The 230,686-nt window shown below is 45.4% G+C and carries 169 protein-coding genes, 13 tRNA genes and 6 pseudogenes (2 of these 188 cut by a window edge); 76 read left to right on the top strand and 112 right to left on the bottom strand.

The annotated features are described in order from the left end of the window. Positions 1-1,232 carry the 3' portion of a methyl-accepting chemotaxis protein gene (locus OX890_RS13585; protein ID WP_268649396.1) on the top strand. 763 nt of this gene lie to the left of the window's left edge, so the window shows 1,232 of its 1,995 coding nt (coding positions 764-1,995); its start codon lies beyond the left edge, outside the window; its stop codon occupies positions 1,230-1,232. 213 nt (positions 1,233-1,445) lie between these two features. Beyond that, positions 1,446-1,533, top strand: a tRNA-Ser gene (locus tag OX890_RS13580). Positions 1,534-2,071: 538 nt separating this feature from the next. On the opposite strand, the gene iadA is transcribed toward OX890_RS13580, so the two are convergent. The 3 genes from iadA to OX890_RS13565 all read right to left on the bottom strand — a co-directional run bounded on the left by iadA (position 2,072) and on the right by OX890_RS13565 (position 7,368). Further along, on the bottom strand, positions 2,072-3,241 hold the full coding sequence (gene iadA, locus OX890_RS13575) for a beta-aspartyl-peptidase (RefSeq protein WP_268649394.1): 1,170 nt from the start codon (positions 3,239-3,241) through the stop codon (positions 2,072-2,074). Next, entirely contained in the window at positions 3,241-4,686 is a 1,446-nt protein-coding gene (gene yfcC / locus OX890_RS13570; RefSeq protein ID WP_126492052.1) for a putative basic amino acid antiporter YfcC, read from the bottom strand. The genes iadA and yfcC overlap by 1 nt, the downstream gene beginning before the upstream one ends. A 78-nt stretch (positions 4,687-4,764) precedes the next feature. After that, positions 4,765-7,368, bottom strand: coding sequence for a TonB-dependent receptor (locus tag OX890_RS13565; RefSeq protein ID WP_126492051.1), 2,604 nt, complete (start codon positions 7,366-7,368; stop codon positions 4,765-4,767). A 346-nt stretch (positions 7,369-7,714) separates the two neighbouring features. On the opposite strand from OX890_RS13565, the gene OX890_RS13560 reads away from it, so the two are divergent. Further along, entirely contained in the window at positions 7,715-9,511 is a 1,797-nt protein-coding gene (locus OX890_RS13560; RefSeq protein WP_268649393.1) for a cyanophycinase, read from the top strand. A gap of 340 nt (positions 9,512-9,851) precedes the next feature. On the opposite strand, the gene OX890_RS13555 is transcribed toward OX890_RS13560, so the two are convergent. Both OX890_RS13555 and OX890_RS13550 read right to left on the bottom strand, forming a co-directional pair. Then, positions 9,852-10,352 carry a peptidylprolyl isomerase gene (locus OX890_RS13555; protein WP_006081478.1) on the bottom strand — a complete coding sequence of 167 codons (501 nt, stop codon included), beginning with the start codon at positions 10,350-10,352 and terminating at the stop codon, positions 9,852-9,854. A gap of 79 nt (positions 10,353-10,431) precedes the next feature. After that, on the bottom strand, positions 10,432-11,835 hold the full coding sequence (locus OX890_RS13550; RefSeq protein WP_126492049.1) for a DEAD/DEAH box helicase: 1,404 nt from the start codon (positions 11,833-11,835) through the stop codon (positions 10,432-10,434). Positions 11,836-12,472: 637 nt separating this feature from the next. On the opposite strand from OX890_RS13550, the gene OX890_RS13545 reads away from it, so the two are divergent. Next, positions 12,473-14,245 (top strand): DUF885 domain-containing protein, encoded by a 1,773-nt coding sequence (locus OX890_RS13545; RefSeq protein ID WP_126492048.1) that lies wholly within the window; start codon positions 12,473-12,475, stop codon positions 14,243-14,245. A 249-nt stretch (positions 14,246-14,494) separates the two neighbouring features. On the opposite strand, the gene OX890_RS13540 is transcribed toward OX890_RS13545, so the two are convergent. Further along, positions 14,495-14,815 carry a hypothetical protein gene (locus OX890_RS13540; RefSeq protein WP_006081481.1) on the bottom strand — a complete coding sequence of 107 codons (321 nt, stop codon included), beginning with the start codon at positions 14,813-14,815 and terminating at the stop codon, positions 14,495-14,497. Between the two features lie 232 nt (positions 14,816-15,047). Between OX890_RS13540 and OX890_RS13535 the strand changes: the two genes are divergently transcribed. The 3 genes from OX890_RS13535 to OX890_RS13525 are packed head-to-tail and all read left to right on the top strand — an operon-like array spanning position 15,048 to position 18,042. After that, positions 15,048-15,542, top strand: coding sequence for a putative 4-hydroxy-4-methyl-2-oxoglutarate aldolase (locus tag OX890_RS13535; RefSeq protein ID WP_126493496.1), 495 nt, complete (start codon positions 15,048-15,050; stop codon positions 15,540-15,542). A 56-nt stretch (positions 15,543-15,598) separates the two neighbouring features. Next, positions 15,599-17,422, top strand: coding sequence for an AsmA family protein (locus tag OX890_RS13530; RefSeq protein WP_126492047.1), 1,824 nt, complete (start codon positions 15,599-15,601; stop codon positions 17,420-17,422). Beyond that, on the top strand, positions 17,422-18,042 hold the full coding sequence (locus tag OX890_RS13525; RefSeq protein WP_126492046.1) for a BsuPI-related putative proteinase inhibitor: 621 nt from the start codon (positions 17,422-17,424) through the stop codon (positions 18,040-18,042). Before OX890_RS13530 ends, OX890_RS13525 begins: the two co-directional genes overlap by 1 nt. A gap of 142 nt (positions 18,043-18,184) precedes the next feature. Here the strand turns inward: OX890_RS13525 and OX890_RS13520 are convergent, their stop codons facing one another. Together OX890_RS13520 and gloB are read right to left on the bottom strand one after the other, a co-directional pair. Next, positions 18,185-19,732, bottom strand: a complete 1,548-nt coding sequence (locus OX890_RS13520) for a lytic transglycosylase (protein WP_063884328.1) — start codon at positions 19,730-19,732, stop codon at positions 18,185-18,187. A 232-nt stretch (positions 19,733-19,964) separates the two neighbouring features. Then, entirely contained in the window at positions 19,965-20,756 is a 792-nt protein-coding gene (gene gloB / locus OX890_RS13515) for a hydroxyacylglutathione hydrolase (RefSeq protein WP_126492045.1), read from the bottom strand. Between the two features lie 154 nt (positions 20,757-20,910). Between gloB and OX890_RS13510 the strand changes: the two genes are divergently transcribed. Then, positions 20,911-21,651, top strand: coding sequence for a class I SAM-dependent methyltransferase (locus OX890_RS13510; RefSeq protein WP_126492044.1), 741 nt, complete (start codon positions 20,911-20,913; stop codon positions 21,649-21,651). A gap of 30 nt (positions 21,652-21,681) precedes the next feature. After that, the gene (locus tag OX890_RS13505) at positions 21,682-22,620 is read left to right on the top strand and encodes a LysR substrate-binding domain-containing protein (RefSeq protein WP_126492043.1); all 939 of its coding nucleotides are present in this window, start codon (positions 21,682-21,684) and stop codon (positions 22,618-22,620) included. Positions 22,621-22,791: 171 nt separating this feature from the next. Here the strand turns inward: OX890_RS13505 and rnhA are convergent, their stop codons facing one another. Next, a complete protein-coding gene (rnhA, locus tag OX890_RS13500) occupies positions 22,792-23,262 on the bottom strand; it encodes a ribonuclease HI (RefSeq protein ID WP_006081489.1) in 471 nt (156 codons plus the stop codon). 70 nt (positions 23,263-23,332) lie between these two features. Here rnhA and dnaQ point away from each other — a divergent pair, with 70 nt between their 5' ends. The 4 genes from dnaQ (at position 23,333) to OX890_RS13480 (ending at position 28,093) form a co-directional block, all read left to right on the top strand. Beyond that, complete coding sequence (gene dnaQ, locus OX890_RS13495; RefSeq protein WP_006087270.1) at positions 23,333-24,061, top strand: DNA polymerase III subunit epsilon; 729 nt, start codon at positions 23,333-23,335, stop codon at positions 24,059-24,061. 10 nt (positions 24,062-24,071) lie between these two features. Next, positions 24,072-25,445, top strand: a complete 1,374-nt coding sequence (locus OX890_RS13490; RefSeq protein WP_126492042.1) for a TIGR03503 family protein — start codon at positions 24,072-24,074, stop codon at positions 25,443-25,445. Positions 25,446-25,773: 328 nt separating this feature from the next. Further along, positions 25,774-25,850: transfer RNA gene (locus OX890_RS13485), tRNA-Asp, on the top strand. A gap of 275 nt (positions 25,851-26,125) precedes the next feature. Then, a complete protein-coding gene (locus OX890_RS13480; RefSeq protein WP_126492041.1) occupies positions 26,126-28,093 on the top strand; it encodes a cation:proton antiporter in 1,968 nt (655 codons plus the stop codon). A 95-nt stretch (positions 28,094-28,188) separates the two neighbouring features. On the opposite strand, the pseudogene OX890_RS13475 reads toward OX890_RS13480, so the two are convergent. Then, positions 28,189-29,417 (bottom strand): annotated as a pseudogene (locus OX890_RS13475) (IS3 family transposase). A gap of 104 nt (positions 29,418-29,521) precedes the next feature. Next, the gene (gene fadE / locus OX890_RS13470) at positions 29,522-31,969 is read right to left on the bottom strand and encodes an acyl-CoA dehydrogenase FadE (RefSeq protein WP_259215899.1); all 2,448 of its coding nucleotides are present in this window, start codon (positions 31,967-31,969) and stop codon (positions 29,522-29,524) included. 243 nt (positions 31,970-32,212) lie between these two features. On the opposite strand from fadE, the gene OX890_RS13465 reads away from it, so the two are divergent. After that, the gene (locus OX890_RS13465) at positions 32,213-32,992 is read left to right on the top strand and encodes a class II glutamine amidotransferase (RefSeq protein WP_006081496.1); all 780 of its coding nucleotides are present in this window, start codon (positions 32,213-32,215) and stop codon (positions 32,990-32,992) included. 441 nt (positions 32,993-33,433) lie between these two features. Here OX890_RS13465 and OX890_RS13460 read toward each other — a convergent pair whose 3' ends face one another. Together OX890_RS13460 and OX890_RS13455 are read right to left on the bottom strand one after the other, a co-directional pair. Beyond that, positions 33,434-34,225: a DUF3108 domain-containing protein gene (locus tag OX890_RS13460; protein WP_126492040.1), complete on the bottom strand. Its 792-nt coding sequence runs from the start codon at positions 34,223-34,225 to the stop codon at positions 33,434-33,436. A 216-nt stretch (positions 34,226-34,441) separates the two neighbouring features. Further along, positions 34,442-34,879 (bottom strand): MGMT family protein, encoded by a 438-nt coding sequence (locus OX890_RS13455; RefSeq protein ID WP_006087286.1) that lies wholly within the window; start codon positions 34,877-34,879, stop codon positions 34,442-34,444. Between the two features lie 295 nt (positions 34,880-35,174). Here OX890_RS13455 and def point away from each other — a divergent pair, with 295 nt between their 5' ends. From def to OX890_RS13440, 3 genes are all read left to right on the top strand, one after another. Next, positions 35,175-35,666: a peptide deformylase gene (gene def, locus OX890_RS13450; protein WP_006081499.1), complete on the top strand. Its 492-nt coding sequence runs from the start codon at positions 35,175-35,177 to the stop codon at positions 35,664-35,666. Between the two features lie 254 nt (positions 35,667-35,920). Next, positions 35,921-36,766, top strand: coding sequence for a rhombotarget lipoprotein (gene rhlP, locus OX890_RS13445; RefSeq protein ID WP_268649392.1), 846 nt, complete (start codon positions 35,921-35,923; stop codon positions 36,764-36,766). Between the two features lie 229 nt (positions 36,767-36,995). After that, positions 36,996-37,622 carry a LysE family translocator gene (locus OX890_RS13440; RefSeq protein WP_259215902.1) on the top strand — a complete coding sequence of 209 codons (627 nt, stop codon included), beginning with the start codon at positions 36,996-36,998 and terminating at the stop codon, positions 37,620-37,622. Between the two features lie 165 nt (positions 37,623-37,787). On the opposite strand, the gene proX is transcribed toward OX890_RS13440, so the two are convergent. Genes proX through proV form a run of 3 tightly spaced genes read right to left on the bottom strand, consistent with a single transcriptional unit; the run spans position 37,788 to position 40,923 of the window. Continuing rightward, positions 37,788-38,822 carry a glycine betaine/L-proline ABC transporter substrate-binding protein ProX gene (proX, locus tag OX890_RS13435; RefSeq protein ID WP_268649391.1) on the bottom strand — a complete coding sequence of 345 codons (1,035 nt, stop codon included), beginning with the start codon at positions 38,820-38,822 and terminating at the stop codon, positions 37,788-37,790. After that, positions 38,819-39,670: an ABC transporter permease gene (locus OX890_RS13430; RefSeq protein WP_259579610.1), complete on the bottom strand. Its 852-nt coding sequence runs from the start codon at positions 39,668-39,670 to the stop codon at positions 38,819-38,821. Before OX890_RS13430 ends, proX begins: the two co-directional genes overlap by 4 nt. 26 nt (positions 39,671-39,696) lie before the next feature. Further along, positions 39,697-40,923: a glycine betaine/L-proline ABC transporter ATP-binding protein ProV gene (gene proV / locus OX890_RS13425; protein WP_268649390.1), complete on the bottom strand. Its 1,227-nt coding sequence runs from the start codon at positions 40,921-40,923 to the stop codon at positions 39,697-39,699. A gap of 1,063 nt (positions 40,924-41,986) precedes the next feature. On the opposite strand from proV, the gene OX890_RS13420 reads away from it, so the two are divergent. The 3 genes from OX890_RS13420 (at position 41,987) to OX890_RS13410 (ending at position 45,006) form a co-directional block, all read left to right on the top strand. Then, on the top strand, positions 41,987-42,820 hold the full coding sequence (locus OX890_RS13420) for a PRC-barrel domain-containing protein (protein ID WP_268649389.1): 834 nt from the start codon (positions 41,987-41,989) through the stop codon (positions 42,818-42,820). 47 nt (positions 42,821-42,867) lie between these two features. Continuing rightward, positions 42,868-44,565, top strand: a complete 1,698-nt coding sequence (locus OX890_RS13415) for an FAD-dependent oxidoreductase (protein WP_268649388.1) — start codon at positions 42,868-42,870, stop codon at positions 44,563-44,565. 234 nt (positions 44,566-44,799) lie between these two features. Then, positions 44,800-45,006 carry a thiamine pyrophosphate-binding protein gene (locus OX890_RS13410; RefSeq protein ID WP_268649387.1) on the top strand — a complete coding sequence of 69 codons (207 nt, stop codon included), beginning with the start codon at positions 44,800-44,802 and terminating at the stop codon, positions 45,004-45,006. Positions 45,007-45,228: 222 nt separating this feature from the next. Here OX890_RS13410 and OX890_RS13405 read toward each other — a convergent pair whose 3' ends face one another. Further along, complete coding sequence (locus OX890_RS13405) at positions 45,229-46,245, bottom strand: IS110 family transposase (RefSeq protein WP_268649385.1); 1,017 nt, start codon at positions 46,243-46,245, stop codon at positions 45,229-45,231. 69 nt (positions 46,246-46,314) lie between these two features. Here OX890_RS13405 and OX890_RS13400 point away from each other — a divergent pair, with 69 nt between their 5' ends. Then, entirely contained in the window at positions 46,315-47,901 is a 1,587-nt protein-coding gene (locus OX890_RS13400) for a thiamine pyrophosphate-dependent enzyme (protein ID WP_268649384.1), read from the top strand. 9 nt (positions 47,902-47,910) lie between these two features. Beyond that, positions 47,911-49,410 carry an FMN-binding glutamate synthase family protein gene (locus tag OX890_RS13395; protein WP_268649383.1) on the top strand — a complete coding sequence of 500 codons (1,500 nt, stop codon included), beginning with the start codon at positions 47,911-47,913 and terminating at the stop codon, positions 49,408-49,410. 21 nt (positions 49,411-49,431) lie between these two features. Here OX890_RS13395 and OX890_RS13390 read toward each other — a convergent pair whose 3' ends face one another. The 6 genes from OX890_RS13390 to OX890_RS13365 all read right to left on the bottom strand — a co-directional run bounded on the left by OX890_RS13390 (position 49,432) and on the right by OX890_RS13365 (position 59,566). Further along, complete coding sequence (locus OX890_RS13390) at positions 49,432-49,641, bottom strand: hypothetical protein (protein WP_011846869.1); 210 nt, start codon at positions 49,639-49,641, stop codon at positions 49,432-49,434. 288 nt (positions 49,642-49,929) lie between these two features. Further along, positions 49,930-50,313, bottom strand: a complete 384-nt coding sequence (gene gloA2, locus OX890_RS13385) for an SMU1112c/YaeR family gloxylase I-like metalloprotein (RefSeq protein ID WP_268649382.1) — start codon at positions 50,311-50,313, stop codon at positions 49,930-49,932. A 198-nt stretch (positions 50,314-50,511) separates the two neighbouring features. Further along, positions 50,512-52,812: an alpha-amylase family protein gene (locus OX890_RS13380; protein WP_268649381.1), complete on the bottom strand. Its 2,301-nt coding sequence runs from the start codon at positions 52,810-52,812 to the stop codon at positions 50,512-50,514. Next, complete coding sequence (locus OX890_RS13375) at positions 52,809-55,115, bottom strand: glycoside hydrolase family 13 protein (RefSeq protein WP_268649380.1); 2,307 nt, start codon at positions 55,113-55,115, stop codon at positions 52,809-52,811. The genes OX890_RS13380 and OX890_RS13375 overlap by 4 nt, the downstream gene beginning before the upstream one ends. A 97-nt stretch (positions 55,116-55,212) precedes the next feature. Then, positions 55,213-56,715, bottom strand: coding sequence for a tryptophan halogenase family protein (locus OX890_RS13370; RefSeq protein WP_268649379.1), 1,503 nt, complete (start codon positions 56,713-56,715; stop codon positions 55,213-55,215). A gap of 124 nt (positions 56,716-56,839) precedes the next feature. Further along, entirely contained in the window at positions 56,840-59,566 is a 2,727-nt protein-coding gene (locus OX890_RS13365) for a TonB-dependent receptor (RefSeq protein WP_012089109.1), read from the bottom strand. A gap of 496 nt (positions 59,567-60,062) precedes the next feature. Here OX890_RS13365 and OX890_RS13360 point away from each other — a divergent pair, with 496 nt between their 5' ends. The 4 genes from OX890_RS13360 (at position 60,063) to OX890_RS13345 (ending at position 67,111) form a co-directional block, all read left to right on the top strand. Then, a complete protein-coding gene (locus OX890_RS13360; protein ID WP_268649378.1) occupies positions 60,063-61,691 on the top strand; it encodes an alpha-glucosidase family protein in 1,629 nt (542 codons plus the stop codon). 390 nt (positions 61,692-62,081) lie between these two features. Beyond that, the gene (locus tag OX890_RS13355) at positions 62,082-63,353 is read left to right on the top strand and encodes a sugar MFS transporter (RefSeq protein WP_006087299.1); all 1,272 of its coding nucleotides are present in this window, start codon (positions 62,082-62,084) and stop codon (positions 63,351-63,353) included. A gap of 144 nt (positions 63,354-63,497) precedes the next feature. Continuing rightward, entirely contained in the window at positions 63,498-64,712 is a 1,215-nt protein-coding gene (locus OX890_RS13350) for an RsmB/NOP family class I SAM-dependent RNA methyltransferase (RefSeq protein ID WP_268649377.1), read from the top strand. 149 nt (positions 64,713-64,861) lie between these two features. Continuing rightward, on the top strand, positions 64,862-67,111 hold the full coding sequence (locus OX890_RS13345) for a sensor domain-containing phosphodiesterase (protein ID WP_268649376.1): 2,250 nt from the start codon (positions 64,862-64,864) through the stop codon (positions 67,109-67,111). 209 nt (positions 67,112-67,320) lie between these two features. Here the strand turns inward: OX890_RS13345 and OX890_RS13340 are convergent, their stop codons facing one another. Further along, positions 67,321-68,334: a D-alanine--D-alanine ligase gene (locus OX890_RS13340; protein ID WP_268649375.1), complete on the bottom strand. Its 1,014-nt coding sequence runs from the start codon at positions 68,332-68,334 to the stop codon at positions 67,321-67,323. A 397-nt stretch (positions 68,335-68,731) separates the two neighbouring features. On the opposite strand from OX890_RS13340, the gene OX890_RS13335 reads away from it, so the two are divergent. Next, complete coding sequence (locus OX890_RS13335) at positions 68,732-69,190, top strand: GNAT family N-acetyltransferase (RefSeq protein ID WP_268649374.1); 459 nt, start codon at positions 68,732-68,734, stop codon at positions 69,188-69,190. Positions 69,191-69,200: 10 nt separating this feature from the next. Here the strand turns inward: OX890_RS13335 and recD are convergent, their stop codons facing one another. The 9 genes from recD to rmuC form a co-directional block, all read right to left on the bottom strand. Beyond that, entirely contained in the window at positions 69,201-71,438 is a 2,238-nt protein-coding gene (recD, locus tag OX890_RS13330; RefSeq protein ID WP_268649373.1) for an exodeoxyribonuclease V subunit alpha, read from the bottom strand. Continuing rightward, positions 71,435-75,253 (bottom strand): exodeoxyribonuclease V subunit beta, encoded by a 3,819-nt coding sequence (gene recB / locus OX890_RS13325; protein ID WP_268649372.1) that lies wholly within the window; start codon positions 75,251-75,253, stop codon positions 71,435-71,437. The genes recD and recB overlap by 4 nt, the downstream gene beginning before the upstream one ends. Further along, positions 75,250-79,053 carry an exodeoxyribonuclease V subunit gamma gene (recC, locus tag OX890_RS13320; protein WP_268649371.1) on the bottom strand — a complete coding sequence of 1,268 codons (3,804 nt, stop codon included), beginning with the start codon at positions 79,051-79,053 and terminating at the stop codon, positions 75,250-75,252. The genes recB and recC overlap by 4 nt, the downstream gene beginning before the upstream one ends. A 155-nt stretch (positions 79,054-79,208) precedes the next feature. Next, positions 79,209-81,413, bottom strand: coding sequence for a transglutaminase TgpA family protein (locus tag OX890_RS13315; RefSeq protein ID WP_268649370.1), 2,205 nt, complete (start codon positions 81,411-81,413; stop codon positions 79,209-79,211). Further along, positions 81,410-82,507 carry a DUF58 domain-containing protein gene (locus OX890_RS13310; RefSeq protein WP_268649369.1) on the bottom strand — a complete coding sequence of 366 codons (1,098 nt, stop codon included), beginning with the start codon at positions 82,505-82,507 and terminating at the stop codon, positions 81,410-81,412. Before OX890_RS13310 ends, OX890_RS13315 begins: the two co-directional genes overlap by 4 nt. Before the next feature lie 99 nt (positions 82,508-82,606). Beyond that, entirely contained in the window at positions 82,607-83,518 is a 912-nt protein-coding gene (locus OX890_RS13305; protein ID WP_268649368.1) for an AAA family ATPase, read from the bottom strand. A 185-nt stretch (positions 83,519-83,703) separates the two neighbouring features. Then, on the bottom strand, positions 83,704-84,408 hold the full coding sequence (locus OX890_RS13300; RefSeq protein WP_268649367.1) for an EAL domain-containing protein: 705 nt from the start codon (positions 84,406-84,408) through the stop codon (positions 83,704-83,706). Between the two features lie 239 nt (positions 84,409-84,647). Beyond that, complete coding sequence (locus OX890_RS13295; protein WP_268650613.1) at positions 84,648-86,573, bottom strand: transglycosylase SLT domain-containing protein; 1,926 nt, start codon at positions 86,571-86,573, stop codon at positions 84,648-84,650. Between the two features lie 161 nt (positions 86,574-86,734). Beyond that, a complete protein-coding gene (gene rmuC / locus OX890_RS13290; protein ID WP_268649366.1) occupies positions 86,735-88,294 on the bottom strand; it encodes a DNA recombination protein RmuC in 1,560 nt (519 codons plus the stop codon). Positions 88,295-88,558: 264 nt separating this feature from the next. Here rmuC and msrP point away from each other — a divergent pair, with 264 nt between their 5' ends. Both msrP and msrQ read left to right on the top strand, forming a co-directional pair. Then, positions 88,559-89,593 (top strand): protein-methionine-sulfoxide reductase catalytic subunit MsrP, encoded by a 1,035-nt coding sequence (msrP, locus tag OX890_RS13285; protein WP_268649365.1) that lies wholly within the window; start codon positions 88,559-88,561, stop codon positions 89,591-89,593. 46 nt (positions 89,594-89,639) lie between these two features. After that, positions 89,640-90,308, top strand: a complete 669-nt coding sequence (msrQ, locus tag OX890_RS13280) for a protein-methionine-sulfoxide reductase heme-binding subunit MsrQ (RefSeq protein WP_268649364.1) — start codon at positions 89,640-89,642, stop codon at positions 90,306-90,308. A 172-nt stretch (positions 90,309-90,480) separates the two neighbouring features. Here the strand turns inward: msrQ and gloA are convergent, their stop codons facing one another. Beyond that, complete coding sequence (gloA, locus tag OX890_RS13275) at positions 90,481-90,891, bottom strand: lactoylglutathione lyase (RefSeq protein WP_006087315.1); 411 nt, start codon at positions 90,889-90,891, stop codon at positions 90,481-90,483. Between the two features lie 463 nt (positions 90,892-91,354). Here gloA and OX890_RS13270 point away from each other — a divergent pair, with 463 nt between their 5' ends. After that, positions 91,355-91,612: a hypothetical protein gene (locus OX890_RS13270; RefSeq protein ID WP_268649363.1), complete on the top strand. Its 258-nt coding sequence runs from the start codon at positions 91,355-91,357 to the stop codon at positions 91,610-91,612. An 11-nt stretch (positions 91,613-91,623) separates the two neighbouring features. Here OX890_RS13270 and nth read toward each other — a convergent pair whose 3' ends face one another. The 13 genes from nth to OX890_RS13205 all read right to left on the bottom strand — a co-directional run bounded on the left by nth (position 91,624) and on the right by OX890_RS13205 (position 101,611). Continuing rightward, on the bottom strand, positions 91,624-92,265 hold the full coding sequence (gene nth, locus OX890_RS13265; protein WP_006081537.1) for an endonuclease III: 642 nt from the start codon (positions 92,263-92,265) through the stop codon (positions 91,624-91,626). Between the two features lie 243 nt (positions 92,266-92,508). Continuing rightward, positions 92,509-93,207, bottom strand: a complete 699-nt coding sequence (locus OX890_RS13260; protein ID WP_006081538.1) for an electron transport complex subunit E — start codon at positions 93,205-93,207, stop codon at positions 92,509-92,511. Further along, on the bottom strand, positions 93,200-93,838 hold the full coding sequence (gene rsxG / locus OX890_RS13255; RefSeq protein WP_268649362.1) for an electron transport complex subunit RsxG: 639 nt from the start codon (positions 93,836-93,838) through the stop codon (positions 93,200-93,202). The genes OX890_RS13260 and rsxG overlap by 8 nt, the downstream gene beginning before the upstream one ends. Before the next feature lie 56 nt (positions 93,839-93,894). Continuing rightward, positions 93,895-94,944, bottom strand: coding sequence for an electron transport complex subunit RsxD (gene rsxD, locus OX890_RS13250; protein WP_268649360.1), 1,050 nt, complete (start codon positions 94,942-94,944; stop codon positions 93,895-93,897). A gap of 26 nt (positions 94,945-94,970) precedes the next feature. Then, the gene (gene rsxC / locus OX890_RS13245) at positions 94,971-97,619 is read right to left on the bottom strand and encodes an electron transport complex subunit RsxC (protein ID WP_268649359.1); all 2,649 of its coding nucleotides are present in this window, start codon (positions 97,617-97,619) and stop codon (positions 94,971-94,973) included. Beyond that, positions 97,613-98,227 carry an electron transport complex subunit RsxB gene (gene rsxB / locus OX890_RS13240; protein WP_006081542.1) on the bottom strand — a complete coding sequence of 205 codons (615 nt, stop codon included), beginning with the start codon at positions 98,225-98,227 and terminating at the stop codon, positions 97,613-97,615. Before rsxB ends, rsxC begins: the two co-directional genes overlap by 7 nt. A gap of 1 nt (position 98,228) precedes the next feature. Continuing rightward, positions 98,229-98,807 (bottom strand): electron transport complex subunit RsxA, encoded by a 579-nt coding sequence (gene rsxA, locus OX890_RS13235; protein ID WP_006081543.1) that lies wholly within the window; start codon positions 98,805-98,807, stop codon positions 98,229-98,231. 125 nt (positions 98,808-98,932) lie between these two features. Further along, on the bottom strand, positions 98,933-100,837 hold the full coding sequence (locus OX890_RS13230) for an EAL domain-containing protein (RefSeq protein ID WP_259541209.1): 1,905 nt from the start codon (positions 100,835-100,837) through the stop codon (positions 98,933-98,935). A gap of 209 nt (positions 100,838-101,046) precedes the next feature. Then, a tRNA-Asn gene (locus tag OX890_RS13225) sits at positions 101,047-101,122 on the bottom strand. Between the two features lie 49 nt (positions 101,123-101,171). Continuing rightward, positions 101,172-101,247 (bottom strand) — tRNA-Asn (locus tag OX890_RS13220). Positions 101,248-101,288: 41 nt separating this feature from the next. Beyond that, positions 101,289-101,364, bottom strand: a tRNA-Asn gene (locus OX890_RS13215). A 32-nt stretch (positions 101,365-101,396) separates the two neighbouring features. Continuing rightward, positions 101,397-101,472: transfer RNA gene (locus tag OX890_RS13210), tRNA-Asn, on the bottom strand. Between the two features lie 63 nt (positions 101,473-101,535). Continuing rightward, positions 101,536-101,611: transfer RNA gene (locus tag OX890_RS13205), tRNA-Asn, on the bottom strand. Between the two features lie 1,489 nt (positions 101,612-103,100). Between OX890_RS13205 and uvrB the strand changes: the two genes are divergently transcribed. Next, positions 103,101-105,107, top strand: coding sequence for an excinuclease ABC subunit UvrB (uvrB, locus tag OX890_RS13200; RefSeq protein WP_006087199.1), 2,007 nt, complete (start codon positions 103,101-103,103; stop codon positions 105,105-105,107). Positions 105,108-105,183: 76 nt separating this feature from the next. Here uvrB and rrtA read toward each other — a convergent pair whose 3' ends face one another. Continuing rightward, positions 105,184-105,780 (bottom strand): rhombosortase, encoded by a 597-nt coding sequence (gene rrtA / locus OX890_RS13195; RefSeq protein WP_107404459.1) that lies wholly within the window; start codon positions 105,778-105,780, stop codon positions 105,184-105,186. Beyond that, positions 105,777-106,499, bottom strand: a complete 723-nt coding sequence (queC, locus tag OX890_RS13190) for a 7-cyano-7-deazaguanine synthase QueC (protein ID WP_107404460.1) — start codon at positions 106,497-106,499, stop codon at positions 105,777-105,779. The genes rrtA and queC overlap by 4 nt, the downstream gene beginning before the upstream one ends. Before the next feature lie 171 nt (positions 106,500-106,670). Here queC and queE point away from each other — a divergent pair, with 171 nt between their 5' ends. Further along, positions 106,671-107,339: a 7-carboxy-7-deazaguanine synthase QueE gene (gene queE, locus OX890_RS13185; protein WP_107404461.1), complete on the top strand. Its 669-nt coding sequence runs from the start codon at positions 106,671-106,673 to the stop codon at positions 107,337-107,339. A gap of 118 nt (positions 107,340-107,457) precedes the next feature. Here the strand turns inward: queE and OX890_RS13180 are convergent, their stop codons facing one another. Then, positions 107,458-108,603: a PLP-dependent cysteine synthase family protein gene (locus OX890_RS13180; protein WP_268649358.1), complete on the bottom strand. Its 1,146-nt coding sequence runs from the start codon at positions 108,601-108,603 to the stop codon at positions 107,458-107,460. A gap of 79 nt (positions 108,604-108,682) precedes the next feature. On the opposite strand from OX890_RS13180, the gene OX890_RS13175 reads away from it, so the two are divergent. Then, on the top strand, positions 108,683-108,844 hold the full coding sequence (locus OX890_RS13175) for a hypothetical protein (RefSeq protein WP_159049125.1): 162 nt from the start codon (positions 108,683-108,685) through the stop codon (positions 108,842-108,844). 9 nt (positions 108,845-108,853) lie between these two features. On the opposite strand, the gene OX890_RS13170 is transcribed toward OX890_RS13175, so the two are convergent. The 3 genes from OX890_RS13170 to OX890_RS13160 all read right to left on the bottom strand — a co-directional run bounded on the left by OX890_RS13170 (position 108,854) and on the right by OX890_RS13160 (position 109,263). Next, positions 108,854-108,938 (bottom strand) — tRNA-Tyr (locus OX890_RS13170). 84 nt (positions 108,939-109,022) lie between these two features. Further along, a tRNA-Tyr gene (locus tag OX890_RS13165) sits at positions 109,023-109,107 on the bottom strand. Positions 109,108-109,178: 71 nt separating this feature from the next. Beyond that, positions 109,179-109,263 (bottom strand) — tRNA-Tyr (locus OX890_RS13160). Between the two features lie 125 nt (positions 109,264-109,388). On the opposite strand from OX890_RS13160, the gene OX890_RS13155 reads away from it, so the two are divergent. The 3 genes from OX890_RS13155 (at position 109,389) to OX890_RS13145 (ending at position 112,809) form a co-directional block, all read left to right on the top strand. Further along, positions 109,389-109,877: a VC2046/SO_2500 family protein gene (locus OX890_RS13155; RefSeq protein WP_011839922.1), complete on the top strand. Its 489-nt coding sequence runs from the start codon at positions 109,389-109,391 to the stop codon at positions 109,875-109,877. Positions 109,878-110,086: 209 nt separating this feature from the next. Further along, on the top strand, positions 110,087-110,374 hold the full coding sequence (locus OX890_RS13150; RefSeq protein WP_063884401.1) for a DUF406 family protein: 288 nt from the start codon (positions 110,087-110,089) through the stop codon (positions 110,372-110,374). Between the two features lie 251 nt (positions 110,375-110,625). Beyond that, positions 110,626-112,809 (top strand): sensor domain-containing phosphodiesterase, encoded by a 2,184-nt coding sequence (locus tag OX890_RS13145; RefSeq protein WP_268649357.1) that lies wholly within the window; start codon positions 110,626-110,628, stop codon positions 112,807-112,809. A 251-nt stretch (positions 112,810-113,060) separates the two neighbouring features. Here OX890_RS13145 and OX890_RS13140 read toward each other — a convergent pair whose 3' ends face one another. Both OX890_RS13140 and OX890_RS13135 read right to left on the bottom strand, forming a co-directional pair. Further along, entirely contained in the window at positions 113,061-113,588 is a 528-nt protein-coding gene (locus tag OX890_RS13140) for a YchJ family protein (protein ID WP_268649356.1), read from the bottom strand. A 128-nt stretch (positions 113,589-113,716) separates the two neighbouring features. Next, positions 113,717-114,292, bottom strand: coding sequence for a YybH family protein (locus OX890_RS13135; protein ID WP_006087192.1), 576 nt, complete (start codon positions 114,290-114,292; stop codon positions 113,717-113,719). Positions 114,293-114,410: 118 nt separating this feature from the next. Here OX890_RS13135 and smrA point away from each other — a divergent pair, with 118 nt between their 5' ends. Next, on the top strand, positions 114,411-115,001 hold the full coding sequence (gene smrA / locus OX890_RS13130) for a DNA endonuclease SmrA (RefSeq protein WP_268649355.1): 591 nt from the start codon (positions 114,411-114,413) through the stop codon (positions 114,999-115,001). Positions 115,002-115,114: 113 nt separating this feature from the next. On the opposite strand, the gene OX890_RS13125 is transcribed toward smrA, so the two are convergent. Next, positions 115,115-116,980: a M2 family metallopeptidase gene (locus tag OX890_RS13125; protein WP_268649354.1), complete on the bottom strand. Its 1,866-nt coding sequence runs from the start codon at positions 116,978-116,980 to the stop codon at positions 115,115-115,117. Between the two features lie 220 nt (positions 116,981-117,200). Here OX890_RS13125 and OX890_RS13120 point away from each other — a divergent pair, with 220 nt between their 5' ends. Then, on the top strand, positions 117,201-117,839 hold the full coding sequence (locus OX890_RS13120; RefSeq protein ID WP_268649353.1) for a TetR/AcrR family transcriptional regulator: 639 nt from the start codon (positions 117,201-117,203) through the stop codon (positions 117,837-117,839). A 16-nt stretch (positions 117,840-117,855) separates the two neighbouring features. After that, positions 117,856-120,135, top strand: coding sequence for an acyl-CoA dehydrogenase (locus tag OX890_RS13115; protein WP_259541202.1), 2,280 nt, complete (start codon positions 117,856-117,858; stop codon positions 120,133-120,135). Positions 120,136-120,404: 269 nt separating this feature from the next. Here OX890_RS13115 and pyk read toward each other — a convergent pair whose 3' ends face one another. Further along, entirely contained in the window at positions 120,405-121,844 is a 1,440-nt protein-coding gene (gene pyk / locus OX890_RS13110; RefSeq protein ID WP_012089185.1) for a pyruvate kinase, read from the bottom strand. Between the two features lie 186 nt (positions 121,845-122,030). Further along, a complete protein-coding gene (locus OX890_RS13105; protein ID WP_006081563.1) occupies positions 122,031-122,885 on the bottom strand; it encodes a MurR/RpiR family transcriptional regulator in 855 nt (284 codons plus the stop codon). Positions 122,886-123,197: 312 nt separating this feature from the next. Between OX890_RS13105 and zwf the strand changes: the two genes are divergently transcribed. Genes zwf through OX890_RS13085 form a run of 4 tightly spaced genes read left to right on the top strand, consistent with a single transcriptional unit; the run spans position 123,198 to position 127,876 of the window. Then, a complete protein-coding gene (gene zwf, locus OX890_RS13100; protein ID WP_006081564.1) occupies positions 123,198-124,670 on the top strand; it encodes a glucose-6-phosphate dehydrogenase in 1,473 nt (490 codons plus the stop codon). 9 nt (positions 124,671-124,679) lie between these two features. Further along, entirely contained in the window at positions 124,680-125,378 is a 699-nt protein-coding gene (gene pgl / locus OX890_RS13095) for a 6-phosphogluconolactonase (RefSeq protein ID WP_268649352.1), read from the top strand. Positions 125,379-125,387: 9 nt separating this feature from the next. Beyond that, positions 125,388-127,214, top strand: a complete 1,827-nt coding sequence (gene edd / locus OX890_RS13090; RefSeq protein WP_006087188.1) for a phosphogluconate dehydratase — start codon at positions 125,388-125,390, stop codon at positions 127,212-127,214. A gap of 20 nt (positions 127,215-127,234) precedes the next feature. Then, the gene (locus OX890_RS13085) at positions 127,235-127,876 is read left to right on the top strand and encodes a bifunctional 4-hydroxy-2-oxoglutarate aldolase/2-dehydro-3-deoxy-phosphogluconate aldolase (RefSeq protein WP_006081567.1); all 642 of its coding nucleotides are present in this window, start codon (positions 127,235-127,237) and stop codon (positions 127,874-127,876) included. Positions 127,877-128,076: 200 nt separating this feature from the next. On the opposite strand, the gene OX890_RS13080 is transcribed toward OX890_RS13085, so the two are convergent. The 3 genes from OX890_RS13080 to OX890_RS13070 form a co-directional block, all read right to left on the bottom strand. Next, on the bottom strand, positions 128,077-129,426 hold the full coding sequence (locus OX890_RS13080; protein WP_126491988.1) for an anti-phage deoxyguanosine triphosphatase: 1,350 nt from the start codon (positions 129,424-129,426) through the stop codon (positions 128,077-128,079). Positions 129,427-129,451: 25 nt separating this feature from the next. Beyond that, a complete protein-coding gene (yfbR, locus tag OX890_RS13075; RefSeq protein ID WP_011839912.1) occupies positions 129,452-130,039 on the bottom strand; it encodes a 5'-deoxynucleotidase in 588 nt (195 codons plus the stop codon). A 288-nt stretch (positions 130,040-130,327) separates the two neighbouring features. Continuing rightward, on the bottom strand, positions 130,328-131,542 hold the full coding sequence (locus OX890_RS13070; protein ID WP_006081570.1) for a pyridoxal phosphate-dependent aminotransferase: 1,215 nt from the start codon (positions 131,540-131,542) through the stop codon (positions 130,328-130,330). 775 nt (positions 131,543-132,317) lie between these two features. Between OX890_RS13070 and OX890_RS13065 the strand changes: the two genes are divergently transcribed. Beyond that, positions 132,318-133,700: a Na+/H+ antiporter NhaC family protein gene (locus OX890_RS13065; RefSeq protein WP_126491987.1), complete on the top strand. Its 1,383-nt coding sequence runs from the start codon at positions 132,318-132,320 to the stop codon at positions 133,698-133,700. Positions 133,701-133,996: 296 nt separating this feature from the next. Further along, a complete protein-coding gene (locus OX890_RS13060; RefSeq protein WP_126491986.1) occupies positions 133,997-135,331 on the top strand; it encodes a glutamine synthetase family protein in 1,335 nt (444 codons plus the stop codon). 142 nt (positions 135,332-135,473) lie between these two features. Here the strand turns inward: OX890_RS13060 and efp are convergent, their stop codons facing one another. The 6 genes from efp to OX890_RS13030 all read right to left on the bottom strand — a co-directional run bounded on the left by efp (position 135,474) and on the right by OX890_RS13030 (position 139,309). Beyond that, positions 135,474-136,034 carry an elongation factor P gene (gene efp, locus OX890_RS13055; RefSeq protein ID WP_006081573.1) on the bottom strand — a complete coding sequence of 187 codons (561 nt, stop codon included), beginning with the start codon at positions 136,032-136,034 and terminating at the stop codon, positions 135,474-135,476. Positions 136,035-136,079: 45 nt separating this feature from the next. Beyond that, complete coding sequence (earP, locus tag OX890_RS13050; RefSeq protein WP_268649351.1) at positions 136,080-137,258, bottom strand: elongation factor P maturation arginine rhamnosyltransferase EarP; 1,179 nt, start codon at positions 137,256-137,258, stop codon at positions 136,080-136,082. A gap of 86 nt (positions 137,259-137,344) precedes the next feature. After that, a complete protein-coding gene (fldA, locus tag OX890_RS13045; protein WP_126491984.1) occupies positions 137,345-137,872 on the bottom strand; it encodes a flavodoxin FldA in 528 nt (175 codons plus the stop codon). 54 nt (positions 137,873-137,926) lie between these two features. Then, complete coding sequence (gene ybfE / locus OX890_RS13040) at positions 137,927-138,199, bottom strand: LexA regulated protein (protein WP_006081577.1); 273 nt, start codon at positions 138,197-138,199, stop codon at positions 137,927-137,929. A 10-nt stretch (positions 138,200-138,209) separates the two neighbouring features. Continuing rightward, on the bottom strand, positions 138,210-138,431 hold the full coding sequence (locus OX890_RS13035; protein WP_006081578.1) for a DUF2788 domain-containing protein: 222 nt from the start codon (positions 138,429-138,431) through the stop codon (positions 138,210-138,212). 101 nt (positions 138,432-138,532) lie between these two features. Continuing rightward, positions 138,533-139,309: an alpha/beta fold hydrolase gene (locus OX890_RS13030; RefSeq protein ID WP_268649350.1), complete on the bottom strand. Its 777-nt coding sequence runs from the start codon at positions 139,307-139,309 to the stop codon at positions 138,533-138,535. 297 nt (positions 139,310-139,606) lie between these two features. On the opposite strand from OX890_RS13030, the gene seqA reads away from it, so the two are divergent. Both seqA and pgm read left to right on the top strand, forming a co-directional pair. Then, positions 139,607-140,149, top strand: coding sequence for a replication initiation negative regulator SeqA (gene seqA, locus OX890_RS13025; protein ID WP_011839907.1), 543 nt, complete (start codon positions 139,607-139,609; stop codon positions 140,147-140,149). 82 nt (positions 140,150-140,231) lie between these two features. Next, positions 140,232-141,884, top strand: a complete 1,653-nt coding sequence (gene pgm / locus OX890_RS13020) for a phosphoglucomutase (alpha-D-glucose-1,6-bisphosphate-dependent) (RefSeq protein WP_268649349.1) — start codon at positions 140,232-140,234, stop codon at positions 141,882-141,884. 113 nt (positions 141,885-141,997) lie between these two features. On the opposite strand, the gene msrA is transcribed toward pgm, so the two are convergent. Further along, a complete protein-coding gene (gene msrA, locus OX890_RS13015) occupies positions 141,998-142,477 on the bottom strand; it encodes a peptide-methionine (S)-S-oxide reductase MsrA (RefSeq protein WP_126491981.1) in 480 nt (159 codons plus the stop codon). Between the two features lie 343 nt (positions 142,478-142,820). Between msrA and astE the strand changes: the two genes are divergently transcribed. The 5 genes from astE to nadA all read left to right on the top strand — a co-directional run bounded on the left by astE (position 142,821) and on the right by nadA (position 149,016). Next, positions 142,821-143,855, top strand: a complete 1,035-nt coding sequence (astE, locus tag OX890_RS13010) for a succinylglutamate desuccinylase (RefSeq protein WP_071939818.1) — start codon at positions 142,821-142,823, stop codon at positions 143,853-143,855. 162 nt (positions 143,856-144,017) lie between these two features. Next, positions 144,018-145,196, top strand: coding sequence for a thiamine pyrophosphate-dependent dehydrogenase E1 component subunit alpha (locus OX890_RS13005; protein ID WP_126491980.1), 1,179 nt, complete (start codon positions 144,018-144,020; stop codon positions 145,194-145,196). Between the two features lie 3 nt (positions 145,197-145,199). Next, positions 145,200-146,177, top strand: a complete 978-nt coding sequence (locus tag OX890_RS13000; RefSeq protein ID WP_006081587.1) for an alpha-ketoacid dehydrogenase subunit beta — start codon at positions 145,200-145,202, stop codon at positions 146,175-146,177. Between the two features lie 9 nt (positions 146,178-146,186). Continuing rightward, positions 146,187-147,800, top strand: a complete 1,614-nt coding sequence (locus OX890_RS12995) for a dihydrolipoyllysine-residue acetyltransferase (RefSeq protein WP_126491979.1) — start codon at positions 146,187-146,189, stop codon at positions 147,798-147,800. Positions 147,801-147,933: 133 nt separating this feature from the next. Then, positions 147,934-149,016, top strand: a complete 1,083-nt coding sequence (gene nadA / locus OX890_RS12990) for a quinolinate synthase NadA (RefSeq protein ID WP_006081589.1) — start codon at positions 147,934-147,936, stop codon at positions 149,014-149,016. A 137-nt stretch (positions 149,017-149,153) separates the two neighbouring features. Here nadA and gap read toward each other — a convergent pair whose 3' ends face one another. Together gap and OX890_RS12980 are read right to left on the bottom strand one after the other, a co-directional pair. After that, positions 149,154-150,164 (bottom strand): type I glyceraldehyde-3-phosphate dehydrogenase, encoded by a 1,011-nt coding sequence (gene gap, locus OX890_RS12985; RefSeq protein WP_006081590.1) that lies wholly within the window; start codon positions 150,162-150,164, stop codon positions 149,154-149,156. 201 nt (positions 150,165-150,365) lie between these two features. Continuing rightward, entirely contained in the window at positions 150,366-151,265 is a 900-nt protein-coding gene (locus OX890_RS12980) for a DUF2989 domain-containing protein (RefSeq protein ID WP_126491978.1), read from the bottom strand. A 203-nt stretch (positions 151,266-151,468) separates the two neighbouring features. Between OX890_RS12980 and OX890_RS12975 the strand changes: the two genes are divergently transcribed. The 5 genes from OX890_RS12975 to OX890_RS12955 all read left to right on the top strand — a co-directional run bounded on the left by OX890_RS12975 (position 151,469) and on the right by OX890_RS12955 (position 155,205). Further along, positions 151,469-152,902 carry a glyceraldehyde-3-phosphate dehydrogenase gene (locus tag OX890_RS12975; RefSeq protein WP_011839899.1) on the top strand — a complete coding sequence of 478 codons (1,434 nt, stop codon included), beginning with the start codon at positions 151,469-151,471 and terminating at the stop codon, positions 152,900-152,902. Positions 152,903-153,286: 384 nt separating this feature from the next. Continuing rightward, a tRNA-Gly gene (locus OX890_RS12970) sits at positions 153,287-153,362 on the top strand. A gap of 23 nt (positions 153,363-153,385) precedes the next feature. After that, positions 153,386-153,459: transfer RNA gene (locus OX890_RS12965), tRNA-Cys, on the top strand. 49 nt (positions 153,460-153,508) lie between these two features. Further along, positions 153,509-153,595 (top strand) — tRNA-Leu (locus tag OX890_RS12960). 416 nt (positions 153,596-154,011) lie between these two features. Then, positions 154,012-155,205 (top strand): amino acid aminotransferase, encoded by a 1,194-nt coding sequence (locus tag OX890_RS12955; protein ID WP_268649348.1) that lies wholly within the window; start codon positions 154,012-154,014, stop codon positions 155,203-155,205. Between the two features lie 118 nt (positions 155,206-155,323). On the opposite strand, the gene OX890_RS12950 is transcribed toward OX890_RS12955, so the two are convergent. Next, positions 155,324-156,262, bottom strand: coding sequence for a YvcK family protein (locus tag OX890_RS12950; RefSeq protein ID WP_006081594.1), 939 nt, complete (start codon positions 156,260-156,262; stop codon positions 155,324-155,326). Positions 156,263-156,603: 341 nt separating this feature from the next. On the opposite strand from OX890_RS12950, the gene OX890_RS12945 reads away from it, so the two are divergent. Both OX890_RS12945 and OX890_RS12940 read left to right on the top strand, forming a co-directional pair. After that, on the top strand, positions 156,604-157,416 hold the full coding sequence (locus OX890_RS12945) for a glucosaminidase domain-containing protein (RefSeq protein ID WP_006081595.1): 813 nt from the start codon (positions 156,604-156,606) through the stop codon (positions 157,414-157,416). Further along, positions 157,409-158,032 (top strand): DUF2987 domain-containing protein, encoded by a 624-nt coding sequence (locus tag OX890_RS12940; protein ID WP_268649347.1) that lies wholly within the window; start codon positions 157,409-157,411, stop codon positions 158,030-158,032. Before OX890_RS12945 ends, OX890_RS12940 begins: the two co-directional genes overlap by 8 nt. Positions 158,033-158,232: 200 nt before the next feature. On the opposite strand, the gene ttcA is transcribed toward OX890_RS12940, so the two are convergent. From ttcA to ccoN, 11 genes are all read right to left on the bottom strand, one after another. Continuing rightward, a complete protein-coding gene (ttcA, locus tag OX890_RS12935) occupies positions 158,233-159,201 on the bottom strand; it encodes a tRNA 2-thiocytidine(32) synthetase TtcA (RefSeq protein ID WP_268649346.1) in 969 nt (322 codons plus the stop codon). Between the two features lie 78 nt (positions 159,202-159,279). Next, complete coding sequence (gene uspE, locus OX890_RS12930; RefSeq protein ID WP_006081598.1) at positions 159,280-160,212, bottom strand: universal stress protein UspE; 933 nt, start codon at positions 160,210-160,212, stop codon at positions 159,280-159,282. A gap of 258 nt (positions 160,213-160,470) precedes the next feature. Beyond that, complete coding sequence (gene etrA / locus OX890_RS12925) at positions 160,471-161,223, bottom strand: electron transport transcriptional regulator EtrA (protein WP_006081599.1); 753 nt, start codon at positions 161,221-161,223, stop codon at positions 160,471-160,473. Positions 161,224-161,278: 55 nt separating this feature from the next. Continuing rightward, positions 161,279-161,971 (bottom strand): sulfite exporter TauE/SafE family protein, encoded by a 693-nt coding sequence (locus tag OX890_RS12920; protein ID WP_268650611.1) that lies wholly within the window; start codon positions 161,969-161,971, stop codon positions 161,279-161,281. 11 nt (positions 161,972-161,982) lie between these two features. After that, positions 161,983-162,198, bottom strand: a complete 216-nt coding sequence (gene ccoS, locus OX890_RS12915; protein WP_071939826.1) for a cbb3-type cytochrome oxidase assembly protein CcoS — start codon at positions 162,196-162,198, stop codon at positions 161,983-161,985. Positions 162,199-162,236: 38 nt separating this feature from the next. Next, entirely contained in the window at positions 162,237-164,636 is a 2,400-nt protein-coding gene (locus OX890_RS12910; protein WP_268649345.1) for a heavy metal translocating P-type ATPase, read from the bottom strand. A 36-nt stretch (positions 164,637-164,672) separates the two neighbouring features. Next, positions 164,673-165,152, bottom strand: a complete 480-nt coding sequence (locus OX890_RS12905) for a FixH family protein (RefSeq protein ID WP_268649344.1) — start codon at positions 165,150-165,152, stop codon at positions 164,673-164,675. A 110-nt stretch (positions 165,153-165,262) separates the two neighbouring features. Then, positions 165,263-166,231, bottom strand: a complete 969-nt coding sequence (gene ccoP / locus OX890_RS12900) for a cytochrome-c oxidase, cbb3-type subunit III (RefSeq protein ID WP_126491968.1) — start codon at positions 166,229-166,231, stop codon at positions 165,263-165,265. Continuing rightward, entirely contained in the window at positions 166,231-166,407 is a 177-nt protein-coding gene (locus OX890_RS12895) for a CcoQ/FixQ family Cbb3-type cytochrome c oxidase assembly chaperone (RefSeq protein ID WP_006081605.1), read from the bottom strand. The genes ccoP and OX890_RS12895 overlap by 1 nt, the downstream gene beginning before the upstream one ends. Positions 166,408-166,418: 11 nt before the next feature. Then, on the bottom strand, positions 166,419-167,045 hold the full coding sequence (gene ccoO / locus OX890_RS12890; RefSeq protein WP_006087156.1) for a cytochrome-c oxidase, cbb3-type subunit II: 627 nt from the start codon (positions 167,043-167,045) through the stop codon (positions 166,419-166,421). A 13-nt stretch (positions 167,046-167,058) separates the two neighbouring features. Continuing rightward, positions 167,059-168,495, bottom strand: a complete 1,437-nt coding sequence (gene ccoN, locus OX890_RS12885) for a cytochrome-c oxidase, cbb3-type subunit I (RefSeq protein ID WP_006081607.1) — start codon at positions 168,493-168,495, stop codon at positions 167,059-167,061. 258 nt (positions 168,496-168,753) lie between these two features. On the opposite strand from ccoN, the gene OX890_RS12880 reads away from it, so the two are divergent. Next, on the top strand, positions 168,754-169,206 hold the full coding sequence (locus OX890_RS12880; RefSeq protein WP_106650464.1) for a hypothetical protein: 453 nt from the start codon (positions 168,754-168,756) through the stop codon (positions 169,204-169,206). Between the two features lie 70 nt (positions 169,207-169,276). On the opposite strand, the gene OX890_RS12875 is transcribed toward OX890_RS12880, so the two are convergent. Continuing rightward, on the bottom strand, positions 169,277-170,848 hold the full coding sequence (locus OX890_RS12875; RefSeq protein WP_220592937.1) for a DUF3369 domain-containing protein: 1,572 nt from the start codon (positions 170,846-170,848) through the stop codon (positions 169,277-169,279). Positions 170,849-171,027: 179 nt separating this feature from the next. Between OX890_RS12875 and OX890_RS12870 the strand changes: the two genes are divergently transcribed. Continuing rightward, positions 171,028-171,246, top strand: coding sequence for a hypothetical protein (locus tag OX890_RS12870; protein ID WP_106650466.1), 219 nt, complete (start codon positions 171,028-171,030; stop codon positions 171,244-171,246). A 61-nt stretch (positions 171,247-171,307) separates the two neighbouring features. Continuing rightward, complete coding sequence (locus OX890_RS12865; RefSeq protein ID WP_268649343.1) at positions 171,308-172,606, top strand: tyrosine-type recombinase/integrase; 1,299 nt, start codon at positions 171,308-171,310, stop codon at positions 172,604-172,606. 352 nt (positions 172,607-172,958) lie between these two features. Here the strand turns inward: OX890_RS12865 and OX890_RS12860 are convergent, their stop codons facing one another. The 12 genes and pseudogenes from OX890_RS12860 to OX890_RS12805 all read right to left on the bottom strand — a co-directional run. Next, positions 172,959-173,702 (bottom strand): M48 family metallopeptidase, encoded by a 744-nt coding sequence (locus tag OX890_RS12860; RefSeq protein ID WP_268649342.1) that lies wholly within the window; start codon positions 173,700-173,702, stop codon positions 172,959-172,961. Beyond that, positions 173,702-176,893: a type I restriction endonuclease subunit R gene (locus OX890_RS12855; protein ID WP_268649341.1), complete on the bottom strand. Its 3,192-nt coding sequence runs from the start codon at positions 176,891-176,893 to the stop codon at positions 173,702-173,704. Before OX890_RS12855 ends, OX890_RS12860 begins: the two co-directional genes overlap by 1 nt. 14 nt (positions 176,894-176,907) lie before the next feature. After that, positions 176,908-178,935: a DUF262 domain-containing protein gene (locus OX890_RS12850; protein ID WP_126491961.1), complete on the bottom strand. Its 2,028-nt coding sequence runs from the start codon at positions 178,933-178,935 to the stop codon at positions 176,908-176,910. Further along, positions 178,928-180,379, bottom strand: coding sequence for a DUF262 domain-containing protein (locus OX890_RS12845; RefSeq protein ID WP_126491960.1), 1,452 nt, complete (start codon positions 180,377-180,379; stop codon positions 178,928-178,930). Before OX890_RS12845 ends, OX890_RS12850 begins: the two co-directional genes overlap by 8 nt. Next, positions 180,379-181,821: a restriction endonuclease subunit S gene (locus OX890_RS12840; protein ID WP_126491959.1), complete on the bottom strand. Its 1,443-nt coding sequence runs from the start codon at positions 181,819-181,821 to the stop codon at positions 180,379-180,381. Before OX890_RS12840 ends, OX890_RS12845 begins: the two co-directional genes overlap by 1 nt. Next, entirely contained in the window at positions 181,818-184,331 is a 2,514-nt protein-coding gene (locus OX890_RS12835; RefSeq protein ID WP_126491958.1) for an HsdM family class I SAM-dependent methyltransferase, read from the bottom strand. The genes OX890_RS12840 and OX890_RS12835 overlap by 4 nt, the downstream gene beginning before the upstream one ends. 459 nt (positions 184,332-184,790) lie before the next feature. After that, complete coding sequence (locus OX890_RS12830) at positions 184,791-185,462, bottom strand: hypothetical protein (protein ID WP_012089224.1); 672 nt, start codon at positions 185,460-185,462, stop codon at positions 184,791-184,793. A 238-nt stretch (positions 185,463-185,700) separates the two neighbouring features. Next, complete coding sequence (locus OX890_RS12825) at positions 185,701-186,735, bottom strand: helix-turn-helix transcriptional regulator (protein ID WP_126491957.1); 1,035 nt, start codon at positions 186,733-186,735, stop codon at positions 185,701-185,703. Positions 186,736-186,779: 44 nt separating this feature from the next. After that, positions 186,780-187,769 (bottom strand): hypothetical protein, encoded by a 990-nt coding sequence (locus tag OX890_RS12820; protein WP_126491956.1) that lies wholly within the window; start codon positions 187,767-187,769, stop codon positions 186,780-186,782. Then, a complete protein-coding gene (locus tag OX890_RS12815) occupies positions 187,756-188,709 on the bottom strand; it encodes a hypothetical protein (protein ID WP_268649340.1) in 954 nt (317 codons plus the stop codon). Before OX890_RS12815 ends, OX890_RS12820 begins: the two co-directional genes overlap by 14 nt. Positions 188,710-188,897: 188 nt before the next feature. Further along, positions 188,898-189,386: a hypothetical protein gene (locus OX890_RS12810; protein ID WP_126491954.1), complete on the bottom strand. Its 489-nt coding sequence runs from the start codon at positions 189,384-189,386 to the stop codon at positions 188,898-188,900. Positions 189,387-189,723: 337 nt separating this feature from the next. Then, a pseudogene (locus tag OX890_RS12805) lies at positions 189,724-190,294 on the bottom strand (transposase); the annotation flags it as partial. A 157-nt stretch (positions 190,295-190,451) separates the two neighbouring features. Here OX890_RS12805 and OX890_RS12800 point away from each other — a divergent pair. Continuing rightward, positions 190,452-190,880, top strand: coding sequence for a DUF6957 family protein (locus OX890_RS12800; protein WP_126491953.1), 429 nt, complete (start codon positions 190,452-190,454; stop codon positions 190,878-190,880). A gap of 574 nt (positions 190,881-191,454) precedes the next feature. Here OX890_RS12800 and OX890_RS12795 read toward each other — a convergent pair. Together OX890_RS12795 and OX890_RS12790 are read right to left on the bottom strand one after the other, a co-directional pair. Continuing rightward, positions 191,455-191,787 (bottom strand): type II toxin-antitoxin system HicB family antitoxin, encoded by a 333-nt coding sequence (locus tag OX890_RS12795; protein WP_126491952.1) that lies wholly within the window; start codon positions 191,785-191,787, stop codon positions 191,455-191,457. Next, on the bottom strand, positions 191,784-191,963 hold the full coding sequence (locus tag OX890_RS12790) for a type II toxin-antitoxin system HicA family toxin (RefSeq protein ID WP_310473069.1): 180 nt from the start codon (positions 191,961-191,963) through the stop codon (positions 191,784-191,786). Before OX890_RS12790 ends, OX890_RS12795 begins: the two co-directional genes overlap by 4 nt. 416 nt (positions 191,964-192,379) lie before the next feature. Between OX890_RS12790 and OX890_RS12785 the strand changes: the two are divergent. Further along, positions 192,380-193,479, top strand: a pseudogene (locus OX890_RS12785) (reverse transcriptase domain-containing protein). 91 nt (positions 193,480-193,570) lie between these two features. On the opposite strand, the gene OX890_RS12780 reads toward OX890_RS12785, so the two are convergent. Together OX890_RS12780 and OX890_RS12775 are read right to left on the bottom strand one after the other, a co-directional pair. After that, positions 193,571-194,254 (bottom strand): hypothetical protein, encoded by a 684-nt coding sequence (locus OX890_RS12780; protein WP_126491951.1) that lies wholly within the window; start codon positions 194,252-194,254, stop codon positions 193,571-193,573. A gap of 155 nt (positions 194,255-194,409) precedes the next feature. Continuing rightward, complete coding sequence (locus OX890_RS12775; RefSeq protein ID WP_006086154.1) at positions 194,410-195,015, bottom strand: DUF998 domain-containing protein; 606 nt, start codon at positions 195,013-195,015, stop codon at positions 194,410-194,412. A gap of 1,470 nt (positions 195,016-196,485) precedes the next feature. Here OX890_RS12775 and OX890_RS12770 point away from each other — a divergent pair. From OX890_RS12770 to OX890_RS12755, 4 genes are all read left to right on the top strand, one after another. Next, entirely contained in the window at positions 196,486-197,106 is a 621-nt protein-coding gene (locus OX890_RS12770; protein WP_126491950.1) for a TnsA endonuclease N-terminal domain-containing protein, read from the top strand. Then, a complete protein-coding gene (locus OX890_RS12765) occupies positions 197,103-198,995 on the top strand; it encodes a transposase family protein (RefSeq protein ID WP_232005098.1) in 1,893 nt (630 codons plus the stop codon). The genes OX890_RS12770 and OX890_RS12765 overlap by 4 nt, the downstream gene beginning before the upstream one ends. A 118-nt stretch (positions 198,996-199,113) precedes the next feature. After that, positions 199,114-200,064 (top strand): TniB family NTP-binding protein, encoded by a 951-nt coding sequence (locus OX890_RS12760; RefSeq protein WP_268649339.1) that lies wholly within the window; start codon positions 199,114-199,116, stop codon positions 200,062-200,064. Next, the gene (locus tag OX890_RS12755; protein WP_268649338.1) at positions 200,055-201,287 is read left to right on the top strand and encodes a hypothetical protein; all 1,233 of its coding nucleotides are present in this window, start codon (positions 200,055-200,057) and stop codon (positions 201,285-201,287) included. The genes OX890_RS12760 and OX890_RS12755 overlap by 10 nt, the downstream gene beginning before the upstream one ends. On the opposite strand, the gene OX890_RS12750 is transcribed toward OX890_RS12755, so the two are convergent. Both OX890_RS12750 and OX890_RS12745 read right to left on the bottom strand, forming a co-directional pair. Continuing rightward, positions 201,206-202,383, bottom strand: a protein-coding gene (locus OX890_RS12750) for an IS3-like element ISSba5 family transposase (RefSeq protein WP_086012240.1) whose coding sequence is annotated in 2 segments (ribosomal slippage) — positions 201,206-202,125 and positions 202,125-202,383 — 1,179 coding nt in all. Because the reading frame shifts where the segments join, the coding sequence is not laid out codon by codon here. The two genes, OX890_RS12755 and OX890_RS12750, sit on opposite strands and share 82 nt — an antisense overlap. Before the next feature lie 999 nt (positions 202,384-203,382). Continuing rightward, complete coding sequence (locus tag OX890_RS12745; protein ID WP_126491947.1) at positions 203,383-204,297, bottom strand: SMP-30/gluconolactonase/LRE family protein; 915 nt, start codon at positions 204,295-204,297, stop codon at positions 203,383-203,385. A gap of 115 nt (positions 204,298-204,412) precedes the next feature. On the opposite strand from OX890_RS12745, the pseudogene OX890_RS12740 reads away from it, so the two are divergent. Beyond that, a pseudogene (locus OX890_RS12740) lies at positions 204,413-204,618 on the top strand (IS4 family transposase); the annotation flags it as partial. A 395-nt stretch (positions 204,619-205,013) separates the two neighbouring features. On the opposite strand, the gene OX890_RS12735 reads toward OX890_RS12740, so the two are convergent. Further along, the gene (locus OX890_RS12735; RefSeq protein WP_126491945.1) at positions 205,014-205,394 is read right to left on the bottom strand and encodes a DUF952 domain-containing protein; all 381 of its coding nucleotides are present in this window, start codon (positions 205,392-205,394) and stop codon (positions 205,014-205,016) included. 176 nt (positions 205,395-205,570) lie between these two features. Between OX890_RS12735 and OX890_RS12730 the strand changes: the two are divergent. Continuing rightward, a pseudogene (locus OX890_RS12730) lies at positions 205,571-205,732 on the top strand (IS5/IS1182 family transposase); the annotation flags it as partial. Positions 205,733-205,800: 68 nt separating this feature from the next. Here the strand turns inward: OX890_RS12730 and OX890_RS12725 are convergent. The 8 genes and pseudogenes from OX890_RS12725 to OX890_RS12690 all read right to left on the bottom strand — a co-directional run bounded on the left by OX890_RS12725 (position 205,801) and on the right by OX890_RS12690 (position 216,490). Continuing rightward, positions 205,801-206,382, bottom strand: coding sequence for a hypothetical protein (locus tag OX890_RS12725; RefSeq protein WP_126491944.1), 582 nt, complete (start codon positions 206,380-206,382; stop codon positions 205,801-205,803). Between the two features lie 27 nt (positions 206,383-206,409). Then, on the bottom strand, positions 206,410-207,651 hold the full coding sequence (locus OX890_RS12720) for a transglycosylase SLT domain-containing protein (RefSeq protein WP_172599585.1): 1,242 nt from the start codon (positions 207,649-207,651) through the stop codon (positions 206,410-206,412). A 1-nt stretch (position 207,652) separates the two neighbouring features. Continuing rightward, positions 207,653-208,474, bottom strand: a complete 822-nt coding sequence (locus tag OX890_RS12715; protein ID WP_126491942.1) for an ETEC_3214 domain-containing protein — start codon at positions 208,472-208,474, stop codon at positions 207,653-207,655. Continuing rightward, positions 208,474-209,124 (bottom strand): hypothetical protein, encoded by a 651-nt coding sequence (locus tag OX890_RS12710; protein ID WP_126491941.1) that lies wholly within the window; start codon positions 209,122-209,124, stop codon positions 208,474-208,476. Before OX890_RS12710 ends, OX890_RS12715 begins: the two co-directional genes overlap by 1 nt. 192 nt (positions 209,125-209,316) lie before the next feature. Then, positions 209,317-210,390: a CsgG/HfaB family protein gene (locus OX890_RS12705; RefSeq protein WP_126491940.1), complete on the bottom strand. Its 1,074-nt coding sequence runs from the start codon at positions 210,388-210,390 to the stop codon at positions 209,317-209,319. A gap of 508 nt (positions 210,391-210,898) precedes the next feature. Continuing rightward, positions 210,899-211,815 (bottom strand): annotated as a pseudogene (locus OX890_RS12700) (IS5 family transposase). Between the two features lie 367 nt (positions 211,816-212,182). Beyond that, entirely contained in the window at positions 212,183-212,932 is a 750-nt protein-coding gene (locus tag OX890_RS12695) for an SMP-30/gluconolactonase/LRE family protein (RefSeq protein WP_268649337.1), read from the bottom strand. A 126-nt stretch (positions 212,933-213,058) separates the two neighbouring features. Next, positions 213,059-216,490: a LamG-like jellyroll fold domain-containing protein gene (locus tag OX890_RS12690; RefSeq protein WP_268649336.1), complete on the bottom strand. Its 3,432-nt coding sequence runs from the start codon at positions 216,488-216,490 to the stop codon at positions 213,059-213,061. Positions 216,491-216,785: 295 nt separating this feature from the next. On the opposite strand from OX890_RS12690, the gene OX890_RS12685 reads away from it, so the two are divergent. The 3 genes from OX890_RS12685 to OX890_RS12675 all read left to right on the top strand — a co-directional run bounded on the left by OX890_RS12685 (position 216,786) and on the right by OX890_RS12675 (position 222,603). Continuing rightward, positions 216,786-219,554, top strand: coding sequence for a TonB-dependent receptor (locus tag OX890_RS12685; RefSeq protein WP_071939835.1), 2,769 nt, complete (start codon positions 216,786-216,788; stop codon positions 219,552-219,554). A gap of 96 nt (positions 219,555-219,650) precedes the next feature. Next, positions 219,651-221,627 (top strand): glycoside hydrolase family 97 protein, encoded by a 1,977-nt coding sequence (locus OX890_RS12680; protein ID WP_268649335.1) that lies wholly within the window; start codon positions 219,651-219,653, stop codon positions 221,625-221,627. Between the two features lie 217 nt (positions 221,628-221,844). After that, positions 221,845-222,603, top strand: a complete 759-nt coding sequence (locus OX890_RS12675) for a sulfite exporter TauE/SafE family protein (protein ID WP_268649334.1) — start codon at positions 221,845-221,847, stop codon at positions 222,601-222,603. Positions 222,604-222,730: 127 nt separating this feature from the next. Here OX890_RS12675 and OX890_RS12670 read toward each other — a convergent pair whose 3' ends face one another. Both OX890_RS12670 and OX890_RS12665 read right to left on the bottom strand, forming a co-directional pair. Continuing rightward, on the bottom strand, positions 222,731-224,614 hold the full coding sequence (locus OX890_RS12670) for a family 43 glycosylhydrolase (protein WP_268649333.1): 1,884 nt from the start codon (positions 224,612-224,614) through the stop codon (positions 222,731-222,733). A gap of 2 nt (positions 224,615-224,616) precedes the next feature. Beyond that, the gene (locus tag OX890_RS12665; protein ID WP_268649332.1) at positions 224,617-225,675 is read right to left on the bottom strand and encodes an arabinan endo-1,5-alpha-L-arabinosidase; all 1,059 of its coding nucleotides are present in this window, start codon (positions 225,673-225,675) and stop codon (positions 224,617-224,619) included. Between the two features lie 212 nt (positions 225,676-225,887). Here OX890_RS12665 and OX890_RS12660 point away from each other — a divergent pair, with 212 nt between their 5' ends. From OX890_RS12660 to OX890_RS12650, 3 genes are all read left to right on the top strand, one after another. Continuing rightward, complete coding sequence (locus OX890_RS12660) at positions 225,888-227,303, top strand: MFS transporter (RefSeq protein WP_268649331.1); 1,416 nt, start codon at positions 225,888-225,890, stop codon at positions 227,301-227,303. 96 nt (positions 227,304-227,399) lie between these two features. Then, complete coding sequence (locus OX890_RS12655; protein ID WP_268649330.1) at positions 227,400-228,347, top strand: glycoside hydrolase family 43 protein; 948 nt, start codon at positions 227,400-227,402, stop codon at positions 228,345-228,347. Between the two features lie 254 nt (positions 228,348-228,601). Beyond that, positions 228,602-230,686 carry the 5' portion of a glycoside hydrolase family 127 protein gene (locus tag OX890_RS12650; protein WP_268649329.1) on the top strand. 294 nt of this gene lie beyond the right edge of the window, so only the first 2,085 of its 2,379 coding nucleotides appear in the window; the start codon lies at positions 228,602-228,604; its stop codon lies off the right edge, out of view.

Genomic DNA, 230,686 nt, shown 5'->3' with positions numbered 1-230,686 from the left:
AAATTGCATTTGAGCAAGATAATCAAAAAATTCAACAACAAAGCCCAGAAGATTGGTTTAGTAAATCAACCGCGCGGATTGAGTTATTACGTGAATATGAGCAACAGGTCTCAGCTAATTTACTCAAGATCACCCATGAGAGATTATCCTCAGCAAATGAGAAAATGTTCTTAGTGCTCACGACCTTAATCTCAGTATTAGCGATAGTCTTGATACTGAGTTTATCTGTGATCCGCTACTTGCACGACAGTGTGCATCATTTGTATTCGACTATTACACAAGCCCGTAAACATTATGATTTGAGTGTGCGTTTGACTCAAACAAGCTCGGATGAGTTTGGTGAACTTGCCATCGCCTTTAACGACATGATGAGTGATTTTGAAAAGGTTATCCTACATGTGCGTGCTAGCGGCGCGAAGCTACAGCAAGCGGTAGCCCAAATGGACCTTTGTACCCACGCCATGGAGCAAGATGTGATGGCGGGTCACAGCGAGGCAGAGCAAGTAGCCTCAGCTATGACAGAAATGAGCGCGACAGTGACCGAAATTGCCAGCAATGCCGTACAGGCATCCGAAGCGTCCTCGGCCGCTAATCGTGAGGCAAAGTCAGGTAACATTGAAGTTGGCCGTACAGGTATATCAATTAAGGCTTTGGCAGATGATATTAGTGGTGCATCTCAAGCGATAAATGAATTGGATAAAGAGATCCACGGTATAGTCGTTGTGCTCGATGTGATCAGCAGTATTGCTGAGCAAACCAATCTACTCGCACTCAATGCTGCGATTGAAGCTGCACGAGCAGGGGAAATGGGCCGCGGTTTTGCCGTTGTCGCTGATGAAGTCCGCAGTTTAGCGCAGCGCTCGCAAACTTCTACTTCCGATATTAAAAATATGACCGACAGATTAAAAACGGGGGCGAGCATTGCAGTAAAAGCCATGGAAAGGGGCTTGGCACAGGCAAACAACAGCGTTCATGAAGCTGAGAAAGCGGGTATCGAACTGAAACGTATTGTAGAGCAAGTCGATATCATTGATCGAATGAACGAGCAAATTGCCACAGCAACCCATGAGCAATCGGCGGTATCCGAAGACGTAAACCGTAATGCACTGAAGATCAGTGAGATTTACCTTAATACTCAAAGGATCTCCGATGAGCTTAGGGAACTGACCAAAGCCCTAACGTTTGACGCAAATTTAATGTCAAAAGAAGTACACAAATTTACCGTCAATTAACGGCATAAAACGGTGAAAAGATTCAGGAAATGACGCTGGTTTGTTTAGCAATTGTGCAACCGCCTGAAACTGAGTCTTTTTTACTTGACCCCCTTTAGGCTTTTGCGTACAGTACCGCTCCGTTAACGATGAAAGCCTCTCGGCAAGGCTATATAAAATCGCTAGCGATTATTAAACGTGAAAGATTAACCACGCTAACATAAATCGACATATGGTGAGGTGTCCGAGTGGCCGAAGGAGCACGCCTGGAAAGTGTGTATACGGTAACGTATCGAGGGTTCGACTCCCTCTCTCACCGCCAAATTCTTAAACAAAAACAGTGAACTACGAGTCGCTGTTTTTCTTTTGGGAACTATTTGGGATCCAAATGCGGATTTTAATATAGTTGTTTAGCCTAAAATCTCCCTTCCAATCATTTTTTTCTGGTTTTATCTTAGTGATATTCTTTCACTCATTCAGCACTTATCTACCCATCTTAGTGTTACGCGTACCTTGTATGTCCAATATCTGTAAAGAGGATAGAGAACAAGCTGTTTTGCAGTGGCGTTAATCTGCTGAATATAAAATACTTTTCCTAAATAGGGCAATAAGATGCCCAGTTTTTATGGGATAGTTTGGCTGAAGCGCGGTAACTGTAATGGTGCAGTTCGGGTCTCGATGGCGTAACGTTGCGCGTTTTAAAATGTCAGTCAATCAGCGAGGAGTAGAGTGCACTTACCAATGCAAACTGCTTTCACCTTGAGAAAGTGGGCTTGATACGCTCTGTTTGCGAGTAATCTACTCGCATTTCACACAGTTTATGAGTGTGGTGCACGCGCGCCGCGTGCGCCATTATTGAGTTACTGCGATTCAAATGTTCCCCATTTCAGCGCGTTACCTTCATCAACGAGTAGTTGCCCTTTGCTCCATACTTTATCGATATTAAAGTTATCCGTTAATAACACAAAGTCGGCATCGTGTGTTTCGCTTATCCCGCCCTTACTTTTTAGCTTGAGCACCCGAGCGGCATTTGAGGTCACTAAAGGAAGCACTTGTTCTAGGGTTAAACCACTGTTAATTAAAGCCACTAGCGCTTCAAATAGGCTGCTGACTTTACCCATTTCTATTCCAATACACTCTCCGTCAGAACTAAATATGGGCAGGCTAGCATTTCCGTCGGAACTTAAGCTGATTTGACTCAAGTTAACACCTTGCGAGATTGCAAAATGGACCGCATTAACGATCGCGACTTCACCCTCGTTTAAATACTGAGTATTGGTCGACGTCGTGAAATCAATAACCCCACCTTGTCGTGCAAATTCAAGCCCTTGCTCTAATAGCTGCTGGGAGCGATTCATGTGAGTGGGATAAAACTGTGTTAATGGGATATCTGATTGCTGCGCGATGTGATGCAGTATTTGAATACCACTCGCACCATCGCCCACATGCACAAATACTATGCCGCCTTTACCGCTGAGCATGCCACCGACGCGGCTTTGTGCTGCGACTCTGGCGAGCTCTGGCACTGTGAGTTGCGATCCTCGATGATCTGCAATTGCAATTTCACCCACACCAATAACATTGTCGATTAACACCAGATCTTGGGTGATATCGCCAGTAAGGGTCTTTACGGGGTATTCGTAAGAGCCAGTGTAGCAAAAGACAGACAAGCCTTCGTATGTGAGCGCTTTTGCTTTGACGACAAGTTCGTTCAAGCTGCGACTAATGGCGTCGGTTCCTAATGCTGCGACGAGCGTAGTGACCCCAGCAAGGCTGGCATCTGTTAGTTGCATCTCTGGAGTACGCGTGTGGTAACCGCCTTCACCGCCACCGCCTGTGATATGCACTAAGGGGTCCACTAAACCTGGGATTAAAGGGCGGCCATTGGCTTCGATGATTGTGACTAAGTCTGCATGCTTAAGATCAATGACGGGGGCGATTTTAAGGACTTTCGCCTCGCAAAATAACACGTCGCGTAGCCCTAAAAACTGCGGCGCATAAACGGCGGCGTTACGGATTAAAGTTAACATCAGCTATATCCTGTAATAACGGCAAATAAAATGACGGCACTGGCCATCAAGGTCAGCAATAATTGAAAGCGCCAAATAAGCGCAAGCCATTGAGCGTATGAAATTTTAGCCACACCTAAACAACCCATTAATGAGGCTGAAGTAGGGATCACTAAATTTGTCAGTCCATCACCAAGCTGAAAACAAAGTACGGATACTTGGCGGGTGACGCCTGCAATATCGGAAAGCGGCGCCATGATAGGCATGGTCAGGGCGGCTTGACCGGAACCCGATGCGACAAAGAAATTCATAATAGATTGAAATATATACATAACAATGGCAGAGGTGACATCAGGTAACGTTGCCAAGGACTCGCCGGCATAATGTAAGGCAGTGTTAAGAATAGAGGGCTGTTGTGGGTCATCGCCGCCAAGCAATAACACCACACCTTTGGCGAATCCCACAATCATAGCGGCGGGTAACAATTCACTGGCGCCTTTTTGAAAGGCACTTGAGATTTGGTTTAAGCTACGTTTCCGCCAAAGAACGGCAATCAGCCCAACAACCAATGCCAGTGCAAAAAACTGACTGGCGATTTGCGGAATATAATAGCCTTGGCTTACCACTCCCCAAATCACCCACATAATTACGCCGAGTAAACAAAGCAACACGAGAATGTCAAAGGAGGAACATTTTTTATTCAATGATTTATCGTTAGCTTGCACGAGTGTGGCATCCACTGCCGAGCGATGTTTTTTAGCATAGCGCAGGGTAAAAATTAAGCCGACAACAGTGAACACAAACCAAGCCGCAATCCGTAAACCAGCGCCAGACATTAAAGGTACACCGGCTATCCCTTGCGCAATGGCCACGCTAAATGGATTCATCCATGAGGTAGCAAATCCAATTTGGGTGGATAAGTAGGTGACCATGACCACAGTTGCTGCTGAGTAACCTAAAGCCTGAAAAAGCGGCAACAGAACAATGCAGAATGCAATGGCCTCTTCACTCATGCCGTATATCGCGCCGCTTAATGAAAATATTATAAACAGTAATGGGATCAGTAATACTTGGCTGCGCTGCAGTTTGGTGATCATCGCCATAATGCATTGCGTAATGGCGCCTGTGTCCATGACGACACCAAAGGCACCCCCCACGATAAGGATAAATGCCATGACGCCAACGGCCGAGCCCATGCGATCGCCTGATGTCATGCCGTCGAAGGCAAAATTGGTCAGCCCCGTTTTGTCGTCGGCTGAAAATAGACTGACATGATGCGCGTTATCGTATGTCATGAAAAACTGTTGTGGGTCGATTCTTTGAGTGATGTTGCCAGCGCTATCAACAATATCGACCATAGCAAACCAACCCGCAGGAAACAGATAACTGCTTATTACGGCGGCTACAACGATAAAAAATAAAATAACAAAAGCGTCGGGCATTGCCCTTGCAGTAGGTAATTTCATCCTATGTGCCTTTATAAAGGGTCAGAATAAGGCATTGGCCACAATTAAACGCTGCGGCCAATGCCTCAAGTCAGTACATTAAAACTTGAAGGTATAACGTACGTTCCAGCGACGGCCTAACCAATCATGGACTGAGCTTGCATAGCCATTGGTTGGAGAGGAGGCGTAGGGCGGTTCTTCATCTGTTAGGTTACGCACTGACACCAAAAAACTATGGTGCTCATTTAACTCATAACCAAGGCTCGCACTGAAGGTGAGCCAACTGTCGACGGTTTCGTTATCAAATTTAAAGTCACCATCACCCAATGAACTGATGTAGTGACCCGATAAACTGGCACTCCAATCGTTGAGCTGCCAGTCGGTTCCTAGATCAAGCACGCTTTCAGGGCGAGCAATTTCTGAGGCGCCACTTAACCGCCCTAATAAATCTTCCACTGGGGTTGAAGGTGTGACTTGTCTTTCAAACGATAGGGTTTCAGTGCCCGCAACATAAAACTTAAATTCACCTGCGGTTTCAGTGTCTAAGCCATAGTCTAGCTTGTAGTCGACGCCATCAGTATTTTGATTGCCGACGTTAAAATAGCCAGTGCGTAAGAAGCTGATATCCCCTTGGCCATCAACAACACAGCCGAATTCATCCCCCAGTTCTGCAACGCTAGTCACGATTTTTGTACTGTCTTTAATACAGGCGTCTAAGGTGGTGTTGGCATCAATATCAACAATATCATCGTGCTCGTAGCGCCAGTAATCGACGGTCAATTGTAGTGCTTCGGTGAGGTTCCAAGAGACGCCAACGTTAATGGCGGCAGATTTTTCTGCGGATAAATCCTTATTGCCTATGGTTTCTTGGTCAAACTCGAGTTCGCCAAACTCGGCGCCAGCAGTACCGCATAAGGCATTGTAAGGTTCGGCCGAACCGCAATTGATATACTGGCTGCTGAGCGACGTCCCTGCGCCTAATTGGGATAATGAAGGGGCTCTAAAACCTGTACTCCATGATGCCCTTAATACTAAATCCTCAAGTGGGCGATAACGCATTGATATTTTAGGGTTAACATCACCACCAAAGTCACTATAGTGGTCGTAACGTAAAGCTGCGATCACATCTAAGGTGTCGGTAATGGGGAAATTAAACTCGCCATACACAGCATATTGCGTCCGGTCTGCTTCGGCATCACTTGCGCCTAAGCCGATAATTTCGTTATTCACTGCGTTGATGGATGGCCTATCAAATATTTGCTCTTTTCGCAGCTCTCCACCAAAAACCGAGCTTACTGTACCTGCGGGTAATGCAAACAGATCGCCACTGATATTAAAATCCAGCGACAACACCTCTGATACACCTTTACGAATGCCGGGATCGCGCAGGGCAGCAATTTGTGCAGCGCTACTATCACGGCCTAAATTGAACGGATTAAATTCATCCGCCGCCACGGCGGCATCCAGTTTAGTGGCATTCATATAGCCAGCAACATTGTTGATTTCGTTTGTAGATTTGCCATAACTCGCTGCGGTTTCCCAGCTCCAGTCGGCAAGTTCACCGCGCAGTCCAGCGAGGACTCGATAGCTCTGAGTGTCATATTCCTGTACTCGACGCTCAGGGAAACGAGTTCGAACAGTGATAACGTCGCTGACACTGCCATCTAGCATGTCAATGTCGTGAACATACTGGGGAATGTTGGCAGAATCACCAGCAACATCCACTGTATATCCCGCAGGCGCCTCATAGGCTGAACCGGTATTCTTTTGATACATGCCTTCAGCAAAAAACTCCAATCCATTATCTAGACGATAAATATGATTAAAGGTCGTGCCTATGTTCTCAAAGTCAGGTTGGATAGCGCGTTGAATAACATAGTCATAATTGCAACGTGTACCACTTTTTTGAGTATCATCGCCACACCAAGACTCAGCGTAATCTTCACCATCTATGGTCATACGAGTGCTGGATTCAAAGGTGACATTAACAGGTCTATCGCTATTAAAGATGGCGTTTCGCGTCGCATAATCGACTACAACCGTAGTATTGCTGTTTTCTGTGGCAAAGCCGCCAGCGTAGGTCAGATTCTTACGGCTGGCATCGTGATCAGAAGTATCATCCCCATATTGGGCACTGAGCTCATGCCCGACAAAATCCTTACGGAGGATAAAGTTAATTACCCCGGCAATGGCATCCGAACCATAGATGGACGATGCGCCATCGGTTAACACATCGATGCGTTCAATGGCAGATAAAGGGATTGAATTGACGTTCACAAACGAGTCAGAACCATTAGAGAATGAATCAACGGCGACTCTTCGGCCATTGACTAGCACTAAAGTTGAGCTTGAACCCAATCCGCGCAAACTGACGCCGGATGCGCCAGCTGGTGCTCCATCGGCTCCACCGACACCCCCAGTTTCCGAGAAAGTCCCCGCACTTGATGCTTGGGGGAGATCGCGTAGAAACTCACTCACACTCTCGTAACCGCGTTTAGTGATGTCATCCTGGGTGAAACTTTGCAGTGGATTGGCGCCTTCCATATCCACCCCTTTTAGGCGTGAACCTGTGACTGCGACTCGCTCGACCGGCGCATCTGCGGCAGATTGCTCAGTTGTTTTTTCTAGTTCATTGGCTACAGCTAAAGCAACGGGCGACAAGGCTAACCCAAAAACAGCGCACAAAAATACAGAACTTCTCATGATAAGCTCCCGATAAATCTCTTATTAGAATTTTTAGACGTCGCTAAGCTGCGCGTGAGTCAATACGCATGGCATTAGTTAATGTTTTGCAGAAAGCGCAACGTCAATCAAATGATTGAGAGGGGAGTAAGACGGCTAGACTAGACTCCACCAAACACAAGGTGTTTAGCGGTTATTCGTCCCACCATTCGGACAGATACCATGTGCGGTAGTGGTATCTTTGGAAAAGAGTTGTTTCTGTTTTCATGTAATAAACTGAAGTCTTTTGTTATTGACCTGTTAAAAGACTATCCGTAACATGAGCCTTGAGTCAATACATGGCGCACACTTTTTATTGAGTGCCACTATGAAAAATCGTTGCTTAAAAAACTTATCTTTTTTGCTCAATAGCTTAAGTATTTCTTACTTTACTCTTTTGCTATTTATCGTCCCAAGCGTGCAGTCAGCGCCAGCGAAAACCCTGAGTTTATCGATACCCACTCATCAACCATTTGATCTTATGCTGGTGGGCGGAGGGATGAAAACCTGCAGCTCTCAAGCTCCCGCAAATTGCCAATCGGAAGTCAAATTCTCAGCCGATGCCAAACGCGAAACACGTTATGTTTTCTACGAACAGTGGCTCGAACGTGCACTAAAACACCCAAGATTGCAGTCGTTAAATGAGCAACAAAAAGTGATATTACGACAAGCGGCTAAAGCACTTCCTCCTGTCAGTAACAGTCTTAAAAATAGTGATGTTGAAATTGGCCGTTCACTTGGCCGTTTACATAGTGACAGCTTAACCTTGGCAAGCCTTGAACAAGCCATTGCAAAGATAGATAAGCAATTTCTGGCGCATTTGAGCGACCAAGAATATTACACACTGCTAGATTTATTAGAAGAAAAGCAAATGCTTGCTGACGGCACGCTGTTACAAGAACAAGTGTTACTTGATTCCACAACCAATTCTCATGCCGCGACGCTTTATCAATTATTTACGCAGCAAGCGTTAGCAAAGCGCCAGCAAAGTAACCCCAATGCCAAACGTCCACTGATCGCCGTTGTGACCGCTTCTGCGCGCGATCCCTTTGAAGCGGCCCATTACTATGTCAGCGTATTTGAGCAAATGGGGGCCGAGGTTATTTGGCTGCCTTTAGATGCAGCACTGCAAGCGGGTATCGCTACCCGTCAGTGTGACCAACTCGAAATGTTTAGACAGCAAATACAAGGAAATACGGATAGGGCGAGGCTTTATCCAAAGCAAGTTGAGCTACAAAAGGATTTTTGTGCCAGCCCCATTAAACTCTATCAATTGCTTAATCAAATAGACGGACTCTTTTTAAATGGCGGCGACCAGAGTCTGACATTAAAGGCGTGGACTACGCCGGATGAATCACCCAGCGAAGCATTAAGCATCATCAAGAAACGTCTTTCCAAACAAGAAATTGTTATCGGTGGCACCAGCGCTGGCACTGCTGTGATGGCTGATAAAAATATGATCACCGGTGGCACAAGTGAGGGGGCATTGAGTTTTGGCATTTTCGCGACCAAGGCGCTAAGTGAGCGTTGTGAAGTCGCTAATTGTGATGCCTTTGTTCCTGCAACGGCGGTCACTTATCGCGAGCAAGGTGGGCTTGGATTTTTTCCCTTTGGTATACCCGACACACACTTTTCACAACGAGACCGTTATTTAAGACTCTTGCTCCTTAGCGCCAATGCCGATAGCAAAATGGCATTTGGGGTCGATGAAAATACAGCATTATTGGTCGATTTATCACATCGTTCACTCTCAGTGGTCGGTGAGCATGGAGTATGGGCATTAGCGCAAGTTGAGCGATTGAAACAAAGCCAAGCTAACTCTGAAATAAATGCGGTTTCGCACTATCTCACTCCGGGTTCCTATGCTGAAATTGACGCCACTAGTGAGTATTTGACTCATATCCGCCTAGCTCAGACTGCCAAATTGACTTCAATAATGAGTAAGCAGAGTGACTTTTTTACTTGGGTCAGCAATGCGTGTCGGCAAGGTATATATTCAACATCACTGAGTGATAAGTACGAATTAACTATTACTCCAATGGCGGTATTAAGTTGTCAAGGCATTTTAAATCAAGAACGCGGATATCAGTCGATGGGTTTAACACTAAAAGCGTTAGATAAATGACAGTAAGTTGAATTAATTTTAGTTGGATGGCTATGATATCAATAGGATAGGTTAAATTGATTAAGGTTAAGTGTATATTAGATAGATTTTAAAACATGAGAGGATAATTAATCTACTGATTTTAAGTTAAGAAGCTATAATTTAAGGTTTTTTACTTTAAGTAAGTTTCAAGTTAAATGATTGAGGTTAAATTAGGTAAAGTAAATTTATATTAAGCAGTATTTATTAAGTATGATTTTTTGCGAACTAATGAATTTAAAACTGCTACGGAAAAGAATGTATCGTTCAGCAAAACTGAGCGATACATTATATCAAAAGAAAAGTCTTATCGTTTTAACGATCAGCTTTGGATATTAATCGTCACTTTCTCGATAACGATGGGTTCGCGGGGCACATCTTCGTGGCCGGCAACTGTGGTGGTTTTGACTTTTTCAATCTGCTGGATAATATCCATTCCAGCAGTGACCTTACCAAATACCGCATAACCCCAACCGTTATTGGTGGTGGCAGTGTGGTCTAAAAAGTCATTATTGGCGGTGTTAATGAAGAACTGCGCCGTGGCCGAATGAGGCGCATCGGTGCGAGCCATAGCGATAGTGCCTATGGTGTTACTTAGGCCTTTGTTGGCTTCGTTCACGATAGGCTCGTGGGTCGGCTTTTCTTTCATTTTTGCGGTAAATCCGCCGCCTTGGATCATAAAGCCTTTGATCACTCGGTGAAAAATCGTGTGCTCAAAGAAGCCTTCTTCACAATAGCGGACAAAGTTTTTTGAACTGACAGGCGCATGTTCAAAGTCGAGTGCTATGGTGATATCGCCTAAATTGGTGCTGAATGTAATCATGCTAATATCTTCTATCTTAATGAGTTTTTATTTCTAATAAGTCATGACTGGTACTAGATCATGACTTTGTATTAGGCCATCAGTTCGTTTTAGAACCGCTGTTCCACGGATTAAAAGGCGCACTGCGACCCGTAGTCTCGCTACTGTTGTCAGTCTGCGTGGATTGCGGCCGCGCTACAGTGGCTTTTGCCTCAGGCTTTGATTTCGCGCTGCGATGCTTTTTCGCATGGGCGGTTTCAAAGGAGCCTTCTTTCGCGGGGCGTGAGGTTCTAGCATCAGGTGCGCGGGCTTTAAAGATTTTTGGCGTGGTATTTTTCGGCACAAAATCGAGGATAGAAACTGGCACTTCTTTGTTCGGCACAAAGCCTTCAATTTCTTTACGCACTATGATGTGGCCTAGGCGGCGCTCGATAGCACACAGGTTTCTAAAATCATCTTTGGAAACAAAGGAGATGGCTTCGCCGCAGGCGCCAGCACGACCGGTTCGGCCAATACGGTGAATATAATCATCGGCTTCATCGGGCAGATCATAGTTGACCACGCGGGTGAGGGCGTCGATATCGATACCGCGAGAAGCCACGCCGGTCGCAACTAAAAAGCGCAGTTTTCCGGACTTGAAATCGACTAATAATTGCTCGCGTACCGCTTGGCTGCGACCACTGTGAATGGCTTCGGCGGCAATACCGCGTTTTTCGAGTTGGCTGACCAGTTTGGCGGCGCCTTGTTTAGTCTGGATAAAGATCAGTGCCTGTTCCCAAGCTTGCTCAGTGATGAGTTTGCTTAACAGGGCAGACTTTTTATCTTTATCGACAGTGATCAACCATTGGTCGATTTGCGGTGCGTTCGCACTGTCGCGGGCAATTTCAATCTCAACAGGGTTTTCAACTGCTGTTTTCGCTAAAAAGCGCACTTGCTTAGATAAGGTTGCCGAAAACAACAGATTTTGGCGTTCTGTTGGCAGACGTTCGATGATTTTATTGATGTCTTCGATAAATCCCATATCGAGCATTCTATCGGCTTCGTCTAGGACTAATACCGAGATTTCATCGAAATGAATCGCTCTTTGGGTGTACATATCGAGCAATCTACCGGGTGTCGCTACCAGAATATCGACGCCTTCAATAAGACGTTGTTTCTGTGGTGCGGCATCGACGCCACCATACATGGCCATAGAGGTCAGCGGCAGGTATTTTGCGTATTTGGCAATATTGTCTTCAACCTGAACGGCCAATTCGCGGGTTGGGGTTAAGATCAAGGCGCGAACGCGTTTAGCCCGAATTTTCGGCATCTCGGCGAACATTTGCAGTAGTGGCAACACAAAACTGGCGGTTTTACCTGTACCCGTTTGCGCGCCAGCCAGCAGGTTTTTACCTTTCAAGATCACCGGAATGGCTTTTTCTTGGATTGGAGTAGGTTGTGAATAGCCGAGCTCAGTGATGGCTCTTAAAATCGGATCGCTTAATCCAAGTTTGGAAAATGGCATTGAATGTCTCAGGTAAAGGGTCAGGTCAATAATGTATAAGCAAACTGTTACGCCAACGCGTTAACAGCGGAGCAGGGCGATATTATATACCCAAACAACCTGAAGATGCAGGATTCAGCGGTAATTTAACGCACTTTGGGCAAGGCCATTTATTGCTCCTGCATAAATTGCATTCACGCCGTCCATGGCGATTGCGGTTATTTACAGACCTAGTGGGCTAAGTTAAAAATAACCAACGCGGCATAAAGTGCGTTACCCCGTGGTTAACATCAGCCGCCGGAACGGAGCGCCTAGGGCACTCCACTTCTATGTTGCATCAATTCAAAAGGTAGCCGACATTCTGTCATTGATGTGCCTTGAATTGGAGCCCCCTAGGCGCTCTGAAACTCGTATATTCAGGTAGCTTGGGTATATCAGGAGGTGAAACAGAATTGGCGATTATCATTATCTGAGTTCGTTTGGCAAAGTGGGAATTTTACCTCGAATAGATGAATGGTAAGCGGCATAAATATCGAGAACTCACAATTTTGTAACCGTAGATGTATTCACGGCTAACACTGCTGCAATTATTGGGACAATATGATTAACTTAGGTAATTTTTGCATGCCTGTTAAATATCAACAAAGGACCCATAATAATGAAAAAATCCGCTATTTCAATTGCGATAGTGTTATCGCTGGCCGGCCTTGCTGGTTGTCAATCCCAAACCAGTCAAACTACACCTGTGGTTGCAGCTGAAGTTAAAGCCCAGTCATTTGAGCAATTTTCAGCCTCCTTTATTGATTCACTGTGGGAGTTATCACCGACGTGGGCCTTATACAGTGGCAAGCATGTTAATGATGGCTACCTTGAAATCCCCGATGCGGCAGGTCGTGCGAAAACACTAGCGTTTGTGAAAGCACAACAAGCCCAATTGACCCAGTTCGAGCAAAAGTCGCTGACGCCAAATGAACTGATTGATTATCATCTGATCGACAATTTACTCGGCAGCATGGCATGGGAAATTGACAGTTTTAAATCTTGGCAGTGGGATCCTTCAAGCTACAACGTATCGGGCGGTTTTGCCCAAATCATCAATGAAAACTTTGCCCCATTAGATGACAGATTACGTTCGGTATTAGCGCGTTTAGAAAATGTACCGGCTTATTATGCTGCCGCGCAGGCAAACATTAGCAAGCCAACATTGGAACATACCGAATTAGCTGTGATGCAAAACCAAGGTGCATTTTCGGTGTTTTCCGATGACTTGTTAAAACAGGTCGCCGATTCTGGTCTGACGGCTACGGAAAAAGCGTTATTTAAAACACGGTTTGATGCTGCCACTGCTGCGATTAACGGCCATATCGCTTGGTTAGACAAATTAGTGGTTCAACTCAAAAAAGACGGTGCCCGTAGTTTTAGAATTGGCGAGGAGCTATACGAGCAAAAATTTGCCTTTGATATTCAAGCGGGCATGACAGCAAAACAGCTGTATCAAAAAGCCGTGGCCGATAAAGACCGTGTTCAAGGTGAAATGGCAAAAATTACTGATAAACTTTGGCCTAAGTACTTTAAAACGGCAAAACCTGCGGACAGTAAGCTCGCCATTCGTCAGTTAATTGATAAGTTGTCGACTAATCATGTTCAGCGTGATGAATTTGTGAATGAAGTACGTAAGCAAATTCCAGAGTTAATTGAATTTGTAAATAAGAAAAACCTAGTCACATTAGATCCTAAAAAGCCACTTGTCGTCCGTGAAACACCCGAATATATGCGTGGTTATGCTGGTGCTTCTATTAGTGCACCAGGACCTTACGATAAATCTGGTAATACTTATTACAACGTGACGCCGCTCGATGGCATGAGTGATGCGTCTGCCGAGAGTTATTTACGTGAATATAATCACTGGATCCTGCAAATCCTCAATATTCATGAAGCAATTCCTGGGCACTACACTCAATTAGTTTACTCGAACCAATCACCGAGTTTAGTGAAAAGTTTATTTGGTAATGGCGCTATGGTCGAAGGCTGGGCGGTATATACCGAGCGCATGATGCTAGAAGAAGGCTATGGCAACTTTGAGCCTGAAATGTGGTTGATGTACTACAAGTGGAATTTGCGTGTTATCTGTAACACTATTTTGGATTACAGCATTCATGTGAAAGGCATGACCGAAGAGCAAGCTATCGCCCTGATGATGAACGAAGCCTTCCAACAGCAGGCAGAAGCCGAAGGCAAGTGGCGCCGCGCTACGCTTAGCCAAGTTCAGCTGACGAGCTACTATTCTGGTTATCGTGAAATCTATGATTTCCGTGACGAATACAAGAAAGCGCAAGGCAAAGATTTTGATCTTAAAACCTTCCACGAACAATTCTTGAGTTACGGCAGCGCGCCAGTGAAATATATTCGTCAATTAATGCAAAACAAATAAGTTTGCATGTTGATATAAATTAGCAGAGCTCAGGCTCTGCTTTTTTTATGCCGAATCGTTGCACACATTACAGTGAGGAAGTGAAGTCAACACAGTTACTGATGAAATGAAATCTTTAACACTCAGCAAATAATGGCAAGCAGAACCTATTGCCATATAACTGAAAAATTATATATTTCGTTATATGGCATATGCAGGTGTTAGCCGAATAATTTGACGGCTTAATGATAGAGCAGAATAGCGTTATGTTTAATTCTTAGATTTAGATGATGTCATCAGCGCTAAGACTTCATCGTAAGAAATGTTAAATTCTCTCGACAAGTTAATGATTTTTGTTTTGTAGGTTTGAATGTTTTCTTGCTGGGCTAATTGATGTTTCTTTTCTTCAACTAACTCGTTAACTGTTTCTTGTAATATCAATAATCGACGTAAACTATAGTCGAGGGATTTAATATATTTACCCATTTGTTGCTTGTTACGTGCTTGCTCAAGATCCGTTGAGACTTTTTTATCATATCCATATTCATCTAGAGCCGCGATTGCGCTCTGTAAATCAAGATCAGTAGTCATTTGGTTTTCGCTTTATAACAAAGAGGTGTGAGAACAGATTGATGAAACTTTCTTATGAAACATTAAAGGGTGTCATAGGACGTTAACTATCGCAGATTATAGTGCCTATGCCAATATACACCAAGCCTTTGCTGGTTAAAATTAAATAAAAAATTCGCTGATTTTTGCTTTGACCTTGTCGGGGTCTACAATTATGGGTAGTCTAAAGTGATAGGCTATTATGGAGATTCAAATGCTTGATCTACTACCAGATTTATTTGACCACTATCCGTCTAAATTACAGTTACTTCCCCTCGAATTTAAACCCTATGGCGGTAAGCGGCTCTTTTGGGGCGAGATAGTCACAGTCAAGTGTTTTGAAGATAATTCTAAGGTAAAAGAAATACTTGCAAAGGATGGGCAAGGAAAAGTTTTGGTTGTCGATGGGGGCGGCTCTCTGCGCCGCGCATTGTTAGGCGATCTCATTGCGCAAAGCGCACTAGATAATGGCTGGCAAGGGATAGTGATCAATGGTTGTGTTCGTGATGTAGCCCGATTAAATACTTTTAGTTTAGGTGTTTATGCCTTAGGTGCCATGCCGATAAAAACCGAGAAGTTAGGTCAAGGCCAAATTAATGTTGCTGTAGATATGGGCGGCGTGATGGTTACGCCCGGTATGATGCTGTATGCCGATGAAAATGGTATTGCAGTAAGTGATGAGATGTTGAACTTTGCATTTTTAAATTAACATTTAAAATGAATTAGTTGCTTTAAATTCAAGTTGTTTTTGATAAGGATATTTATATGAAATTCATTAAGTGGCTCCTGGCATTAGTGGTGACGCTCATTCTTTTAGTCACAGTGTATCTCACCGTATTTTTCGACCCTAATGATTTTAAACCTGAAATAGTTGATGCCGTAAAAAAACAAACGGGTCGTGAATTAGTCATCGCTGACGATTTATCCTGGACCTTTTTCCCTGTTATCGGCATTAATTTAGGGGGCGTGTCTTTATCTAATCCTGAAGGCTTTACCCCTAAGGCTATGTTAGAAGTCAACAAAGCCGTTGCCGAAGTGGCGTTGATGCCATTGTTTAGTCAGCAAATTGAAATTGCGGAACTGAGTCTCGATGGCGCAACCATTAATTTAGTGACTCGCAAGAATGGCACCAGCAGTTTTGATGGATTAAGTGGTGATAATAGTAAGAAAGCCGCAACTCCAGCGGCCGAAACTTCCTCAAATGCCAAACTGAACGATATTAATATTGGCGGTATTTCAATCACCAATACCCAAATTAATATGATTGACGAAGCGAAAAAGCAAACTCAAGTCTTTACCTTAAAAAGCTTCACCTTAGGTGAGTTCGCTTTAGAACAATTTGCGCCCATCGCCTTTGAATTTAGTGCAACTATGCCGGACATGACGGTAAGCAGCGAAGGCAAAGGTGAGCTAAAACTAAGCCGAGACTTTACGCAACTCGTCGTCAATGGACTCAAAATTGACACTGTGGTGGAAGGTGAAAGTATTCCCAATAAGAAACTCGAAACATCGATTAGCTTAGCAACTCAAATCGCATTAGATAAACAGCAATTGTCCGTCGATATTGCGCAGCTTACCGCGGCGAGCATTACCGCTGCGGGTAAAGTTGGCGTAAATTACGCCACAAAAATTCCGCAAATCAATGCTGATTTTCAAGTCGGCGATATCGATTTAGATACGCTGTTACCTAAAACGGAGACCGCTGCTGTAACAGAACAAGCACCCGCGGCTAGCACTCAGGCAGTTGAGCCTGATCTCTCAGCCCTTAAGCAGCTTGATGTAAAACTCAAGTTGACCGTTAAGTCTATTAAGGTCGCTAATCTGTCGACTCAAAATTGGTTGATGGATGTGGGAATTAAAAATGGCGTGTTAGATCTAACGAAACTGAATGCGGATTTATACCAAGGTAAGTTGCTGGTGAGCGCTCAGGTCGATGCACGTCAAGCGGTGGCAAGTTATCAATTCGATAAAAAAGTGACGGGTGTACAAATTCGTCCTTTGCTGAAAGATGCGGCGGATGTGGATTTACTGGCGGGTACGGCCAACTTTGATGTGAAGGGTAAAGGTAAGAGTTTGCTCCCTGAGCAGTTAAAGAAAAATCTATTAGCTAATGGTCATTTTGATATTAATGATGGGGCTTTGTACGGGGTTAACATTCCGCAGATGATCCGTAGCGCCCAAGCTAAGTTAAAGGGTGACTTATCGCCAGAAACCAAGGAAGAGCGCAAAACCGACTTCTCGAGTCTGACTGGTAGTTTCTCGCTGGATAATGGCGTTGCTACTAACCCAGATCTTGCTATGTCTTCACCTTTATTGCGTTTGGCGGGCAAAGGTACGGCGAATTTATTGACTGAAGCCTTAGACTACAGATTGACGACTAGCCTAGTGAATTCATTAAAAGGTCAGGGCGGTAGCGACAAAGATGCGCTGACTGGAATTGACATTCCGTTGGCTATTACCGGGACTTTCCAAAAACCTGAATATGCCTTGGATACTAAAGCGTTACTGAATAATCAGTTAAAAGAAGAAACCGACAAAGCTAAGGAAAAATTAAAAGACTCCTTACTGAAAAAACTAGGAGGTTTCTAATGGTTGCTCCAATGCGCTACGCATTGCTTGTTTGCGCGAGTGCTTTTGTCGGCGGGCAACTTGTTGGGTGCTCGGCGCCTGAAGCCGCTGATACGAGTCAGTCTACCAAGGGCGAGACGACAACAGCCGCGGCGGTTCAGCCTGAGATCGTTCGCGCTGCCGATCTTGCGCTCGATGTTACAGGCCTCAAAAGTACACCGACATTAAAGGTTGAACCTATGATGACTGATGCTACGCCAGGACTGCTTCGCGGCGAGTTAGCCATAGAGCCATTTGTGGATTTCAAGCAGCCAGTTAAGGCAACGTTGACTGTGACCAATCCACAAACCTATGCCGTCGGCCTGCGTTATAACTCAGGGATGACGGCGGATTTGTGGCTGGTAACGCAAGAGGGCAAACGTCTGTGGGCATGGTCCGATGATATGATGTTTACCCAAGCGTTAAGCGATAGCAAGTTGGCTGCGGGGAAAGTGATTACCACTTCCTTTAGCATTCCGCCCAAAGCGTTTGCTGGAATACCCGCAGATGGCGCTCGTTTAGAAGCGCATTTTGCCGCTAAAGCATTAGAGTCTGATGCCGTCGTTATGGCGCCTGTTGTCTTATTACTGACGATGGAATAACGCAGCCTCCCATCATAGAGAAAGCTCATAATAGAAAAGGCAGCAATCCGATAGGGTTGCTGCCTTTTTGTTCACTGTGGCTCAATCTTGCTTAGGGACCATAATACTAATCATTCAGTACAAACGATGAACCTGTTTAGCCTTATGCGTTTAACTTACTTTCATCGACTACTAATTTAATCACTTGGCCTGGTTGCAAATATTGTGATTGCGCTAGGCTATTCCATTCTAATAGCTCGGCCACAGTCACGTTAAATTTGCTGGCGATACGGGCGAGTGAATCACCGGATTTGACCTTATAACTCACAGTGCGAATTTGCGCAGTTTGCTCAAGATTTTTCGGCGCTAAGATCACCAGTTTTTGACCATTTTGTAGCTTGTCACTCTTACCTAATTTGTTCCAAACGCTAAGTTGTTTCACTGTCACTTTATGGGCTTGGGCGATTTCAGAAAGTGTGTCACCAGACTTAACCTGATAGGCAATTTTTGTCGATTCAGTCGCAGCGTGCGATTTCTTCGGCAATTGTTGCTGAGTCGACAGGGCATAGAGCTGTTTGTCTTGCGCATCGACAGGAATAATCAAATGCTTACCCGCGACTATGGTATTGTTTTTCATTCCGTTAGCGGCGCGAATTGCATTAATCGTCGTGTGGTGCTGCTTTGCAATTTTGCCAATACTGTCACCGGATTTGATCGTGTAGCGTAGCCAACTGATCCTATCTTCGGTTTCTGTTTCGGCGAGCGCTTTCTTAAATTCTTCCGATTTATCAATCGGCAATACTAAGGTGTGCGGCCCCAGTGGCGAAGTGGCCCAGCGGTTATAACCAGGGTTGAGCTTTTGCAGCTCAAGTGTGGTCATGTTTGCCAAACCTGCCGCCATGGCTAAATCAATTTGGCTATCAATATCAACCACTTCAATTGAAGGATTGTTGCTGATTGGCGCTAAAGTGATGCCATATTCATCGGCGTGTTTAATGACTTCGGCCAGCGCCAGCAGTTGCGGTACGTAGCGTTCGGTTTCACTGGGTAAATCCAATGACCAAAAGTCAGTTTTTAAGCCTTTCTTCTCGTTACGTTTAATCGCATTGAGCACCCGAGATTCACCCGAGTTATAGGCCGCAATAGCATAAAGCCAATTGTTATTGGTTTTATCGTAAAGATATTCCAACATGTCGAGCGCCGCAGTCGTTGAAGCGGGTACATCACGGCGACCGTCGTACCACCAGTTCATTTCTAAACCGAAATGGCTGGCCATTGGCGTGGTGAATTGCCACAAACCCGATGCCGCACTTGCTGAAGACGCCGATGGATCAAAGGCGCTTTCTATAATAGGTAATAGGGCGATCTCAATCGGAAGATGACGCTTTTCAAGCTCTTCCACGATCAGGTACATATAAGGTGCAGCACGCTCTGAGATGATCTCTAGATGCTGCGGATTTTTGATGTACCAATCGCGATATTGGTTTACCAATTTTTGATCTGGAACCGGTAACTGCATACCTTGACGAATTCGCTCCCACACATCGGTAATTTGCGCCGACGGAGCCTCAGTTGCGAGGTAATATTCTGGGACTGTATTTTCGGTTGTGACGGCTTCAACTTCTGTCTGATTAACGCCATGGTTGTCTAATGTCTGACAACCTGTGAGTAGGGCAAATCCCCCTACAACAACATAAAGTGATACTCTCATTGAAAACGGTAGTCCTCTGTTAGTGCATAGCTTTTCTTTATAGTAACAATATGTTTTATATGAAGATAAAGACGACGCAGCGCGCAAAGTTTTCACGCAAAACGAGCCATTCTATGGGATCTTTTCGATCTTGTCCCTTAATTATCGTACATAATGTAAGGCCATTTTTGATTTACATCATCAAAAATGGAAAAAACTGTTTAAATTTCAATCTATAATATTGCTTTTGTGATCAAAAATTATCTTTCCACTGTCTGAGCAGGGTAAAACCGCCAAGTTCGTCTAAATTGGCATGATTTAGATCGCTAAAATGCTGTTTTATGCTGTCAACAATCTCAGTGTCGCTGGCACGTAGAAAGGGATTGATGGCGCGCTCTAAAGCGATGGTGGAGGGGATAGTCGCTTTGTCTTGGCGACGCAACGCTATGGCGCGTTCGTTATAGTCTTGCAGCGCACGATTGTTGGGATTGACCGCGAGGGCAAATTTGAGGTTTGAAAGTGTGTACTCATGGGCACAATACACCCGAGTGTCGGCGGGAAGCTGTGCAAGTTGCTGTAGTGAGTTGAGCATTTGCGCTGGCGTACCTTCAAATAAGCGTCCGCAGCCAGCGCTAAAGAGGGTGTCACCGCAGAATAAGGCATCTGCAATAACATAGGCGATATGTCCTGCTGTGTGCCCCGGTACATCTAAGACTTGCAGCTCGCCACTCATGTAGTCGAGTGTAAATCTGGGCTGCGCTGCTGCGTGCAGCGGATGGGTGATGCCTTCAATCTTCTCATTATCTGGGCCATACACTGTGAGCCTGTTTTGACTGTAGGCTTGAAGTTCAGCGACGCCACCCGTATGGTCATTGTGGTGGTGGGTCAGTAAAATGCCTGCTAGCGTGAGTTGATTGGCCTCTAGATAGTCAATAACCACACTCGCATCGCTGGGATCGACGACATAAACCTGTGTATGGGGCTGTTGTTGTAACACCCAGATATAATTGTCATTAAAGGCTTTGATCGCTGTTATAGTGAGCATAGAACCGCCTATGTCTGTATTTCAATTCGAAGATAAAGGTATTATCCATGAGTGAACGGCCCTTGGCGACCTTTGCCGCTTTTGCCCTATGGCTAAATGGCAGTAATCTTTGACCCAATTGGATACTTGTCTACCAAGCTAACGGAGGAACTCTGTGTCGCATTTTAGTACTGAGCTCAAACCCGAACAATGGAGCGACTTACCCAATGGTGAGGCGTTGCAACAAGCCGTTGCTAAACAACTTGAAGATTGGTGGCCAAGAGTCTTTGGTTATCATTTATTAAAATTAGGGCCTTTGAGTGCCGAATTGTCGAGCATGGCATCGCCAGTCGCCCATCATTTTTCACTCTCACCATCCAAAGGCGCCTCGATCGAAGGCGATTTTTGCCATTTACCTCTGCAGAATGCGGCGATAGATGCGGTGGTGATGAGTCTATTGCTCGAATTTGAACCCGATCCTTACCGTATTCTTCGTGAAACCGATCGGGTACTCATCGCCGGAGGCTATCTTTTTATCATCGGTTTTAATCCCTTGAGTCCAGTATTTTTGGGTAAGTTATGGCCTAAGTATCAGGATTGTCTCCCATGGAATGGCCGCTTCTTTATGCCATCAAGGGTGCGAGATTGGTTAGGTTTATTAGGTTATCAAGTGGTGGGCGATGAACGTTTGGTCTATCACCCTTTAATGGGTGATTTCAACCAAGGTAAATTTTTTCAACAGAGTTTAGCGTCATGGCTGCCTAGCGCGGGCAGTTTGTATTTGATTGTGGCACGCAAACTTGAGTCGCCACTCACGCCTATCCGCGATAAACGTAAGGTGCGGCAGACAAATTGGACCACGGCACCGACCGCGGGACGTTCAGGGCATTTATCAAAGCATTCGAAAAACGGATAAGCCTTTTCCATTTTAAGTACAGGTTTTTATATGCGGATCACCCTAAGACAACTGGCGGTATTTGAGGCTGTGGCGCGTAGCGGCCAAGTCGCAAAGGCGGCGGAGCAGGTTAATTTATCACCACCGGCCACTTCTATGGCCTTGGCTGAGTTAGAAAAACAGCTCAATGCCCGCCTATTCGAGCGCATTGGCAATCGATTACAGCTGAACTCGCAGGGCAATTTACTGTTGCCACTGGCGACGGATTTATTGCACCGTGTCGAGCAAATTGAGCAGGCATTTACCTACCATGGTGGCGATTTGGTTGGGCGGTTAAGTATCAGTGCCAGTTCGACCATTGGTAACTATCTGATGGCGAAAGCCGCAGTGGCATTTTGTCAGCAGCACACTCAAACCCATGTGGATGTGGCGATCACAAATACTCAAGATGTGATCCAAGCGGTTGCGCAGTTCCGATCTGAAATGGGCTTTATCGAAGGTCATTGCACCGATAATCGTTTGAGTGTTGAAGCTTGGCATAAGGATAGGCTGCTGGTGTTTTGTCATTCGGCGCATCCTCTGGCGGGGAAAGTGGTTAAACCGGCGCAAGTGAGAGGCCAGTCATGGGTGTTACGCGAAGAAGGCTCGGGCACTCGTGAGTATTTTGTCAATGCCGCCAATGAGTTGGATATGCAGCCAGAAGCCAAATTCTGCTTTACTACGCCGGATGCGATTAAACTGGCGGTGAAACAAGGTGCTGGGCTTGGGGTGTTATCTGAGCTGGCGCTGGAGAAAGAAATCAGCCGCAAAGAGTTGGCGTTAGTCACGATTGAGGGATTAGTGCTGGAGCGGCAGTTTTATCGCATCACCCATAAGAGCCGTCAGGCGACATCCCTTGGCCAAGCTTTTGTGCAGTTCTGTGAGAATTTTTTCAATATTGCAGGCGTGGAACCAAATAAGCCGTTTGATAGTAATGGTCATATGCAGTGAGCTTAAGCGGTTAATTTGAACTGTGGGTTTACGGTGAGATGAATAGTGAAATAAATCATCAAGCCTAAGTGTTTAGCTTAGGCGTGATGGCATAGAACTTACTTTTTCGAATTTAGCTTGTGTGAACTTAGTTTGTTCTAACTTTGCTTGTATAAGCTAAGGGCCACAGGGTTAAGGCTGGTAGCCTAAATCGGGTTGGGTCGGTTTTGATTCAGCCGCAGTGCGAGCTAATACATCGCAACGTTCGTTTTCGGCGTGTCCTGCGTGACCTTTAACCCATTGCCAGTCGATAGTGTGCATCTGTGAGGCTTTATCTAATCGTTTCCACAGGTCAACGTTTTTCACTGGGGTACGGTTTGATGTCATCCAACCTTTTTTCTTCCAGCCATGGATCCACGTCATTATGCCTTGGCGCATATATTGGCTGTCGCTGGTGAGTACGACTTGGCAAGGCTCTTTTAAGCTTTCTAACGCTATGATCGGGGCTAATAACTCCATGCGATTATTGGTCGTGAGCGCAAAACCGTCGGACATCTCCTTTGTATGGCCTTTATAATTCATTACAATGCCATAGCCGCCAGGACCGGGATTGCCTAAGCAAGAGCCGTCGGTGAAGATGTGGATCAGTTTTAGTTCAGTCATCAAATTGTTACCATAGCCGGGAATTTCGGCCGAGTATAACCAAAAATTGTCATAAGAAGCGCATAAAAAAATGAATATTATCTCTAACGCTAGCCGTCAGGTTATTTTGGATACCGAAACCACAGGTATGAACCAGGGTAGCGGCGCCATCTATTTAGGCCATAGGATCATCGAGATTGGTTGTGTGGAAGTGGTGAACCGCCGTTTGACGGGGCGTTATTACCACCAATATATCAATCCAGGTCAAGCCATCGATCCTGAAGCCATTGCCGTTCACGGTATTACCGATGAGCGCGTTTCCAAAGAGCCGCGTTTTCATCAAGTTGCTCAAGACTTTATCAACTTTATCGACGGCGCTGAAATCGTCGCCCATAACGCGAACTTCGACGTGAGCTTCATGGATCATGAGTTTTCACTGTTGCAGCCGCGTGGACCAAAAACCGCTGATATTTGTCAGATCCTCGATACCTTAGTCATCGCTAAGTTCTTGCATCCTGGTCAGAAAAACAACCTTGACGCCCTCTGTAAGCGTTATGGCGTGGATACGTCGCGCCGCGAATATCACGGTGCTTTGCTCGATGCCGAGATCCTCGCCGATGTTTATCTGATCATGACCGGCGGGCAGACAAAGTTTAATTTGTCTAACGAGGAAGCGGGGCAGGAAGCGGGTGGTATTCAACGTTTTGATCCGCAATCACTTAACCTTAAAGTGATCGGCGCATCGGCCGATGAATTGACTATGCATGAACAACGCCTTGATTTAGTCGCAAAATCAGGCAAATGCCTCTGGAGAGGATAGAAAAATCACTATGCCGATGTCGCGCCATAAACCCATTTTAGCGCTTTGCCTTGTTGTCACTACGCTGTTTGCCAGTGTGACGTCTGTATTGGCCGCCGAGGCTGAAACCGCTAAAAAAGTCGTCAAGCCGCCCAAGGCCGCGCCGATTATAGGATTGGAGACGGCTTCTGAGCTTAAAAACCGTTTTCGCATCGACCATATGGTCGATAACATGACGCTGTTAGTGGAGCGCGAATACGGCTCTGCGCCTGTGGTGATAGTGTTGCCCGATGGCAGTAAATGGTACGCCAATCGCCATCCCGAAACCGTCAAGTGGGTCGATGGCATTACCGGCGATATTATTTACATTGAGTCGCCTATGCCTGGACCTTGGCAGTTGGTGGGTAAAGTCGTCCCAGGGTCGACCCTCAAAAAACTCTCTAAACTCGAAATCGAAGTGCAGCCTTTGCCGCAGCCGCTATTCCAAGGTGAGCAAGTTAAAATTGTCGCCCAGTTGATGGGGGATGCTCAGCGTGTGCGCATGCCGGGACTCGACTTTCTGGTGGAATGGACGGCTCATTTTGTGAGTAAGCACAGGGCCGGCGATGAGAACTTTGCCGCGGGTGACATTATTGTTGGTTCCTATAAAGACAATGGTGAAGATTATGATGAAAAACCCGATGATGGCGTATTTACCAGCAATCTCAATGTAAAGCAGCCTTGGGGTGATTATGAGTTTGTGGTACAGGCTCGCAACAACGTGTTTGAGCGGCAGATTTCATTTCCGTTTAGATTATCGCCGCGGCCAATTAATTTAGAAGTCATTACCCCAGACGATCCGTTAACGGGGCAATGGAAAATCATGTTGCACGTCGATAGTGCTGTGCTGCAGCTAGCTGAAACGCATTTTTCCTTTGAGCTAGTGGGTCCTGCGGGCTTACAACTGCCGTTGACCGTTAATGGTCTTACAGAGCCGGACTCTGAATTAGATTTACCGACTGTGACTGAGTTTGGCAGTTATCGAATTAAAGGTTTCGTGGCGACGACGACGATTACGGGGCGAGAAATCGTACTGGATTTGCCAGAGCTATTTTTCAACTTAATTCAGCCGCCAGAGCCGCCACCAAGCGCTGAAGAGTTGGCCGCCGTTGCTGCACAAAAAGCCGCAGAGGAAGAAGAACTTGCGAAGAAAGATGCCATGTTCTGGATCATCACGATCAACGCGATTTTATTAGTCTTGGGCGTCGTGGGATTAATAGTGTGGCGTAAACGCCAAAGTTTAGCGCAGGCATTAGCTGCTGCTGAGTTACGTTTATTGGAGGAAGCATCGGCGAATTCAGCAGCTGCGCCGTCATTAGATGAAATCGATCTTACTATGCCAGATGAGGCGGATAAAGATCGTTAGCCAAGTGTCGCTGATGTGTTTGAGTTATGACTTTGAACAAGGGCGTCGCAGCGATATTTGGCACATAAATCAAGGTCGGAAATTGATTTGGTTTTTTTTTAATCAAATGATAAATCTAAGTAAAAAAACGGTTGACGCCCGCAGGGCTCAACCGTATTATTCTTCGCATCTTAAGCAGAAGCCTTGATAAGTCAGTTGAATTATCGTTCTGTTTAAAGAATCTGAAGCGTGGTTTAATTTTATTAGACTATCGTTTTGACATCAGCGGCCTGTCACGCTGGGGTTAGCGGGTTTTGAAACTCGTCAGATGTTGGATATGGAAGAATTTGGAGCGGTAGTTCAGTTGGTTAGAATACCGGCCTGTCACGCCGGGGGTCGCGGGTTCGAGTCCCGTCCGCTCCGCCAAATTAATAAAAAGGCCTTACAGCAATGTAAGGCCTTTTTATTTCTATCTTTTTCATCAAATAATTGCTGCGTAAAATCGCTGCAGCTTGCAGTCCATCGCTGTTGCGCCTTGGTTTCACTTAGGTCATGCAGTCTTCGATAAACTTTATAGCGTTTATACTTTTGCTGCTATTGTTAAGCGAAATAGATAATTCCCGAGCCATTATCATGCTCATGTCATCTATTTCATTAAAGATAATGCGAGCTCATTGTTTTCCTCACCTAAAGGATTTTTTATGGTTGAACAAATCACAGGTATGTTAGCGCTGATTGGGGTGTTATCGCTTTTTTGTCAATGGCTTGGTTGGAAATTGCGGTTACCGGCGATTTTGCCCTTACTGCTCTGTGGACTGACCCTTGGCCCCGGACTTGGCTTCCTTAATCCCGATGCGATTTTTGGCAATTTACTCTTTCCGATCATTTCTCTCGGGGTTGCCGTGATTTTGTTTGAAGGTGCATTGACTCTCAACTTTAAAGAAATCAAAGATCATGGTCGTATGGTGACGCATCTTGTGACCATAGGAACAGTGATCACTTGGGCTTGTATCAGCGCGGCCACCTTTTATTTACTCGATTTTAGTTGGGAAATTGCACTCCTCTTTGGCGCATTAGTGGTGGTAACGGGACCGACGGTTATCGTGCCTATGCTCAGAAGTGTGCGCCCAAAATCCCAATTGGCGAGTATTTTACGCTGGGAAGGCATAGTCATCGACCCAATAGGCGCGCTGCTTGCAGTATTAGTTTTTGAATATATTACAGTTTCAGGCGATCAGACAACGCATGTGCTTTATGCCCTAGGTTCAATGCTTTCTCTAGGATTAGGACTTGGAGCGGCAGCAGGTTACCTCACTGGGCAAATATTAAGACGCAACCTGTTGCCACATTATTTGCGTAATACCGCAGTCTTAACCTTAATGCTTGGCATCTTTGTCGGCTCGAACCTATTACAGGAAGAGTCGGGTCTACTGACTGTGACCGTTATGGGCATTTGGCTTGCCAATATGCGCGGTGTGGATATTGCTGAAATCCTTGAATTTAAAGAGACTTTAACCGTACTACTGATTTCGGCACTGTTTATTTTATTGGCGGCGCGATTAGATTCTAATGCCATGCTCGACTTAGGTTGGGGTGGACTAGGCGTTTTAGCGGTCACTATGTTGTTAGCTCGGCCGCTGAGTATTTGGGTTTCAGGTATCGGCACCTCTTTGTCGAGGGCCGATAAGTGGTTTTTATGCTGGATTGCGCCGCGAGGCATAGTCGCTGCGGCGGTATCGTCATTGTTTGCGATTAAGTTAGAAGCCAACAATGTGCAAGGCGCCGATGCGATTGTGCCCTTAGTGTTTTTAATTATTATCGGCACGGTCGTTATCCAAAGTTTAACCGCGGGACGTTGGGCGCGATTCCTCGGTGTCAAAGCCGATTCTGCCCAAGGTTTATTGATTTTCGGTGCTTCTAAATTTTCCCGTGAGTTAGCGAAAATTTTAAAAGCCAAGGATGTCAAAGTGCTATTGGCTGATAATAACTGGGATAACATTCGCCTAGCTCGTATGGATAATATCCCGGTGTATTTTGGCAATCCCGCATCGGAACATGCTGAAACCTATATGGATTTAACTGGGATTGGCCGCGTGTTGATCATTTCCCCTTATCGACAATTGAACCCTTTAGTGAGTTTCCATTTTCAAGATTTCTTTGGCACTAAGAAGGTCTTTGGCTTAAATAATACCGAAGTGGGCAGTGCGCGCCACCAGCTCTCTGAAACTTATAAACAGCGCTTATGTCTGTTTGGTGATGCCGTGTCCTATGCCAAGATAGCAAGCCTGATGGCGAGGGGCGCTCAACTTAAAGTGACCAATTTAACCGAAAACTTCAGCTTTGAGCATTTCCGTAAGCGTTACGGTGAAACGGCTATGCCACTGGTTTATTTAACCAAGGAAGGTAAGGTCGTTGTAGTGTCAGGCAATGATACTGTGTTCCCAAATGGCATTGAATTAATTAGTTTGTTGCCAATTGAAGCCTTAGAAGAAGCCAAAGTACAGCAAGCGATTGCAGAGCGAGAAGCACAGGAAGCCCAAGAGAAAGCGGCCGCAGAAGCCGCTTTAGCAAAGGCAAAAGCGGATGAAAAGGCTGAAGATAAAGTTGCTATTGAGGATAATACCGCTGATCCACTTCAAGCTGTAGATGAGACTTTAGTGAAGAGTTAACCTAGGCTGTGATTGGTATTAGACTTCGCTTAGTGATGGAGTAGTCTGAATTATCATTTGGTGATATGTCCCGTCCTAAGATAGGTTGACAGTTTCTAGGCCAGCTCCAGTAGCTGGCCTTTTCGATTATGCACCTGATTGGGTGTTTCCATATCCAAACTCAGATGCGGTCTCATTTCGTTGTATATCGCTATCGATTCTCTAACAAGTCTCTTCAGCTCTTCCAGCGTTTTACACCGGTAGAGTAAAAACTCCTGCTTCAGGATCCCGTTTACTCTTTCTGCTAAGGCATTTTGATAGCAATCATAACCGTCTGTCATCGACGGCTGAATATGGTTGGCCTGCAGTTCATCTTGATAAACGGCTGAGCAGTATTGCGAACCTCGGTCTGAGTGATGGACCGCATTAGCGCTATAGCGCTTATCTTTGACCGCCATTTTCAGTGCTTTCACTACGCTTTCTGCTTTCATGTCCGTACTCAAGTGATGACCGACTATCTTACGTGACGCGGCATCGGTCACTAGTGACAAATAGTGCACGCCTTGGTCTGATTCGAGATAGGTAATATCGCTGACCAGTACATGCTCGGCATCGTGTAGTCCCTCTTCCTTCAGCAGGTTGGGATGCTTCTTCATCCAATGCTTGCTGAATGTCGTTTTTGTGAAGCTTCTCTTGGGCTTAACTAGCAAGCCTTCACTTCTCAAGTAGGTAAAGAACCCGTCTCGCCCGAGTTTGATATCATGTTCAACCAGCTTTGGCTGTATCAAGGTATAGAGCTTACGCGTCCCCAATATTGGCATATAGTTACGCCAATATTGGACCCAGTCTTTGATGACCGATAGCTCAGCGCTTCAGCTCGCCATTCGGGCGACAGCCTGATAAATACCTTGCCGTGAAATACCGACAGCGCGACACGCAACGGCGAGGTTTATTTTGCTTTGGGTTTTGGCTTGCCAGAGATACCGGATAAGTACTTTTTTCTGAGGCCGGCTCCGTATTCATTGTCCATGATATCGACCATACCATTGAGAATTTGGTTACGCAGCTTCGCTTCGGCTAACTCACGCTCAAGGCGCTTGATAGTTTCGCCTGGGGTTTCTTTTGAATGAGGCATAAAGGGATGCTGAAAGAGTTTCGACCAATCGAGTTTACCATGCTTTCTCAGCCAGACGAGTACCGTTGTTTTACCCTGAATGCCAAAACGAGTCTGCGCTTGCTTGTAAGTCATTTCGCCTTTTTCAACACGTTCAACAACGCCTAATTTAAAAGCTAAGGTATAATCGCGTTGAGTTCGCTTACGGCTTGAGTTACTTGATGTTGTCATAAAGAAGTCCTCTTTATGTCAACATATTTCAGGACGGGACAACTTGTTATAAAAAAGGAGGCTAGTTAGCCTCCTTTTTGTTGGTTTAAATCTTACTGAGTGGATTACGCTGCGCGTTCCTGTGAAGAGGTTGAAACCACTTCTGGACGCAGTTCAGCAGGGTCAAAGTCATCAACGTTGATTGACTTCATACGACCGATTTCCGCTCTTTCTAGCAAGTTAACTTCATCGTCGCTCAGCACGCCCAGTGCTTTACCTTCAGCGGCTACTTTATCTAACCACATGAAGGGTAGACGTTTACCGCTCGCCTTACAGACTTTGTCATGCAGAGGCTCAGACGCGATGATGTCCAGCAGCGTTTGTTCTTGGATACCCACAGCATTGTGCTCAGAGTTGGTCCAGAACTGGCCTTTACCTAAACGGTCACGGCTTTCACACGGTGTTTGCATGATCTTAGCGACTTTATGATCTAACACATCGCTTGGGCGTTTCAGTGGACGACCGAATGGGAACATAACCACGCGTAATGCGCCGCCAAGTCCCATAGGGAAGTTATCCAGCAAATCGTCTAAAGAGGCTTGTAACTTGTACAGCGCATCTTCAACCGCCCATTGCACTAATGGTAAGTCGTCGGTTTGACGGCCTTCATCTTCATAACGTTTCAGCGTGGCAGATGCCAGATACAGTTGGCTCAGTAGGTCACCTAAACGGGCAGAAATACGCTCTTTACGTTTAAGGTTGCCGCCCAAAGTTGCCATGGCTAAGTCAGAGAGCAGGGCAAGGTTGGCACTGAAACGGTTCATCTGTTGATAATAACGCTTGGTTTTATCTGAATAAGGCGCGTTAGAGAAACGGCTTGATGTCAGACCTAACCAGAAGCTACGGATGAAGTTACTGGTCGCGAAACCAATGTGACCAAAGATGGCCGCATCGAAGTTAGCTAAACCTTGACCCGATTCGGTATCAAACGCTGACTCCATTTCTGCAAGCACGTACGGATGGCAGCGAATTGCGCCTTGGCCATAGATGATCATAGAACGGGTCAGGATGTTTGCGCCTTCAACGGTAATCGCGATAGGCGCAGCTTGGTAGCCACGGCCTAAGTAGTTATTGGGGCCAAGACACACGCCTTTACCGCCGTGAATATCCATGGCATCGATAACGCATTTCTGCATTCTGTCTGTCAGGTGGTATTTCACAATCGCAGAGATAACCGACGGTTTTTCACCTAGGTCGATACCTGTGGTGGTTAACGTGGTTACCGCATCCATCAGATAAGCGTTACCGCCGATGCGTGCCATTGGCTCTTCGATACCTTCAAGCTTACCGATAGGCAATTTGAACTGACGACGGATGCGCGCATAAGCACCTGTTGCTAGTGCCGCGGTTTTCACGCCGCCAGCTGAGTTTGATGGCAGTGTGATACCACGACCCACTGATAAACATTCCACCAGCATGCGCCAGCCTTGACCTGCCATTTTCGGGCCGCCAATGATGAAGCTTAATGGGACAAACACTTCGTTGCCGTGAGTTGGACCGTTTTGGAACATACAGTTGAGCGGGAAGTGACGACGACCAGTTTCAACTCCTTCCATATCGGTAGGGATCAAAGCACAAGTAATGCCGAGTTCTTCTTTATCGCCAAGTAGATGTTCTGGATCGCGCAGTTTAAAGGCTAAGCCTAATACTGTCGCGACAGGGGCTAAAGTGATGTAACGCTTGTTCCAGGTCAGTTTCATACCCAGAACTTCTTCACCTTCCCATTGGCCTTTACACACGATACCAAAGTCAGGAATAGAGCCTGCATCGCTACCAGCTTCTGGGCTGGTCAGTGCGAAGCAAGGTACTTCTAACCCTTTGGCTAAACGTGGTAAATAATGGTTTTGTTGCTCTGGCGTGCCGTAATGTTGCAGCAGCTCTCCAGGGCCTAAAGAGTTAGGCACACCAACAGTTGATGCCAACTCACTGCTCAAACCTGCGAGTTTTTGTAACACGCGCGATTGGGCATAAGCTGAATATTCTAAACCGCCGTATTTTTTCTTAATGATCATGGCGAAGAAGCCATTATCTTTCAGATATTGCCATACGTCGGCAGGCAGATCGGCAAGTTGATGTGACACTTGGTGTTGATTCACCATGCGGCACACTTCTTCAACAGGGCCATCGAGGAAGGCCTGTTCGTCTGCACTTAAACGCGCAACTGGGTAGTTATGTAGTTTTTTCCAGTTAGGGTTACCCGCAAACAGATCGGCTTCCCACCAAGTGGTGCCGGCTTCAATCGCTTCTTTCTCTGTTGAAGACATTTCCGGCATGATGCCGCGATATACCTTCATCAGTGGACGACTGATCACATTTTGTCTAAATGCACTGATATTTAACGGCAAGGCTACCACAAGGAAAACGATCCAAGAGATAGGGCCGACAACATCGAGTGTCCATCCTGCTGTCATCACAACAGCGGCTGCAATAGTGGCAGTGAGCAAAGATACCCGAAGGTAAGCTAGGGCTCCTAGCACTAAGATCATGGCGATGATCCAAAGTAGGGTAGTCACTGTAATTCTCCTTAAATATGACCGAGTGCCAACCACAGGTCATAGAGTGTTTTGTTGATTGCGATCACAATTATAGTTTGTGGTCAGACCTGTGTCGCATAAAAGTTAAACCTAAGACAATTTTAATACAAGTATTTTTCAAACAATTGTTTAAATTATTTGTCAGCTTTGATCATTCCACAAATGTCATCAACTAGTTACAATGCCAGCAAGTGGATTTTTGATTGATGATAGGCGAGAAATATGTGCGAGTTACTGGCGATGAGCGCCAATGTGCCAACCGATATTGTGTTTAGTTTTACGGGATTAGCACAACGTGGAGGCGTAACGGGTCCCCACGTGGACGGCTGGGGTATTACGTTTTACGAGGGCAAAGGCAGTCGTACTTTTAAAGATGCTTGCCCGAGTAGCGAATCGCATATTGCAAAATTGATCAAATCCTACCCGATTAAAAGTGAAGTGGTGATAAGCCATATTCGCCAAGCGAATCGCGGCTGCGTATCTTTAGAGAATACTCATCCTTTTACCCGCGAATTATGGGGACGTTATTGGACCTATGCCCACAATGGCCAATTGACGGACTATCTGCCTAAGTTCAACGTCTCGCGCTATCAACCCGTTGGCGATACTGACAGCGAACTCGCTTTCTGCTGGATTTTGGAACAAGTTGCCCAGAAGTTTGGCGGCACTAAACCCGAGGATATGTTGGCTGTGTTCCATTATGTCGCGACGTTGGCCGAGCAAATCCGTGCCTTAGGTGTGTTCAACATGATATTGAGCGATGGCGAGCATTTGATGAGCTATTGCAGTAACAACTTATGTTACATCACTCGCCGCGCGCCGTTTGGCAAAGCGAAACTTATTGATACCGATGTGGTGATTGATTTTGATAAGGAAACCACGGCCCACGATGTCGTGACTGTGATTGCGACTCGTCCATTGACTGAGAACGAACAGTGGCATGTCATGCAGCCCGGCAACTGGAAGTTGTTTAGATTAGGCGAGCTGTTAATCGATCTTTGATGTTATCCAACAGCGCTAACACCAGCATCTGCGCGAAAAATGGGTGCGAGCAGATTTGCGGCTGACTTTGGTTTGTTCAGGTCACTTTTTAAAAAGATTGAGTCAGTATCTAACGCATCTTTTAGCAATCAAGGATTAGTGATAGGCCATTAGCAACGAACTTGTTGCAATGAACTGTCAGCTATGAACTAGTAGCCATGAACCAGTAGCTCTGGACTATTGGATCTGAACTTTGGCAATGAACCATTAGCTATGAGCATTAACCGAACTTAGAGGCTGGCCCTAGGTTCGGTTAAATATTAGTTCAGTTAAATATTAGCTCGGTTAGATATTCATTCGGTTCGGTATAACTTAGGTTTGGTTTTATCGGTGTGAGTTCAGCTAAGGCTTTGTATCATTGAGTTAAGTTGATTCCCTTAACCTAACTCAATGCTTTGCCAGTTAACCTTCTGTCGTGCCGAGCAGTTTTGGTACTTGTGGTTGCTCAGCAATATCTGCAGGCGCGCTTTCTTGGCTCACAACTTCATCGAAGTGATATTTAAGTAACTTAATATCCAGCTGCTTACTGCCTTTTTCAAAATGTGTTAACCGTACGGGCAGGTAGGCTAAGTCTGGCGCCATCCAGAAGAAGGTTTGGCGTTTTTTATTGTCACGCACCACTTCAATTTTGACTGTGTCGTAACTGCCACTGTCGATGTTCATCCGTTCTCTGCCAATCACATGGAACTTGTATTCATCCAGTTCGTTGTCTTTGACCATCTTGTAGTCAAGCGCTTCTTTGCCCGCGGCCATATCGAGCCTGAATTGCAATTGCACCATTAGCGGATCGAAAATTTCGCCTTCATAGGGGAATTTGCCTTTCTCGTCTTTATAACGGGTATGAATAAAGCCCTGCGCTTTGGCGAACGCGGTTTGCTCTGTGTAATTCGGGCCGACACCTTGGCGCTGCTGTAAGTAACGCAAAGGGCTGAGTTGACTATTTTCTTGAGTAAATTCACTCAAAATGTGGCGCACATCGGTTAGCAATAACAGGCTAAGGTCGCTGTCAAAACGATACTTATACACCCTATCTTCTGGATTGGGCAGCGTGTATTTAGCTTTACCGAGTTCGATATCCCCATAGTTGACTTGGTATTCGGCCGTCTGCGGCGTGAGCGGCGTCGGCGCGGCTATGGCAAACATACTTTGGGTGAGGGCAGTTAAGCTCACTAATAATGTGGGAATGGTACGCAAAGAATGCTCCTTGGGTCGCAGGTTTTCACCTTGTATCACTACAAAACGCTCAGTAGTGGTTGATAAAAAAGTGTCGAGTAGCATGCTTACTTACACAGTTCAGGGTAAATCAGTTCAGCGTAAATCAAAAATCGGAATCGACGGTTAGCAGGTTATAGCCGAGGCCGACACTTCTGTAAATAGCGATGTAAACAGTTTATGGATCAGTATATTAAACTAAAATGGCATTGCCATGACTAAAGTGACCAGATCGGGACGCCACTGGTACTCAGACAAACTAACTTTGCCGCAGTTCACTGTTATTCCTTCGATTCTTAATAATTCCATCTGTTCCTGAAAGGAGACTGAATTTTTCTCGAAGGAGATTTTACCCTGACTATTGAGGACTCTGTGCCAAGGCAGAGACAAATGCTCGGGTGCTGATTTGAGTGCCTTGGACACATAACGTGCTCGCCCCGGTAATCCCGCATAATCGGCAATTTTGCCATAACTGCTGATTTTCCCCTGCGGGATCATCGCAACGATATGCCAGATTTTCGCCATGGGAGACAAGTCCACCGCTTGCGGCTGGTGACTCGCTAAATCCTGTTCATCTTGTTTATCTTTTTCAAGATAGCGATACAGCGGCGATTTGTCTTTCGGAAACGATGCCATCGAATAGTTGGCCCTCAGCTAAATGCGTGTTCATGCTCAGAGAATCAGTCTTAAAAGGTCACACAGTAAAAGTCGCCCGCGACGAGGTTGGGCTAGTGTAACGGCAAAGTCTGGTTTAGCGGAAGAAGTGAGGGCATTAAGCACTCAATGGATTATGCATTACTTGATATTTTTTATCGACTATCTCGATTGCTAACAAAATATTTAAACTGTTTTTAGCTTAAATATTGTGTAAATGGTCAAATAGTCCATAATAGCGCCAATTTTTTTGACTCGATGAGAGAAGATAACTGGCATGGCTGTACTCGATATTCTAACAATTCCCGATGAGCGCCTTAAACGTAAAGCGCAACCTGTAAAAGATATTGAAGCTGTTCAGGGATTTATCGATGATTTAATCGAAACCATGTATCACACGGATGATGGTATCGGTTTAGCGGCAACGCAAGTCGGCAGTACGGATGCAATTATTGTGATCGATTTATCTGACGGTCGCGACCAACCTCAAGTGCTGATCAATCCTGAAATCGTCGAAAAGTCTGGCGAGTTTGTGGGTGAAGAAGGGTGTCTGTCGATCCCTGGTTATCGCGCTAAAGTGTCACGTTTTGAGAAGGTCAAGGTGACCGCCTTAGACAGAACGGGCAAGGCAATTGAAATCGAAACCGATGAGTTTTTAGCCATAGTATTGCAGCATGAAATCGACCATTTACATGGCAAAGTGTTTATCGAACATTTATCCATGTTAAAACAACAAATTGCGCTTAAAAAAGTGCGTAAATACGCTTAAGCCTATTGCATAAACGCGTGCACAAAAAAGTGTATGAGCGTGTGTGACACTACCTGACTAGCCGCATTTTATGATGCGGCTTTTTTGTATCTAAAATTGGTATGTAAAACCTGAGTTTGAATGTCTTTGACTTGATATGTGAACATAACAACTTGTTTTAACTGTAATGAGTGGATAAGGTAGCCAGCAATATCCGCTAGCAATAAATTCAGTAGCATCATTAGCGGCAGTGTATGGATACGGTAGGGAAACAGATGAAACTCAAGATCATAACTAGCGGCATAATCTCACTCGCAATGCTTTCACTCAGTGGCTGCAGCGCGTTTTTTAACGGTAATACCACAGATAAAAAGGCGGTATCGAGTAGCTTAGTCGAATACTTATATCCAGATGAGAAGAGCCGCCAAGCCCAGCAGCCATCCTTACCTGTACTGCGTTTGCCAATTACCGTCGGCATTGCTTTTTTACCTTCATCCCATTGGCAAGCTGATGCCATAGACAGTCGCGCCCAAGTCGCTTTGCTCAACAAGGTGAAACAATCCTTTATTAAATACGATTATATCGATCGTATTGAAATCATTCCGAGCACCTATCTTAAAAATGGCAAAGGCTTTAATACCTTACAGCAAGTTGCCCGCCTGCATGACGTCGATGTGATGGCGCTGGTATCTTACGATCAATTAATGCAAAGCCACGAGAACAAATCCGCCATTCTTTATTGGACTATCGTGGGCATGTATTTAATCCCCGGCAATGAGAATGCAATCCAAACCTTTGTTGATACCGCAGTGTTCGATATGCGCAGCCAAAAGATGTTATTTAGGTCGCCGGGCATAAATCAGTTAACTGAAAGTTCAACCGCTGTTGGTGTGACGACAACCCTAAGGGAGAAATCCTATGAGGGTTTTGATCTTGCGGTGAACGATATGATAGTCAATTTAGACGATGAGCTCGCCGGCTTTAAAACACGGGTTAAAGAAGAGCACGTTGCCACCATAGAACATAAACAAGGTTACAGCGGCGGTGGCAGCTTATCGCTATTGATACTTTCACTCCTAGGGATTTTTGCGCTGCGCCGTTTAACGATTTGCCGTGAATAAAAAAATTAAGCGCCAATTAAGATCGTTAAGGATGAGCAAATTGAGGTTTGCTTTGAATCAAGACGTGGGCAAAAAGTATATAAAGTTGAGCACAGGCTCTGGTTATCAACTTACTTGTAGTTAACGTTTTGATTTTATTTTTAAAGTGGTTTGCTGAGGCTGCGGTATTGCGTCGGACACCACTTACGCGGGCGTGATACATTAGGCGTTTAACAAGGAGAAAAATTAAATGGATTTAAATTCACTATTACTGTTTGCAGTTGCTTGCCTTGCTATCAATCTTATCCCTGGACCCGATGTTATCTACATTGTATCTAACACAATGAAAGGGAAAATGATCAGTGGGCTTAAAGCTGCGATGGGTTTAGGTGTAGGTTATTTCGTTCACACGCTTGCTGCTAGCTTGGGATTATCTGCCATCATTCTCAGTTCAGCGTTGGCTTTTAGTATTGTGAAGTGGTTGGGCGCCGCGTATCTAGTGTATTTAGGCATTCAAGCGTTAATATCAATGTGGCGTGGCAACAATAAAATGGTGGTCGATGACAATAGCAAACCAAACGGCAACGTATTTTTCCAAGGCATTGTCGTTAGTGTACTTAACCCTAAAGTCGCTTTATTTTTCCTCTCTTTTTTGCCGCAGTTTATTGACCCGTTAGCAGGTTCAACGTCAATTCAGCTGTTAACCCTTGGTCTTATTTTCAGTTTGTTAGCGACCCTGTGTAACGTCCTCTATGCGTCGGCAGGAAGTTGGGTATTTAGTCGGCCCAATTCCCAGCGTTATTCCAGAGCCTTAGAGGGGATATCAGGGGTGTTGCTTATTGGCTTGGCCAGTAAAGTCATGACCAGTGATAGATAGTGGAATCAGGTTAGGCCGCTAAGAGCTGGGACAGGGCTCAAATAAGCGGATCTGAGTTGATGAAAGACCCCGAAAGCAAGTTCCAGTGATGATAGAACGCAAACCGAAAGTGGATGTTGTTTGCGTTTTATCATCACTGGCCAGATTTAGGGTTACAGCTTGAGACTATTGAGCCGCGTTTCGTGCTTCAGTAAGCCAACCGTTCCATTTATCTTGGTTCTTGGCAATCCATCCATCAACGTGGTGTTGAATATCTTGCTTACTCTTTTCACCGTCGTTCATACGCGTGTTCTGCTCGTTGATATCGGCGAGCGGTAGTGTGAATACCTCAAAAAACTTCCTCGCGGCGGGATTTTGTTTAGCGAATTTTTTGTTAGCAACGATCTGGATGTCAGAAGCGACAAACCCCAGTTTCATCGGATCGGAAACCGCGCCTTCGAGTCCCTTTACCGTCATCCGATCAACGGCAGCACTCTGGGCTTTTGTTGGCTTGATTTCAGGCACGTTTATCCACACAACGTCCTTGCCTGGCTTCATTTTAAAAATGGTCCAGTTGGGCGCCCAAGTATAGAAAAATATCGGGCCACCATTTTTATAACCCGCCATAGCGGATGCCATCCCGGCAGCATAGGCCGCTTTCACTGGATTAATCGAATCTTTCAGACCGTAAACATCCATATGGTGAGTGATGATTTTTTCGCATCCCCAACCAGGAGGACATGCAGTCAAATCCGCTTTACCATCTCCATTAATATCAAATGCTTGTTTGACTTCAGGGCGTTTAAAATCTGCAAGAGAGGTAATATTGTATTTATCGGCTTCTTTTTTAGAGATTAAATATCCGCCTAATCCACCGGCTTTAATAATATAACCCACCTTTTCGGCTTTCTCGTCGAAATTGCTCGGTAGCTGATCGTTATGCATTGGAAACCAACCATTGGCCCAATAGTCAATGTCCCCGAGTGTGACGGTTTTATAAAAGATGGGATTGACCAATGTCTTAGGCTTTTCGACATCATACCCAAGCGTTTCAAGACCGCGTCGAACAAGTGCTTCCTGAAAAAAAACTGTGTCCCATGTCGCCCGAGCGGGTTTAACGGTTATCCCTTCCCCTGGCTTGAGAGTATCTGCAAGCGCTGCGGATCCCGTCACTGTCATTGCAGCTAACGCTGCACCCAGTATTACTTTTTTAAGTCTCATTTTACGTCCTTATTTTTTTTGGTCGCCATTGATTGGGTGATCCTATCGAGAATGATGGCTAATAAAACAATCGCTAGACCGCCCACCGTGGCCAAACCAATATCAAGTGTATTTAAGCCCAGAACGACAGGTGCCCCGAGGCCACCCGCGCCGATCATCGCGGCGATTACCACCATGGAGAGCGACATCATGATGGTCTGATTCAGGCCCGCCATGATGGTCGGTAAAGCAAGGGGTATCTGAACTTTAAGTAAAACCTGCGAGCTTGTTGCCCCAAAGGCGAGCGCAGCCTCGACTAACTCTGGGTGTACCTGCCTGATCCCGAGACTGGTTAATCTCACCAAGGGTGGCAGGGCAAAAATGATGGTTGCCAGCACACCCGCGGTATTGCCAATAGAAAAAAGCATCACAATTGGGACCAAATAGACAAAGGCTGGCGTCGTCTGCATCGCGTCCAAAATGGGTCGTAGAACGTTGTTAACACGATCACTGCGTCCAGCCCATATCCCAAATGGCACACCAACAAGGGTGCAGAACACCACGGATGAAAAGACCATGGCGAGGGTTATCATGGTTTCTGACCAGAAACCGAGCAGACCAATGAGCATCAATGATAACAGCGTAAAGATGGCCAGTTTTAAACCTGACACTCGCCAAGCAATGGCGCCAAACAGGGCAATAACAAGCAGAGGGGAGGTTGCCAGTAGACCGTCTGACACACCAGACAGAATAAAGTCGACGGGCCATTTGATCAGTTGGAAAAACCATCGATAGCCTTCAACCAACCAGTTAACTATATTGGTGATCCACACATCTAAAGGAATCACTCTTTCATCAAAACTAAACATGATATAAAACTCCTGAAGTGAGTATTCTAAGATGCTGACTGCTCAAAATAGGTCCCCTTTTCCGCACGGTTTAAGGTACGAAGAAACAGATTTTTAGAAACAACGCCGCGATATCTACTTTCTGAGTTTACAACTGGAATAGGCCAAGCATGGGAGGCGACCAAGGGTAAGATATCCTGAAGGCTATCTGTTTCTTGAACTGATTTAGCGTCTGTCAGAAAAGCATGCTCAAGTTTGCTAGCACCATTTCCTTGGTCAACAGCGTCGCGCAGGGAGTCTGAAGAGACCACACCTAAAAAGCGGTGTTCTGAGTCAAGTACATAGGCAAACTCGCGATCTTTAATACTCAACATTTCTAGGGTGGCGCGTGGGCTACCGGCTTTAGTATGCCAAACAACCGTTGGCTGACTGTCGCGGGCAATATCCCCAGCGGAGATAACACCGGTTGGATCCACACCACGGAAAAATGCACGTACATAATCATCTGCGGGATTTTGCAGGATTTCTTCCGGCGTCCCCAGCTGAATCACTCTGCCGCCCTGCATAATGGCAATTCGGTCGCCAATCCGTAATGCTTCGTCTAAATCATGGGAGATAAAAATGATGGTGCGCTCATGACGATCTTGCAGTTTCAGCAGTTCATCTTGCATCTCTGTCTTGATAAGCGGATCAAGCGCCGAAAATGCCTCATCCATGAGCAAGATATCAGGATCAACCGCTAAGCCTCGCGCTAATCCCACTCGCTGCTGCATACCGCCACTTAACTCATTGGGATAGGCCTTCTCCAAACCTTCGAGTCCGACTTGTTTTAAAGCATCTAGGGCTCGTTCTTCACGCTGTTTTTTATCCATGCCATCGAGTTCGAGGCCAAATGCGGCATTCTCTAACACTGTTTGATGGGGCATAAGCGCGAAGGATTGAAACACCATACTGGTTTTACTTCTGCGAAACCTGACCAGTTCATCCTTATTCATGTTGAGGATATTTTGGCCATCGACTAATACCTCTCCCGACGTGGGTTCAATGAGCCTGTTTAACATTCTTACTAGGGTTGATTTTCCTGAGCCGGATAGCCCCATAACGACAAAAATCTCACCTTTATTTACGCTAAAGCTGGCACCTTGTACGGCAACCGTCAGCCCTGTCTGTTCGTAAATTTCCTCTTTGCTTTTCCCTTGTTCAAGTAACTTCACCCCCTTGCGAGGCTCAGCACCAAAAACCTTATACAGGTTTTTTATCACTATTTTTTCCATAACATTTTCCATGACGCTCTTTTACGCCGTTCTGCTTTTTTGCACTAACGCTACATAAAAAACACATGAATAAATTCTGCTCGATTAAACATTGAATGATGAACTCACAGAGTTCATAAAAAATGCACAGCACGAGTAGTCTCTTTCTACACTAGTGTCTTACAGGCCTATCTGTCAACGAATCCACGCAATTAAGCAGAATGTAAATTATTGAAAATAAAAATATTTATTTATTTTCCTCGTGCGTTAACATTTTTTTGATGACTCAGTTGGCGGCTAAAACCTTGAAAGGCTGAACGATTCCAACAACGAAAAAAAACGTAGAAAACTGAAAGTCATCCAAGAAAAAGAAAATGCGGGTACAAACACAAAAACAGCGACAATTGCTCAGTAATCTGTGTTAGGAAGCCATGTAAGGCGTGTGGTGGACTGCGCCAACAACCGTGGAAAATTCACTATGACACTCATTCACCATGAAATAGAGGTCGAGAGGACGAGTGATTGGGACATACTTAAGCGTGTCTGATCATGAATGTCATGACAAGCCAGCGCGGTTGGATTTATCGCTGGGATCTCGTGTGAACATTTTTAAAAACAGGGACGACATTTATCTAGTGGTTGTCAGCACCTAAAAGCGGACTGACGTTAAACGACTACGTCTATTCGCCTTGTTTGAACTTAAACCCAAAGTGCGTTATGTCATTGTTAATATTGATCTCAACATTGACATCAGAAAAAATCTCAAAAAAGACCACAAAAAATTTTTTACTGCGATAACTCCATAGCTATGAACTCCACAGTTTTAGACATTACCGATTGTCTTTCTCTATGGTGAATGACTTGAGGTCTGGTGTCAGTGTGATTCTGGTCTCAGTGTGATAGGGTGGATTTAGCTGCGAACTCGACGCATAGGCATTTGGCGGCGCATCAATTGCACTCATAACTGCATTAATATCACTCCCATGTTCTATAGCGCACCGACAGCAATACTGCTTTTTGCATACGATGATTCGTATATTGCATCCTCTGTTAAAAAATCAAGCATGTGAAGGAGACAGTACTTATGTTACGCACCGTTAAACATATGGAAGACTACGTAATCAGTGCTACAGATGGCAATATTGGGCATGTCAAAGATGTCTATTTTGATGACGAAACTTGGTGCGTTCGCTATCTTGTTGTTGATACAGGCACTTGGCTTTCGAGTCGAAAAGTATTGATTTCGCCCATATCGATAGGCCAAGCAAACTGGGCGGACAAGCAATTACCCGTCTCGATCACAAAAGCGCAAGTTGAGAACAGCCCCGACATTAACACTCAAACTCCCGTCTCTCGCCAGCAAGAAATCCGCTTACTTAAGTACTACGGCTATCCATATTATTGGGGTGGTTATGGGATGTGGGGCGACAGTGTGTACCCGAATTTGATGTTAACTGGATACGTCGACTTGGTTTCGCGGCCCAATGACGAAGATCCGCAAGCGGTTAGGGCGGTTAAAGCCGAGCAGCATCAAGATGACGATATACATCTGCGTAGTTGTCAGGCGGTAATCGACTACCGCATTCATGCTAGCGACGGTGACATTGGCCACATAGAGGACTTGCTTATCGATGAAGAGACTTGGGCCATTCGATACCTGATAGTGAATACCAGTAACTGGTGGCTAGGCCATCAAGTGCTCATTCCTGCAGATTGGATTGAAGATGTGAGTTGGCCGGATGCCAAGGCGTCAGTCAATCTAACACGACAGGCAGTGAAAGACGCTCCGCCATATAACCCATTGATGGCAGTGGACCGTAAAACGGAAATATCTATCTACAACCATTATGGTCGTCCTGGTTATTGGCTGGATGAAGAGCAACATGAAACCGCAAAATCACACCCCAGCACCGCGTAAGAGCGAGCGGTGACAATATTAAGAGGTGATCGATGGTAGCCGAATCTATGTCTACATCTACAAAATCAGCCACAGAATCGAAAAGTGTCGCAATTTTTGGTGGTGGTATTGCTGGACTAACGGCAGCCCATGAATTTGCAAAACTTGGCTATCAAGTCAAGATATTCGAGGCGAATGCGGATGCGGGCGGTTTTTTTAGAAGTGCCAGAAGGAAAGAGGATCAGGGCATGCCTTCTGAATACTCTTGGCATGGAATGGGCCCTTGGTATAACAATTTTTTCGAACTCATCAAGGAGCTCCCCTTTGATGAGCACTCCAGCCTCTATGACAATATTCTTTCACGGCCTGTGGTATTCGGCTTAGCGCCTAATTCAGGTGCGGCTCACTTTGGTGACTCTCACTCCGGCAATGTCGATGTGGAAAACCTGTTTAGTATGACGACCAAAGAAAAATGGCTTTGGTGTTGGCTAATGGGAAAAGCATGGTGTTCACATACCCGAAGTAGCCAAAAGTACAGCAACATCAATGCGAAAGAAGCTTGGCGACCTTATTTAGCCGCTTCGACACTGAGTACCTGGAGTTCCACTTTTGGCCCTTGGGTAGGTTCCGACTGGTGTCATGTTTCTTTCCATCATGTGGCGCATTTTTTCCGTAAGCAATTAGTCACTAAGTATTCGTATCATCATCAAGCAGACAGCGAAGGCGGGCCGTGGGAACACAAGGCTCGTATGGGATGGTTGCTGCTTAACGGACCCAGCAGTGAGGTTTGGTTTGATAAGTGGGTCGATGATCTGAAGAAAAAGCAGGTTGAGTTTCATTGGCAGACCTCACTTCATCGTTTGTGTTTTGAAAATAACAGCATCACAGCGGCAGAGCTCGCCAATGGCGAAACCGTTCAGGCCGATATCTATGTCCTCGCACTCAATCCCTTTTCTGCGGCTGATATTCTAGACAGAACCCCGCTGCTTCAAAATAAACCGCAACTCAATCTTTTTAAACCCTTGGTACAACAGGGGCCGCACACCCAAGTGTCCTTCAGAATTGGCTTCAAAGAACCAATGTCTTGGCCGAGAAGACGATGCGCGCTGGTTATTTCAGACTCCGCCTTTAACCTGACATTGTTTGCTCAGGAACAAGCGTGGGGAGAGTCGAGTCCTCTGGGGGACGATATTCAATCACTGTGGACTGTCACCGCGTGTGTTTCAAAAGTCCCTGGCCCAGTCCATGGCCTTTGTTTGGCACAATGCACAGAGGAACAATTTCTGGATGAAGTGTTATTTCAATTAAAACAGAGTCATGCCCTCGATGAATTGGTCAAAAAGGCTAACGGCGGTAAAAGTTGGCAAGATTTTTCCATCGTAAAAATCACAGTTTGGCATGAATGGGCGTTTTCTCCTGAAGGCATAACATCGGCGCAGCCCAAATGGGTGAACTCGACCCACACCCAAAAATATCTACCACAGCAAAAGACGACTATACCCAACCTAGTTCTTGCAGGCGCTCACACCCAAACGACGGCGGATGTGTGGAGCATTGAGGCGGCGGTCGAGAGTGGCAAGCTGGCGGTAAAGGTTTTTGAGCCGCAACTTAAGGTCATTCCACAGTCGAACTTTCTGGTGTTGACCATCCTTGGGAAAATAGATGATGTGCTTTATTACTGCAAACTGCCTAACGTGTTGGATGTTGGTTTGGCAGTCATTGTTATCTTGTCGGTGAGCGCCATTGCCTTTGGGATTGCCGGATAAAGAGTGGCTGATATAAAACGCAAATAACGCAGGGCGTATGCATGACCATGAGAATAATGTTGGCTGAAAGCTCGAAGTGAATTGCTCAACAGCGATTTCAGACGTGGATTGCGACCATGGGCATCCTCTTTTATCGGGCAGGTTTTGTCTGGGGCAAGATAAACCGCACTTTGTAGTTGCAGGCTAGCTAGGTCATTAATATAGAAATTTTTTATCTAAACGTTGGAGCCAATTATGTCAAAAAACGTATCGGATCATCTAGTCGAAATGCTAGTAGAAGCGGGTGTTAAGCGAGTTTATGCCGTGACTGGCGATAGTCTTAATCCGGTCAATGATGCTGTACGAAGGGATGGCAGATTGCAATGGATCCATGTAAGACACGAGGAAGCTGGCGCTTATGCGGCATATATGGACCCATCCGGTTTGCAAGACATTCGATAGCGATTTTGAGAAGAGTTCATTGCACCCATATATTCGGCCTGTTATTGAGGTATGCCTCTGGCCCTGATGGATATCTGCTTCTACTGTCCTTATCATCCTTGCGGCTTCGTAATGAGCCTATGCCTCCGTAAGGTTTTCAGTAGATCAGTCTGACTGTCTCATCATCAAATCAAGTGTCATAGCAACTTGCTGGTTGGTTAATCATTAAAAATAAATTCAGTTCTATACTGGAAGCCGATACTCTTCGTTACGCGCCGCGATAACCCATGCCATTCTCGCGAGCTTATTGGCGACGGCCACACAGGCTCGGTTAAAACCTCGGCGCTCTGCTAACTGGATTGCCCAGCAACTAAACTTATCTTGCTTATTCTGGCTGTGTTGCAACACCGCTCTGGCGCCGTGGATGAACAGGGTGCGTAAATACGCATTTCCCCGCTTGCTTATCCCAAGGAGGTTTTCTTTACCTCCGCTGCTGTGTTGTTTGGGAACCAAGCCACACCAAGCTGAAAAGTGCCTGCCATTACTGAAATCTTTACCATCACCTGCGGCGGCATAAAAGGCGGTAGCGGTGACTGGACCAATGCCAGGGATAGTCTCTAAACGCTGGCAAATCACATTGTTTTTAGTTTCAGTAAGCACTTGTGTATCACAACTCTTAAGCCGTTTTTCTATATCACTAAATTCTTCATATAACTGATAAAAAATGGCCCGACCTTTAGTGGTCAGCGTATTGGTTTCATCCGCTAAAATATCTGGGAACTGTACTTTAAAAGCCGATTTACTTTTGGTCATCACAATGCCGTATTCCGCTAACATCCCTCTGACTTGATTGATTAAGGCGGTTGATTGCTTAGTTAATCGTTCGCGCATTCGGTGGAGCAGTTGCACATCTTGCTGCTCGACGCCTTTGGGTTTTACAAACCGCATGTTGGGTCGCTGCGCAGCTTCAGCGATGGCTAAGGCATCGTTATAGTCATTTTTGTTACCTTGCCGAAAAGGTACTACAAATTGAGGAGCAATTAACTTGACGCTGTGGCCCAACAGCTCAAATTCTCTGGCCCAATAATTTGCCCCACCACAGGCTTCCATCACAATCAGGCACGGCTCAATTTGAGCAAGAAAGGGAAGTAAGTCCTTGCGTCTAAGCATTTTCTTTTTGATTAACTTGCCTGCTTTATCGACACCAACAGCATGAAAAACAGACTTTGCGATATCTAAACCGATTGTAGTAATCTTCATAGGTGGACCCGTCCTCTTTCTGATGAGTTTTAGCGACTACATCGTGGCCCATTGCGAGGCCGATTTAAAGTGGATGGGTCCATTCCATTATCTATGGAAGCTGAGCTAAATGGTATCGGTTGCTGCATGGGCAGCAGTGGTCCTGGGCATGTTCATTTAGTCAATGGACTCTATGATGCCAATAGAGCTGAAAATCCGGTTATTGCGATTGCTTCAACTATTCATACTGAAAAAATGGGCCTGGACAACTTTCAAGAGACAAGACCCGAATCGTTATTTCAAGATTGTTCAAAATATGTGTTTCTCGCCAATACCCCTAAACAAGCTGTCAATGGTTTACAAACGGCGATTCAGCATGCCATCAGCAAGAAAGGGGTCGCTGTGCTCGGGCTTCCCGGTGATGTGGCTTCAGCAAGTCTGGAATCTGTGCATACGGCGAATAAAAACTTCTACACCCAACCCAGAATAACCCCAAGTCATAAACAGCTTCAAGAATTGGCAAGCGTCATTAATGAACATGACAAAGTGATGCTGTTTTGTGGCCATGGTTGTCGCTATGCCGTTGAAGAAGTGATGGCATTGGCCGAAAGGCTTAACGCTCCTTTGGGATATAGCTTTCGAGGAAAAATATTTTTTGAGCGTAAAGAAAATCCATATGCCGTTGGATTAAATGGGCTGTTAGGCAATAAATCCGGTTTTGAAGCCATGCATCAAGCCGATGTCCTGTTGATGCTGGGCACGGATTTTCCATATAGTGAGTTCCTTCCCGAAAAATGCAAAATTATTCAAGTCGATACTAAACCCGAAAAATTAGGCCGTAGGGCTAAAGTGGACTTGGGTTATTGTGGTGATATTAAATCAACTCTTGAAGATCTTATGCCATTAATCGATGCCAAAACGTCCACGGATTTCCTCGACAAAACCCGTTCACTGCATCAAAAAATTGAAGCTATCTATGAGAGCTATGTGGAAGAAAAGGGCTCTGAAAAAAACATTCACCCAGAATATGTTGCCCATTTGGTGGATAAACTCGCCGATGACGATGCGATATTTACCGTTGATACGGGGATGAGCGCCGTGTGGGCTGCGCGTTATTTAAAGGCGGGAGCTAATCGCTACCTGACCGGTTCCTTTAATCATGGCTCTATGGCGAATGCCATGCCTATGGCGATGGGGGCTGGTTTATCACAACCAGACCGGCAAGTGATTGCGTTTTGTGGCGATGGCGGTATTTCAATGCTGCTCGGCGACTTAATGACCATTAGCCAATATCAAATTCCTGTCAAAATCATCATCTTTAATAACCGTTCGTTAGCCATGGTGAAACTTGAAATGCGGGTAGAAGGTTATATGGAGTGGCAGACGGATATGGTTAATCCTGATTTTATAAAATTGGCAGAGGCGATGAACATTGCTGCATGGGAGGCGACGGAGTCCAAAGATGTGGAACTCGCACTGGTAAATGGATTCAAGCATAAGGGACCTGCGATAATCAATATTTTTACTGATCCCAATGCCTTGGCAATGCCACCCACCTTAAACTTCGAGCAAGTAAAAGGCTTTGCAGCATCGATGACAAAATTAATGGTCAATGGAAAATTTGCCGAAATCGTCGATACCACTAAGAACGATTTAAAATACTTACGGGAGTTATGATAAAACATCATGAAGCAAGCCATTCGATTCACCACAATTGTCCTGGTTATTTTTGTCGCCATCATCGGCATTATACTCTGGCCTTTAGCGGGTTTGATTATGCTGGTGGCTTCGCTCGTGCTGCTTGGATTGTATGATTTATTTCAAACAAAACACTCGATACTGAGAAACTTTCCTGTCATCGGTCATATGCGTTATCTATTAGAAATGATAGGCCCAGAGCTGCATCAATATTTCGTTGAGTCCGATACTGATGGCAAACCCATTAACAAGAATCATCGCAATTACATCTACGAGCGAGCCAAAGAGCAAAATCAAACACGCCCCTTTGGCACTCAGCTCGATGTATATGATGATAATTATAAATGGATGCAGCACAGCATCTATCCGGCGAAGAAAATGGACACTCCGCCAAGGGTTATCATTGGCGGGAAAGATTGCCAACAACCTTACAGTGCCAGCCTGTTTAATATCTCAGCCATGAGTTTTGGCGCTTTGAGCAAAAATGCAATCCAAGCCTTAAATTTGGGCGCTAAAGCAGGTAATTTTTTTCATGATACCGGCGAGGGCGGTATATCTGAATACCATTTACAAGGTGGCGATTTAGTGTGGGAAATCGGCACAGGGTATTTTGGTTGTCGCACCGAAAATGGCTGTTTTGATGCGGAAAAATTTAAACAAAAGGCCAATTGGGAGCCGGTGAAGATGATTGAAATCAAACTCTCACAAGGTGCAAAACCCGGCCATGGAGGGGTACTTCCTGCAGCCAAAAATAATCAGGAAATTGCTGAAATAAGAGGTGTTCAACCCCATACCGATGTGCTTTCACCTCCCGGCCATTCTGCTTTTAGCAATGCAGAAGGGTTATTGCAGTTTGTTGAGCAATTGAGAGTGTTATCCAACGGAAAACCTGTCGGCTTCAAGCTTGCCATAGGCAGTAAACAAGAGTTTATTGAAATATGTGAAAAAATGCTCGAAACAGGCATCAAACCCGATTTCATTACTGTGGATGGTGCGGAAGGGGGAACGGGCGCTGCACCTATCGATTTTTCAAACTATGTCGGTATGCCTTGGGAAGATGCGCTGATTTTTGCCGTGGATACGCTCAATACCTACAAGCTTAAAAAAGACATAAAAGTGATTACGGCGACTAAGATATTTACCGCTTTTGATCTGTTTAAAGCCCTTTGTATTGGTGCTGATGTGTGTAATTCCGCTCGGGGTATGATGCTGGCTTTGGGTTGTGTTCAGTCCCTAAAATGCAACACCAATGAATGCCCGACAGGCGTCGCCACAAATAACCCCACATTAGTGCGAGGCTTAGTGGTTGCAGAAAAATGGAAAAGAGTCCGCAATTATCACCAACATATGTTGGACGATTTCTTGGCATTATTGGCCGCTTCGGGCTGCCATTCACTTGATGAAATGAATCGAAATTTAATTTATAGGAAAGTGGATAAGCAATGGCATTCCTATGCTGAAGTTGGAAAAACTCAGCGGATTTTATGACTTTAGCACCCACTCTTGCGGTTACAACTTCACAAAATACGGTAGCGCGATGAGTGCTATGCCGATGCAGACGAGTAAGATTAGGTTGCTGACAAAATAAGGGTAGATCATCAAGGTTATCCCAACGATGAGGGGGATGGGTGCACCTTGGCGTTTGCCATAGGTGAAGAAACCTATGCCGAAGACACCAAATAGCATGCTCCAAATCAGTACCGCGGGATTATCTAGCATGCCTTGCTCCTTCTTATCTTCAGCATCGACTTAAGTTTGTCGTAATAGCTCATCACATTAGCTCATCGCATTAGCGCTTAGTCACTTGCTCATAATGAGTTCTTAAGCATAGTGAGTGTAATCCTAAAGCAGACTTCCGGCGATTAAGCTTTTTTCATATTGCGACTTCGCACTGTGACTTGAACTGCTACTTATATTGACAATTAATACAGTGACTTCGGATTTTGACCTCATAGCGGCGTTAAACACGTTTTTATATGGCAGCTCGTTTGAGTTCCTATTGGGATTCTACACTTGGTAAAGCTCTAGGGGTAAACCGTCAGGATCGCTGAAAAAGGTGAATTGTTTACCTGTGTACTCATCAATACGAATGGCTTCGACTTCAATACCATATGACTGCAAGTGTGCAACGGTTGCATCAATGGATTGTACCCGAAAGGCTAAATGCCTAAGCCCGCAAGCTTCGGGATAGCTCGGTCTTTGTGGCGGCTTGGTAAAAGAGAACAGCTCGATTTGACTTAAATCCGGCAGCTGTAGATCGAGTTTAAAGGAGCTGCGCTGCGCTCGATAATGTTCTGCCAGTGGCTTGAGCCCTAAAATAGTCACGTAGAAGTGTTTGGATTTTTCATAGTCGCTGCAAATAATCGCCGCGTGGTGTATGCCGAGTAACATAGGTTTCCTAATATCGCGTTTAAGATATTGTCTTAGCATTGCATCTAAGCGTTTATTCTTTTGTGCAGAGTAACTGTTCTTATTAGATTAAGACCCGTCATCCTAAAATGGCGGGTCTTATTTCGCAACGTGTTATCTCGTAAAAGCCGATCACATCATTTATCGAACGCATTCGACCTTTATTATTCATCAGTCTGCTTATTCAGCCGCTTGCTCATTCAGTTGCTTACTCGCGGACCCACTTTTCCGCTCATCTGCTACAACGGTGAGCGATAGAATCGCCGACGACAGCGGGGCTAGGGTGAGCGCTATCTTGCCTTCGCCTTGTTCAAGCTGCAGCTGGCTTGTTTGATGATCTTCGAGTAAATCCTTAAGCGGATATACGCCGTCCTTTAATTGCCACTGACGTATGAGCTCTTTGGGGAGCTTGAGCTGTAAGGCTTTTGATTTGGTCTGACTGAAGTTACTAACAATAATCAGCTTTTGAGTCTGCTTTGAGGTCCCAGATATCGTCTCGAAGCGGGCAAAGGCGAAGGTGCTATCGTCATAGCCTGTTTCGTTTGCAGAACTATTTTGAGTACTCATACTTTGAGCGCTGTCACTTTCAGTGATATGACTTTCAGTCGCATCATTCTTGTTACGATTCGCGGCATCGAGTGAATAATATTGGCCTAACAGTGCAGGCGCCGTTTGGCCTGTGCTTAACGTTAATAGTTTTTGATAGTAAGCCCGCAGCGAGGTTTCCTGCGTCGTTGATTGTCCACCATCAAACTTGCCATTGTTCATCCAGCGCTGATGGGCGGGGACACCAACATAGTCAAAAATACTGGTGCGTGATGTATGACCAAAGCCTGGGTTATCGATGGCGGCTTCTCCCACTTCTTGGCCAAAATACACTAACGTTGGTGAAGTGCCTATCGTTGCCGACACGACCATGGCTGGCAGGGCGTAGTTTGGATTTACGGCTTGGGTATCTAGGGAGCTATTCGTTGGTTTATTTGTTTGTAGCGATGCTAAAAATGCTGCATTACCAATACGTTGCTCGTCGTGGTTCTCTAAAAAGTGCAGCATGTGGGATTCAATATCGTGCACTTTTGCCTGATCCGCCGCGATATTAGCTGTGCTGGTTTTACCCGCCATCACGGCTTTTAGGGTGTCGTAAAGATCGACCTTATCGTACAGATAATCCATTTTTCCAAGCAGGATATAATCTCGATACAACTTAGGGTTATAGACCTCGGCCAAGATAAAGGCATCGGGATTAGTGTGTTTTATCTGGCTGTTGAGGTAACTCCAAAACTCCACTGGCACCATTTCGGCCATATCGTATCGAAACCCATCGACTCCTTTTTCAAGCCAATATTGGGCAATCTGATTGAATTTAATCCAAGAGCTTGGGATCTCGGCTAAGTGTTGTTGCCAGAAAGCGTAATGCTGCGCCTCAGTAAAAGTGGCGAATTTTGCTGGCAGGCGAGGGAAGTCATAGGTGCCATCTGGGCGCACGCCGTAATTAATCTTAACTGTCTCGTACCAATCATTAGCATCGGGCTTGGCTAAGCGTGAGCCATTTCCAGTCCACTTTGCGGGAAATTCGTCGAATTTACCGTCACTTAAGGGGTGAGTTTCTCCGCCCAGCGGTTTAAGCTCTGCGGGTAAGCTTGGCACCTCAAAGGCATGCGCTTGTCCTTTCGTTCCCTTCACACTGTTATCAACGACGTAATAGAAGTTGTTGTTTTTGTCGTACTCCAGACTGGTATCATCATCTTCGCCAAAATCGCGCACGCCTTGGGGTTTACTGACGGATTGATAATGGCGCGCCACATGGTTTGGCACGATATCGATAATCACCTTTAAGCCGTGTTGATGGGTACGGGCAATCAGCGCTTCGAACTCGGCTAAACGGTTGGCAGGATTGACCGCCAGATCTGGGTTGACGTTGTAGTAATCTTTGACTGCGTAGGGTGATCCTGCGCGGCCTTTTACCACATCGGGATCATCCGCGCTTACGCCAATCTCACTGTAATCACCAATCAAGGCATGGTGCGGAACGCCCGTGTACCACACATGGGTGACGCCTAGGTCCTTGATGCTATTGAGTGCAACATCGTCGATATCATTAAATTTGCCGACACCGTTGTCGGCAATCGTGCCCCAAGGTTTATTCGTTGGGTTTTTATTGCCATAAAGGCGAGTAAAAATCTGATATACCACAGGTTTTAGCGTCATAACCTCACTCTCAGACTTTGGCTGTAATCCATTATCAAGCGCCTGCGCAGAGGTATTTGCATTGGCCGATAAGCAAAAAAGCGAGACAGTTAATAAAGCTGCACTAGATAAAGAGGCATTAAACAAAGACTGTAGACATAAACTGAGTGATGAGTGCCGCGACTGTCGGCGCTGCGGGGATTTCGCCCCTTTGGTCAGTAAAGCCACGATGGGAAATTTAGCCGCTTGTTGGCTCTGAGTCACTCTGGAATCGATAGGCGATAAAAAGCTCAAGGCTGAGTTCCTTTTTGAGTTGAGTTTTTGGCTAGGTTGATAGCACTGTTGTTAGTATGAGCGCGCGTTAAAGCGTTAGCTTGATTCCTAGAGCGCATTGAATCTTGGCTGCTCGGCAAGCCAGCATTCTGCGGCGACTTAGTCTTAGAATTAGGCTTAAGCTCAAGGATAGTGACCCCTGCATGGGGCAATGTTATCGCTTGATTGAGTGAAACGGTTTTGCCACTGATGATGTCAGTAGCGGCGCCGCTATCGCCAAGCACACTGGCAAAGCGGTTTACATCTAGCGTGATTATCTTGTCATTTTTATTGTAAATCACCATGACTTTGTCGGCCGAGGGCTGAGTGCAGGCATTGTGTTGGGTTAGAGAATTCTTTTGTATCAGTGGCTTAAGCGCTTTGGCTTTTTGTTCAGCAGATAATGGCGCATTTAATACGCAACGAAATTGCACATAGACACCATCTTGCGGCACAAAGTGCAGTAAATCGCCCGATTGTAGCGCAGGGGATTGTTTACGGTAATTCAGTAGGGTACGGACAAAGTGCTGTGCTTGTCGCTGGGATTCACTCAGTCCTTGGCCGGTAAAGGCGTTAGTGGCACTGTTGGCAAAACCGCCGGGGAAATCACTGCGCACAACGCCATCGTGACGGCCTTCTGTCGGGCTGGTCATTAACACTTCTGTACCGTAGAACAGCTGCGGAATGCGTTTGGCGGTCAGCACATAGGTGAGTGCCATCTTGTATAAGTCTATATTTTCCTTCACTAAACTGAAGATACGATTGGTGTCGTGATTGCCTTCAAATAGCACTAGTTGACTGGGATCGGCATACACAACATCGTTGGCTAACATCTCATAAAGCTTGATAAAACCTGTGTCCCAGCTTTCTGGCTCATTGAGGCTGGCAATTAATTTTTCATATAGCGGGAAGTCCATCAAACTGGGTAAATCTGAGGTATAGCCATCGGCATTGATTTTGCCCTTTTGCCAATAGGACACTGTGATGGGGTTTGCGGTCCATTCTTCGCCCACAATATTAAAATTTGGGTACTCAGTCATTACGGCCTTAGACCATTTAGCGAGAAACCCTTTGTCGGCGTAGGAATAAGTATCTTCGCGGATCCCTGAAAGTCCTGCGTACTCGACCCACCAAATACTGTTTTGGATAAGATAGGTTGCCAGTTTGGGATTGCTTTGATTCAGATCCGGCATAGTGTCGGTAAACCAGCCATCGACAAAATCAATATGATCTTGCGCTGCCGCGTAGGGATCTTGCACTGTAGTGCGCCTATGGCTGGTGAAACGGGGGCTGGTAACGCTGGATTTAATAGTACTGGATTTGGTATCGGCAGACTGAGTTAAGTCAGGCTTGGATTCGTGATTGTTTAGCGGCGTTTTTGTGGCGTCATTGAGCCAGTCTTGGCTAGGTAAATCGTTGAGCCACCAATGATTAGAGCCGATATGATTCACGACAACATCTTTAATCACCCCAAGGCCAAGTTTGTTTGCCTTAGCGACTAAGGCTTTATACTCTTCATTGCTGCCAAAGCGGGGATCGACGCGGTATAAATTGGTAATCGAGTAACCGTGGTATGAATACTGGGCTTGATTATTCTCAAGCAGTGGATTGATCCATAACTGAGTCACCCCGAGTTTCGCCAGATACGCTAAGTGCTGGCTGATCCCTGCTATATCGCCGCCATGTCGAGCATCGGGATAATAGGGGTTGCTGGGATGGCTAGGAGAGTTAGCCGCGACAGGCTCTAGCATATCGGCGTGATTGTCATTACTGGTGTCGCCATTGGCGAATCTGTCCGGGGTGATAAGGTAAATCACATCCTTATTGCTAAATCCTTGGCGTTCACGGCTGCCCTCAGCACGCGCTTGCAACGTATAGGGCAGGCGATAAAGAGGCGTGTTGGTTTTTGAAGCCGAGTCAGTGCTGGAAATCACCAGCTCAAAGGTTTGCGGCGCAGCTTGGCTAAGATCTAAATTGATAAACAGATAATGCGGGTTATCAGTGTGTTCAAGGCTTTTTAGCGTGATGCCTTGTCCTTGGATATCAACCTTAAGCTGCTGCGGTAAGCTAGGAAAATCGCGGCTATACAGCATCAACTGTAACTCAGGATTGTGCATCCCCGCCCACCAAAAAGCGGGTTCAAGTGTCAGGTCTTGACGCTGGCTTGATGTGCTTTGAAGTGGTAAAGAGAGACTGCTTGAACTTGCCTGCGCTGTGCTGGCAGAGGCGCCTAGGCTAAGCATAATCACTAAGGAAGTGGTGAGAGTCCGCAGGTTTAATATCATATTCTTTCCTTGTTGATTCAAATTTAAACTGCAAATTCAATTTATAAATCGATGAGTTAGTACACTCTTAACGTCAGTCGTAACTCTTAAGCCGCATTTATGCTTTATGTGTCGATAAGTGCGCTAAATACTGATCATGGGTAGGTAGCTTAGTGACGGTATTATCAATAATGGTGCGCATATTGCGCAGAAATTCACTCAATGCTTGCGGTTGAATGGTTGCCGCTAATGGATTGAAATCCCGAGGCCTAATGCCTTGCCCCAACATGACTTGAATCCATGCGGCTTCGGTAAAGAGTTCATCTTGATGTCTAAACACTGTGCCTGTGGCACGAAATAGGGCCATTTTTTGCTGCAAACTCTCTGGCAGAACCATGGTTCGGCATTGATGCCAAAACCCATTTTCCTGAGCATCTTCCCTTTGGTTTAAATGATAGTGCAAGATAATAAAATCGCGGATTTGTTCAAATTCAAGTTGGGACTGACGATTAAATTCATCGACATTCGCTTGTGCAATTCCTTGATGTGGAAAGAGTTTACTTAAGCGAATAATCGCTGATTGGACTAAATGCAAGCTGGTGGATTCTAAAGGCTCTAAGAATCCACTCGAAAGGCCGATGGCGACACAATTTTTATGCCACTGCTTGATTCGTCGTCCGGTCGTGAAATTGATTTTCTTAGGTTCAGCCAACGGCTTACCATCTAAATTATTGAGTAAAATCTGTTTGGCGGCGTTATCACTGATATAGCGACTGCAATAGACTAACCCATTGCCTGTGCGGTGCTGCAGCGGGATCCGCCATTGCCAACCCGCATCATGGGCGATAGAACGCGTATAAGGCGTTATTGCTGGCGTTTTTTCGCAGGGTACGGCATAGGCGCTGTCGCAGGGGAGCCAGTGTTGGTAGCTATCGAAGCCAACCTTGAGCGCTTTTTCTATCAGTAGCGCGGCAAAGCCCGAGCAATCTATAAAGAAATCGGCTTTTACAGTTTGTCCTGATCCTAAGGTTACACTTTCAATATCGCCGTTTGGCGTGAGTTCAACCGCCGTAATTTGGCCTTCGATACGCTTTACTCCGAGTTGCTCACTGAAACGTCGTAAAAATTGGGCATAGAGCGCTGCATCGAAATGATAAGCATGAGTTAAGCCGGCAAGGGGAGAGTTTGGGATCTGCTGGAGTACTTGAAATTTATTGTGTTTTGCCGCTTGGTAATTAACCGAGTAATCCCAAAATGAATTGACCTCTTTTGGGGAGGTGCTGAGCCAGTAATGATGAAATTGAGTAAAACCTATATCTTTACCTACATTGCCAAAAGCATGCATATAGGCTTCATCTGGTTTGCCCCAATTTTCGAATTGAATACCCAATTTAAACGTTGCTTGGGTGGCATTGATAAAATCGGCTTCGGAAATCCCAAGGACGTTATTGAATATTTGCAGTGGTGGAATGGTGGCTTCACCTACGCCCACTGTGCCTATATCTTCAGATTCAATCAGGGTGATATTCAGTGTTGATTTAAACAATCTTGCCAACATGGCCGCCGTCATCCAACCTGAAGAACCGCCACCGACAATGACGATATCTTTGATTTTATTCATGATATATGCCTTTTATTTTATAATTAGTGGTGATCAGTTAACGCAGATGAATAGCCTAGTGGCTTGAAATGATAAAGTAAAAAAGCCTCTGCAACAGGTTACAGAGGCTTTAAGCCGTGCAGGATTAGAACTTATAGTTCGCGCCTAACATAAAGTTACGGCCATAGTTTTGGTAATCACGGACTAAACGTTGATCATCGCTAGTGTAAGAGGTGAAAGGTTCGTTGGTTAAGTTGTTCACTTGGAACTGGACTGATAAACCATACAGGGACTCGATACCGCTTTCGCTAAAGTCATAACCGATTTGTGCATCGACCACAGTTTCAGCTTTGATGTTCACGTTTTCGCGTTGCAGGCTGATCTTTGTGACTTCACCGAGGAAGTCGCTGCGGTAGCGTGAGCTAATGCGTGCTTCAAAGCCTGAGTTTTCATAGTAGATCGTTGCGTTTAAGGTTTTTTCTGACAGACCTGGCAAGGTTGTTGGATTACTGGTCGGGGTTTCTTTCACTTCACTGTCGTTATACGAGCCACTAATAACAGTACCAAAGCCACTTAACACATCGGCAAACATACCAAAGTCGACAGATACAGAGGCTTCAACACCTTGAACATAACCCCCTTCACCGTTTTGTGGTTGGGTGACATCGCCAATCGGGTTATCAGTAGGTCCTTGTGGGAATAGGGTGCTGAAATCAAAGTCTGTATGTTGATCGTAAACGAAGTTTTCAAGATCTTTGTAGAATACCGCTACCGAGAAATAACCTTGGTCGCTGAAATAGTTTTCATAGCTTAAGTCATATTGACGGGCTAACCATGGACGTAACTCAGGATTACCTGCGTTACCACTCCAGTTAACGTTGCCACCACTTGGGTTAGCTGAATAAGTGTAGTTTAGGTTGGCATTCATTTTGTCCATGCGTGAACGGGTTAACGTGCGCGCTGCGGCTAAACGAACCACTTGGCTATCGGCGACTTCGAAACTTAAGTTAACGCTTGGCAGCCATTCAACATAGGAATCACCCGCTGTGCGCGGTGTTAACACCACTAAGCCATTTTCAACCGTTGCCACTGTACCGTCAGAGGATTGATCGGTATGAACCGCTTGTAAGCCTGCGTTGCCAGTCAAAGGAATACCAAATACTTCGGATTCAAGGTTGGCCATCACATAGCCCGTTGTCACTTTTTCCTGTACAGCCCAAGAGTTAGTAGCGCGGGAAAGATCCACATCAGCGACGTCAGTTTCTGTATAGTTACCGTCATTGTAGAAAGCCAACGAGTCGTAACTTAATACATTGCCCATGCCAAAGAAGTCGAGTGACGTTGGTGCAAGTAAGTATTGATCTGGTACTGCCATAGTGTAATCGGCAGAACCGTCATACCCTTTAAGTGTCAGGTAATAACCTTTATCTAATTTGGTTTTATCGCGATTAGTACGATTCACACCAAACTCAACGCTACGAACGGCACCGCCATCGAGCACATATTCAGCGCTTAAACGGAAGGATTTTAGCTCATCCTCAATTTCAGGTTTGTTGATAAAGCCGTCTTGAGTGTTAGCGCCTAGCGGGCTACCCCAACCGAGTGGGTCGCCAAGTTTGATCAGGTTTTTATCAGAATAATCGAGGTTATGGTCAAATACATAACCGCCTTTACCGTTGTAAGCAAAGCCTAAATCGTCAACCGCACCCACACCTGTACCGCGGCCAGTTCCTGAGTAACTTTCCATACCTATGTCAGTACGGTTAGCTCTAGACATGGAGATATCGGCTTCAACATTCCAGTTATCATTGATGTTGAATTTGTTATTCCAGCCAATAGACAGAGAATCCGCATCACGTTTGTTCACGTCGTTACGGATAACGACTTCAGCGCCTTTGATGACACCTTCTGTGACTAAACCATTATCAGTTGTCGTCGGAATTACGCCACCGTTTGTGCCCCAAGCACCAGGTATTTCAATGCCTCGTAGGCGTTGATCATCGGTAAATTTTGAGTAGTAAATATCTAAGGTCGAGTGGTAAGTGGTATTTGGCGCATATTCAAATACGGCGAGTACGCCATCACGTTCTAATTCACTTGAACGAACGAAAGGTTTTGCACCACCTAAAACGCTATCACTATTGTCATTGGTTGGGTAACCCCAAGCTTGCCAACGTTCTTCTTGGTTAGGTGACATCATGCGAGCATAACCAATGGCGACACCAATAGTGTCATCGGCGAATTGGTCAATATAAGAGATACTGCCGCGGTAGCCTGTGTCACTTGAGCCGCTGTTTAATGAACCTAAATCGTTCATTTCGCCGCGTAGCGAAACGGCAATCGTTTGTTCACCGTGGGCTAAAGGACTGATTGTTTGCATATCAACCGTACCGCCGATGGCTTGTGCCATCACAGAGGCATCGGGTGTCTTGTAAACCACAACGCGATTTAATAACTCAGATGGATATTGGTCGAATTCCACACTGCGGTTATCGTTTACAGAGGCTTGTTCGCGACCATTTAATGTGGCGGTAGTGAAGTCAGGGCCCATACCGCGGATAGAAATTACGTTGGCACGACCATCGAGTCGTTGTGCCGATACGCCAGGTAATCGTGCTAGAGATTCTGCAATACTGACATCAGGTAATTTACCTATGTCTTCCGCTGAAATGGCTTCAACGATAGAAGAAGATGACATCTTAAGTGATTGGGATTCTTGCAAGCTACGACGAATACCAGTGACTTGAATCACTTCAATATTTTCATCTTTAGCTGTCTTATCTGTCGCCGCTTCATCTGCCGCATAGGAGTGCATACTCGCACCTGCGGCAATGAGCGCTAAGGTTAGCAAACTGGGTTTAAATCGCATCATATCTCTCTTCCCCTTGGAGTCGCTTTATCGCTTTGTAGAGCGTTTTATCGTTATCACCGCGTTATGTTTGCGGCCTTTTTTTTGGTATCTGGGCGCTTAATTGACTGCATAAGTGCTGCGTTTATGACCAAATTGTTATGCAACGGTGAAGATACTACTCCCGAGCTTCTTAGCGGAACAACAGAGTGCATACGTATTCAATGCCTCGTTGAGTTAAGAATAGCCGTTAATTGAGGGAAATCTCATGGAGTAAAATGATTTTATTTTGCAATTAAGTGTTTGTTAGTAAATGGTAAAGTGAGTTGTGGCTCAATGTGATTTATGGCGCGGTCTTCTGCATACGTATGCAGGTGTATTGAACCTTATTTCCCTCTTCACGTATGCTCGGTGACACAAAATAAGCCGCGATACCTTTACTCTGCAGTAACAAAACGATAACTGTTTGCGTGAGTGTGTTAGGGAATGATCGCTGTAGAATAACGATAAAGGGGCAACAATGAGTGAGTTAACTTGGTGGCGTGGTGCGGTGATTTACCAAATTTATCCGCGTAGCCTTTTAGATACGAATGGTGATGGCGTTGGTGATTTGCGTGGCATTATCGCTAAGCTGGATTACATTGCAAGCCTCAATGTCGATGCTATCTGGATTTCACCTTTCTTTAAATCGCCTATGGCAGATTTTGGCTACGACATCAGTGATTACCGCGAAGTTGACCCTCTTTTTGGCACTATGCATGATTTCGATGAATTGATTGAAAAAGCCCACGGCTTAGGCATTAAGGTCATTATCGATCAAGTATTAAGTCATACCTCTGATCAGCATGCGTGGTTTGTTGAAAGCCGCGAGAGCCGTACGAATCCCAAAGCGGATTGGTACGTGTGGGCCGATCCTAAGGAAGACGGCACTGCGCCTAACAACTGGCTCGCGATTTTTGGCGGTTGTGCTTGGGAATGGGAACCGCGCAGACAACAATACTATTTACATAACTTCCTGCGTAGCCAGCCCGATATCAACTTCCATAATCCTGACGTGCGCCAAGCTGTGCTGGATAATGTTGAATTCTGGCTTAAAAAAGGCGTTGATGGATTCCGCTTAGATGCGATTACCTTCTGTTATCACGATGAACAGCTCAGGGACAATCCGGCAAAACCTAAGGATAAACGTCAGGGCCGAGGTTTCAGCGAAGATAACCCTTACGCCTATCAATATCATTACTACAATAATGACCGTCCGCAAACTATCGCGTTTATCGAAGATTTACGAAAGCTTATCAATCGTTATCCTGGTGCGGTGACCTTAGGTGAAGTGTCGGCAGAAGACTCTTTAGCTGTGATGGCGGCTTACACTAAGGGTGAAGATCGCCTGCACATGGCCTACAGTTTTGAGCTACTGACCAACGATTACAGCGCCGCTTATATTCGCCAAACCGTAGAGGCATTAGAAGCGAGCATAGGTGATGGCTGGCCTTGTTGGGCTATCGGTAATCATGATGTGCAGCGCGTAGCGAGCCGTTGGGGGCAGGGCAAGCAGAATTCAGACATGGTCAAAATGCTCAATGCCATGCTAAGTTCACTGCGCGGTAGTGTGTGTGGTTATCAAGGTGAAGAACTCGGTTTAACCGAAGCGCCGATTGAATACCATGAGTTGCAAGATCCCTTTGGCAAAACATTCTGGCCTATGTTTAAAGGCCGTGATGGTTGCCGTACGCCAATGCCATGGCAGCAAGGCGCCGATTTTAGTGGTTTTAGTGAGGTCTCGCCTTGGTTGCCGATCGCCCCTGCGCATCAAGTGTTAGCGGTGGATGTACAAGAATCAGATGCAGATTCCATGCTTAACGGTTATCGACGTTTTCTTGCTTGGCGTAAATTACACCCAGTGCTGGTTGAAGGCGATATCCAATTTGTGGATACCAACGAGCCCATCTTGGCCTTTATCCGCACCTTAGGAGAGCTCAAAATATTCGTCGGATTCAACTTAGGCGATACCAATGTTGAGTTGGATTTATCACAGTTTAAATTGGGTGAAATATTAACGGGACACGGCCTGAAAACCGCACAAATAGAAAACAATCAGCTGAAGTTTTCGGCATTTGCCAGCTTTTATGCAGTTTTAAACGGAAAATGATTCATTTTTATTCGGCTGAGGTGTTATATACCCAAACAACTTGAAGATGCTGGATTCAGCGGGAATTTAACGCACTTTAGGCAAGGCGGTTATTTGCAGACCTAGTGGACTAAGTTAAAAATAACCAACACGGCATAAAGTGCGTTAAAACCCGCCGGGACGGAGCGCCTAGGGCACTCCACTTCGGTGTTGCATCAATTCAAAAGGTGGCCGACATTCTGTCATTGATGCGCCTTGAATTGAAGCACCCTAGGTGCTCTGAAACTCGTATCTTCAGGTAGCTTGGGTATAAACCCAAGCCCACTATTCGACGTAAAGCCGCCCACGGGCATACTGGGGAATGTAACCTTACTGAGTTCCTGATAATAAAAACATACAGAGAGAATAACTATGGCGTCATCAATTAATACCGGTAGCTACACGAGCAGCACTGGCGAAAATGGGTCGGGCAGTTATCGTTTTGCCTTGATCTCATTGACTTCACTGTTTTTTATGTGGGGTTTTATCACTTGCTTGAACGATATTTTGATCCCGCATCTTAAAGCGGTGTTTTCACTGAATTACACTCAAGCCATGTTGATCCAGTTTTGTTTCTTCGGTGCTTACTTTTTAGTGTCGATCCCAGCCGGTAACTTAGTGAAAAAACTGGGTTATCAAAAGGGGATTGTTACCGGTCTTGTGATTGCGAGTATTGGCTGTGCGCTGTTTTATCCTGCGGCCACGCTAGCGACCTATAATCTGTTTCTTGGCGCGTTATTCGTTCTAGCATCGGGTATCACTATCCTACAGGTGGCAGCTAACCCCTATGTTAACGCCTTAGGCAGTAGCGAAACTGCCTCGAGCCGTTTAAATTTAACGCAAGCTTTCAATGCGCTAGGTACAACAGTCGCACCATTCTTTGGTGCCATGTTAATTCTTTCTGTCGCCAGTTCTGTATCAAGCGATTTAGCCCACGCGAGCGCCGAAGCCGAAGTGGTAAAACTGCCATACCTGTTGCTTTCTGGTGCCTTGGCTATTTTAGCGCTGATTTTTGCGAAGTTAGATTTACCTGTGATCCGTGAGCATGATGAAAGTGTTCAAGGTGAAGTCCAAACCCATCTAGGTAAAACCAGTGCCTTGCAAAGCAAGCACTTAGTGCTCGGCGCTGTGGGTATTTTTGTGTATGTCGGTGCCGAAGTGTCTATCGGTAGCTTCTTGGTCAGCTTCTTAGGTGAAAGCCATATTGCCGGTATGCCAGAAGCCGAAGCCGCCCATTACATCGCCTATTACTGGGGCGGCGCTATGGTGGGACGTTTCATTGGCTCTGTGGTAATGCAAAAAGTGCCTGCTGGCTCAGTGCTTGCCTTTAATGCCTTTATGGCGGCGCTACTTGTGGTTGTGGCGATGACAACCAGTGGCAGCATTGCTATGTGGGCAATCCTTGGTGTGGGGTTATTTAACTCGATTATGTTCCCAACGATCTTCAGCTTAGCGCTGCGTGATTTAGGTCCACACACTTCACAGGGCAGTGGCATTTTGTGTCTGGCGATTGTGGGTGGGGCGATTCTACCTTTATTCCAAGGCATGCTAGCGGATAACCTTGGCGTGCAACTCGCCTTTATTCTGCCCGTGATTTGTTATGGCTTTATCCTGTTCTATGGCTCTAAAGGCTCAAAAATGTAACGGGTTAACTGGCTAAAACTAAAAAGCGATCCCTTTGGATCGCTTTTTTTATGGCTTTAACCTTAACTCAGCGCCAGCGTGCTTGCGTATTAGGGCCTGACCTCCTATGATCCTCCGGTTTTATCATTCATGGTGACCTTTTAAATGTTGAATTCTCCGCTTTCTGCCAGCTCGAACGAATTAGTGATCAGTATCTTAACTATGGTGCTGAGCCAAGGAAAACCCTTAGATCGGGCCTATTCTCAGCATTTTTCTGGGTTGCAATTGGTACCCGCCGAACAGGCGCGTATCGCATTAACGACGGGTGATATCCTACGTCGTTTAAATTTATATTGTTATCTGGCGGAAATCAGTCCAGATGAGATGGAGCGTTTCGGCTCTAAATTGCTAAATGCGTGGCATTTATTCCACGGGCTTGAACTGCCTAAAATGCAATATTCGCTGCAAGTCGATGAGGCGCGTTTAGCTGAGCGTACCGAGCAGGCGAAAACTAAGCCAGTATTGTGGGACGGTTGTCCTGAGTGGCTCGATGCGATGGGCCGTGAGCAATTAGGCGAGTCTTGGGAAAAGGAGCGCGCCGCGTTAAGCACAGCGCCGAAGCGTTTTTTACGCGCAAATGGCCTTAAAGTGACGCGTGAGGAATTGGCCGCTAAGCTTGCCGCTGAGTTTGTGAGCACGCTGAGCGTTGATGGGGTAGATTCGGCCCTTGAAGTGACCTCCGATTCTGCCTTGTTCCGTACCCAAAGCTTTAAAGATGGCTTATTCGAGCAGCAAGATGCGGGCTCTCAGCGCGTGGCGGCGGCGCTTGATGCCAAGCCAGGCATGAAAGTTATTGATGCTTGCGCAGGCGCGGGTGGCAAAACTTTACACATAGCCGCGCAAATGCAGGGCAAAGGGCGCTTGTTGGCCATGGATGTGGAGCAATGGAAACTCGACAAACTCAAAGAGCGTGCCCGTCGCAATGGCGCGCACAATGTCGAAACCCGCGTTATCGCCAGCAGTAAAACCATTAAACGCTTAAAACTCAGCGCCGATCGAGTATTACTCGATGTGCCATGCTCAGGTTTGGGCGTATTAAAGCGTAATCCAGATGCAAAATGGCGCGATACCGTTGAGCGTTTACCTGTGTTAATGGAGCTGCAAAAACACATTTTGAACAGTTACAGCCGCATGGTCAAAGTCGGTGGCATAGTCGTCTATGCGACTTGTTCTATCTTCCCTTGCGAGAACCGCGGTCAAGTCGATGCGTTTTTAGCTGAGAATCCTAATTTCCGCCTGATTGAGGATGAAAGTATCAGCCCAGCCGATAGCGGATTTGATGGTTTTTACCTTGCAAAACTTGAACGTATTCAAGAATAAAGCCTTGCAGTTAAGACTAAAGTAAGCCCTTTATTGAATTGATACAGGGTTTACTTAGTTAACATTAGTGCCTAGAATTTCCTATAAGTTATAAATATTTTAACATTGTGAATGTGTATTTATATTGCAACTTTGTTTCTAAGGGAATTATGGCGTACGGCGTTAATCTTCCAGATCTGCTCGACCATGCTGACGTTAAACTCGCCCACAATGTCAGCATAGCTTGCTATAGCAGTGTTCTCTCTATGCTGCTTAATGGCGCACCGCTACATGAAATCTTGCACGCCTTAGTGCTAAAAATCGAAGCGCAAAAGATAGGCACTCGTGGATCTATATTACTGCTCAGCGGTGATGGCAAACGTTTGTTGTTAGGTGCTGCGCCCCATTTACCCGACAGTTACAACCAAGCGATTAATGGGGTCGAGATTGGCCCCAATGTTGGCTCCTGCGGAACAGCGGCGTATTTCGCAAAGCGGGTTATCGTTGAAGACATAGCTACACATCCCTATTGGGAAAATTATAAAGAACTGCCATTACGCGCCGGTCTTAAATCTTGTTGGTCTGAACCTATCAAAGATACTCAAGGCAAAGTGCTCGGTACATTTGCCATGTACTACGATACGATAAAGTCCCCAACAGAGCTTGATTTAGAGCTGATTTCAGAGGCGGCGCGATTAGCCAGTTTAGCCATTGAACGCAGTCGAGCAATGGAGTTTCAGCGTTTAGCTGTGAAAATTTTTGACCGCTTACCTTTGGCACTGGTTATCTCCAATTCCGATGATTCCGTTCTCTATGCTAACCCCGCTTTTAAACACATCGTTCTTCCACAAGATATTGATATTGCTAACTTTAACCCCAAGATGTTTTTATCTGCGTCTCAATCGAATGAGTTAGTCGGCCTATTTGAGCATTTAGCGCAGGATAAAATGTGGCAGGGGGAATTGGTTGGCTTAAGGGGCAATGGTGAGGAGTTTTATCTAGATCTTATCGTCACCACATTTCGAGAACCCAACGGATTACAACCTTGTTTTGCGTGGCTTTTTTCAGATATTAGCGAACGTAAAAAAGCGGCGCAGCTGATTAAGTATCAGGCTAATAATGATTCGCTGACTGGGCTTGCTAACCGTAATGCCTTGTTTAAACAGATCCAATCCTTAATTACCTCCGACAGTCTGACGCCCGGATTTAGTTTTATGCTGATGGATTTAGATAACTTTAAACAAGTTAACGACACCCATGGTCACGACAAAGGTGATGCGTTATTAGTGCAAGTGGTGCGGCAGATTTGCGAGTGCCTCAATGACACTATGGTGTTTGCGCGCCTCGGCGGTGATGAGTTTGCCTTACTGTTACCTGGGATAGTCAATCAGAAAGAGTTGGCGCAACTTGCTGAAACAATTAATAAGCATGTGGCTAAACGTTATGTGCTTGCCGATGGCAAAGGTGTTTATAGTTCGGTAAGCATTGGGATTGCGCGTTTTCCTGAAGATGCCCTCGATCTAGAGCAGCTGTTAAATTGCGCCGATCAGGCCATGTATATTTCAAAGGCTAACGGTCGTAATCGTTATCATTTTTTTACTGAGCAAATGCAGCTTAATGCCGAGCGCATTGCCAGCCTTCATAATCAACTTAAGCAGGCACTCGATCAACAAACCTTTGAGCTTTATTACCAGCCCATAGTGAATGCGACCACAGGTTTGATTGTTCGCGCCGAAGTGCTGCTGCGCTGGCAGCATGAAGGGCAATTCATTTCCCCCGATGAGTTTATTCCCATCGCGGAGAACAGCGGCTTAATTGTTGATATTGGTCGAGATGTGCGCCTTGGCGCTATGCAAACCATCTTAGAGATGCAGGCTCACAATTGGCCGATTAACTTATCGGTGAATGTGTCGACCTTTGAGTTTTGGTCCCATGAACTGCAAGATGCCTTTGTGGATTCCTTTGCCGCGATTACCGAGCAACTTGAGGTGACAGATTTCCCCTACGGCAGGTTAACCCTTGAGATCACTGAGTCTTTGCTGATGAAGCAACATACGCATCTTATTGATGTGCTTAATGGTTTACGGATTATGGGGATTAACATTTCCTTGGATGACTTTGGTACTGGCTATTCGTCCTTGTCCTATTTGGCGAATTTCCCTATCGATCAAATTAAAATCGACAAGAGCTTTATCGACCGATTAGATGAAGGCAAGCGTCACGAAGCGTTGGTGGAGGCCATAGTGCGGTTAAGCCATGCGTTAGATTTAACCGTGACGGCTGAAGGGGTGGAAACTGAGTCACAGCTTAAGTTTGTGATGTCAAATCATATTCAAGAAATTCAAGGTTACCTATTCTATAAACCTATGCCTAAAGCCGTCTTCTTTGCGCTGTTGGCAAAGCAAGCTGAGCTGCATTAGGGTTTTGACGTTGGACCTAGATGTGAGGGCGGCTTAATCAGCGACAGTTTGATTTAGATATCGGATTTAGATGTAAGGTAAGAATTCAAGTTTTAGATGTAACACATTGAAATATAATAAATAAAAAGAGCGCTTCGGCGCTCTTTTTATTACTGAAAACGGGTGCTGCACACTGTATCTGCGTTCACATTGAGTCAGGTTGGCGAGCGTTAAGATTTAGCGTTTAGCTGACCGTTAATCACTAGGCTCAAGTATTGCGTAAAATCGTGACCGTGATTTTGCAGCATTTTAGGGAACATAGAAATCGGCGTAGAACCTGGGAACGTATTGATTTCATTCAATAGAATTTCATTGTCCGCGGTTAAGAAAAAGTCGATGCGTGACAGGTGACGCAGCTTCATTCCTTTAAATGCCTTGATTGCATAGGCACGGATTTGTTCGCTGATCTCAGCTGACACATGCTGCGCGACAACATCGGTGCGCGCTTTACTGTTTTTGGCGTATTTCTCATCGAAGGTGTAGAAGGTGTTGGTATCACAGATGATTTCACCTGGCACTGTCGCCACCACTTCACCATTGTACTCGTAGACTGCTACTTCTAACTCGCGGGCTTTTATGGTTTTTTCAACGATCACATAGGGTGCATAGCCAAAAGCATCCTTAAGCACGCCTGCAACTTTATCGCTGTCATCCACTTTGTAACAACCAACAGAGGAACCCTGTGATGCTGCTTTGACGAAGATCGATCCCCATTGTGCCAATGCCGCTTGGGTTTGCTCAATCGCCGCATCATCGAACTGATTCAGGAAAATATACGGCGTATTAGGAATACCTAAGGCCGAGAACCACATTTTAGCGGTGATCTTATTGAAGCAGTTACTGCTCGCTTCGGATTCACAGCCAAAATAGGGCAGTTGGATCAGATTAAAATAGGATTGAATGTCGCCGGTCTCGCCGGGATAGCCATGAATGCAAGGAATGACGTAATCGACTGGCCATGGCGTTTTGCTTTCATCACGGAAGCGAATTTCGCGGCTATTGGTCAGTTCACAGTCATCACCTGCGGTGGTGCGGTACTGGCCGAATTTATCTAGCTCGACTCGCAACACGGAAAACTGCTCAGATTTTGCCAGTGAGGTTTCAAAATAGTTGGCCGACATTAATGAAATATCGTGTTCGGCACTTCCGCCGCCGCACAGCAAAAGCAGATTGATCTTAGACATTATGATTCCTCAAAGTGAGCAAAATCGGATGATATCGGCCTGTGGCAATACGAACATCATCCTATAGTACAACCGCTGTCATCTTAGTTTTCTTGTCCCCATGAGTGCAAGGTTTTGCTGACTGACGGCTATTAAGTGGTGAATTTTAACGCATTTAATCGCATTGCAACGCATTTAATCGCATTGCAAATAAGGGCTTGTGCATTCGGCGAATTTATTTTGATTTTTGTGGGGTTAGCTGCCAATGTTTTGCAACTGTGGAATCACTATTAGCCGCGATGAATAGCCGCGAAAAAAATTAGCATTCGGGATGCGCTTCAACATGGCATTGTTGTAGGGAATACTTGGTTGAAAGTCATCGTAAAGAGTTTTGGTAAATGACGAGGGTAAAATCTGTATGATGAATAAAAACATTCGGTTAGCTCAGTTACACGATGCACAGAGTATTCAACTGCTACTTGAGCAGCTAGGTTATGTTTTACCTGTGGCCGCGTTAGCCAAGACGTTAACCGAGTGCCAAGATAATCCCCATTCTCGCACTGATGAGTTACTGGTATACGAGCAACTCAATGCGCAGGGTGAGCCGCAAGTTGTTGCTGTGATGGTCTTGATGTTCTTTGATTATTTCCCCGCTTTGAGTCGTATCTGTCGCATTACGGCGATAGTAGTGGATGCCGACATGCGAGGTCAGGGCATAGGCACTCAACTGATTGATTTTGCTAAAACACGGGGAAGACAAGAAGCCTGTCAGTTACTTGAACTCACTACATCGACCCAGCGCATTGCCACGCAGCAATACTATGAAAGTATAGGGTTTACCAAAACCTCTTTCCGTTACAGCTTAGTCTTGAGCTAAACGAACTAACTTAACCCCAAAGCCTGTCTGCAAGACCCGATGCGCGTTGGGTTGCTTGGCTACTGGCCCGCTCGAATACGTGCTGGGTGCCTAAGCAGGTAAAATGCACTTTAGCGCGGGTGATGGCGGTGTAAACCAACTCTTTAGTCAGCAGTTGCCATTGGGCTAAGCTGGGGCTCGGTGGCAGCACTAAGGCCACGCGGCTAAATTCGCTGCCTTGGCTTTTGTGTACTGTCATGGCGTAACAGGTTTCATGGCTGGGCAAACGGGCTGGCAAGACTTTTAGCAGGCTGCCATCGGCCTTGATGAAGTGCGCCATTAAACGTTCGGGTTTATCTTCATCCTGCAAAATCAATCCGATATCACCGTTAAACAGGCCTAAGTTATAGTCATTGCTTTGGATGATAATCGGCCGACCCAGATAAAACTCCTGTAGCGGTTTAATCAGCTTGGCATTGGCCAATGCTTGAGTTACATACTGATTGATGCCTTCAACCCCATAATCGCCTGAGCGCATGGCGCATAAAATGCGGTACTGGTTAAAGCTTTCTATGATCTCAGCTGTGCTTGGACGCTTACTTAAATCACTATGACTTCCATCGCTAATGTTTACATCGCTATTCAAGGCGCTGAGATAAATACCATATTGCTGGCAGGCTTGCTCCAGCAGTAAATTGAGTCCCATATTATTAGCAGGCTCGCTCACTTTGGCTTGGGTTTGGCTTACAGCCATGCTGTGTTCTAACCAGCTCAATTCAGCAGGGCCTTGTTGCCAAACCTGCAAAATGCCTTGAAGATCTGCGCGATTAACGGCGCTCGCAAGTTGTCCAATTCCTGCATCGCCTTTAAATCTGTGGCTGTGCATCAGCATACACAAGCTATCGCCAAGTTTAGGCGCGTCGCTGATAAAGGGCGTTAACTCAAAACCCGTTAACGCACTCAGACGCTCAGCTTGCTCCTTGGAATAGCGCATTTGCCACAGAGCAGAGTTGTTATATGCTGTGTTATTTTGCGCAAGGTTATTGGGTTCTACTGGTATTTTCAGGCCCGCACAAATATCGGCGAGCACAGCGCCAGCTTCAACCGATGCGAGTTGATCCTGATCCCCGAGTAAAATCAAACTGGCGTGCTCAGGCAGTGCGCTCAGCAGCTTATACATCATGGGCAAATCGACCATAGAGGCTTCGTCGACGATTAATAAGTCGAGCCTAAGCGGATTACCTTGATGGTGGCGAAAGTGCGGCGAATTGGGGATCACCCCAAGCAGTCTGTGTAGGGTTGATGCTTCCTCTGGAATGCGCCCCAGTGCCGTTAAAAAGTCTTGATTATTTCTATTGCGAGCTTCATCAACAACATCAGTATGGGCGCTGAGCTCCTTCGCCAGACGCGCTTTTGAGGCTTTGATCGATTCGCTTAACCGAGCCGCCGCTTTTCCCGTTGGCGCGACTAAACGAATTTCCTGCTGTGATTCCATTTGTAGCAATAACAAAAGCTTAGTCACAGTGGTGGTTTTGCCCGTACCTGGGCCGCCAGTGATTACCGCCAGTTTTTTACCCAGTGCGGTTGCTGTAGCGACCTTTTGCCAATCAATGGATGCTGTGCTTTGTGTGTCATCACTTTTAGTGATTACACTGGTAGTGAGTACATTGGTAGTGAGTGAATAGGGATCGCTCACAGTGGCGGGGAACAGTTGATCTAGCAGTGACCGCAACTTAGCGGTTTGAGTTTGCTCTTGATGGTTTGCCTCTTCAGATAAGTGCCTAGATACGCTTCCCGATAGGCGGATTAACGAAGCGGCCACTGAGGTTTCAAATTGATGATAACGCTGCAAATAGAGTCTGCCATTATCAAAAATAAGTGGTTTGTTACTGCCCGCTTGGCCGACGGCATCAAAGGTTTGCAAGGTCTCGGTGAGCGCTTCTAGGCTTAAGCTGATTTTACAATGGCTATTTTGCTCGGCCATAGGATTAAGCGGCACGATATGGGCGAGCACTAGGCAGCTGTGCTGTGAAGATAATTGCTGGCTTAATAGCGCACACAACAAAATAAACAAGGGTTGTTGGCTGTCACTTGGATGTAAGTGGCTCATCTCGAGTGCGAAATGCCGATCGAGCGGTGTAAGCAGTCGTTCTTGCTCCCACAGTTTTAACAGCTCTGTTAGCGGCTCGGTAAGCTGGATTGCGCCATGGTCTATCCATTTCGCGGCTGTGAGTGAATGTGCATTTAGCCCTTGGGTTGAGCGCATCATGCCGTGACTCCTGTATCGATTGCACCAGCTAATCTGCTGTGAAATAAATTGTCATTAAAAAGTGAATCCAGCGCGAGAATAAGTGCCTTCGGCGGCTTGTCGTAGTAAATACCGTAGCCGGGATACTGAGCCGACATACCCCGTAAGAACAAGTAATAACAACCGCCGATATGGCTGTCGTAGTCATAACTTGGCAGGCGTAAACTCAAATACCTGTGTAGCGCCAATGAGTAGAGGATGTACTGCAAATCGTACCTATGATCGGTTATGGCACTTTGCAACGCGCTCTGATGATAGGCGTTGATGTTGTCGCCTAAATGATTCGACTTATAGTCGGCGATATAATATTTTCCTTGGTATTCAAAGGTTAAATCGATAAAGCCTTTGAGCATGCCCTTGAGATTATCAAACTTAAGTGTCGACTCATAGCCAAACTGCTGCAGTAGCGCATTGAGCTCAGTATCCTTAAGCTCGCTTAAGGGTAAATAAAACTCCATTTCGACTAAGGTATCCTGCGGCGATAACTTGGCTAAGCGCAAGTCAGGATGCTCAGGTTTGGGTGTCTTGGAATGATTCTCTAAGGCCGATGTTGAAGGCATTGTCGTAGGCATTGTTGATGATGGCACTGTTGTTGGCATGAGCCCAAGTGGCGCATGCAGCACATCCAGATACCAAGTGTGCAATACCGTTTGCCACTCGGGCGCGATACCGTATTTCAGCATGGCTTTAGGCAGTTGCAGCGGTAAGTCTCTGTCTGCCTGCGTAAAATCAATCTCTTCTAGCACTAAATGCATAAAACTACCGGCGTTAGCGCCGCGCTCAAAGTTAAAGCGATTGAGCATGCCATCCTGCAGCTCATGACTTGGCTCATCAGGAATAGAGAGTGTTTGCGCAGCCATATATTCAAGCGTGCCTAATGCTTCATCATCGGCGCCCGGAGCGGCTTTGCCATGGCTGGTATTTTTAACTAGGCCTGAATAACTGCCAACTCGCCACGGCGTGCAGTATTGGCGGGTTAAGGTTTTCGCGCTCAGTATTTGTGCTATGTCTTGGCTTGAGGGCAATGGCCGCTCGTCTATGTCATCGGGCACCTTATCAATACTTATGGCTTCCACATCTTGTGTGAGCTGCTGCGCTGCATTGCAGATACGGGTAAAGTCACATTCTGAGTCGCCTATGCCGAGCAGATAGCCGATGGCGGTTTCATGCAGCTGACTTTTAAGGCCATTTTTAAGCTGACGACTGTGATTGGCGATATACAAGTAACACAAATACACAGGCCGAGTGAGCGCCACATATAGCAAGCGCAAGTCTTCGGCCAAGGTTTCTTGTTTGGCGCGATCCCAACCTTCATCCGTGCCTTCGATATCCCACACGAGTTCTTGCTCACCTGCGTCGTTGGTTCTGTGGTACAGCATAGGCGTCGGACGACGGCGATTGTCGCGGGCTAGGCTGACAAAGGGCACAAAGCACACAGGATACTCAAGGCCCTTACTCTTATGGATAGTAACGATCTGCACCAGATTCTGCTCGCTTTCAAGGCGCAGCTGCTGTTCATCGGTTCCCGTGTTATCAATCAGTTGTTGTTCATACCAATTGAGCAGGGCGCTAATACCATCAAGCTCGGTGGCCTTTTGCTGTAATAGCTCGGCAAGGTGACGAAAATCCGTCAAACGGCGCTCGCCATTCGTGGCATCTTGCTCCTGTGCATCGGTTTGCGTACTAGCGGAGTGCAGTAAACGGTCAATCAGCTTAGTGCTATTGGCAAGGCTTAATAGCGCGGGCATGATGCCGCGTTTTTGCCACACTTGGTGCAAGTTAAAAAACTGCTCTAATAACAGCTGTCTGTGCTCTTCATCTTGGTTAAAGGCATGAATTTGCTCGGCGCTGTAGCCTAATAATGCCGTGGCTAGGGCGCTGCGCAGTGCCCGCTCATCCTTAGGATTCGCCAGAGATCGTAAAATTAACGCCATTTCCCGCGCTTCAAGGGTATCGAATACACTGTCGCGACTTAAAAACACTGCGCCTATGTGGCGTTTACTCAATGCGGTTTTCATCACCGCCGCCTCGTTGCGATCCCGCACTAAGATAGCGATGTCTTTAGCGATTAAAGGCCCTTTCGGGCTGTGGCATTCGCCATTGGCCGCATCTGTCAGTAAACGGGTGATCTCCGCTGCTGCATCTTCGGCGAGCAAGTGTCTTGCGGTGGTTTTGTTGAGGCCGTTTTCTGCGCTTTCGCTTAAGAGTCTTAATCTTAAGGCGGCAGGATTGGCGGTTTTTTCAGTGAGGGTTTTCCCCTTGGCACTGCTGGGCGTTTTCACGCTATCAAAGGGGATCGACTGACTGATAAAAGGATCGTGATGCTGACTAAACAGATGGTTAACCCCAGCGACCATGTTTGCGCTTGAGCGGTAGTTGGTATCCAGATGATAGTGGGCCTGCGTATGATGACGGGCCTCAATATAGGTATGGATATCGGCGCCGCGAAAGGCATAAATGGCTTGCTTAGGATCGCCAATCATCAACAGACTGAGCTTATTTTCTGTATCGTTTTTACCTTGCTCAAACGAGTAGCGGTCTTGGTAGATGCCAGAGAAGATCGCAAATTGCAGCGGATCGGTATCTTGGAATTCATCGATAAGCGCGACGGGGAAACGTGTTGCTACGGCTTTGGGCAAGGTTTCATTATTGGCATGTAGCGCGCTTGCTAACGTTGTGAGCAAGTCATCGGGAGTCAGCACGTTTTTTTGCTGCTTTTGCTGGGCAAATCGCTCGCTTATGCCGAGTTTCGCGCTATATAAAAACGCCGGTTTAATGGCGGCAATCAATGTGGCGAGCTGCTCCATATGATCCATCAGCGGCGCTTCGCTCACGCTTGGGATCACGCCGCCCTTGTTGAGTTTTAACTCAGACAAGGACAAGGCTTCTAACTCTTTCAGTGGCGGCAACCCATGACCGAAGGCGAGCCAGTTATCCAGCGCATCGAACATGGCGGCGAGTTTGGGATACTTATCCGTTGCCTTGCCAAAGCGGGTGCCATTCAGTGGCAAACTGTGTAGCAATGCTAATAAACCATCGCGCCCCCGTGGCCAAGCTAATTTAAAGCGCTCTAAACTTTGGCGCAGTGACAGGGCTAAGGCATCAAACTTAAGCGCGGGTTTCAGAGGCTTTGCTTGACTGGCGCCAAGGAGCGGTCGCAACTGCTTAACTAAACCATCGGGCTCGCCAAATTCCTTGGCAATGATTTGTGCTAAGTAATCGGGCAGCGGATAACAGGCCTCACGCCAAAAATCCCGCACGGCATGGTGCAAAAATTCGCTGTCGTCCAAAGTAAAGTCCGATTCGAACAGCAAGGAAGACTCAAAGGCGAGATCCGATAAAATTCGCTGACAGAAACCGTGAATGGTAAAAATTGCCGCTTCGTCGAGGGATTTAAGGGCGAGATCGAATCGCCTCAGGGCAATGGCGCGTTCACTCTCTGGGGTGTTGTCATACAACGCCTGCACAAAGGGATCGGCAATCGTTAGCCCTAAGAAGCACTTAAAGGCGACTTGAATACGCCGGCGAATACGATCCCTTAGCTCTTCGGTGGCCGCATTGGTGAAGGTAACCACGAGAATCTGCTCACAGGTCAGCGGCGCTGCTATACCATCACCAAGCAATAAGCGTAAATAAAGACCTGAAATCGTGTAGGTTTTACCTGTGCCAGCGCTGGCCTCAATCAGACGACTACCGCCAAAGGGCAATGTGAGTGGATCAAGCGCCTGCGCCGCTGAATGTAACGCTGCTGCGTTTAACTGCATCTGTTCACTCATGCTTGCTCTCCCTGTGCGCTATCGCGGTTTAAATGTGCTGCAGTCGCTTGTGTTTCAGTCGCTTGTACATTGGGAGTTTGGCCTTGGCTCATGCCATCATTTAGCGCAAATTCTTCAAGCTGAGCCAAGGTATCTTTGAGATATAAACTCACCATTGGGCGATAGATGCGCTCAGCTAATGCGCCAAAGCTATCCTCAGCGAAATCCCGCGGAAAACTGAATAAGCGTTGGTAATGGGGCTCGTTCCCTTCACCTAATTGACTCTGCTCATCCAGCCATTCAGGTAACGTTTGCTGCAAACGCTCATCGTGCTCACCCTCGCAGCTGACGTAGGCCAGTGAGGTGCGCGGCATAAAACACAGTGGGTATTGCTGACCTTGATAAAACAGCACCAGCAAATCTGCCAGTAACGCATGGGCGCGCTCAGCAGTGATTGGCGCTAAGGCGTGGAAATGCCCCATGTCGAGTAGATAGCTTGCATGTGTGTGGCCCATTGCCATTAAACACAGGTGGCGAAGGTATAACCTCAGCACATCGCGGCCGTGGGCGCTACCGGGACGGTAATTCACTAATCCCTTAGGGCTGATGTCATCAATACGGCCTTGCAGTAACACTTGCTGGGATTTACCCGCCGTGATGGGTAAGTCAAACACGAGTTTAATATCCGCATGACTGCTGGTTTGTTCTCCCTTGAGGAACAAGGTTCTACCAATCAAAGGCTTAATATCGTGCTGATATTGGCGTAGCAGCAAATCATCGAAGGGCTGCATCGGCAAACTGCCGCTGGCTTTGAGGCGTTTAATTAGCTCGATATCGGGCTCAGTCAGACCTTGGCCTATGGCATCGTCGAGTAACTGGGCCTGTAACATATAGCGCTCTAGGGCATTTAAGCTAAAGGGCTCGTCATTATCATCTGCCTGAATATTAAGACTAAGTTCTACTTTAAGCGTTCGGTTGAAGAAGTACTGCGCCGGATTTCGAAAGAAACGGATCAGGGCAGAAACATCCACTTGCTTGCTTTGCTGTTGTTCGCGCACAGAAGCGGGCTGCGCCTCTGTATCTGGCATTGAGTCTTGCTCATCCGCTTCGAGCAGGATGCGAGTTTGTGCGCCGATAAAGCGGCCCGCATGTGTGCCTGCCGCTGCCGCATTGGGCGGACACCATTGCTGGCTATAACTTTGGCCTATGCCCGACTCATTTTTACTTATGCTTGAGCCATCTATTTTTGAGCTATTCTCGTCATCACTTTTTACTGCGGCTTGATACAACTTAGGATCGAAGGGTTGCAGCGGCTGGTGGCTGACGATCGCGTTATAGAGGGCTTTTTCAGCATCTTCTGGGTCTATGGGGATTGAAGCTTTCTGCGATTGAGCCAATAGCGTTTCAGGCAAATAGCACAGCTGACAATATTCAATCAGTTCAGAGACGAGCATAGAGGCGATACGCTCAGAGTTATCTCGTTCGCTGCGACCTATATAGCTGATATACAGTTGCTCACGCGCCGACAATAAGGCTTCTAAAAACAAATATCTGTCATCGAGACGGCGGGAGCGATCGCCTTTACGGGCACCAAAGTGTGCCATTAAATCAAAGCCGACGGGATGCTGAACCCTAGGATAAACCCCATCATTCATGCCGAGTAAACACACGACCTTAAAGGGGATCGAGCGCATCGGCATTAAGGTACAAAAGTTCACGCTTCCTGCAAGATAACGCTGGCCGACTCGAGATTCGGTTAAGCGTTGATTAAACCATTGCTGCAGCACTTCAATACTGAGGCTAAGTCCGCTTATGCTCTGTTGGGCTAGCGTCTCGAACATACTTGTATCTAACGAGTTTGTATCTAATGGCTTGCCCGCTGATAGTAACTCTTGCTCTAGGGCGGCAATGGCATCGCGGATTTCCTGTAACTGCTCGCGCTCATCTTCATCTGTGTCGTAAAAAGCATCCAGCAACTCAGTTAATTCCGCTAAGCGCAGGGCACCCACTTGCGGCAAGGCGAGTATTTGCGCCGTTTCATCGAGTACTTCAATAAAATTGAGTAGCTTACCTAACGCCTGTGCCGATTGGCCTTCGATACCAGTCACGATCAAATGGTCTTGGTACAGCGGCGCATCGTCACTCAAGGCGTAACCTAAAATCAGCCTTTTAATACCAAAGGCCCAGGAGTTTTGCTCAAACGCAGGTACGCCTTGCTTAAGGCGGCTTTGTTCATCGCGGCCCCAGCGCACGCCCGCTTCATCTAACCAGCGGCGGATGAGTTGCAATTCATCGTCATCGAGCTGGAAACGGCGCAAAATGGCGGGCACTTCGAGTATGCTCAAAATGTCGGTCAGACCAAAACGGCTCTGATTAATCCCGAGTAAATTCAAAAAGCTATTGATGAGCGGTGATTCCTGCGCTGCGCCGCGGTCGGCAATGGCGTAGGGAATGTAATGCAGACCTTGCTTCGCCGAGAAGACGGCATCGATATAGGGGGCGTAGGCGGCGACATCGGGCATCATCACCACTATGTCTTTGGGTGTCAGGTCGGCATGGTTGCTGAGTAACTCAAGCAAGTGATCGTGCAGGGTTTCAACTTCCCGCAGTGGACTGTGACAACTCTTGACTCGAATGGATTCATCGTCGCGCTTAAGCAGGCGTCTGTTCTCGACATTCTGATACAGCTCGGCATCAGGCCCTAGCACTCTGTCTAAGGTTTGCATCTCTAAAATATCGTATTGCACCCCGTGGAGCATGCTGGCGTGACTGTGCGGCGAGTTGGGATCGTCACAGGGCTCACAATACACATCATCGCCAAAGTCGCAGTGTTCGGCGGGGAGCTCAAGCAGCATATCGAGTAATTCCCGGCCCATCTTGCCGTTATTGGCAAGCAGCGGATTACCCACTTCGAGTTTATCTTCCCACAGTTCGGCTAATTGGCGTTTACCTGCATATTGCACCGCCATGCGGGCACGATTACGGGGATCAACAATGTCACCCCAATAGTGCTGACACGGGCTTAAGCCCAGCACGATCACATCGATACGGCCTGCCAGATGGTAAAGCACCTCTAGGGTTTGCGGCGCCATCGAGGAAATGCCAAACACAAATAGGCGTTGCGGTAATTTGGCGAGTGACGTGTCGGGATTATTCAGCGCGGCAATTAAGTCGCTGTGCAGATTGGCCCTGTGGTAATGGCTTTGATTAAGCTCATCACGGTTAAAGGCAATCAGCGCGCGCCATAAAATGGGTTGCCAGCGTTGGTCTTCATTCAGCGGTTTGGTGAGTGAGTCGGGGTGCTCGTTTTGCTCCCAGGCTAAAATCCAATCGGGGCGATACACTAAGTATTGGTCGAAGATATCGGCAATCCGACCACAGAGTTGGTACAGCTTAATGTCGTCAGCCGTCATATCACGGGTGTTGTGCAGTTCACTTGTATCGGCGGCATTTGTGCGGGATTGCTGATGACTTAGATAGTGTCTCAACGGCCCAAAGGCGTCATTTTGCAACATGCGCGGTAAGAGTTGCATCAGCTTCCAGGTCATCGCCGCCTTAGTGAAGGCGTTGTCTTTGGGCACATCGGGCAATAAGTCATGGCACAACTGCCAAGTAAAACTCGATGGCAGCGGGAATTCCAATGCGGCGGCAATCCCATTTTGTTTGGCGATTTCGAGGCGCAGCCAAGTGGACATGCCGGGACTCTGCACCAGAATATGCTCGTTACTCAGTAGACGTGCAAAAGCAAGGGGTTGGGTCAGGTAAGCGGCTAAATGGGCGCAGAGCACTTCCATCTGATTGGACTGGATTAACTTTAGCATGTGCAACTCGGCATGGTGACAGTAAAACAATTCTATGTGTTTGATTTATAAGATTCAACACTATTGCTGCTTCTGTGGAATTAACCCGCAATTTTAGGCGTTTACTGAGCCTTAAACTGGTGAAACTTGGCCGGCTAATGCTCAGCTTACCAATGCTAGGCTAGCGTGAACTTCTTTTTCACCTTAGCCCTGAGTAATAACCAATTCAGTTGTTTCGCCGCCGCTTTAAATTTTGTTAAATGCGCTTGATAGGCATCAGCCGGTAAATCTTGATACTTCAGCGCCACATAACTTTGGGTAAAGGTGTGCATTAGCGCACAAAGCAGTGGTGCACTGTGTTGGTATTGCTCGATAATCTGCTGCGCAAATTGGTTTGGCCCATCACTGTCATTACGCTTAATACCATGGCGGGCGAGGCGATTGCAGATCTGTTGATAGCGGGCGCTGATAAGATCGCCCTGAGTGCTAAAATGTAATAGCCCAGCACTGTAGGCGATATAGAGCACGATAAGGCTGATACATAGCCCCATAAATACCGCGATTTTAGTGTTAGTTACATCTCCTAAGATGCCGCTGAGCACTTGATTCTGCCTATCTTGATTGAAACCCAATACCCACACGCTCCAGTAATAATCTATGCTGGCAAAACGTTGCCTTAACTCATTGAGCCAAGGCATAGATTTAAAGCGTAAGCTACTAAAAGGACTTTCCTGCAGGTAACTCAGCGCGGGATCAAACTGGGCGTCGAATCCTTGTTCGATTCGATCGGGCGCCACCATAGCGGTCGGATCGAAACGTACCCAACCTTCACCTTCGATCCAAACCTCTGCCCATGCGTGGGCCATATATTGATACACGCTGTAGTAACCCGCTTGCGGATTAAACTCACCGCCCTGATAGCCTGTAACCATACGCGCGGGTAAGCCTGTGGCCCGCGCCATAACAATGAAGGCTGCGGCATAGTGCACACAAAATCCGGCTTTGTTTTCAAATAGAAAATCATCCACTTGCTGCGGCCCAAGGGGAGGCGGCGTGAGAGTGTAGAAAAAAGGCTCGGTATTAAAGTGGCGCATCATGGCCCACAATCGTGGCTTAGGCTCGGGGTACTGAGTCTTGAATTGCTCGGCCAGCACCCAAGTTCGTGGATTACTGTTACTTGGTAGTTCGAGGTTAATCTGCCTTTGCCGCGCAGAGAGCCTAAGATCCATCTTCGCCTTGGGCCAAGACTCTACTTGATAACTCATTCGCTGATCGACATTGCGCAGTGCTAACAGCCGATAATCAGGCATATTGACCACACTATCATCTTGGCTGTAGGCGACATCGAGGCCAAATAACCACGGCTGGTGGCTCGGCTCAGCAATCACTTGGTAACGAATACTCGGCTTATTGTTTTGCTTGCCTTGTTTTGCAGCATCTTGACCTTCGCTGTCTATCGAAGCGGGGCTCTTTGTTAAATCAGGGTTATAGTTCACAGAGTCAGGACTCGTGACTGTCGAAGCTGGATTATTAAGCATCAAAGCGGGGCTTGGCCGTGAGGGCGGAAACAGCAGCGCATCTTTTTGCAGCTTTTTAATGCCTTCCTCCTGACGCCAAGTCATACCGTCATAGTTTTCCATCACCAGAGCGCGCCAATATAACTCAGCATTAATGGGCGCCGCATTGGTAAAACTCGCCCTAAAGGCCAGTTCGGTCGAACGGGTGAGCTTGCCGATATCACCAATGGCCAGACTATCGGACAAGCCCGTTTGCGCTTCTTTCATGTTGGGCACTAACCAGAGCGGCGCAAAACGCGGTAACACTAAAAACAACAGCAGTGCGAGGGGCACACTCTGGAGTAAAAATTTACTACCGAGCCATGCCGTGTGTTTTAGGGAGTGTTTATCTTGATACAAAGTAACGAGTACGCAGGTATTGACCAGCGTTACCACGAGTAAATGCGCGGTATTAAGCAGGGATTGATGGTCGATAAAGGTCAGCGCGATAATAAAATAGCCCGCGAGGACGACAACGCGCACATCCCTTTGATTACGCATTTCAATGTATTTTAAGGCATAACCTAACAGCAGCAGATTCACTAGCGCATTGAGTAAGCCTATTTCCTTTGAAACGAGTGCCAGTGTGGTTGCGGCGCCGATCGCAAGACTGGTCACCAAAAAACGCGGCGGCTTTGCCACTTTGCCGACATAAATCCCCACACGCCACAGCAAACAAATTGCGCAAATGCCTAAGGTCCAAGGCGTGGTCTTATCAAATAGCGGGCTCAGTACGGCGATATTGGTGATCAATAACCAAAATAAAGTCTGACGGCTGATGTTATCGCCAATTTGCGGTGTCGTGCTGCTGGCCGTTAATGTCATGCCTGTTCCCTCGAGGTCGGGATATGACGTTTCTTGCTGGTGGTTTTAGCCGTTTTATTTGAGTGCTTTGCCGCTGATGACGAATTAACGGCTGACGGCGCTAGCTGTGGATACAAGGCAAGGGCCTTATGGCAGGCGATTCTATGGTTATGACCGATAGAGGGCGCGATCAATATATCCTCGCCCATTGGTGTTTGCAGATGTAGGCCAAAATATTGCTCGAGTTGCGTGAGTTTATTGATTTGCCAGCTTAATTGACTCAACTGGGTTTCGAGCCGTTTAGCATCAGGTCTGAGTCTTAACCAGACGGGATCGCCTTGGGGCTGCTGGAATTCTTTACTCAACATACCGCGACCCTGCGCCCACTGTTTCCACGCCACTTGCTTGAGGGACTCGCCGAGCACATGGGGTTTAAGTCCTTTAAACTCATCGATGCCTGACACATGTTTACCCGCCAGTAGCAGGGGATCTTGCTCCGACTGAGTATGATCAGCCTCAAGCTGTAGCGGCGCTTCAATCGGCTGGGCAAAGACTAAGTGACTAATGGCCAAATCCACATGGGACCATGCGCGGCACAGCCCTAAGGGATAAAAGGATTCAATTTTGAGCCGCCCCGGTGACACTTGGCCCCGCTGATGATATTCGAAGGGCACGAGCGCTTGCTGTTCATCTGTACCGACGTTCTGCACTGTATAAGTGTGATTATGCGGATAGTTAAGCTGAATATTATGGCCACTGTGATGCGTGCTGATGAGGACAGGAAAGGTTAAGGTTTCGCCCGCATAGACTTCGGGCGGCGTCATGGCGCGTAAATGTAGACCAGCAAGATTTTTGTAACTGTAGAGAATACAGGTATTAAAGAGGCTTAGGAGTAAGATGCTAAGGCCAATGACTAAGTTATTTTGATAGTTAGTGCCAAAAAGATATAAGAGTAAAACCAACCCGAGCCAAACTAAGCCAAAACCACTCGGCAAAATAAAAATGCTGCGATGGCTTAAGGTGATTTCAGGACTCGGTGGCAAACGCCTTGCTAACCAACGCTGCCAAATCGGTACTAGAGTCGGAACGAAAGTAGGGCGTATCAGTCGTTTCACTTCTGCATCACTTCCATGGTTGAATGGCTTGCTTTAATGCCTAGGTTAACTGCTCGATTAACTGCATGCCTTAGCAATATTGTTCATGACAGCGGTTCATCACATGATGGGGTTAACGCTCGCCAGAATTCGCTCGGATAAGGCTTCACCCTGTAATTGGCTACTGGTTCTGAGTCTGTGCTCCGCCACGCAGCAAAAGACCGCTTGCACATCTTCGGGAACTAAATAATGTCGGCCCGCTAAAAAAGCCCATGCTTTAGCGGCTTGCAATAGGGCTTTGGTAGCGCGGGGCGATAAACCCACGCTATCACTTTGGCTGCGAGAAAAATTCACTAAGGCCAGAATGTAATTGAGTAAAGCATCGGAAGCACTGACCTTGTCGCATTGTTCTTGCAGTAGCATCAAGGCCAGTGGCGTCAGGCATTGGGGCAGTTGATCTAAGGTTAAGTGGTTATGATTGCTCTTCAGCATCGCAAGTTCGGCGTCGTGGCTCGGATAACCAATTGACAGACGCATCATAAACCGGTCGAGCTGCGATTCTGGCAGTGGAAATGTGCCGGATTGATCGGTGGGGTTTTGAGTTGCGATCACAAAGAAAGGATTAGGCAATCTGTGGGTGATGCCATCGACGGAGATTTGTTGTTCTGCCATCGCTTCAAGCAAGGCGCTTTGGGTCTTAGGGCTGGCGCGGTTAATTTCATCGGCCAAGATCATCTGCTTAAAAATCGGCCCTGGATGGAAGATAAATTGCGCCTGATGTTTATCAAAAATCGACACACCGAGAATATCAGCGGGCAGCATGTCGCTGGTAAATTGAATTCTTTGGTAACTCAAGCCCAAGCTTTGGGCTATGCCATGGGAAATACTGGTTTTACCCATGCCGGGTAAATCTTCAATCAACAGGTGGCCGCGGGCGAGAATGCAGGCCAAAGCAAGCCGAATTTGCCTAGGTTTGCCCAGTAACACTTGTTCGAGTTGTTGTAGTAATTCGCTGATCCCAGATTGTGCCACGGGCGACTCCTAATACATTTAAAAGCGTAACTGAAAGTGCATGCGAAAGCAGATAAGCTTAACCACTATGGCGGATCATCGCCTGCTTATCCAGTGGCATTTCTAGTGCGAAATCAATTACTCGACTGAATGACGTTTAGGCTTGCGTGTGCTGGTGGCGCAAAGTCAAAGGGCGGCGCGTGGATCTATGCAAGACACAGCTCTTGAGTGCGGGTGGGGCGAATAAACCAAGATTTAAACAAAAAGCCTTGGACTAAGTCGACGCCTATGTCTCGCGCAAACGCCAAGTGGGCTTCGGTTTCTATCCCTTCTAGAATGCACTGTTTGTTGGTTTGCTTGGCAAAGTTAATCAGCGCTATGAGTAACTGGACTCCCTCGGGATGCGTGATGTGGGTTAACCAATGGCGATCGAACTTGAGATAATCCACATTCATCATCAAATCGACACAAAGCATGGAGTGGGGCGCGCCAATATCATCGAGCGCCACTTGGATATTCGCTTGTTTAAATTGGCCGAATAACTGATTGGCCAGTTGAGCATCGCTAATGCAAGTATTTTCAATGATCTCGACCGTGACTTGCTGGTACTGCGATAACAGCTTTATAAGCTTGGCAGTATGTGGCCCATCGACTGCGTGGGGATCGACATTGATAAAAATTCGCTGCTGGCTGGGCGCGTGAGCGAGTTGAAATGCCTTGGCTTGATGTTCAACGGCGGCGAGCAACTCTGTGGATTCATGCAATTGCTCGAACACGATATTGGGTGCAACCGCATCGCCATTAGGTAGATAAAAACGCGCTAAGGCTTCATAGCCGTCGATGGCTAACGTATGGGGATCGACAAAGGGTTGGTATTCGCAGCTAAGTGTTAACGAGCTAAGGTTAATCATGGGCCTAATGGGAGTCTTAATGCATTAATACTAATTATTCGCATTTAATCACTCGCAGTGCAAACAAGTTTACGATAAAACGGCGTGATTGCTGAATAATTATTCGCTTTGCTAATGATTTGAATTTAGAGAATATCATTAAGAATTTTAGGCGGTTAAAGCATGAGCATTATCTTAGGGTATGCTGAAAAGTAGGAACTCGATACTGCTGAGTATCGAGTTCCATTTTAGGTTGCGACTTAGTAAGCAAACTTAAGTTCAGCTTCGCTGAATAATGGCTGCGCTTTTTGCTCCTGCGCTTCATAAATCAATCGATAGCTGAAAACGGCTTGCACATATTCACGGGTCTCAGTGAAGGGAATGGCTTCGATAAAGCCCATGGCATCGAGTTTGCCATCTGAATTTGCTAACCAGCGACGCACCCGTGACGGGCCTGCGTTATAGGCGGCGGTCGCGAGGATACGGTTCTGGTTAAACTCCTTCAACAACTGAGCATAGTAAGCACTGCCAAGGTTGAGGTTAAGCTCGGCACTATAAAGATCCTTAGGATCGCTATATCTGGCCCCATGTTTTTTGGCGGTTGCTTTAGCAGTTGCTGGCATAATTTGCATTAAGCCGCGGGCACCTACGCCTGAGGTCGCATACAGATAAAACGCGCTCTCGCGGCGACTGATCGCGCGAATCTCATCGATGTTCACTTTGTGTTTTTTACTGGCGTGCTCAAAACCTTCTTGGTGCGCCATCGGGAAGCGTAGGGGAATGTCATCCCACAACTTACCTTGGATACTGGCTTCGACGCCAAAATCATACCAGCCTTGTTCATGGGCATAACGGCCGTAACGGGCTCGCATAGTGTTGTCACTGCGTCTGAGCAGCGACATCCATTCGTAACGTGCATCGAAATAACGATCCAGCGCCATTAGCTCTTGCACGCGCACAAAACCCACATCATCGGTTAATTTTTGGCTGCTGGCGTCGACGACAGGCTCAGGGCTTTGATTCAGCGAGACGGGTTTATTTAAAAACTGTGCGGCGGCAAAACCGTAAAAATTACGTTCATTGCTGATTGTCGCCAGCGCTTTGGTGGCACTTTCTGGCGCATCTTTAGCATTCGTGCGATAGAGCCAATATTGCCAGCGCTCCTTAGCCAAGGTTTCTGGTTGCAGTAAATTTAAATAACGGGCAATGCTGCGCATGTCGTGATCGCGAATGGCCCATCTTAACCGGCGTTCAAATAAGTCGTCACTTTTCAGCTCGGCCAGCACATTGTCGACATAGCTTTTATGGCTATCATCTTGTTCGATTAAGATGCGGCGAACCAAGTATTTATCCAGTTGTTGGGCTTGTGCTGGCGTGAAACGATTAGCCTTTTGATACCGTTCATACAAATTAATCGCTTGGTCGAGATCCTTGCGGGCAAGGCGTTTTAATCCCGCCGCGACTATGTCACCCACAATCGGATTTTTATCCTTAAACTTTTCGGTATGGCGCAGGCTGTTTGGATCTTTATACACGGCGACTAAGCGCTTCGCTTCGTTATTATGGGTGGTGATTTTCTGGGATAAATAGCTCAGCAGACTGGTTTCGCCAGTCTCAAAACTCAGCATCATCCGCGCCCAAATCACATCTTGGGTGCGTTTACCCGCTTTGGTCCAAGCGTTGAACAGGGGATCACATTCTTTTGGCCGTGAACTACCAAAGACCCAAAGTGATTGCGCCGCCGCATAGGCGGTTTTTATCTCGCCCTTGGCGAGTTTTGCCTCGTAGTAATAACATTGCAGGCGGATGTCGGAAGGGACATCGGGACTTATTGCAAGATAATCACTCCAGCGTTTTTGGGTGCCCGCATTGTTTAAGTATTTAGACCTTAACCTGTTGTACATAGGCGTAGTTTGATATTTATCAATGAGATTTTTTGCCGCAGCGCCATGCAAACCATTGAGATCGCCGATGTCGATATCATGGTCTAAGTAAATCGCCAGCGGATAATCGCCCAATTTTGCCCGTAGGGGTTTATAAACTTCATAGTCTTGTTTCTTTAAGGCTTTTTCGGCCTCAAGGAAGGTTTTCTGCGTTGGCGTTAACGCGAATGCAGAAGGGGTATTCAAGGCGCCTGCGAGCAATATTGCGCTGGATATAACCACATTCATCACGGCTTTGCACATGGAGCGTTTGCCTCCGGGCATCAAGGTATCAATCGACATGTCCGTATCGATTCAAGGTTATTGGCGAGTGTTCAACTCTTTCAATCAATTAGGTCTATTAACTTTGTTTAACGAATCAGTGTATTAACTCAATTTATCAACTCAATCTATCATTTTGGGCATTATGCGGGTTCGAGTTCTGTGTCCTTAGGATCGCGCGTTGGCGGCAGCGTTAGCTCAGCGTCATCATCCTGTGTGTCGTTGTCGTCTTGGGCTTCATTGAGTGCTTTTTCTAGCAGCATTTTATCCAGCTGTTTACTGGTATCGACCCCGAGTTGCTGCATTAAGTGGGCTTGACGCACTAGGTTGCCCTTGCCCGATGACAGCTTGTTCATGGCGCTGTGATAGGTTTTTTCGGCGTTATCTAAGGCACGACCGAGTTTTTCCATATCTTCAATATAACCACATAACTTGTCGTAAATTCGACCCGCTTGCTTAGCAATGGTTTGCGCATGTTGGTTTTGATATTCGTAGCGCCAAATATTGTTAATGGTGCGCAGGGCTACCAGTAAATTCGTCGGGCTTACCAACATGATATTCTGCTCAAGAGCGAAATTCACTAGGCTAGGATCATGCTCTAACGCCAGTAAAAAAGCTGGTTCAATAGGAATAAACATCAACACATAATCGAGACTCTTAAGGCCATGCAGATGCTGATAATCCTTTTGACTCAAGCCCTTAATGTGACTGCGAATCGAGATCACATGCTCATTAATCGCCTGTTGGCGCAGGGCGGGATCTTCACTGTTGAAGTAGCGCTCATAACTGACCAAGGACATTTTAGCGTCGATGACCACGTCTTTATTTTCTGGCAGATGCACAATCACATCCGGCTTAAAGCGCTTACCGTTGTCGTCCTTGAGATCTTGCTGGGTATGGTATTCATGGCCTTCACGTAGACCGCTTTCCTGCAGCACGCGATCGAGGATCACTTCACCCCAGTTACCTTGCTGCTTGTTATCACCCTTGAGCGCTTTGGTCAGGTTGATTGCATCTTGGCTCATCTTCAGATTGAGATCCCGTAGGTGCTCAAGTTGATGTTTAAGGGCGCTGCGCTCGGACTGTTCGTGGGTGTAGGATTCACGAATTTGCTGTCTGAATCCTTCAAGCTGTTGTTTCAATGGCCCAAGAACGCCTTCGAGTTGGCTGGCATTTTGGTGCTTAAAGTTTTCGCTACGTTCTTCAAAGATTCGATTGGCGAGGTTTTCAAATTGGGTTTGTAAGCGCACTTCGGCCGATTCTAGGCTGGCGATTTTATCCTGCAGCGATTCTTGCTGGGCATCGGCCTTGGCTTGAATGGTTTGCTGCATGGCATTGGATTTCGACAGGGCCAATTGAATTTCTAACTGACGGCGCTGGCTGTCATTCAATTGTTGCTCTAAGGTGGGGACACGTTCGGCTAAGGCCTCGGCTTTACCTAATTGTTCAATTTTGAGCTCAAGGCGCTGTTGGTATTGGCGCAGTTGCGCCTCTTTGTCATCAACCAAAATCTGCTGTTGTGCTAAGGATAATTCAGCATCTTCATTCACTTGACGCATCTCTTGCTCAAGTTGATCTTTATGTTGTTGCCAGCGTTGGCGGGTGAGTCTTTGGTTGAGCAGGGCACCGATCAACAGGCCTAAGAAGGCGATGGCGAGAAGGCCGATGATTTCGGCGATGGAAAAAGATTGAGAAAATGGCATGATCAATAGCACTCCTTTAGCTTTGGCGCTTAGGTTCGCATGCCGCCCAATAGGCTTCAAGCCCTTTAATCAACTATATCTGCGCTTAATGCTTGAATGAGCAAGTCTTATACGTTTAAGGTGAATTTATTCACGGGTGGAAAGTTTTTCTGGCTTTTACCTGTCTATATTAAAGTGAGCATAGAAGTGAGCGATACAGACGAGCGCCAGATAAGCTTTTATCGCGACTCGGTGGCGTTAATTATTAGATGGTAGAGGTGTCAATTGGCTAAACATTCCCGTTTTACCCCAGGTATTCTTAAAAAAGCGCAGTGGCACATGCAAGACAACCAAGTGACGCCCGAAGCGGTGTTTCGCTCGCGCCGGCAGATAGTGAAAGCCATGGGGCTTGGTGCTATCGGCGCCAGTGTGCCCGGCTACGTACAGGCCGGCTTGTTCGATCTGTTTGGCGATCAGCCTAAGTCCTCATTTATCACTACGCCACTGACCTTCCAAACTAATAAACAATACGGTGATGCTGATGTGTTAACCCCGTTAGATAAGGTGACGCAGCATAATAATTTCTACGAATTTGGTATGGATAAGCAAGATCCCTTCAATAATGCCCAAGGCTTTAAAGTCGATCCTTGGCAACTGCGTATCGAAGGTGAAGTTGAACGGCCCATGACCTTAGATTTTAATGATCTGACTAAAATGTTCCCGCTTGAGGAGCGTAACTATCGCCTGCGCTGCGTTGAAGCTTGGTCTATGGTGATCCCTTGGGTGGGGTTCCCGCTGGCGGCATTATTGAAAAAAGTTGGCGTCACCAGTAAGGGCAAGTATGTCGCCTTTGAAACCGCCTTCGATCCCGAACAAATGCCGGGGCAGAAGAGCCGATTAATGGGGGGAGGTATTCATTATCCCTATGTTGAAGGCCTCATGATAGCAGAAGCTATGAACGATTTAACCTTAATGTCGGTGGGTTTGTACGGTAAAACCTTGCCACCGCAGAACGGTGCGCCCATTCGCTTAGTGGTGCCGTGGAAATATGGCTTTAAGAGCATTAAATCAATCGTGCGAATTCGCGTCATGGATAAACAACCGCCGACCAGCTGGAATCAGCTTGCCTCACACGAGTATGGATTCTATGCCAACGTTAATCCGGCGGTGGATCATCCGCGCTGGTCGCAGGCCACAGAGCGTCGTATCGGCGAGGGGGGATTGTTTTCAGCAACCCGCATCGATACCCAGCCGTTCAACGGTTACGGCGAGTTTGTGGCTTCACTGTATGACGGCATGGATCTGAGGAAAAACTATTGATGATTGGTTTGTTGTTTGGGGATTCGCCATTAAGCGGGGACGACCTATGTTGAGATTAACCGCTAAGCACTTGTTTTGGCTAAAGGCGTTATTTCATTTGCTGGGTGTAGTGCCCATCGTCTACCTTGTGCTCACTGTGGTGCTTGGCCGTGCGGGTGGCGATCCCGTGCAGCACATTATTCACTACACAGGCATAGGCGCATTAAATGCCCTAGCGGCGACCTTGCTGATCTCACCGATTGCCAAGTTGACCAAACAAGGGCTGTTGATGCAGACCCGCCGTTTAGTGGGGTTATATGTGTTTGCCTATGCCACTTTGCATATCTTGGCCTTTTTTAGTTTAGATCTGTTGTTTGCTTGGGAATTACTGTTTAGCGAGGTGGTAAAACGGCCGTATATTTTAGTCGGCGCAGTGGCTTATCTTATCGTCACCGCTTTGGCGATAACTTCGTTTAAAGCCTTGATGCGAAAGATGGGACGTCGTTGGCAAACCTTGCACTATGCGGTGTATTTAGTCGCGATATTGGCGCCAATCCATTTTTACTGGTCGGTAAAATCAGAAATCATCGAACCGAGTCTGTATATCGTAGGTTTTAGCGTGTTATTGCTATGGCGCACGCCTTGGCTTAAGCGCATCCTTAGCCGTAAAGGGACGAGTAAAACCGTGAAAAAGACGACCAGTGGACAAGATAAAACGTCGATAAAATCAGCTTAAACGCATAGTGCGAGCGGTGAATCGTTGGCTTGTTTTACGTTTCTTTGTGCCTAACGCAAGATATAAATTATAAAAACAAAAATGCCGAATCAAGATTCGGCATTTCTCATTTAGCGAACTGTTCTGCTCAGTTAATCTAGCTCAGTTAATCTTCTTGCTCAGGTGGCAAGACTTAACCTAAACCTTGGGTCGCTGATTTCATTTGAATGAACTCAATTTTATAACCGTCTGGATCTTCAACAAACGCAATCTCAGTGGTACCACCTGCGACAGGACCAGGGGCGCGAGTCACTTTGCCACCGGCTGCGGCAATAGCAGCGCAACGGGCGTAGATATCTTCATCGCCAATCGCTAAGTGGCCAAAGCCTGTGCCTAAATCGTATTTGTCAGTGCCCCAGTTATAGGTCAGTTCAACCACGGCTTGGCCTGTGGATTCTTCACCGTAACCCACGAAAGCTAAAGAATATTTGTACTCTGGATTTTCAGAGGTGCGAAGTAGTTTCATGCCGAGCACTTCAGTATAAAAAGCAATACTGCGTTCTAAGTTACCGACGCGGATCATAGTGTGTAATAGTTGCGACATAGGTCCTCTCTCTAAATAGATTCCGGTGGGGAGTATATCAAAAATGTCTCTGCGCATGACCACAAATCTCATCCATGGTGTTTTTATCACACTTGATCAATTCGATTGGTTAGGATAGGAAAACGCTGGCTGTCGACGGGCGAATTTGCGGATTGTGATAAGAAAATTGCCGATAAATTGGCTGTCGCTCACAAAACACAGAGTCAAACATGGGATTTTACCGCGAGGTTGACGATAATACAGCCATACCAACTAGGAGAGTGAATGATGAACACCGAAGTTAAAATGGCCTTAGGTACTACAGTTGTAATTGCTTTATTTTTCAGCGCGTTCTTTGTTTCAATGTTTTAACGACTAATATTAGTTTGAGTTAACCCAGCTCCAAGTTAAGCAAAAAAGCCGCTATTGCGGCTTTTTGTTTGTCTGTGATTTAATGCACGTAAAACTTAACAAGGATTTGAAGGTGATATTTAGCGAAACTGAAATAGCATTAATTGCATCGGCTAAGCGAAAAGTACAGATGGCGCAGAAAGTGCGATTAGCTGTGATTGCATTAGTCGTGCTGGGTACTGGACTGACGACATCTGGTTTGTGGGTCAATGAGTTCGCCATTTATATGGCCTTTGGACTCGTGGTCTTTGCAGTGGCCTTGCCGCAATTTGGGCAAGGGCCGAAATATGAAGAGTTAGTCAGTTTGCTCGAGAAGAAAAGCCAAGGCTAACTCGCTTGGGTTTACTCTTCAGGATAAATTTTTTCTTTAAATTCGCACAAGTCTTCAATGATACAGCTGCCACAGCGGGGTTTGCGCGCAAGACAAGTGTAGCGGCCATGCAGAATAAACCAGTGATGCACATCGACTTTAAATTCCGCAGGCACGACTTTCAGCATTTTATCTTCCACTTCGACCACGTTCTTGCCGGGCGCAAATTTAGTGCGATTAGCGAGGCGGAAAATATGGGTGTCAACGGCGATGGTTGGCCAACCAAACGCAGTATTGAGCACCACGTTTGCCGTTTTGCGGCCAACGCCAGGTAGAGACTCTAGGGCTTCGCGGTTTTCTGGCACTTCGCCATTGTATTTCTCAATTAAGATCTCACAGGCTTTGATCACATTGATGGCTTTGTTGTTATATAAGCCTATGGTTTTTATGTATTGTTTTAAACCATCGACGCCAAGAGCATAAATGCTTTGGGCCGTGTTCGCCACAGGAAAGAGTTTGTCCGTTGCCTTGTTGACGCTCACATCCGTCGCTTGGGCGGATAAGGTCACTGCGACTAAGAGTTCGAAAGGACTGGAAAAATTGAGTTCGGTTTCAGGTTTCGGATTGTTATCGCGAAGACGGGTGAGGATCTGGATGCGTTTTTCTTGATTCATGTACGATTCCTGCGCGGTTGTTGGGTTCAGCTCGTCATTATCAATATCAATAGGGTATTAGTGACGATTGAACGAGCTTGAAACCTAGACCTGCTGATTTCCTATGCTTTGAGTTCTTATGCTGAGTGCTTATGCTTTGATATATTATGTTTTAATTCCAGTCGCTTAAGTGCGCTAGGCGCACATTAAGCGTTGAACACCATACTCAGTACTATGCTGGAATTAAGCCTTTATGTTGAAAGCCTAACCAACCTTAGTGATGCGCGCACGGGTGACACTTGGCTCGGCAGCGACTTGAGGCTGGCGTTCTTTCACTTTTTTATCAATCACATTTTTCAGTGCAATCAATAGTCCCATGACTATAAATGCGCCTGGTGGCAGCATAGCAAGCAGGAAGGGAGTATCGACTTGCCATAAATGGATGGTTAAGGATTTCGCCCACGGGCCGAGCAGTTGATCGGCGCCATCAAACAGTGTGCCTTGACCTAAGATTTCCCGCGTTGCGCCTAATACGGTCAGCACTAAGGTAAAACCGAGTCCCATCATCAGACCATCGAAGGCAGCGCTAAAGGCGTTATTACGCGAGGCAAAGGCTTCGGCGCGACCGATAATGATGCAGTTGGTCACAATCAACGGTAGGAAGATCCCAAGGGATAAATACAGACCGTAGGCATAGGCATTGATGAGCAATTGCACTGTGGTCACTAACGCGGCGATGATCATCACAAATACTGGAATACGAATTTCTTTGGGCACATAGTCGCGCACCAGTGACACTAAAATATTAGAGCCAATCAGCACCAACATAGTCGCTAGGCCAAGCCCTAGCGCATTCGTGATCGTCGCTGTGACCGCAAGCAGCGGGCACAAGCCTAATAGTTGCACTAGGCCAGGATTATTCTTCCACAGACCTTGCCAAGCAATTTCGCGATAATTAGTCATGGTTAGCCTCACAATTTAGTGGCTGGCTGAAAATTTGCGCTTGGTTATTATTGAAATATCCTACTGCGTTCTTGACTGCTTTGACATAAGCACGCGGGGTGATAGTTGCGCCAGTGAATTGATCAAAATCGCCACCGTCTTTTTTAACCAACCATTGTTTATCATCTGCCGATCCTAACACTTTACCGACAAACTGAGAGACCCAATTGGATTTACGCAGATCGATTTTATCACCAAGCCCAGGTGTTTCTTGGTGGGCTAAGGTGCGAACACCGAGGACTTCACCTGTTGTTTTGATACCCACAATCAATTTGATGTTGCCGTTATAGCCATCGGGCGCAATAGCTTCAATGGCGATGGCCACAGGTTTGCCTGCACTGGTGGCTATATAGGCGGGCATTGGGCTGTCGGTTCCTAATGCGTCTTTATCCAGCAGCAAAGTACATTGAGCCGTTAGCTCGTTATCGTGCATCTCATCAGGGATTAATTGATGTAACACTCGCATTAATTCCTGCTGTTCTTGCTGCTTAATTTTATCAACAGTTTGTTGATTGACTGCGGCGACGAGCCCAGTGCAAATCAAAGCAAACAATGCCAATAAAAAACCATTTTTAATCATCGGATTTTTCAACTTTTTATCCTTAAGCTCTCGTTGCCCGCAGAATGATGTTATCGCTTAGCATGACCTTAGCTCGTTGAATGGCCATAGGTGCGTGGACGCACGTAATAGTCAATAAAGGGCGCACAGAGGTTGGCCAGTAACACGGCAAAGGCGAAGGCGTCAGGGTAACCGCCTTTCGTGCGGATGATATACACCAACACACCAATTAACGCGCCAAAGATAATGCGACCACGGGGACTGGTTGCGGCTGTAACGGGATCGGTGGCGATAAAAAACGCCGCTAACATGGTCGCGCCAGAAAACAGATGCATCAGTGGACTGGCTTGGGTATCGGGTGACAGTAAGAAACCGATACTCGATGCCACAAAGAGGCCTAATAACACGCCAGTGCTGATGTGCCAGCGAATGGCTTTAAGTTTAAGTAACACTAAACCGCCAGCAAGATAGGCCAAGTTGACCCAGAACCAACCTACGCCTGTGCTGCCATCAAAAATGGCTTTGGTGAGACTTTCTGTGGTGGTTAATCCCATGGATAAATCGGTTTTGAGGGTATCGAGTGGCGTCGCCATTGTCATGCCATCAATGCCTAAACGGAACTGCTCCATATTTACGTGCGCGCCAACATTGAAGATAAGTTGCAAGCTTTCAACAAGGCTGGGTGAATGCAGTGCGACGGTGCTCGGTGCTATCCAGGTGGTCATTTGCATTGGGAACGAGACCAACAGTAGCACATACGCCGCCATCGCAGGGTTAAACAGGTTATGGCCTAAGCCACCGTAGAGGTGCTTAACTATGACGATCGCAAAGGCGGTGCCCATGACGATCATCCACCAAGGGGCGAGGGGCGGAATGGCGACACCAATTAAGATGGCGGTCAGCATGGCGCTGTTATCGCTAAGGCTTGCTTTGATATTGCGATTGCGAAGTTTCATCACAGCGGCTTCGCAGCTTAAGGCGACGAGGATCGCCAGCAGGACTTGCACAAGTGTGCCCCAGCCAAAAAAGGCACATTGCACGACAAGGCCCGGCAGTAAACATAAAATCACCCTTTGCATGACCGTTGAGGTATGCAAGTTACGCGTTACATGGGGTGATGAGGCTATTTTAAACGCCATTGTGTTCCCTTTTAATCATTCTGTTCTTAATCATTAGTCACACTTGAGTCGCTCGAAGCGTTGGCTTCTTGGGCGAGTGCCGCTTTTTTGGCTTTCGCCTTGGCGATAGTCGCAGCAATCCGCGCTTTTTTAAGCTCATCACTGGATAACGGCGCCGTTTCAATGGGCTCTGCAGTGGATCCCACCGATGGTAAAACGGCTTCGGGTTCAGTTGTTGCAGTATCAAGCGTTGCTGCTATCGAGGGCGATGCCACGTTATCTTCAGTTTGGAGCTCGTCAACGGACTCTATTTCAGCATCAGTTTTAGACTCTGCTGATGCAGCTGCTATTTTCTTCGCTTTAGCACGAGCAACAGCGGCGGCCACTTTGGCCTTTTTAATCGCTTCAGCGTCGTTAACGCTAACGTCAGTGATGCTAACTTCAATATCAGTAGCGACTGCATTAACAGCGGTTTCTGCATCAGCATTCACATCTGCTTGAACGCTAGCTGTGGAATCAACTGCTGGAGTCGCGGTCTGGCTTAAACAATTTTCAGTATTTGTCTCAGCTTGTTGCGCGGTTTTTTTCGCTTTAGCACGGGCAACCGCGGCGGCTACTTTGGCTTTTTTAATCGCTTCAGCATCATTAACGTCACTAACGCTAATTTCAGTATTGCTAACTTCAATATCACTAGCGGCGGTTTCTGCTTGCTGCGCCGCTTTCTTAGCTTTGGCACGAGCAACGGCTGCTGCTACTTTCGCATTTTTATCATCGTCAGCGCTGAGTGCTGGTGTGCTATCAGCTGTTTCAGTAGATTCAAGCGGTGCAGTATCGGTTTGCTGAGCCGCTTTTTTGGCCTTGGCGCGCGCAATTGCCGCAGCGACTTTGTCTTTCTGGGATAAAGGCGCTTCCTGCGCTATCGCATCTGTTGCTGAGATGGAGTCGTTTGCATCAACATTCACCGCATTGTCTGTTTTAGCACTGTCAGTTTCAGCACCATTGGTGTCAGTGCCATCGGCATTTGCTTGTGCAGCTTTTTTCGCTTTAGCACGGGCGATGGCGGCGGCAACGGCGGCCTTACCTTTTGGTACTTCCGTGGTGTCAGTTGTTGTGACGCTTGACTCTTCGGTAATTGATTCGCCAGTGACAGCTTGTGCCGCAGCAGCTTTTTTCGCAGCGATACGGGCCATGGCTTCGGCGACGGCATTTTTATCTGTGCCTGTCATGCTGGCTTGTCGGCGTTCAGTCGCCTCTTTTGCCTTAGCTTCACGGGCCAGTTTTTCTTCTTCAAGACGCGCTAAGCGGGCATCGAAGCGCTGTTTGGCGCGCTCTGCTTGCTGCTTCTCATCGGCGGCTTGTTTGAGTGCTGATTTGGCAATGCGGTAATACTCGACTAATGGAATATCACTCGGGCAAACGTAACTACAACAACCGCATTCAATACAATCCTTTAGATTGTAACTGGCGGCTTTATCATATTCTTCGGCCTTGGCGTGCCAAAAGAGTTGTTGTGGCAACAAGAGTGCAGGGCAGGCAGTGGCGCATTCGCCGCAGCGGATACAGGCTTTTTCTTCGGGCGAGCTACCAATTTCTTGGCTGCTTGGCACCAGAATGCAGTTTGTACCTTTTAAAATAGGCACTTGGATATTCGCTAACGCATGGCCCATCATAGGCCCGCCAATAATCACCTTTTGGTCAGGCTCTGGCGTGAATTCAGTTGCAGTCAGTACGTGATCAACGGGCGTGCCTATCGGTAACCAGTAGTTCCCCGGTTTGCTGATATTTTTGCCTGTCACAGTCACAACGCGTTCAATCAGCGGCTTGCCTTGGGTGACGGCTTGATGAATTGCATAGGCAGTACCAACGTTATGTACCACGATACCGAGTTTGGCGGGAATGGCGCCCGAGGGCACTTCGCGGCCAGTAATGATTTGAATTAACTGCTTTTCACCGCCAGATGGGTATTTGGTCGGGATAACCGTTACCCGAATGCTGCCCGCTGGGAGTCCGCATTGGCTGACAGCTGTTTGCATGGCTTTAGCCGCTTCAGGTTTATTGTCTTCAATGGCGATAACAATGCGTTTTGGCGTTAATAGCCGATGAATTATGCCAATACCTGCGAGGATATCTTGGCTGTATTCACGCATTAATCTGTCATCGGCGCTGATATAAGGTTCGCACTCGACGCCGTTGATGATGACTAAATCGATTTCACTGACGGGATTAAGCTTGATGTGAGTCGGAAACGCTGCGCCGCCCATACCTGCAATACCGGCTGAGCGAACCTTATCAACGATTTGCTGATGGCTTAAGTCATCAAGTTGATTTTGTACCAACTCGCACCAGGTGTCTTTGCCATCGGCTGCGATAACGCAAGTGTTAACCGGCAATGCAGAGGCATGGTTGCTCGCCCTTGGTTCGATAGCAACAATAGTGCCCGATGTTGGCGCATGCACAGGTAAATGCCAAATCGAGGTACCTTGCGTTAGTGGCGTGCCTTTTAAGACGCTATCGCCAACCTTCATCGCAAGCGTACAGTTTTCACCGACTTGAGGGACGGGCACTAAGTACGTAGAGGCTAATGGCAGTTGGCCAATCGGCGTCGCGTTGGAGAGGAATTTGACTTCGGGAGGATGTATTCCACCGGGTGAGCGCCAAAGGGTTCCTTTATCTAATTGATCTAATAAAGTTAACACCGCTTTTCCTCTTCAGACTTTGTCTCTTGAATATTGGTTTCTTGAATACTGTTTTCTTGGATGAGCGTCACTGGGATAGCATTTAAGCGCCAGTTCCAATTTTTAAGATTTGGGGTGACTGGGATCATATCAATACAATCGACAGGACAAGGCTCAACGCAGAGATCGCAGCCCGTGCAGTCGGTTGTAAGCACGGTATGCATGAGCTTTCCTGCACCGATAATCGCATCCACAGGGCAGGCTTGAATACATTTAGTGCAGCCAATACATTCATCTTCGCGAATGTAGGCGACTTTTTTTACTTGAGATTGTGCTTCGGCATTCAGTGGCTCTGGCTCGACGCCCATTAGGGTCGCCAGCTTTTCCATGGTGGCTGTGCCGCCAGGGGGGCATTTATTGACTTTATCACCATTGGCAATGGCTTCAGCATAGGGACGACAACCTGGGTAACCGCATTGACCGCATTGGGTTTGTGGCAGAATTGCTTCTAGCTCATCGACAATCGGATTGCCTTCGACCTTGAATTTAAGGGCGGCAAAACCGAGCAATACCCCAAAGACTAATGCCAATAGGGTCAACAATATGACTGCAATTAAAATTCCGGACATCTTACTTAACCAATCCTGTGAATCCCATAAAGGCGAGTGACATAAGACCTGCGGTGATCATCGCAATCGCCCCGCCTTTGAAAGGTAAGGGGACATCGGCGGCCGCTAAACGCTCGCGCATCGCCGAGAAGAGAATTAACACTAATGAGAAGCCTAACGCAGCACCAAAGCCATAGATAGCCGATTGGATAAAATCGTGCTTCTCATTCACGTTTAATAAGGCTACGCCCAATACCGCGCAGTTAGTCGTGATAAGCGGCAGGTAAATTCCTAAGGCACGGTGCAGAGCGGCACTGGTCTTTTGCACGACCATTTCAGTAAATTGCACCACAACGGCAATCACTAAAATAAAGCTCATGGTTCGCAGATAGCTCAGGTCAAAGGGTAATAACAGATACTGGTTGACGAGATAACTGAGAATAGAGGCTAACGTCAGCACAAAAGTGGTCGCCATAGACATGCCAATAGCGGACTCCAATTTGCTGGAGACCCCCATAAAAGGGCACAGGCCTAAGAATTTCACTAAAACGAAATTGTTGACCAGCACTGTACTGATCAACAAGAGGAGATATTCAGTCATCCTAATACTTTTCTAAACGGATCTTGGCCGTATTATCGACTTTTCCGTATGCATAAACAACATATAGAATGCAGGGTTAACCATCTTTACTGTAAATTTTGGCGATGAATTAACCCGTTAAAGTATTAAATCTGATCTGTAATGGCCATGGCTTGGGGTTGTGCGATGTAATAGCCCTGCAATCCATCGACTAAGAGTTTTTCGAGGGTTAATTTTTCTTCTTGGCGTTCGACACTGGTTGCGATGACCCGAATGCCAATTCGTCTGGCGACATCCACCATCATACGCACAAAGAACTTATTATTGCTGTCTTCATCGATGTTAGACGTGTAGCTGCCATCGAGCTTAATGTAGTCGGGGCGCACTTCGCTGAAGAATTTGAAGGAGGTAAAGCTCATGCCAAAACGCTCAATCGACACCCGTGAGCCAGCACTGTGTACTTCGCGGACAAATTTATAACTCGCCCCTAAGTTAGACTGCATGCCGGACTCATTGATCTCAAATACTAAGCGCGATGCTATGTATTTTTGCTTACCTAATATGTCTTTTAGCCAAGCGACAAACATGTCTTGATGGGCTGAAAATGCGCTGATATTGATACCAAAGTTACCAGAAATAGTCGGGTTTTCCTTAAGCATTCTTAATGCACTGATCACGACCAGTTTATCTAATTCTGAGCTCATACCGTGACGTTCAGCCATAGCAATCACTGTGGTGGTAGGTAAGAACTTGCCTTCGCTATTGTAAAAGCGCGCCAACAACTCACGGTAAACTTCTACATCGGTACGACAAGGCTGAATAGGCTGTTGGTAGAATTTCAGTGCTTGGCGAGTCACTAAATCATGAATCGCCATCTTCCAACGATCGTCACCAAACTGTTCATCCCCATTGAGTTTTTCTTGGATATGATAGCTATTGGGGCCAAGGGTCTGAGCTATGCTGACCGCGGTATCGGCAATTGTCAGTAAATTTACCGCTTCTGTACCTTGGCGATAGGGGACTAAGCCTATATGGGCGACGGATTCTGCATTGGTCATCTGCTGATATTCATCGAGGTAAATTTTTAACTGGTCTAAAAATTTCGGTGCATCTTTTAGCATGACATCGGGAATAAACACCGCAAAATCGGCACTCGATACCCTAAAATATTCAGCATCTGCATATTTGCTACAGGCTTTTCGGATGCAATTGGCCACACTCGAAAGATAATCATCACCCGCGGAACGGCCTTGTTTTTGATTAATGAGGGTCAGCTCGGTCGCTTTAACCATCGCCATCAGCCCAAGTTGAGGAATATCGGGATGACTAATGGTTTCTAATTTTTGGGTAAAACGTTGGCGACTACCAAAACCTGTGACGGCATCTTGATAGGCGGCCTTATGCAGTTTTTCATTTTCTTGATTGAGCTTATCGATTTGGGCTTTAAGTTGCAGGCGACATTCTTCGAGGGAGATACCAATAGGGGTGAGCTCGCCAGTCAGTTTCGATGCTGCGACGGCAGAAAAGCCTAACTCTGGTATTTTTGAAATATAATCAGCAGCATAACGTACTGCAGCCCTAAGCTTCGACATTAATAGAATAAACACTAACAGCAAAATAAGGTAAGTCGCTAGCAACATGGCGCCGAGTTTTTCAGTGTTACTAATTGCAGTATCAATGGCTTGGTTTGCACTGAGCTTGACCTGTAAACGACCCGATGCCAATTTTTGTGTGTGGCTGAGCTCGATGGAAAATAGACTCGCTAAAGGGTGGGGATGTTGACTGTCTAAGCTTCCTTCGGTATGGCTCAGTTGGCCGTCGGTATCATCAATATATTGGAAGAACTGGAATGAGTAGTTTTCAGAAAGTTTTTTAAAGAGTTCTACACCGTTACCCTGCCATTGTTGGTAGCGGCTTAAGTTAGATTTAAAGCTATCGAGTTCTTGCTGCTGTTGGACTTGCAATTGGCTGTTTTCGCTTTGATACACCCAAGCAAAGAGACCTAAGAAGATAAGCAGTAAAAAAACTGGATATGATTTTGACATGGCCATAAAAAATCCGCTCTAGATATAGGTGAGTTCGAACAAGATAAGTTTAAGTTAGAAATACTTAAAAACCGCTATCTGTGTGATGACACTCATAAATTTTTCTTAATAAGCTGATAACAGTGTAACTGCATTTGCTTAAAAACAAAACGGAAAAGAATAGCTTAGCAAGAAGTAACTAGATGTAGAGAATTGGAGTTTAAACGAAGAAATATTGGCTCCCCTGACTGGACTCGAACCAGTGACATACGGATTAACAGTCCGCCGTTCTACCAACTGAACTACAGGGGAATCGAAGTGTGATATTACTATCAACTGTATTGAGATAACGCTTTAAAAGTGGCTCCCCTGACTGGACTCGAACCAGTGACATACGGATTAACAGTCCGCCGTTCTACCAACTGAACTACAGGGGAATTGGGTGCGATATGGCTATCGACTTAAAACTTGCTTAAATTGGCTCCCCTGACTGGACTCGAACCAGTGACATACGGATTAACAGTCCGCCGTTCTACCAACTGAACTACAGGGGAATCGTTTTAAAACAGCAGTGTAATAGTGTAATTGGCTCCCCTGACTGGACTTGAACCAGTGACATACGGATTAACAGTCCGCCGTTCTACCGACTGAACTACAGGGGAATCGTTTACAACTTATCTTTACTGCTTTGTCCTACTTTACTTGCCTTTACTCAGTGTTGAAATTGGCTCCCCTGACTGGACTTGAACCAGTGACATACGGATTAACAGTCCGCCGTTCTACCGACTGAACTACAGGGGAATCGTTTCACACAGTCGTAGCGACTCGTTGAGAACGGAGCGCATAGTAAAACGCTCTGTGGGATGAGTCAACTCGAGTTACTAAAAAAAGTGTAATTATGCTGTTAAGTGCTCATCTAATGTGCATCGTGGTGCAGAATTCGACATTTTTAGTGAAAAACCACTTAACAATTCGCAATATAGCTTTGAACGACGCCATCGTTTGCGGAGTGAAATTTCTATGAAATTGAAATCACTCGTTAAAAAATAAGCACTTTTTAGAAATCAGCCGAGCTTAAGGCCAATGAATAGGCTTAAACAGCTTAAAGCTGAAGTGCCGCCAGCTATCGCTTCGGGTTTATCGCATCTTTTAAGCAGATCGATAAGCATTGGGTAAGCAAGATGAGTCGAGATAGCGATGCGGTGTGAAGTTATCGAGCAGCATAAAAAAGGGGATTGAACCGGCGGTAAATGACGATAGGGTTAAACCGTTAGGCTTGTTGGCGTAAGGTAGACGATTAAGTAAAGCTTCTTTCTAGGTGCTGGGTAAGTCACCATGATCGATGAATCATTGGCTATCAACTATCAACTATCAACTATCAACAGTGAACAGTGAGTAAGTTAAGAGTTAAGCTGCCTTTCAGCTCTATCTTTTTGCCGCATATATGGAATACCTTTACAGTAAAAGTGAACTATTAATGGCGATGACGCGTATCTCAATGTCGATAAGTCGACTCATTAAAGATAAAGGTGATTTATATAGCATTGATCACTGAGTTTTATGCTGGTTTTAACGTTAGTGCAAACAAGCTAGTAAACGAGAAGTCCTAGCTGCTTGCTTATCTGTCAGAGTTAAAGTGTCCAGTTCAACACGCAATATGTGACTGATTTTAATTTAGCTTTTATCAAATTAGCCATAACTGTTACTAAAAGCGAGTGACGCGTTGCACAGTGAAAATCTGGGCCAATTGCAATTAGTGAAATCGATACAAGTAGCAACATTTATCAAATGTAATTAAATTACCAAATGTTGAGTGGCTGCCATTAAGGTGTATGACAGCCTCCAATCCCGCGTGGTTTCTCGGTTATTTCGACTTATCAACAAAATCTGTGGATAACCCTGTGAGTTGTCCAAATAAATGGCCGTCAAAGCCTTGGAGTATGGGCGTCGGACTTAAAATGCACTATTTTGGGTGGCAAAAATAAACTTCAATATTATCAATTGAGTATTAAAAGCAAGTGGTTTTTGTTGAGGGTGAAAACAAGGTTGCAATTTTGTAATCGAACGAAATTGATTTCTTGTGTATTAAATTGGCATTTTTGCTTAGTTTACGGGTGTTTTGTGAGCAAAAACCGTTGAAAATGGCTTGGTCTAAAAGTTTCATGTTTCTTCCACTAAATTGTCATCTAGCGGTGTTAATGCGTATTGAATTGACGACAGGAAGGATAACTGTGGAGCTTAGTCGGTGACTTGATTAGAATGGGGCGACTCATTAAAAGGATATGTGCGCGTGTCAGAATCTGTTTTTCAGCTTGAATCGCAATTCGCCCCCGCAGGCGACCAACCTACAGCGATAGCCAAATTAGTCGATGGACTCGAAGCGGGTTTAGCTTGCCAAACCTTACTCGGGGTGACCGGCTCAGGTAAAACCTTCACGATTGCCAATGTGATCCAAAAGTTAGGTCGCCCCACGATTATCATGGCGCCCAATAAAACTTTGGCGGCGCAGCTTTACGGCGAGATGAAAGAGTTCTTTCCCCATAATGCGGTTGAGTATTTTGTCTCATACTACGATTACTATCAGCCAGAAGCCTATGTGCCTGCATCGAATACCTTTATCGAGAAAGATGCGTCGGTTAATGCCCACATAGAGCAAATGCGCCTGTCGGCGACGAAGGCGCTATTAGAGCGTAAAGATGTGGTGCTTATCGCCTCTGTGTCGGCCATTTATGGTTTGGGCGATCCCGACTCCTATTTAAAAATGCTGCTGCATCTACGCCAAGGCGATGTGATGGGGCAGCGTGATATCTTAATTCGTCTCAGTGAATTGCAGTATAAACGCAATGATATCGAGCTACAGCGCGGTACCTATCGCGTGCGTGGTGAAGTGATTGATGTTTTCCCTGCCGATTCTGAGCGTAATGCCATTCGTGTTGAGTTGTTTGACGATGAGATTGAGCGTTTAAGCGAGTTTGATCCGTTAACCGGCCATATCATTAAGCGCATCGCCCGTACAACGGTGTACCCTAAGACTCACTATGTGACGCCGCGGGAAAAAATCATTGCCGCCACTGAGTTCATTAAAGAAGAGCTGCGTGAGCGTAAGCAATTTCTACTCGATAACAACAAGTTAATTGAAGCCCAACGTATCCATGAGCGAGTGCAATACGATGTGGAAATGATGGTGGAGTTAGGTTACTGCTCTGGCATCGAAAACTACTCGCGCTATTTGTCAGGCCGCGCACCGGGGGAAGGGCCGCCAACCCTACTCGACTATTTGCCCGCTGACGGTCTATTAATTATCGACGAATCCCATGTGACTGTGCCGCAAATCGGCGCCATGTACAAAGGTGACCGTTCCCGTAAAACCACATTGGTGGAATACGGTTTCCGCTTACCGTCAGCCTTGGATAACCGACCGCTCAAGTTCGAAGAGTTTGAGCAATTGATGCCTCAAACCATTTATGTGTCGGCGACACCGAGTGTCTACGAGCTGGAAAAGAGCGAAGGCGAGATTGCCGAGCAGGTCGTGCGGCCAACGGGTTTACTCGATCCTGAATTAGAAGTGCGTCCTGTTGGGACTCAAGTGGATGATTTATTGTCTGAAATCGCCAAGCGCGTCGCTGTTAACGAGCGGGTGTTAGTGACGACGCTGACCAAGCGTATGTCGGAGGATTTGACTGAATACCTCGACGAACATGGTGTAAAAGTGCGTTATTTGCACTCGGACATAGACACGGTCGAACGGGTTGAGATCATCCGCGATCTGCGTTTAGGTAAGTTTGATGTGTTGGTTGGGATCAACCTATTGCGCGAAGGCTTGGACATGCCAGAAGTGTCATTGGTGTGTATTTTAGATGCGGATAAAGAGGGCTTCCTGCGCTCAGAACGCTCGCTCATCCAAACCATTGGCCGCGCCGCGCGTAACGTTAATGGCAAAGTAATCCTCTATGCCGATCGCATTACCAATTCGATGGCGAAGGCCATTGGTGAAACTGACCGCCGTCGTGAACGCCAGCGCGCGCACAACTTAAAGCACGGCATCACACCTAAGGGCGTGGTTAAACGGATCACCGATGTGATGGATGTGGATGACGGCCGCGACAGTAAAGCTGTGTATGGCAAAGTGGCTGAACCTAAGTCCCATTACCATAAAGCCGATGCGACTGAGTTGAGCCATCAAATCGATCAGCTTGAGAAGAAGATGCACGAACATGCGCGCAACTTAGAGTTCGAACAAGCGGCGGCGATGCGTGATGAAGTCAAGCATTTGCGGGACTTGTTGATCAAGGCCTAGGTTAACCTTAACGCTAAAGATTAAAAAAGCCGTCCAGTAGTTATGCTGCGACGGCTTTTTAATGTCTGTCAGTGAATTAAGCAGAGGCTTTTACGGGGCTAAACTTTAGCGTGATGAAAACCGCTAAAGCACAAATCAGCCCACAGATTAAGCCAACCAAATGCGCCTCAGTTGCCACGCGCGCGCCTATCATGGCGGTGACATCATTGCTGGCGCCATAAAGCTGTTCGTGGCCAACCTTGATGATAACGCCAAGTAACAGCAGATAGCCTGAGCGTAGCTTGCGGACAATATCCTGCACCGCGCCGAAGGCGAATAAGCCGTGCAACATACCGCTTAAGCCGACATAACCGAGCAATTGCGGGTAGCCTAAATATAGGCCTATGCCTTCGAGTAAACATAATACGAGGAATAGTGCGCTTAAGCCTTTGAGATGGTAATGGAAATGATGCAAAAACAGCACAACCCAAAGACCCGCAAGATTCATCAACAGGTGCCACTGATTCGTGTGAAGTAAATTACCGCTGATTAAGCGCCACCATTCACCATCAGCAATAGCACTGCGGCGATAGGCGAGCAGGTTGTCGACAGCAGGACTGGGCAAGCCTGCGACATACAAACCCGCACATATCAGACTCACCACCAGCGCGACCCAATAGGGACTGCGTGTCATGCATTTGGCTCGCTAGCGTCGAGTGAAGCCATGACTGCGGTTTTATCCTGCAGATAGTCGTCCAGACCCCGTTTACGCAGATGACAGGCAGGGCAATCGCCACAACCATCACCAATCACACCGTTATAGCAAGTGAGGGTATGGTGGCGAACCAGATCGAGTTGCTGATATTTATCCGCCAGCGCCCAGGTTTGTGCCTTATTGAGCCACATCAAAGGCGTGATGATCTTAAGTTGTTTATCCATGCCTTGAACTAAGGCTGATTCCATCGCTTTAACAAAATCGTTGCGACAATCTGGGTAACCCGAAAAATCGGTTTCACACACGCCGGTGATAATCGCTTCAGCGCCTAATTGATAGGCATAAATGCCCGCAAGCGTTAAAAACAGAATATTACGTCCAGGCACAAAAGTATTCGGCAGGCCATTTTCCATTAGCTCATGTGAGACGGGAATCGCATCACGGGTAAGTGCCGATATCGCTAACTCATTGAGTAATGTGACATCCATGACTTTATGACTAGTGATCTTCAAGCGTTTGGCTAAGGATTTGGCGACTTCAATTTCTTCGCGATGACGTTGACCGTAGTCAAAGGTGATCCCGTGTACTTCATCGTACTGGGTTAGGGCTTGGATAAGACAGGTTGTCGAATCTTGTCCGCCACTGAATACTACCACTGCTTTGGACGCTAAGGGTTTTGACACTAAGCTCGTTGACATAAAGGATTTCACTTAACCGTAGAACACGCATAAATAGGCCGTTAGTGTAACTCAGGCCATAGGGCTTGCAAACTCTGGCGATCTACATCAAATAGGCTTTCTCGGCGCAAAAACTTGCAGCTCAAGCTAAAATCCACTATAAATGCCGCCCCAGAAAAGTGGAACGCCAGCATGAACTACCCAGTCAACGAAGTATTTGAAACCATTCAAGGTGAAGGTGTCTTTACCGGAGTGCCCGCCATATTTGTTCGCCTGCAAGGTTGTCCCGTGGGATGTGCTTGGTGCGATACGAAACAGACATGGGATGTGCTTGAAGTGAATAAAGTGACGCCAGAGCAAGTCATTACCGTAGACGGCACTATTGGTCGCTGGGCTGATCATACGGCGCAAAGTCTTATCGCTGCTTTTCATGCTAAAGGTTTCACTGCGCGCCATATCGTGATCACCGGCGGTGAGCCTTGTATGTACGATTTACGCGAATTAACTGAAACCTTGCACAGTCAAGGCTTTGCCACCCAAATAGAAACCAGTGGTACCTTTGACATCAATTGTGCCGATGACACTTGGGTGACGGTATCGCCCAAGGTGAACATGAAAGGTGGTTATAAGGTATTAGCGCAGGCGCTGAATCGTGCCAATGAGATCAAGCATCCTATCGCCACTGAAAATCACATCGCTGAATTGGATGAGTTACTGCAAGACATCGATATTTCGGCGAAAACAATTTGCCTACAGCCGATTAGTCAAAAGCCCAGAGCGACTGAACTGGCGATGAAGGTGTGTATTGCCCGTAATTGGCGTTTATCGATCCAAACCCATAAGTATTTGAATATTGATTAATGCTCTTGGGTTACTCTACCAACGATAAAAAACGCCTCACAATTGTGGGGCGTTTTTTATGGCTGACGTTTAGCGGTGGACTTTAAAGCCGTCAACTCAAGGGATTTAATCGAGTCGGTTAATCAAGCTCGCTTAGTTGACCAAAATGATTGAATGCCGCAAGTTGGCGCTGATAGGGGGCAATATCACCAATATTCGCCGCAATCCAATCAGCATCGTAATAAGTATCGAGATAACGCTCACCCGAATCACAAATTAGGGTCACGATTGAGCCTTGCTCTCCGCGCGCTTGCATTTGTACGGCAAGTTGCAATGCACCGTACAGGTTAGTGCCCGTCGATGCGCCGGTTTTACGGCCAATCAGTTGCTCTAACCAATGAATCGTCGCGACAGAAGCCGCGTCGGGGATTTGCAGCATAGAATCCACAACGCCAGGAATAAACGATGGCTCGACTCTTGGTCGACCTATGCCTTCAATTTTACTGCCATTGCAACAGGTTAAGCTGGCATCGCCGCTCTGATAAAAATCAAAAAATACCGAGTTTTGCGGATCAACTACGCAAAGCTGGGTCGCCAACCTTTGATAGCGGATGTAGCGGCCTATGGTCGCCGATGTGCCGCCTGTACCCGGACTCATCACTATCCAACGCGGGATTGTGTGTGGCTCGCGTTCCATCTGATTGAAAATAGAATTGGCAATATTATTATTACCGCGCCAGTCGGTCGCGCGCTCGGCGTAGGTGAATTGATCCATATAATGGCCGCCAAGCTCTGCGGCGAGGCGTGCCGATTCGGCGTAAATCTCACTGGAATGATCGACAAAATGGCATTGGCCGCCATAGAAAGTGATCTGCTCAATCTTCTTTTTAGCCGTGCTTTTAGGCATTACGGCAATAAAAGGTAAACCGAGTAAGCGGGCAAAATAGGCTTCAGAAATCGCCGTGCTGCCCGATGAGGATTCGATAATCGGCGTACCTTGCTTAATCCAGCCGTTACACAGGGCATAGAGGAAGAGTGAGCGGGCGAGGCGATGCTTTAAGCTGCCTGTCGGGTGGGTACTTTCATCTTTAAGATAAATATCTATGCCATCGAGCATAGGTAATTCAAGTTTAATCAAATGGGTATCGGCGCTGCGCTGAAAATCCGCTTCAATCTTGCCTATCGCATGGGCTTCCCACGTTGGGCAGAGTCTGCGAGCGCTGTGTGAGTCCACTGGCGGTTGAATTGTGTTAGATATCATCATAGTCACTTCGAAAGGGATCATTTTTAGAGCATATCACAGGGACGTGCAAAGCGGTTTTATTGGATCTGCTTGGAGTCACTAGCTTGAAGTCGCGCGAAGCGTGATTGATGTTAAAGACAAATATCGCGAACTAAAAAGATGGCTTCAAACAGAAGTGCAGTTTAATACAAAGAATGTAATCAGAACAAAAGGAATAGATGAAGTTATGGCAGATAAAACTTGGATAGACAAAACGGAAATTGAACAAGAGGGGTATAGATAATGAAAGAAATGGTGGAGGGAGAAGGATTCGAACCTTCGAAGGCTGAGCCGTCAGATTTACAGTCTGATCCCTTTGGCCACTCGGGAACCCCTCCACAAACTTTCTTTACTTTTAAAGCTGAACCAAACATTGGCCATGTTTGATACTTGAAAATGATTATCTGCGTTAGAGATAAAGATGGTGGAGGGAGAAGGATTCGAACCTTCGAAGGCTGAGCCGTCAGATTTACAGTCTGATCCCTTTGGCCACTCGGGAACCCCTCCACGAATACCTTTAACGCTTTTGTAAAACTCTACATCATTTTCGAACAACACTCACAAACTTACAGTGCAAATGGTGGAGGGAGAAGGATTCGAACCTTCGAAGGCTGAGCCGTCAGATTTACAGTCTGATCCCTTTGGCCACTCGGGAACCCCTCCTCAATTGCGGCCGCCATAGTAGTCAGAAACCTTTTGCATGTAAATACCCAATTTAAAAATTTTCCTAAAGTTATGCATCAAATGGTCGATTAACTAACAACGAATTGTTTTGACGATGTTTTTTTATGCAAATTGATGTTCCTTTAGTCAACGAAGCCCAAATTGGCACCCGCTTAAACGCGGCGATAGAAAACGACAGACGGGGTGAATTCGCCCTGTTGCTGTCGTTACTGTCCGTTGACGCACGGGACATGGCGCAATTTCAATGGCAAAACGAGCTCGATATGGCGCAAAAATTACAGCGTCAGTTCGAGTTGCCACCGCAGCAAAGCTTAATGGCGGATTTATCTTCTGCCGAACCAGTAGTCGATAACAGCAGTATTTTTATGGCCCAAGGTTCGCGGGCATTTCAATTACAGCAGGCACTGCGACCGGAAGCCTTAGTGATCCGAGGCGGTGAGAGCGTAGCAATGGCCGAGGCCCTGAGTAACTGTGATCATGTCACCCAGCTTAGGCAGAGGGGCCAACTCAGCGCGCCTAAGGTTGAAATCATGCATTTTGCCGATCAATTGGCAATCCAACGTAATCTGGTGCCTCTGCTTGCTTCTGCCTAGTTACCCATTTCCAGCAAGTCCTCTTCAATACCAATAGCGTCAATCTGCGCCATTTCAGTAAATAAGCGTGAGCTAAAGCCAGTTATCTTGAGGCTTAATTACCTATAATTCTGATTAACCTATCGAGTTAGCCACTTACCGCGCAAATAAATTAGCGAGCATAGTTTAGTGATGCCGTTAATCAGTCGCTTTATAAATAAGGAATACAGATGAAAGGCATAATAGAAGCACAGAGTCCGACCGTAAATGACACTTGCACCGATTGTGGCAGTTTTGTCGATATCGGTGCCGTCATTGATGAACACGATACCTTATTGACGTTAAATTTTGTTGGCGATAGCGCGCAAACAGATGCAGAAAGTATGGCGAGCCGTGCCCAAGCTCGATTTGCTGAAGTACAAACTGAGTTTGTGACCACGGCTGCGGGTATCGATTTACTGCTGACCTTTGGTGTGAGCGCCGAGAAAATGATTTTCCAATTGGAAAACGGTTTATAAGTTTTTGTGCAGCACTTTTAGCGGATAGATTTTAGCAAATAGAGTTCGAGCTTAATCGTTTTAACTGTCTAAAAATGCTGCAGTTGTTAACTTAATTGTAATAAATTGTGCCACATGTTGCTGCACTTACAGTAGATAGTGTAATCTGCCTCCAAATAAGAATAATTCAATCAGCTTAATTGCACATTTCAGGGTACGTTTGCGCGTAGCAAAGACCTTTAGCCCAACACGAAGTTTTGTAGGGAATCAGCGTGAAGCGACGTCAGCATCAGCATTTATTGGAGTCTTTGGTTCAGTCAACTGCAAAACAGCAGGGCGATTTCACCAAGACAGCAGAGTTAGCCACAGAGTTGTTGTGCCAGAATTTAGCGGTTTCTTTGGTGTCAGTGTGGACGTTTTCAGCTGATCAACAAACCCAAACACTCGTTGCACAATTTGGTTCTATGATGTTGCAAGACATTCATAGGCCTAAACTATTACAAGTTTGTCCCCGTTATGTGCACGAGCTTAAAACCCTGCGCCATATCGATGCTGGCAATACGCTGACCGATCCCCGTTTAAGTGAATTGGCAGAGTGCTATTTTATCCCGCGGAATATCAATTCGAGTCTCGACATCGCCATTCGCATCAATGGTAGTCTGGAAGGTGTGCTCTGCATCGAGCGGGCGCAATTTACTCCCCATTGGCACGACAGCGAAATCCACCTCGTGTGCCAGATGGCAGATCAATTAGCCCTGACCTTAGCGACAAAACACAGCTACGACAAAGAAGAAAGCCTGAGCTTATTTCGCTGCGCAACAGAGCAATCACGGCAGATCAGTATGCTCATTAATCTGCATACTGAAAAAGTCGAGTATGTGAATCAGGCGCACAGTGAAATCACTGGCATGCCCCGTGAGCAGATAATCGGCGCAAATATCCGTGAATTGGCTTTTTTTAAGCAGCATGCCCAATTAGCCGAGCAAACCCTAGCGCAAATTTTTAGGGGCGAAATTGCCAAAGGCGAAGTGCAGTTTAGTCGTGCCGATGGCAGCCGCTATTGGCTGACATACGTGCTGAGTCAATTTATTACCGATCGCGGCAATCATTATGCCTTGGTCTCGTGTGAAGAAAATACCGATGAGCATAACTACAAATCAGAGCTTGAACGGCTCGCTTGGCGCTGTGGATTAACGGGGCTACATAACCGCACCCACTTTAATCGAGTACTTGAACGTACCAATAAGGGACTGTTGTTATTAGTCGATCTGGTTGGATTTAAGCGGTTTAACGATACCTATGGCCATGAGAATGGCGATAGCTTATTGATTGAAATTGCCCGCCGTTTGAAACATTTCTCCGAGATCAATAAAGCCACCGAAATTGCCCGTGTCGGCAGCGATGAATTTGCCGTGCTGCTGACTGATGATAACGCAGTATACGATCTCGATTATTTTAGTACGCGTCTGTATCAGCATCTGGCTATGCCTATCTTAATCGGTCGCGAACAAGTCGAGCCCAAGCCTGCCTTAGCTGTGGTTGATATCGCCTCGGTGGCGAGTTTGTTTGCGCCGTTAACCTGTGCCGATATTGCCGTTCAGTATGCTAAAAAGAAAAAGGGCACAGCAATCCAAGTGTTTAACAGCACTTTATTGAGCGCATTTAAAGAAGATGCACAGATAGAGCGCGATTTACACAGTGCCATCCGTGGTCGTCAGTTTGAGCTTTATTATCAGCCACTGAGGGATTTAGAGCAGAATACCTATATTGGCGCTGAAGCTTTAATCCGTTGGCATCATCCTAAAAGAGGCGTGTTATTTCCCGCATCTTTTATCGATATTGCCGAGCAATCGGGGATGATTAATTCCATCGGCAGCTGGGTGTTAGAGGCCGCATGTCGCCAGTTGAACCTGTGGCAACACCATAACGCGGACATGACAATGCACGTAAATGTGTCGGCCCGTCAGTTTTTCAGTGGCAATTTATTCGAGCAGGTGTGGCAGCTATTAACTCGTTATCGATTGAAACCTAAGACGTTAATTTTAGAGATCACTGAGACTGAGTTGATGGGCGACATTCGCCATGCGACCTTGTTATGCCAAGAATTGGCTGAATTAGGCGTAGGACTTGCGATTGACGATTTTGGTACGGGTTACAGCTCTATGCGGTATTTGAAACAGTTCCCGATCAGTAAACTCAAAATAGATCGGTCGTTTATTTCAGATCTCACTGTGAGTCGCGAAAGCCGCGAAATTGTCTCAGCCATTATCGCCATGGCGAGTGCTTTGAATATCTCCTTGACGGCAGAAGGGGTTGAAACCCTTGAGCAAGAAGCCTTTTTAGCGAAAAGCTTTTGCCATCAGGCGCAGGGTTATCTCTACAGTCCTGCATTGCGGGAGCCTGAGTTTGCACAATTTATCTTGTCGGCCAAAAGCCCTTCAGTTTTGACCCACTAAGCAGGTGTGAGCAGCTTTTAAACCGTTGTTTTCGATAACTCGCGATGACTCTTGATAACTTTCGATTAAAGTAAGGGCTGGTAAGATTGCTAACTTAGATTACGCATCTAGCCTACACATCTAGAGCATAAACCTAGCCTGTCTTTATTTTTTAATCTCTATGCTTGTTAAATCAGTGATGTAAACCATTACTGTAATCCTTCAGCACAATATTGCGCCGCATGCTCATAGCAACAGCTTATGATTTTAACTCAGAGAGACTTTAAGCAGCATTGTTTGAATTTTTTACCGCTATGGCAAACGCAAACATCATTTCTGCCGGGTAACTTTGCCGTCATTTGCTGGCCTTGGCTGTAATACCAGCGGCCCGTTTGATAGATAAATTCCGAACGCTCATAGATAGCATCAATTTCACCTTCGAGTTTGTACCAAGCCTTAAACGTCACTGTGCCATGTCTTTGTTCAGCGATTGCTTGACTCACAGCTTGTGAGATGTGGGCGGGTGTTTCACTGCTGCTGAGTACTTCTAGTCCTAGCCAATGTGGGTGAGGGCTATTATTAAGGCTTGCTAGGGTGAGATCGTTCAGGTACTCGGGATGATGTGTTTTCAAAATGTAATCAAAATTTTTCAACACAAATGCGCAGTAACGTGAGCGCATGAGTTGCTCGGGCGTGCGCGCAACGACTTGCCCAGAATCGACATGAATATGCAGTGGATTGCAGCAATCTTGGTAACGTTTGCTACTGCCACAGGGGCAGCTTTGTTCAGTTGTCGTCATGTTTTCTTTGCGGTATCGATTAAATGATGATTTTTTCAATAAATTAAGCTTTTATTCTAACGCATTATACTTTTATTTTAATGCATTAAGCATGTATCTGAATGCGTTAAATAGCGTCAGCACAAAACTTAGGGCAGCTTCTTACCCGCAGGTAAAGGCGGGAACTGGCGACCATAATACAAGTTAGGCACAGGTTTCGCATTCAGGTAATAGCTAGGTTCTGCACGATTATTGGTGTCTAAGCTCACTTTCCATTGGGTCGCTGAGACTTTTTCTGTACCAATGGCAAATTTGCCTGCAAATTCACTCACAGGTTCGCCCGTTTCTTTTGCTGGGTAAAATCGAACCAAATAATAGCCAGTATCTATGGCACCATCGCCGATAATTTTACGCTTGGTGATGCGAAAATCCACGTCGATAGTGGCTTTCTTCGCGCGGATTTTATCGAAAAACTTTTGGTAAATCGCGACGATATTATCTCGGCCATAGTAAATTTCTTTACTTTGACTCTCAGACAAGTAGCTAGCGTCATCGGCATAAATCTCACGAGTCACTTCAGGGGACAATTGATTAAAAGCGCTAATAAATAAAGGATAATTAGCGTTGATCAATTGATCATCGGTGGATTTTGTATGCGTTTTAGCTGGATTGGCTAAGCTTGGCAGCGACAATAGGCACATCAGGACTAGCGGCAAAAATTTCATTACTTTATTCTAATCTGGCAATCATGGCGTCACTATAATGGAGCCGCCCGCTGAACTAAAGCCTTGAATGATTACAAAGTGTGTTTCTGTACAAGAGTGTGAAGTAAAGGAGCTTGCCATGCTGGATGATGAATCAGCACTGTTTTTTGAGGAAATGGCCGGAGTTGTACCATTGAAAGGCGAGGTGCCTGTGGTGAGTTTTGCGCCCAAAGCGTTAACGGCGGAACAAATCCACAGACGCGATGCCTTACAAAGGGAAGCTTATTTAGCGTGTATGCCACTGGATTTGAAAGCGTTTGTGCAGCAAGCGCCGGATGACATTGTCAGCTTTAAACGTGAAGGGGTACAAGGCGGCGTTTTCAAGCGGTTACGCATGGGGCAATACAGTATCAAGATGGAGCTTGATGTGCATGCCTATCAGCTTAATCAAGCTCGCGAGGCCGTACTCAACTATTTACTGGCAGCGCAGGCGCACGGTGAGCGGTGTGTGATGTTGATCCACGGTAAAGGTTATCAGAGTCAACCCTTTGCTGGATTACTCAAATCCGCTGTGTGTTGTTGGTTATCACAACTGGATATGGTGCTGGCCTATCATTCGGCGAAAACTGAGCAGGGCGGCACTGGGGCGCTGTATGTGATGTTAACTAAGTCTGAACAGTTAAAGCTTGAAAACCGTGAAGCCAATCGTAAAGGCATGGGCTGGCGTTAGACCAAAACAGGCCCAGTATTTGATAAAAAGTATTGAGAAATAACATGGAATAAAAATGCCCAATCTCGTTGGGCATTTTGCTTTATGCAATTTGGCGATGACTTAACGCGTCATTACCAACCACATTGGCGATTTGCGACGGTATTTTGCTCATCTAACCATGTTTTAAGTGGCGCGAAGTAATCGAGCACAGCTTTGGCATCCATGGTTTCTTTGCCAGTGACTTCTTTCAATGCTTCTGGCCATGGCTTACTTAAACCTAACTCGAGCATCTTATTGAGTTTCTCTCCCGCAGCTTGATTGCCATAAATACTGCATCTATGAACCGGACCTTTATCGCCCGCAGTTTCACACAGCGCTTGATGGAACTGGAATTGCAGAATATGCGCGAGGAAGTAACGAGTGTAAGGCACATTACCTGGAACATGGTATTTAGCGCCTGGATCAAAGTCAGCTTCGCTGCGCTTCGTCGGTGCTTTTACGCCTTGGTATTTTTCCCTGAGATCCCACCATGCTTGGTTATATTGGGCAGGTGTGATTTCGCCGCTAAACACTTTCCAGCGCCACTGATCTATCATCAGACCAAAGGGCAAGAAGGCGATTTTATCTAAAGCTTGCTTCAGTAAGAGGCCAATGTCCTTAGAGGCATCAGGTACTTCGTCTAATAAGCCAATCTGTTTTAAGTAGCTTGGGGTGATCGACAGCGCAATCGTGTCACCAATCGCTTCATGGAAACCATCGTTGGCGCTGTTTTTAAACAGGAATGGTTGCTGCTTATAAGCGCGTTGATAGAAGTTATGTCCAAGTTCGTGATGGATCACGCTAAAATCTTCGGCGGTCTTTTGGATACACATTTTTATGCGAATATCGTCGAGATTATCGAGATCCCATGCCGAAGCGTGGCAAACCACATCACGATCCTTTGGCTGAACGAATAGAGAACGTGCCCAAAAACTTTCTGGCAGTGGCGCAAATCCTAGTGATGTGAAGAAGCCTTCGGCTTGTTTCACCATTTTATGCTCGTCATAGCCATTTTTTGCCAGTAGCTCAGTGACATCGTAACCCGGGTCGGCATTGTCTGGGGCGACTAAATCATACACATTTCCCCATTGCTGGGCCCACATATTGCCGAGTAAATGTGCAGGGATAGGTCCTGTAGTCGGTGCGATGTTATCGCCGTATTCTTTATTGAGTTCACCGCGCACGTAACAGTGCAATGATTCATAAAGGGGTTTCACTTGGCCCCAAAGACGATCGAGTTCCTGTGAAAAATCATCGGGTTTCATATCATATTGACTACGCCATAGCTCAGACAGGTTTGCATAACCAAGATCCTTCGCGCCTTCATTGGCCAGTTCCACTTCACGTTGAAACAAGGGACGCATGGGTTTAGCAATTTCACGCCAGCCTTTCCACGCTTCTAGCAAGGTTGCGGGATCCCGTGATTCGGCCATCAAGCTCGATAGCTCAGGCTGGCTCATACACTTACCGTCGGCAAAACAGTATTTGCCTTTGCCGTATAAGCCATTTAACTCTGAGCTAATTTGCGCAAGCTCGGCATTTTTCGCAGGATCGAGCGGGGCGGGCAATACTAACGTACTGCGTAGGATATTAAGCTTGCGGGCATTAACGGGATCGAGTTGCACATTGGCGTACTTAGCCGCCTCTGTTGCAAATTTTACCGACGCTGCGCTGACCTTTTCACCGACTGTGGCAGACAGAGCCGCGGTATCATCGGTAATAAAGTTGCTGTAAATCCACTCGGCGCGATTAGATTCAATCGATAATTCAGCCATTTTGGCTTCAGCATCGTTAATAAAAGCAATGGCTTGTGCTTTATCTGGGGCGGTATTGATGACAGCCGCTTCAGTGCTAGCAGGCTTGTCAGTTTTGCTTTGTGCATCATTACAGGCCGTTAATCCCAGCGCTAAGGCGACTGTTAGGGCGATTTTACTGCGACGATTCAATGAAATAACCATGTCTACTTGTCCTTGTTGTTTTTGTGTTACACAGTTTACCTAAAGCTAAGGGGTATTGCACAAGGGTTAATGGGCTTGTTGGTCACACTTAATTCGTAGATGTTCGACATGCAGTGGGTATGCAGGCTAGAAAGCGGTGAGTTTGTCCAATTTTAGTTTGACATCCGTGGTGCCAATGTTTAATTTAAACGAGTGTTTTAAATTAATTCAAGGTCACGGAATGGCAAGTCGATCCGATACAAAAACTAGAATACTTGATGCAGCAGAAAAACTGTTCGCCGAACGGGGCTTTTCTGAGACCTCGTTGCGACTCATCACCAGTAAGGCTGAGGTGAATTTAGCATCGGTCAATTATCACTTTGGTTCTAAAAAAGAGCTGATCCGTGCAGTATTAGCGCGTTATTTAGACGTGTTTATGCCTGCGGCTTCAAACCAAATTAATCGCTTAAATGCCGCGCCAGCACAAGCAACACTCGAAGAAATTTTGTCTTCGCTGGTCGATCCTTTATTGGATTTAAACGCGCTACGTACCGAAGGCACCACGATCTTCCTGCAGCTTTTAGGCCGTGGCTATATCGAAAGCCAAGGACATTTACGTTGGTTTATCACTACCCATTACGGCCAGCATCTCGATGCTTTTGTTAAAGTCGTGTCGGCCAGTGCGCCACATATTCCACCCGCTGAAATGTTTTGGCGTTTACACTTTACCTTAGGCACTATCGTATTCACTATGGCGTCCGCCGATGCCCTAAACGATATCGCTGCTGCTGAGTTTGGTGAGCATAACGACATCGAAGCCGTGATCCGTAAAGTGATCCCATACATGGCGGCTGGCGTATCAGTCCCCGTTTCTTCTTAATTAAAAGGTCTTGATAATGTTGACGATTATAATTCTTGCCCTGATAGCCATTATCGTGTTGTTTGCGGTGAAAAATATCCGGATGCAGTTTATTACCCGCCCAGTTTTTAGTTTTTTCAAGAAGGTCTTGCCGCCACTTTCAGATACCGAGCGCGAAGCGATGGAAGCCGGTGATGTCTGGTGGGAAGGGGAGTTATTCCGCGGAAATCCTAACTGGAATACCTTGCACAGCTACGGTAAACCGACACTGAGCGCTGAAGAAAAAGACTTTATCGATAATCAAGTAATGACAGCACTGACGATGATCGATGATTTCGACATAGTGCATAACCGTAAAGATTTACCGCCAGAGTTGTGGGAATACTTCAAGAAAGAAGGTTTCTTCGCCCTGATCATTCCGAAGAAATTCGGTGGTAAAGCTTTCTCTGCCTATGCTAACTCTACCATTGTCAGCAAATTAGCCAGCCGCAGCGTAAGCGCCGCAGTGACCGTAATGGTGCCGAACTCTTTAGGCCCTGGTGAGTTGTTGACCCATTATGGTACGAGTGAGCAGAAAGAACGTTGGTTACCTGCTTTGGCTAAAGGCGATGAAATTCCTTGTTTTGCGTTAACTGGTCCAGAAGCGGGCAGTGATGCCGGCGCTATACCTGATGTGGGTATTGTGTGCCGTGATACCTTCAATGGCGAAGAGATGCTCGGGCTAAAACTGACTTGGGATAAGCGTTATATCACGCTGGCGCCTGTAGCGACGGTTCTGGGTTTAGCCTTCCAAATGCGCGATCCAGAAGGTCTGCTTGGTGATAAGAAAAACTTAGGCATTACCTGTGCGTTGATCCCAACGGATCATCCTGGTGTGGTTATTGGTCGTCGTCATAATCCGCTAGGTATGGCGTTTATGAACGGTACCACCCAAGGTAAAGAAGTGTTTATCCCGCTGGATTGGATTATCGGTGGCCCTGAATTTGCTGGTAAAGGCTGGCGTATGCTGGTTGAGTGTTTGTCGGCGGGCCGCGGTATTTCATTACCTGCACTGGCAACGGCTTCTGGTCACATGGCGACGAAGACGACAACGGCTTACAGCTATGTGCGTCATCAGTTTGGTATGGCGATTGGCCAGTTTGAAGGTGTGCAAGAAGCGCTGGCACGTATTATTGCCAACACTTATCAGTTAGAAGCCGCACGCCGTTTAACGACTACGGGTATCGATCTTAAGGTGAAACCTTCGGTTGTGACTGCGATTGCTAAGTACCATATGACTGAATTAGGCCGTTCTGTGATGAACGATGCGATGGATATTCAATCAGGTAAGGGCATTCAATTAGGACCTAAAAACTATTTAGGCCACCCTTATATGTCGAATCCAATTTCGATCACTGTGGAAGGCGCGAACATTCTAACCCGCTCCTTGATGATTTTTGGTCAAGGTGCGACTCGCTGCCATCCTTACGTGCTTGCCGAAATGGAAGCCGCAGCGATGGAGAACCAACATGAAGCCTTAGAGCGTTTTGATGCGCTATTAATGGGCCACATGGGTTATGCCACGCGTAATGCTTTCAGTGCGTTGTTTAGTGCCTTAAGTGGTAGCCGTTTTGGCAGTGCGCCAGTGAGCGGTGAAACTAAGCAGTACTATAAAGATATGTCGCGTATTTCATCTGCATTAGCCTTAATGACGGATTTATCAATGCTGATCATGGGCGGCGATTTAAAACGCAAAGAAATGCTGTCGGCACGTATGGGTGATGTGCTCAGCCAGTTGTATTTAGGCTCAGCAACCTTGAAGCTATTTGAAGACAATGGCCGTCAACAGGACGATTTACCAGCAGTACGTTACGTAATGGCCAATCGTTTGCACTTAGCGGCTAAAGCACTGGAAGACACGATCCGTAACTTCCCGAGCCGTCCTGTGGCATGGTTACTGCGCGGCTTAATCTTCCCGCTGGGTAATCACTTCAATGCGCCGAGCGACAAAATGGCGACCGATTTAGTCGGCGGCATGTTGAAGCCTGGACCTGCTCGTGACCGTATTACCTTCCTATGTCCTGAATTTGAAGGAGATAAAGGCGGTATTGCAGAAGTTGAGCAAGCGTTTGTTGCGCAATATGCCTGTAAAGATATTTATAAAAAGCTGAAGAAAGCGCAGCGTGCCGGTGAACTGCCAGCCAAAGTGCCTAATCTCGTCTTGTTTGCAAAAGCACTCGAGACAGGTGTTATTACTGCTGATGAAGAGCAAAAATTGCAGCATGCTGATAAGCTGCGCTTAGCGGCAATTAATGTGAATGATTTCGAAGCGTTATAATGATTGATAGTGTTTGATGTGAGCGTTTAATGTTAGTGCGGTCTGGTCTAAGCGGTATTAAGTTCAATGATTACTCCGCTTGTGCGAGATAGGACCGCTGAGATTTCCCTCAGCAATGAGAGAACGGCAAATTAGCACCAACAGAAATCAGCACTTACAGATAACAGCATTTACAGAGAACTGCAGCTATAAAAAAACCACCTTCATGAGGTGGTTTTTTATTGGCTTTTTTCTAACGCGCTTTAGTCGTTAGATAAAGCTAAAGCAACTTAAGCTACGATCAACACTTTACAGGTGTTAGTGCCGCCAATCGTTTCCATTGCATCGCCTTTGGTCATCAGCACCATATCACCGCTATTCAAATAACCTGCAGCTGTTAATGCTTCTAACGCTTTTTGCGCTAGCTCATCAGCTGGGTGGATAGTTGAATCGAAGTAGATTGGTAACACGCCGCGGTACAAGGCCATTTTAGCCAGCGTTGTCGCGTGACGTGATAAACCTAAGATCGGCAGTGCAGAACTGATGCGCGACATCAATTGTGGTGTCGCACCTGATTCAGTTAAAGCAATAATCGCCTTAACACCTTCAAGGTGGTTAGCCGCATACATAGTCGATAGTGCAATCGTTTCTTCAACTGAAGTGAAACGCACATCTAATCTATGCTTAGACACAATCACACTTGGGTGAGATTCAGCGCCAATACAGACGTTTGCCATTGCCTTAACGGTTTCTTCTGGGAAGTCACCGGCAGCGGTTTCAGCTGATAACATCACAGCATCGGTACCATCAAGCACAGCGTTCGCCACGTCCATTACTTCGGCGCGGGTTGGCATAGGGCTTGAAATCATCGATTCCATCATCTGAGTGGCGGTGATGACGACTTTGTTCAGTTGGCGTGAACGGGCGATTAACTTCTTCTGCACTGCAACGAGTGCAGCATCACCAATTTCAACACCTAAGTCACCACGGGCAACCATGACAACGTCAGATGCTAAGATCACATCATCCATAGCCGCATCGGTCGCAACGGCTTCAGCGCGTTCAACTTTAGCCACGATCAAGGCATTACAACCGGCTTGACGGGCAAGATCACGGGCGTAATCTAAATCAGCACCACTGCGCGGGAACGAAACGGCTAAATAATCCACTTGGATCAATGCCGCAGTCAGAATGTCAGCTTTGTCTTTTTCGGTCAGCGCCGCAGCAGAAAGTCCACCGCCTTGCTTGTTAATACCTTTGTTGTTAGATAAAGGGCCTGCCACAGTCACTGTGGTGTGAACTTTACGGCCTTCAACACGCTCAACGCGCAATTGAACACGGCCATCATCTAACATCAAGATATCACCAACAGTCACATCATCAGGCAATTGCTTGTAATCGATACCCACTTGTGTCTCGTCGCCTTCACCTTTTGCTAACTCGGCATCAAGCACGTAGGCTTGACCTAACACCAGTTGCACTTTCTTATTGTCTTTGAAAGTAGAAACACGGATTTTAGGCCCTTGTAAGTCACCCAGAATAGCCACATGAACGCCCAACTCTTTAGCGATTTCGCGCGCTTGAGTGGCTCGTTTTAAGTGATCTTCTGGGGAACCGTGGGAGAAATTAAGACGTACAACGTTTGCACCTGCCGCGATGATGCGGCGTAGATTATCATCACGATCGGTAGCGGGACCTAGAGTGGTGACGATTTTGGTTCTGCGGAACATAAGGATACTCCGTTAAAGTTAAAAAAATCTTGGGTCTATATTACCATGCAATTCCAGATTATGTAGTAAAGTTACAATCAAATTGATCTAAAGTTATGTATGAAAATTGTGAGGTATCGCTGATATTTGCACGATAAATGGCTAGGTTAAGGATCAACACTAGCCATTTTTAGAAAAGGAAGTGAGTTACAGTATCGGATCTTTATTGATGCGAGACTCTTTTAACACCTCTTTCACTCGTTTCAAATTATCGCGGAAACGTGGGCCTCTACGTAAGGTAAAGCCGGTTGCCAATACATCTATAGTGACTAATTGGGCTAAACGCGAGGCCATAGGTAAATACATGTCGGTATCTTCTGGCACTTCCATTGTCACGGGCAGCGTACATTCCATCGACAAAGGCGAGTTGCGGGCGGTAATACCAATCACAGCTGCACCGTTTTCTCTTGCTAAACGTGCTATCTCAATCAATGACTTAGTGCGGCCTGTGTGGGAAATTAATACAACAACATCACCTTCATTGCTGTTGATACAGCTCATGCGTTGCATTAGAACATCGTCAAAACAGATGACAGGCACATTAAAGCGGAAGAATTTATTTTGGGCGTCATGGGCAACAGAAGCGGATGCGCCTAGGCCGAAAAAGGAAATAGTCTTAGCTTGAGTGAGTATATCAACCGCTTTGTTTATGGCTGAAATATCTAAACTTTGACGTGCGGTATCAAGTGAAGCCATTGAAGATTCAAAGATTTTTGTCGTATACGACTCAGTCGAATCATCTTCTTCAACGTGGCGGCTCACATAAGGAGTACCGTTCGCAAGACTTTGCGCTAGATGTAACTTAAAATCAGGGAAGCCTTTAGTATCTAAGCGGCGGCAGAAACGATTCACAGTAGGTTCACTGACATCTGCCATCTTAGCCAGTGTGGCGATGCTAGAATGTATAGCTGTCTGTGGTGATGCTAAGATCACCTCTGCAACTTTGCGTTCTGATTTACTAAAATGGGTGAGGCTTTTTTGAACCTTTTCTAGGGTATTCATACGCGTATGTCCGCTAAATTGAGAATGTAATTTTATTTATTTTTGTTTTGTGGAGACAGATCAAGGCTGGCGGCCCACAAAGAGACTCTATGTAGTAACTTTTCAGTACAATTTTGAAATAAGACTTTACTACCTTCAGTAATTTAAGCACAAAAAGCATATCAGATTAATGCTGTAAGTGCCTAGTTAGCTAGAATGTTAATATTTATAAAAATAGATGCATTTAACAAATTCTGTTGTTATATTACAACAAAAGTGTGGATTTCTTCATCGACATGAAGGGACACGACATACAAAGGAGATCGTAACGCAATGGGCAAAACAACATCAGGCGCCAAAGCTTGTGACTTCGTACTCTTTGGTACTAAAGGCGATTTGGCACGACGCAAGTTGTTACCTTCTTTATACCAGCTAGATAAAGCTGAACTTCTCGATAAAGATACGAAAGTGATCGGTGTCGCGAAAGACGAGTTTACTCAAGATGAGTTTATCGAATTAGTCACGCTTGCATTAAATACCTTCGTGAAAGAGCCTTTGTGCGAAGAGACTCTCCAACGTTTCCTGTCCCGCTGCCACTATATAGGCACTAACTTTACCGATTCAGCGGGCTACAGTGCCTTCCATGAACTGCTCAAACCAGAAGAGCGCGTCATGGTCAGTTACTTTGCTACGCCACCGGCGATATTCGGCGACATTTGCCGTTGTTTGCATGAACAAGATCTTATCCATCCTGATTCACGCGTGGTGCTCGAAAAGCCAATCGGCTCAGATTTAGACTCTTCTCGCGTTATCAATGATCAAGTTTCCGCTTACTTCAAAGAACGTCAGGTTTACCGTATCGACCATTACTTAGGTAAAGAAACCGTACAGAACTTGATTGCCCTGCGTTTTGCCAACTCTTTATTTGCCTCTAAGTGGGACAACCGTACGATTGACCACGTCCAGATTACGGTAGCAGAAGAAGTGGGTATCGAAGGCCGTTGGGGTTACTTCGACAAAGCGGGTCAGATGCGCGACATGATCCAAAACCATTTGCTGCAAGTATTAACGCTGGTTGCTATGGATCCACCGGTCAACTTAGACGCTGACAGTATACGTGATGAAAAAGTTAAAGTGCTTAAATCACTGCGTCCGATTAATTCTGACAATGTGTATGAAAATACCGTGCGCGGTCAGTACAGTGCGGGTTTCTTAAAGGGCAGCCCAGTACCGGGTTATTTAGAAGAAGAAGGCGCCAACCTTCAATCACACACAGAAACCTTTGTGGCGATTCGTGTGGATATCGACAACTGGCGTTGGGCGGGCGTACCTTTCTATTTACGTAGCGGTAAACGTATGCCGTTTAAGAGCTCTGAAATTGTGGTGTATTTCAAAAACCCACCACATAACTTGTATCGCTCAAGCTACCGTAATCTGCCACCGAACAAGCTGACGATTCGTCTGCAACCCCATGAAGGGGTTGAAATCCAGATGATGAACAAAGTGCCAGGTTTGGAGCAAAAACAACGTTTACAAACCACTAAACTCGATTTGAGTTTCTCCGATACCTTCAAAAATGAACGTATCGCCGATGCCTACGAGCGTCTATTACTCGAAGCCATGCTCGGTAATCAAGCGCTGTTCGTGCGCCGCGACGAAGTCGAGCAGGCATGGACTTGGGTGGATGGCATTATCCAATCGTGGGAACAAAGCAACGAAAAACCAAAACCTTATCCTGCGGGCACTTGGGGTCCAGTTGCATCAGTTGCTTTGATCACCAAAGATGGCCGTTCGTGGGACGAGTAGGAGACTTTGATGATTAAAGAAACCGTATTCAAATCTTTCGATACGCCAAGTGCGCTAGAACAGCAACTGGCCAGCAAGATTGCGAGCCAGTTACAGGAAGCCGTCGATGCCCGCGGAAAAGCGAGCCTAGTGGTTTCCGGTGGTTCGACGCCGCTTAAGTTATTTCAACTATTGAGCATGAAGTCCATCGATTGGAGTGATGTTTATATCACTCTCGCCGATGAGCGCTGGGTTGAAGCCGACGCCGATGCGTCTAATGAACGTCTAGTGCGTGAACATTTATTACAAAACCGTGCGGCAAATGCCAAATTCCGCGGTTTAAAAAACATGTTTTCGACCGCAGAAGCGGGCGCCGATATGGCCGCCGAGTCTTTGTCTAATTTCCCTCGTCCTTTTGATGTGGTGGTATTAGGTATGGGTAACGATGGTCATACTTGTTCTTGGTTTCCCTGTAGCGCTGAGCTTGATAATGCGCTCACAACCCAAGCCCTGTGCGTGGCGACTAACCCCACCACAGCGCCCCACGCCAGGATCACGCTCTCTAAGAGTGCGATTCTGAACAGCAGACAAATTTATCTGCACTTGGTCGGGGAACAGAAATTATCCGTATATCGTCAAGCGTTAGAAAGTGATGATGTCCATGCTATGCCTATCAGAGCCGTATTAGCGCAGCGTAAAACGCCCGTTGATGTGTTCTGGAGCGCTTAAGGAGTCAAGATGCACTCAGTAGTTCAAGCTGTTACCGACAGAATTATTGCCCGTAGCAAAGCGTCACGTGAAGGTTATCTCGCCGCATTGAATGATGCCCGTAACCATGGTGTACACCGTAGCTCATTGAGCTGTGGCAACTTAGCCCATGGTTTTGCCGCCTGTAATCCAGACGACAAAAATGCATTGCGTCAATTGAATAAGGCGAACATCGGCATAGTGACGGCATTTAACGACATGTTATCTGCGCACCAACCCTATGAAAGCTATCCTGAATTGCTTAAAAAAGCCTGTCAGGAAGTCGGCAGTGTTGCACAAGTGGCGGGCGGTGTTCCGGCCATGTGTGACGGTGTGACTCAAGGTCAACCCGGTATGGAATTGAGCTTACTGAGTCGTGAAGTGATTGCTATGGCAACGGCAGTGGGCTTGTCTCACAACATGTTTGATGGCGCTTTACTGCTCGGCATTTGCGATAAAATCGTTCCTGGTTTGCTTATCGGCGCCTTAAGCTTTGGTCACTTACCTATGTTATTCGTGCCTGCTGGGCCGATGAAATCAGGTATCCCTAACAAAGAAAAAGCCCGTATTCGTCAGCAATTTGCCCAAGGTAAAGTGGATCGCGCGCAACTGCTTGAAGCAGAAGCCCAGTCTTACCACAGTGCAGGAACTTGTACCTTCTACGGCACGGCAAACTCGAATCAGCTGATGCTTGAAGTGATGGGGCTGCAGTTACCAGGCTCGTCATTTGTGAATCCTGATGATCCACTGCGCGAAGCCTTAAACAAGATGGCGGCTAAGCAAGTGTGTCGTTTAACCGAAATGGGTACCCAATATACCCCAATCGGTGAAGTGGTCAGTGAAAAGTCTGTGGTTAACGGCATTGTGGCACTTTTGGCTACTGGCGGTTCTACTAACTTGACTATGCACATCGTCGCCGCGGCTAGAGCTGCCGGTATTATCGTGAACTGGGATGATTTTTCTGAGTTATCCGATGCAGTGCCATTAGTGGCGCGCGTGTATCCAAACGGTCACGCCGATATCAACCATTTCCACGCTGCAGGCGGAATGGCGTACTTAATCAAAGAATTACTTGATGCGGGTCTATTGCATGAAGATGTGAATACCGTTGCGGGCTTTGGTTTACGCCGTTATACCCAAGAGCCAAAACTGCTCGACGGTGAACTGCGCTGGGTCGATGGTCCAACGACAAGTTTAGATACCGAAGTATTAACTTCAGTCGCATCTCCTTTCCAAGGTAACGGTGGTTTGAAATTACTGAAAGGTAACTTGGGCCGCGCTGTGATCAAAGTATCGGCAGTACAAGCACAACATCGTGTCGTTGAAGCGCCCGCTGTAGTCATTGACGATCAAAACAAACTCGATGCCTTGTTCCAAGCCGGTGCTTTGGATAGAGATTGTGTGGTTGTGGTTAAAGGCCAAGGTCCGAAAGCTAATGGTATGCCAGAGCTGCATAAATTAACCCCATTATTGGGCACGCTTCAGGACAAAGGCTTTAAAGTCGCGTTGCTGACCGACGGTCGTATGTCTGGCGCGTCGGGTAAAGTCCCTGCAGCCATTCACTTGACGCCGGAAGCCTTAGATGGCGGCTTAATTGCCAAAGTCCAAGATGGCGACTTGATCCGTGTCGATGCGTTAACAGGTGAACTGAGCCTGCTGGTCTCAGAAGCAGAACTGGCCACCAGAACCGCGGGAATAGTGGATTTACATCGCTCACGTTATGGCATGGGCCGCGAGTTATTTAGTGCGCTACGTTCCAATCTAAGCAGTCCAGAAACTGGTGCGCGTTGTACTAATGCCATCGATGAACTTTATTAATACAAAGGAAGAATAACGCAATGCTTGAGAATAACTGGTCACTACAGCCACAAGATATTTTTAAACGCAGCCCTATTGTTCCTGTTATGGTGATTAACAAGATTGAACATGCGGTGCCATTAGCCCGAGCACTGGTTGCCGGCGGCATTAGTGTGTTAGAAGTGACTTTGCGTACACCTTGCGCACTCGAAGCTATCACTAAAATCGCCAAAGAAGTGCCTGAGGCCTTAGTGGGCGCTGGTACTATCTTAAACGAAGCACAGCTTGATCTTGCGATTGCCGCGGGTGCGCAGTTTATTATTACCCCAGGCGCTACAGTTGAACTGCTCAAAGCGGGTATGCATGGTCCTGTACCATTGATCCCAGGCGTTGCGAGCATTTCAGAAGTGATGACGGGTATGGCGCTTGGTTACACCCACTTTAAATTTTTCCCAGCCGAAGCCTCGGGTGGTGTGGATGCACTGAAGGCCTTCTCGGGACCGCTTGCGGATATTCGCTTCTGCCCAACAGGTGGCATTACGCCAAGCAGCTATAAAGATTATTTAGCGCTGAAAAACGTCGATTGTATTGGTGGCAGCTGGATTGCGCCAACGGATGCAATGGAACACGGCGATTGGGATCGTATCACTCAGCTTTGTAAAGACGCCATCGGCGCTTTATAAGTCGAGCTTGAAATAGCGACAAAAATAAAAAACCACCGCAAGGTGGTTTTTTGTCTTTCATCTTTCATCTTTCATCTTTCGCCTTTGATAAAGAATGGCTGTGATAGCTGGCGCTATAGAAAGTCTAGCATTTATAGAAACTCGCACATTTACAAACGGTCTGGCTTCATAGCAAGTCGGGCCGCGCAATGTCTGCTTGCCTACATTTCCTTGCTCAGTTCCACATTTGAGCCGGCTTTCGGGCTAAATAGCTGTTGATACAGTCGCCCCGCAAACTCATCTGTCATCCCCGAAATATAGTCCGCCAAGACCCTGTGGCTGTTTAAGCCTTGTTGCTCACTTTCGCGCCAGCGCTCTTGGGTGTTCAGTGGCAGTAAACGTTCTGGATCGGAAGCGAAGGCTTCGAATAAACCCATCACAATTTGCTGGCCTTTATATTCGAGCATTTGGATCTCAGGTTTACGGATCACGTATTTATAAACCAGTTGCTTGAGCACATTGAGCGCAATGGCAAATTCCGGCTCTAAGGTCGCATTAAAGCGCAATAATGGTTCTTCGAACACGTCATCTTCTGAGATAACAATAGCGGTGACAAAGCCATTAACGAGTGTGCCTATGGCATCTTTACGCAGATGATGCTCATGGGAAAACAGCTTATTGCCAATATCGGCAAGCTCTTGTCGTATCCACGCATCGCCGCTGTTTGTGAGTGTCGGCGCCACATCTTGATGCCACTGCGATGCCGTGACTATGCCCATCACAATCGCATCTTCGAGATCGTGCACTGCATAGGCGATATCATCTGCCAGTTCCATTATCGAGCAATCGAAGGATTTAAACTGAGTGCGCAGATGTGGATAGTGGTGCAGGGCGGGGTGTGAACCTTGCTGCGTCGAGGTAAAACGACTGCGGTCTGCCTCAGATAACGGCTCAAGCACCCAAGCGAAAATGTCGTTATCATCGTCGAAAATGCCCTTAACCGGCGGCCATTGTGACGGTTTGAGCTGTCTATGGTTGGTGATTTCATTATGTTCACCCGCGACAAATAGCTTCGAGTACGGCGCGGGGTATTTCAAAATCCCGAGCATGGTACGCCGACACAAGTTCATCCCAAAATCTAAGGTGTAAGGCTCAAGTTTCGATAAAATACGAAAAGTTTGGCCATTGCCTTCAAAACCGCCGTGGTTGCGCATCATGTAATTCAATGCGACTTCACCGCCGTGACCGAAGGGTGGATGACCAATATCGTGGGCTAAACACAAGGACTCTAATAGGCTCATAGAGCAAAGCAGCTGCTTATGTTGTGGATATTTGCGTCTGAGCTGGGCGGCTATGCCGGTGCCAATTTGCGAGACTTCGAGTGAGTGGGTTAATCGAGTGCGATAGAAGTCATTCATGCCAACGCCGAGCACTTGGGTTTTGGCCTGCAGGCGGCGAAAGGCGGCGGAGTGGAGAATACGCGCCCTGTCTCTTTGGTAAGGGCTGCGGTGATCGTTACGCCGTTGTTTATCTTCACCATGACGGCGTTCTTGCCAAACACTTGAAGTCATATGCATTCCTAGCGAGAGTGGAAAATCAAAGCATCTTGTTAATTTCGTCTAAATTCAAGGTGAAACTGGGCACAAAGCAGTTCATAAAATACTGTACTGCGGGGTCAGGATTTGTCGCCAGCATGTCTTCGAGGCGCTTACGGGCGGTGTTGAACTCACTGTTGCCAGCACGGTTTTCTTCAAGACATTTAAGGTAAGCACACAGAGTATCAGCGGATTTCACTATGGTCTTGTAAACGGGATCGGCGTAATCACTGATGAACAGACTACGATAATCCTCTTTAAATTCCTCAGGCACCATATCCAGCATGCGCTGCTCGGCAATCGCCTCAATTTTTTTATACTCGGCTTCGATTTCTTTGTTGAAGTATTTCACCGGCGTCGGTAAGTCACCCGTGAGGATTTCACTGGCATCGTGAAAAATCGCCAGACTTGTAGCTTGATGGGGATCAAGCGTCGTGCCGAACTTTTTGTTGCTGATGATCACCAGTGCATGGGCCACCATGGCAACTTGCAGCGAGTGTTCTTGAACATTTTCAGTGCGAACGTTGTACATCAAAGGCCAGCGTTGGATAAGTTTCATTCGAGCTAAATGGGCAAATAAGTGACTCATAGTTTTCCTGTTAATTCGAGGGCCAGCGTTGGATAAGCGTCATTCGTGTTCTAAAAACGGCACATAAATGACTCTTAGTTTGCCTGCTAATGAGTGAGTAGAAAGGCGACAAGCTGCATTGGAAGACGTGACACGCGTTGAATAAGCAGTATTGACGCTAATGAAGTCTTAGATTATCACAGCCTTGGGTGACACGTGAGTATGAGCGTGGAGGATTTGTCGAAATCGCTAAAAATAAAGCGACCACTAGGATCGCTTTATGACTCAAACCGTTAGCCGAGGCTAAACCTACTGCCGATAGTTTTCGAGGAAGGCGCCAAACTCGGTAAATGCTTTTTTCAGATCTTCTTTATAGGGTAAGAAAACCACTCGCAAATGGTCGGGCTCAGGCCAATTAAAGGCGGTGCCGTGCACTAACAGAATTTTCTTTTCTCTGAGTAAATCCAGCACTAAGCGCTCATCATCCCGCAGATTGAATTTCTTCATATCCAGTTTAGGGAAAGCATAGAGTGCGCCCTTAGGCTTTTTCACGCTCACGCCCGGGATTTGATTAAGCAATTCGTAACAGGCATCCCGTTGAACTGTCAGGCGACCTTTAGGTAATATCAGCTCGTTAATACTCTGATAACCGCCGAGCGCGGTTTGAATCGCATGTTGATTGGGCACGTTTGCACACAGGCGCATCGAGGACAGCATCTCTAAACCTTCGATATAGCTCTTCGCTGCTTTAAGATTGCCAGACAACATCATCCAACCGACGCGAAATCCCGCTGCGCGATAAGCCTTTGATAGACCATTGAAGGTAACAGTTAAAATATCGTCCGACAGGCCAGCAGCAGGAACATGCTTGGCTTCGTCATACAAAATTTTGTCGTAAATTTCATCGGCAAATAAAATCAAACTGTGTTCACGGCAAAGCTCAACAACTTGCAGCAGTAATTCTTTGCTGTAAACCGCGCCCGTAGGATTGTTCGGGTTGATCAGCACAATACCGCGGGTACGCGATGAAATTTTGCTTTTAATGTCGTTGAGATCGGGGAACCAGTCCGCTTCTTCATCGCAACGATAATGCACCGCTTTACCGCCGGCGAGATTGGCCGCCGCCGTCCACAGTGGATAGTCAGGCGAGGGGATTAAAATTTCATCATCGGTGTTAAGCAAACCTTGCATCGCCATCATAATGAGTTCAGAGACGCCGTTGCCTATATAGATATCTTCGATATCGACACCAAAAATCCCCTGAGCTTGATAATGCTGCACTATGGCCTTGCGGGCAGAGAATAATCCTTTTGACTCACAGTAGCCTTGGGCACTGGGTAGATTAAGGATCACATCGCGCACAATTTCCTCCGGCGCTTCGAAACCGAAGGGGGCGGGATTACCAATGTTAAGTTTGAGGATCCGATGACCCTCGTCTTCTAAACGTCTGGCTTCCTTGTGCACTGGGCCGCGGATGTCATAGCAAACGCTATCCAGCTTGTTGGATTTGATGATAGGACGCATTTACACCTCGGAACATGCATAAAGTTTTGGCTTAAGTTAGCGCACCATAACGAAATTTCACTGTAGATGAAAGGGGGGAGCAGCACAGAATGGGACTTTTTTTGTAAATACCACTTAGTTAAATATGCTTTAACAGTCAATTAATGAAATAAGAACAAGTTTTATATTCTGACTTTTAGAGGCTTTTAAGAGTGTTTAGCTAATGCTGACGGTAAATAAAACCTGCTTTACGTGTTTTTTGGATGTAGGAAGAAAATAATCACGCTTGATGGAAATGCATTTTCAGTGGTTGACGGCTATTTCGTTTTATTTGTTTGTCCTATAAATCTTAGTAGGGGAAAAGTGTATTTTAGCAAAAGCTTAATGATTGATTTTTAATCACAGTTCCTCGATAAGATCAACTTATGCAAGCTGTATATGACCTTGTGATAAATAGGCATATTTATTGAATGCTTATTAAGCTGAGAGGATCATAAACGGTTTCGTTGCGAGTGAGTTAAAAGACTTTAAAGTCATGATGTTATATTGATTTTGTTTGCAGCCGTTAAAATTATTTTCAATCAAGTTAAATTTATAGTTGACTCAATATTCGATGCGCTTTATTTTCTGCGCGATGTTTTTGGCAAGGCACCTCAGATAGCAAGCAATTCGCGGGTTTTATCTTCAGGGTTAGTCATCATGAAGCAGCTGTGTTGACGTTCTGAATCATGTTGATTTCAGACGTTATTCTAAAACCATTTGCCTTTTAGGCGATTTATTTAGAGGACCTAAGTGCATGTCTGAACCGACAGCGTTAAGTCTCATCCCACCTTTGGTGGTATTGGTGTTAGCTATTTGGTTACGCCGTCCCATTTTATCTCTGATCATAGGTGCGGTAACCGGTTTCCTGTTACTCGATCCCAGTCAAGTCTTAAACAATTTTGCCAGTGTGTCATTGAAGGTCATGGCCGATGAAACCATAGGTTGGTTGATTCTGGTGTGTGGTGGTTTTGGTGCGCTGATTGCGCTTTTGGTCCGCACTGGCGGCGCATTAGCGTTTGGTCGTAATGCACTGAGATTTGCTAAGGGTCCCAAATCTTCCCTGTTGATGACGTTTATTCTTGGGATCGTGATTTTTATTGATGATTATCTCAATGCGCTGACCGTGGGTGAAACCATGAAGCGTGTAACGGATAAATTTAAAGTGTCCCGTGAGATGCTCGCTTATGTCGTGGATTCCACTGCCGCGCCTGTGTGCGTGTTAGTGCCATTGTCGACCTGGGCAGTATTCTTTGGTGGGTTATTGGTCGATAATGGTGTGGCGGCCGAAGGTCAGGGCATTGCTGTCTACATGCAAGCGATTCCTTATATGCTCTACGCTTGGTTAGCCGTGGCTATGGTGCTACTTGTAGTATTAGGCATAGTGCCTGCCATTGGCCCTATGAAAACTGCGCAGCTGCGCGCCGCCCAAGGCGAGCCAGCAGAAGCTCAAGTGGATTTTGACCAAGTGCAAACCTCGGACGAATATGCGGTTAAAGCTATCGAAGAGGAATTTAAGCACGCCGATAATCATGGCAAACTGCATAACTTTTTAGTGCCGATAGGTCTGTTAGTGGCTTTTACTGTGTACTTTGATATCGACGTGTGGAAAGGCTTGCTGGCGACTTTAGTGATCACTATCCCTTATTATGCTGTGCAGCGTTTGATGCCGTTATCCGAGATGATGGACCAGATGATTGATGGCTTTAAGAGCATGTTACCGGCGATTAGCACTGTGATTGCGGCATTTGTGTTTAAGGACGTATGCGATCAGTTATTACTGCCGCAGTACGTGATTGAATCCTTAAGCCCGTTTATGACACCTAAATTGCTGCCTGCTGTGGTGTTTTTATCCATGGCGATCCTCGCGTTTGCGACGGGTTCGAGCTGGGGCATTTTTGCGGTGACCATTCCTATCGTGATGCCATTAGCGCAATCGGTGGGCGCGGATATCCCATTAGTGATTGGTGCCTTGTTGTCGGCATCATCATTTGGTAGCCAAGCGTGCTTCTACTCAGATTCAACCGTATTGGCCGCACAAGGCTCTGGTTGTAACTTAGTGAGCCATGCAGTGACTCAGTTACCTTATGCGCTGATCGCCGCTATACTGGCGTTTATCGGCTTTATCGTGATTGCGTAAATACTTTCATGATTAGAATAAGAAACCAGCTGCGGCTGGTTTTTTTATGTCTGCCGTCATTGGGTTTAGCGGTTAAAGTGGGGGAAAGCCGAGTGGAGAGTGGCTAGGCTTGAACTAGGATAACCGTGATTACACTCTTAAATGAAGACGCTCAGCTGATGTCAAATTATATTTTACGGAATTGTCATTTATATTTTACATATTTCATCGTTGCCATGTAGCTTTTCAAATCAAAGCCTGATTATACTTTGCATCCTTCATGGTGTTATTTTCAACATTAGTGGCAAACGAATCAAATGGACTCAACCCTTCTTACTGCGTTTTTCCAGCATGGCACAATACGTGATGTCGAATGTTTATTCCCTGATATCTCAGGCTATCCAAGGGGGAAGCTCATGCCAGCCCGAAGCTTTGCTCAGGGTGCTGAGTTACGTATTGCCCAAGCGATTTCGATGCAGGCGATTACCGGTGAGTATTCCTACGATCCTATTTTCCCCGATGCTGATCCTGATCTGTTACTCGTCCCCGATTACAGCACCCTAAAAATGATCCCGTGGAGCACAGTGCCGCGCGCATTTGCCATCCATGACTGTGTGTTGCTCGATGGCAATTTATGTCCATTTGCGCCGCGCTCCATTTTAAAAAATGTGTTGGCCCGTTACCAAGCCCTTGGGTTAACGCCCGTGGTGGCCCCTGAGATTGAGTTTTATCTGACTGAAGCCAATGCCGATCCGAGTGCGCCGTATCAGGCGCCCATTTCAAAAAGTGGCCGAGCTGAAAACGGTCAATCTGCGTTTAGCATGAATATGCTCAATGAACTCGCGCCATTTTGGGATGAGTTTAATGCCGCGATCGATGCGATTGGGATCAAAGGTGATACTTGGATCCATGAGATGGGGCTATCGCAATATGAAATTAACTTAGTGCATGGCGATCCGCTGGCCTTAGCAGATCAAGCTTTTATGTTTAAATACGCGGCGAAAGAAATCGCCATTAAACATGGCTTGAACGCGATTTTTATGGCGAAACCCATAGCAGGCCAACCCGGCAGTTCTATGCATCTGCACCAAAGTGTTGTGGATGATAAAGGCAACAATATTTTCAGCCATGCAGATGGTAGTGACACTGAACGTTTTCACCATTACATCGGCGGATTACAAAAGTATCTACCTGATTTAATGTTGTTATTCGCACCCAATATCAATTCATTCCGACGTTACATTTCCGGCAGCCAAGCGCCGATTAATTTAAGCTGGGGCGTAGATAACCGCACCACAGGCTTACGTGTGCCATTGAGTGCTCCGGTGGCGCGACGGGTAGAGAATCGCATTGCGGGCGCCGATGCCAATCCGTATTTGATGATTGCGGCATCTTTGGCTGCGGGACTTGCGGGAATGGAAGAAAAACTATCCCCAAGCGCGCCTGAAACCGGTAGTGCTTATGAGAGCAGCCATGACTTAGCGCGGACATTTCTCGCCGCGTTAACGCAAATGCGCCAAAGTGATTCGGCACGACGCTTACTTGGGGATGATTTTGTCACGGGTTTTGTGTCAGTGAAGGAGATTGAGTTTCAAAGTTATTTGAGTGAGATAGGTGCTTGGGAGCGACGTTTCTTAGGGCCGCAATGCTAGTACTTATTTGCTGAGGGGATGTTGCTGGATAACGCTTTATCCCTTAAGTGACTCGACATCCCACAAATCCGCGACTAAAAAACAGCAACAAAAAAGCCAGTGCAAGCACTGGCTTTTCTTCGTCTGGAAACGAGAAGGGCGATTAAACGCGCTTCTTGAATTCGCCAGTACGAGTATCGATTTCAATCTTGTCGCCAACTTTCACGAAGTCAGCAACAGTAACAGTGCCGCCGCCAGTGATAGTTGCAGGCTTCATCACTTTACCTGAAGTATCGCCACGAGCTGAAGGCTCAGTGTAGATCACTTCACGTACGATAGTGGTTGGCATTTCAACAGAGATAGCTTTGCCATCGTAGAAAGTCACTTGGCAAGTTTCTTCCATACCGTCAACGATATAAGCCGCTGCATCACCTAAGTTTTCAGCTTCTACGTCGTATTGGTTATATTCTGCATCCATGAATACAAACATAGGATCAGCAAAGTAAGAATAAGTACAATCAAGACGATCTAGGATGATGTCTTCTAACTTATCTTCACCTTTGAAAGTCGTTTCAGTACCAGAGTTAAGCAGTAAGTTTTTCAACTTTAACTTAACGATAGCAGCGTTACGGCCAGAACGAGTTGTTTCAGTTTTCTGCACAACCCATGGGCTGCCATCTAACATGATCACGTTACCAGGACGGATTTCATGAGCAGTTTTCATTACACTATTTCCTATATTTAGATTTTTCTGTTTTCGCGCAGTATCTTAGCTGTTTTTAACGAACTGAACTAGTCGAGTAGCGAGATCTGCAGCATTTAATGCATTAATTGGCCATTGTTTAGCATGGTGCAACAAGGGCAAATTAACAGGATTAAGGTTTTGCCAGTGAAGGCTCACGGCAGATTGCTGTGCTTGGTTGAACGCAAGATTCAATTCAGACCAATAACAAGCAATTTTAGGTGGCAGATTATCGCAGTAAAGTTTGAGAAAAGCTTCTAATTTTACGAGGTGATAATCATCTTCTTGGGGATAAATGTGCCAAATGAAGGGTTTTGCGGCCCATTGAGCGCGTAAAAAGGAATCTTCACCGCGCACGATATTAAAATCGCAGCTCCAGAGCAGACGATCAAACCCCTGTTGGTCTGTCATGGGTAAAATATGCAGGGTTAAATTGCCATAATTTATCTGCTGACCCGGCACTAGCGCGGCAATATCACAGGGCAGTAACTGCGTCAGACTGTTTAAGCTGCGACCCTTGGGAATAAGCGCATGGATTTTCTCGGCCGATTGCTGCCATAACTCGCATAACGCCGGCAGTGCCTCGGTTTCATAGCTAAAGATGCTAATCACAGTATCTTGAGCCTCAATCCCCTTAAGACCTAGCTGACTAAAAAGCTGTAATTTGTTAGCTGAGTTAGCTTGCCAAGCATCGCGCTCGGCAAACAAATCTTGCTCGCAGATGAGCCCACCGGTTTTTGCGCCAAAGCCCGGGAAGTAAAAATACTTCTTTAAACCATTGGCTTGTAATGAAGGCAAACCATGGCAGCCTTCGACCCAATCCTCAGCGCTTAAATATTCTAAATTCAACCAGATAGGCACAGATCTGGGGTCGTTCTGATGTAAATAAACTAACTGTTCTTTTACCTGTTCGGGTAATTCACAGGCAAAGGCTTCGATGAGCACAGCTCCTGCGACAAACGCTACGGGTAAAGGCTTAGTCCAATGAAGAATATTCACACCATTGAAGCTTTGAACGACTATTAGTGGATCGAGTGTCGGTAAGATATGCGAGAAGCTTGCGAGGTCGTCGACCCACAAATTAACGGGAATGCGGTATTCATTAGCCATTTGTTTGGCTAAACGCCAAGTGACGCCAATATCGCCGTAGTTATCGACGACGGTACAAAAGATATCCCAATGAGTGCAGCGGGGTGTGTTGGTCATGAGTGCGGTAAGTCGTTATTCTTAGTCAGAAATATAAGCATAAAAAAAGCGGCGTTAAGGCCGCTTTAATCGAATGGTTAGCCCAATTAGTCTTCTAATTCAGCTAAGCACATTTCTTCGTAAATTTGCTTAACCCAAGCATCAACGCGTTCTTCGGTCAGTTCTGGCTGACGATCTTCATCGATACCTAAACCAATAAAGTGGTCGTCATCAACTTGACCTTTAGAGGCTTCGAAGTTGTAGCTTGAAGTTGGCCAGTGACCAATGATGATACCACCACGCGCCTGAACGATATCGCCAACCATGCCCATGGCATCAAGGAAATACTCAGCGTAGTCTTCTTGATCACCACAACCAAAAATAGCGACAAGTTTGTCAGTAAAATCAATTTGCTCTAGTTCAGGGAAGAAATCATCCCAGTCACATTGAGCTTCGCCGTAATACCAGGTCGGGATGCCGAACAGCAGCAAGTCATACTCTGCAATCTGTTCTTTGGTACTTTTGGCGATATCTTTCACCTCAACCATTTTTTTACCCAGTTTTTTCTGGATCATCTTGGCTACGGCTTCGGTGTTACCTGTGTCGCTACCGAAAAAAAGACCTACAGTTGCCATTGTCTATCCTTTAATGTCTAGTTCACTTATTACGTTAATCTTGCTGGTACTCGTTCAGCACTCAACTTGTTGCTGAAGAATTAATTCGATTAACTGGCTACGGCTGATGTTACTGGCCAATGCCTGCTCATTCAAGGCGTCATACAAATCTTGTGACACCTTTAACTCTATTCGCTTTAATCCGTTGGCTTTATCGCGCTGGATTTGATTGCGTTTGTTGACCTTAAGCTGCTGGCTACGGGACAAAGGATTACTTCGTGGGCGGCCCCGGCGCTTTTCATTGGCAAAAAGGTCAATGGTGGTTCTGTCTGTCGCTTCTTTTGCCATGTTCTTATTGTTAACCGATCCCTGAGCCTTCCCAAGTGATCTGGATAATACCTTTTACAATAAACCCGGCGCAGCCGAGAAATAACACTAACCAAACAATAAATCGACCAAATTTCGGCACGTTACCTTGTTTAAGCACATCGTGGATGGCCATGCCGATAAAGAAAAATATCGAGGCAAAAAACAGGTTCAGGCCGATGGTTTCAATTTGTTCCATGTACTGAGATAACATACTTTCTTAGTCCTCGAGAGTGTTCTAAGGCCAAAAGAGGCGCGAATATATCACATCAAGATGGCGGCTGCCATATGCTTTAGGTCGAGTTTGCTGCTGATTTACATTGCTTGTTTGTCAATAAATTCAGACACAATCCGGTTAAAGATGGCGGGTTTCTGTGCATGTAACCAATGACCACAGCCTTCGAGGGTTTTCGCCTGCGCCGCAGGGAATTGCGCCATGATAGCGCTTCTGTGCTCACCAGTGACATAATTTGAGTCACCGCCGCGAATAAATAGACTCGGGCCCCTATAGCTTTGCACTGGATTCGGCGCCTGATTGTGCCAACCAATAATGTTGGGGTAACAAGCCTTTAGACCACTTAAGTTCAGCTTCCAACGAAAGCCAGTGTCGGTACGTTGCAGGTTTTTGAGTAAAAACTGCGCGGTGGCTTCGTCGATACCTTTGTCTATTAAGTGGTTAAGGGCAAAGCGTCTGTCGGTATGACCTTCTAAGGGCAGACTTTCTAATGCGGCAAACACTAAGTCATGTCTTGGCTCATAGGCGACTGGGGCAATATCTGCTGCCACCATGCTGATAATGCGCTCTGGATGAGCTAACGCTGTCGCCATGGCGATTTTACCGCCCATGGAGTGACCCACAATATGGGCGCGTTCAATAGCCAGTTCGTCGAGTAATGCGACCATGGCCGTGGCGAGGCGAGGGTAATCCATCTCATCCCAATGCTCACTTAAACCATGATTGGGCACATCGACACGAATAACCTGATACTGGCTTTCTAATACTTGCCCTAGGCCTTTGAGGTTATCTAGGTTGCCGAACAAGCCGTGGATCAAGAGTACTGCGGGTCCTTGGCCTGTAGAAACAAAGTTCATAGTGATTCCTGTTGGATGTGTTTAGCTTAACGTGGCGCGAATTGTGCCCTTAATGCCGTTGGCTTGACAAGTCAGTTGCTACTTTGGCGTGTATGCGGCTATGAACTTGGGCGCTTTTTCGGCAATTGTCGATTATCTGCTAGTTTGCTGTGCTATTTCACGCATTTTTAGAATAATGGCGCTTTATCAGATTGATAGACATGGATACACTGGTAACCGATCGCAATGATCTGCCCCGATCGCTGTGGTACACTTTTTTCGGTTAAGCCTGTCGAATAACAAAGGATAATTAAGGTTATGAAATATATCGAAGTTGATGAAGAGCTCTATCGTCATATTGCCAGCAAAACAGAGCGTATTGGTGAGAGCGCCTCTGACATTCTTCGTCGATTACTCGGCCTGTCCGTCGATGCGGTCGAACCACCTCAGCCTTTGGCGATAAGCCAACCAAGTTTAGAGGCTGAGCCGATTCAAGCTGTGGCGGTGCAAACTGCACCTGCTGTGAATGACTTCAGTCGCTTAGTCGATGAACATCTGTTATCGCAACAAAAAGGCGCGGTAGGGCGTTTCCTCTTTTTACTCGAAAGTCTGTATCAATTAGCCCCAGAGCAGTTCTCGCAAATTCTGCAGATCCAAGGGCGCGATCGTTTGTATTTTGCCCGTTCGAAAGAGCAATTACTGGAAGCGAGTGCTTCGGCTAATCCTAAAGAAATCGGTACCAGTGGTTTCTGGGTGACAAGCAACAACAATACCGCCAAGAAACGCACCATTTTATCTGAAGTCTTAGTGCAATTTGGCTGTGATGCAACGGTTGCAGCTGGCATCGCCGAGCGCGTTTAATCTGCGGGTGAGCCATTTAATCAGCTATTGAGCTAATTTTAATCATTGTTTTTAATTGTAATTGAGTGCAGGAGAGCCATAGGTGGCAATACATCAAAGGGCAGGACAAATCGCTAATCAGACGGATCTGGTCAATATTCCAAAACTGATGAGCCATTATTACAGCATCACGCCAAATATGGATGACGTACAACAACGCGTCACCTTTGGCACTTCTGGGCACAGAGGCTGCGCCTTTAATGGCAGTTTTAACCAACAACACATTTGGGCGATTACCCAAGCTGTGGTGGATTATCGCCAATCGGTGAATATCAATGGGCCGTTGATCCTCGGGATTGACACCCATGCGTTATCCTATGCGGCTTATTTATCGGCAATTGAAGTGCTGGCGGCAAATAAAGTCACAGTGCACATCCAGCAGAATGATGGTTTCACGCCAACACCAGTTGTGTCCCATGGGGTGATTTGCGCTAATCGTGAAGCCAATATCACAGGTGCGGCACTGTCCGATGGTTTGATTATCACGCCTTCTCACAATCCGCCTCAAGATGGCGGGATCAAATACAATCCACCCCATGGCGGACCAGCAGAAGGAAATATCACTGCTTGGATTGAGTCGCGTGCCAATGATTACTTGCGCCAAGCGTTAGCTGGCGTGCGGAAATTAGCGTATGCCGAAGCGCTGGCTTCAGGCTATGTCTACGCCATTGATTTGATCACTCCCTATGTGGCTGATTTAGAAAATGTTATCGACATGCAGGCGATTGCCAACGCTAAGCTGCGTATCGGCGTTGACCCGCTCGGTGGTTCAGGGATTTTCTACTGGGCACCGATTGCCGCGCGTTATGGGCTCGATATTACCTTAGTCAATGATAAAGTTGACCCAAGCTTTAGCTTTATGCCGCTGGATAAAGACGGCAAAATCCGCATGGATTGCTCGTCTCCCTATGCGATGGCAGGGTTACTCGCCCATAAAGAATCCTTTGATTTATGCCTTGGTAACGATCCTGACTATGACCGTCACGGCATTGTCTGCCCTGGTACCGGCTTGATGGACCCTAATCACTACCTTGCAGTCGCTATTGATTATTTACTGACGCACAGACCGGATTGGAGCGATACCTTAGCCATAGGTAAAACCTTAGTCTCGAGTGCGCTTATCGATAAAATCTGTGCTTTCCACGGCAAAAAATTACTCGAAGTGCCTGTGGGCTTTAAGTGGTTTGTCGATGGTTTAGCCGAAGCCACCATCGCCTTTGGCGGTGAAGAGAGCGCTGGCGCGGCATTTTTACGCCGTGATGGCACTACGTGGTGTACAGATAAAGACGGCTTCATTTTAGGGTTACTTGCCGCAGAAATTCTTGCGGTGACAGGTAAAACTCCAGGTCAACGCCATCAAGAGCTAGTAAAACAATTTGGCCAAAGTTTCTATAAGCGTATCGATAGCCCAATAAGTCTTGAAAACAAGGCCAAATTTGCGTTATTGAATGCAGAAACCTTAAATGCCACTGTGCTTGCGGGTGAGGCAATCGAAAACGTGTTAACTCATGCGCCGGGCAATAATGCGGCCATTGGTGGCATCAAAGTGACTACGGCGAATGGTTGGTTTGCGGCGCGTCCATCGGGCACGGAAGCGTTATTTAAGATCTACGGCGAGAGTTTTATCAGTGAGCAGCATTTAGCTGAAATCATCAAAGATGCGCAGGCATTAATTGATAAGGCGCTGAACGCTTAATGCAGCAGTAGGTTTATAAAGTATCAAAAACAAACGCACTCAGATTTGAGTGCGTTTTTGTTTGTGTCTAATGTCAGTTATGAGTAGTTGATCTCATGCTGATTTGACTGTATTTAGTACTCGATATGACAACTCGGTAAGTTATTCTTATCAATGTAATTTTGGTGATATTCCTCTGCCACATGGAACTGTTGTAATGGCACAATTTCAGTCACGATATGGCGCAATCCCCAACGACCTGAGCGGGAAAAAACTAATTTTGAGGCTTCTGCCGCGGCTTTTTGTTCACGGTCATGGAAGAAAATCGTGCTGCGATATTGAGTGCCAATATCTCCGCCTTGCATGTTCAGGCTGGTTGGATTGTGGTTTTTCCAAAATACCTCGAGCAAGTCTTCATAACTGACCAGAGCAGGGTCAAATTCCACTTGTACCACTTCTGCGTGGCCCGTTTTGCCTTTTTTGACTTCTTCATAGGTGGTCGCGCTATTATTGCCGCCCATATAGCCGCAGGTGGCATTCGATACGCCATTCACTTGTCTAAAAAAATACTCTACGCCCCAGAAACAGCCGGCACCAAAGGTTGCTAACGCCATAATCAAATCCAATAGAAGTCTAGATGGCTAAGGATTGTGATAAAACTCGCGCGCAAAAGCAAGCCTCTAGCAGGAATATTTATGCTGGACGATTTTTCGATAAGATGATGGGGAAATTTACACTCGCCATAGCAAAGCGCCGCGTTGATCTTATTCCGTTCAAAACTGGGTCCTATGGCGATAAATGTCTGAGAACAGCATTAAAAACATGTGTTAGTATTGAAGCCGCTTTTTAAGGTGCGAGTCAGCCTAACCGCGGTGAGATGAATGCTTGAGTGGTTATTGCTATCTGCACTGATGCTATTGCGCCGTTACTGTTACACACCATTATAAGGAGAATTCTGTGTTACAAGCTCTGTTAGATTCAAAGGATTTTTTAGCGCTCACCTTAGCCCATCCTGAACAGTTCGATGGCGAGTTTTCATTTAGCTTAGGCGACCATACCCAAGTTGAAGTGTGGGATACCGGCGTTATCGTTTTTGAGCCCGCCCAGAATGAAGGAAAAGATGTTGTCCTTTCTTGCGGTGTTCACGGTAACGAGACCGCGCCCATTGAACTCTGCAATGGCTTAATTAAGCAGCTTTTACAGCAAAAGATCATTGCTAAACAGCGCACTTTATTCCTGATTGGTAATCCATTAGCGATTAATAACGGCACGCGGATTATCGATGAGAACATGAATCGTCTTTTTAGTGGTGAGCATTCCAATCCTCCGGGATTAGTCAATCCTGAGCGAGTGCGCGCCAAAAAACTCGAAGCCTATGTCGACCGTTTTTATACTGCGGTTGCCGATGGTCGCCAGCGCATTCATTATGATCTGCACACGGCGATGCGCGCCTCGAAGCATGAAAAGTTCGCTATTTATCCCTATCGTCCAGGGCGTGCCTTTAGCGGCGAGCAAATCATGTTTTTAGCAGCTAGTGGCGTCGATACTGTACTTTTTCACCACGAACCGACCACGACCTTTAGCTATTTTTCCTCTGAACGCTACGGCGCCGATGCCTTTACCATTGAGCTTGGCAAAGTCTATCCCATGGGGCAGAACGACATGACGCGTTTTATCGCCACCCATGAAATGTTTATGCGTTTAATCACCGCTAAGCCGTTGGAGTTAGATGCATTTGATGCCGATAAGGTTAACTTGTACCAAGTGTGCCGCGTCATCAATAAACATTTCGATGATTTTGAATTTACCTTCGCAACCGATGTCGAAAACTTCAGATCTTTCCCGAAGGGCTTTGTCTTAGCGCGGGAAGGTGGGCAAGAAATTAAAGTGGAACATGAGTTTGAGTCTGTCGTGTTCCCTAATGCCAAAGTGCCTATTGGCAATCGCACCGTGATTTGCCTGATCCCTGCGGTGAATGCGGACGTGCGTTAGGCTTGTAAAGCAATATATACATGCGAGGCAGGGATAACTTGTGGTTTGAGCTATGCCAATGGTTGATAGGTAGTTTACGTTAACGTAATGTTCGTCGGGCATATTCGTATAAACAGACGCATCAAAACGCTTTGGTGCGTAATGAGATAACAAGAGCACAATATGAGCAAAGCAACACTCAACACTGATACAGTGCACCGTGTCGGCTTCTTGGATAAGGCATCGCTACACATTCCTATCCTTCGAATTCTACAAGCCGACGGCACCACTTATGAAACCGCGGTTTTGCCTGTGATAGATGAAACCTTAGCCACTAAAATTTACGATACCTGTGTATTCACTCGGGTACTCGATGAACGTATGTTAGGTGCCCAACGTCAAGGGCGCATCAGCTTCTATATGACCTGTACAGGTGAAGAAGCGGCGATTGTCGGCAGTGTGGCCGCACTCGATCAAGAAGACGTGATCCTCGCGCAATACCGTGAGCATGCGGCGCTGCGTTATCGCGGCTTTACCACTGAACAGTTTATGAATCAGATGTTCAGTAACGAGAAAGATCTTGGTAAAGGTCGCCAAATGCCCATTCATTACGGCAGTGCGGCATTGCATTATCAAACGATTTCTTCACCCCTTGCGACACAAATCCCGCAGGCGACGGGTGTGGGCTACAGCTTAAAAATGCAAGGTAAGCGCAAAGTCGCGGTTTGCTATTTTGGCGAAGGCGCTGCATCGGAAGGGGACTTCCATGCTGGTCTAAACATGGCCGCAGTATTGAAGTGTCCAGTGATTTTCTTCTGCCGTAACAATGGCTACGCCATTTCAACCCCAACTGAAGAGCAGTTTGCCGGTAACGGTATTGCGAGTCGCGGTGTGGGTTATGGCATGCACACCATTCGTGTTGATGGTAATGACATGCTGGCCGTGTTAGCGGCAACCCAGCAAGCCCGCGCCTATGCGATTGAGCACAATGCCCCGGTGCTGATTGAAGCCATGACTTACCGTCTCGGCGCGCATTCATCATCAGACGATCCATCAGGTTATCGCTCGAAAGATGAAGAAGCCAAGTGGCAGCAACACGATCCGGTTAAACGCTTCAAATTATGGCTTATCAACAAAGGTTGGTTAGCTGAAGTGGATGATGTGAAACTGCATGAGAAATATCGTGAAGAAGTATTGGCTGCGGTAAAAGTGGCTGAAAAAATTCCTGTGCCTATGCTGGATGAAATTATTGAAGATGTGTACGACAAGCCGACGCCAGTGCTGAGAAAGCAACTCGCTGATCTTAAAGAACATATCAAAAAATATCCGCAAGCCTATCCAAAAAGTGCAGGGAGACTATAAGCCGTGGCTGAAATGAATATGTTACAGGCCGTCAATGAGGCCTTGTCGATCGCCATGCAAGCCGATGAGCGCATGGTAGTTTTTGGTGAAGATGTGGGTCACTTTGGCGGGGTATTTCGCGCCACTTCCGGTCTTCAAGAAAAATTCGGTCGCGATCGCTGCTTTAATACCCCGCTGACAGAGCAAGGTATTGCCGGTTTTGCCAATGGTTTAGCCTCAAATGGCATGACTGCTGTGGCTGAAATCCAATTCGCCGATTATATCTTTCCGGCGTTCGATCAAATCGTCAACGAGTCTGCCAAGTTCCGTTACCGCAGCGGTAATGAGTTCGATGTCGGTGGATTAGTGTTCCGTACGCCCTATGGCGGCGGCATTGCTGGCGGCCATTATCACTCGCAATCACCCGAAGCTTATTTTACCCAGACACCGGGATTAAAAGTGGTGGTGCCACGTAACCCAGAGCAAGCCAAAGGCCTGCTGTTGGCGTCAATCCGTGACAAAAACCCAGTGATCTTCTTTGAGCCTAAGCGTTTATATCGCGCATCGGTTGGCGAAGTACCAGCGGGCGATTATGAAATTGAACTGGGCAAGGCTGAAGTGGTTCGCGAAGGTAAAGACATCACCTTAGTGGCGTGGGGCGCGCAAATGGAAATCCTTGAAAAAGCCGCCGATATGGCCGCTAAAGAAGGGATCTCCTGCGAAATTATTGATTTACGTACCTTGTCACCTTGGGATATTGATACCGTTGCCGATTCAGTTAAAAAGACAGGACGTTTGCTGGTTAACCATGAAGCGCCATTAACTGGTGGTTTTGCCGGTGAAATTGCCGCGACAATCCAGCAAGAATGCTTCTTGTATCTAGAGTCGCCCATCAGCCGCGTTTGTGGTTTAGATACCCCGTACCCACTCATTCATGAAAAAGAATACATGCCTGATGCGTTCAAAACGTTTGAAGCCATCAAAGCATCAGTGACCTTCTAGGAGTCCGGTATGATTAAAGATTTTATTTTGCCGGATATTGGCGAAGGTGTAGTGGAATGTGAATTGGTTGAATGGTTGGTCAAAGAAGGCGACACAGTCGTTGAAGATCAGCCGATTGCCGATGTCATGACAGACAAAGCCCTAGTGCAAATCCCTGCGCCATTTGCGGGCGTGGTCACTAAGCTGTATTACGCCAAGGGCGATATTGCGAAAGTGCATGCGCCGCTCTATGCCGTACAAATTGAAGGTGCCGTTGAAATCGCGAGTGAAGAGTCTATTGCGACTGAACCTGCTGCGACGACTTCAAAAGTGACTGAGCCTGTGGCGGCAACAACTGCCAATACGTCATCCAGTTCATCCGTCAGCATTGAAGAATTCTTACTACCGGATATCGGCGAAGGTATTGTTGAATGTGAACTCGTCGAATGGCTAGTGAGCGAAGGTGATTGGGTTGAGGAAGATCAACCGATTGCCGACGTGATGACAGATAAAGCGCTGGTGCAAATTCCTGCCATTAAAGCGGGTAAAATTGCCAAACTGCATTATCGCAAAGGTCAGCTAGCTAAAGTGCATGCGCCTTTATTTGCCATTGAAGTTGAACAGGCGGCTTCTGCACCTGCGACAACAAACACTGATACTGTGGCCAATGCGGCACCAACAGCGCAGATTGTGAGTGCAGAACCTGCTCGTCAAGGTAAAGCCTTGGCCAGCCCTGCGGTTCGTCGTATGGCGCGGTCGTTAGATATCGATTTGAGCCAAGTACCTGGCACAGGAAAGCACGGCCGTGTGTATAAGGAAGACATCACTCGCTTCCAACAAGGCGCGAGCAATGTTTCTACTCCAAGTACGACTCAGGTAAAAGAGGCGCCAGCTCAAGCATCTCAAACCCAAGTCCCAACATCTACAGTGACTCAACGCGCTGACACGGTCGAGCCTATTCGCGGCGTAAAAGCTGTGATGGCACGCATGATGGTGGAATCTGTGTCGAGCATTCCGCACTTCACCTATTGCGAAGAGTTTGATTTAACAGACTTAGTCGCACTGCGCGAAAGCATGAAAGTGAAGTATTCGTCCGATGAAGTGAAGCTGACCATGATGCCTTTCTTCATGAAGTCGATGTCGCTCGCGTTAAGTCAGTTCCCTGTGATGAATAGCCAAGTGAATGCTGATTGTACTGAGCTGACTTACAAGGCGCGCCACAATATCGGCATGGCGGTGGATTCTAAAGTTGGTCTCTTGGTGCCCAACATCAAAGACGTGCAGGATAAGAGTATTTTAGAAGTGGCGGCAGAAATCACCCGCCTGACCCAAGCCGCCCGCAGTGGCCGTGTGGCACCAGCGGATCTGAAAGACGGTACCATTTCCATCTCTAACATTGGCGCCTTAGGTGGCACAGTGGCAACGCCTATTATCAACAAACCTGAGGTGGCGATTGTCGCCTTAGGTAAATTGCAAACCTTGCCGCGTTTTAACGCGAAAGGGGAAGTCGAAGCCCGCCAAATCATGCAAGTAAGCTGGTCTGGCGACCACAGGGTGATCGATGGCGGTACCATTGCTCGCTTCTGTAATCTGTGGAAACAATATCTGGAGCAGCCGCAAGAGATGTTATTGGCCATGCGCTAAGCCGCTGGCACGCAGATTTGACAGTAAAAGGACGCTTTAGAGCGTCCTTTTTTATTTGCTTTGCACAAATGGGTTAATTTTTTGATCCCGATTACGTATAATTCCCGGACGTAGTTATCCTGATGGATGTGTTATGAGTCAGTTTGCCCCCAGCCCATTTGCTCCAACAATAGAAACCATTGATTACCCGTTTCCGCCTAAGCCAGTTCCTTTGTCCGATGCGCAAAAAGCCGATTACAAGGCGCGTATCAAACAACTGCTCATTGAAAAAGATGCCGTTCTGGTTGCCCACTATTATACCGATCCTGAAATCCAAGCCCTTGCCGAAGAAACCGGCGGCTGCGTTTCAGACTCCTTAGAAATGGCGCGCTTTGGCCGCGATCACCCAGCAAAAACCTTAATCGTTGCTGGGGTCAAGTTTATGGGCGAAACCGCCAAGATTTTGAGCCCAGAAAAAACCATTTTAATGCCGACCTTAGAAGCCACTTGTTCATTGGACTTAGGTTGTCCAATCGATAAGTTCAGCGCTTTCTGCGATGCGCACCCTGATCATACTGTGGTGGTTTACGCCAATACTTCGGCTGCCGTTAAAGCGCGCGCCGACTGGGTGGTGACCTCTAGCATTGCCCTCGAAATCGTTGAGCACTTAGACAGCGAAGGCAAAAAGATCATTTGGGGACCAGACCGTCATTTAGGCAGTTATATTGCTAAACAGACGGGCGCCGAAATGTTGATGTGGCAGGGCGATTGTATCGTTCACGACGAGTTTAAATCGAACGCGCTGCGCGATATGAAAAGCGTTTACCCAGATGCGGCTATCCTTGTGCACCCTGAGTCACCAGCCAGTGTGGTGGCGATGGCGGATGCTGTTGGCTCGACCAGTCAGCTGATCAAAGCGGCACAGACAATGCCGAATGAGCGTTTTATCGTGGCAACCGATCGCGGCATCTTCTATAAAATGCAGCAGGCGGCGCCAGGTAAAATCTTAATCGAAGCGCCAACCGGCGGTAACGGTGCAACCTGTAAGAGCTGTGCCCACTGTCCTTGGATGGCGATGAACGGTCTACAGGCCATTGAAGCGTCACTCGCCGACAGCGATAAAACCACCCATGAGATTTTTGTGGATGAAGACTTAAGAGTTAAAGCGCTGATCCCGCTGACGCGCATGCTGGATTTTGCCAAGACACTGAATATGAAAGTGAAGGGTAATGCCTAAGCCCGTTCTTTAGCTTTTTCTCCGTTTGATAAAAATCCCCGCCATAGAGTGGGGATTTTTTATGGCTGGAATTTAAGGCAATAAAAAGCCCCGCAAATGCGAGGCTTGATTGAGTAACGCAGGATCTAGTGACTAGATTACTTTGCGTTCATCAGTGCAACCGCGTTATCTAACATACGGTTACTGAATCCCCACTCGTTATCATACCAAGACATCACTTTCACTAAACGACCGTTTACACGGGTTTGAGTGGCGTCAAAGTTTGAAGAGAACGCATTGTGGTTAAAGTCGATAGACACCAATGGCTCTTTGTTTACTGCTAACACTTCGCTCAATGGCGCAACGCTAGCAGCACGTTCAATAATGGCATTCACTTCTTCAACTGTCGTATCACGGGCAGCGATGAAAGATAAATCCACCAGTGATACGTTAACTGTAGGTACACGAACCGCTAAACCGTCGAATTTACCTTGTAATTCAGGTACAACCAAACCTACAGCAGCTGCTGCGCCAGTTTTAGTTGGGATCATTGACAGTGCTGCAGCACGAGCACGACGTAAATCTGTGTGGTATACGTCAGATAAACGTTGATCGTTGGTATAAGCGTGAATCGTGGTCATCAGGCCTGATTCAATACCAATCTCGTCATTTAACGGCTTAGCAAAAGGCGCTAAACAGTTAGTTGTACAAGAAGCATTTGAAATCACTGTCATGTCTGACGTCAGCACGTTGTTGTTCACACCGTAAACAACAGTGGCATCGACGTTTTTGCCTGGAGCAGAAATAATTACTTTCTTCGCACCAGCGGTTAAATGCGGTTGAACGGTTTCTTTAGAAGTGAAGATACCAGTACATTCGAAAACCACGTCAACTTGCAACTCAGCCCATGGCAGTTTTGCAGGATCACGTTCTTGGAAAGTGAGGATCTTATCGCCATTCACATAAATAGCTTCGGCATCATGGTCAACTTTGGCATTGAAACGACCGTGAACAGAATCGTATTTTGTCAGGTGAGCGTTGATTGAAGCGTCGCCTAAATCATTAATAGCGACAATCTTGATTGGATAAGCTTTTTCGCTTTCGTACAAGGCGCGTAATACGTTTCTACCGATACGGCCATAGCCATTTATTGCTACACGGATAGTCATCTCATATCCCTCTGGTGATTATAAAATTCAACTGGTAGTAAAATTACCAAACTGACAGCTATCGTCAAGTTAAATCGGCATTTTACCGCTGTCTTGATTAACAAATTAGGTATTTTTTTTACATCGGTCGCGAAATCACCATTTTTTACGCGTTAATTGGGTAAAAAATTACAAGATGGCAAACATTTTGCCATCGATTGCTTAGTCTGTTTTTTGGACAGGCGCAAGCGGCACAGCTTCGGTTGCCGTTGGCGCTTGGGCAACCGCTTGAGGATCAAGCCATTGTCTTACTGGACTCTGAGAATAAGTCCCGTTTTTTAGCGCATCGATAAGGGCTTGGGCTTTTAAATCGAGTTCAGTCGCCAGCGTTTTATTGCCACCGAGCAAGGCTAGCATTTTTTCCTCTGAATACTTCTGCTGCGTAAGTAGTAAATTTGCCTTCGTCAGCATATAGGCTTTATCGAATACCTGTTGCTGACGATAGGCTGATGCGAGCCCAAGTAACCAGTTAACCTCGAAATCATCGTATTGGATGTCTTCAAAGACTTTAAGATAGAGTTGTTGCGCTTTGATGGCATTTCGATTGCTGTAATAGGTGGCGACTTGGGCAAGTAAGAAAGAGTCAGTCACTTCACCGGCGTTTTCATGTTCTAACAATCGATTTAGCGCTGCGGTATCGCCAAAGCGTGTCCATTGGTAATAGGACATGAAAGGATCTTGTCGCTCGCGGGTTTGATCTTGGAGCAAGCTTAAATTCTGGGTGCTTAATCTAAAAGCTCTGGCTCTATCAGCGGTGCGATTGGTGTGGATGATATGTTGCACGCCAGAGGCGAGTTCAATGCAGCGGCTGTAATCCTCAAGATAGGTCAATTGCAGATAGAGTTGTTTGCCTGTGGGGTTTTCGATGTCTTTTAACTCGTAGCGGTTCTGGATAAGTTTGGTTTTTTCGGCCAAACACCAGCCGTCCTTATGCAAATCGGCACAAATTTCAGGATTATTTTTACAAATTGCTGAGATATTTCGGTCATTATCACAACCGAAAAGACCGAAAAAGCTCATCCCTAAGATAAATGATGTAATTATTACTAGATTTTGTCTCAAAACACTCTCCAAGCGATAATTTTTCTAATAAAATTACAGATTTACAGAAAATATCTTACTGGCAACAAAGCGCGACTTTCATTACAATGGCGCCGACCAAAACAGGGTTTTCCCTAAAACCCGTATTAGATTATTGGTCTTTTCGTCATGTTACTCAAACCTTTCAGTACATTTTATTGAAAAGTGAGATAAAGGATCTGTAAATGAGCGCTGATAAACACCTACAAAGTTGGCAAGAACGTTTTGAAATGGCAGAGGCAATGCAGCCTTTGTTAGGCAAGTTGTACCGTAACCAAGGCGTTGAAGTCGTGGTCTACGGCAAGCCGTTACTCAATGCTTCTACGATTGAAATTATTAAAGCGCACCGTTTAGTTCGTCGTCATGTCGGTGAAAAATTACGTTTACGCGAGAGTTTCCCCTTCGTTCAAGCTTTGAGCAAACTCGCAGTTAAACAATGTAAAGTGGATATTGGTAAGCTTGCCGTCAATTACTGGCGCGATCACACCGATGTCAGCGAAATTGAAAACTATATGGCGAAAGAGTTGGCCGATGCCATCGACCATGCTGATGATGTCGCGCCGCGTGATGTCGTGCTTTATGGTTTTGGCCGTATCGGTCGCTTATTAGCACGCCTGTTGATTGAACGCACAGGTCGCAGCAATAAGTTAAGATTGCGCGCTATTGTATTACGTGGCGGTAAGAAAGGTGATTTAGAGAAACGTGCCAGTTTGTTACGCCGTGACTCAGTCCATGGGCCTTTCAATGGCTCTGTGGAAGTTGACGAAGAGAACAATGCCATCATCGCCAACGGTACCTATATCCAAGTGATTTACGCGAATTCGCCTGATGAAGTGGATTACACTAAATACGATATCAGCGATGCACTCGTTGTTGATAACACAGGTATTTGGAAAGATGAAGCGGGTCTTGGTTTACATCTTAAGAGCCCAGGCGCGAGCAAAGTGTTGCTGACAGCTCCTGCAAAAGGCGCAATCAAGAACATCGTTTACGGTGTGAATGAAGGCGACATTACCCCAGAAGACATTATCGTTTCTGCGGCAAGCTGTACGACCAACGCCATTACGCCGGTACTGAAAGCCGTGAATGATAAATATGGTATTGAGAATGGTCACGTTGAGACGATTCACTCTTATACCAACGATCAAAACTTGATTGATAACTATCACACCGCTGATCGCCGTGGCCGCAGTGCACCATTAAACATGGTAATCACTGAAACAGGCGCCGCTAAAGCCGTTGCTAAAGCACTGCCAGTCTTAGCGGGCAAGTTAACCGGTAACGCGATTCGTGTGCCAACGCCGAACGTCTCTATGGCCATCATCAGCATGAACTTGAATGCTGAAACCAGTAAAGATGAGCTGAACGAGTACCTGAAAGATACGGCGCTGCAATCACCACTACAAAATCAAATCGATTACACCGACTCTACTGAGATTGTATCGAGCGATTTAGTGGGTTCTCGCTACGCGGGCGTGATTGATTCACAAGCGACTATCGCAGAAGGCAAGCGTGCCATTCTTTATGTATGGTATGACAACGAGTTTGGTTACAGCTGCCAAGTAGTTGGCGTAATGCAAACTATGTTAGGTTTAACGACGCTATCTCTACCAGCATAAGTTAGCTGTGTAAATCACCAGCGTAAGTTATGTGGAGTCTTCAAAACTGCGCATAATCTTCACATAAAGCGCCCAGTAGGGCGCTTTTGTTTTTCTATACTCAGGCAATTTAATTGAGTTCGACTCAATCCTCACAATCAACCACAGCTTTTCTGCCTCACTTAATCATCTGCCGCATCGGCGTCAGTATCGGCAAAAAAGCCTAAATTGATGAAGGAAACATCAACTTTGCGGACTTGTGGCGCTTTATTGGGCAAACGATGCGGCTTAGATCATTTTTTAAAAATTGTTGATTGACTCTGAGGTCTAAATCGGTAGAATGCCAATCCGCAGTCAAGGGAAAGCATGCCTAGCATGGCTTCTAATGATTAAGCGCAATGTTAGGCGACATTAGCTCAGTTGGTAGAGCGATACCTTGCCAAGGTATAGGTCATCGGTTCGAACCCGATATGTCGCTCCAAATTTAATAAATTTGGCAGTTTGGGCGCGATGGCAGAATGGCTATGCTGCGGATTGCAAATCCGTCGATCTCGGTTCGACTCCGGGTCGCGCCTCCATAGATTAACGTATTAATGACACGATTCCCGTCGTTAATATAAAGAGTTTGCCCGAGTGGTGGAATCGGTAGACACAAGGGATTTAAAATCCCTCGCTGGTAACAGCGTGCCAGTTCAAGTCTGGCCTCGGGTACCAAAAAACAGAAAAGCCCTGACTCATGTCAGGGCTTTTTTGCTTTATCGCATCTCAAAGCCCGAACTCCACAATGCGTCACCTCGTGTCATTTCTGATTATTCTAAGGCTAGGTCCAGTTAGGATTGGCCATGGGTTCAGCTCACATTTCCGGCATTCAGTATTGCGATGTCAGCGCTCGATTCTTTTCTACAATATAAAACAGCAGGTTTTTGTGATCTAGATGTTATAAATAACTTTATATAAGTAATTTCATATTTCTGCTTATAATTGCATAACAAAAGACACTTTTTTTTGGTAAATCTACAATAGCGTAAGAATTTCCCTAAGAAGGTGCTTAAGTAGCTATTACCCCCTTAAAGACAGTGGTATAAATAAGCCGAAATTTCCCCTACACGCGCATATTAGGATACGTAGTCATGATTTTCTCTCAGGTATTACTCGCACCCGCTGATCCGATTCTTGGTTTAACCGATACCTTTAAGGCTGATCCCCGTCAGGATAAAGTCAATTTGGGTGTCGGTATTTATAAGGATGAGGCTGGACAAACCCCAGTGCTGGCTTCAGTGAAAAAAGCCGAGGCTATTATACTTGAGCAAGAGAAGACCAAAAACTACTTAGGCATTGAAGGCGTGCAAGCGTATAACCATGTTGTACAAACATTGTTATTCGGTGAGGGCAGTGAGTTAATCACTTCTGGCCGTGCTGCCACAGCGCAAGCCCCAGGTGGTACAGGTGCACTGCGTATTGCTGCTGAGTTTTTACTGCGTAATACCGATTCGCACACTATTTGGGTGAGCAATCCAACGTGGGCCAACCATCAGAATATTTTTGAAACCGCGGGTTTAACGGTTAAAGAGTACGGTTATTACAAAGCAGAAGCCCATGATATCGATTTTGATACCATGATGACGGACTTGTCTCACGCGAGTGCAGGCGATGTCGTGCTGCTACACGGTTGCTGCCATAACCCAACCGGTATCGATTTAACCTTGGCGCAATGGGAACTCATAGCCCAATTGTGTGCCGATAAGAAACTTGTGCCACTGTTTGACTTTGCATACCAAGGTTTTGGTGCTGGAATTGAAGAAGATGCCGCAGGTCTGCGTTTAGTGGCATCAAAAGTGCCTGAGCTGCTGGTTGCTAACTCTTTCTCTAAAAACTTTGGTTTGTACAACGAACGTATCGGCGCCGTAACTGTGGTGGCTGAAGATGCTGATGCTGCCGTGCGTGCCTTTAGCCAAGTGAAACGTACCATACGTGCAAACTATTCTAACCCGCCAGCACATGGCGCGCTGATCGTCAGCACTATCTTAAATGACGCAGCCCTGAAAGCCATGTGGGTGCAGGAAGTCAAAGAGATGCGTGAGCGTATCGCCGAAATGCGTACTCTGTTCGTTGACAGCTTAAAGGCTGAAGGCGTGACTCAGGACTTTAGCTTTATTTCTCGCCAAAATGGTATGTTCAGTTTCTCTGGTTTGAATAAAGCCCAAGTGGCGCGCTTGAAAGACGAGTTTGGGGTTTATATCGTTGGTTCAGGACGCATTAGCGTTGCAGGAATGACTAAGACCAATATGCCAGTGATCTGTAAAGCTATCGCCCGAGTCTTGTAAGGCTTATTAGGTTATAGAATGTGGCTAAAGGAATTTCTCTTTAGCCTTCAAACATAAAGGACAGCATTTGCTGTCCTTTATGTTTTTATTGTGTCAGCACGTGCAGGCTATACAGTGATTAACAGCTAAGCGCTAGAGGTTGGTGCGATTGCAGCGTGAGCTCAGATTTGATCCGCAATAGGGCGCTTAATGCATCTAATAAGTTCGCTTGATCATGCAAGTTCGGGTTATGGCGATTCTTCAACGGAAAATAGTTGATCAGTGGCCCTAAACGCGTTTGTTCGCCATGACGTAACACTTTGTGAATGATGGGCTTGCCAATCACTTGATGACACCAAGCGATACGTTGCTCAATGCTAAATCGACCCGCGGGTGAGGCTTCTTCGGCCAGGTTATCGATAAAGATCACCTGCGCTTTAGTTGCGGCGAGGCTTTTGGCGAACTTAGGTAACAGCAACGGCGGCATGATACTGGTTAAGAAGCTGCCAGGGCCTAGGATAACTAAATCTGCGTGCCGAACGGCCTCACAGGCTTCAAAGGTGGCATCGACCTGTGGCTCAAGGCAGAGCGCGATAGGCGCTTCATCCATACTGTCGACATTGATCTCCCCAAAAACTTTACTGCCACAAGCTTGCAGAGCCACTAAGTGCGTGGGTTGCTCAGACATAGGGATCAGCTGGGTTTCAATCTTGAGTAAGTTACGGATGAGATTAACCGCTTCTAATGGACGAACACACAGTTGATCCAGCGCCAGTAAAATAAGATTACCCAGATTATGGCCGCTAAGCTCAGTCTCTCCTTGGAAACGGTATTCGAATAGCTGTGAGCCAACGGAAGGGCGATTGGCCAGATGGGATAGGCAGTTGCGTAAATCGCCCCAAGCAATACAGTCCTGCTCGGCTCTGAGTCTACCGGTCGAGCCACCATTATCTGTGGTCGCGACAATCCCCGTTAAACGGCTGCCTAAAAAATCGAGTGAAGATAATACTCGGCCTAAACCATGGCCTCCGCCAATGGCGACGACACGTTCAAATTGATTTAACATCAAATGCTGCATCTGGGTTCTTCCTTCCTGAATACCCGAAAATATGAATGTTACTGTACGTACAAAACAGGATGACGTAAGTGCTGCTGTGCAATGTCACTGCGTTAAGGAACCTTAGTATAAAAGCTCAGTCGAAAGCTTGCACCCATTATCGACAGTCATACGGCAAGCACGCATGTATGGCAGACATAGGGCTCAAGAGTGGCGCCTCAGGCGCAATATTGTACCTGAGTTAATGAGCCTGGTACTTGATTTAATGACAGTGACAGCGGGCAAATTTCGTTAAATCTGACAATTAGCTTATAATCCGCCCTTTATTTGCCCAATACGGGCGTCACACTTAAGGTGAACTATTGAAAACGGGTAGAATCGGTTCGTTTACATTGGCATTAGCCATGGTCATAGTGGCGATTTTTGCATTACGCGTTTGGATCATTCCAAACACGAATGATTCATCTACCATTGCGACCCAACTCGTTGACGCTGTCGATCCTGTTACGCAAGTTCCTGACTTCTCTGCGATCAACGATATCACCGAAAAGAAGAAAGCCTTTTTTGATTTTCTGCGGCCGATTGTGCAGCAGCAGAATGCCATCATCTCGATGGAACGCGAGTTTGTCAGTGAAATGCTCGCTTTGGTTGAGAATGGCAAGAGTTTATCTGAGACCCAACTCGGGCAGCTCAATACGTTATTCGACAAATACCAATATGCGGCGCGAAACGTCGATGCTAAATCCTTAGCAAGCTTACTAAAGCGCGTCGATATTGTGCCTGAATCTATGGTGCTGATCCAAGCCGCGAATGAATCCGGTTGGGGCAGCTCACGTTTTGCCCGTGAAGGCTTTAACTTTTTTGGTGAATGGTGTTTTACTGCTGGCTGCGGCATAGTGCCGTCTTCACGGGGATCTGGTAAGAGCCATGAGGTGAAAGTGTTTTCATCGGTCGACGAGTCCGTTTCGTCCTACATGCGCAATTTAAATTCCAATACAGCCTACGCGCTATTTCGTTCTATCCGCGCCGATTTACGCTCACAGGAGCTAGAGCCGACTGCGGATCAATTGATTTACGGACTCGTGAATTATTCTGAAAGACAAGAAGCTTATATTGATGAGCTGCTTGATATGTTACGTCATAATGAAAAATATTTGGTGAATGTCGATGTATAAAAAACTGTTGTTTAGTGGCCTCTGTTTACTGGCAACTAGCGCCGCTGCAGAAACTGTATCCCTTGAATATAAAGGTTTTTATGATAGGTTAAAACAAGTCAACAAGGGCGGTTATCAACTCGTAGAAGTGGCTTTTAGTGTTCCAATGCAAAAGAACTGTTTGATCCAAAGCGGTTCTATTTCCAGTGAAAAAACCTCAACGCCACTGACGTATACTGATGCTCAGCGGTTATTTATTCCCTTAGATGATGATTTAAAAGATCAGCGTGCCTTGGTTAATCTCAATTTTGCTGGCAGTGCTGAGGGATGCGCTATCGCGATGCAAGTCAGAGCTAAGCAGACATTAGCCGAGTACGATAAAGCGCGTTTACAGCAAATTGTGACCGAAATGGACACGCTGCTTGGCGCTATGCAAGGCTTCCCGATGCGTTATTTTAGGGAGTCCATTGCCGGCCTTAACTTTGAATTCAAACCCGAGCAAGAAGTGTATGTACACCTTAATGGCCGTGAACAAGCCGTTAAGGGCAGTTATAAATTAGCCGCGAATGAGCTTGAAAACATCACTACGCTAAGCTTCAGTGCTCAGCCATTAGTGTTGAGTCCTTGGGTGAAGTGATCCTCTTTGCCTCGTTGAATTGGCATCTTGAAATAATCGATTCAGAAGCGCGGGCTCAAAGATAGTGTCGGGAGTCTTAACTTATTTTGTAGCCATAAAAATGCCCACATTACGTGGGCATTTTTGTTTAGCTAATTTATCTTGCTTACTTTCGTTGGGTTAACTTGTTTTACTGACTAGGGCGCTAAATTCAGCCTGAGTTAGACTTCGTAAGTGTTAACGATATCAATGCGTTTTGCCGCATCCAAATCAATACGGCCGCTGTTGGCGATATCAAGGAAATCGAATGCGGGTAGATTGGCTTCGGCAACATCACCACGCATAGGCGCGTTAGGGTCACGCGTTAGAGACACAAAGTCGAACTGCTCACGGTCAACACCCTGTGATGGTGCGGTGTTTTGCATTGCTGTGAAAATCGTTTCAATACGACCAGGGTATTGTCTATCCCACTGATTAAGCATGTCTTTGACTGCGGCGCGCTTTAAGTTTTCCTGCGAGCCACACAAGTTACAAGGGATGATCGGGAATTCTCTTAAGTTGGCATATTCTTCGAGATCTTTTTCACGGCAATAGGCCAGAGGGCGAATGACCACATTAGCGCCATCATCCGACAGTAGCTTTGGCGGCATAGCTTTCATCTTGCCGCCAAAGAACATGTTCAAGAACAAGGTCTCGATAATGTCATCCCTGTGGTGGCCTAGGGCGATTTTAGTGGCGCCGATGCGCTGGGCAAAGCCATAGAGCGTGCCGCGACGCAGGCGAGAGCACAGGGAGCAGGTAGTTTTACCTTCAGGGATTTTATCTTTCACTATCGAGTAAGTGTCTTTCTCGAGGATGTGATAAGGCACATTGAGCTTATCTAAATAAGCTGGCAGCACATGTTCAGGAAAGCCGGGTTGCTTTTGATCTAAATTAACCGCAATGATTTCAAACTGAATGGGCGCGCGTTGCTGCAGATTCATCAAAATATCGAGCATCGCATAGCTGTCTTTACCGCCACTGAGGCAGCACATGATCTTATCGCCATCTTCAATCATATTGTAATCGGCGATTGCGCTACCCACTTCACGACGCAGACGTTTCTGTAATTTATTCAGACGGGTAGTGTTTTTTTTTGATAATTCTTCAGACATAGGATTTGCCGTAACTTCAGATATAGCTTCAAGCATAAAAAAGCGCCCAGTAACTCAGTTTCAGGGCGCGTATTATTCCAGCTATCTTTGGCGGGGTAAAGTGCCGCGTATCGCTTAGGCTTCTTCTAACGGTGATTTGTAGCCGTCGGGTTTGATGGCCAGTAAATCGCAGTTGATACTATCAATAACATGCTCTGCAGTATTGCCAATCAGTGCCGCTGAAAAACCGGTGCGACCGACAGTGCCTAAGATCACTAATTCGGCATCGAGTTTTTCAGCAAGCTCAGGGATCACATCCTCAGGCAAACCTTCTTTCACATGGCAATGATTTGGATCGATATCATAAGCGCCAGCAAGGTAACTCACGCGCTGCTCATGCTGCATGCGAATGGTTTCGTTGTAGGACTGGGCATCAAAGTCCGGTAATTCAATGGCTAAGTTTACCGGCGTACCGGGATAGCCATTGACTAAATGCACTTCGGCAGAGAACTTATCCGCTAAATCTTTTGCATGCTCGATGATTTTACCGTTAAGCATTTGATGATCGGTATCTTCGGTTGCCACATTCACAGCGCAAAGGATTTTGCCCGCAGCTGGCCAGTCATGGGCTTTCACCATCAACACAGGCACAGGGGCTTTACGCATTAAATGCCAATCGGTTGGGGTGAAGATCACCGCTTTGAGTTTGTCGTGGGCATGGGTGCCTTTAACAATCAAATCGTATTGCCCTGAAATTGCATGATTAATAATGCTTTCGAAGGGGCGGTTATGCCAAATGACTTGGGTATCAATATTGAGTTGCAGATGAGTGTAAGCGGCGAGTAAGTCTTGGATCCAAGCGAGACGTTGATCTATGACGCCTTGACGCATGGCTTCGCGCTCTTGATTCGACAGAATCGAAGTCATCTCATAGGAAAAGTCGAAGATAGAAAGAAACACAGTGACTTGAGCGTTGCATTTACTGGCCAAGGTCACCGCTCGTGCGAGGGCAACTTGATTCTCAGTGGTAGGGTCAACCACAACCAGTATTTTTTGATAATCCTTCATGGGAGGTTCCTTTAGTCATAGGCTCAATATCATCATGAGCCTTTGGCAGTTAGCTGTATTGTTCTAGATCAAACTCATTCGAAATTGATTAAAACTCGCTTAAAAATCATGCCTTAATCTGTATGACATGTCTAGCCAGTCCCGGTTTTTCAACTGAATTGTTCTTGCCATTCATGACAAGGACCTAGCGCGTAACTCTATTGCACTTAACTATTATGCTGCACTCAATTTTTTTGCAGCAAACACTCTTGCGGTGAACTATCTCGCTATGCGCGAATTACCCGCTAACAGATTCAGCTCTTGCGAGTCGAGGATAGTGATGTACTTTCCCTTAACTTCAATCAAGCCTGATTTTTGGAAACGCCCAAGTAAGCGACTGATGGTCTCTACGGTCAAACCGAGATAATTACCAATGTCACCGCGGGTCATGGTTAAGCGGAATTCTTTGGGCGAGAAGCCACGGCTACCAAAACGATTAGCCAGATTACTGATAAAGGCTGCCAGACGTTCTTCGGCATTTTTCTTGCTGAGTAGCAGGATCATTTCTTGATCGCTCATGATCTCATTGCTCATCAGGCGCATGATCTGCTGACGCAATTTAGGCATAGTGCCTGAAAGTTCATCGAGGATGTTAAAGGGGATTTCACAGACCATGGAGGTCTCGAGTGCCTGTGCAAAACTCTGGTGCAACTGGGCGTGGATACCGTCAAAACCAATCACATCACCCGCTAAGTGGAAGCCGGTGATCTGCTCATCGCCTTGCTCGGTAATAGTGTAACTTTTGATGGTGCCAGAGCGGATCGCAAACAGGGATTTTAACGCATCACCCGATTTAAAAATTTGCTCGCCTTTTTGAATCGGCTTTTTACGCTCGATAATATCATCGAGCTGATCTAGCTCACTTGCATTGAGGGTAAAAGGAATACAAAGGGTACCCATACTGCAATCGTGACAATGGATTGTGCATCCGCTAGCGGCAGGACGACGATTCTTATTTTGTTCAATTGTCATGTTGATTCTCAAGTTTATCCACTGCAGCCATGTTAAACCAATTCACTCACTTGGGCTAGTTTAGCTGCGCGAGTGCGATATATAAAGTTTGACCACCAAACGCAATTAACAGTAAGCCGCTCAATAGTCTAACGGTTTTCTGTTGAACCCAAGCAGCGAGGCGTTTTGCCGCAACACCAGCACTCAATAGGGCGGGTAAGGTGCCTAATCCAAAGGCCAACATAATCAAGGCGCCTTGGCTGGCAGAGCCAGATGCGACCGACCAGGTTAAGGTGCTATAGACAAGGCCGCAGGGGAGCCAGCCCCAAATGAATCCTGCCATGACCGCTTGGCTCGGATTTTGGATAGGCACAAGCCGTTGCGCTATGGGTTTTAAATATCGCCATAACCATTGACCGACGCGCTCAATCTGCACTATTCCAACCCAAATTTTGGCGATATACAGCCCTGTTGCGATCATCATCAGTCCGGCAATGATACGCAGCACAATCAAATACGTATCCAGTTCAAATAAGTGACCAAGACCTGCCGCCGAAGCGCCCACTAAAGCGCCCGCTAAGGTGTAACTCAAAATGCGGCCAAGGTTGTAACTCAGTAAATATTTAAGCTGATGGGCCAGCTGGTTACCTATTTTAGGATGAGGGATTTGGGCTGAGAAAGCGCCCACTAAACCGCCACACATGCCAAAGCAATGTGCGGCGCCCATGAGACCAACGAGAAAAGCCCCAGTGATATTGTACTCAATCACTGCGTAATCAATCACAGCGGCATGCCTTTTTCTTGCGCTGCTTCGGCTTGCTCTTTCTCAGGCACGGGATGGCTGTTTGGTTTAACAGTGTCTTCGTCGAATAATATCGACACACTTTGGCGGTCTAAATCGTCAAATTGTTCGGATTTCACCGCCCAAAAAAATACCATTACAGCGATGGCGACAAAGATCATGGCAATGGGGATAAGCACATAAATAATTTCCATAATGACCTCTTACTATTCTGGTTTTACGTTTATTGTGATCACACTTTAACCCGCAATAATCTCAGGCTATTACCGACCACAATCAAAGAACTCGCCGACATGCCAATGGCGGCGATATAAGGTGCCACATGGCCAGTAACGGCTAAGGGCAAAATTAGGGCGTTGTAACCCAGCGCCCACGCTAAATTTTGTCTGATAATCTGTGTTGTCAGTTTCGCGACGCTAACGGCTTGGGTGAAACGGGACAGATGATCCCCCAATAAAACTAAATCGGCACTGTTTTTCGCAATAGCACTGCCGCTGCCCATGGCCACCGACAAATCGGCGCCCGCAAGCACAGGCGCATCGTTGATGCCATCGCCAAACATGGCAACCCGTGTATGCTGTTGTAATCGGGTCACGAGGGCAAGTTTATCAGCAGGCGTTAAGCCGCTGTGCACATCGTCAATCCCCAGCTCTTTTGCCAGTTGATGTACATGCCCTGAGCTATCGCCGCTGGCAATACTGATACGGCAACCTTGCTGCTTTAACATTTCAACTGTGGCTTTGCTGTCTTGGCGAATATTGTCTTGAATTTCAAAGCTTGCCAGTACTTCAAGCTGATTATTGGCTGAACGTGCTAACCAAATCTTTTGGGTTGGGTCACGACTATCAATACTCGTGCCAGTAAATACCGCATTGCCAATTAAGTAATCAGTGCCATCAATTCTGCCTCGAACGCCAAAGCCGACTTCATGGTGAACCTCTTCGGTAACCAATGCATTATCGGCAAATACGGCAAATGCGGCGGCAATCGGGTGGTGAGAGCCTGTTTCCAGCGCTGCGGCAATGGCTAAGGCTTGCGTCTTGGTTAAATCGGCCATGCACTGCGTTTGCCCGATAGAGAGGGTACCACAGGTGAGGGTGCCGGTTTTATCAAAGACAATATGTTTGATCTGTGGCAGTTTTTCAAAGACACCGGCCTTGCGAGTAATAATCCCAAGGCGAGTAAAAATAGCGGTCGCGCAGGTGACGGCGGTCGGTGTAGCCAGTGCTAAGGCGCAAGGACAGGTAGCAACCAAAACCGATAGCGTTACCCAAAAGGCATCCTCTGGGGAAATTTGATGCCAAACCAAATAGGTGATTGTCGCTATGGTCAGGATAGTGCCCGAGAAATAGCGCGATAACTTATCGGCTAATAGCGCAATTGCAGGTTTAGTATTGGATGCAAGCTCTTGCAGTCGAATAATCTCAGCCACAAGTTGGTCTTGCCCTAGCGCTGTGACGCTAACTTTGATGGGTTGGTCGACGTTGATTGTGCCTGCGTAAACTTGGCTAGCAATAGTTTTTTCAATTGGCATTTGCTCGCCAGTGAGCATAGCTTCATTGATGCTAGTGTGACCTTCAATCACCACACCATCGGCTGCAATCATTTCCCCCGGTTTGACGAGGATCACATCATTGAGACGTAACTTTTTGGCGGGAATTTCTTCCTGACCATTGTCGTTCACTAAGTGTGCGGTGAGCGGCACTAACTTATGCAAATTACTCGAGCTGACCGAGGCCTTTTGTCTGGCTTTTTGTTCGAAGTAGCGCCCGAGTAACAGGAAGAAGGTAAACATGGACACAGATTCAAAATACACTTCGCCTGTGCCATTTACTGTGGCAAAACAACTGGCAACGTATGCGCCGCCAATCGCAATGGAGACAGACACATCCATATTGAGTTTGCCGCTGAGTAGGGTACGAATAGCACTGAAATAGAAGGGCTGCGCCGAATAAAGCACTACGGGGGTGGCAAAAATCATGCTGACCCAACGGAAATAATCCCGATACTGCACATCTAAATCGGTGAAGTAGCCTGTGTAGAGGGCGAGGGCGAACATCATCACTTGCATGGTCGCAAAACCCGCTAAGCCTAAGCGCAATAAAAACTTACGGCTATTGAGTTTGTTGTTGAGCTCTTGCTCATCGACTTGATAGGGCGCGGCTTGATAACCAATACGGCTAATTTGCCCGAGGATATCGCTGAGTTTTACCGTGCGTTTATCCCAACAGATCATAGCCCTTTGGGTGGTCGAGTTGACGAGCACTTGGCTCACGCCCGTTAGTTGTTTTACTTTGTGCTCAATTAACCAAGCACAGGCCGCGCAGGTGATGCCATCGATAGAAAGTGACACTGACTCGATATTGTCCTCAGAATGGACAAAGTCTTGCTGCACTTCGGGTAAATCATAGGCACTAAACTGCGTTAAGGCTTCGGGGACGAGGGCGTTCTGCTTACTGCCGGGTTCAGTGCGGAACTTGTAGTAACTGAGTAATCCCGCATCCACAATCGCCTGAGAAACCGCCTGGCAACCAGGGCAACACATGAGTTCATCACGATCATTAATGCGAGTCACAAACTGCTGGCCCGTCAGCACGGGCTCTTGGCAGTGAAAACAACTTGGATGTGTCATAGCAATTCTTATTTAACTAAATCAATTCAACCACAATCAGTTCAGCCAAAGTTGGACATGATCTTTTAATTCAACGCGTTGGTGAATGCGCCATTTGCCATCGTAACTTTCAAGACGCACTTCCCAAGGGCCGAACAGTGTGGCAGGCACGGTAATGCGATACACATTACTGGCATCGGCTGTAGCGGTGAGCTTGATGTCTCTGTCGGCAATGGTTGGATGGTAGAACTCGACTTTCAGCGCAGCTTGAGAAGCGGGACCACCTTGTTGCGTCAGCAGAATTTCATTATTAGTTTGTTCGAGTAAAAAATTCATGCCTATTTGTTTGGCATACTTTACTTTACTTAAGTCCATATTAATGGCTTTGCCATCTTTGTAGTAATCCTCGGCGACTAAAGAGTCCGAGTTCGTAAGGGCAATTTTTAGTGTGGTAAAACTTGCGACGACGGCACATAAAGGAAGAATAATTAAAAACCAAGGCCAGAACTGCTTATACCAGGCTTGTTGTTCGCTCATGTCAGATACCCATTCAAAAAATTTGCGCCATTTTACCGTTAAAAGACGGTTTTAGCACTTTAAAAAAAAGGCCTCGAAGTCTTCGAGGCCTTAGCATTACTCACATCTAATTACTTGTTTGACAAGCTATAAACATAAGCTGCGATCACGTGAACTTTCTCTTCACCGAGAACGTCTTTCCAGGCTGGCATGACACCAGCACGGCCGTGTTTGATCGTTTCTTCGATCACGCCGCGGCTACCGCCATATAACCAAACATCGTCAGTTAAATTCGGAGCACCCATGAACTTGTTGCCTTTAGCGTCCATACCATGACACGCGAAACAACCTTTCATGAATGAGCCTTGACCTTGAGCGGCGAGTGTTTCATCGTGCTCACGACCAGACAATTTAACAACGTATTCAGCTAAACCCGCAATTTCGCTGTCATCAATTGGCAAACCACCTTTTGGCGGCATCATGCCATGACGACCACCCATGATAGTGGTTTTAATCGTGGCTAAGTCGCCACCATATAACCAGTCACCATCGGTGAGATTAGGGAAGCCTTTGCTACCACGTGCGTCAGAGCCGTGGCACTGTGCGCAGTTTTGTAGGAACAAACGGCCGCCCACTTTTAATGCCTCTTGGTTTTTCACTAATTCTTCTAGTGGTGTAGCCAAGTAAGCCGCGAAGATTGGGCCATATTTTTCATCAGCGTGTTTTACTTCTTGGTCATACTGAACATAACGGCCTTCTTTTGCGGCAAGCTCAATGGCTGCGGCAGAGTCGGCTTTAATACCTTGCTCAGTACCAATGCTTTGGTTAGAACTGGTCCAGCCTAAAAGGCCTTTGTAGTTACCTAAACCAGGAAATAAGGCTAGATAGATCAAGCCAAACACGATAGTGATATAGAACATATAACTCCACCATTTTGGCAGTGGGTTATTGAGTTCTTCAATACCGTCGAAACTGTGACCCATGGATTCGCCTTCTTTTACGTCCGTGGTGTTCTTAGAACACACACGCAGTAATAGAAAACATCCCGCGATCACAATTAACGAGAGTACGCTAATCCAAATACTCCAGAAGCTACTCATCACTTATTCTCTCCTGAGTCCTTCGATACCTTGCTGACTTCCTCATCGGAAAACACAAGGTTAGCTGCTTCATCAAAGGATTTTTGACGACGCGAGCTATATGCCCAAGCAAATATACCGACGAAGGTCAGCATCACAATGATGGTTAAAATGCCTTGTAATGTGCCGTAATCCATATATTGCCTCCTTATTTGAGTGCGTGACCCAAAGATTGAAGATATGCAATCAAGGCTTCCAGCTCTGTCTTACCTGCAACAGCTTGCTGTGCGCCTGCGATTTCTTCATCGGTATAAAGATCATTACCTTTGTAACCGCCTTTATGCATGTTACGTAGGATAGTCATCTTATCGCCCGTCAGTTCGCCGTCTAACTTGTTTTCGGCTAACCATGGGAACCCTGGCATATTCGATTGAGGTACTACAGCACGAGGATCGATTAAGTGAACTTCATGCCATTTATCGCTGTAACGACCGCCAACACGGGCAAGATCAGGACCTGTACGCTTAGAACCCCATTGGAATGGATGATCCCAAACCGATTCACCCGCGACAGAGTAGTGACCATAACGTTCAGTTTCTGCACGCAAAGGACGGATCATCTGGCTGTGACAGTTATAACAACCTTCACGAACATAGATGTCACGGCCTTCAATTTGCAGAGCAGTGTATGGCTTTAAACCTTCCACTGGCTCAGTCGTATCTTTTTGAAAAATCAACGGTGTGATTTCAACGAGACTACCGAAACTGATAGCGATAACGGTAAAGATCGCTAACAAACCGATGTTTTTTTCAACTATCTCATGATTAAATTTCATCGAGTTTGCTCCTTTAAGCCGCTGTTGGTTCAGCCAATGCTGGCAATGAATCTTTAGAGGCTTTCACAGTACGGATCACGTTGTATGCCATGATCAGCATACCGGTCAGGAAGAAACAACCGCCAAGGAAACGTACAAAGTAGAAAGGATATGAAGCTTCAAGACTTTCAACAAAACTATAAGTCAAAGTACCGTCAGCATTCACTGCGCGCCACATTAGACCTTGCATTACACCTGAAATCCACATAGATACGATGTAAAGCACAGTACCAATAGTCGCTAACCAGAAATGGACGTTGACTAACTTGATGCTGTACATGCGGCCGTGGCCGAACAATACAGGGATCAAGTGATACAGAGAACCAATAGACACCATTGCAACCCAGCCTAGCGCGCCGGAATGAACGTGACCGATAGTCCAATCTGTGTAATGTGATAATGCGTTAACTGTCTTAATTGCCATCATCGGGCCTTCGAAGGTAGACATACCGTAGAAAGACAGAGAAACGACTAAGAAACGCAATACAGGGTCAGTACGCAGTTTATGCCAAGCACCAGACAAGGTCATGATACCGTTAATCATACCGCCCCAAGAAGGTGCGAATAGGATCAGTGACATCACCATACCTAAAGACTGAGTCCAGTCAGGTAAAGCTGTGTAATGTAAGTGGTGAGGACCAGCCCAAATATACAGTGCGATCAAAGCCCAAAAATGGACGATAGATAGACGGTAAGAGTACACAGGACGACCCGCTTGCTTAGGTACGAAGTAATACATCATCCCCAAGAAGCCTGCGGTTAATAAGAAACCTACCGCATTGTGACCATACCACCACTGCACCATAGCATCGACAGCGCCGCTATACAGAGAGTATGACTTGAACAGACTGACTGGTACTGCCATAGAGTTAACTATGTGTAGTACAGCAACGGTAATAATAAAGGCACCAAAGAACCAGTTCGCAACATAAATATGCGAAGTCGTTCGTTTGATAATAGTACCGAAGAACACAATAGCGTAGGACACCCAAACGATAGTAATTGCGATATCGATAGGCCATTCTAATTCAGCGTATTCTTTACCTTGAGTGAAACCCATTGGTAAAGTGATAGCTGCTGACAGAATGATGGCTTGCCATCCCCAAAACGTAAATGCGGCTAACTTAGGTGCAAATAGTCGGGTTTGACAGGTGCGTTGTACGACATAATAGGATGTTGCAAAAAGGGCTGATGTACCGAACGCGAAGATCACCGCATTGGTGTGTAATGGTCGCAAGCGACTATACGTTAACCAAGGAGTGTCAAAGTTCAGCTGAGGCCAGATTAACTGAGCCGCAATTAATACGCCGACTGACATACCAACAATACCCCACAAAACTGTGGTTAAGGCAAATTGGCGGACAATGGCGTAATTGTAATCAGCGCCTGTTGGCTGGGAATGGTTCATCATAATGCTTCCACTGCTTATTACTTTTACTTTTAGTAAAGACAAGCTTTACCTGTTATAAAATGACATAAAACTCAGCTTCCCTATTAAGGTTGCTGAGCTATGTCAATGCGTTACCCTGCATATTTTTGCTCAAATATGAGGTTTCGCAATGATACTTGAGCAATATCAAAAAAGATACCAAAGAAGGGGTGTAGAAAGTTGATCTAGATCAACCTACGCCATAGAATGTTAACATATTGCGTCATAAGGTTAATCTTTGTGCTAAATCGTCCTAATCTCTATTTATTCATCGCGTTAATTCTCATCAATCTCACAGCTTGTACTGAAGATGCTAAGCAAGTCACACATAAAAGCAGCTCTGATCCTTCCCTCTGTCAATTTTCGGCAGGGGATTGTGTTAAACAAGTGGACGATATCAAACTTGCTATTAGCCTATCGCCAGCGAATGCCCCGAGCGAAAAGCCATTAACATTAAGGCTGTTAGCTTCAACGCCTATCAAAAATGTGCAAATTCGTTTAGAAGGAAGAGATATGTTTATGGGGGTTATTCCTGTAAATGTGAAGCAAACCGATGAAATGACCTATATTGGTCAGATGGTATATGGCTCCTGCAGCAGTGGTTATATGGTTTGGCGCGGTTTTGTAAGTTTTGAAGCAAATGGCGAAACCAAAGCGACAGTGTTTGATTTTCTTGCGGATAACAATGGTTAAGACTGGCTAGATATTTATTCGAATCGTCCTCAGCGTATTATTAGAGAGTGTTAACTCGGGTGATTAAGGATTAACTATCTTTCCAACTGTCTTTTACTTTGACAAAAATATCCACATTATCAATAAAGAGCTGTAATAAGTGCGGATCAAAGTGTTTCGCAGCGCCTTTACGCATTTCAGCTAACACTTCTTCTAAAGGCCAGGCCGTTTTATAACAGCGGGCATGGGAAAGTGCATCAAACACATCTGCAATGGCAACAATGCGCGCGAAAATGTGAATTTCGTCTTGTTTTAAATTGGCTGGATAGCCAGAACCATCATATTTTTCATGGTGTTGTAGTGCAATAATTGATGCCGCCTTTAATATGGGTCGCTCAGAATTTGCCAAAATCTGATGGCCAATCGTAGGATGCTGACGCATGACTTTCCATTCTTCATCATCTAACTTGCCAGGTTTGAGCAGAACCGCATCGGGGATCGCTATCTTACCTATGTCATGCATAGGTGAAGCACGGCGTAGTAAATCAGCTTCGTATTCAGGTAAACCAGCGAGTAAGGCCAACTGAGAGCAATATTCTGCCATACGTTTCACATGGTTCGCGGCTTCTTTTGAACGGCTTTCAACCACATCCCCTAAACGCAGAATGAGTTCAGATTGGGTATCTTCGACTTCTTGATTGAGCAGTAAATTTTCAAATGCAACGCCGACGTTGATAGCAAAAATATCAATAAGTTTCTTGTCAAGATCATCAATTTTATCAATACCATCCATATACAGTAGATTGATTAACCCGCTTTTTGTGGGGAAGTAACCGATAAAGCAATTGTCTTCATACAGGCAGCGTTTTTGCGTGATCGCACTGCGCAGTAAGCGGTCGATATGCTCTGGTAATTGAGTAATATGGGATTTATTTGAGAATTGGCCTGTGCCTGCGAGGATTTCTATGTTCACAGGATCCAGATGACCGCTTATGGCATCAATGGCATTACACGTTAGCAATAAGGTTTCAGAATCCAGATTGAGTAGGGTGGCGACTTGAGTTAGCAGGCCATCTGCAAATTTATGCAGGGTGCGCAGCTCAAATAATCCAGATGTAGCTTCTAGCACCCTTTCTAGCCCTTTACGGTGATTTATTTGGGTGCGCCTTGCTTGTTCAATTTCCATAATATCGCGGTAAGAACGTAGGGCAGAGTAGACGCTGGTCATCAGTTTACGGGAATCGAGTTCAGCTTTGGCTTTGTAATCATTAATATCATAATTAACGATAACGTCTTCTTCAGGTGCTTGACCTGGCTGGCCTGTACGCAGGATTAGTCGAGTGGTTTTATTTTGCAGTTCTTCGCGGATCCATTTTACTAATTCTAAGCCCGCATGATCACTCTCCATCACAACATCAATAAAGGCGATGGCGATATCATGTTCCTGATTCATCAACTCTTTTGCTTGTTCGGCACTGTAGGCATTGATAAAAGTAAGCGGGCGGCCATCGAGTTTAAAGCGGGAGAGGGCAAGCTTAGTGACGGTATGAACATCAGGTTCATCATCGACCACTAATACCTTCCAAGGGATACCTGATGCAGTTGTCTCGGTAAGCTTTTTACCGGAAAACAGCGGATTTTTCTTTGCAAGATCAATCAGCATTCGATACCTCATTCAAATAAAAATAATGATCACATAATCAGTGTAGTAGACACATTTCAATGCAGTGCAAATTCTTACATTAAATAGCGAGGTGAGTGGCAAACCTTAAATTGAGTTATTGATAACAGTTATCATTTGTGTATTCTGTTCATATCACACACTGATTAGCGGGTAAGGGCATGAGCCACCAAATTAATTTGTCGATTTCAACGCATAAACTGGCACAGCTTATACATGATGGGCACCTCTGTGCGGCAGATTTTAGGTGCTTGGATAGTCAGTCTAAACAGCAAGTGTGGCAGTTATGCTTAATTTGTTGTCAAAAGCGTATTACATGCCAGAAATGTACATTGTCCAGTTGTACTCAAAATCTGACCCTAGTTGATGCCGATAAATAACATTATCGGCATTTGCGTTTAAGTATTATCATATCAGAAACCCTTATAATTCAGATGCAATATGCAACTTCCTCCCGTAATCCCGTTATTTGACTCATTTGAATTCATACAAGTTGGTAATAGTGTCGTTAACCAATATATCACCCAAATTAGCATGAAAAAGGTGGCCGATGCGGGTTTAGTGATTGAGCACGCTAGTGATTGGCTGTTTGAGCAAAAGCATAACGAAAACAACTATAAAGCCTATCGCAGCGAGCTCACGACATTTCTTCATTGGTGTTTTGATGTGGTTTCAATGTCGCCCATAGAAGTCACACGCAAAGATATGAGCCATTACGTAGATTACTGCCAGGCGCCGCCCATAGCACTGATTGGCTATTTTAATGTGCCACAATTCAAGCCCGATAAAATGCGTGATGAACGGGTTCCAAACCCACAGTGGCGGCCATTTGTCGGTAAAAAGCGACTCGGGCAAATCCAGCCTTATGCGTTAAGTGACAATGCGTTAAAAACGAAAATGGCCATTTTGTCTTCGTTTTACTCGTACCTTACAAGTGAAGAATATTGTGAGCGTAATCCGGCACAAATTTGGCTGAATCACAGTCGATTCGCGGCCAATCGGCAATATCAGCGTCAACATCATGAAGATGATAACAGTCTCGCATTCACTGAATTACAGTGGTCATACATTATGGCGACCGTAACAGCGTTGGCAGAAACATCGCCCGAATTACATCAAAGAAGCTTATTTCTGATTTCATTGATCTATTGTTGCTATTTGCGTATCTCAGATGTGTCTGCACGCGCAGGTTATTCACCGGTGATGGATCAGTTTAAGCACAATCAACAAACGGGTATTTGGAGTTTTCATATTCCATTGAGCAAAGGCGGTAAAAGGCGCAGCGTGGCAATCTCAAAAGCTTTACTCGACGCCTTAGTCAAATACCGCCAGTTTTTAGGCTTAACGGATTATCCAAGGCCAAACGAGAACCATCCACTGTTTGTGCGGCACAAAGCTGCTGGTCGTGGTCGAGATGTCGGCATCCTCAATGCCAATCTCGGCATTCGCCAAGTCCGCGATGAAATTCAAAGTATTATCAATCTGGCAGCAGATAGTATTGAGGCTGATGGTTTTGCACAAGACGCCGCGCAGATGCGCAAACTTACAGCCCATAATATTCGTCACACAGGTATCACACACGATATCAATATTAACCGCAGACCGTTATCCCATGTACAAGCCGACGCTGGCCATGAGAGCATTGACACCACATCACAGTATTTGCACACAAGCCAAATCGAACGCCATGAAAGTGCATTCAATAAACCAATCGACCATTTAAAAGGCATCGGTGATTAAGCTTGTTGAAAAACGGCACTTTTACCTACTTAGCCACCTACACAAAACTGCGTACAATGTATATTATGTTAAATATAGTCTGTCTATCAATTAATACATCGACACATGTGTGTTCGTGGCCACTCAGAATGAGATTTCGCGGCAGACTGAGATTTGCTTTTTTCCGCCAGAAATTTTCTGGGCCATCTTACCTGCTCTTATTTGAGTATTGGTACGATTAACTAAGTTTGGTGCTTGGGGACTAGATAATGGAAAATGCAGTTTTATGTCGCGTCGCTACGTGAATTCTTTAGAGTGTTGGCTGGCATAGCCCTCAATTATTCACGTAGCAACGCGTTCGTTTTGATTTGATTCAATACTGCCAATCTTCATAGGCCAATGGCAGACTGTTGAGTAAATTACGATGCTCTCGCCAATTTGGCATTTGTTTGTCCATGATGGCGCGAAACCTCTCGTTATGATGGCGTTCAAGTAAATGAGTCAGTTCATGAACCAAAATGTATTCAAGGCATTCTGGCGGTTTTTTAGCTAACTCTAGGTTTAACCAAATACGTTTTGCCTGAATATTACAGCTGCCCCATTTGGTTTTCATTTTCTTAATGCCGATGTAGTTTGCTTCTACACCTAAACGCTGTTGCCATATATCGAGTAAATGCAAAATCCTTTGTTGCATTTCCAATCGATAAAATCCATTAAGGAGTTTCAAGCGATTTTCTGTTGAAGTATCCGTTGATACCGCAATGACTAACTTCGACACGCCTTTAAGACTCACAAGATGTCTGCCAGTCGTCTCCACCATACTTAAGCGGTATCTTTGTCCCCATAAGTAATGGCTCTCACCGTTAACCATTTCGCGACTTGATTGCCTTGGTTGGGTAACAAAATCCCTTTGTTGCTTGTTAATCCAGGCTAACTTGCCTATAACAGCTAAGCGTATCGCTTGCTCTGACGTATGAATCGGAGCTGACACTCTTACTCTTCCATCCGGAGGTAATACGCTCAAATGTAAGTTTTTAATATTCTTGCGATTAACCACTATTTCTATGCCGCGCACTTCGATTGAAAAAGTCTCATCTAATGGATGTGTTGACGGCATTAATGGTATTCCTTTTGTGCTTTAATAAGCTCCATTATTGCAGCCACATCAATGCCATAACTGGCAGTTTCTTCACGGATTGCATTAGCAATTTCACGTTCCTTAAATCGGTCACCTAGCCAATCCGCTCTTTTAGTAAAGCGAACCGCTCTATCTATTTTGGTTGTTAATACTTCATCATTACCAAAGTTATCGAAAATGGCTTGTTTAGCTGCGGTATCAATAGAATCCGGATAGCTAGATTGACTCGCGCCAACAGGATTAACCACTTTTTTGGCCAGTTCACGGATTTTTTCTAAATACTCTTGATAATTCAGTGCTTTTTCTCGGCGCTGTTTTATTAGCTCTTCGAGCAATGTCGACATCTGGTCAAAATATTTAGGGTTAACTGGATTTTCATCCACTATGGTTTTACGGACGTTATTCTCAATGGCTTCCGCCATAGCATCTTGATTATCGCGCAATCCTTTCGGGAGTTTATCCATGCCCTCCCCGTTATTATTGACAACTAAATCGATTAGCCCGAAGTCTTCAAAATCCATTAACACTTCGCTGTCATCTGCCCGAATATACATATCGAGCAAGTGACGCATTGCCGGTTCAAAGCGCTTCATTTCGAGTAAATCACCGCTGGCAAGCTTCACTTCATCGCGCACTTTCTCATAGAACACGACTTCAGCTTTGATCTGGATTGATTCTTCTGTGGTGTAGCCCGCTTGCTCCATTTCATTGGCTAAATTGGCGTAAGCGCGGAGCAGCTTAGCGACCGCAGTATAGAGTGTCAGGCGCAGTGTTTCTTGTTCGCTTCTAGTGTCCGCATCATAGCTAACACCAGATTTGCCACAAAAATAATGAATAAAATCTTGAGTATGACGAGGCGTTTCAACGGGTTCGCAAATCGCCCGTACAGTCTCCAGTGCATTATCGAGATCTTCCCTCGCCTGCACTAATCTGTCCTTCAATAAACCAGCAACATCTTCAGCGTCATAAGCGTCAAACGCTTCGGCGGTGTAGTCTTTTAATGCTTTGTCTAATGACCTAAATAAATCTTTATAGTCAATAATATAGCCATATTCTTTATCCTCACCATCGAGTCGATTCACCCGACAAATTGCTTGGAATAAGTTATGGTCGGCCATCGACTTATCAATGTATAAATATGTCGCAGAAGGCGCATCGAACCCCGTCAGTAGCTTATCAACCACAATCAATAAACGCATTTGACCAGGTTCGTCGATAAAACGCTTTTTAACCTCTTTTTCAAACTCTTCGACTCTTTTAGCCGCTTCATCTTCTGATTGTTCGAAGTAACTCGCCAGCATTTTTCGGTATACATCGTACTTAAACAGTTTTTCTGTTAACCCTTCTCCCGACTCCTCCCCCTTAATTGAACCGGCAACAGGCTGATAGCTGGTGACAATCGCGCACTTGTCATGTAAGTCAGTTTTACTAAACAGATCATAGACAACACAGGCTTGATGCACGCTAGCACACACCAACATGGCATTGCCTCGGCCGTCCATCAATCGTGGTTTAAGTTCCATATCCATTAAGATATCGCTAACGATTTTTTCGAGCCGTGATTTACTGGAGAGCACTTTTTGCATCGTGCCCCATTTTTGTTTTAGCTGCATTTTCGCTAGGTGAGACAATCCCTTGGTTTTAGCCTCAAACCACTGATCAATTTTTTTCTCTGATGTTAAATGCTGATCGATATCTCTGGCTTCGTAGCGTAAATCCAGCACCACACCATCAAGCACTGCTTCATTAAACTTGTAGGTATGAATATAAGGGCCGAAGATTTCTAAGGATTTTTTCTTATCCTTTTTCATTAATGGCGTGCCCGTAAAACCGATAAACATGGCTTCAGGCCCCTCTTTACCACTAAGCAGAGATTTCATTGCCGTATGCAACTTGCCAGACTGAGTACGATGACACTCGTCAACAAAAACAAACAAGTTGCCTTTAACGCTAAAGTCTTTTGGCAAGTTACGGGTCATTGCTGCAATAAAATCGTCAGTTGCTTCGTCATCGCCTCCCACTCCAGCATTGTCATCTAGCGCTTCGCCATTGCGGCCAAATTTATGTACCAATGAGCATAATAACCAAGGATTGGGCTTATTTAGGCTGGCGACTAAATCACTGCCACTTTTAGTACGGTAAATAAATTCATCTACACCGATAAAGACTTTTTCAATCTGCTCGTCGAGTTCGGTTCTGTCTGTAATGATCAACACCCGAGAATCGGCGACATTTTCACGGATCCACTTAGCCAACCACACCATGGTCAAGCTCTTGCCTGAACCTTGGGTGTGCCAAATGATTCCACCATGGCGTGACTTAATGTGTTTTCTGGCGGCTTGAATACCAAAGTATTGATTATGACGGCAGGTCTTTTTAACCCCAGAATCAAACACAATAAAGTCGTGGATCAGTTGTAAAAACCGCGATTTATTACAAAGCTGGCCTAAGTGCGAATCCAGTAAAGTGCTCGTATTTTCCGCTTTATCAACACTCGTGATAATGGCAGGATCTTTCCATTCCAGATTTTCTTTCCACTCAAGATAGTATTTCTCGGTGGTTTCAATCGTGCCGTATCGAACACCTTGGGTATCATTGCCTGCCATGACAATTTGCATGGTCGTAAAAAAATTGCGAATAAAGTCTTTCTTTTGATTATCGAGATTCTGGCGTATCCCTTCACTCACAGAAACAGACGAGCGCTTTAGCTCAATCACCCCAAGGGCAATACCATTGACATACAGTACCAGATCGGGACGTTTTGTTTTGGGCGATAGCTGATCCCCCTTCACGGTCACTTCTTCAGCAATAGCAAAATCATTCGCTTCAGGGTGTTGCCAATCAATTAGCCAAACCGTTTGATTTTGCTCACCTGCGCCCTCTTTCTCTTTCACGCCATAACGTAATAAGCGATACACCTCTTTATTGGCATCATAGAGTTTTTTGCCTTCACCCAGCGCGGTTGCAATATCCAGTTTACGCAATGCACGATTGATCAGTAGCTCTGACACGCCGCGATCGGCCAGCCAATTGGCTAATATATGGCTTTCAACATTGCGGTTACCTTGTCTATCCTTCCAATCACCTAAATAGCGATAACCCAATTCATTTTGAAAGAATTTGACAACACGGTTTTGGGTGGCACGTTCCTTTTGGCCTACTGTGCTCATATTACTTCCTTTATTTACTTGATAGTTACATTAGTAGAAGCGCAAAGGATTGCCAACATGTCATCACCATGAGTTTCAATTTCGTCTGTACTCCAATGGTCTTTGGTTTTTGTAAGTTTAATCATCTGATAAAGCTTTAAACTATCAATTCGTTTTTGATTAATATTTGCTTCAAAATGTGCAAGCTTGGCTTTGGGCGGAAAATTACTTAATCGAGAGTTTTTACTGTGGCTAATTAAACAAAGATTACCGAATTTATGTAAGGATTTACTATCCAGAGGTGAAAAACCATCCATTGGATGTTGTGGATAAAAGTGCTCAACTGAACTTCGAAATGTAAACTCAAACTCTTTAACGACAGGATCTTTGTTTTTTTCTTTATGCCATAACAAATAATCAAGGTAGTTAAATACAAAGTTGTTCTCAATTTCGCCAAACTGTAACTTGTTTAGATCAACGTTTTTAGGTTGGATATTTTTAGGGAAATCAGAAGGCTTAGTTAAATAGATCATATCGTAGTAATCTTTTGCTTCAAATGTAGTCAAAAAACGATCAAATACAAATCGCTTGGCTATTCTGAGAAGATTCCTAAAATAAGGTTTAGCTTCAATAGCATCTTGTTGAAACAAATAAAATAATGTTGCATTCAACCAATGTTTATAAACAAGTGTTGGTGTAGAAACATGAAAAGCCGCAAGTAGCATCAAACATTGTCGGTTAACACCTTCAAAATTGTTTTCGTCTTCCTCACTTTTTTTTACATTATCGTCAAAACTGTTGATAAAACTCACACTTTTATCTGAATACCACTTTAACCGCTTCAAACTCCAACGATCTTTACCCTGGCTAAATTCACGTTTAATCACATATTGATCAAATAGATATTTGCACTTTAATAAAGCATAAATAAACTCTTTAACATTTTCTATTGGGTTATCAATCTTAAGTAAATAATTATCAAATTGTGTGATGAGTTGTTTGTCATCTAGCGCTACGTTTTGTTTGGTATACACGCGTAATACATGAAGTAAAAAATTTGAAAAGTTAATAACACTGTTAAAGCGATCTGGCACATCGTCATCACTAACCGAAGACACCGCACCAACATTATTAATCGGTTTGGTTATAATGTCGGCCAAAGACAATGACACCTGGTTAGCGTCAGTTGTGGCTTGGTCTAAACCTTCAGTTAATTCATCAAAATCGCTAATGGTAAATTGTCCCCAGTCATTTTTGCCAAAAAGTTTATGTCGTTGTTCAGGTGTAAAGCCATATTGTACATATCGTTCCATGTTAGAACAGGCTTCCCACACTTTATGAAGTACGTCAGTGCTGCGTTGTTTTTCATCTGCATCAGTAATATTATTGAGTGCCGACATTAATTTAGCTTTTAATACTTCATGCTTTTCAAGTTGTTCCCCACGGTTATTCATCACCTCAAAATAGTGATTTAAATCGGTATCTTTAGGTACTTCCACCCGCATAATTTGCACTTTTTCAAACAAGAACTCAGTAAACTCATGTAATTCGTTCTTTTTAAATTGCTGAGACTTTATTGCTTTAGAAATTAACTCATAGCCATTAACTATACCTTCACTATAACCATCACCATTCAAGTGATATAGGGCTTTACCTTGTGCTAATGCTGTAAATGTTTCGCTTGATTTGGGTCTGCTTTCAAAACTGATATTAACTTTCTCGTACCATGACAAGTCGGGTAACATATTAGCAGATTTATTATTGATGTTAGCTGCGGACATGTTTTTTAAGTATGTAGCTAAAAGCGATAATGTAGTGAAGCGCTGCTGACCATCAATAACTTCAAAACTGCTATCTTTACGCTTAAAGACGACAAGTGTACCAATATAATAGTTTTCATTTTCTTCATTTTTATAGTCAATTATATCCTGAATTAACTGATTTATTTCAGACTCACCCCAAGCATAATTACGTTGGTACATAGGCACAAGATAGCTAACACTGTCTTGAAGCAGTGCCCTAACCGAAAGCGCTTTAATTGCTTCACTGTTTACGTTATTCATAGTAGTTCATTCCTTTAAACAGCTTTACCAATGGGTCTTTTTCAAAATCAGTTTTACGGGCATTATTTTTATTATCTGTGTTTGATAATGTGTTTAAAACTATGCTCAACACATCTGAAGGATTTGTAGCATCTTTAATGATCCGGAACAAATTACTCGCTAGTACATGGTTATCCATTGTTGCTAACTGCAGCACTTGCTGTTTAATTCGCAATGAATAAGCCCAAATAAACAATTTCTCAATTGCCATTGATAGCTGACTATTACCAAACTTGTCGATATAGAAAATCAACGCACAATCAAACATCGAGCGAACATATTGATCGCCAGTCCTCGTTCGTGCAGGATATTCATTTAACGTCTTTAAAATATTTTGGGCATTTTCAGTTAAGTGATGACCGAGTAGAAAATGAGATGAGGCTTGTTCTCCGTCAACAATAAGTCCTACTTGACGTTGGTAATGTGACGCCATTTCAAAAAAACGCCGACCATTAATGATCATTTGGTCGAGATGAAACGGGAATACTTTGTGTTGACCATCTATCTTACGTTGATACTGTAGATTATATTCATCGACAAAATGGTGTGCGATGCGCAGTGACTCGACGTATGGAAAATGCGCAATATTGTCTATATTGACACCCTTAAACAAATCTACGTCATTTTTGCCAAAATAACGGGCTGAATGCCCTAATGCCCAGCGCCGAATACGATATAAATACTCTGCGAATAATGCGGCCAGATCATCACTTTCTAACGCTTCCCAACTGGCAACCGTCTGCCCTTTTAACGCATTCTCATGTTCACTAAATTCACGTAAATGAAATGCTTTAAGTAAGTCATGTGGTTCTAAATCCTTTCCACGGGCATTTTGCGAATCAAAAAACTGAAAAGCTTCTGAAATATCGTTAAGTGTAAATATAACCACTTCACATTTATTCAACAGAAAGTCGATATGATCTTCAGTAAATTCATAACGACTAACCAAACGCCGTAACTCAAGGTGATTTTGTTGCAGATTACGCTGGCTGATATCACTTTCAAATTTCTGCTGTTGCATAAACCTGTTTATAGGTTCTGCTAAGTCACTAAGTTGTTTAGTAAGGTCTGGCCTCTGTAACTTTTCAAGCTTGTTTATCAAATATCGCTCAATAATGGCATGCACAGCTAGTACCAAAGTCAAGGTACGCTGCTGGCCATCAACAATATTTAAGGGACTGCCCACTTTTTGTGTTTTATTGTTATTTTGCTCAAGGTCTTGATGAAATACCACTGTTCCTAATCGGTATGCAGATTGCTGCTGGTGTACATCAAGGTCTTGAAACAGTTGATTAATATTTACCTGAGTCCATTTATAAGGTCGCTGATAGGTTGGGATGGTTAAATTTTCCAGCTTCAACAGTTTACTTACGCTGATAATGTCCTTATTTAACGCTGTTGCCATTAAGATAACACTCCTTGTTCATTGGTTTTTTCAAACGGCAGGCGAGTTTTACCCGTGAGCAGTTCTTGCATCATGCCTTGTTTAATTTGGCGGGTTTTGCTTAGACGCTGTTCAAGGGTTTGGATTTCGTTGTCCATATCCGAGAGAATAGTGGCGATGGCGGTTTGCTCATTTTTCGTGGGTAGAGCGATTGGTGTTGAATTACAATTATCTTTATTCAAATAAGGCAATGTCGTTTTAGTAGCTTTACTATAAAAATGCTCTTTTAAAGATGTTAATGTATATGCAAGATATCTACTACAGACAGCATTGGATGGAATAAAAGCATGAAGTTGTTGATTTATGACGATCTCATCTTCGACTACAGCCACAATACCTAGTTCACCAACACAAGACATTATAACTGCATTTTTTGGCACAACTTTGGAACCAATGAAAATAGCTTCTTCACGCGACACATATAAAGAAACTTTAGACATATCAATACTTTTAAAAGAATCAATGTCCGAGGTTGTGACCCATGGAATATTACCACTAAAAGAGCGGGGCTTATTTCGACCTGGGACTATGAATCCACATACTTCTTTAACCTGTTTAACCTCCCAATCCTCTGGAATTTCGCCTAGCTCGCTGGGTTTGGTGCCTTTACGCTTACCGTCGACAGCACCTTCTGTACTGTTAATATCAGAATAATAGGCAAATTGAGGTAAGCGGGTTTTGCCTGTCAGCAGTTGCTGCATGGTGGCGGTTTTCATCGCTTGTTTTTTGGCGATAAGTTTTTCTAACTCACTCAGCAAAGCATCCATATCAGACAAAGCATTGGCAATGGCGGTTTGTTCTTTTTTCGAAGGGAGACCTATTAATGTACTTTTAATTGTGCCTAAACCGAGATTTTTGATAGTTGAACCTGTCAAACCATCTTCAAAACGTTGTTGAGTTGCATCAAATGAAATGGCTTGGTACATATATCGTACTTCGGCTTTATGATTTATATTTATATATGCAGCACTTTTTCCTAGGATAATCGGTTCATTATTGTAAAAGCACAAATTACCAATGGTTCCATTAATAGATAAAAGTAATGTACGGTCATTTATCTTTTTCTTATGCTTATTGAATTCTGCCTCACTGACCCTGTTCGTATTTTCTGTAAATCTGAGGCTTCCATTATCTATGTTGTTACCATTTATGAAATAATAAGCTCCATTAGGATCATAAATAGGTGTTGAATGAATCCCATCACCAATTAAAGTCGAAACATCATTGATAAAAACAACATCCCAATCCTCTGGAACTACACCAATTTCTGTTTGTTTAAAGCCCTCAGGTATCGTTTGATTAGTCACTTGGTTACGTCGCCTATCCATGCCTCCGCCCCGCGGGCCCTTGCAAGCAACGTTCACTTTTTGTTGCGGTGAAAGGTTTCCAGAAAAATTTGTCATAGCGTCCACTCCAAACCCATGGCTTTGAGGTGGCCCGCGACTCTATCGCTTAAGGTTTCTACCGATTTTGTTAAGGTGGGCAGCGGCGTGCTGTAACGCTCTTCCAGCTCTTTAACGCGGTTGGCCATTTGCTGAGTGACACGCTCAATCTCGGCAATGATGTTGGCTTGCAGCGTAGCGAGCCATTTGTCATTGACGATCAGGGTTTTGATCTCGTCAATGCTCAAATGTGGGTACTGCTTAAATACCGCTACGTCCAGAGCTTCTTGGGCTTCTTTTACGGCTTTTTTGGCGTTGGCATCGGAGGTAAACAGCTTGGTCGCTTGCTTAAGGGCGGTAATTTCCGCTTTATCTGTGGCGAGTTTAAGGCGCGCCGCAACGCTGACTTTGGTTATTTTGTCTTTGTCGTTTAACGCATCGGCGAGTAAGCCGTCTTCGCTCCCTGTTCCAGAAGTGGCATTTTCCTCTAGATAAGTTTCGAGTGCTTGAGTGGCTTCGTCTTGTTTGATTTGAAGGGCATCAAGCTTGGTTTGCTCGGCGGCAAAGTAACGTGCCACGATTAAGCTTGGTGGGATCAGCTCTGCTTTGTACTTTTTCTTGTTAATGATTAAATCGGGTGTTTCTTTAAGCTTTTCACCTTTGGCTGCGACTAGCTCACGCAGGGTTTTACCCGCTTGCCAGTCATCTTGCACTAATAAGTAGACATCATCTTGCAGTGTGTCGCTCCAGTAATCCATGAGGATCTGGTAGATGTCGTATTTGCTCAGCAGTTCACTGTTGGCGTAGGCGGCTAATAGGCTTTCTGATATGTCGTGGATTAACTCTTTAGGGCTGTCGCCTAGACTCATTTCGGTTAACGCAGCTTGTTTCACCCAGGCTTTAAAGGGTAATAAGCTGCGGCTGGCAAAGTCTTTAAACTCGCTATGGGCCAAAATACTGGCTTTCACTTTGCTGGCGTCTATCATGCAGTGGCTGTAGCCGTCACGCGCGGGCAGTGCTGGGTTACGACCAAATAACGTCGCTCGAATACTGGGGAATACCTGCCAGTAATGCGCCAGGGCATCGATATCGTGATTAGGAATACCGCCCTGCAAGTGGGCGCTTAAATCGTGTAAATCTTCTGGCTCTGATGAGTCGATATAACGCGGTATGTTGAGGTTGTAATCGTTTTTGGCAATTTCATCAATCGTGACTAAACGGCTAAAACGCTCTAGCTCAAGCCCTTTATTAAACACATCGACAATTTTATGAATGTCTTGGCTGCGCAGGCGGTTTTTATTGCCGTCTTTGATGAAGCCTTTGCTGGCGTCAATCATAAAGATGGAACGGCCGGTGATGTGAGTTTGATTGTTGTTCACGTCATTGCCGTGCCCTTCACCAAAGTGAACGGCAGCTTTTTGGGCGTGCTCTTTGTCAATCACGATAATACAGGCGGGGATCCCCGTGCCGTAGAACAGATTGGCAGGTAAACCAATAATGCCTTTGATGTAACCTTGCTTAATAAGGTTTTGACGAATATTGGCTTCGGCATTGCCTCTGAACAGTACGCCGTGGGGCAGAATGACTGCGCCCTTACCTGTGCTTTTTAAACTGGTAATGATGTGCAGTAAGAAAGTGTAATCACCGTTCTTTTCGGGCGGAGTTCCCCAAGTAAATCGACCATAGGGATCGTTTAGTGGGTTTAAGCCGCTCGTCCAGTTTTTGTTAGAAAATGGCGGGTTAGCCACGGCAAAGTCAAAGGTTTTGAGTTTATTGGCGCCGTCTTTCCACTGCGGATCGGCAAGGGTGTTGCCTTTCCAGATTTTAGCTGTGGCATTGTTGTGCAAAATCATGTTCATGCGAGCAAGTGCACTGGTGGCGTTGTCCATCTCCTGACCGAAAATAGACAAGCCGCGTGGTGCTTCGTTACTGGCTTTTAACAGCAAAGAACCTGAACCACAGGTGGGGTCGTAAACCGTGGCATCTTGTGGGGTATTGTTTTGAATACCAACCACTTTAGCCAGAATTTGCGAGACTTCTGACGGGGTATAGAATTGGCCTTTGGATTTGCCCGATTCGGTGGCGAAGTGGCGCATTAAATACTCATAGGCATCCCCTAATAAGTCGTCACCATCGGCACGGTTACCGGTTAAATCTAATCCTTGGAAAATCCCGACTAACTTAGTCAGGCGGTCGACCATTTCCTTGCCTTTACCAAGCTTGTCTTCATCGTTAAAGTCGGCAACATCGATAACGCCTTTGAGATCGTTTTCTTCCGCTAAGCTACCAATGATTTTATTGAGTTTATCGCCGATTTCTTTATCGTTTTTGGCGGCAACCATATCGTCAAAGCTGGCACCTTTGGGCACGACTATCATGCCGTACGGATCGCCTTTATATTTGTCGGAAACGTATTTCATAAACAAAAGTGTGAGAACGTAATCCTTGTATTGGCTGGCGTCCATACCACCACGCAGTTCGTCACAGCTGGCCCAAAGGGAGGAATAGAGTTCGTTCTTTTTAATGGCCATGTGGCGTCCTATCTTGCAAGTTATTTTGACGATGAAGTTGCAGCGAGTAATAGCGTTATACCTTGAGCCGCTTTGTGTAGCACCTCGCTTGAAAACGCTGAGGAAAGCCATTCGTTGAAAATGAGTTTTGTGAAAAACGTCGAATGGTTTGCTGAGTAAAAAATGCCCACAGCGGTAACAGTGTTGATGCCTTTTTCAGCGTTTCCAGCTGAATTTTAAGCTTCATACAAACATCAACCTTTTCAAATACAAAAGTACAAAAATATCGGCTTGTAAGATACCAGCCAAGTTGCTTTAAAACCAGAAAAATGGCCGTATTTTGAATGAGAATGTGATGAGGAGGATAAAATAATAAGCAATTAAAAGCATCAAAAGTAATATTTTCTAGCGAATATAATTAAACTATAGATTATAGCCACTTAAGAATTAAAAGCTGTAGTTAAGTGGCATTTAAGTTGATTAATTAACTGTGATTTGCAAGCATTCAGCCAATTTACATTTAGTCGACCATGATTGCCCTTGTGCCAAATGTGTGCATGATAACTTACCCGCCGCTTGAAGGTCTCCATCATCTGTTGCTACTGATAAAATAGCATTCCAATAGCTTAGGTTTGGTGCAGGATATCCAGGATCTAATAACATGATCTTAGTCACTTGATCGCCATATGTTTCATAGCCTATCGCAACCGCCCAATGTCCTCCTCCCCCTTGCCAATTTAGACCGATAATGACGGGATCCCCATTGTTGATAGCTTCAGCAATTTCGTTTGACTTAGCTCTAGTTGTAACCGATTCGAGATCTTTTGCCCTAACTTTTCCGTTTGGATGATGTTTAAAAGTTTCTAGCAACCAAGATAAATCGTGGTCAAAAGTTCCATCACGTACCATGGTGTCAAATGCATAAAGATTGTTCCAAAATTTGCCTAGTCGTGTTCTACCATCTTGTATATTAAGATCTGTAACTTCTTCCCTACTCAGTACATTCTGCGTGATCAGGGCCATTAGAAGACTATAAGGGCCACATGCGCCGTCGACATCACCTTGACGCAATGCAACAAGATTCTCTTCATTACCTATAAAAACGCCCTTTTCAATTAGCTGAAGTTGAGGTAAAACACTAATAGTACGCATAAAAAATCCTTTTGATGCTAATAAATAATAACTACAACAATAGTGAAGTTGTACTGTGGATTATTGTAAAGAAATGGTCAATCATTCTGTATTGTAAATGTATTCAAGTCACATCAGATGCATAATTCTTGCTCTATCTATTCGGTAAATAACCTAAACTTTGTCATTCTTAGTTTGAATTAATACTCTTCGTTCAATTTTACTTCGATTCTTATAACATATTTAAGTAGTATGAAATTTAATCAGAGTTTTGACTTGTATAAGCTTCAAGTGCTTTACGCAAGCTGTCACTAAGTTGAGTTCGAAGCGATTGCGGTTCGAGTACAGCTATATTTGCGCCCTGTCCTTTTAACCACCAGTTCAATTGCCAACTATTGTGCACTGTTGCTGTCAGTTCATAAAAGTGCTCGTCTAAAGGCATTAATACCATATCGTCAGACATAGGGCTTTCGGTTAGATAAAATGCTAACTCTGCGGTGATCTTAGCTTTAAGCTTTAGGGTTTCGCCGTTAGAGAAGTGCATTGCACCGTCTTGTATGTATTGCTGTAAATTGAAATCTGCTGGACGAATACCTTGCTCGTAGGTACGTTTTACCGTTTGAAAACGGTGCATTGCGAAGCGCTTTATAGCGGCATTCTCATGCCTTTTTGTTATATCTTGAGCAATCAGGTAAAGCACGTCTCCACGTTGCACTAAGGCAAGCGGCATGAGGTGGTATTCAATCGCCGCGACCTTTTGCTTTGCCTGATAGTAAGTTCGAATGGTTTGATCCCTCAACAAAGCTTCTTGTATTTCCTTTAACAGTGTTTCGTTGATTACTGGGGGTTTAAATCCCATATCAGGCATTACACTCGCGACTTTATCTAACCACTGTGCGTTATAGTCATCTTTTAAGGTATTTAATAGCTGGCGAGAATGCTCAAAATTGTTTTGTAAATGTCGTTGCATCGCCGGTGGCAACAGTTGCTTTAGCGATTTTTCAACCAACATCAGCGACAAAGCATCCGTCAAACTTATAGTATCGATATGAGTCCGTAAGCCGCCCAATTCTGTGCTGCGCCACAGATAGGGTTTCTCCTCGGTTTCTGAATAAATGGGAAAATACTGTGATAGTACATCTAAGTCTCTTTGCAAGGTTCGGTGGCTAACGTTAAAACCTTCATTAGCAATCAACTCCAATAGTTCGGTGCTTCTTATCCCTTTATCTGTGGGAATAAACTTAAGCAGTGTTTGTTGCCTGAGAAGCGTGTTTGCATTTTTATTTGCCGACATAACAGACCTTTTAATCTAATGATGAACCATGACACGACAAAGCTTTAGTGATTAAGCAGATAACCTACCTGAAAATATTTCTCGAAGTAGTCCATATATTCTGATTTATCTCGGTACCAATGTTTTGCTCTTTCTTGAGTATCTTCATCATAATATTCTTCAAATACGTTGATTAGTGCGTCACATTCATTGGCGCTAACGGGGAGTCGGCTCATCAAATACATTAACTCTTCAGGTGTGAACCTTGGCATGTTCATCAATAAAAATAACCAGCCTTGTTGGATTGCACAGTGCTTTTGCAATGTTCTACGAAACCAGTATTCATAGCCCCATTCTCCAACTGGATAATGTTCCGGCGCAAGGGCTAAGGCTTGTAGTAAGCTACTGCTGGGATGAAAATGCATGACTATTTTTGCCGCCAGCATTATAGGCACAAAATCACGATTGAAGGCTTTATTAGGCTCCCTTGGCTTTGATTTCCCCTTTCTTGCTGGCAAGGGTAATTTTGATTTAAACCATTGATGTTCAGTACGACTGCGGGGATCTCCTCCATAGCGACGATTTAATCTTTGGATGGTCAGATAATGCGCATCAAGTAATAATTCAGCCTGTTCAAGTAAGACACTCGGTTGCAAAGCGGGATCACTGCTTGTTGACATTAAAGCCATCAATGATTCATTACTATTGAGAAATAGTGTCCATAAGCTATAAAAAGGTGAATCTTCTTCCATGGCGTATTTTCCTGAACGCGTAGCGCAAAGGGCCTTTACATTTCTAGCTGGGTTTGGAAGCTTACTTTCCCAGCAATCTAATGCGAGGCGAACCAACAATGTCATGTCGTATTCTTCGGCCCACGGGTTGCTGTAGTCATCTCTCATAAAATTATCAACCATATCAAACTCTTGAGATTCTTGGATCCATACGCGCTCTGTCAGAGTTGGTTGCTCAGCATATCCAATACCAAATTTATTCTCATCATCAAGGAGAGCCAATAACGCTTCAGTTTCTTTTTTAAATGATTTAAAGATGATCATAACCCGCCCTCTTAGATTTTCGGTTAATAACTAAATCAAAATACTTTGCATAATTTTCGAGTGAATTGTTTGCGCCTGGGTAATAGCCTTGCGGTTGGTATTTATCAAAAAAAGCTTGTTTGACAGCGATGCATTCAATAGCGTTTGAGTTCGGCTTTTCGAGCAAAAACAACAAATGCTCTGGAATAATGTGTTCGAAATTGTTAACTAGAAAGTTGATGCCTTCTTTTTGATAGCAATGACTGAGTAAAGTACGGATTAGCAATAATTCCCCTGCATTTGGGTACAGCAAATACGGTGGCCAACTGAGTGCGACATCCTTAAGAACGTGGCTATTAGGTTTTAAGTGCATCAATAACAGCGAGGCCAGCATAAAATGATTGCTGTAGGTTGAAAAAATTGCTGAGCCATCATCACGAGCTACTTCTGTAGCTGCGCGATAATCATCCCAATGTTTTGATTCAAAACCTTCCTGCCGTTCCCTTAGTGTTGAATGTGTTATTAACAAAAAATCTAATAGTGCTTCGGCTTCAGTGACTAAAGAAGCCTGAATTGATTGAGATGCTGCTAACATTTGACTCAGCGAGCCATCATTAACGTTCGCGCAAAACGCGGCCCAAAGTTTAGATAACTCAGGGTAAGTATCTTGGTTATGAAGCGGATTACGCGATGCTAATAAGTGTTTAATTGCAAGAGCATTAACACATAACGATTGCGTCGATTCTTTTAATAACAATCGAGAAAGCAGTAGCTCGTCATACCAACCTTCTGGCGTCGCTAATACATGTTGATATATTCCTTTCCAATCTTCAGAGAGTGCTAACCAGACTCCTGGGAAGTCCAATAATATGTCCCCAGGTTTTAACTGTTCGTAATGTGGAACATCACCCTCTTCAAGCAGGGTAAGTAGGCTGATTGACTCAATAACTAGACCATCCATAGTGCACCTCAATTCGTTATTTTTAAATATTATACGTAGAGGTGCGACAGCTTGTGTCGTAACTAAAAGGAAGTGTGTACAAGGACTCTTATATTATCGCTAGGTACTCAATCTTAGATAACCTGCGGTATAGAAAGTGTGGTGTGGGGCTGGAGGCTAGATACCTCCGGCTACCCGATTAGACTATTTTAAAAAACACTATTCGTTTGAAATATTGCGATACAAGAGTTATCCAAGGGTTTAAGAAACATAGGAATACCCCCTTGGTTTTTCATTACGATGTAATCACCTGTTTCAGCTAAAAAATTAAAAGCTTTCATTTCACTAGCGTATGCAGTGCAAGACTTCGAAGAAGTAATTATCGATGATTCAGTAACGTAACACTTTTTATTCTTAACCCGATACTCAGCCTCTAAGAAAACGGTATCTCCTTTTGAGCCATATATGCCTGTAAGTTTTAAAGAGTCATTTTGGGTTTCTTTAAACGTATCAGAAAACACCCTAATATCACTTCCTGACGCAAGCCGAAATGTATTTTTTATGCCTGCATCACAGCCATAAAATGATCTATCATGAGCTTGCTTTAAGGCAAAAGAGATAAAATCAGGATCCCCATTCGCCATAGAAAAATTTGAAAGGCAAAGTGTCCCGATTAATAATCCAATTTTAGTTTTCATATACTACTTCTCTCTCCTATTTTTGATTAATTGCGCTGCGCTGTTTGCTGGGCATAAATTGCGTATTGAACTTGGTCGCTCCCACATCCATGTAAATGGGTATGAATAATGTTATAGGAATTTGCTTTTTTGCGATAGCGGTCATTTATATAGTTTTGAAGGTAATTAATTGATTTCGTTTTAGCTTTATCATTCTTTTAGGCTAACTTTCGACGGATTGTTAACCTTGATTGACAGCATTTGGGCCCCCAATTCAGGCTTGTACACGTACCACACTAACCCCATAAGACTGGCGGTTTGTCACTGCCGATCATTCCGCTACGTCTTTAGGATGTGATTATCCTGACATGCGTACTGGCTGACCTTGGTTGTTTAACATCACTACCGACTGCGGCTTTATCAGTCCAATAAACTGCAAATGACCTAATAGGCATTGCGGGCATGACCACAAACAGTCTTCCTTAACCAAAAGACTCGCTAATACCACCTGCGGCTTACATAATTGCGGTTTAATTAGTGCTAACTTTTTGCGGCGGCAGGTATTAGCGAGAAAAACCAAAGTGCCTGAGTCGCATCAATCCTTTAGGCAACACATACAGTGAATAGCGGCGGATAAACTCATCACAGCTTAGCTGTATTTACTTATGCTGCTGACCGTCACGATTGAAAACTGACATCTTCTGCGATCACTTCTGCAATTCTTGACTGATGCTGCATGACTCTACGGGTATCACGCCCAAAGTATTCAACCACGGTTTCGGCGCGGCTCAGACATGCTTTGTTGTAAACACAACACGAATTTGCCATTAACTAAGGTTTCACCATAGGGATATCCAGTTTACGTTGTCGCAGTGACCGTAACCGCTTGGCCCGATAATCGCTGGAAAAGCTTTCACCGGAAATAGATATTTCGGTAAGTTAATTTTAATGATGTCTACTGGCAGAATCGTATTGAACATCTAAACTAAAATTGGGTTGTTGCAATGTTCGTGATATGCAGTCCGGTTTATAGCGTAAATCAGCTGCTTAAACGCACTTGCGCCTTTAATATTTAAGGAGCAACCCATGACAGAAAAACTGACTCAACAAGCTGAAATAACAGCAGAACTGTTCTCTCTTGAAGGCATCCCTACCGCATATGGTTGTCGAATGGATGATATTGAACAGATGAAATTGCATTGTAAGTCAATCCAACCGTTCAAAGCTTGGTGCGTCGTTTCAGAGTGGATCATTTGGATTATTGATGTCCCACAAGGCACCCCTGGCACTCACCCTATTAAAGAGCTGGTACTGGCGAATCACATAATTGAAGATGGCCAAGGCCGTTTCCCCAGTGGCGGATGGGTCAGAACCACAATTGTTGTCCATACTCACCATAACTGCATCTTCGAAACGAACAATACCTTCTACATTTTAGTGGGGAGCGGTAACAGTAAGCGCCTGTCCCTCAACGAGTTTGGTCAGAAAATTAAGTTATTCAGTCAAATCTACTGATACGCTCAAAATGGGCTCTTGAATAAGGGCCTACCTACCTTGCTAGTAAAGTCGATTATGATATAGAGTAAACCACATCAATGGGACTGGAAACGCTACGCGTTGACAGTCCCTCTTGAAGCGTTAGTTATGCAAATTCAATGAGATAAACTGACTTTACACGACCGAAAACCACAATTGCAATGGTTGAGTGATTCAAGAATCAACCCAAATAAGAGCCGTGATAAATAAGCAGCCAAAACAAAGCCCACCTTTCAACAACAAACCAAGATTTTGGAACAAACAAGTTCAACGGGCGAAAAATTCAGCAAGTGAGAAATGCTCGATTAACTTGCCCTTTCCACACTTTGCTCCCCGCCAAACTGACAACGCGCCAACGCTAAAATTGATTGAGGCAAACAAAGAAATTTGCCTGTTTTACGGTTTGAATTAACCAATAATTTGAGGGTAAAAAAGCTCATTTGCAGACAACACAAAACGAATGGCCGGAGAAATCCAAAAAGATTGAGCCCCTAAATTTACCTGAGTTGCATAACGCCGTGGGCAGGTGCGCCCCACCTGGTTATATGCCAAGCTACTCACTTACAGAATTTCTGAGCACTTCAGAAACCCATTGATTGATACTTTTGCCCTCAGCAGAAGCTCGTGCAGCTACTTCAGCATGTAAATGCGGCGGTATGCGAAGATTAAATTTTCCAGAAAACTCCTTGCTTGGTTTGATTCCCTTTTCTTTACATACTTCAAGGAATACTTTGAGTGAGTTTTTGAATTCCCGACGAAGACTGGCAGGATTTGTGCCGTAAAAATCTGCACTTCCATTAAGTCCAAGAATCTCTCCTCGAAACTGATCGAGTTGAGGGTCATATTCAATTTTGGCCTTATAACCGTCAACCACCATTATGTTCATGGTTTCACCTCGTTCTCTTCTAGCCATTTCCAAATACTGGTAATTGCTCTTTTATCCGTATTCGGAGATGGGTGGGGCCGATGAAATACTCGTACTTCATCAAACAGCACAACAGCGACTCGAGAGCCTGCTCTTTCGGAAACGTCTGCACCTAATGCTTTAAACAAAGCTTCGATGTCCTTCTAGGGTGTAGTGCCGCTGGTAGGGCGAAGATAATATTGCTCCAGTGTCTTTTGGTGCTTTCGCTTCACTAACTAATGGTACCACTGAATAGTACCATATCAAGGAACTAGGCATATAACGCCGCTCTAATAAGTGAACCATATGCTGGCGTTTGTGTACGCCCAGCATGGGCATGAACTAATGAGGTTAAAGTCTTCTGTAGGAAGGTCACTGTTCAATAACATGCTGTTATTAATAGTTAACTACTAGCGAATGGCAAGGGCTTATCATTGATGATTGGTTTGAAGGAAGCCGCTAGCAAATTTGCGAGCTGATGAACAAGAACATCATATGAGGCGTAGGCTAGAGGTGAGTTGGCAGGGCCTCCCCCACTAAGTAAGGGGACAAAACGACGAAACCACGTGATCTAATGGCCACCGTAAATGAGCAACCAGCCCTCAACAGCGATTTATTCCAACAACTGCTTCAGCCTGAGAATCTACACCGAGCTTGGCGTCAGGTTAAAGCCAATAATGGCTCGGCTGGTATCGATGGCATGACCATCGAAGCCTTCCCGCTTTGGGTGCAGCAAGGCGGTTGGCAACAGTGTAATTCTCAACTTGAGTTAGGTGAATATCAACCCTCAGCAGTCAGACGCGTAGAGATCGACAAACCCGATGGCGGTAAACGCAAGCTGGGTATCATGATCTCTTAATGACTAAGTTAAGGATCAAGGTACAGGATAAGCGTCTGCTGGCGCTTATTGGTAAATACCTGCGTGCAGGCATGATGATCAACGACCAATTTGAAGCAAGCTTCGAAGGCGTACCTCAGGGCGGCCCACTCTCACCATTACTATCAAACATCATGTTGGATAGTCTGGATAAAGAGCTGGAAAGCAGAGGGCATCACTTCGCCCGCTACGCGGATGACTTTATCATCTTGGTCAAGTCTCAAAGAGCGGGCGAACGTGTCCTCAAGAGTATTACTCGCTATCTTGCCACTAAGCTAAAACTGGTTGTTAACGAACAGAAAAGCCAAGTGGTTAAGGTAGGCCAAAGCAAGTTCCTAGGGTTTACCTTTAACCGCGGAAAGATCCAGTGGCATGTCAATACACTGCACATCTTCAAACAAAAGTTAAGACGACTGACAAACCGTAATTGGGGCGTGAGCATGAGCTATCAATTGTTTAAAGTGCGGCAATACATGCAAGGCTGGATCAACTACTTTGGCATAGCCAACGCTTACCAAGAGTGTGTCGATTTAGACCACTGGATCCGTCGTCGAGTACGTATGTGCTACTGGCGTCAATGGCGAAAGCCACGGACTAAGGTACAAAACTTACTCAAACGTGGCGTCAGGATCCAAGCGGCCGTTGCTTGTGGAATTACAAGCAAAGGGCCGTGGCGAAGCTCGAAAACACCAGGGATACAGCAAGCGCTGAGTAATGAGTATCTCAAGAAAGCAGGTTTATGTTCACTGAGAGATGGATGGATTGCAGTTCATTATCCTAACCAGAAAGTGAGTTAGGCGTTCTAAATGAACCGCCCTGTGCGGAGCCGCATGCAGGGTGGTGTGGGGGCTGGAGGCTAAATACCTCCGGCTACCCGATTATGTGCTGTTAATCAAACTTCTTAAGTTTTGCATCTCTTAAGTCTTTAGGCAAATACTGAACCCAATTGCCAAGACCAACAACTTGCTTAGGCTGAAGAGTACAGTGACTTAATAGGTACTTTCTTAGTGACTGAACGAATTTAATGCCATCTTCTTTTTCACTTTTACTAAGATGGGCTTCAGTTCTATCCAAAATAAATTTATAAGCGTGGCAAGTAGATAAATTTCGAATAGAGAGCTTAATATCTATCTTTTCAGATGCATATTTTTCTAAATTTAATATATGGTCAACTTGCTTTTCATTTAAATCGTTGTGCTCGATATAATAATTATAGTATTCATTTAAACTTTTATACGAGAGAGACTTGTTATTGAGTTTGAACTCATTTAGAAGCTCTTCTCGTAAAAGCAGGTACGATATTGCCAATGACTTCTTTTTTTCCTCACTTACGCCACTACCGCTGCCACCACTAGTTTGCATGCCTGTACCAAGAGAAACTAGGGACTTAGTAAGATCTGGCACATCCTTTAGATCATTATTTCCATGTGTCTCTGCGCATTGTTTACCACCAAAGTAAATTGTACCGTCCTCGGACTCCATATAATAAGCTGTACCGGACGAAAGCTTATGCCCCTTTGCGCAATATGACTCTGTATCTTCATTCACAAAGTCTTTTTTAATAATTTTCAAAAATAACCTCATTCATTTATAAGTAGGGAAGCCTTCAAACACACCAAAGAACATAGCGCCCAAATAATGGGCAAATATCAGTTGGTTAAAATAAGCGACGAAGGAGCAAAAACCAACAGTTATTTGTCCTGATTAATTTGCTTGTTAGTTTACAATTACGCCAATACTAGTGAAAAAGCACTTAGCCAAATTAGCTGAAAGCCATATGAAATACGCTGATGGATGCCAGGATTGCTTTGGGATTTTACAGCTTTAGCCATTGCGAAAAGAAAATAAACAGCAGCGACAACAGAAACCAATGAAAAAATGCGGAAATATAATGGAATAATTTCAGTTGTTGGACTGATAGCAATTAATATTGGTGCTACAACTAATGAAAGCAACATGATAAAACCTGCCCAAGAATGTACCTTACAATTAAAAGTTGGATTCTTAGTAAATGGATCGGCGTCCATTGGGAAGTAACCGGCGACCCATGTACCAACACCATGAGCTATAACTAACCAACCAGCAATATTCACTAAAGTTGAAACATTTGAGAGTTGAGCCAGATACCAACCGAAAAAGCAAAATAGAAAACCAAGAGGATAATTATTAATTAAAGGAGACAATTTTTCAGTTGGGCTACCAGTCGCACCTAACTCACTACAAAATTGCTTTGAATGGCTGTAACCAGCATAAAACCTACTTGCTACATAAACACCAATGAATATCCAGATTGTTGCAATTAATCCTGAATAGATCGCAATACTCTCAAACACCACCAAACTCCCTTTGTAAACTAACGTCTTAGTATTTATGCGCTGTGCTGTTTACCTCATTAGACCAGTAAAAACGCGCACAGTTAACCACCTGTATGCAAAGAACTTATCAGCTTTTTATCAAATACACCATCCGGAAAAACGCGCATGCGCGTTTTCCAAACCTATCAACTAATTTGGCCGAAGTGTATCCAAATGATTTTAAGGGGGTTTATTAATTTTAGGATGGATAAACGCGCAAACTAATGAGTTTAAAAACACTCAAAAGCATTGAAATTTAAATACGACTGTATACCCATACATTGTTAGTCGCTTTACGGTATGGCTATATATTTGGTAAATAGATGAGATTTTGTAGGGTAATTCATTCGTCAGTTTTCGATTCACTAAATGAATGCTAGCAAGTTTTGGGGCATAAGCTATTTAGAACAGACTGCCATATTGATAACTTAAGATTGGCATTGTTGTATCCACTGTTCGTCGTTGCATTCGTATATTTTATTGTGACTCAGGAATGAACGGATCGACCGCAGTTCATTACCCTAGCCAGAAGTAGGTTCGGTATCTAAGGTCTAATACCCGCATGCCTTGACAAGCAAAAACGTTATAGATGGTAATGTTATCAGTCATATCACCAACCTTCCCCTCTCTTGTGGACAACAAATAGAGTACGCTTCAAACATTTGCCCCTTACTCAACTCTCGCGTTAATACGCCACATGAAGGCATGCAGCTACATTCCGGCGTGTTTAGCGCGTCTTGCCCATCGAGGTTCAACATGCGTTTATCTGGCCAAAAAAACATACATTTCCAAATCGCGACATCAGGGGCAACTTTCGAATGGGTTATGCGTAATTAAAAACAATAAACTTGCCTTTTTTCACGGTTTGCTAAAAAAAATCTCCATTTCCTCAAAAATATTTTTTGCTGACAAATTTAAGGTTAATTCGTCGTTTATATCATTGTTATGTAGTAACAAATTTTAATGTGGGTTAATCGGCTTACCCTTAAGTTAGCGATGTTCATATCGTCATTTTGTAAAGATAGATTTACAGCGCAAATGCGCTTATGCAGAGCATGTTTTAAAAAATAATGCTTTAAAAACAATGATTTTTAAAAATCATTGTGAATGCATTTTTTGAATGTAATGCGTTTTTAAAATACGTTTTCAAGCTAAAAGAATTGAAATAAAACAGCGAGGTATCAATAGCGATTGGGGGGCATCGAAGCGTGATGAACGCCTGCATGTTTTTTTAAAATGAATTGTGCCTTGCGCGAAAATTCACAAGTTTTTGTGGATTTTCGAAAATTGAATATGCTGCTCGCGTGTTAACAAACACACGTGAGCGCTTTCCCCGTGTCGGGAAAGACGTTTGCCTTATCCATAGGGGTAACCTTTAATTTTAGCAGAGATTAATTTTTCCGCTGCAAATTAACGGTTAGCACTCTGAAATGTAGCAAGAGGTGTAACGTGAGTAACAAGTATAAAGCGAATAAATCACGCGGCAGGCATGTATATCAATATTTTTCGCAGAAGAATCAAGCCCCGCTGAAGGTCGAATCATTCCTTGAATTGTGTGTTGCGGCGCAGATGGAGTGTGAACCGAATATCGTTGCCTATGCTGCGCAGCCTGAAAGCCTGCATCTCCATGACAGTATTACCCATAAGACCATTCGATATACACCTGATTTTCTTATTAAATATGCTAATGGTGCTGCGGCATTTATTGAAGTCCATCATTCAAGTCATATCACGAAAGACTTCCAGTCGCGATTAGCGCTATTCAATGAATACTCACTTAAGACGGCTAATGTCCCTATCGTCCTCGTTGATGAGCGTCAGTTAACGCCCATGATTTATACCAACCTCCAGTTAATCGCTAATCGGCGTTCTGCACGGTTATCATGTTCGCTCAACCATGCAGACCTACCTGAATTGTTGACATTTGAGGCGTTAGTCGATTGGCTCAAGCCTAGAAGCCAAACGTCCGTGGGTGATGCATATCATTTAGTCGGGGCCGGTTTTTACCAATTCGACAAATCACAGTTGCTACTGGCAAGCACAACCCTGAATAAGGTGATGCTATCGTGATGTTTGCTCAAGCGCGTGACCATCAATTCCACAATAGCAACGGCGACATCATGACGGTCTTGTTTGCTGATGACGTGTCGATTTTGCTCGAAGTGGATGATGATGAAAAAACGCGAGAGTTCTTAGCGCTAGATGTATTTAGCACAAAACTGCATGAAAAAACCCTTTTTCCCAAACCGGTCGAAAAAACGCGTCTCATTTTGTCCCCAGTACAGCAAGCGACTCGGGATTCGCGGATTGTTTATATTCATACGCTGCGCGACCTGCTGCAGAACGACGAAACCCTAAAGCCGACGACGTCCACTACCTATCAGAAAATGATTGAAGTTGTTGAGGAGAATTACCCTGCACTCAGAGGGGCTGAACATCCCAAGAAAACAACGATTAACCGTTACTGGAAGACTTGGATAAGCTCACGTTTCAATGATGACAGTTTAATCTGTAAATCACGCTCACATACCCCTCGTATCGGTGAGGAGTCTAACGCGTTAATCGACACGTATTTGAGCACGACTTACCAAGATAGTCGCCATAAAGTGGCTACGGGTCATTATGCTTGTTACAAACAAGATGCGCTGAAAGCACGTGAAACAAATCCCAATATTATCGTTGCAAGCAAACGAACGTTTTCGCGCAGAATTGAAGCGAGACAGTCGATTTGTGACAAATTAGACGATCCAAAAACTCCCCACGCTGAACGTCAGCAGCTCTCACTTAACCTGATTAAACGGATAAAACTGCATTACCCATTGCAACGTGTTGAACTCGATTGTTTGCACACAAATATCCGTGTTATTGATGATGTCACGGGGGAGTTAACTGAGCCTGTGGTCATCTATTATGCACTTGATTGTTATACGCGTGCACCGCTAAGTATGGTTTTTGATTATGGTAAAGGAGAAGCGACGGAGGTTGTTTTACAGTTGATCCAAAATACGTATTTGCGTGACGACAATCTCCCCTTTTGCGGTAAGACAGATACGTTCATCATGGATAATGGCCCTGCATTTAACAACAAGTTAATTAAGAGTCTATGTGAACAGCTGGGGAGCAATATCGTTTATACCCCTTCGAATACACCGTCAGCGAAACCCTTTGTAGAATCGCACTTTAGAGTGTTTAGGCAAAAATTTGAATCGATGGTGGTGACGGATTCAGCCGGCAACCGCACTGTTGGTTTAAATACCTATCCGAAAAAAGGCACTAGAACAAAAATAAATCCACTTAAGAATACGCATATCACTGCCAGTACGTTCACAAAGATAATCAATACCATGCTGACAGAATACGCTCACAAGACCCATTCAGGGTTAAATTGTTCACCGATATTCTGTTGGCAGCAATCTAGGGTGGTGCAATCTTATTATGATTACGATTCTATTAAGCACCACTTCCATGTCGCGACACAGGCGCATGAGCAGCAACTCGATTCAAGAGGTTTTGTCCGTGTATTGAAACACCGCTTCACCAGTGTTGAACTGAAAAAAGTGCATACGTTACTCATGACCTATGGTCACAAAAACGTCAACCCCACCGTTCAGGTGTTTTACAACCCCTATGATGCAAGCAGTGTCACTGTCAGCGTTGCGCTCCCGAACGAGACAGAGGCCAGGTCAATCGTTGCTTATAACTATGATGAAGAAATCAACTCGCGTTGGCCCGTTTCCTTTGCACAGTTAAATGGCAAAGTGCAGAAGGACAACACATTTTCCAAACTGAAAAACATCAGGTTACGGGTCAATATGCCGTTACGATTGACCGTTTCATTCCCGCCAAAACAGTACGCAGTAAACGAAGTGGCAAACCGACAAGTTCGTTTGAAGACAATAATGCAAAAGAGCTTTCAATCGAGCTGCGCATTCAGAATGCCAATGCGACTGACTCATTAAAAGATATTAAGTGGCAAAACTCATTAGACAAGACTGAATTGGCTGACAAACAACGCGCAAGCCAACTGAATGAACCAGAACAAATTATTGATAACACGCAAAGGGACACTAAAGCATTATGGTAGTCAGCATACCTACACCTGTAGACACCTTTATTGTTAAACATACATTGGTTAAACACGCGCATGAACAAATTGGGCGAGTTCATCAAATGTGTCACCTTCCCAATAATAAAAAAGGCGTGCTCATTTATGGCAAATCGGGCGAAGGAAAAACCTACATCGCTGAATGTTATGCCGCTCAGTATCCTCCGGTGAAAGAAGTCGACCACATTCGTCTGCCGATATTCACTTACCGTTTTCAAGAAGCGAAAAGCAAAGTTGATGATATTTTGCGACTGTTGATAACGGAATTAGGCGTGCAGCCCCCCATAGGTAAAGTTGCCGCGGGTGAGTTAGATAAGCAATTTCGATTTCTGATTAAAGCACGTGGTGTCGAGCTCATTATTCTTGATGAAATTCAACAGGTTTTTCCTGCTAAACAAGGGAAAATTGCATTAGACATGTTGAAATACTTCTGCGCCCTACTCGATACGCTCACTTGTTCAATTGTCTTTATCGGTAGTGAGCGAGCCATGCGACTCCTGACCTTCGGCGAAGTGGATAAAACCGTCGACGACAACGAGCAACTCAGTCGCCGAATGCTGAGGTCAGTAAAACTGCATCGTATCTTACCGAGAACGCAAGAATGGGTTGATTGTATCAACAGCTTTCTACAGCAAAGCAGCGCTCCTCAAATTGGTATCGAGGATAAAGAGCTATTAGATAGACTTTACGTTGCCTATATGGAGCGCAGCTTCAGTACCCTTGATGGCTTATTCATGCGTGAAGATATGAGTCATATCAAAGACCGCCACACACTGATGATGCGTTTAAAAGCGAACTTTTATATTTACAGCCAAAACGTCAATAATCCCTTTGATGAGTCTGAATATAGCTATAGGGCAATAGACGCTGCGGTCACACATGAATACCAGAAATTAAAGCGGGAGTTGAAAACGTGTCTTTAGCCTTTTCGCCACAGAGAAAACCTGATGAAGTTAGCATCGGTTACCTTCTTCGTTTAGCGCGCGTTAATGGTTACGCAAGGATTGGGAGTATGGTGTCGTCAACTGAGCAAAATAACATAATTAAGCTTCAAATTACACCGGCTCTGAATGCTAAATTTGGCATACCAATAAGCCAAGGTGATGTGTTTTCTACAATTATCAATCCGATGTTTAACCGCAACATTCAACTCAACCCTAAAGTGTGTATTCAGTGCTTGAATGAAGATGGCTACCTGTTAACGGAAGTGCAAAATCCGTTTTGTCATGCCTGTTCCAAACATCAATCTGCACTGACGAGTCAATGCACCACGTGTTACGAAAGCCTTGCTTGGGATATTCCACTTATAAAAGGGCACTGTACTTCCCCTCGATGCGGGGTACAACTGAAACCCTCGTCAGAAAATGTGCGTTCATTGAGTGAGGCTCAAGTGTCAGATTGCCTCTATGCCGCACTGGTATTGGAAAAAGAGCACATCATGGCGCTCAAACCGAACGCCTATGCTTCACTGCCATTTTATGAAAACATGCTCGAAAAGGGATACCGGTTATTAACGGATAATGCATTTTTTCGAGAGTGGGTACAAAAGACACTTCAGGCAACCTCATCTTTACTACCTCACAATATCCGCAGTGTGGCTATTGTGCAGTTCCTTGAAACACTTTCCTGCACGTGGCCTGCCGCTACGTTAGATATTGTTATCCCAGCTACCCCCGCAGATGGCATTGCTCTTTCGGTGACAGAACAATGGCTTCCATTTGGAAAAGCATCTCGGCTACTTGAGCTGAGGCCAGAAGAACTGCAGCTGCTTCAACACGTTAATTTAGTGAAACATGCTCGTAAAAGCAGACTTCACCATAATAGCCAAATTGATGTCGCACCTATTTTCCAGTTGTTAGTCGGTAACGACATCCAACCTGGCATGGTGTGCTTATCAACACTCACGGAGGTCATGGTGCATAATGATGTTGAAATGTATGACATTCTCATAGGATTCAAAGAAGGCCGCCTGCAGTTAGGATATGGCGAAGGTCACAATTTACGACGTGCTATCTGGTGCGAACCGGCGTCTTTTATACGCTTTGCAAAGGACGTCTGTAGTGGTCAAGTAAAATTGGCCACGGTTTTAGAGTCATTCCAATATAAACGTTCTGACTCATTTGGCGTTAACCCACCATTATATTGATGGGGTCTGGTCTCACTGTAATATCCAGTAATGTAATTTGTGATCTCTTTATCTGCTTCTGTAAAATTCCCATAACCACTGGCGGGTATCCACTCAGATTTCAAACTTCTAAAGAAACGCTCCATTGGTGCGTTATCCCAACAATTCCCGCGGCGACTCATACTTTGCTCAATCTGAAGACGCCATATTAATTGTCTGAATTTCAAGCTTGTGTAATGTGAACCTTGATCGCTGTGATAAATCACATTCTCAGGTTTCCCCCTTAACTCAAATGCCATTTTCAAGGCTTTACAGGTCAGCTCGCTGTCAGGTGATAATGACAAAGCCCACCCAACAGGTTTACGGGAAAACAGGTCTAGAACAACCGCTAAATATGCCCAACGATTACCGACCCAAACATACGTCACATCGCCACACCACACTTGATCTGGTTGAGTTACGGCAAACTGTCGATTAAGCGTATTCGGGATCGCTACATGCTCTTGTGCAGCTTTCCTATAAGAATGTTTAGGCTGCTGACAGCTCAATAACCCAAGCTTTTTCATTAGATTACGGGCTCGATAACGACTGAGACAGATCCCTTTGTTAGTCACTAATTGCGCTATCGTTCGAGCACCGGCAGAGCCATGACTAATACGATGCGCGGCCTTCACTTCACTGCATAAAATTGTAAAATCAGCATCGATATGTTCTTTTCTTTTTAGCCAATATTTATAGCTACTTCGATGCACTTTGAATGCATTACAAATTGTGAGAATAGAGTGGCTCTGCTTGAGTGCGCTGATCAGCGTAAATTGTTCATCGAGTCTGACATCAAGAGAGCGGTAGCCTTTTTTAGGATTAGATTATGCTCCTCAAGACGCGCTATTTGTTTCTTCAGTTCACGGATTTCAATTTGTTCTGGGGTAATCGGAGATGCTTTTGGTGTGCCACCCTGGCGTTCTAGTTTTAACTGTCTCACCCATTTATCCATAGTGGACTTACCTACGTTCATCGCCTTTGCAGCTTCGATGATGCTATGGTTTTTATCGAGGACTAATTGGGCTGCTTCAAGTTTGAATTCAGCACTAAATGTTTTTCTGGTTGTCGATCTCATGTGTTCACCTAAGGTCATCTATGAGGCAATAATATCACCTCTATTTAGGTGGCCAAAATCAGTGTGCCACTACACTCATATAATGAAGCAATATCGTCTGTTAAAACCTATATATATAAAATACTTACGATTTAGTCTAAAGCATCGACACTAAGGTTAAAACCCACATTCGTCATCGGTAATGATGTGGGTTTTAAGCTGAAAGCCATTCATATAAATCCCACTTATTATCCCCATCGATTAACTCACTAAAGCAATATCGTCCTGCACCCAATATCCGTTCCAAATATATCTAGCAGACCTCCGCACTCAGATACGATTTAAATCATGGCGTTTTATCCGCGCAAATTTCAATTCGTTTAGATTTTTAAATATACGCCTGTATTGTCGGCGGCTCACTTACCACACCTACAACATATGTAAGTAGAAACCTTGAAGCAATCCGATATGCGTTGACTTGATATTTGATTTGTGGAGAATGAATAGATTGGCGGTGAATAAAGCATAATGCTATCACCAACTTATTGATTTTAATATGAAAAAAAATCTCAATTTAGGTGGCAAAAATGTTCAAAAATCTCAACTTGAATGGCAATGTTGTTATTTTGTTAAACCATCAAGTGATTGAATAAGTTCAATTACGGCTGCCTGAGATTCTCATTCTGTGTGACCACGAACACTTGTGTGTTCGTGGCCACTCAGAATGAGATTTCGCGGCAGACTGAGATTTGCTTTTTTCCGCCAGAAATTTTCTGGGTCATCTTACCTGCTCTTATTTGTGTATTGGTACGATTAACTAAGTTTGTTGCTTGGGGACTAGATGATGGTTTGTTGCTATTTGCTGGTAAATGGAAAATGCAGTTTTGTGTCGCGTCGCTACGTGAATTCTTTAGAGTGTTGGCTGGCAAAGCCCTCTATTATTCACGTAGCAATGCGTTCTTTTTGACTGGTATCAATATTGCCAACGTCAATTTGGCATTTGCTTGTCTAAGATGGCGTTCAAGTAAATATCTTGGAAATTTCGGCTAAATGACTTTGCAGTCCGTATATGCCGACTAACTGATAAATAAATACATCGCCTGCCTGGGGCTCATTTGATAATTGTTCAGCACTTAAGGAATGCTTTGCGCTGGTGATGATGAGCCAGTCCATGTTTTGCCCACCGATGGCAATACTGGTTGGATTGGTGACGGGTAATGTCAGTGTAAGATCGACTTGACCGTTGGGACGATAACGCACCACTTGGCCGCCACCCCATTGAGCGTTCCAAATATATCCAGCGGCATCGACTTCAGAACCATCAGGGAAAATCATTTGCTCTGTTGTGACAAATGAACGCTTATTGCTGACTGATGCTGTGTTTGGATCAAAGTCATATTGAAATATTTCATGTGTTGGTGAGTCTGCATGGTACATAGTTAGCCCATCTGGACTCCAGCAGAGCCCATTTGAAATGCTGATGTTCTCGCACACTTTTAAGCATTGGCCTTGATGAGCTACGCAGTAAAGTGCCGCATCACTGCTTGGATAAGGGCCATTTTCGACCATAGTACCGGCCCAGAAGCGCCCTTGCCTGTCGACTCGGCCGTCGTTAAATCTATTATTCGTTAGGTGTGATTCTGGCGTTGCAAGCCATTGTACTTCTCTAGTTTTTAAATGGTATAAAGCTATACCACGATCAAACGCGACAATGAGTTGTTCTGCATTTTGCGTCAGACCAAATGAACCTACTCGGTACGGCATGGCAATGGTTCGAAGACTTTGAGTCGTAATTGAATAATTGAATATCTCAGCAGCTTCAATATCAGTCCACCAAATGGATTGGGTTTTATCATCCCAAAGCACGCCTTCCCCTAGAATATTTCCTACGGGAATGGTCATCAGTAATTTGCCAACACCAACAATATTGTTCATAAAATCACTCAGGTGTGGTGGCTGGAGGCTAGAGGCCTTCGCTACCCGATTGAACTAAGTCATTATGCGGTCGGAACAAGAGAATACCTTCCTTTTCCATACATCCTCAATAATGGAAGTCGAGCGCCATGGCTGGTTTTGGCTAGGTAGAGTTCGCGGTGATGTCTGTTTTATGCTCAACGGCAAAACATCATGGCAGTAAAAAAATCCCTCTACCCTAAAGCGAGTTCAACCGCTAAATACATAGGGGACGTTCAGTGAGTTCACAAGTCTCGGCTGCAATATCACTATAAGCTATATAGTCTTTTGCGGTCTTTACGGTAACATTTAAAAGCCAAGATCCAGAACGAAACCAAAACGAATAACGCGACCTTATCGTACCTATGTAATAACTTCCCAACAATGGCATCTTCTAAAGGCTTCATTACTCCTTGGAACTCAATTTCAGCGATGTAGTATTTGCCAATCAATAATATTACAAAGTGAAAAACGACACCAAAAATCAGGGCTAACTGAGTGCGTTTTGATAATGACAGCACATATAGGAATTCAAATAAAAAGTTCATTTTTACCTTTAAAAACGAAGTGTTAAGTAGTGAGCAACATAACCATTCAACCTAAAACTATTGCTCTGTAAACACAAGGCTCGACCTGAACTGAAAATACCGAGCGTTGCGAATTTTAGCGTCGCGCAGAGAGTGCGTTCCAATGCTTAGTTAGAATACAGACTCCTCAGACAGAGTTTTTCCTATCCGAAACGATACAGCACCTTCGTCATCTGGCCCTGCGTCTAACGCAAAAACTCGAACCACATTCTCAACTTGTACGCCCTGAACATAGAGATTTGGCCAGGTACCCAAAGGCTCCTCAGTCCTCTCCTCCCATTTCAGATATTCCGCCATTCCAGAAACATCTATCTCAAGAACGACAGGCTCTTCCTCAACAGAAAACCATCGGTTCGCGACAAGCTCCACATCCTTCAATTCGTTCAGATGAACTCTGCCCCGCCGTTTATCTGCCTGGCATCGAGGGACGCGCCCGCAACGCTCAGCCTCAGCCCAATCTTCTTTAGGAACAACTCTATACAAATGATTCACATCAACGCTTCCGATCTGTTTTATAGATGCCCATTTAAGGGGCTGATTGTTTGCTGAAATGTGCAGCGAAGCGAAACAGAACAAACTGTTAGCAGCCTCGCTTTAGATTCTTGTTAGCTATCCAATTGTAGTGGCCTGCAAAAATTAGCCAGCATGATAGAAGTTATATGAATAGCATAGATTGGTGCCTCTACAAGTATCGACATTTGGTTGAGAATACTTTCGCGAAGATTAAGCTCTTCCGTTCAATATCAACAAGATATAATAAGTTAGCGAGAAATTACGCCAGTATGGTATCACTAGCGTTTACTATAATGTGTCTGCCGATGTATTGCTGAACAAAATGTATACAGCAAAGATCGACACGCCCTAGCACTTACAAGGCTTGGCTAACGTTTGACTTAAATCAGTCTTGTTGTGGCTTACTTGATTTAAGTTGTTCTTCGAGTTCAGCCGTCACTTTTGTGGTACGAAATTCTTTATACAGTAACGCCTCTGCCTTGGGGTCCAACTTAACGCCAGCTTCTTTAATCAATTTATCAAATATGGGCTGAGTGTTATCCATAGTCACTAAGGCGCATAGCTGCTTTTGATTGTCGATACGTGCAAAGGCAATCTCTTTTGGAATAGCACCAACTAAACTCTGCTCAGCAATTTGCTTGCTCACTTGAGTGAAGCTCGAATGATTACTCACCTCTGTGCCGCTTTGCTTTTGTGATTCTAAGGTTTTATCCATCACCTTAGCGCGGGTCTCAATTTGCAATGCCATATCGGCCTTAGCGTTCGCAATCGCCTGCGCCCTAGCCGCTGACATATTATTGCCCCAAGCAACACAGCTTGATGAAGCAAGCCCCGTGTCGCTGGTTGGTAGGAATACCCAGCTCGGGATTGCATCATTATCCGCCAGTGGTGTTGATTGCGATTTTGGCGTGCTACCACAGGCGGCAAGCAGTAACATTGATGACGTAATAACGAGTAATTTTTTCATGGTTATATCCTTATTCTGTTAAATCCATTAATTGATATTTGTTTGATACTGTTGCTCTAATTGAGTCACTTTCAATAAATATTTACGGGTTTCAGTGTAAGGCAGGTTAACCTTTAATTGCTTATAAACCTGTTCCGATGTGAGTGTATTAATGTGCTTGTACGCCGCTTTAATTGATCTATTTTTACCGCCGTTAAATGCCCGAGCGACATTGCCAGCGCCAGTATTGTAAGCCGCTATAACGCAATACTTACGGCTTAAGGGATCATCAATCCCTTTAAGGTAACGATTATTTAAAATCCATAAATAGCCTGAACCGAATTCAATGTTGGTTTTAGGATCAAATAGCTCGTCTGCTGAGGGGGCCTTCTTGCGTTTCAGTAATTTTTTAGCAACATCTTTCCCCGCGGAGCTAGGTACAATTTGCATTAAGCCGAAAGCTGGAATATGAGATTGAGCCTGGGGATCAAAAGCAGATTCTGCATGGGATATTGCCAGCAATAACGACAAATCCATGGACAGCAGGCTCGCTTGAGTCTGGTAATCTTGCATAAAAGGTTTCACCCGATTTGACAGATAATTATTGGGCAGCGATATCTGGTTAATGCGAATATTCTTGTATTTAGGATCCGTCTTAGCTATTTGCGCTATTTTCTCATCGACCTGTTTAATGCGCTGCTCTGTCTCTAATGTCAGCTTAGCCTTTGCAGCAAGAATATCAGCCTCACCCACGGCTTCATCACGGCTTAGCGATGACAAAGTCTGCTGTTGTTGAGTTAGCATAGCATCGACAATATCAGCCCTATGTTTGGCTAGCGTTGTTTGAGTTACCACCTCAGATTGCCCCGTTTCCATTTGCTCAACTAATAATGCTTCAGCGTTATCAATACTGGATAATTCCTTGCTGGTATTGGGATCATCAAGCAAGTGTTTAACTGTGGTTTTAGCCGCTCGCTGTTTATCTAATTGCTCAATTTTCAAGGTCTTTTTAACGTCATCGATGCGAATTCTTGCCTGACGGTCCACGGTATAAACGATACGCTCATCCATAGATGTCTGCTTTGGGTCGGCCCAGTCAGTCATTAATGATTGGGTATACTTATCAAACTCAGCCAAGTACTCACGCCTAAAAGCTTCATATTCATTCACATAACTTGCTGAAAAATCTTCAAACTCGCTTGTCTGCGCCGCTTTAAATGCGGTAAAGTCATCAGCAGCTCCTAGCTGAGCACTTATCAATAACGCCGTAGTTGCTATTAAAACGCGCATTTTATTTTCCCTTAAAATAAGCATTAAACTCATATTGAGTCAGCAGTGCATCAGCGACGATCACAGGAGATACTTCAGAGATCGCAAAAAAACTGCTTTGCTGCTGACTTAAGTCAGTGGTTAGTTTAGCAATGTCTTGTTGCTCTTCTAACATGCTCGCTTCTTCCAGCTCATCTAACTTGTCTTTCATCGTCACCTTAGGCTCTTGGTACTCAGTCGCGCCTACAATCAAATAATGCCCCATCCCTTTGGCGCTCATTTGCTTCGATTTCATAAAATAAGCTAAATTGTGATTATCAAAAAAGAACTCATTACTGCTGCCTATGGCCTCAGCTATGCTACTGCTAATAAGCCTATGCTCAGTAAAAGGAATGCTGGGATTAAAGCGATCAAGAAATGCATCCTCCGTGGGCAAGGTATGCAGCATCATGGCGGCGATACGTTGCTCTTGAGCTATCAAGACCAACAAATATTTATTCTTCTTGTAGTAACGATATTCAAGGCCATTTTGACGCTCGGAAACCTTGATAACTTGGGGTATTCCCAATGATTTTTCTATATAGTTAAGGTAATTGCCAATATGAATGTTAGCGATGGTTTTATCTTCTATTCTATGGGTAAAGTTAGTAATAAAACCTTGATAGGCTTCAGTTAATAACTGTTTGCTATCGGACCAATTCCCCAGCCCCATAAGTAAAAAAGCACAGAATACAATGAAACGTATAACCCCAGAAAACCACCCCGATGATTGCGCATCTGACTCATCTTTGTGCAAATTATTGCCGGTAGCCACCTGCAATATAAAGTCCATTAAGCCTTTCATTAATCATCAACCTTGATGTTTTTTAATTCTGCTAAATCAGATTGAAACTGATCTAAACTGTCCCATAACGCTGCTTTAACCAGTTCCGAACGACTGGTTCGATTAAAGCTTAAGGATTTCCCAGGGTAGGTTTTTTGCCAAAGTAAGTCGCTGCCATGACCCACAACAACTTGAGTTTGGCTCTTAACAAAGTCATTGCCCGTATCCACAATATCTGTGGTTATTCGGTATTGTATCTGACATTTTTTTGCTGAATTAATGATAAACCCTTGCTGAGTAAGTAGCGCTGTTAAGCTTTTTGACGATAAATTAGCATTAGAGCCCTTAGCAAGCACGCAGGCGTTTTTTGCTAATAGCTTGCCCTGCTTTTCAGATTCTTCAGCCGCTTTAGCCGCTTCAATATCGGTAAAAGACACTTTCATCGCCGAATACACAATGCAGTTTTCAGCATCTACCCAACGATCAAAAACCGTGGCATTTTTTAGCAGTTGTTTGCTTTGCAATAAAGATAATGACTGGAAACCAGACAATGACGTTTGATTGCGAACGGTTAATTTTGTTGTTTCAGTGGTTTGAACCTGGGTGCCAAGTATTTTTGATAAAGCGCCTCGGCCATCAGTATCGGCCCTGCGCTCATCAATATGCTTCATCCCGGTACACATAGAAGCGCCAGATGCATGTATAGCATGCGCATTTGCCGCTTGGGCATAAACCCAAGAAGGAGCTGGACGCTCATCATAATAGCTAGCACAACTGCAAGCTGAGGCGTTAAGCGAAACCATGCTGCATAAAAACAGCATGGTCAATGCAAAGCCTGCTTTGTTTGAGTGAGAAACTAGCAATTAAAAGTGTCCGCGGTCGCTTAAAGAACTTAACTTTTGCATGTCTTGTACGCGTGATGAAATACGCTCTTGACCTTCGATAATCAATTTAAGTTTATCTATTTCATCGGTCATCATCATGGCTTTACCGTATAAGGCTTCTGCCATTTCGACATCTGCAGAAAACTCAGCACAAACGGCATTGTTATAGGTAATGGTCAAGGAGTCAGAGTATTTGCTTTGGGCTTTAGAGAACATAGTACAGCCATTTTTATAGAGCTTTTCATTAACAAAATCTATTCCCATCTCAAACATTTTTTCTGCATCATCAGGCACCTTAGAACTAAGGCCTTCCATAAGATCGACATTGGTATGAAGTAAATAAGGGGCTACATCATACTTAAGTTCAGTGGCTATTTGGCTAAAAGCACGACCTTCCAATTCTGTATTTGAAGGATGGGCGCTTTCTGAATCGCTACAAACGCTGCTTTTAGCTTTTTGGCTATAATTTTTTGAGAAAATAATCTGCCCAGATTCAATAGACACAGCTTTTGGCCTTAAAGAAGCAATAGCCACTTTTGTTGTACACCTTACCGTGACTTTTCGACTCTTTTTACATTTAAGAAAGTTACTGCCTTTCTCGACACATTCTGTGCGTTCTTCTGAGTAACTACTGGAATCAACCTTCGAAGACATGGTCGCGCTAATTAAGGTATCGGCGCCCGTTAATTTGCCTAACTTAACGCGCGTCGCCGAGTCAGTTAACAAGCCATCAGTCATTTTTTGCTCTTTCAAAATAGCATCAATAGCAGAACGTTCTACTAAGGTGAAATAAGCAGCATTATTATACTTAGCCCCTGAAAGGTTAGATTCAAGGAAGCTCCCTGAACCGCTTCTGTCATGAATTACAGCAATTCGATTCATTTTTTCTGTGCTAGATACACGCGCAGGCTTTAACTGGGAAACTTCTATGGTAGGTGTACTAAAAGCATTGCTCAGCACCTTTAATCCACTATTAAGCTTGTCGGTAACAACGCAACCTGAAAGTAAAAATGCAGTGCAAATTAGGCCAGAGGAAATAATTCCTTTTCTCATTATGATGTCCTTTTCTATTAACAATTTATAGCTTCCTTCCCAGTAATATATTAAGGATTACCGTGACACTTGAGTGTGATGGAGGAAATGCTTTAAAGTGATTAAATATAATTAAGCAATAAAAACCACATTATCATAGTGTTACACAACACAAATGTCGACACAAGCTTCTAACATACCAAAAAGAGATCTGGTTCCCAAAAAACTTTTTATTAAGCCAAGAACCAACCTATATACTAAATTGCAACAATTTAAAAAAGGCCACTTTCTGTTCCGAGAAAATTGCCCGATGAGACTAGCTTTACTGCTTAAAAAGTTAAACTCATCCTGTTTGATTTCAGCAACTAAATGATGAGGAACGATTGCTAAAATCCTGTACTCGGTTGGTGTTACTTACTTTTACCTCAGATCTGGTTAAGCCAACGGGTTTATACCCACCTAAGCTAGTCACCGGCGTTGTTGATTAAATCATTTCATAGAACGTAATCGTTCCAAGACTTTTGGCCGATTAAGCAACTTGCTGGCGAACAGCCATACCCAATCTAATGACTTTGTTCATCGCCTTCACACCAGCCAATGCCTCTGCGACTTGCCCATTGTAATTACGTAAACTCAGCATTGGACTATTCAACTGTTTATATCGGCCCATGGCGGCTCTGCTAGAGAGCGCTGGTGATAGCCGTTATCGATTTTCCATTGTTTCAGCTGACCCGTTTTCAGTGCTTCTACCGTTTCATTGCGTGGATGCCCCTTTTCCCATAACCCCGCATTTGAGCGTGGTGGGATGGTAGCTTTGCAGCCTTTACGTCGCAGTAATTGATAACAACCCTTTGTATCATAAGCCCCATCTGCCGTTATCTGCATTATCTTTCGCCGTAAAGGATTGAGCAAAGTCGGTAGTACTTCATTATCGCCTACTGACACAAGACTGACTTCAGCTGCAACGACTTCGTGAGTACTTGTATCTATGGCTAAGTGCAACTTGCGCCATGCGCGGCGTTTTTCGCTGCCATGCTTACGGGTTTTCCATTCCCCTTCACCAAACACTTTCAGGCCCGTGGCATCGACAACCACATGCCTTATTGAGCCACGACTGGGGTTGCGGTACTTGATATTGATTGTCTTAGCGCGTTTACTGATAGAAGTGTAATCGGGGGATTTAAGTGGCATACTCATCAACGTAAACAAAGAGTTGAGAAAGCCTTCTAGCGCACGCAACGATAAATTAAAGATGCCTTTGACCATCAACGCGGGTTCAATCGCCACATCACTATAGCTAAACCCGCGACCACGCCCGCCATGATGTTCATGGCAGTACCACGCTTTTACTGCAGCTTCATCCACCCAGAAGGTGAGCGAGCCACGGCTCACTAACGCTTGGTTGTATTGCTTCCAATTAACGATTTTACGTATTGATTTGCCCATGTTGCCGTCCAGAAGGTGAGTCAGGGGATCTGATCACGGCAACGCCAATTAGTTCACGGATTTGTTCAACAAAGCTTAATCCCGCCCTGGCCCTTGAGATACCTCTATTTTGAGCATACTAATTGCTCCTGTATGCAGACTATATAAGGTAGAAAGTTGAATTTTACGACTGTTAGTAATTTATTACGGTGTGGGATAATAAGAAGCTTAACCTCCATAACACTGCCACCCTGATAGCGTCTAGCAAAGTATTTTATAGTTATCCTTAAAAAAGATAATTTTCAAGCCGGATCGGCTCATCTAGATCTAGCCAGTCTACTGTGCAAAAAACGCCCAATTAAGGGCGTTTGGAATATTTCAAGTCTTTTTATTTTCTATTCAACAAAGGTAGTTTTGCATAACGCTCACCCCATTGAGCGTTCCAAATATATCCAGCGGCATCGACTTCAGAACCATCAGGGAAAATCATTTGTTCTGTTGTGACAAATGAACGCTTATTGCTGACTGATGCCGTGTTTGGATCAAAATCATATTGAAATATTTCATGTGTTGGTGAGTCGGCATGGTACATAGTCAGTCCATCTGGACTCCAGCAGAGTCCATTTGAAATGCTGATGTTCTCGCACACTTTTAAGCATTGGCCTTGATGACCTACGCAGTAAAGTGCCGCATAACTACTTGGATAAGGGCCATTTTCGACCATAGATTCAACCATAGTGCCGGCCCAGAAGCGCCCTTGCCTGTCGACTCGGCCGTCGTTAAATCTATTATTCGTTAGGTGTGATTCTGGCGTTGCAAGCCATTGTACTTCTCTAGTTTTTAAATGGTATAAAGCTATACCACGATCAAACGCGACAATGAGTTGTTCTGCGTTTTGCGTCAGACCAAATGAACCTACTCGGTACGGCATGGTAATGGTTCGAAGACTTTGAGTCGTAATTGAATAATTGAATATCTCAGCAGCTTCAATATCAGTCCACCAAATGGATTGGGTTTTATCATCCCAAAGCACGCCTTCCCCTAGAATATTTCCTACGGGAATGGTCATCAGTAATTTGCCAACACCAACAATATTGTTCATAAAATCACTCATTTGGGGTGAGGTATTATCTTTCAACAAATAAACGTTTATAGCAATGCTACCAAGAGAATGAGAAGTAAGAACTGTGTAAATATTGTAAATAAAAAGCACCCTTTCGGATGCTTTCGTGATGAACGTCAATAGCTTGGGTGTTGCTTACGCCTATTGATTGGACTCGCCAAACAGATCTTGCACGTCTTGCTCGGTTATCGCTTCGTCATAGAACTTGATTTCATCGACTGAACCGGTGAAAGGTGTATCCCAGAAGTTAACGCCGACCGCAAACTTTGTGGTGGGTACAGAGAAAACGTTCGGGAAGTTGGCGCCAGTAAACAGTAAGTTACCATTGATGTAGACCTTCACATCCCCACCATTAACCGTGTACACCATGTGTGACCAAGTCTCTTTTGGCATAGTAAAGCCGGTTCTACCGTCATACCAAGCTTCACCAGACCATAATACCGCATGTTCATAGTCGTTTTGTCCGCCAGGTAATACGCTGGTCCAGCTTGAAGCACTGGCATAACTAAAGAGCGCACTGGTGTATTTGTTCAAGACTTTAGGATTCAGCCACAAAGAGACTGAATAGCTATTGTCTTTGATCAGGTTGTTTGGCAGTTCAATACCCGATTTTCCGTCAAATACTGCCGCTTTGCCCACAGCGCCATCAGTGTAAGTAATGGTTCCACCAGTTGTACCAATTAAGTTACCCACCACAGTGCCAGCACTAAAGTGAGCAGTGCTGTCCGTTAGGTTATCTTCAAAGCTATAGACAGCTACAGGTGTTGGTGGCGCCATTGACTTCACATTTGCTGTGAACACTTTGGTTTGAGTGGCTTGTCCAAGCTTTATGGTTGCCGTCAAGGTCACCACTTTATCAGTGTCCTCACGACCTGGCTGAGTCACGCCACCTGTGGTATCTATGATAGTCGGATCTGAAGATACCCAAGTTATTGCTGCTGCATAAGGACCCGTGACAGGCAAATGCAAATTTTCACGTACTGAGGATAAATCGCCTAAGTCGAGGATATCCACTGCAGATGCTAGTAATTCGCTGTCTGGCAATTTATCAATATCCAAAGCTTTGACTTCACCTGCAGTCAATGCCGCTTCATATACCTTAAGTTCATCAATCAAACCATTATAGGGCAGATCCCAGTAGTTAACCCCAAGCCCAAAGACGCCCTGTTGGCCGCTGAAATAATCGCTGAGATTGCCGCGACTGAATTTTTCAACACCGTTGATAAAGACACGTACCAGCCCATTGCTCACCGAAAACGCGACATGTGACCAAGTATTTTCAGGTATGCGCTCACCGGTAACGCCATCAAACCAGGCACTGCCGTTACTCCAAAACATGGTATTGCCATCCCAGCCTTGGGGCAGCATGCTGATCCAAGTGTTAGAGAACTTACCGCCATCGGCTGCGGTTTCCTCATTGACTGCACCAAAAAATGCCGTTGAAAACCCAGTGATGACTGTCGGATTGGCCCAGAATGAGACAGTGTACTCATAGCTTGAAATGATCCCTGTAGGCAGTAACACGCCGTGGGTGCCATCGAGTGCCAGTGCTTCCCCTTCAAGTCCCATGCTGTAACTAACTGAATCAGCTGCTTTAAATATTCTATCACCCGTAGGTTGACCAGCTGCAAACAGCCCTAATGAGTCTGTCAGGTTGTTCTCGAAACTGTACTGCGCGATACGGTTATAGGTTTTTCTCGCAAACACAGTCACTTGATACGTCTTCGTGACTTTTTTACCGTTAACCATAATAGTGGCGGTCAAAGTTACTACCTTGTCACCTTCCCCTACATTGGGGCGAACCACAGTGCCGTCGGGGTGGATCACAGTAGCATCACTTGATGTCCACTCTATTGTCGCACCGCGTGTACCGCGCGTTGGTAGCGCAATCACACCACCCGTCGCTTCACTGACAACATCTATGCTGTTGCCTATGTCGGTTAATAGTTGTTCTGAGGTCTTATCGAGCAGTTTTGAGCCCCAAACTGAGACGCCTTCATTCGACAATGCGCTGAAGGTGGGTACCAATTTAGCGAAGGTCTCATCCCACTGCCATGCGAGAGTACCTTCGAATGTACCCAAATTATCAAGGGTTAACGTGATTCTGTTCGGTTCGTTATCGTATAAACGATATTTACCCGTGACTTCCCCTTTCACAAGACGACTCTCGGTCAGTGTGAGGTAAACGGATGTTTTTGGTGAAGTGTTGGTATCTTTTTCAAAATTAATAAAGCGATAGTCACCGACGAGATCGAGTGCATCGACAACATTATCACCGTCAATTGGCGCATAACGATGTGGTGATACCACTAACCAACCATCGGCATTGATAAACATCTCATGAACACGTACAGAGTGTTGCTCATCGCGGTTAGGGAAACGAGTATGGGTAACGAGGAAATATTTACCTGTATTTTTATCAAAATAGGCTGAGTTATGGCCTGGTGATAAATAACCCTGAGTGCTTCCCGTATCGCCTTTCTCTGCAACAAATTCGAAGCCACCGAGTATCTTATTGCCATGTTCTTCAGGATTTTTATAAACTTGAGTCATGTCAAAACCACTGGCATCGACATAAGGTCCGTCAGGATTTTCTGAGCGGGAAACCCGAATGTTATAACCACCATTGGCCGCAAAGCCACCAATAGAAGTAAATAAATAGTAATAGTTAGCATCAGGGCTATAGAGAATATATGAGCCTTCATTAGCCGCAAACTCACCACCGGTTAGCCGCTTACCATAGCCTTGATTTGGGAATGGCTTTGCTGTGGTCTCATCTATTTTTAAGATCCAGATCCCACCGAAGTAAGATCCATAGGTCATCCACAGTTGTCCATCTTTGTCATAGAAAACAGCGGGGTCAATGGTATTTGGCATAGTGCCACCGTTATAGGCGGTTACACCATCAGGTCCTAAACCTTGAGTAATCTCATCCGCCGTTAAGCCTGAGCGCAAAAATACACCTTTATCGACATATGGGCCTTCTATCGCGTCAGCTACGGCAACGCCGATAAAAGATCGTGGGGCATTACACACAGGTGTTGGATAGACAGGGTCATCTGGATTATTACAAAAATCGTAATAGAAATAATACTTTCCATCTTTAAGCTTGATAACATCCGGCGCCCACGAGCCTTGAACTTTATCGCCAGTCCATTTAAAAGCGGCCGCCATTTCGCTCGAAACTGTATTAAATAATGGATTTTGATCTGTGGGTGCATTTGCAATGCGTGTGATGGTGACAGGATTATTATCATCATCGAGAACCGGTTCGCCATTGGCATCAAGTACTGGCTCAATGCGAGTCAAATATTGCCAGTTCATCAGATCCGTTGATTTAGCCGCAGCTAAATGTGAACCAAAAACGTAATAGGTATCGTCTGCTTTAATGATTGACGGATCATGCACTGCAAGATCATTAAAATCTAACATTTCCTGCTTGATTGTCGGATCCGGTAATTGTTGGTTCTCTGGAACCATATTGGGAGGTAATGAACCAGAATCCCCATCGCCGCCACATCCCCCAAGAACTATGATCCCCGTCATAGCAAGCATCAATTTACTCAATTTCATATAGCCATCTCCCCCATTAATATTCATGTACTTAATTTTAAAGTGCTTTTAAAGAGTTCTATGTTTTTAGGTTGATCACTTTTAACCCATGCCCTATGGGAGATGATCACGACAACCACAATTCATCATACAATAGTATATTTGTAAACAGCAAAGATATCTTTTAACAAGATACTGACAAATTATGTGTTGACAGGTTATTAGTCATACAATAGCATCATTATAATTAACATAACAAAATATCTACCAAAAATTAAACAAACTTATGAAATAACTGCACTTGGGGAGCTCTTTCATGTTTACACGTTCACTGCTCAGCATAGCGATAGCTTCATCAATATCTTTGATGTGCCAAAACGCTTATGCAGAAGAAGAAAAAAAAGTTGATGAGATAGAAGTGATTCAGGTTACTGGCATTCGTGATTCGTTAACGAAGGCTATCGAGCTGAAGCGACAGAACGTTCAAATTGTTGATTCCATCATTGCGGAAGATATTGGTAAGTTTCCCGATAATAACGTGGTTGAGGCTCTGCAAAGGGTCACAGGCGTGCAAGTGACTGGTCGAGGCGGCGGAGAAGTGAGTGGAGTCACTATCCGTGGTTTAGGCGATGTTTCAACCACGATTAACGGTCGTCAAATTTTTACTTCTACAGGGCGCTCTGTGGCATTAGCGGATATTCCAGCCTCGCTACTGAACAGTGTTGACGTGTATAAAACGCGTTCTGCCAACCTGATTGAAGGCGGCATCGCGGGCCAAATTGATATTAAAACCCAGCGGCCCTTCAACTTCTCTGGGGAGAAGATTGTCGTTGCCGCCCGTGGTATCTACAGTGATGCAACCGAAAAAGTTGACCCTAATTTCAGTATTCTTGCCAGTGACCGTTGGGATACAGGCGCAGGTGAATTTGGCGCCTTAATCAACGCTTCTTATGCTGAGAGTAATTATCGCGATCAAAACATTTGGGTTGGCTCATCTGATCCCTACCGTGCCGATAATTTTGAGCGGATTAACGCTGCATTTGTGACGCGTGGTGAAGAATTGTCCACAACGCCAGGTTCAACGCTCAATGTTAATGGGGTTGATACTGAGTATGTGTTGCTTCGTGATGCGATGGGCTTGACCGACTATACTGGTACCCGCAAGCGTCCTGCCGTTAACTTATCACTGCAATGGCAGCCTAATGCCACGTCAGAGTATCTCTTCGAAGCTTTCTATAACGGTTATCGCAATGAAGATTTTAACTCGCTGCTGTTTTCATTTGTTAATGGTAACAGTCATTTCAGAAACCCAGAGTTCTACGATAATACTAATGTGGTGAAGAAGAACTACATCAATAACGCTGCCTTGTTTACCAGCGGTGATGGTTCTACGGGCGAGACTGATAGCTATGTTTATGCATTAGGGGGTAAATGGGATATTGGTGACGACTTAAGATTACGATCCGAAATCAATTACCAAACCAGTAAATTCACTCGCTCTTTTGTGGCCATGCAAACCAACGCAGTACGCGATCAGTTAGCCGTAGATTTTAATTACAATGGCACAGGTAACCCTGCTTTTGCATATTTAGATGACCCAAGCACGACTGATATTGATGAAGGTAGTTTGACCAACGCCGCCGACTTCAATATGGGCAGCTTGTTCGACACTAGCGGAAAAGATGAAGGTGATGCGATTTCGTGGAACTTAGATGGTGACTATGCCATTGAAGCGGGTCTATTTGACACGATCGATTTTGGTGTGCGTTATGATAAACGAACCGCCAAATCTAAATCGAAAGATCAAAGCAGTGGTAGCTGCTCCATCAATGGCGCAACTTGTCGTTTAACGGATATTGCAGGCTTACCAACGACGTCGGAATCCGGCTTCTATGACGGTCAAGCCTATGTGCCAAGCAACTGGTTGTCTGCTGACGGCGGCTATCTATTGGATAATGTAGGACAAATGCGTGAATACTATGGCTTGGCAGTCAACGGCGGTGGTTATTTAGATTCGCGCTCTTTTGACATTGAAGAACAAACCATGGCGGCCTATCTGCAAACGAACTACAGCACCGAACTCTTTGGTTTACCTTTAGATGGTCAGATAGGCGTGCGTGTGGTGAACAGCAGTACTGATCTGGCCTTTAATGAATCAGCGGCGAGTAAAGTAACGCAATCAACCGATGCAACCGATGTGCTGCCAAGCTTTATGGCGCGCTACTACCTAACTGATGATCTGTTATTGCGCTTATCCTACGGTAAAACAATAAGTCGTCCTGCTTTTGGTGACTTAAACCCTACCATGACACTGACACCTCCTAATGCCGGTACTGAGGCTGAATTTGGTTATGCATCGAGCGGTAATCCAGATTTAAAACCGGTTGAATCGCAGAACTACGATCTATCATTAGAATATTATTTTGCACCAAGTAGTAGCTTATATGGCGTGCTGTTTAAGCGTGAAGTCGATGGTTTTGTCTACACCACGAGTCGCAACATCGAAGTGACTGACAATCCAAATCCAGATTACAACGCAAAATATGTACTCACACAACCATCCAACGCAGGTAAAGGTAGCTTAGATGGTTTAGAACTGGGATTTACCTACTTCCCAGATGAACTGCCTAATTGGTTGCAAGGTATTGGTATACAAACTAGTTACACCTACATAGATGGTAAAACCAAAGATCCTATCTTTGCCGCTGATACTGATGGCGGTGCGGGCGAGCTTATTGGTTATGAAACTAAGCCGTTAGTCGGTGTCTCTAAAAACTCATACAGCGTGGTATTAGCCTATGAGAAAGAAGGTTACTCTGCACGCTTGTCCTATGTATATCGTGATAAGTTCCTAACGGGTTATAACTTCTGCTGTTCAATGCCAACGGGGATTTACAGCGACTCAGAAGCGAACATGGACTTTCAATTTAGCTGGGATGTTACCCCTGATTGGGTACTGACCTTCGATGCCACTAACTTAACCGGTGAAGAGTTCCACTCTGCTTATACTGACTTTAACTTGTATAATAGTGGTTCATCTTTGTATAGCCGCACCTTTGCGATTGGTACGCGTTACTCTTTCTAAGCCTGATGCTTCAGCCGTGAAAGAAATCAAAAAGCTAATCAATTGATTAGCTTTTTCTTTTGGTCATCCACATGATGAACCACAAAAGGAGTTTATATGCGTAAGGTTATTTTGAGTGGCATGCTTTGTTGTGCATTGACGGCTACTTTCACTATCGACGCCGTGGCCGCTAATAGCGCGTTAGTCAGTCCCGATAGGCGCATCAGTGTCGCGCTTTTTATCGATGCGCACGATCAAGCACAATATCAAATATCCCAAGATAGACAGCCCGTGTTACTGGCTTCAGGATTAGGTTTAGCGCTTTCAGACAGGCAGTTTTTAAATAATATTCGCTCGATAAAACCCAGTGATATCACACAAATTAATGAACATTATCAGCTCTACAGCGGCAAGCAAAGCCAAGTTGACTATAGTGCGAATCAACAACAGTTTGTGCTCACCAATGACAAAATGCAGCAGTTGGAAATCACCTTTAGAGTCTCAAACGATGGCGTGGCATTTCGCTATCGCGCGCTTGAAGATAAACGCATCGACAAGCAATCGCCAAAACCCGTGAGTGTGGTCGAGGAATATACTCGTTTTAATTTGCCGCAGCAGAGCCGTGCTTGGCTGCAACCGATTGCCGAGGCGCAAACGGGTTGGGAGCATACCAACCCATCCTATGAAGAACATTATCAAATGGATATCCCTGTCGATCAGCCGTCCCCCTCACCAGCGGGCAGGGTTTTCCCTGCACTGTTTAAGATAAGCAATAAGACGGATAACACTTGGATGGCGATTACAGAAGCTGGCGTGACGGCAAATGATCACGCCTCGCGTCTGCAAGCTCGCTCTCCCAAAGGTGAATATGCCATAGGTTTACCTATGGCTGCCGAGGTGTTTACTGGCAAAGCACTGTTGAGCCACGGCACCTTACCTTTGCAGACTCCGTGGCGCGTGATTGCCATTGGCTCTCTTGCGACCATAGCTGATTCCACATTGGGAACAGATCTCGCTGAACCTTCAGCAATGGACACTCGTTTTATCAAGCCTGGGATAGCTTCTTGGAGCTGGGGATTATTGAAAGATGACGCCACTGTTTATTCCGTACAGCAGCAATTTATCGATCATGCCGCGGACATGCACTGGCAATACACACTCATTGATGCAGATTGGGATCAAAAGATTGGTGACGACAAGCTCAAGCAGCTTGTTGATTATGCAGGTGGTAAAAATGTCGGTATTTGGGTTTGGTACAATTCATCAGGTGATTGGAATACCACGAAATACAGCCCTAAAAGTCGATTACTGACCGCCGAGACTCGCCAACAGGAGTTTGCTAAGTTACACAATTTGGGTGTTAAAGGTGTGAAAATTGATTTCTTTGCCGGTGACGGTCAATCCATGATTGCCTACTATCACGACATTCTCAACAATGCGGCTAAGTATGAGTTATTAGTTAATTTTCATGGCACGACTTTGCCAAGAGGCCTGAGCAGAACTTACCCTAACTTATTAAGTGCAGAAGCGGTAAAGGGCTTTGAAATGATCACTTTCTTCCAAGAGGCGGCAGATAAGGAAGCGAGTCACAGCGCCATGTTACCTTTTACTCGTAACCTATTTGATCCCATGGATTTCACCCCAACCACCTTTAACGATATCCCTAACATTAAGCGTAAAACGACCAATGCCTTTGAATTGGCCTTGCCGATTTTGTTTGTGAGTGGCATTCAGCACATAGTTGAGACACCGGCAGGAATGAAAACCGTGCCGACCTTTGTTAAAAGCGTTATGCAGCAATTGCCGACTCATTGGGATGAATCCCGCTTTATCGCAGGTTATCCCGGTAAATTAGCCGTGTTTGCTCGTCGCGCTGGCGACACTTGGTTTGTCGCGGGTATTAATGGCGAAGCAGAAGCTAAAACCATCACACTCGATCTCAGTTTTTTACAAACGATGGGTGGCAATATTGAGATGATTGTCAGCGATGGCGAGCGGGGTTTTCAAACCCATAAAGTGGTTTTATCCGCTAAAACGGAAATTAAACTTCAGGGTAATGATGGGTTTATCATTCGCATTACGCCTAAAAGTTAAGCGCAAGCACTCAGCTAAACAAACATTCTAAAGAAGTATTTTAATAGATTTAGCCTCATGGATAATCGTAAGCGGCTCAGATTGATTAAATCAAAGCCGCTTTATTTTTTCATCTCATCCAATGGCTCAAGGCTGTGCTAAGTGGCAGCTTATGAGCTTTGAAAGCCTCAGGCGATTTTGCTACTGTTAGCACCCTCACATTTTTCGAATACGACTTATGCCCTCTTCATGGTTTTTCTTTGATGCGATCCCCGTCGATATATTTGCCCTACTCACCCTAAGCGCCGCATTTACCTCTTTTTTTACGGCCAGTTTTGGCATTGGTGGTGGCGTTATGCTTTTAGGCGTTATGGCACAAGTGTTACCGCCGCAACTGATTATTCCATTACATGGCGTGGTGCAATTGGGTTCGAACGGTGGCCGTGCTGCTCTAGGCTGGCGCTATATCGAATGGCGACTTATAGCGGCATTTTTCCCCGGTGCAATATTAGGGGCATTATTGGGGAGTGTTGTGTTGGTGGCGCTGCCACCATCAGTTATGTACCTCACCATTGCTGCATTTATTCTTTATTCATGTTGGGGTCCCAAACTGCCAAAAATGGTGCTTGGTACTTTAGGGACGCTTGCCGCAGGCGCCATAACCACGTTTATCTCGTTATTTGCAGGCGCTACTGGGCCATTAGTTGCGGCGTTTATTAAACAATTGGAAGTTGACCGTTTTCGCACCGTCGCAACCTTTGCCATGGCGATGTCACTGCAGCACGGGGCTAAAATTGTGGTGTTTGAAGGCATGGGGGTGTCGCTAGCAAATTGGTGGCCGATGTTGGTGTGCATGATGTTAAGCGGCACCGTAGGCACGTGGATTGGGTTTAAAATGCTGAAACGTGTCGCCGATAAACATTTTCAAATGGCTTTTAGCATTGTACTGACGCTGTTGGCCATTCGATTAATTTGGCAGGCGATTAGCCAGTGGTAGAGACATAAAAAAAGCAGTAACTGAATCAGTTACTGCTTAGCGCCGAGCAACGCTGGCTCAACCAAGATGTCGTTAAGCGACCTCAACTCAAACGACATTTCAAGCACCCGTTACAAACTATTTGTTGCTATTTCACCTCTCTGAAATAGAACTGCTGCGAAATGGTATTTTTCCAGACATCCTCAACGATATTATCGCCATTGGCATAGGACTCGCCTGCCACTTTCATCGATGAACCGCCCTTACGCGATACCACACGCAGTGAACCATTTGGCATAAACTCAGTTCGCCATTCACTGTCCGCCTGCTCGCAACCACCCAGCTGCAAGTTGCCATCAACACTCACTAAGCATTGGGCTTGTTTGTTCGCCGTTAGCTGCTTCGATTGCAGGCGGTAATAACCATCACTGGTGGATGTTGCTTGCCATTGCTGGCAGGCATTGGCGGTATATTCATGTTGAACCACATTGGCATTGGCTTTAACGTCGCATTGTTGCGCCGACACCACTCGTCCACTGTGGGCATTTACAATCGCTAAATGAGATACCGGTTCAATCCGCCAGTCAGTACAATCGCTGACGCGGTTTTCGCCGGTAACGACAGCTGCGCCCTTTTGGGTAGTGCAATTGGTGGCTTGCAGATTTTGAATAGAACGCTCATTGGCAAAACGGAACCAGCCATCATGGCTGGCATCCACTGACCAACGTTGGCAACGGGAAGCAACCCAAGGCGCAGCACTCACGCCCAAGGCTTCACTGTCTTGGCAATTTTCTTGGGTGAGAAAGGTGCCTTCGGCCACGTTAGCAAATCGATAAAGTCCGTCATTGGTGGGATCAACCACCCAAGTACTGGCTTTATCGTCACAACGGCTAACGCTGACATCGCCTTTGGCATTGGTGATGAGGCACTGGTCGGTATCATGGTTAACAATACGGTATTTCACCCCTTCAACTTGGGCTTTCAATGGCCCAAACTCACCACTTGGAACGCGTAAGGGTTGCTTGTCTGCCATTGGCTCACCAAAGTTAGGCAGGCCTTTGTCATCCCATTTAAAAGGTTGGGCTCTGGCGGATCGTGTGCCACTGCAACCATCTGTGGGTGAAGAGTTGCCGTGGTAAACCAACCAATCTTCGCTGCCGTCGGGGGAGGTAAAGAATCCGTGATGGCCAGGGCCATAAACCCCATTGGCTTTACTGAAAAAAGGTTTGTCGTATTTCGTCCACGCAGCGGGATCCATAGGATCGGTGCCCGTAAGTTCGACCACGCCAAGCGAGTAATCTTCTGTGTTACAAAAGCTTGCCGAATGCACAAGGAAGGTTCGTCCTTGGTGCTGAATGATTTCAGGTCCTTCATTCACGTTTAGACCGGACTTTTCCCAAGCGTAAGTAGGCTGAGTGATCACCTTATGCTCGCCTTCAACGGTCCAAGGATTACTCATCTTAGCGATTAAATTGACTTGATCTTTACCGTGCCACTCGGACCAAAGGAAATACAACTGTCCCTTATATTCCAAATAACTGCCGTCGATATTCCAATGATCCGGCATAGGCGTACCTTTGTAAGTATATGGCCCCATGGGATCGCTGCCTTCACTTTCAAGGATATGATTGCGCTGACCGTCGAAGTTTTCCGCTACGCCTGAGGTATAAATGACATACCAGCGTAGACCATCGGCGGTTTGCATTGGATGGAATTCAAATGCCCAAAAATTACAGCAACGTGATTTATCTGTACCAGTCCAAATATTGTGCGCGGGAGCATCGGCAAGTCCGGCAATCGTGGGCGATTTGCGCATCACTAATTCAGAAGTCCACGTTGTCGTGGTCAGATAATAGTTACCATTAAAGTATTCAAGCCAAGGATCTGCCCCATTTCTAAACAAAGGATTGGCAAACGTTTCGCTGGTGATGCGGTTATCGTCCGTTGATATGGGCGATGCGTGAACCATACCTGCCCCCAAGCAGGATGACAGCGCCATTACGGCGACTAATTTAGTCAGAGAATGAATCATTGTTATTTATTTCCTACTGAGTCAACTAATACACTTTGATATTGGGTCAGCGCGTTAGGGTCGACCACTGGCCAACCTTGGTTCCATGTCAGTTCAGCTATTTTGAGTTTTTGTAAGCCGTGATCGGCGGATTCATAGGCGTGAAAGACTAAATAATCTTTTCCATCAAATTGATACACGCTGTTGTGTCCCAATCCTGGCCATGCCTTAGTACCGTTAAGCAACACGGAGCCGCCACCTTGAGCCATGTCTTTACCGGTTTTATCAAGATAAGGGCCCGTCACTGATTTCGAGCGGCCAACCGCTAAATGATAGGTACTGTCGTCACCACGGCAGCAAAGACCGTAGGAAACAAATAAATAGTAAAAATCCGCTTTTTTATAAATAAACGGTGCTTCAATTTGCGCTGGGCCGGGTTCGGTTTCAGCTAGCAGTGCAGGACGCGCTAGCTTGGCTAAGGTATGCCATTCCTGCGGCTCGGCAATCGAGATAAAGTCACTATTGAGTTTAACGAGCTTCAACCCTTGCCAGAATGAACCGAAACTCATCCAAGGCGTGCCTTGTTCATCAACAATAATATTCGGGTCAATGGCATTCCACGCATCGCGGTCGGGAATAGACTGCAACACCATGCCCTTATCAAGCCACTGATAATCTTTTGATTGTTTATCAAGGGTTTTATTGACGGTTACCCCAATCGCGGAGGTATTTTTACCAAAGGCAGAGACAGAGTAATAAAGGTAAAAACTGCCGTTATGCTCAATGATATCCGGCGCCCATAGGTGACCATTAAAACCCGGTGCAACACTGCGGGCCCATGTGGGCTCAGTGTCGAATACCCTGCCCGCTAATGCCCAGTGCTCTCTATCCTTTGAAGAATAATAGGTAATGCCAGGCCCGGTACTAAACAGATAATAGTTCCCCGCTTCTTGCGCCATTACCGGATCATGAATACTCACCTGTTTTGCGCTAATGCTACCGACAGTGCCAAGAAGGCCGAGCAGCAAGGCACAGTTGAGCCGCTTAAGGTGTTTTTTAGATGAAGCAGACAGTGGTGGCATCAATTCTCCTTAATGAAACAAGATCCAATATAATAAAACAGCTATTATGCTATTGTATGATGATTGAGGTTATCATACTATCAAGACAAATAAGTAACAATCCAACATGGGAAAATTAACAGTTAGAGAATGTATTAACATGGGGGAATACGGTATAACGTGTTGCTGATACATTAACTCACTGTTTATAAAAAATATAATAAGGATTTCTGATGAGTTCTCATAAACTTTCGGTCATTGAGAAGATCGGTTACGGCTCTGGGGATATGGCTGTAAACGTGGTGATGTCTTCAATGATGTTAATTATTACCTTCTTTTATACTGACATCTTTGGCCTAAAGCCTGCTGATGTGGGGATTTTGTTTTTGCTGGTTCGTTTAATCGATGCCATTACCGATCCACTCATGGGCATTATTAACGATAAAGTAACCACACGTTGGGGTCGTTATCGCCCTTACTTCCTGTTTATGGCGGTGCCGTTTGGGCTGTCGGTCTTTTTAACCTTTAGTACACCGGACTGGGACTACAACGCCAAACTGATTTGGGCTTATTCCACTTATATTCTGGTGACGATTATTTTCACTACAGTCACTATTCCTTATATATCCATTATTAGTGTACTAACAGACAACCCCAAAGAGCGCTTATCCGCCAATGGCTATCGACTGTTCTTCGCTAAAATAGCCGCTTTTTTAGTGACCATTATTGTGCCTATGCTGGCCGCATCTTGGGGCGGTGATAACCTTGCTGCTGGCTATCAAAAGGCCATGGGTGTAATGGCATTAATGGCAACATTGTTGTTTTTATTCTGTTTCTTCACGACTAAAGAGCGTGTGGCCTACAAAGTAGAAACTAAGCCTATTGGCACACAATTGAAGTTGCTATTAAAGAACGATCAATGGTTAGTGCTGTGTTCTATCTGCGTTATAGGCACAGTCGGTTACGTTATTCGCGGCTCAGTTGCCGCCTATTACGCCACCTATTACCTCGGCGGCGACGCCAAAATGCTGTCGGCTTTTCTCTCAACCGGTGTTGGCGCCGCGATTCTGGCGATGGTGGCCTCAACCTGGATCACTAAGCGTTACTGCAAGCTTAAGCTGTTCCGTTATAGCCAACTCATTGTCGGTGTTTTAAGTGTGCTGATGTTCTTTACTGTGCAGCCAGGCGATATCGTACTTGCCTTTGTGCTCTATTTTGCCATCTCCTTTGTGGTGGATTTACATGCACCTGTATTTTGGTCGGTGATTTCTGAATCGGTCGATTACGGCACGGTTAAAACAGGTCATAGGGTTTCGGGTTTAGCTTTCGGTGGGATCTCATTCGCTCAAAAAGCCGGTATGGGCGCCGCAGGTTTTGTAGTGGGTATGTTATTGACTTACTTCAACTATCAACCTGGGCAAGTACAAAGCAGTTTCACCCTGACAGGGATTTCCTTGATGTTAACTGTCATTCCTGGTGCCTTCCACGCGCTGATGGGGTTATTGATGTTTAAGTACAAAATATCTGACCGTGTTTATGAAGATATCAAGCAAGCACTACCCGATATGGAAATTCTTGATGAAGAGGCCGCACCTGAGCCTAAGCAAACAACTCAAGGCGGTAATTCAGATCCGCAAGTATCAGTTTAACGTTGGACTCAATGATTGAGTCGCTTTTGAGTCTGTTTTGTAAGTTGTTTTTTGAAATTATTTTGAAACCCGTTTTGGAATCGTTTGGAGTAAAAGATGTTAAAGCTTAGCCCTTTAATTGAACAACGTGCCGACCCTTTTATTTATAAGCACACGGATGGTTTTTATTATTTCACCGCGTCAGTGCCTCAGTACGACCGTATTGAGTTACGCAGAGCCACCACGATTGCTGGTCTTGTCGATGCCACTCCGGTTGATGTGTGGCATAAACCGGATACGGGGGCTTATTCTGACTTGGTGTGGGCGCCGGAAATCCATTTTAATCAAGGTGCTTGGTATCTCTATGTTGCAATTGCGCCGAGCAGAGAAATTAAAGATGCGCTGTTTCAACATCGCATGTATGTGCTGCGTTGTAATGATGCCAACCCACTGACGGGCGAATGGCAATTCCTTGGTCAGCTCGATACCGGTATCGACACTTTCTGCCTTGATGCGACAACCTTTGAACACTGTGGTCAGCTGTACTATGTGTGGGCGCAAAAAGCCCCGGACATCCAAGGCAATAGCAATCTTTACATTGCCAAAATGGATACACCAGACAAGATAAGCTCAACGCCTGTCATGCTGACTAAGCCTGAATATCCATGGGAGATCAGAGGCTTTTGGGTGAACGAAGGTCCGTCCGTGCTAAAACGTCATGGCAAAATTTTTATCACCTATTCTGCCAGTGCTACCGATGAAAATTATTGCATGGGTTTACTGTCTATTGATGAGAATGCTGATTTACTCGATGCAGCTCAATGGCATAAAGCATCAGAACCAGTGATGACAAGTTGTTATGAACACGGTGTTTATGGTGCGGGACATAACAGTTTTACCTTAGCTGAAGATGGTGAAACCGATCTATTGGTGTACCACGCGCGCACTTACACTGAAATTGAAGGCGACCCTTTATGGGATCCCAACCGCCATACCTATGTTAAGGCCTTGCGATGGGATGATGCGGGTATGCCAGTATTTGGCAAGCCTTCAATCCAGGAATAAAAGGTTCTTGTATTTGAAGCCTTTAAGCTAAAAGTTTTAGCTTAACGCCCTTAGCTCAAGTTCTTATTTTAAGTTCTAAGTTTAAAGCCCCTTCTATTTAGGGCTTTTTATTAGCGGTACATTTTTTATGGTGCAAGTGTTCGCAGTACGCGCATGTTTTGTGAGCTGCAAGTCCATCACAGTACCTCCTCAGCTTTAACAGCCGTTCTAGTGAGAGATGAGATTAAAGCGCCTAAACCTTAAAGGGATCTGATATGAGGTCCGTATTACTCTTAAGCCTTTGTTTATTCACTCCATTAGGGTTTGCGGCGCCAAGCGCTATCCCACTTAATGATGTCCGTATTACCGCCGGCCCTTTTTTACACGCCCAGCAAACCGATTTGCACTACATCATGTCGATGGATCCCGAACGGTTATTAGCGCCCTATCGTAAGGATGCAGGCATCGCGACCACGGCTAAAAATTATCCTAATTGGGAAGATACGGGTTTAGATGGTCATATCGGCGGACACTATCTTTCCGCGCTTGCGCTGATGTATGCGGCGACGGGCGATAAAGCCGTATTAGCACGACTCAATTACATGGTGGCTGAGTTAGAAAAGTGTCAGCAAGCCCATGGTAATGGTTACCTTGGTGGTGTGCCCAATAGCCGTAAGCTCTGGCAGCAAATCGAGCAAGGTAAGATAGAGGCGGATTTGTTCACTCTCAACCAAGCTTGGGTGCCTTGGTACAACGTTCATAAAGTGTTTTCAGGCTTGAGGGATGCCTATCTGTACACCCATAATCCAACTGCGAAAAAAATGCTGGTGAATTTCGCCGATTGGATGCTGCATTTAAGCAATAAGCTGAGCGATGAGCAGCTGCAACTTATGCTGCGTACCGAATATGGCGGCTTAAACGAAACCTTAGCCGATGTTTACGTCATTACTGGGCAAGATAAATACTTAGCTTTAGCTAAACGCTATACCGATCAATCCTTGCTGCAGCCACTGTTACATCACGAAGACAAACTCACGGGTTTACATGCAAATACGCAAATTCCGAAAATCGTCGGCGTCGCCCGCATTGCAGAGTTAAGTAATAACAAGGTTTGGTTAGACAGTGCCGATTTCTTCTGGCAGCAAGTCGTGCATAAGCGCACGGTATCCATTGGTGGTAACAGTGTACGGGAGCATTTTCACCCCAGTGACGATTTCAGCAGCATGTTGGAATCGGCCGAGGGGCCCGAAACCTGTAACACGTACAACATGCTAAAACTGTCCAAACTACTCTATGAAAACAAGCTACTTGATGAAAATAAAGCTGATTTAGCTTATATCGAGTACTACGAGCGCGCCCTTTATAATCACATTTTGTCGTCTCAACACCCTGAAAACGGTGGCCTTGTGTACTTTACGCCTATGAGGCCCGATCATTACCGCGTCTATTCCTCTGCCCAGCAAAGCATGTGGTGTTGTGTCGGCTCTGGGATTGAAAATCACGCTAAGTATGGCGAACTCATCTACGCCAGCGAGGGTGATGATTTTTATGTGAATCTGTTTGTCGACTCCGAGGTACATTGGCAGGAAAAAGGTATCACCCTTACGCAGAAAACCTTGTTCCCTGATGCTAATACCTCAGAAATAACCTTAGACAAGGATGCGCAGTTTGCCCTTAATGTGCGATATCCGCAGTGGGTGCAACATAATGATTTAACGCTGAGTATTAATGGTCAAGCGCAAAAGTTTAACGCCGTTGCAGGCCAGTACATCAAGATCAAACGTCAGTGGCATAAGGGCGATAAGATCAGCATCACCTTACCCATGACTGTGACGTTAGAACAAATACCCGATAGAAGCTCTTATTACTCAGTCCTGTATGGGCCGATTGTTCTGGCGGCCAAAACACAGCCGATTGCCAATGAATCCTTAAACTTTATCGGTGATAGTAGCCGCATGGGCCACATTGCCAAAGGCCCTATGTGTGAACCCGACCAAGCGCCGATTTTTATTAGCGATGGCACCGCATTTTTGCAGCAGATCACCCGCTTGCCGTTCAGTAAACTTAAGTTTTCTACCGGCAAGGCGCGGATGAATCAGAGTAAATCCTTAGAGCTGATCCCCTTCTTTCGCCTCCACGACAGTCGTTACACGGTTTATTTTGGGCAAAGTGCGCCTAATGAGTGGCAACAGCGACAGCAAGCCCTGAGTATGAAATTTCAATTTGAAGCTAAGCTTGCGGCGCAGACGCTCGATTTAGTCTTGCCCGGTGAGCAACAACCTGAAGCCGATCATTTCTTTAAGGCATCTAAGAGTGAAGCTGGACTCAATGGCACCCGGCATTGGCGTCACGCCCACGAT

Origin of the sequence: Shewanella sp. DAU305, assembly GCF_026802235.1 — a bacterium.
Taxonomy (GTDB): domain Bacteria; phylum Pseudomonadota; class Gammaproteobacteria; order Enterobacterales; family Shewanellaceae; genus Shewanella; species Shewanella baltica.
The sequence above is the reverse complement of the archived record's forward strand: the minus strand, read 5'-3'. Positions and strand labels throughout refer to the sequence as shown.

Excerpts from the sequence above, each read along its gene's own strand:
- iadA (WP_268649394.1), bottom strand. The coding sequence starts at position 3,241 with ATGTTAACTTTAATCCGTAACGCCGCCGTTTATGCGCCGCAGTTTTTA.
- yfcC (WP_126492052.1), bottom strand. The coding sequence starts at position 4,686 with ATGAAATTACCTACTGCAAGGGCAATGCCCGACGCTTTTGTTATTTTA.
- OX890_RS13565 (WP_126492051.1), bottom strand. The coding sequence starts at position 7,368 with ATGAGAAGTTCTGTATTTTTGTGCGCTGTTTTTGGGTTAGCCTTGTCG.
- OX890_RS13560 (WP_268649393.1), top strand. The coding sequence starts at position 7,715 with ATGAAAAATCGTTGCTTAAAAAACTTATCTTTTTTGCTCAATAGCTTA.
- OX890_RS13555 (WP_006081478.1), bottom strand. The coding sequence starts at position 10,352 with ATGATTACATTCAGCACCAATTTAGGCGATATCACCATAGCACTCGAC.
- OX890_RS13550 (WP_126492049.1), bottom strand. The coding sequence starts at position 11,835 with ATGCCATTTTCCAAACTTGGATTAAGCGATCCGATTTTAAGAGCCATC.
- OX890_RS13545 (WP_126492048.1), top strand. The coding sequence starts at position 12,473 with ATGAAAAAATCCGCTATTTCAATTGCGATAGTGTTATCGCTGGCCGGC.
- OX890_RS13540 (WP_006081481.1), bottom strand. The coding sequence starts at position 14,815 with ATGACTACTGATCTTGATTTACAGAGCGCAATCGCGGCTCTAGATGAA.
- OX890_RS13535 (WP_126493496.1), top strand. The coding sequence starts at position 15,048 with ATGCTTGATCTACTACCAGATTTATTTGACCACTATCCGTCTAAATTA.
- OX890_RS13530 (WP_126492047.1), top strand. The coding sequence starts at position 15,599 with ATGAAATTCATTAAGTGGCTCCTGGCATTAGTGGTGACGCTCATTCTT.
- OX890_RS13525 (WP_126492046.1), top strand. The coding sequence starts at position 17,422 with ATGGTTGCTCCAATGCGCTACGCATTGCTTGTTTGCGCGAGTGCTTTT.
- OX890_RS13520 (WP_063884328.1), bottom strand. The coding sequence starts at position 19,732 with ATGAGAGTATCACTTTATGTTGTTGTAGGGGGATTTGCCCTACTCACA.
- gloB (WP_126492045.1), bottom strand. The coding sequence starts at position 20,756 with ATGCTCACTATAACAGCGATCAAAGCCTTTAATGACAATTATATCTGG.
- OX890_RS13505 (WP_126492043.1), top strand. The coding sequence starts at position 21,682 with ATGCGGATCACCCTAAGACAACTGGCGGTATTTGAGGCTGTGGCGCGT.
- rnhA (WP_006081489.1), bottom strand. The coding sequence starts at position 23,262 with ATGACTGAACTAAAACTGATCCACATCTTCACCGACGGCTCTTGCTTA.
- dnaQ (WP_006087270.1), top strand. The coding sequence starts at position 23,333 with ATGAATATTATCTCTAACGCTAGCCGTCAGGTTATTTTGGATACCGAA.
- OX890_RS13490 (WP_126492042.1), top strand. The coding sequence starts at position 24,072 with ATGCCGATGTCGCGCCATAAACCCATTTTAGCGCTTTGCCTTGTTGTC.
- OX890_RS13480 (WP_126492041.1), top strand. The coding sequence starts at position 26,126 with ATGGTTGAACAAATCACAGGTATGTTAGCGCTGATTGGGGTGTTATCG.
- OX890_RS13465 (WP_006081496.1), top strand. The coding sequence starts at position 32,213 with ATGTGCGAGTTACTGGCGATGAGCGCCAATGTGCCAACCGATATTGTG.
- OX890_RS13455 (WP_006087286.1), bottom strand. The coding sequence starts at position 34,879 with ATGGCATCGTTTCCGAAAGACAAATCGCCGCTGTATCGCTATCTTGAA.
- def (WP_006081499.1), top strand. The coding sequence starts at position 35,175 with ATGGCTGTACTCGATATTCTAACAATTCCCGATGAGCGCCTTAAACGT.
- rhlP (WP_268649392.1), top strand. The coding sequence starts at position 35,921 with ATGAAACTCAAGATCATAACTAGCGGCATAATCTCACTCGCAATGCTT.
- OX890_RS13440 (WP_259215902.1), top strand. The coding sequence starts at position 36,996 with ATGGATTTAAATTCACTATTACTGTTTGCAGTTGCTTGCCTTGCTATC.
- proX (WP_268649391.1), bottom strand. The coding sequence starts at position 38,822 with ATGAGACTTAAAAAAGTAATACTGGGTGCAGCGTTAGCTGCAATGACA.
- OX890_RS13430 (WP_259579610.1), bottom strand. The coding sequence starts at position 39,670 with ATGTTTAGTTTTGATGAAAGAGTGATTCCTTTAGATGTGTGGATCACC.
- proV (WP_268649390.1), bottom strand. The coding sequence starts at position 40,923 with ATGGAAAAAATAGTGATAAAAAACCTGTATAAGGTTTTTGGTGCTGAG.
- OX890_RS13420 (WP_268649389.1), top strand. The coding sequence starts at position 41,987 with ATGTTACGCACCGTTAAACATATGGAAGACTACGTAATCAGTGCTACA.
- OX890_RS13415 (WP_268649388.1), top strand. The coding sequence starts at position 42,868 with ATGTCTACATCTACAAAATCAGCCACAGAATCGAAAAGTGTCGCAATT.
- OX890_RS13410 (WP_268649387.1), top strand. The coding sequence starts at position 44,800 with ATGTCAAAAAACGTATCGGATCATCTAGTCGAAATGCTAGTAGAAGCG.
- OX890_RS13405 (WP_268649385.1), bottom strand. The coding sequence starts at position 46,245 with ATGAAGATTACTACAATCGGTTTAGATATCGCAAAGTCTGTTTTTCAT.
- OX890_RS13395 (WP_268649383.1), top strand. The coding sequence starts at position 47,911 with ATGAAGCAAGCCATTCGATTCACCACAATTGTCCTGGTTATTTTTGTC.
- OX890_RS13390 (WP_011846869.1), bottom strand. The coding sequence starts at position 49,641 with ATGCTAGATAATCCCGCGGTACTGATTTGGAGCATGCTATTTGGTGTC.
- gloA2 (WP_268649382.1), bottom strand. The coding sequence starts at position 50,313 with ATGTTACTCGGCATACACCACGCGGCGATTATTTGCAGCGACTATGAA.
- OX890_RS13375 (WP_268649380.1), bottom strand. The coding sequence starts at position 55,115 with ATGATATTAAACCTGCGGACTCTCACCACTTCCTTAGTGATTATGCTT.
- OX890_RS13370 (WP_268649379.1), bottom strand. The coding sequence starts at position 56,715 with ATGAATAAAATCAAAGATATCGTCATTGTCGGTGGCGGTTCTTCAGGT.
- OX890_RS13365 (WP_012089109.1), bottom strand. The coding sequence starts at position 59,566 with ATGATGCGATTTAAACCCAGTTTGCTAACCTTAGCGCTCATTGCCGCA.
- OX890_RS13360 (WP_268649378.1), top strand. The coding sequence starts at position 60,063 with ATGAGTGAGTTAACTTGGTGGCGTGGTGCGGTGATTTACCAAATTTAT.
- OX890_RS13355 (WP_006087299.1), top strand. The coding sequence starts at position 62,082 with ATGGCGTCATCAATTAATACCGGTAGCTACACGAGCAGCACTGGCGAA.
- OX890_RS13350 (WP_268649377.1), top strand. The coding sequence starts at position 63,498 with ATGTTGAATTCTCCGCTTTCTGCCAGCTCGAACGAATTAGTGATCAGT.
- OX890_RS13345 (WP_268649376.1), top strand. The coding sequence starts at position 64,862 with ATGGCGTACGGCGTTAATCTTCCAGATCTGCTCGACCATGCTGACGTT.
- OX890_RS13340 (WP_268649375.1), bottom strand. The coding sequence starts at position 68,334 with ATGTCTAAGATCAATCTGCTTTTGCTGTGCGGCGGCGGAAGTGCCGAA.
- OX890_RS13335 (WP_268649374.1), top strand. The coding sequence starts at position 68,732 with ATGATGAATAAAAACATTCGGTTAGCTCAGTTACACGATGCACAGAGT.
- recD (WP_268649373.1), bottom strand. The coding sequence starts at position 71,438 with ATGATGCGCTCAACCCAAGGGCTAAATGCACATTCACTCACAGCCGCG.
- recB (WP_268649372.1), bottom strand. The coding sequence starts at position 75,253 with ATGAGTGAACAGATGCAGTTAAACGCAGCAGCGTTACATTCAGCGGCG.
- recC (WP_268649371.1), bottom strand. The coding sequence starts at position 79,053 with ATGCTAAAGTTAATCCAGTCCAATCAGATGGAAGTGCTCTGCGCCCAT.
- OX890_RS13315 (WP_268649370.1), bottom strand. The coding sequence starts at position 81,413 with ATGACATTAACGGCCAGCAGCACGACACCGCAAATTGGCGATAACATC.
- OX890_RS13300 (WP_268649367.1), bottom strand. The coding sequence starts at position 84,408 with ATGATTAACCTTAGCTCGTTAACACTTAGCTGCGAATACCAACCCTTT.
- OX890_RS13295 (WP_268650613.1), bottom strand. The coding sequence starts at position 86,573 with ATGTGCAAAGCCGTGATGAATGTGGTTATATCCAGCGCAATATTGCTC.
- rmuC (WP_268649366.1), bottom strand. The coding sequence starts at position 88,294 with ATGCCATTTTCTCAATCTTTTTCCATCGCCGAAATCATCGGCCTTCTC.
- msrQ (WP_268649364.1), top strand. The coding sequence starts at position 89,640 with ATGTTGAGATTAACCGCTAAGCACTTGTTTTGGCTAAAGGCGTTATTT.
- gloA (WP_006087315.1), bottom strand. The coding sequence starts at position 90,891 with ATGTCGCAACTATTACACACTATGATCCGCGTCGGTAACTTAGAACGC.
- nth (WP_006081537.1), bottom strand. The coding sequence starts at position 92,265 with ATGAATCAAGAAAAACGCATCCAGATCCTCACCCGTCTTCGCGATAAC.
- OX890_RS13260 (WP_006081538.1), bottom strand. The coding sequence starts at position 93,207 with ATGACTAATTATCGCGAAATTGCTTGGCAAGGTCTGTGGAAGAATAAT.
- rsxD (WP_268649360.1), bottom strand. The coding sequence starts at position 94,944 with ATGGCGTTTAAAATAGCCTCATCACCCCATGTAACGCGTAACTTGCAT.
- rsxB (WP_006081542.1), bottom strand. The coding sequence starts at position 98,227 with ATGTCCGGAATTTTAATTGCAGTCATATTGTTGACCCTATTGGCATTA.
- rsxA (WP_006081543.1), bottom strand. The coding sequence starts at position 98,807 with ATGACTGAATATCTCCTCTTGTTGATCAGTACAGTGCTGGTCAACAAT.
- OX890_RS13230 (WP_259541209.1), bottom strand. The coding sequence starts at position 100,837 with ATGGCCATGTCAAAATCATATCCAGTTTTTTTACTGCTTATCTTCTTA.
- rrtA (WP_107404459.1), bottom strand. The coding sequence starts at position 105,780 with ATGACACGCAGTCCCTATTGGGTCGCGCTGGTGGTGAGTCTGATATGT.
- queC (WP_107404460.1), bottom strand. The coding sequence starts at position 106,499 with ATGTCAACGAGCTTAGTGTCAAAACCCTTAGCGTCCAAAGCAGTGGTA.
- queE (WP_107404461.1), top strand. The coding sequence starts at position 106,671 with ATGAACTACCCAGTCAACGAAGTATTTGAAACCATTCAAGGTGAAGGT.
- OX890_RS13180 (WP_268649358.1), bottom strand. The coding sequence starts at position 108,603 with ATGATCCCTTTCGAAGTGACTATGATGATATCTAACACAATTCAACCG.
- OX890_RS13155 (WP_011839922.1), top strand. The coding sequence starts at position 109,389 with ATGCAAATTGATGTTCCTTTAGTCAACGAAGCCCAAATTGGCACCCGC.
- OX890_RS13150 (WP_063884401.1), top strand. The coding sequence starts at position 110,087 with ATGAAAGGCATAATAGAAGCACAGAGTCCGACCGTAAATGACACTTGC.
- OX890_RS13140 (WP_268649356.1), bottom strand. The coding sequence starts at position 113,588 with ATGACGACAACTGAACAAAGCTGCCCCTGTGGCAGTAGCAAACGTTAC.
- OX890_RS13135 (WP_006087192.1), bottom strand. The coding sequence starts at position 114,292 with ATGAAATTTTTGCCGCTAGTCCTGATGTGCCTATTGTCGCTGCCAAGC.
- smrA (WP_268649355.1), top strand. The coding sequence starts at position 114,411 with ATGCTGGATGATGAATCAGCACTGTTTTTTGAGGAAATGGCCGGAGTT.
- OX890_RS13125 (WP_268649354.1), bottom strand. The coding sequence starts at position 116,980 with ATGGTTATTTCATTGAATCGTCGCAGTAAAATCGCCCTAACAGTCGCC.
- OX890_RS13120 (WP_268649353.1), top strand. The coding sequence starts at position 117,201 with ATGGCAAGTCGATCCGATACAAAAACTAGAATACTTGATGCAGCAGAA.
- OX890_RS13115 (WP_259541202.1), top strand. The coding sequence starts at position 117,856 with ATGTTGACGATTATAATTCTTGCCCTGATAGCCATTATCGTGTTGTTT.
- pyk (WP_012089185.1), bottom strand. The coding sequence starts at position 121,844 with ATGTTCCGCAGAACCAAAATCGTCACCACTCTAGGTCCCGCTACCGAT.
- OX890_RS13105 (WP_006081563.1), bottom strand. The coding sequence starts at position 122,885 with ATGAATACCCTAGAAAAGGTTCAAAAAAGCCTCACCCATTTTAGTAAA.
- zwf (WP_006081564.1), top strand. The coding sequence starts at position 123,198 with ATGGGCAAAACAACATCAGGCGCCAAAGCTTGTGACTTCGTACTCTTT.
- pgl (WP_268649352.1), top strand. The coding sequence starts at position 124,680 with ATGATTAAAGAAACCGTATTCAAATCTTTCGATACGCCAAGTGCGCTA.
- edd (WP_006087188.1), top strand. The coding sequence starts at position 125,388 with ATGCACTCAGTAGTTCAAGCTGTTACCGACAGAATTATTGCCCGTAGC.
- OX890_RS13085 (WP_006081567.1), top strand. The coding sequence starts at position 127,235 with ATGCTTGAGAATAACTGGTCACTACAGCCACAAGATATTTTTAAACGC.
- OX890_RS13080 (WP_126491988.1), bottom strand. The coding sequence starts at position 129,426 with ATGACTTCAAGTGTTTGGCAAGAACGCCGTCATGGTGAAGATAAACAA.
- yfbR (WP_011839912.1), bottom strand. The coding sequence starts at position 130,039 with ATGAGTCACTTATTTGCCCATTTAGCTCGAATGAAACTTATCCAACGC.
- OX890_RS13070 (WP_006081570.1), bottom strand. The coding sequence starts at position 131,542 with ATGCGTCCTATCATCAAATCCAACAAGCTGGATAGCGTTTGCTATGAC.
- OX890_RS13065 (WP_126491987.1), top strand. The coding sequence starts at position 132,318 with ATGTCTGAACCGACAGCGTTAAGTCTCATCCCACCTTTGGTGGTATTG.
- OX890_RS13060 (WP_126491986.1), top strand. The coding sequence starts at position 133,997 with ATGGACTCAACCCTTCTTACTGCGTTTTTCCAGCATGGCACAATACGT.
- efp (WP_006081573.1), bottom strand. The coding sequence starts at position 136,034 with ATGAAAACTGCTCATGAAATCCGTCCTGGTAACGTGATCATGTTAGAT.
- earP (WP_268649351.1), bottom strand. The coding sequence starts at position 137,258 with ATGACCAACACACCCCGCTGCACTCATTGGGATATCTTTTGTACCGTC.
- fldA (WP_126491984.1), bottom strand. The coding sequence starts at position 137,872 with ATGGCAACTGTAGGTCTTTTTTTCGGTAGCGACACAGGTAACACCGAA.
- ybfE (WP_006081577.1), bottom strand. The coding sequence starts at position 138,199 with ATGGCAAAAGAAGCGACAGACAGAACCACCATTGACCTTTTTGCCAAT.
- OX890_RS13035 (WP_006081578.1), bottom strand. The coding sequence starts at position 138,431 with ATGTTATCTCAGTACATGGAACAAATTGAAACCATCGGCCTGAACCTG.
- OX890_RS13030 (WP_268649350.1), bottom strand. The coding sequence starts at position 139,309 with ATGAACTTTGTTTCTACAGGCCAAGGACCCGCAGTACTCTTGATCCAC.
- seqA (WP_011839907.1), top strand. The coding sequence starts at position 139,607 with ATGAAATATATCGAAGTTGATGAAGAGCTCTATCGTCATATTGCCAGC.
- msrA (WP_126491981.1), bottom strand. The coding sequence starts at position 142,477 with ATGGCGTTAGCAACCTTTGGTGCCGGCTGTTTCTGGGGCGTAGAGTAT.
- OX890_RS13005 (WP_126491980.1), top strand. The coding sequence starts at position 144,018 with ATGAGCAAAGCAACACTCAACACTGATACAGTGCACCGTGTCGGCTTC.
- OX890_RS12995 (WP_126491979.1), top strand. The coding sequence starts at position 146,187 with ATGATTAAAGATTTTATTTTGCCGGATATTGGCGAAGGTGTAGTGGAA.
- nadA (WP_006081589.1), top strand. The coding sequence starts at position 147,934 with ATGAGTCAGTTTGCCCCCAGCCCATTTGCTCCAACAATAGAAACCATT.
- gap (WP_006081590.1), bottom strand. The coding sequence starts at position 150,164 with ATGACTATCCGTGTAGCAATAAATGGCTATGGCCGTATCGGTAGAAAC.
- OX890_RS12975 (WP_011839899.1), top strand. The coding sequence starts at position 151,469 with ATGAGCGCTGATAAACACCTACAAAGTTGGCAAGAACGTTTTGAAATG.
- OX890_RS12955 (WP_268649348.1), top strand. The coding sequence starts at position 154,012 with ATGATTTTCTCTCAGGTATTACTCGCACCCGCTGATCCGATTCTTGGT.
- OX890_RS12950 (WP_006081594.1), bottom strand. The coding sequence starts at position 156,262 with ATGCAGCATTTGATGTTAAATCAATTTGAACGTGTCGTCGCCATTGGC.
- OX890_RS12940 (WP_268649347.1), top strand. The coding sequence starts at position 157,409 with ATGTATAAAAAACTGTTGTTTAGTGGCCTCTGTTTACTGGCAACTAGC.
- ttcA (WP_268649346.1), bottom strand. The coding sequence starts at position 159,201 with ATGCTTGAAGCTATATCTGAAGTTACGGCAAATCCTATGTCTGAAGAA.
- uspE (WP_006081598.1), bottom strand. The coding sequence starts at position 160,212 with ATGAAGGATTATCAAAAAATACTGGTTGTGGTTGACCCTACCACTGAG.
- etrA (WP_006081599.1), bottom strand. The coding sequence starts at position 161,223 with ATGACAATTGAACAAAATAAGAATCGTCGTCCTGCCGCTAGCGGATGC.
- ccoS (WP_071939826.1), bottom strand. The coding sequence starts at position 162,198 with ATGGAAATTATTTATGTGCTTATCCCCATTGCCATGATCTTTGTCGCC.
- OX890_RS12910 (WP_268649345.1), bottom strand. The coding sequence starts at position 164,636 with ATGACACATCCAAGTTGTTTTCACTGCCAAGAGCCCGTGCTGACGGGC.
- OX890_RS12905 (WP_268649344.1), bottom strand. The coding sequence starts at position 165,152 with ATGAGCGAACAACAAGCCTGGTATAAGCAGTTCTGGCCTTGGTTTTTA.
- ccoP (WP_126491968.1), bottom strand. The coding sequence starts at position 166,231 with ATGAGTAGCTTCTGGAGTATTTGGATTAGCGTACTCTCGTTAATTGTG.
- OX890_RS12895 (WP_006081605.1), bottom strand. The coding sequence starts at position 166,407 with ATGGATTACGGCACATTACAAGGCATTTTAACCATCATTGTGATGCTG.
- ccoO (WP_006087156.1), bottom strand. The coding sequence starts at position 167,045 with ATGAAATTTAATCATGAGATAGTTGAAAAAAACATCGGTTTGTTAGCG.
- ccoN (WP_006081607.1), bottom strand. The coding sequence starts at position 168,495 with ATGATGAACCATTCCCAGCCAACAGGCGCTGATTACAATTACGCCATT.
- OX890_RS12875 (WP_220592937.1), bottom strand. The coding sequence starts at position 170,848 with ATGCTGATTGATCTTGCAAAGAAAAATCCGCTGTTTTCCGGTAAAAAG.
- OX890_RS12870 (WP_106650466.1), top strand. The coding sequence starts at position 171,028 with ATGAGCCACCAAATTAATTTGTCGATTTCAACGCATAAACTGGCACAG.
- OX890_RS12865 (WP_268649343.1), top strand. The coding sequence starts at position 171,308 with ATGCAACTTCCTCCCGTAATCCCGTTATTTGACTCATTTGAATTCATA.
- OX890_RS12860 (WP_268649342.1), bottom strand. The coding sequence starts at position 173,702 with ATGCCGTCAACACATCCATTAGATGAGACTTTTTCAATCGAAGTGCGC.
- OX890_RS12855 (WP_268649341.1), bottom strand. The coding sequence starts at position 176,893 with ATGAGCACAGTAGGCCAAAAGGAACGTGCCACCCAAAACCGTGTTGTC.
- OX890_RS12850 (WP_126491961.1), bottom strand. The coding sequence starts at position 178,935 with ATGAATAACGTAAACAGTGAAGCAATTAAAGCGCTTTCGGTTAGGGCA.
- OX890_RS12845 (WP_126491960.1), bottom strand. The coding sequence starts at position 180,379 with ATGGCAACAGCGTTAAATAAGGACATTATCAGCGTAAGTAAACTGTTG.
- OX890_RS12840 (WP_126491959.1), bottom strand. The coding sequence starts at position 181,821 with ATGACAAATTTTTCTGGAAACCTTTCACCGCAACAAAAAGTGAACGTT.
- OX890_RS12835 (WP_126491958.1), bottom strand. The coding sequence starts at position 184,331 with ATGGCCATTAAAAAGAACGAACTCTATTCCTCCCTTTGGGCCAGCTGT.
- OX890_RS12830 (WP_012089224.1), bottom strand. The coding sequence starts at position 185,462 with ATGCGTACTATTAGTGTTTTACCTCAACTTCAGCTAATTGAAAAGGGC.
- OX890_RS12825 (WP_126491957.1), bottom strand. The coding sequence starts at position 186,735 with ATGTCGGCAAATAAAAATGCAAACACGCTTCTCAGGCAACAAACACTG.
- OX890_RS12820 (WP_126491956.1), bottom strand. The coding sequence starts at position 187,769 with ATGATCATCTTTAAATCATTTAAAAAAGAAACTGAAGCGTTATTGGCT.
- OX890_RS12815 (WP_268649340.1), bottom strand. The coding sequence starts at position 188,709 with ATGGATGGTCTAGTTATTGAGTCAATCAGCCTACTTACCCTGCTTGAA.
- OX890_RS12810 (WP_126491954.1), bottom strand. The coding sequence starts at position 189,386 with ATGAAAACTAAAATTGGATTATTAATCGGGACACTTTGCCTTTCAAAT.
- OX890_RS12800 (WP_126491953.1), top strand. The coding sequence starts at position 190,452 with ATGACAGAAAAACTGACTCAACAAGCTGAAATAACAGCAGAACTGTTC.
- OX890_RS12795 (WP_126491952.1), bottom strand. The coding sequence starts at position 191,787 with ATGAACATAATGGTGGTTGACGGTTATAAGGCCAAAATTGAATATGAC.
- OX890_RS12760 (WP_268649339.1), top strand. The coding sequence starts at position 199,114 with ATGGTAGTCAGCATACCTACACCTGTAGACACCTTTATTGTTAAACAT.
- OX890_RS12745 (WP_126491947.1), bottom strand. The coding sequence starts at position 204,297 with ATGAACAATATTGTTGGTGTTGGCAAATTACTGATGACCATTCCCGTA.
- OX890_RS12725 (WP_126491944.1), bottom strand. The coding sequence starts at position 206,382 with ATGAAAAAATTACTCGTTATTACGTCATCAATGTTACTGCTTGCCGCC.
- OX890_RS12720 (WP_172599585.1), bottom strand. The coding sequence starts at position 207,651 with ATGCGCGTTTTAATAGCAACTACGGCGTTATTGATAAGTGCTCAGCTA.
- OX890_RS12715 (WP_126491942.1), bottom strand. The coding sequence starts at position 208,474 with ATGAAAGGCTTAATGGACTTTATATTGCAGGTGGCTACCGGCAATAAT.
- OX890_RS12710 (WP_126491941.1), bottom strand. The coding sequence starts at position 209,124 with ATGAAGCATATTGATGAGCGCAGGGCCGATACTGATGGCCGAGGCGCT.
- OX890_RS12705 (WP_126491940.1), bottom strand. The coding sequence starts at position 210,390 with ATGAGAAAAGGAATTATTTCCTCTGGCCTAATTTGCACTGCATTTTTA.
- OX890_RS12690 (WP_268649336.1), bottom strand. The coding sequence starts at position 216,490 with ATGAAATTGAGTAAATTGATGCTTGCTATGACGGGGATCATAGTTCTT.
- OX890_RS12685 (WP_071939835.1), top strand. The coding sequence starts at position 216,786 with ATGTTTACACGTTCACTGCTCAGCATAGCGATAGCTTCATCAATATCT.
- OX890_RS12680 (WP_268649335.1), top strand. The coding sequence starts at position 219,651 with ATGCGTAAGGTTATTTTGAGTGGCATGCTTTGTTGTGCATTGACGGCT.
- OX890_RS12675 (WP_268649334.1), top strand. The coding sequence starts at position 221,845 with ATGCCCTCTTCATGGTTTTTCTTTGATGCGATCCCCGTCGATATATTT.
- OX890_RS12670 (WP_268649333.1), bottom strand. The coding sequence starts at position 224,614 with ATGATTCATTCTCTGACTAAATTAGTCGCCGTAATGGCGCTGTCATCC.
- OX890_RS12665 (WP_268649332.1), bottom strand. The coding sequence starts at position 225,675 with ATGCCACCACTGTCTGCTTCATCTAAAAAACACCTTAAGCGGCTCAAC.
- OX890_RS12660 (WP_268649331.1), top strand. The coding sequence starts at position 225,888 with ATGAGTTCTCATAAACTTTCGGTCATTGAGAAGATCGGTTACGGCTCT.
- OX890_RS12655 (WP_268649330.1), top strand. The coding sequence starts at position 227,400 with ATGTTAAAGCTTAGCCCTTTAATTGAACAACGTGCCGACCCTTTTATT.